The organism is Nitrospira defluvii (assembly GCF_905220995.1).
GTDB lineage: Bacteria > Nitrospirota > Nitrospiria > Nitrospirales > Nitrospiraceae > Nitrospira_A > Nitrospira_A defluvii_C.
The window spans coordinates 397,345-628,030 of record NZ_CAJNBJ010000001.1 but is presented as its reverse complement, the minus strand read 5'-3'; the positions used below and the strand labels follow the sequence as shown (position 1 = coordinate 628,030).

213 protein-coding genes, 2 tRNA genes and 3 pseudogenes (2 of these 218 running past the window's edge) are annotated in these 230,686 nt (G+C 58.8%); 165 read left to right on the top strand and 53 right to left on the bottom strand.

From position 1 onward, the window contains the following. The 12 genes from KJA79_RS03000 to KJA79_RS02945 form a co-directional block, all read left to right on the top strand. Positions 1–1,792: the 3' portion of a TonB-dependent receptor family protein gene (locus KJA79_RS03000; RefSeq protein ID WP_213040516.1), read on the top strand. 467 nt of this gene lie to the left of the window's left edge; only the last 1,792 of its 2,259 coding nucleotides appear in the window; its start codon lies beyond the left edge, outside the window; its stop codon occupies positions 1,790–1,792. A 209-nt stretch (positions 1,793–2,001) separates the two neighbouring features. Further along, positions 2,002–3,975 carry an alpha/beta hydrolase family protein gene (locus KJA79_RS02995; RefSeq protein ID WP_213040515.1) on the top strand — a complete coding sequence of 658 codons (1,974 nt, stop codon included), beginning with the start codon at positions 2,002–2,004 and terminating at the stop codon, positions 3,973–3,975. A gap of 121 nt (positions 3,976–4,096) precedes the next feature. After that, positions 4,097–5,344: a sialidase family protein gene (locus KJA79_RS02990; protein WP_213040514.1), complete on the top strand. Its 1,248-nt coding sequence runs from the start codon at positions 4,097–4,099 to the stop codon at positions 5,342–5,344. Between the two features lie 214 nt (positions 5,345–5,558). Then, complete coding sequence (locus KJA79_RS02985) at positions 5,559–7,790, top strand: TonB-dependent receptor family protein (protein WP_213040513.1); 2,232 nt, start codon at positions 5,559–5,561, stop codon at positions 7,788–7,790. 627 nt (positions 7,791–8,417) lie between these two features. Then, on the top strand, positions 8,418–8,843 hold the full coding sequence (exbB, locus tag KJA79_RS02980; protein WP_213040512.1) for a TonB-system energizer ExbB: 426 nt from the start codon (positions 8,418–8,420) through the stop codon (positions 8,841–8,843). Then, positions 8,833–9,207 carry an ExbD/TolR family protein gene (locus KJA79_RS02975; protein ID WP_213040511.1) on the top strand — a complete coding sequence of 125 codons (375 nt, stop codon included), beginning with the start codon at positions 8,833–8,835 and terminating at the stop codon, positions 9,205–9,207. The genes exbB and KJA79_RS02975 overlap by 11 nt, the downstream gene beginning before the upstream one ends. 964 nt (positions 9,208–10,171) lie before the next feature. Then, positions 10,172–10,417: a helix-turn-helix domain-containing protein gene (locus KJA79_RS02970; protein WP_213040510.1), complete on the top strand. Its 246-nt coding sequence runs from the start codon at positions 10,172–10,174 to the stop codon at positions 10,415–10,417. Between the two features lie 178 nt (positions 10,418–10,595). Further along, on the top strand, positions 10,596–11,756 hold the full coding sequence (locus tag KJA79_RS02965) for a tetratricopeptide repeat protein (RefSeq protein WP_213040509.1): 1,161 nt from the start codon (positions 10,596–10,598) through the stop codon (positions 11,754–11,756). A 31-nt stretch (positions 11,757–11,787) separates the two neighbouring features. After that, a complete protein-coding gene (locus KJA79_RS02960) occupies positions 11,788–12,312 on the top strand; it encodes a cytochrome P460 family protein (RefSeq protein ID WP_213040508.1) in 525 nt (174 codons plus the stop codon). A gap of 215 nt (positions 12,313–12,527) precedes the next feature. Then, positions 12,528–12,824: a small metal-binding protein SmbP gene (locus KJA79_RS02955; protein ID WP_213040507.1), complete on the top strand. Its 297-nt coding sequence runs from the start codon at positions 12,528–12,530 to the stop codon at positions 12,822–12,824. A gap of 191 nt (positions 12,825–13,015) precedes the next feature. Next, positions 13,016–13,360: a hypothetical protein gene (locus KJA79_RS02950; RefSeq protein ID WP_213040506.1), complete on the top strand. Its 345-nt coding sequence runs from the start codon at positions 13,016–13,018 to the stop codon at positions 13,358–13,360. Between the two features lie 18 nt (positions 13,361–13,378). Then, complete coding sequence (locus KJA79_RS02945) at positions 13,379–13,858, top strand: hypothetical protein (RefSeq protein ID WP_213040505.1); 480 nt, start codon at positions 13,379–13,381, stop codon at positions 13,856–13,858. 161 nt (positions 13,859–14,019) lie between these two features. On the opposite strand, the gene KJA79_RS02940 is transcribed toward KJA79_RS02945, so the two are convergent. Further along, a complete protein-coding gene (locus tag KJA79_RS02940) occupies positions 14,020–14,571 on the bottom strand; it encodes a Slp family lipoprotein (protein WP_213040504.1) in 552 nt (183 codons plus the stop codon). A 96-nt stretch (positions 14,572–14,667) separates the two neighbouring features. Between KJA79_RS02940 and KJA79_RS02935 the strand changes: the two genes are divergently transcribed. From KJA79_RS02935 to KJA79_RS02880, 12 genes are all read left to right on the top strand, one after another. Further along, positions 14,668–15,315 carry a DsbA family protein gene (locus KJA79_RS02935; protein ID WP_213040503.1) on the top strand — a complete coding sequence of 216 codons (648 nt, stop codon included), beginning with the start codon at positions 14,668–14,670 and terminating at the stop codon, positions 15,313–15,315. 136 nt (positions 15,316–15,451) lie between these two features. Beyond that, positions 15,452–18,343, top strand: a complete 2,892-nt coding sequence (locus KJA79_RS02930; RefSeq protein WP_213040502.1) for a heavy metal translocating P-type ATPase — start codon at positions 15,452–15,454, stop codon at positions 18,341–18,343. Positions 18,344–18,475: 132 nt separating this feature from the next. Further along, complete coding sequence (locus KJA79_RS02925) at positions 18,476–19,909, top strand: Do family serine endopeptidase (protein WP_213040501.1); 1,434 nt, start codon at positions 18,476–18,478, stop codon at positions 19,907–19,909. Between the two features lie 179 nt (positions 19,910–20,088). Then, positions 20,089–20,463, top strand: coding sequence for a hypothetical protein (locus KJA79_RS02920; protein ID WP_213040500.1), 375 nt, complete (start codon positions 20,089–20,091; stop codon positions 20,461–20,463). Further along, positions 20,436–21,095 (top strand): methyl-accepting chemotaxis protein, encoded by a 660-nt coding sequence (locus KJA79_RS02915; RefSeq protein ID WP_213040499.1) that lies wholly within the window; start codon positions 20,436–20,438, stop codon positions 21,093–21,095. Before KJA79_RS02920 ends, KJA79_RS02915 begins: the two co-directional genes overlap by 28 nt. Positions 21,096–21,102: 7 nt before the next feature. After that, positions 21,103–21,768: a type II secretion system protein gene (locus KJA79_RS02910; protein ID WP_213040498.1), complete on the top strand. Its 666-nt coding sequence runs from the start codon at positions 21,103–21,105 to the stop codon at positions 21,766–21,768. A gap of 15 nt (positions 21,769–21,783) precedes the next feature. After that, positions 21,784–24,540 carry an ATP-binding protein gene (locus KJA79_RS02905; protein WP_213040497.1) on the top strand — a complete coding sequence of 919 codons (2,757 nt, stop codon included), beginning with the start codon at positions 21,784–21,786 and terminating at the stop codon, positions 24,538–24,540. 53 nt (positions 24,541–24,593) lie between these two features. Then, entirely contained in the window at positions 24,594–25,667 is a 1,074-nt protein-coding gene (locus KJA79_RS02900) for a response regulator (RefSeq protein WP_246507486.1), read from the top strand. Between the two features lie 151 nt (positions 25,668–25,818). Further along, positions 25,819–26,238 carry a nickel-responsive transcriptional regulator NikR gene (gene nikR, locus KJA79_RS02895; protein WP_213040495.1) on the top strand — a complete coding sequence of 140 codons (420 nt, stop codon included), beginning with the start codon at positions 25,819–25,821 and terminating at the stop codon, positions 26,236–26,238. Continuing rightward, positions 26,238–26,657, top strand: coding sequence for a DUF3842 family protein (locus KJA79_RS02890; protein ID WP_213040494.1), 420 nt, complete (start codon positions 26,238–26,240; stop codon positions 26,655–26,657). The genes nikR and KJA79_RS02890 overlap by 1 nt, the downstream gene beginning before the upstream one ends. A 124-nt stretch (positions 26,658–26,781) precedes the next feature. Next, positions 26,782–28,833 carry a TonB-dependent receptor gene (locus tag KJA79_RS02885; RefSeq protein WP_213040493.1) on the top strand — a complete coding sequence of 684 codons (2,052 nt, stop codon included), beginning with the start codon at positions 26,782–26,784 and terminating at the stop codon, positions 28,831–28,833. Between the two features lie 262 nt (positions 28,834–29,095). Beyond that, the gene (locus KJA79_RS02880) at positions 29,096–29,671 is read left to right on the top strand and encodes a DNA-3-methyladenine glycosylase (protein ID WP_213040492.1); all 576 of its coding nucleotides are present in this window, start codon (positions 29,096–29,098) and stop codon (positions 29,669–29,671) included. Positions 29,672–29,729: 58 nt separating this feature from the next. Here KJA79_RS02880 and KJA79_RS02875 read toward each other — a convergent pair whose 3' ends face one another. The 8 genes from KJA79_RS02875 to KJA79_RS02840 all read right to left on the bottom strand — a co-directional run bounded on the left by KJA79_RS02875 (position 29,730) and on the right by KJA79_RS02840 (position 37,370). Further along, the gene (locus tag KJA79_RS02875; protein WP_213040491.1) at positions 29,730–30,095 is read right to left on the bottom strand and encodes a hypothetical protein; all 366 of its coding nucleotides are present in this window, start codon (positions 30,093–30,095) and stop codon (positions 29,730–29,732) included. A gap of 517 nt (positions 30,096–30,612) precedes the next feature. After that, positions 30,613–32,442, bottom strand: a complete 1,830-nt coding sequence (locus KJA79_RS02870) for a GAF domain-containing sensor histidine kinase (RefSeq protein WP_213040490.1) — start codon at positions 32,440–32,442, stop codon at positions 30,613–30,615. Between the two features lie 441 nt (positions 32,443–32,883). After that, the gene (locus KJA79_RS02865) at positions 32,884–33,342 is read right to left on the bottom strand and encodes a phage holin family protein (RefSeq protein WP_213040489.1); all 459 of its coding nucleotides are present in this window, start codon (positions 33,340–33,342) and stop codon (positions 32,884–32,886) included. Positions 33,343–33,348: 6 nt separating this feature from the next. Further along, entirely contained in the window at positions 33,349–33,669 is a 321-nt protein-coding gene (locus KJA79_RS02860) for a DUF5666 domain-containing protein (RefSeq protein ID WP_213040488.1), read from the bottom strand. Between the two features lie 24 nt (positions 33,670–33,693). After that, positions 33,694–34,311 (bottom strand): c-type cytochrome, encoded by a 618-nt coding sequence (locus KJA79_RS02855; protein WP_213040487.1) that lies wholly within the window; start codon positions 34,309–34,311, stop codon positions 33,694–33,696. A 107-nt stretch (positions 34,312–34,418) separates the two neighbouring features. Beyond that, positions 34,419–35,228, bottom strand: coding sequence for a carotenoid biosynthesis protein (locus KJA79_RS02850; RefSeq protein WP_213040486.1), 810 nt, complete (start codon positions 35,226–35,228; stop codon positions 34,419–34,421). Between the two features lie 178 nt (positions 35,229–35,406). Further along, a complete protein-coding gene (hpnA, locus tag KJA79_RS02845) occupies positions 35,407–36,390 on the bottom strand; it encodes a hopanoid-associated sugar epimerase (RefSeq protein WP_213040485.1) in 984 nt (327 codons plus the stop codon). Positions 36,391–36,479: 89 nt separating this feature from the next. Next, positions 36,480–37,370, bottom strand: a complete 891-nt coding sequence (locus tag KJA79_RS02840; protein WP_246507381.1) for a polyprenyl synthetase family protein — start codon at positions 37,368–37,370, stop codon at positions 36,480–36,482. Between the two features lie 422 nt (positions 37,371–37,792). Between KJA79_RS02840 and KJA79_RS02835 the strand changes: the two genes are divergently transcribed. The 16 genes and pseudogenes from KJA79_RS02835 (at position 37,793) to KJA79_RS23265 (ending at position 50,346) form a co-directional block, all read left to right on the top strand. Further along, positions 37,793–38,113 (top strand): nucleotidyltransferase family protein, encoded by a 321-nt coding sequence (locus tag KJA79_RS02835; protein WP_213040483.1) that lies wholly within the window; start codon positions 37,793–37,795, stop codon positions 38,111–38,113. Beyond that, positions 38,100–38,441 carry a HepT-like ribonuclease domain-containing protein gene (locus tag KJA79_RS02830; RefSeq protein ID WP_213040482.1) on the top strand — a complete coding sequence of 114 codons (342 nt, stop codon included), beginning with the start codon at positions 38,100–38,102 and terminating at the stop codon, positions 38,439–38,441. The genes KJA79_RS02835 and KJA79_RS02830 overlap by 14 nt, the downstream gene beginning before the upstream one ends. A gap of 382 nt (positions 38,442–38,823) precedes the next feature. After that, entirely contained in the window at positions 38,824–40,425 is a 1,602-nt protein-coding gene (locus KJA79_RS02825) for a site-specific DNA-methyltransferase (protein WP_213040481.1), read from the top strand. Positions 40,426–40,427: 2 nt separating this feature from the next. Next, positions 40,428–40,724, top strand: a pseudogene (locus KJA79_RS23275) (ORF6N domain-containing protein); the annotation flags it as partial. Between the two features lie 45 nt (positions 40,725–40,769). Beyond that, on the top strand, positions 40,770–41,021 hold the full coding sequence (locus KJA79_RS23270; RefSeq protein ID WP_246507379.1) for a hypothetical protein: 252 nt from the start codon (positions 40,770–40,772) through the stop codon (positions 41,019–41,021). Next, entirely contained in the window at positions 41,018–43,699 is a 2,682-nt protein-coding gene (locus KJA79_RS02815; protein WP_213040479.1) for a DEAD/DEAH box helicase, read from the top strand. Before KJA79_RS23270 ends, KJA79_RS02815 begins: the two co-directional genes overlap by 4 nt. 154 nt (positions 43,700–43,853) lie before the next feature. After that, a complete protein-coding gene (locus tag KJA79_RS02810) occupies positions 43,854–44,036 on the top strand; it encodes a hypothetical protein (RefSeq protein ID WP_213040478.1) in 183 nt (60 codons plus the stop codon). Next, positions 44,033–44,320 (top strand): type II toxin-antitoxin system RelE/ParE family toxin, encoded by a 288-nt coding sequence (locus KJA79_RS02805; RefSeq protein WP_213040477.1) that lies wholly within the window; start codon positions 44,033–44,035, stop codon positions 44,318–44,320. Before KJA79_RS02810 ends, KJA79_RS02805 begins: the two co-directional genes overlap by 4 nt. Before the next feature lie 152 nt (positions 44,321–44,472). Continuing rightward, complete coding sequence (locus KJA79_RS02800) at positions 44,473–44,757, top strand: hypothetical protein (RefSeq protein WP_213040476.1); 285 nt, start codon at positions 44,473–44,475, stop codon at positions 44,755–44,757. Beyond that, entirely contained in the window at positions 44,754–45,089 is a 336-nt protein-coding gene (locus KJA79_RS02795; RefSeq protein WP_213040475.1) for a hypothetical protein, read from the top strand. Before KJA79_RS02800 ends, KJA79_RS02795 begins: the two co-directional genes overlap by 4 nt. A gap of 169 nt (positions 45,090–45,258) precedes the next feature. After that, positions 45,259–45,633 (top strand): hypothetical protein, encoded by a 375-nt coding sequence (locus KJA79_RS02790; RefSeq protein WP_213040474.1) that lies wholly within the window; start codon positions 45,259–45,261, stop codon positions 45,631–45,633. Between the two features lie 254 nt (positions 45,634–45,887). Next, positions 45,888–46,517, top strand: a complete 630-nt coding sequence (locus tag KJA79_RS02785; RefSeq protein WP_213040473.1) for a hypothetical protein — start codon at positions 45,888–45,890, stop codon at positions 46,515–46,517. A 154-nt stretch (positions 46,518–46,671) separates the two neighbouring features. Further along, a complete protein-coding gene (locus tag KJA79_RS02780; RefSeq protein WP_213040472.1) occupies positions 46,672–47,322 on the top strand; it encodes a hypothetical protein in 651 nt (216 codons plus the stop codon). A gap of 45 nt (positions 47,323–47,367) precedes the next feature. Next, positions 47,368–48,429: a hypothetical protein gene (locus KJA79_RS02775; RefSeq protein WP_213040471.1), complete on the top strand. Its 1,062-nt coding sequence runs from the start codon at positions 47,368–47,370 to the stop codon at positions 48,427–48,429. A gap of 391 nt (positions 48,430–48,820) precedes the next feature. After that, a complete protein-coding gene (locus KJA79_RS02770; protein ID WP_213040470.1) occupies positions 48,821–49,933 on the top strand; it encodes a DUF2914 domain-containing protein in 1,113 nt (370 codons plus the stop codon). Positions 49,934–49,956: 23 nt separating this feature from the next. Then, positions 49,957–50,346 (top strand): FKBP-type peptidyl-prolyl cis-trans isomerase, encoded by a 390-nt coding sequence (locus KJA79_RS23265; RefSeq protein ID WP_425518092.1) that lies wholly within the window; start codon positions 49,957–49,959, stop codon positions 50,344–50,346. An 11-nt stretch (positions 50,347–50,357) separates the two neighbouring features. Here the strand turns inward: KJA79_RS23265 and KJA79_RS02765 are convergent, their stop codons facing one another. From KJA79_RS02765 to KJA79_RS02755, 3 genes are read right to left on the bottom strand one after another with little or no spacing between them, the layout of a single operon-like run. Next, positions 50,358–50,948 carry a DcrB/PsbP domain-containing protein gene (locus KJA79_RS02765; RefSeq protein ID WP_213040469.1) on the bottom strand — a complete coding sequence of 197 codons (591 nt, stop codon included), beginning with the start codon at positions 50,946–50,948 and terminating at the stop codon, positions 50,358–50,360. After that, on the bottom strand, positions 50,945–52,117 hold the full coding sequence (locus tag KJA79_RS02760) for a M48 family metallopeptidase (protein WP_213040468.1): 1,173 nt from the start codon (positions 52,115–52,117) through the stop codon (positions 50,945–50,947). The genes KJA79_RS02765 and KJA79_RS02760 overlap by 4 nt, the downstream gene beginning before the upstream one ends. Then, positions 52,114–52,803, bottom strand: a complete 690-nt coding sequence (locus KJA79_RS02755; RefSeq protein WP_213040467.1) for a hypothetical protein — start codon at positions 52,801–52,803, stop codon at positions 52,114–52,116. Before KJA79_RS02755 ends, KJA79_RS02760 begins: the two co-directional genes overlap by 4 nt. A 221-nt stretch (positions 52,804–53,024) precedes the next feature. Between KJA79_RS02755 and KJA79_RS02750 the strand changes: the two genes are divergently transcribed. The 4 genes from KJA79_RS02750 to KJA79_RS02735 are packed head-to-tail and all read left to right on the top strand — an operon-like array spanning position 53,025 to position 55,784. Then, a complete protein-coding gene (locus KJA79_RS02750) occupies positions 53,025–53,381 on the top strand; it encodes a DUF1499 domain-containing protein (RefSeq protein WP_213040466.1) in 357 nt (118 codons plus the stop codon). Between the two features lie 43 nt (positions 53,382–53,424). Then, entirely contained in the window at positions 53,425–54,321 is an 897-nt protein-coding gene (locus KJA79_RS02745; protein ID WP_213040465.1) for a DUF2167 domain-containing protein, read from the top strand. Further along, positions 54,318–55,031 (top strand): site-2 protease family protein, encoded by a 714-nt coding sequence (locus KJA79_RS02740; protein ID WP_213040464.1) that lies wholly within the window; start codon positions 54,318–54,320, stop codon positions 55,029–55,031. The genes KJA79_RS02745 and KJA79_RS02740 overlap by 4 nt, the downstream gene beginning before the upstream one ends. A 42-nt stretch (positions 55,032–55,073) precedes the next feature. Then, the gene (locus KJA79_RS02735) at positions 55,074–55,784 is read left to right on the top strand and encodes an FAD-binding oxidoreductase (protein ID WP_213040463.1); all 711 of its coding nucleotides are present in this window, start codon (positions 55,074–55,076) and stop codon (positions 55,782–55,784) included. 101 nt (positions 55,785–55,885) lie between these two features. Here the strand turns inward: KJA79_RS02735 and KJA79_RS02730 are convergent, their stop codons facing one another. Then, positions 55,886–56,065, bottom strand: coding sequence for a hypothetical protein (locus tag KJA79_RS02730; protein WP_213040462.1), 180 nt, complete (start codon positions 56,063–56,065; stop codon positions 55,886–55,888). Between the two features lie 156 nt (positions 56,066–56,221). Here KJA79_RS02730 and speD point away from each other — a divergent pair, with 156 nt between their 5' ends. Both speD and KJA79_RS02720 read left to right on the top strand, forming a co-directional pair. Beyond that, entirely contained in the window at positions 56,222–56,665 is a 444-nt protein-coding gene (gene speD / locus KJA79_RS02725; protein ID WP_213040461.1) for an S-adenosylmethionine decarboxylase, read from the top strand. 51 nt (positions 56,666–56,716) lie between these two features. Then, positions 56,717–57,061 (top strand): SCP2 sterol-binding domain-containing protein, encoded by a 345-nt coding sequence (locus tag KJA79_RS02720; protein ID WP_213040460.1) that lies wholly within the window; start codon positions 56,717–56,719, stop codon positions 57,059–57,061. Between the two features lie 309 nt (positions 57,062–57,370). Here KJA79_RS02720 and KJA79_RS02715 read toward each other — a convergent pair whose 3' ends face one another. The 5 genes from KJA79_RS02715 to KJA79_RS02695 all read right to left on the bottom strand — a co-directional run bounded on the left by KJA79_RS02715 (position 57,371) and on the right by KJA79_RS02695 (position 63,709). After that, entirely contained in the window at positions 57,371–60,550 is a 3,180-nt protein-coding gene (locus KJA79_RS02715) for an efflux RND transporter permease subunit (RefSeq protein ID WP_213040459.1), read from the bottom strand. 77 nt (positions 60,551–60,627) lie between these two features. Beyond that, complete coding sequence (locus KJA79_RS02710; protein ID WP_213040458.1) at positions 60,628–61,827, bottom strand: efflux RND transporter periplasmic adaptor subunit; 1,200 nt, start codon at positions 61,825–61,827, stop codon at positions 60,628–60,630. Further along, positions 61,817–62,464 (bottom strand): TetR/AcrR family transcriptional regulator, encoded by a 648-nt coding sequence (locus KJA79_RS02705; protein ID WP_213040457.1) that lies wholly within the window; start codon positions 62,462–62,464, stop codon positions 61,817–61,819. The genes KJA79_RS02710 and KJA79_RS02705 overlap by 11 nt, the downstream gene beginning before the upstream one ends. Positions 62,465–62,590: 126 nt before the next feature. Then, on the bottom strand, positions 62,591–63,127 hold the full coding sequence (locus KJA79_RS02700; protein ID WP_213040456.1) for a hypothetical protein: 537 nt from the start codon (positions 63,125–63,127) through the stop codon (positions 62,591–62,593). 6 nt (positions 63,128–63,133) lie between these two features. Then, entirely contained in the window at positions 63,134–63,709 is a 576-nt protein-coding gene (locus tag KJA79_RS02695) for a hypothetical protein (RefSeq protein ID WP_213040455.1), read from the bottom strand. On the opposite strand from KJA79_RS02695, the gene KJA79_RS22920 reads away from it, so the two are divergent. From KJA79_RS22920 to KJA79_RS02620, 16 genes are all read left to right on the top strand, one after another. Next, positions 63,708–63,833, top strand: coding sequence for a hypothetical protein (locus tag KJA79_RS22920; RefSeq protein ID WP_281412648.1), 126 nt, complete (start codon positions 63,708–63,710; stop codon positions 63,831–63,833). The genes KJA79_RS02695 and KJA79_RS22920 overlap by 2 nt on opposite strands. A gap of 124 nt (positions 63,834–63,957) precedes the next feature. Then, entirely contained in the window at positions 63,958–64,455 is a 498-nt protein-coding gene (locus KJA79_RS02690) for a thiamine pyrophosphate-binding protein (RefSeq protein WP_213040454.1), read from the top strand. Further along, on the top strand, positions 64,452–65,030 hold the full coding sequence (locus KJA79_RS02685; protein WP_213040453.1) for a thiamine pyrophosphate-dependent enzyme: 579 nt from the start codon (positions 64,452–64,454) through the stop codon (positions 65,028–65,030). The genes KJA79_RS02690 and KJA79_RS02685 overlap by 4 nt, the downstream gene beginning before the upstream one ends. Before the next feature lie 69 nt (positions 65,031–65,099). After that, positions 65,100–66,194, top strand: coding sequence for a pyridoxal-phosphate-dependent aminotransferase family protein (locus tag KJA79_RS02680; RefSeq protein WP_213040452.1), 1,095 nt, complete (start codon positions 65,100–65,102; stop codon positions 66,192–66,194). Beyond that, positions 66,191–66,910, top strand: coding sequence for a phosphocholine cytidylyltransferase family protein (locus KJA79_RS02675; RefSeq protein ID WP_213040451.1), 720 nt, complete (start codon positions 66,191–66,193; stop codon positions 66,908–66,910). The genes KJA79_RS02680 and KJA79_RS02675 overlap by 4 nt, the downstream gene beginning before the upstream one ends. 184 nt (positions 66,911–67,094) lie before the next feature. Continuing rightward, positions 67,095–68,549 carry a CDP-alcohol phosphatidyltransferase family protein gene (locus tag KJA79_RS02670; protein WP_213040450.1) on the top strand — a complete coding sequence of 485 codons (1,455 nt, stop codon included), beginning with the start codon at positions 67,095–67,097 and terminating at the stop codon, positions 68,547–68,549. Next, positions 68,542–69,537 carry a lysylphosphatidylglycerol synthase transmembrane domain-containing protein gene (locus KJA79_RS02665; RefSeq protein WP_213040449.1) on the top strand — a complete coding sequence of 332 codons (996 nt, stop codon included), beginning with the start codon at positions 68,542–68,544 and terminating at the stop codon, positions 69,535–69,537. Before KJA79_RS02670 ends, KJA79_RS02665 begins: the two co-directional genes overlap by 8 nt. Positions 69,538–69,764: 227 nt before the next feature. After that, a complete protein-coding gene (locus KJA79_RS02660) occupies positions 69,765–70,928 on the top strand; it encodes a glycosyltransferase (RefSeq protein WP_213040448.1) in 1,164 nt (387 codons plus the stop codon). Positions 70,929–70,945: 17 nt separating this feature from the next. Beyond that, positions 70,946–72,151 (top strand): glycosyltransferase family 4 protein, encoded by a 1,206-nt coding sequence (locus KJA79_RS02655; protein ID WP_213040447.1) that lies wholly within the window; start codon positions 70,946–70,948, stop codon positions 72,149–72,151. Next, positions 72,148–73,257 (top strand): glycosyltransferase family 4 protein, encoded by a 1,110-nt coding sequence (locus KJA79_RS02650; RefSeq protein WP_213040446.1) that lies wholly within the window; start codon positions 72,148–72,150, stop codon positions 73,255–73,257. The genes KJA79_RS02655 and KJA79_RS02650 overlap by 4 nt, the downstream gene beginning before the upstream one ends. Positions 73,258–73,318: 61 nt before the next feature. Beyond that, entirely contained in the window at positions 73,319–74,890 is a 1,572-nt protein-coding gene (locus tag KJA79_RS02645) for an oligosaccharide flippase family protein (protein WP_213040445.1), read from the top strand. Continuing rightward, complete coding sequence (locus KJA79_RS02640) at positions 74,880–75,794, top strand: glycosyltransferase family 2 protein (RefSeq protein ID WP_213040444.1); 915 nt, start codon at positions 74,880–74,882, stop codon at positions 75,792–75,794. The genes KJA79_RS02645 and KJA79_RS02640 overlap by 11 nt, the downstream gene beginning before the upstream one ends. Further along, positions 75,791–77,125 carry a lactate racemase domain-containing protein gene (locus tag KJA79_RS02635; protein WP_213040443.1) on the top strand — a complete coding sequence of 445 codons (1,335 nt, stop codon included), beginning with the start codon at positions 75,791–75,793 and terminating at the stop codon, positions 77,123–77,125. Before KJA79_RS02640 ends, KJA79_RS02635 begins: the two co-directional genes overlap by 4 nt. Before the next feature lie 72 nt (positions 77,126–77,197). After that, positions 77,198–78,850, top strand: coding sequence for an ArnT family glycosyltransferase (locus KJA79_RS02630; protein ID WP_213040442.1), 1,653 nt, complete (start codon positions 77,198–77,200; stop codon positions 78,848–78,850). 440 nt (positions 78,851–79,290) lie between these two features. Further along, positions 79,291–79,728, top strand: a complete 438-nt coding sequence (locus KJA79_RS02625; RefSeq protein WP_213040441.1) for an Hsp20/alpha crystallin family protein — start codon at positions 79,291–79,293, stop codon at positions 79,726–79,728. Positions 79,729–80,164: 436 nt separating this feature from the next. Continuing rightward, positions 80,165–80,338, top strand: a complete 174-nt coding sequence (locus tag KJA79_RS02620) for a hypothetical protein (RefSeq protein ID WP_213040440.1) — start codon at positions 80,165–80,167, stop codon at positions 80,336–80,338. A 25-nt stretch (positions 80,339–80,363) separates the two neighbouring features. On the opposite strand, the gene KJA79_RS02615 is transcribed toward KJA79_RS02620, so the two are convergent. The 4 genes from KJA79_RS02615 to KJA79_RS02600 all read right to left on the bottom strand — a co-directional run bounded on the left by KJA79_RS02615 (position 80,364) and on the right by KJA79_RS02600 (position 82,646). Further along, entirely contained in the window at positions 80,364–81,431 is a 1,068-nt protein-coding gene (locus KJA79_RS02615; RefSeq protein ID WP_213040439.1) for an alpha/beta fold hydrolase, read from the bottom strand. A gap of 81 nt (positions 81,432–81,512) precedes the next feature. After that, positions 81,513–81,908 carry a PilZ domain-containing protein gene (locus KJA79_RS02610; RefSeq protein ID WP_213040438.1) on the bottom strand — a complete coding sequence of 132 codons (396 nt, stop codon included), beginning with the start codon at positions 81,906–81,908 and terminating at the stop codon, positions 81,513–81,515. 268 nt (positions 81,909–82,176) lie between these two features. Then, positions 82,177–82,473, bottom strand: a complete 297-nt coding sequence (locus KJA79_RS02605; RefSeq protein WP_213040437.1) for a type II toxin-antitoxin system RelE/ParE family toxin — start codon at positions 82,471–82,473, stop codon at positions 82,177–82,179. Beyond that, positions 82,461–82,646, bottom strand: a complete 186-nt coding sequence (locus KJA79_RS02600) for a hypothetical protein (protein WP_213040436.1) — start codon at positions 82,644–82,646, stop codon at positions 82,461–82,463. Before KJA79_RS02600 ends, KJA79_RS02605 begins: the two co-directional genes overlap by 13 nt. Before the next feature lie 133 nt (positions 82,647–82,779). Between KJA79_RS02600 and KJA79_RS02595 the strand changes: the two genes are divergently transcribed. The 3 genes from KJA79_RS02595 to KJA79_RS02585 all read left to right on the top strand — a co-directional run bounded on the left by KJA79_RS02595 (position 82,780) and on the right by KJA79_RS02585 (position 86,496). Beyond that, complete coding sequence (locus KJA79_RS02595) at positions 82,780–84,786, top strand: carbon starvation CstA family protein (protein WP_213040435.1); 2,007 nt, start codon at positions 82,780–82,782, stop codon at positions 84,784–84,786. 41 nt (positions 84,787–84,827) lie between these two features. After that, positions 84,828–85,325 (top strand): YajQ family cyclic di-GMP-binding protein, encoded by a 498-nt coding sequence (locus KJA79_RS02590; RefSeq protein ID WP_213040434.1) that lies wholly within the window; start codon positions 84,828–84,830, stop codon positions 85,323–85,325. 151 nt (positions 85,326–85,476) lie between these two features. Continuing rightward, the gene (locus tag KJA79_RS02585) at positions 85,477–86,496 is read left to right on the top strand and encodes a WD40/YVTN/BNR-like repeat-containing protein (RefSeq protein WP_213040433.1); all 1,020 of its coding nucleotides are present in this window, start codon (positions 85,477–85,479) and stop codon (positions 86,494–86,496) included. Between the two features lie 25 nt (positions 86,497–86,521). Here the strand turns inward: KJA79_RS02585 and KJA79_RS02580 are convergent, their stop codons facing one another. Continuing rightward, on the bottom strand, positions 86,522–87,613 hold the full coding sequence (locus KJA79_RS02580; RefSeq protein WP_213040432.1) for a hypothetical protein: 1,092 nt from the start codon (positions 87,611–87,613) through the stop codon (positions 86,522–86,524). 137 nt (positions 87,614–87,750) lie between these two features. Between KJA79_RS02580 and asnS the strand changes: the two genes are divergently transcribed. The 22 genes from asnS (at position 87,751) to KJA79_RS02470 (ending at position 111,487) form a co-directional block, all read left to right on the top strand. Further along, positions 87,751–89,043 carry an asparagine--tRNA ligase gene (asnS, locus tag KJA79_RS02575; protein ID WP_213040431.1) on the top strand — a complete coding sequence of 431 codons (1,293 nt, stop codon included), beginning with the start codon at positions 87,751–87,753 and terminating at the stop codon, positions 89,041–89,043. Between the two features lie 312 nt (positions 89,044–89,355). Next, positions 89,356–90,279, top strand: a complete 924-nt coding sequence (rsmH, locus tag KJA79_RS02570) for a 16S rRNA (cytosine(1402)-N(4))-methyltransferase RsmH (protein WP_213040430.1) — start codon at positions 89,356–89,358, stop codon at positions 90,277–90,279. Further along, positions 90,276–90,608, top strand: a complete 333-nt coding sequence (locus tag KJA79_RS02565; RefSeq protein WP_213040429.1) for a cell division protein FtsL — start codon at positions 90,276–90,278, stop codon at positions 90,606–90,608. The genes rsmH and KJA79_RS02565 overlap by 4 nt, the downstream gene beginning before the upstream one ends. Further along, complete coding sequence (locus KJA79_RS02560) at positions 90,608–92,326, top strand: peptidoglycan D,D-transpeptidase FtsI family protein (protein WP_213040428.1); 1,719 nt, start codon at positions 90,608–90,610, stop codon at positions 92,324–92,326. Before KJA79_RS02565 ends, KJA79_RS02560 begins: the two co-directional genes overlap by 1 nt. A gap of 1 nt (position 92,327) precedes the next feature. Next, on the top strand, positions 92,328–93,830 hold the full coding sequence (locus KJA79_RS02555) for a UDP-N-acetylmuramoyl-L-alanyl-D-glutamate--2,6-diaminopimelate ligase (RefSeq protein ID WP_213040427.1): 1,503 nt from the start codon (positions 92,328–92,330) through the stop codon (positions 93,828–93,830). 18 nt (positions 93,831–93,848) lie between these two features. Further along, positions 93,849–95,312, top strand: coding sequence for a UDP-N-acetylmuramoyl-tripeptide--D-alanyl-D-alanine ligase (locus KJA79_RS02550; RefSeq protein WP_213040426.1), 1,464 nt, complete (start codon positions 93,849–93,851; stop codon positions 95,310–95,312). A 63-nt stretch (positions 95,313–95,375) separates the two neighbouring features. After that, entirely contained in the window at positions 95,376–96,452 is a 1,077-nt protein-coding gene (mraY, locus tag KJA79_RS02545) for a phospho-N-acetylmuramoyl-pentapeptide-transferase (RefSeq protein WP_213040425.1), read from the top strand. A 10-nt stretch (positions 96,453–96,462) separates the two neighbouring features. Further along, positions 96,463–97,851 carry a UDP-N-acetylmuramoyl-L-alanine--D-glutamate ligase gene (gene murD, locus KJA79_RS02540; RefSeq protein ID WP_213040424.1) on the top strand — a complete coding sequence of 463 codons (1,389 nt, stop codon included), beginning with the start codon at positions 96,463–96,465 and terminating at the stop codon, positions 97,849–97,851. 34 nt (positions 97,852–97,885) lie between these two features. After that, a complete protein-coding gene (gene ftsW / locus KJA79_RS02535; protein WP_213040423.1) occupies positions 97,886–99,094 on the top strand; it encodes a putative lipid II flippase FtsW in 1,209 nt (402 codons plus the stop codon). After that, on the top strand, positions 99,091–100,212 hold the full coding sequence (gene murG / locus KJA79_RS02530; RefSeq protein WP_213040422.1) for an undecaprenyldiphospho-muramoylpentapeptide beta-N-acetylglucosaminyltransferase: 1,122 nt from the start codon (positions 99,091–99,093) through the stop codon (positions 100,210–100,212). The genes ftsW and murG overlap by 4 nt, the downstream gene beginning before the upstream one ends. 82 nt (positions 100,213–100,294) lie before the next feature. Continuing rightward, positions 100,295–101,677 carry a UDP-N-acetylmuramate--L-alanine ligase gene (murC, locus tag KJA79_RS02525; RefSeq protein WP_213041350.1) on the top strand — a complete coding sequence of 461 codons (1,383 nt, stop codon included), beginning with the start codon at positions 100,295–100,297 and terminating at the stop codon, positions 101,675–101,677. A gap of 79 nt (positions 101,678–101,756) precedes the next feature. Next, complete coding sequence (gene murB / locus KJA79_RS02520; RefSeq protein WP_281412662.1) at positions 101,757–102,632, top strand: UDP-N-acetylmuramate dehydrogenase; 876 nt, start codon at positions 101,757–101,759, stop codon at positions 102,630–102,632. A 25-nt stretch (positions 102,633–102,657) separates the two neighbouring features. Further along, the gene (locus KJA79_RS02515) at positions 102,658–103,641 is read left to right on the top strand and encodes a D-alanine--D-alanine ligase family protein (RefSeq protein ID WP_213040420.1); all 984 of its coding nucleotides are present in this window, start codon (positions 102,658–102,660) and stop codon (positions 103,639–103,641) included. Between the two features lie 2 nt (positions 103,642–103,643). Then, a complete protein-coding gene (locus KJA79_RS02510) occupies positions 103,644–104,513 on the top strand; it encodes a cell division protein FtsQ/DivIB (RefSeq protein ID WP_213040419.1) in 870 nt (289 codons plus the stop codon). After that, on the top strand, positions 104,510–105,754 hold the full coding sequence (gene ftsA, locus KJA79_RS02505; protein WP_213040418.1) for a cell division protein FtsA: 1,245 nt from the start codon (positions 104,510–104,512) through the stop codon (positions 105,752–105,754). The genes KJA79_RS02510 and ftsA overlap by 4 nt, the downstream gene beginning before the upstream one ends. Positions 105,755–105,812: 58 nt before the next feature. After that, complete coding sequence (ftsZ, locus tag KJA79_RS02500; RefSeq protein ID WP_213040417.1) at positions 105,813–107,015, top strand: cell division protein FtsZ; 1,203 nt, start codon at positions 105,813–105,815, stop codon at positions 107,013–107,015. Positions 107,016–107,056: 41 nt separating this feature from the next. Then, positions 107,057–107,794 carry a peptidoglycan editing factor PgeF gene (gene pgeF / locus KJA79_RS02495; protein ID WP_213040416.1) on the top strand — a complete coding sequence of 246 codons (738 nt, stop codon included), beginning with the start codon at positions 107,057–107,059 and terminating at the stop codon, positions 107,792–107,794. A gap of 99 nt (positions 107,795–107,893) precedes the next feature. After that, positions 107,894–108,601: a YggS family pyridoxal phosphate-dependent enzyme gene (locus tag KJA79_RS02490; RefSeq protein WP_213040415.1), complete on the top strand. Its 708-nt coding sequence runs from the start codon at positions 107,894–107,896 to the stop codon at positions 108,599–108,601. 4 nt (positions 108,602–108,605) lie between these two features. After that, complete coding sequence (proC, locus tag KJA79_RS02485; RefSeq protein WP_213040414.1) at positions 108,606–109,412, top strand: pyrroline-5-carboxylate reductase; 807 nt, start codon at positions 108,606–108,608, stop codon at positions 109,410–109,412. Further along, entirely contained in the window at positions 109,412–109,708 is a 297-nt protein-coding gene (locus KJA79_RS02480) for a YggT family protein (RefSeq protein ID WP_213040413.1), read from the top strand. The genes proC and KJA79_RS02480 overlap by 1 nt, the downstream gene beginning before the upstream one ends. A 21-nt stretch (positions 109,709–109,729) precedes the next feature. After that, positions 109,730–110,242: a DivIVA domain-containing protein gene (locus KJA79_RS02475; RefSeq protein WP_213040412.1), complete on the top strand. Its 513-nt coding sequence runs from the start codon at positions 109,730–109,732 to the stop codon at positions 110,240–110,242. Positions 110,243–110,356: 114 nt separating this feature from the next. Continuing rightward, positions 110,357–111,487, top strand: a complete 1,131-nt coding sequence (locus tag KJA79_RS02470) for a serine hydrolase domain-containing protein (RefSeq protein ID WP_213040411.1) — start codon at positions 110,357–110,359, stop codon at positions 111,485–111,487. Here KJA79_RS02470 and KJA79_RS02465 read toward each other — a convergent pair. Further along, positions 111,484–111,804: a hypothetical protein gene (locus tag KJA79_RS02465; protein WP_213040410.1), complete on the bottom strand. Its 321-nt coding sequence runs from the start codon at positions 111,802–111,804 to the stop codon at positions 111,484–111,486. The genes KJA79_RS02470 and KJA79_RS02465 overlap by 4 nt on opposite strands. A 173-nt stretch (positions 111,805–111,977) precedes the next feature. Between KJA79_RS02465 and KJA79_RS02460 the strand changes: the two genes are divergently transcribed. The 25 genes and pseudogenes from KJA79_RS02460 (at position 111,978) to KJA79_RS02340 (ending at position 133,117) form a co-directional block, all read left to right on the top strand. Then, positions 111,978–112,520 carry a CDP-alcohol phosphatidyltransferase family protein gene (locus KJA79_RS02460; RefSeq protein WP_213040409.1) on the top strand — a complete coding sequence of 181 codons (543 nt, stop codon included), beginning with the start codon at positions 111,978–111,980 and terminating at the stop codon, positions 112,518–112,520. Positions 112,521–112,866: 346 nt separating this feature from the next. Continuing rightward, entirely contained in the window at positions 112,867–114,081 is a 1,215-nt protein-coding gene (locus KJA79_RS02455; RefSeq protein WP_213040408.1) for a type II secretion system F family protein, read from the top strand. Positions 114,082–114,172: 91 nt separating this feature from the next. Continuing rightward, on the top strand, positions 114,173–115,981 hold the full coding sequence (locus KJA79_RS02450; RefSeq protein ID WP_213040407.1) for an ATP-binding protein: 1,809 nt from the start codon (positions 114,173–114,175) through the stop codon (positions 115,979–115,981). Beyond that, positions 115,966–117,345: a sigma-54-dependent transcriptional regulator gene (locus tag KJA79_RS02445; protein ID WP_213040406.1), complete on the top strand. Its 1,380-nt coding sequence runs from the start codon at positions 115,966–115,968 to the stop codon at positions 117,343–117,345. The genes KJA79_RS02450 and KJA79_RS02445 overlap by 16 nt, the downstream gene beginning before the upstream one ends. 21 nt (positions 117,346–117,366) lie before the next feature. Continuing rightward, positions 117,367–118,266 carry a 4-(cytidine 5'-diphospho)-2-C-methyl-D-erythritol kinase gene (gene ispE / locus KJA79_RS02440; RefSeq protein ID WP_213040405.1) on the top strand — a complete coding sequence of 300 codons (900 nt, stop codon included), beginning with the start codon at positions 117,367–117,369 and terminating at the stop codon, positions 118,264–118,266. A 289-nt stretch (positions 118,267–118,555) separates the two neighbouring features. Further along, positions 118,556–119,497 carry a ribose-phosphate diphosphokinase gene (locus tag KJA79_RS02435; RefSeq protein WP_213040404.1) on the top strand — a complete coding sequence of 314 codons (942 nt, stop codon included), beginning with the start codon at positions 118,556–118,558 and terminating at the stop codon, positions 119,495–119,497. A 37-nt stretch (positions 119,498–119,534) separates the two neighbouring features. Next, positions 119,535–120,302, top strand: coding sequence for a 50S ribosomal protein L25 (locus KJA79_RS02430; protein WP_213040403.1), 768 nt, complete (start codon positions 119,535–119,537; stop codon positions 120,300–120,302). Between the two features lie 5 nt (positions 120,303–120,307). Continuing rightward, the gene (gene pth / locus KJA79_RS02425) at positions 120,308–120,886 is read left to right on the top strand and encodes an aminoacyl-tRNA hydrolase (protein ID WP_213040402.1); all 579 of its coding nucleotides are present in this window, start codon (positions 120,308–120,310) and stop codon (positions 120,884–120,886) included. Between the two features lie 186 nt (positions 120,887–121,072). Further along, a complete protein-coding gene (locus KJA79_RS02420) occupies positions 121,073–122,278 on the top strand; it encodes a PrnB family protein (RefSeq protein WP_213040401.1) in 1,206 nt (401 codons plus the stop codon). A 90-nt stretch (positions 122,279–122,368) separates the two neighbouring features. Beyond that, complete coding sequence (locus KJA79_RS02415) at positions 122,369–122,581, top strand: hypothetical protein (protein WP_213040400.1); 213 nt, start codon at positions 122,369–122,371, stop codon at positions 122,579–122,581. Between the two features lie 206 nt (positions 122,582–122,787). Beyond that, positions 122,788–123,429: an outer membrane protein gene (locus KJA79_RS02410; RefSeq protein WP_213040399.1), complete on the top strand. Its 642-nt coding sequence runs from the start codon at positions 122,788–122,790 to the stop codon at positions 123,427–123,429. 52 nt (positions 123,430–123,481) lie between these two features. Beyond that, positions 123,482–123,934 carry a hypothetical protein gene (locus KJA79_RS22915; protein WP_213040398.1) on the top strand — a complete coding sequence of 151 codons (453 nt, stop codon included), beginning with the start codon at positions 123,482–123,484 and terminating at the stop codon, positions 123,932–123,934. A gap of 245 nt (positions 123,935–124,179) precedes the next feature. Next, positions 124,180–124,539, top strand: a complete 360-nt coding sequence (gene rpsF, locus KJA79_RS02400) for a 30S ribosomal protein S6 (protein WP_213040397.1) — start codon at positions 124,180–124,182, stop codon at positions 124,537–124,539. Continuing rightward, a complete protein-coding gene (locus KJA79_RS02395; RefSeq protein WP_213040396.1) occupies positions 124,523–124,918 on the top strand; it encodes a single-stranded DNA-binding protein in 396 nt (131 codons plus the stop codon). The genes rpsF and KJA79_RS02395 overlap by 17 nt, the downstream gene beginning before the upstream one ends. Before the next feature lie 24 nt (positions 124,919–124,942). Continuing rightward, positions 124,943–125,191 (top strand): annotated as a pseudogene (rpsR, locus tag KJA79_RS02390) (30S ribosomal protein S18); the annotation flags it as partial. 96 nt (positions 125,192–125,287) lie between these two features. Beyond that, positions 125,288–125,881 carry a YceD family protein gene (locus KJA79_RS02385; RefSeq protein ID WP_213040394.1) on the top strand — a complete coding sequence of 198 codons (594 nt, stop codon included), beginning with the start codon at positions 125,288–125,290 and terminating at the stop codon, positions 125,879–125,881. 38 nt (positions 125,882–125,919) lie between these two features. Continuing rightward, positions 125,920–126,105: a 50S ribosomal protein L32 gene (rpmF, locus tag KJA79_RS02380; RefSeq protein ID WP_213040393.1), complete on the top strand. Its 186-nt coding sequence runs from the start codon at positions 125,920–125,922 to the stop codon at positions 126,103–126,105. Positions 126,106–126,257: 152 nt separating this feature from the next. Beyond that, positions 126,258–127,289 (top strand): phosphate acyltransferase PlsX, encoded by a 1,032-nt coding sequence (gene plsX, locus KJA79_RS02375; RefSeq protein WP_213040392.1) that lies wholly within the window; start codon positions 126,258–126,260, stop codon positions 127,287–127,289. After that, positions 127,286–128,263 carry a beta-ketoacyl-ACP synthase III gene (locus KJA79_RS02370; protein ID WP_213040391.1) on the top strand — a complete coding sequence of 326 codons (978 nt, stop codon included), beginning with the start codon at positions 127,286–127,288 and terminating at the stop codon, positions 128,261–128,263. The genes plsX and KJA79_RS02370 overlap by 4 nt, the downstream gene beginning before the upstream one ends. Positions 128,264–128,370: 107 nt before the next feature. Next, positions 128,371–129,324: an ACP S-malonyltransferase gene (gene fabD, locus KJA79_RS02365; protein WP_213040390.1), complete on the top strand. Its 954-nt coding sequence runs from the start codon at positions 128,371–128,373 to the stop codon at positions 129,322–129,324. 28 nt (positions 129,325–129,352) lie between these two features. Continuing rightward, positions 129,353–130,096, top strand: a complete 744-nt coding sequence (gene fabG / locus KJA79_RS02360; protein WP_213040389.1) for a 3-oxoacyl-[acyl-carrier-protein] reductase — start codon at positions 129,353–129,355, stop codon at positions 130,094–130,096. Between the two features lie 101 nt (positions 130,097–130,197). Next, positions 130,198–130,431 (top strand): acyl carrier protein, encoded by a 234-nt coding sequence (gene acpP, locus KJA79_RS02355; RefSeq protein ID WP_213040388.1) that lies wholly within the window; start codon positions 130,198–130,200, stop codon positions 130,429–130,431. Between the two features lie 12 nt (positions 130,432–130,443). After that, positions 130,444–131,694 carry a beta-ketoacyl-ACP synthase II gene (fabF, locus tag KJA79_RS02350; protein ID WP_213040387.1) on the top strand — a complete coding sequence of 417 codons (1,251 nt, stop codon included), beginning with the start codon at positions 130,444–130,446 and terminating at the stop codon, positions 131,692–131,694. 26 nt (positions 131,695–131,720) lie between these two features. Next, on the top strand, positions 131,721–132,428 hold the full coding sequence (gene rnc, locus KJA79_RS02345) for a ribonuclease III (RefSeq protein ID WP_213040386.1): 708 nt from the start codon (positions 131,721–131,723) through the stop codon (positions 132,426–132,428). A gap of 155 nt (positions 132,429–132,583) precedes the next feature. Further along, complete coding sequence (locus tag KJA79_RS02340) at positions 132,584–133,117, top strand: peptidylprolyl isomerase (RefSeq protein ID WP_343224235.1); 534 nt, start codon at positions 132,584–132,586, stop codon at positions 133,115–133,117. Positions 133,118–133,184: 67 nt separating this feature from the next. On the opposite strand, the gene KJA79_RS02335 is transcribed toward KJA79_RS02340, so the two are convergent. The 8 genes from KJA79_RS02335 to KJA79_RS02300 all read right to left on the bottom strand — a co-directional run bounded on the left by KJA79_RS02335 (position 133,185) and on the right by KJA79_RS02300 (position 143,289). Further along, entirely contained in the window at positions 133,185–133,763 is a 579-nt protein-coding gene (locus KJA79_RS02335; RefSeq protein ID WP_213040384.1) for a hypothetical protein, read from the bottom strand. 157 nt (positions 133,764–133,920) lie between these two features. Continuing rightward, positions 133,921–134,814: an XrtA system polysaccharide deacetylase gene (locus KJA79_RS02330; RefSeq protein ID WP_213040383.1), complete on the bottom strand. Its 894-nt coding sequence runs from the start codon at positions 134,812–134,814 to the stop codon at positions 133,921–133,923. Positions 134,815–135,126: 312 nt separating this feature from the next. After that, positions 135,127–135,516 carry an ATP-binding protein gene (locus KJA79_RS23260; RefSeq protein ID WP_213040382.1) on the bottom strand — a complete coding sequence of 130 codons (390 nt, stop codon included), beginning with the start codon at positions 135,514–135,516 and terminating at the stop codon, positions 135,127–135,129. Continuing rightward, complete coding sequence (locus tag KJA79_RS02320; protein ID WP_213040381.1) at positions 135,417–136,313, bottom strand: response regulator; 897 nt, start codon at positions 136,311–136,313, stop codon at positions 135,417–135,419. Before KJA79_RS02320 ends, KJA79_RS23260 begins: the two co-directional genes overlap by 100 nt. Then, positions 136,310–139,948 (bottom strand): PAS domain S-box protein, encoded by a 3,639-nt coding sequence (locus tag KJA79_RS02315; protein ID WP_213040380.1) that lies wholly within the window; start codon positions 139,946–139,948, stop codon positions 136,310–136,312. Before KJA79_RS02315 ends, KJA79_RS02320 begins: the two co-directional genes overlap by 4 nt. A gap of 5 nt (positions 139,949–139,953) precedes the next feature. Beyond that, entirely contained in the window at positions 139,954–141,102 is a 1,149-nt protein-coding gene (locus KJA79_RS02310) for an FIST signal transduction protein (RefSeq protein ID WP_213040379.1), read from the bottom strand. A gap of 481 nt (positions 141,103–141,583) precedes the next feature. Next, the gene (locus KJA79_RS02305; protein WP_213040378.1) at positions 141,584–142,279 is read right to left on the bottom strand and encodes a hypothetical protein; all 696 of its coding nucleotides are present in this window, start codon (positions 142,277–142,279) and stop codon (positions 141,584–141,586) included. Then, positions 142,276–143,289 (bottom strand): NHL repeat-containing protein, encoded by a 1,014-nt coding sequence (locus tag KJA79_RS02300; protein WP_213040377.1) that lies wholly within the window; start codon positions 143,287–143,289, stop codon positions 142,276–142,278. The genes KJA79_RS02305 and KJA79_RS02300 overlap by 4 nt, the downstream gene beginning before the upstream one ends. Before the next feature lie 271 nt (positions 143,290–143,560). Here KJA79_RS02300 and folD point away from each other — a divergent pair, with 271 nt between their 5' ends. The 3 genes from folD (at position 143,561) to panB (ending at position 146,255) form a co-directional block, all read left to right on the top strand. Beyond that, positions 143,561–144,421, top strand: a complete 861-nt coding sequence (gene folD / locus KJA79_RS02295) for a bifunctional methylenetetrahydrofolate dehydrogenase/methenyltetrahydrofolate cyclohydrolase FolD (protein ID WP_213040376.1) — start codon at positions 143,561–143,563, stop codon at positions 144,419–144,421. Between the two features lie 155 nt (positions 144,422–144,576). Further along, positions 144,577–145,467, top strand: coding sequence for a methylenetetrahydrofolate reductase (locus tag KJA79_RS02290; protein ID WP_213040375.1), 891 nt, complete (start codon positions 144,577–144,579; stop codon positions 145,465–145,467). After that, the gene (gene panB / locus KJA79_RS02285) at positions 145,467–146,255 is read left to right on the top strand and encodes a 3-methyl-2-oxobutanoate hydroxymethyltransferase (RefSeq protein WP_213040374.1); all 789 of its coding nucleotides are present in this window, start codon (positions 145,467–145,469) and stop codon (positions 146,253–146,255) included. Before KJA79_RS02290 ends, panB begins: the two co-directional genes overlap by 1 nt. Before the next feature lie 23 nt (positions 146,256–146,278). Here panB and KJA79_RS02280 read toward each other — a convergent pair whose 3' ends face one another. From KJA79_RS02280 to KJA79_RS23255, 8 genes are all read right to left on the bottom strand, one after another. Further along, a complete protein-coding gene (locus tag KJA79_RS02280; protein ID WP_213040373.1) occupies positions 146,279–146,812 on the bottom strand; it encodes a DUF309 domain-containing protein in 534 nt (177 codons plus the stop codon). Further along, a complete protein-coding gene (locus KJA79_RS02275; protein WP_213040372.1) occupies positions 146,799–147,617 on the bottom strand; it encodes a symmetrical bis(5'-nucleosyl)-tetraphosphatase in 819 nt (272 codons plus the stop codon). The genes KJA79_RS02280 and KJA79_RS02275 overlap by 14 nt, the downstream gene beginning before the upstream one ends. Before the next feature lie 64 nt (positions 147,618–147,681). Further along, a complete protein-coding gene (locus tag KJA79_RS02270; protein ID WP_213040371.1) occupies positions 147,682–150,585 on the bottom strand; it encodes a response regulator in 2,904 nt (967 codons plus the stop codon). 17 nt (positions 150,586–150,602) lie between these two features. After that, the gene (locus KJA79_RS02265; protein ID WP_213040370.1) at positions 150,603–151,553 is read right to left on the bottom strand and encodes an ABC transporter substrate-binding protein; all 951 of its coding nucleotides are present in this window, start codon (positions 151,551–151,553) and stop codon (positions 150,603–150,605) included. Between the two features lie 16 nt (positions 151,554–151,569). Then, entirely contained in the window at positions 151,570–153,648 is a 2,079-nt protein-coding gene (locus KJA79_RS02260) for a TonB-dependent receptor plug domain-containing protein (RefSeq protein ID WP_213040369.1), read from the bottom strand. A gap of 172 nt (positions 153,649–153,820) precedes the next feature. Further along, positions 153,821–156,694, bottom strand: a complete 2,874-nt coding sequence (locus KJA79_RS02255) for a response regulator (RefSeq protein WP_213040368.1) — start codon at positions 156,692–156,694, stop codon at positions 153,821–153,823. Positions 156,695–157,197: 503 nt separating this feature from the next. Next, positions 157,198–157,617, bottom strand: a complete 420-nt coding sequence (gene queF / locus KJA79_RS02250) for a preQ(1) synthase (RefSeq protein ID WP_213041349.1) — start codon at positions 157,615–157,617, stop codon at positions 157,198–157,200. A gap of 33 nt (positions 157,618–157,650) precedes the next feature. Further along, positions 157,651–157,899 (bottom strand): methylenetetrahydrofolate reductase C-terminal domain-containing protein, encoded by a 249-nt coding sequence (locus KJA79_RS23255; RefSeq protein WP_425518091.1) that lies wholly within the window; start codon positions 157,897–157,899, stop codon positions 157,651–157,653. Between the two features lie 466 nt (positions 157,900–158,365). Here KJA79_RS23255 and KJA79_RS02240 point away from each other — a divergent pair, with 466 nt between their 5' ends. Genes KJA79_RS02240 through KJA79_RS02220 form a run of 5 tightly spaced genes read left to right on the top strand, consistent with a single transcriptional unit; the run spans position 158,366 to position 162,525 of the window. Continuing rightward, positions 158,366–159,265 (top strand): thiamine pyrophosphate-dependent enzyme, encoded by a 900-nt coding sequence (locus tag KJA79_RS02240; RefSeq protein ID WP_213040366.1) that lies wholly within the window; start codon positions 158,366–158,368, stop codon positions 159,263–159,265. A gap of 27 nt (positions 159,266–159,292) precedes the next feature. Continuing rightward, positions 159,293–160,012 (top strand): 2-oxoacid:ferredoxin oxidoreductase subunit gamma family protein, encoded by a 720-nt coding sequence (locus KJA79_RS02235; protein ID WP_213040365.1) that lies wholly within the window; start codon positions 159,293–159,295, stop codon positions 160,010–160,012. Positions 160,013–160,031: 19 nt separating this feature from the next. Next, positions 160,032–160,355: a hypothetical protein gene (locus KJA79_RS02230; RefSeq protein WP_213040364.1), complete on the top strand. Its 324-nt coding sequence runs from the start codon at positions 160,032–160,034 to the stop codon at positions 160,353–160,355. A gap of 21 nt (positions 160,356–160,376) precedes the next feature. Continuing rightward, positions 160,377–161,141 (top strand): carbon monoxide dehydrogenase beta subunit family protein, encoded by a 765-nt coding sequence (locus tag KJA79_RS02225; protein WP_213040363.1) that lies wholly within the window; start codon positions 160,377–160,379, stop codon positions 161,139–161,141. A gap of 37 nt (positions 161,142–161,178) precedes the next feature. Next, positions 161,179–162,525: a transketolase C-terminal domain-containing protein gene (locus tag KJA79_RS02220; RefSeq protein WP_213040362.1), complete on the top strand. Its 1,347-nt coding sequence runs from the start codon at positions 161,179–161,181 to the stop codon at positions 162,523–162,525. Between the two features lie 82 nt (positions 162,526–162,607). On the opposite strand, the gene KJA79_RS02215 is transcribed toward KJA79_RS02220, so the two are convergent. Beyond that, positions 162,608–162,856 (bottom strand): hypothetical protein, encoded by a 249-nt coding sequence (locus tag KJA79_RS02215; RefSeq protein ID WP_213040361.1) that lies wholly within the window; start codon positions 162,854–162,856, stop codon positions 162,608–162,610. 71 nt (positions 162,857–162,927) lie between these two features. On the opposite strand from KJA79_RS02215, the gene KJA79_RS02210 reads away from it, so the two are divergent. Then, positions 162,928–164,139: a small ribosomal subunit Rsm22 family protein gene (locus tag KJA79_RS02210; protein WP_213040360.1), complete on the top strand. Its 1,212-nt coding sequence runs from the start codon at positions 162,928–162,930 to the stop codon at positions 164,137–164,139. On the opposite strand, the gene KJA79_RS02205 is transcribed toward KJA79_RS02210, so the two are convergent. Next, entirely contained in the window at positions 164,136–164,342 is a 207-nt protein-coding gene (locus KJA79_RS02205) for a hypothetical protein (RefSeq protein ID WP_213040359.1), read from the bottom strand. The genes KJA79_RS02210 and KJA79_RS02205 overlap by 4 nt on opposite strands. A 507-nt stretch (positions 164,343–164,849) precedes the next feature. Between KJA79_RS02205 and KJA79_RS02200 the strand changes: the two genes are divergently transcribed. The 12 genes from KJA79_RS02200 (at position 164,850) to KJA79_RS02145 (ending at position 181,766) form a co-directional block, all read left to right on the top strand. Continuing rightward, complete coding sequence (locus tag KJA79_RS02200; protein ID WP_213040358.1) at positions 164,850–165,287, top strand: dual specificity protein phosphatase family protein; 438 nt, start codon at positions 164,850–164,852, stop codon at positions 165,285–165,287. Between the two features lie 180 nt (positions 165,288–165,467). After that, positions 165,468–166,313 carry a bifunctional DNA-formamidopyrimidine glycosylase/DNA-(apurinic or apyrimidinic site) lyase gene (gene mutM / locus KJA79_RS02195; protein WP_213040357.1) on the top strand — a complete coding sequence of 282 codons (846 nt, stop codon included), beginning with the start codon at positions 165,468–165,470 and terminating at the stop codon, positions 166,311–166,313. A gap of 202 nt (positions 166,314–166,515) precedes the next feature. Then, the gene (locus tag KJA79_RS02190) at positions 166,516–167,715 is read left to right on the top strand and encodes an ATP citrate lyase citrate-binding domain-containing protein (protein WP_213040356.1); all 1,200 of its coding nucleotides are present in this window, start codon (positions 166,516–166,518) and stop codon (positions 167,713–167,715) included. 99 nt (positions 167,716–167,814) lie between these two features. Then, entirely contained in the window at positions 167,815–169,635 is a 1,821-nt protein-coding gene (locus tag KJA79_RS02185) for a citrate/2-methylcitrate synthase (protein WP_213041348.1), read from the top strand. A gap of 109 nt (positions 169,636–169,744) precedes the next feature. Further along, positions 169,745–171,988 carry an aconitate hydratase gene (locus KJA79_RS02180; RefSeq protein ID WP_213040355.1) on the top strand — a complete coding sequence of 748 codons (2,244 nt, stop codon included), beginning with the start codon at positions 169,745–169,747 and terminating at the stop codon, positions 171,986–171,988. A 25-nt stretch (positions 171,989–172,013) separates the two neighbouring features. Then, positions 172,014–174,242 (top strand): NADP-dependent isocitrate dehydrogenase, encoded by a 2,229-nt coding sequence (locus KJA79_RS02175; protein WP_213040354.1) that lies wholly within the window; start codon positions 172,014–172,016, stop codon positions 174,240–174,242. Positions 174,243–174,329: 87 nt separating this feature from the next. Continuing rightward, entirely contained in the window at positions 174,330–175,040 is a 711-nt protein-coding gene (locus tag KJA79_RS02170) for a 2Fe-2S iron-sulfur cluster-binding protein (RefSeq protein WP_213040353.1), read from the top strand. Between the two features lie 69 nt (positions 175,041–175,109). Next, positions 175,110–176,711 (top strand): FAD-binding protein, encoded by a 1,602-nt coding sequence (locus KJA79_RS02165; RefSeq protein WP_213040352.1) that lies wholly within the window; start codon positions 175,110–175,112, stop codon positions 176,709–176,711. An 88-nt stretch (positions 176,712–176,799) separates the two neighbouring features. Beyond that, positions 176,800–177,978, top strand: a complete 1,179-nt coding sequence (sucC, locus tag KJA79_RS02160; protein ID WP_213040351.1) for an ADP-forming succinate--CoA ligase subunit beta — start codon at positions 176,800–176,802, stop codon at positions 177,976–177,978. Between the two features lie 158 nt (positions 177,979–178,136). Next, positions 178,137–179,009, top strand: a complete 873-nt coding sequence (gene sucD / locus KJA79_RS02155) for a succinate--CoA ligase subunit alpha (RefSeq protein WP_213040350.1) — start codon at positions 178,137–178,139, stop codon at positions 179,007–179,009. A 135-nt stretch (positions 179,010–179,144) separates the two neighbouring features. Beyond that, on the top strand, positions 179,145–180,002 hold the full coding sequence (locus KJA79_RS02150; RefSeq protein ID WP_213040349.1) for a metal-dependent hydrolase: 858 nt from the start codon (positions 179,145–179,147) through the stop codon (positions 180,000–180,002). 129 nt (positions 180,003–180,131) lie between these two features. Continuing rightward, a complete protein-coding gene (locus KJA79_RS02145) occupies positions 180,132–181,766 on the top strand; it encodes a B12-binding domain-containing radical SAM protein (protein ID WP_213040348.1) in 1,635 nt (544 codons plus the stop codon). A 359-nt stretch (positions 181,767–182,125) separates the two neighbouring features. On the opposite strand, the gene ahcY is transcribed toward KJA79_RS02145, so the two are convergent. Further along, complete coding sequence (gene ahcY, locus KJA79_RS02140) at positions 182,126–183,382, bottom strand: adenosylhomocysteinase (RefSeq protein WP_213041347.1); 1,257 nt, start codon at positions 183,380–183,382, stop codon at positions 182,126–182,128. 103 nt (positions 183,383–183,485) lie between these two features. Further along, positions 183,486–184,634 carry a methionine adenosyltransferase gene (gene metK, locus KJA79_RS02135; RefSeq protein ID WP_213040347.1) on the bottom strand — a complete coding sequence of 383 codons (1,149 nt, stop codon included), beginning with the start codon at positions 184,632–184,634 and terminating at the stop codon, positions 183,486–183,488. A gap of 398 nt (positions 184,635–185,032) precedes the next feature. On the opposite strand from metK, the gene resB reads away from it, so the two are divergent. The 6 genes from resB to KJA79_RS02105 all read left to right on the top strand — a co-directional run bounded on the left by resB (position 185,033) and on the right by KJA79_RS02105 (position 190,729). Next, the gene (gene resB / locus KJA79_RS02130; protein WP_213040346.1) at positions 185,033–186,469 is read left to right on the top strand and encodes a cytochrome c biogenesis protein ResB; all 1,437 of its coding nucleotides are present in this window, start codon (positions 185,033–185,035) and stop codon (positions 186,467–186,469) included. Positions 186,470–186,546: 77 nt separating this feature from the next. Continuing rightward, complete coding sequence (ccsB, locus tag KJA79_RS02125; RefSeq protein ID WP_213040345.1) at positions 186,547–187,461, top strand: c-type cytochrome biogenesis protein CcsB; 915 nt, start codon at positions 186,547–186,549, stop codon at positions 187,459–187,461. A 3-nt stretch (positions 187,462–187,464) separates the two neighbouring features. Further along, a complete protein-coding gene (locus KJA79_RS02120) occupies positions 187,465–188,088 on the top strand; it encodes a TlpA disulfide reductase family protein (protein ID WP_213040344.1) in 624 nt (207 codons plus the stop codon). Continuing rightward, positions 188,085–188,666: a TlpA disulfide reductase family protein gene (locus KJA79_RS02115; RefSeq protein ID WP_246507368.1), complete on the top strand. Its 582-nt coding sequence runs from the start codon at positions 188,085–188,087 to the stop codon at positions 188,664–188,666. Before KJA79_RS02120 ends, KJA79_RS02115 begins: the two co-directional genes overlap by 4 nt. Further along, on the top strand, positions 188,659–189,405 hold the full coding sequence (locus tag KJA79_RS02110; RefSeq protein ID WP_213040343.1) for a cytochrome c biogenesis CcdA family protein: 747 nt from the start codon (positions 188,659–188,661) through the stop codon (positions 189,403–189,405). The genes KJA79_RS02115 and KJA79_RS02110 overlap by 8 nt, the downstream gene beginning before the upstream one ends. 115 nt (positions 189,406–189,520) lie before the next feature. Continuing rightward, a complete protein-coding gene (locus KJA79_RS02105; protein WP_213040342.1) occupies positions 189,521–190,729 on the top strand; it encodes a geranylgeranyl reductase family protein in 1,209 nt (402 codons plus the stop codon). Positions 190,730–190,759: 30 nt separating this feature from the next. Here KJA79_RS02105 and KJA79_RS02100 read toward each other — a convergent pair whose 3' ends face one another. Further along, positions 190,760–191,680 carry an outer membrane protein assembly factor BamD gene (locus KJA79_RS02100; RefSeq protein WP_213040341.1) on the bottom strand — a complete coding sequence of 307 codons (921 nt, stop codon included), beginning with the start codon at positions 191,678–191,680 and terminating at the stop codon, positions 190,760–190,762. Between the two features lie 205 nt (positions 191,681–191,885). Between KJA79_RS02100 and KJA79_RS02095 the strand changes: the two genes are divergently transcribed. From KJA79_RS02095 to KJA79_RS02085, 3 genes are all read left to right on the top strand, one after another. After that, complete coding sequence (locus KJA79_RS02095; protein WP_213040340.1) at positions 191,886–192,878, top strand: 3-oxoacyl-ACP synthase III family protein; 993 nt, start codon at positions 191,886–191,888, stop codon at positions 192,876–192,878. 225 nt (positions 192,879–193,103) lie between these two features. After that, positions 193,104–193,721, top strand: a complete 618-nt coding sequence (locus KJA79_RS02090; RefSeq protein WP_213040339.1) for a DUF47 domain-containing protein — start codon at positions 193,104–193,106, stop codon at positions 193,719–193,721. A gap of 63 nt (positions 193,722–193,784) precedes the next feature. After that, on the top strand, positions 193,785–194,777 hold the full coding sequence (locus KJA79_RS02085; RefSeq protein WP_213040338.1) for an inorganic phosphate transporter: 993 nt from the start codon (positions 193,785–193,787) through the stop codon (positions 194,775–194,777). On the opposite strand, the gene pnpS is transcribed toward KJA79_RS02085, so the two are convergent. Together pnpS and KJA79_RS02075 are read right to left on the bottom strand one after the other, a co-directional pair. Beyond that, positions 194,743–196,599, bottom strand: coding sequence for a two-component system histidine kinase PnpS (gene pnpS / locus KJA79_RS02080; protein WP_213040337.1), 1,857 nt, complete (start codon positions 196,597–196,599; stop codon positions 194,743–194,745). The two genes, KJA79_RS02085 and pnpS, sit on opposite strands and share 35 nt — an antisense overlap. Beyond that, positions 196,596–197,312 (bottom strand): response regulator transcription factor, encoded by a 717-nt coding sequence (locus tag KJA79_RS02075; protein ID WP_213040336.1) that lies wholly within the window; start codon positions 197,310–197,312, stop codon positions 196,596–196,598. Before KJA79_RS02075 ends, pnpS begins: the two co-directional genes overlap by 4 nt. A 171-nt stretch (positions 197,313–197,483) precedes the next feature. Here KJA79_RS02075 and ispH point away from each other — a divergent pair, with 171 nt between their 5' ends. The 13 genes from ispH (at position 197,484) to KJA79_RS02010 (ending at position 214,240) form a co-directional block, all read left to right on the top strand. Further along, a complete protein-coding gene (gene ispH, locus KJA79_RS02070) occupies positions 197,484–198,446 on the top strand; it encodes a 4-hydroxy-3-methylbut-2-enyl diphosphate reductase (RefSeq protein WP_213040335.1) in 963 nt (320 codons plus the stop codon). Positions 198,447–198,637: 191 nt separating this feature from the next. Continuing rightward, positions 198,638–202,318, top strand: a complete 3,681-nt coding sequence (smc, locus tag KJA79_RS02065) for a chromosome segregation protein SMC (RefSeq protein WP_213040334.1) — start codon at positions 198,638–198,640, stop codon at positions 202,316–202,318. Between the two features lie 221 nt (positions 202,319–202,539). Then, positions 202,540–204,714: a squalene--hopene cyclase gene (gene shc, locus KJA79_RS02060; RefSeq protein ID WP_213040333.1), complete on the top strand. Its 2,175-nt coding sequence runs from the start codon at positions 202,540–202,542 to the stop codon at positions 204,712–204,714. A 54-nt stretch (positions 204,715–204,768) separates the two neighbouring features. Continuing rightward, complete coding sequence (locus KJA79_RS02055) at positions 204,769–205,524, top strand: 5'-methylthioadenosine/S-adenosylhomocysteine nucleosidase family protein (RefSeq protein WP_213040332.1); 756 nt, start codon at positions 204,769–204,771, stop codon at positions 205,522–205,524. 53 nt (positions 205,525–205,577) lie between these two features. Then, entirely contained in the window at positions 205,578–206,345 is a 768-nt protein-coding gene (locus tag KJA79_RS02050) for an MlaE family ABC transporter permease (RefSeq protein ID WP_213040331.1), read from the top strand. 83 nt (positions 206,346–206,428) lie between these two features. Beyond that, entirely contained in the window at positions 206,429–207,193 is a 765-nt protein-coding gene (locus KJA79_RS02045) for an ABC transporter ATP-binding protein (protein WP_213040330.1), read from the top strand. Between the two features lie 70 nt (positions 207,194–207,263). Then, positions 207,264–207,707 carry an outer membrane lipid asymmetry maintenance protein MlaD gene (mlaD, locus tag KJA79_RS02040; protein ID WP_213040329.1) on the top strand — a complete coding sequence of 148 codons (444 nt, stop codon included), beginning with the start codon at positions 207,264–207,266 and terminating at the stop codon, positions 207,705–207,707. Between the two features lie 85 nt (positions 207,708–207,792). Further along, on the top strand, positions 207,793–208,407 hold the full coding sequence (locus KJA79_RS02035) for an MlaC/ttg2D family ABC transporter substrate-binding protein (protein WP_213040328.1): 615 nt from the start codon (positions 207,793–207,795) through the stop codon (positions 208,405–208,407). 33 nt (positions 208,408–208,440) lie between these two features. Then, on the top strand, positions 208,441–209,646 hold the full coding sequence (locus KJA79_RS02030; RefSeq protein ID WP_213040327.1) for a BamA/TamA family outer membrane protein: 1,206 nt from the start codon (positions 208,441–208,443) through the stop codon (positions 209,644–209,646). A gap of 37 nt (positions 209,647–209,683) precedes the next feature. Beyond that, on the top strand, positions 209,684–210,682 hold the full coding sequence (locus KJA79_RS02025) for a DUF3187 family protein (RefSeq protein ID WP_213040326.1): 999 nt from the start codon (positions 209,684–209,686) through the stop codon (positions 210,680–210,682). Positions 210,683–210,864: 182 nt separating this feature from the next. Continuing rightward, entirely contained in the window at positions 210,865–212,808 is a 1,944-nt protein-coding gene (gene dxs / locus KJA79_RS02020) for a 1-deoxy-D-xylulose-5-phosphate synthase (protein WP_213040325.1), read from the top strand. Positions 212,809–212,849: 41 nt separating this feature from the next. Next, positions 212,850–214,061 (top strand): flavodoxin-dependent (E)-4-hydroxy-3-methylbut-2-enyl-diphosphate synthase, encoded by a 1,212-nt coding sequence (ispG, locus tag KJA79_RS02015; protein ID WP_281412661.1) that lies wholly within the window; start codon positions 212,850–212,852, stop codon positions 214,059–214,061. Between the two features lie 103 nt (positions 214,062–214,164). Continuing rightward, positions 214,165–214,240: transfer RNA gene (locus KJA79_RS02010), tRNA-Cys, on the top strand. Positions 214,241–214,407: 167 nt separating this feature from the next. Here the strand turns inward: KJA79_RS02010 and KJA79_RS23250 are convergent. Beyond that, positions 214,408–215,034: pseudogene (locus KJA79_RS23250) on the bottom strand (tyrosine-type recombinase/integrase); the annotation flags it as partial. 331 nt (positions 215,035–215,365) lie between these two features. After that, positions 215,366–216,082, bottom strand: a complete 717-nt coding sequence (locus tag KJA79_RS02000; protein WP_213040323.1) for a hypothetical protein — start codon at positions 216,080–216,082, stop codon at positions 215,366–215,368. 205 nt (positions 216,083–216,287) lie between these two features. Between KJA79_RS02000 and KJA79_RS01995 the strand changes: the two genes are divergently transcribed. The 9 genes from KJA79_RS01995 to KJA79_RS01955 all read left to right on the top strand — a co-directional run bounded on the left by KJA79_RS01995 (position 216,288) and on the right by KJA79_RS01955 (position 223,845). Then, positions 216,288–216,497 (top strand): helix-turn-helix transcriptional regulator, encoded by a 210-nt coding sequence (locus KJA79_RS01995; RefSeq protein ID WP_213040322.1) that lies wholly within the window; start codon positions 216,288–216,290, stop codon positions 216,495–216,497. Continuing rightward, on the top strand, positions 216,494–217,207 hold the full coding sequence (locus tag KJA79_RS01990; RefSeq protein ID WP_213040321.1) for a hypothetical protein: 714 nt from the start codon (positions 216,494–216,496) through the stop codon (positions 217,205–217,207). Before KJA79_RS01995 ends, KJA79_RS01990 begins: the two co-directional genes overlap by 4 nt. A 2-nt stretch (positions 217,208–217,209) precedes the next feature. Continuing rightward, positions 217,210–217,461 carry a hypothetical protein gene (locus tag KJA79_RS01985; RefSeq protein ID WP_213040320.1) on the top strand — a complete coding sequence of 84 codons (252 nt, stop codon included), beginning with the start codon at positions 217,210–217,212 and terminating at the stop codon, positions 217,459–217,461. A 179-nt stretch (positions 217,462–217,640) separates the two neighbouring features. Next, positions 217,641–218,360: a response regulator transcription factor gene (locus KJA79_RS01980; protein WP_213040319.1), complete on the top strand. Its 720-nt coding sequence runs from the start codon at positions 217,641–217,643 to the stop codon at positions 218,358–218,360. A 2-nt stretch (positions 218,361–218,362) separates the two neighbouring features. Then, positions 218,363–219,841, top strand: coding sequence for a sensor histidine kinase (locus KJA79_RS01975; protein ID WP_213040318.1), 1,479 nt, complete (start codon positions 218,363–218,365; stop codon positions 219,839–219,841). Positions 219,842–219,992: 151 nt separating this feature from the next. Beyond that, complete coding sequence (locus KJA79_RS01970) at positions 219,993–220,787, top strand: chlorite dismutase family protein (RefSeq protein ID WP_159450723.1); 795 nt, start codon at positions 219,993–219,995, stop codon at positions 220,785–220,787. A gap of 595 nt (positions 220,788–221,382) precedes the next feature. After that, complete coding sequence (locus tag KJA79_RS01965) at positions 221,383–222,612, top strand: hypothetical protein (RefSeq protein WP_213040317.1); 1,230 nt, start codon at positions 221,383–221,385, stop codon at positions 222,610–222,612. Positions 222,613–222,814: 202 nt separating this feature from the next. After that, positions 222,815–222,900 (top strand) — tRNA-OTHER (locus KJA79_RS01960). An 87-nt stretch (positions 222,901–222,987) separates the two neighbouring features. Then, a complete protein-coding gene (locus KJA79_RS01955; RefSeq protein WP_213040316.1) occupies positions 222,988–223,845 on the top strand; it encodes a hypothetical protein in 858 nt (285 codons plus the stop codon). 44 nt (positions 223,846–223,889) lie between these two features. On the opposite strand, the gene KJA79_RS01950 is transcribed toward KJA79_RS01955, so the two are convergent. The 4 genes from KJA79_RS01950 to KJA79_RS01935 all read right to left on the bottom strand — a co-directional run bounded on the left by KJA79_RS01950 (position 223,890) and on the right by KJA79_RS01935 (position 229,702). Beyond that, positions 223,890–225,683: a carbamoyltransferase family protein gene (locus tag KJA79_RS01950; RefSeq protein ID WP_213040315.1), complete on the bottom strand. Its 1,794-nt coding sequence runs from the start codon at positions 225,681–225,683 to the stop codon at positions 223,890–223,892. A 37-nt stretch (positions 225,684–225,720) separates the two neighbouring features. Beyond that, positions 225,721–226,602, bottom strand: coding sequence for a polysaccharide deacetylase family protein (locus KJA79_RS01945; RefSeq protein ID WP_213040314.1), 882 nt, complete (start codon positions 226,600–226,602; stop codon positions 225,721–225,723). Positions 226,603–226,743: 141 nt separating this feature from the next. Continuing rightward, positions 226,744–227,373: an outer membrane protein gene (locus KJA79_RS01940; protein WP_213040313.1), complete on the bottom strand. Its 630-nt coding sequence runs from the start codon at positions 227,371–227,373 to the stop codon at positions 226,744–226,746. Between the two features lie 88 nt (positions 227,374–227,461). Further along, positions 227,462–229,702 (bottom strand): hypothetical protein, encoded by a 2,241-nt coding sequence (locus KJA79_RS01935; RefSeq protein ID WP_213040312.1) that lies wholly within the window; start codon positions 229,700–229,702, stop codon positions 227,462–227,464. Between the two features lie 184 nt (positions 229,703–229,886). Here KJA79_RS01935 and KJA79_RS01930 point away from each other — a divergent pair, with 184 nt between their 5' ends. Next, positions 229,887–230,686 carry the 5' portion of a lipid II flippase MurJ gene (locus KJA79_RS01930; RefSeq protein WP_213040311.1) on the top strand. The gene runs 562 nt beyond the window's last position, so 800 of the gene's 1,362 nt are visible here — the first part of the coding sequence; the start codon lies at positions 229,887–229,889; the stop codon falls past the right edge of the window.

Genomic DNA, 230,686 nt, shown 5'->3' with positions numbered 1-230,686 from the left:
AGTCTACAAGGGCGCGAACGCCTTGCGGTATGGCGCGAACAGCATCGGTGGCGCGATCAACTTCGTGCCGCGTACCGGCTACAGCGCCTCGACCTTGCAGATGCGCATGCTCGGCGGCAGTTTCGGGATGGTCAGCGGGCAGGTGTCCAGCGGCAAGGTGTTGCAGCCGTTTCAGGTGGGCAGCATGAGCGCCACGATGGACTACTACATCAGCGTGTCGGGTAACCGTCAGGACGGCTTCCAGGACAACAGTCAGCAGGCCCGCGAACGCATCAATGCGAACATCGGCTTGCAACTCGGCAACCATCAGGAAATCCGCGCCTACTTCCTGCAAGCCAATGTGGCTGAACGGATTCCCGGTTCACTCACCAACCAGCAGCTCTTCTTCAACCGACAACAGACCGGAGGGCAAAGCCCTCCCGGGGCGCCGCCGTTTTTTGCCTGCGTGTCCAGTAACCAGGCTTGCAACTGGGGTCGATACTACACGCTGCAACGGATCGGCATCGCGTACCATAACGAGTTCGCGCCGAATCAATATTTCGAAATCATTCCGTATTTCTCGAACCAGTTCATCGACCACCCGATTTTTCAAACGATCCGGCAGGAAAATAACAATGTCGGCGGTGAGTTCCGGTATGTGAATTCCAATTCGCTGTTCGGAAAGAATAACTCTTTCGTCGCCGGCTTCCAGCCGCGGTATGGGCACCAGCGGCAACAGCGGTTCGTGAACATCAACGGTAGCATCGGCGCGATGACGCAAAATTACACGGCCAAGACGACGTACTTCGGCGCCTACGCCGAAGATGCCTTCGATGCGACCAAGGACTTCACGATCGTGATCGGCGGCCGGTGGGACTATACGGGGCGCGAGGCGACGATCGACAACTTCGGGCCGGCCGGGAATCCGTTCAATCCGGCGACGCCGTCTGTACTGACGGGCACGCAGAAGCCGATGCAACATTTCGGCGCGATCAGTCCGAAGGTCGGGTTCGTCTATCGTACGACGCCGACCTCGCAACTGTATTTCAACGCCAGCCGGTCGTATGAGGCGCCGCTCAACGTGGAGTTGCTCTCCGCGCTCAACGCCAACGGTTCCGCGAACACCGGGTTCTTAAATCTGGATGCGCAACGGGCCTGGCAGTTGGAATTAGGACACCGCGGTACCTCTGCGGATAAGCGCTACAGCTGGGATGTGACGGTCTATAATCTCGAAATGCAGAAGGAGATTCTGGCCTCCAACATCAACAACACCGGGACCTTCCAGAATGCCAATGGCACGCGCCATACGGGCGTGGAAGCCGGCGGCGCCATGGTGCTGAAGAAAGGTCTTTTCGCGCAGGGCGGCCCGGGCAAGGAAGACAGCTTGCAGACGCGTGTGGCCTATACCTGGTCGCGATTCAAGTTCACCGACGATGTGCGAGGCGGCGGGATCGGCGGCCCCAATGTCTTGATTGCCAAGGACGGCAACACGGTCGCCGGCGCGCCGGAACATAGCCTGAATGTGGAAGCGCGGTACGATAATCCTGCCGGTTGGTGGATTGCGCCGAACGTCGAATGGTCGTTGTCCGGTTTCTATACGGACTATGCCAATACGATTAAAAACCCGTCGTATGCGTTGATCAATCTGCGTTCCGGCTGGAACATCGATGAGCATTGGACCTTGTTCGCCGAGGGCCGAAACCTCACGAACAAGACCTATGCCGGTGCGGTCGTGGTCAACGACTCACTGAACCGGTTCGCCAACCCGGGATTCGGCATCAGTGCCTTCGGAGGCGTGGAATATAAGTTCTAGTGCGGCGTGCCTGTGTCGGTGCGGGGCTCATCGTGAGGTGAGCCTCGCATCGAACGGTGGTGCGAGACCGGCCATACGGCAACAGGCGATCCTTCGCGCCGTCCGCTTGCGTAAAAAACGGGATAGACGGCTGTCGGGCGAACATGTGATAACAGAATCCGTCGGGTACTCCCCGGATGGGCATGTCCTGGTTACTGTAGGGATAGACCGTGCCGGCCATCTACGGACTTGTCACTGTTTGGCTACTTGTCTGGAGCATGGTACCGGTCTACGCCGAGTCCGGTTCCACCCCGCTGCCCACCGCGGCCTTCGCCTCGCTGCCCCGCATTGAATCCATTCAACTGTCTCCTTCCGGGCGGCACCTGGCCGTGCTCCGCAACCATGACGGGCAGACGTTTCTCGATACCCAAACCCTTGCCGGACAAGATGTGCACCGTGTCGTCTCGACGGACAATCGCGAATACATCATCACCTGGTTTCGCTGGGTCAATGACGAGCGGCTGTTGGTGAGTATCCGGTTCGCCGCCACGCGAGACGCGATCGATTCGATCGAAACTCGGTTGTTGGCGGTCAATCGCGATGGCACAGAGCAGATACCCAATGTGTTCAAGCAGAGCGCCTTTCCGTCGATTTTCGGAAAGAAACACTTCCCTCAATTCCAGGATCAGCTCGTCGGCACGATTCCCGGCGATCCCAGGCACGTGCTGCTCGCCCTGGATCTGGAACACCCCAATGCTCCGGATGTCTACAAGGTGGACGTCTATTCCGGTGAGCGGCAGTTGGTCCAGGCGAACCCCAGTTCGAAGTCGGACGCCTCCGCGATTGCACATTGGATTGCCGATCGGGCAGGAAGGGTGCGGGCTGGGGTCGGGCAATTTCACACCGCAGTGCATGCCATTGTCAGGCTGCCGGAGTCCAGTCTCTGGCGCGAACTGGCCGACTATGACTTGGCCAAAGAAACCGGACTGGTTCCCTTGGCCTTCGATGCCGATCCCGCCTGGTTGTACGTCAGGGATCAACATCGGGGCAAGGCGGCAATTTTTAAACTCAACGTGACGGACCTGACCGCGGATCGTATCCTCGTGGTCGCCGATCCGAAGTTTGATCTGAACGGTGAGTTGGTCTACGCGCCTGGACGCAAGAAGGTCGTCGGCGTTCGGTACAGTCCGGCGGATGAGCGGGTGCTGTTCTGGGACTTCGATGCGCAGCGGTTGCAGGCTCGTATCGACAGGGCCTTGCCGGCTCGCGTCAATGTCATCCACAGCAGCAGTGATGACGGACGATTGCACATCGTGAAAGCGAGTAGTGCCGTCCTTCCTCCGCAATGGTGGATCTTCGACGAACACGACGGCCGCATGGTCTTGCTCGGCAAGTCGTATCCTGATCTGGAGGGGGCTGGGCTCGCTTCTCCCACCACGACCTACGTGACGGCGCGGGACGGTAAGGAGCTGCAAGTCTTCCTGACCGTTCCCAAGGATCGGGACCCGCGCCACCTTCCGATGATCGTGTTTCCCCATGGAGGCCCTGCCTCGCGATCGCCCGGTGCATTCAACTATTGGACTCAGTGGTTCGCCAGTCGCGGCTGGGCCGTGCTGGAACCGCGATTTCGCGGGACCGAGGGATACGGTGATGAATGGCTCCGCGTCGGTTTCCAGCGGTGGGGGTTGGAGATGCAGGACGATGTGACCGACGCGGTGCAGTATGCGATCCGCTCCGGTATCGCCAATGCGAACCGGATCTGCATCGTCGGAGCGGGCTACGGTGGATATGCTGCCTTGATGGGTGTCGTGAAGACGCCGGATCTGTATCGTTGTGCCGTCAGTCTTGGCGGGGTGACGGACTTGCCCGAACTGGTGTCCGACAGTCGCTGGTATCTCAATCAGAAGCCAATGGTGGAAATGCGGATTGGGTCCTGGTGGAACGATCGGGAGCGGCTTCGGGAGACCTCTCCGGTCTTTCATGCGCAGGAGATGCGCACGCCGCTGCTGCTCATGCACGGCTTGATGGATCGGTCTGTCCCAGTGTCCCAGGGCCGTGCCCTGGCCGAGGCATTACGGTCTTCCGGGAAATCCATCTACACCTATGTGGAACTGCCGGTGGCCGACCATGCCTTGCATCGAGAAGAGGATCGGCAACGCGTCTTCTCTGAGTTAGAGGCCTTCCTTGGCCAATATCTCAACTGATTCGCTTATGCGTCGTGATGGATGTAGCAGCGGTGAGCAGCGGTCGGTAGACAGTGCGGAATTGTCCTGCGTAGCATGGGTTGCCTGACGGGTCTGTTCGTTCTTCAGAGGAGATGTCACGATGGTGTTCTGTGTATGGTTCTTGTTCCTGCTCTGGCTGAGTCCCAATCTTGTTCACGCAGAGACTCGATCCGCACCCGGAGTGACGTTGACTCCGGCGCAGGTCGTTGCCGCCGGGTCCTTTACCCTGTCGCCTCCCTCTCTTCGATATGATGCAAGCGGTACGTTGCATGTGGCCTGGCTGGAAAAACCTGATCAACAGGGCATCGTGAAGATGCGGCAGATCGCGGGAGAATCACGTCAGCTGGGCAGTGCCGTTCAGGTCAATTCGGCAGCACTCGGACCAGAGGCGTTGCATCAGGCTCCGGGACTGACCACCGAAGGAGACGGCATGGTTGCGCTGAGCTGGTCCACGCCGAACCGGACCCCCGGCGCCATGTTCGCATCGGACCTTCGCGTGGCGGCTTCCGGTGACGGGGGCCATACGTTCACCGCTCCGGTGCAGGTCAACGACGACGGGTTGCCGATTTCCCACACCTTCGAAGATCTGTTGCGCGGCCCTGAGAACGACCTCTACGTGATGTGGTTGGACGGGCGCGGCAAGGATCGCAGCGGCGCCGCGGTGCAGTTCACCTGTTCACGGGACGGAGGGGCGACGTTTGGGCCCAATATGACGGTGGACGGCATGGCCTGTCCCTGTTGCCGGCCCATGCTGGCGGCTGCGCCGGACGGGAGTCTCTGGGCCGTATGGCGGAAGACCTTCGACGGGAATGTGCGGGATATCGTGGTGGCGCAGTCAGTCGATCGCGGACAGACGTTCGGTTCTCCGCATCTCGTGCGGGAAGACCATTGGGTGTTTTCGGCCTGTCCGCATCGCGGTCCATCGTTAGGCTTCGATCGGCAAGGGCGGCTCTACGTCGGCTGGTACACGGAAGGGACCGACGAGCAGGCCCGTATCTACCTCGCGACCTCCGACGACCGGGCCGGGACGTTTACCGAACCTGTCTCGTTGCATACCTCAACCAATTCCTTGCCCGACAATCTTCGTCTGGCGGTTCACCCAGACGGGATCGTCGCAGCCGTATGGGAGGAAGTGACCGGCGTACGGAAACGCGTGGTCCTTCGTCTGTCGGCCGATCGGGGGAAGACCTTCGGGCCGGTCATCCCGCTGAGCGCCGGCGCCAAAGCCGAGCATCCGACCGTCGCGATTGACCCATCAGGTCGAGTCGCCCTGGCCTGGACCGAACATGCGTTTCCCACCAACAAGATCGTGGTGCAAGAGGGACGCGTGGATCTCCCCAAGCCGTGATCATTCACCGCTTCGCTTCAATTCTGCGGTGAGCTGGCTTTCCGGCTCACCGTGACGCCTCTGAATGGCTCTGCCTCTCCTGTCCGTTCTCCCCGGTTACGTCTTTCTGTCACATCTGTTGCATCGGTAAGCGTACGTCGGTAGCGCTTCGCCGGAAGCCTTGTTAGAGTCCGCGCCGTTTCCCTGATTGATGGACGGTTGACTGAGGTGTGTGATGCGGACAGGTGCTCTCCTACTGTGCAGCGGCGTGATCGTGATGAATGTCTGGACCTTCGGCGCCGCGCGCGCCGACGAAGGAACCGGTTCGGAACGCACGAGTCTGCAGGAAGAATATGACAAGGAAATCCGAAGCCGCGCGGAAGACGATGCGCCGTTGGTGATCATGGATCCGGTCGTGGTGACCGCCACACGCGCGCCGAAACAACTGACGCAAGTGCCCGGTGCGGTGTCGGTGATCGATCAGAAGCAAATCCTGCAAGGGCGGCCGGCTGTCGGCGTGGATGAAACGTTGCGCATCGTGCCGGGCGTGCAGACGGAACGTCGGTTCGGCCCTGACGACGTGCGCATTTCGATTCGCGGCAGCGGCGTTCAGTCCACGTTCGGTGTCCGGAGCGTGCGTATCCTGATCGACGGTATCCCGCTTACCGAAGTCGATGGGCAGACCAGGTTGGAGCCGATCGATCTAGACGCCGTGGCCCGTGTGGAAGTGCTGCGCGGACCGAATTCGACCCTGTACGGCAATGCCTCGGCGGGCGTGATCAATTACGTGTTGGAGGAGGGCAACAAGGACCATCGCTATGTCGAGCCCCGGTTCGTCTTCGGGTCGTACGATTTCTCAAAGTACCGGGTGAAAGCCGCCGGCGCGAACGACAAGTTCAGCTGGATGGCCAACTATTCATTCCTGGATTACGGCGGCTACCGCGATCAATCGGTGACGAGGAATCAGCGTTTTCTGGGGAAGTTCAAATATACCTTCAATGATCATTCGGATCTGTCGCTCGTCGTCACCTACGGCCAGATGGACGGTGACATTCCGGGCAGCCTCTTTCGTTCGGAATTCGAGAACAGCCCGCGTCTGCAGCAGCAGACCCTGCACGCCATTCCACCGGCGACGTTCCCTGCGAATACGCCCTACGCGGCGTTCAAGCCGTTTCGCAAGGACGAGCGGTTTCGCCCGGCCCTCACCTATCGCAATCAGATCAGCGACCATCAGGAGATCACGGTCACGGGGTTTTTCGCCACGCGCGACTTGCACCACCCGCTCTGCTGTTTCAACAGCAGTTTCATCACGTTGACTCGCATTGAAAATGCGGCCTTTGCGAAATACACCAATACCGTGCCGATTCTCGGCCATGAGAACCGCTTGATCGTCGGGTACGACTGGCAGGATCAAAACTCGGTGAACAAGAACTTCGCGAACGTCCTGGGCTCGCCGGGAGCGCTGCAGTCCTTTACGCAGGAACGGATCAACCAGGACGGGGTCTATCTGCAGAACGAATTCAAGGTCACCGAGCAGATCGAGTTGGTCGGTGGGGTGCGGTACAGCCAGGTGCGCTTCAAGGTGCAGGACCATCTCCGGTTCGGCGGCATCGATGCGTCCAGCCGCCGGAATTTTGCGCAAACGACCGGGCTGGGAGGCATCCGGTACAGTCCCGTCCCTTGGGCCAATTTCTATCTCACCGTCGGACAGTCGTTCGAAACGCCGACCGGCTCGGAATTCCGCAATCCTCTGACGGCAAGCGGGGCTGGTTTGAACCCGGGCATTCAACCGCAAAAATCCACCAATTACGAAATCGGCGTCAAGGGCGCCGTGGGAGAATCGTTCTACTACGACGTGGCCTTATATCGTCAGCATTTCACCGATGAGCTCCTGCGCTTCAGCACCGGCTTCACCGGCCCGTGCAATATCTTTGCGCCCTGTTTTCGCAATGCGGGCAAGAGCGACCACGACGGATTGGAAGTCGGCCTGGCCTATAAGCCGGTTCGCCCGCTGACGATCCAACTTGCCTATACCTATGCGGATTACCGTTTTCGCGACTACCTCGTCAACGGCGTCCAGCTGGCGGGGAAGACTTTGCCAGGGGTGCCCACGCATCGCCTCGTCATCGACTGGACGTACGAGCAACTGCAGGGATTGTTGGCCGGCACCTTTGCCGGGGTGGAATGGCAATACCAGACCGCCTATTTCCTGAGTGATACGAATCTTGAGTCCTCTTCCCCTCTCAACGGGCAGAAAAATCCGAGTTACACGGTGACGAACCTGAAGGGAGGCTACAAGACGATGGTGCACAAACATTGGGGGATCGAAGTCTTTGCCCGACTGGAAAACGTGTTTGACGAGAATTATGCGTTCGCCACCTTGAACCCGGCCAATGCACCGGCGTTCGGGCCGTTCATCGGCCGCAATGTCTTCGGCGGTCTCTCCGTGCGGTATGTGTTCGAGTAGGCCTGCGTCCTTTGCCCGTGGGCGGCCCATCCACCGGATAGGCGGCAGCATATCTGCGCAACAGTACCCGGTCCGAGCGGGACTGTTGATCGCGGTGTGCCTCTGCGGACTTGCCTTGTGGACGGTCGGTACAGGGCGCTGCCCCGCACTGACGCACGCAGCCTCACACCCGGTCGCCGACGCCGGTCGCTCGATACTTTGTCAGGCCCTGTGCCATGCGGTTGGGACCTCGGTCGTGGCGACCGGTGCCGTGCCCGAGCGGCTCTCGCAGACCAACGCCGTTCAATTCCTTGACATTCCGACACCTCCGCGAGCGTGGCCGCGTGTGACTCGTGATCCGCGCGCTCCGCCTCCTGCTCCTGTCTGGACGATGTGATCGACAGGAGTATCGCGCGTGGTGTAGGGACGGCGTCCGGACGGACTTCCGCCCTGCTCCGTGGAAAGGAGGCATTAGTATGTCTGGGGTTCGACGTAGGGTGGTTGCGATGGTGGGGTTGATATCCCTGTTGGCTTGCAACGGTGGCACGTTCGCCGCCGACGCGTCCGAGGCCGTTGCCGACGACGAAGGGCTGATCCGGCGTGAGGAAGCGCTGAGAGAGCAGTTGAATAGCCCATGGAGAATGAATCATGGACGGCATGAAAGAACTGGTGGAGTACGGCGTGATCGGCCTCTTGATCGGGCTGAACCTGTGGGCGGCGGCCGTGGCGATCGAGCGGTGGTTGTATTACCGGCGGATCGATGTGCATGCGTACCCGTCGCTGGATGCCTGTGAAATCGCATTGACCAAACGGTTGGTGGTCATCGGAACCGTGGCGGCCAACGCGCCCTACATCGGCCTGCTCGGCACCGTGTTAGGCATCATGCTGACGTTCCACACCATGGGCAGTTCCGGCGCCATGGCGGTCGCGACGATCATGATCGGCCTGAGTCTTGCCTTGAAGGCGACTGCGGCGGGGCTCGTGGTCGCCATTCCTTGCGTCGTCATGAATAACATGCTTCGGCGGCGCGTCAGCGAGTTGCTCGCGCAGTATAAGGCTCGCCATGGAGCGTGAGGTCGATCAGATCAATGTGATTCCGCTGGTGGATATTATGCTGGTCTTGCTCGTGATTGTGCTGACCACGGCGACGTTCATCACCACGAGGCAGATTCCTGTCAATCTTGCCAAAGCCTCGACATCGGGCGACCGGCAGGACCGGCCGATCGTCGTCACCGTCACGGCTGAAGGGAGGGTCTTCGTGGACGACCGTGTAATCGACGAGGAACAATTGGAGATCGTGCTGGCGCCGCATCCTCGTCACTTGCCGGTGTTGGTCCGTGCCGACAAGGTGACGCGGCTGGAGCGATTCGTCGTCATCGTGGATCGCATCCGCGGGCTGGGGTTCCAACAGGTGAGCCTGGAAGTGGTGCGGACGTGAGAACTCGCATGGGTCGAGATGGGTTCAAACAACCTTGCTTGGATGGTTTGAGCAGAACCTGCTGAAAAGGGGCAGTTGCGAACGTTGACTTCCGGTCGACCGAGGAGATGGCGGTCTATGGATCGATTCATTCCAGTGTTGTCATGTTCGTCTACTCGAGACGCGAAGTAAAGCCGCGCAGGTTGTAGCAACCGTGAGCATCCGTCGGTAGACAAGTTTCGTGGAAGGGCGTAGATGAGTATCCAGTAAAGACTGTAGACCCATGAATCGATTGTCCACTAAAACATCAGCCATTCTAGTCACTCTCAGTGTCGCCTTGGTCTATCTGGCCTTGGCGCTTGTCGCTCCCGGCTGTTCCTTTGCTCATGCGGCACCGTCCGGAGAGCACCATCAACATTCCGGTACGGACTCCCACTCCACGCTCTGTTCGTGGGCCTGCCAAGTCTCATCGGATGTCGGGCCAATGGCTCACGCAGATAGCGGGGTCGTCTGGGTGACGCATCTGTCTGCTCTCCCTTCCGCTCCTTTGCTCATTGCCGTTCAGGATCACTCGTCTCTCCACACCCGTGCGCCGCCGGTCTCCGCGAGGGGATAGTTCTGGCGGGGCACGCATCGCCGTTCTTCACAGCATGCTTGATGGGTGGTCTGTTCAGGGGCAAACCTGGGCTGGCATCTCTTCATGACTGTGACCGCCGCAATCGGGCGTTCGGCCTGAGCTATTCACTCGAATCGTCTGAGTCCGGGGTTGAATTGCCCTCTACCCTGGACCTGCCGGCAGCGCAGGCGCCATCCCTGTGACCTCCGCTGCCGGTCCCCAAGTCACTGTCGTGAGGCATGTGCCGAAATTCGCATGGTGGCCCCGGCTGTTCGGGAGGCTCGTCCCCCTCGCGCACCCGGGGATGGAGCGGTGTCGAAGCCGCTCCTGTCCACCGCCACAGTCTCGAAGGGTACTGAAAGGCGTGTGATGGATCAGCCGCTCTTGCGGGTCAAGGAAGCCGCCCAATTGCTTCACGTGAGCAAGTGGACGATCTATCGCTGGGTCGACGAAGGGCGGCTGGATGCCACCAAAATCGGCGGCGGCAGTTTGCGTATCTTTCGGCGATCCGTGATGGCCTTGGTCGAGGGCAATCGCATCGATTCGCGCCCGACTGAGTCCGTGCCGCAGTTGAAAATGGTGCCGCTGACCGGGCGTCGATCGCTCAAGCGGTAAGCGAATCGTGACGGATCCTGAGGTTGTGCACCCTTCTTCAGGATCTGCCTCCCCGGGGTGAATGGGATGGCCTCCCCCTTCACCCCGGCCCTCCGGGGGGCTCGGCGCAGGGGCTGTCGAGTCGGACAAGGAGGACGGGATAAGCCGGAGTTGATCGAAAGGGTGGAGGCAATCGACCATGATGGGTGATCGGATGAAACAGCGGCGGTATCAGATAGGGCTCGTCGGCCTGTTCGCGCTGATGGTGTTCTATGGCGCGACCGGGCTCGGTGCCACGGAGGTGGATGGCTGGATGCAGCGCTTCGAGGCCGGGGTGAAGGCCAGGGAAGCGGCCCACTATGCCGAGGCTGAACCGCTCTTGATGCAGGTCTTGCGGGAAGCCGAGCAGCTTCGCGCCGATGAGGGTCGAGTGGCGCTGGCCGCGAACAACTTGGGGTTGCTGTACCACGACCAGGGGCGACTCACGGAGGCCGAATCGCTTTATACGCGCGCACTCGGCATTTGGGAAGCGCAACGAGGCCCGGAGCACGAAGATGTCGCCGCGGCGTTGAACAACCTGGCGGAAATTGCCCATGCCAGGGGCGAGTGGGAAGCGGCCGAGCCCTTGTACGAGCGGGTGCTGACGATCGAACGCAAGACGCTGGGCGGGGCGCACCCCGATGTGGCGATCAGCTTGAACAACCTGGCCGAACTCTATCGTAAGCAGGGGCGCGAAACGGCAGCCGAATCCTCATACCAGTTGGCGCTCACGCTGATGGAGCAGGCGCACGGCCCTGATCATGTCGAGTTGGGGCCGGTGCTCAATAACCTGGCCGCGTTGTACAAAGGGCGCGGGATGTATGCGTGGGCCGAACCGTTGTATGAACGGGCCTTGAGGGTACGCCGGCGACATTTTGGGAGCGACCACCCGGCCGTGGCGATGGGATTGAACAATGCCGCGTGCCTCTATCAGGCCGAGGGGTTGTATCCTGCGGCCCAACGATTGTTCGACGAAGCGCTCGCCATCGCCGAGCGAGCCTCGGGTCCGCAGGCTTCTTTGACCGGCACCATCCTCGGCAACATGGCCTTTCTGGCGGATGAGCAGGGGTTGGTGATGCAGGCACAGCTTCTCTACCAGCGGGCGCTGGTCATCCAGCAACAGAAGCTCGGATTACACCATCCCACCGTCGGGCTGTTGGCGGAACGGTATGCGCGTGTGCTCAATGTGCTGGGACAGCCGGTAGAAGCGGGGTTGTTCGCAGCGCGGGCTGCCTCGATTCGCGCGCGGGTCCAGTCGGAAGCGGTGAAGCAAGGGGCCGGGCGTCGCCTGGGCCAGACCGTCGGCGAGGTTCGGCGGTAATCGTCCTCAGGATCAGAAAGGAAGGTGTCTCATGCCGGTTAGTCACGCAGTGGCAGCACCCCAGCGAACTCAGATTGTCGGGGCACCTCATCACGACGCAGGCTTGAGCGTCGCCGTGGTGCGATTGTTGGCCTTGGCGTTGGATATCAGCGAAGGCTGGTCGCCGGCTCCCCCCGCCGCCGGTCTGCTGATCCCGTTCGGGTATCGAGATTGGCCGAGCCTGGCGTCGATGGTCGAGTCGCGGGAGGGGACGCAGCAGCTACGATTCTACGTGTGTCCCAAGGCGCTGCTGACGACCGACTCCGAGTCCTTCCCGGTCGGCACGGTGTTCGTGGTGGAATCCCAGCCCTACCCGTCGCGTGCAGTGGGAGAGGGGTCGCGTCCCTCCCTGTTTGCCATGGAGAAGTGTGCCGGTATGAGCATGAACAGCCGGGGATGCGGGCAGCGGGAGTCCTGGATCTATGCCAGTTGGAATGCGGCCGGTTCCCCAGCGACGACGGAGCCTGGCCGATGCGGGATCTGTCGTCTGCCATGGTTGTCGCCGACCCACAGCTGACGATCGGTGGACGGGGCTCGACGGTTGGACTGCGCTGACCACGCAGTGAGCCCCGATGAGGGAAGCGTACGCCCATACGCTTCCCTCTCCCACCATCGTTCCTGTCTTTCCTGCACCAGCCCCAGTCTCTCCGTCACTCAACAATCCGTGTCGAATGTTGTACAATGCGCCCCACGACATTCGTCGGGCCACTTATTTACCGAGGAGGAATGATTATGACTCACGTACGTACTGCCATGGTGGTGTTGTCGTTGTCCATGCTGGTGCTGGCCGCGCCGATGGGTTATGCCCTGGCCGACGGCGGGCATGTGAAGGAAACCATCAAACATGCCAAAGAGGGCGTGGAGCACGAGAAGGAAGCCATCAAGCATCTGGAGGAATCAGTCAAGGCGAGCAACGATCCCCATGCGAAGGAAGCGCTGGAGCATGCCAAGGAAGCCGTCAAACATGCCGAGGAATCGCTGGCGCATGCGGAGCAGGCTTCAGGCAAAAAGGGCAAGGCGAAGAAGTAGGCGCGTGTTCGTCCCCGTGCTGCGGCTAGAACTCACGTGAGACGTCTCCGGCCGGATCGACCCCGAAGGCATTTCTTCTTATCGACTTCACCCTAGTCGATCGTGTAGCATCCGTTGGCATCCATGAGCGGGCGTCTGTAGACGGCCGGGCTTGCCGGGGCTATAACTCCTCACCCTAGGGAGGTAGCCCCATGCGAAAACTCTTCATCGCCCTGCTGCACATCCTGGTGCTGGTCGGTGGAACGGCGGGGTGGGCGGCGGACGACACGCTCGAGCGATTGTTGCGGGCGCAGGCGTTCAATCGGGAATTTGAGGGATTCGATTCGTACTACGTGATGATCGAAGCCGATCATCCGCAGCCAGACGGGTCGCACGAAGTGCTGGCAGTGGCCAGCGGCAAATTTTCTGATAATACCAAGCGGATGAAAGTGTTATTTCTCATCATGGATGGTCACATTGTCGGCGGTCAGGTGCTGGAAGGCACTGGTCTTCCTCCGTGCCTGGCGCAGGAGCATCGTTCGTCTTCATCCCTTTAACCTGACAGGAGGTTGTGTATGCTGAGCAGGAGTGCAGTATTGTTTTTTGGCGCGTTGAGTCTGTTGTCGAGTGCGACCGGAGCCTGGGCGTTGCAAGCCGGCGGCGTCGAAGTGGGCGACCTCGAGACCGGTTCTGTGGTCGGCCAGCCGTTCAAGGAATTGGAAGTGGATGCGCAATTGTTTGCGGTGGAAGTGGGCGGCCTCAAGGCCTGGTATCCACCGACCACTGTCATCGACTTCAAAGTCCGTCCCGGCCGCCCGGTCTTGCTGAAGGTGACGAATAACACCTCCACGGAGCGTGGTTTCCAGATGACGGATCCGGTCAACGCGGCCTCGCCGTTCGTGCTGAAGGCGGAAGTGGTCCTCAAGCCCGGTGAGACCAAGTACATCGGTGTCCCGACGAGCGACCTGTTCAACGCCACGCAGGGCAACACGCTGTCCTATCGGGATCAGTTGAACCCGAAGCAGCCGGGTGGCCAGTTGATCATGATTAAGTAACGACCGAAGCGAGTCGGTTGTGGGAACGCCCCGTTCATCTCCAGATGGACGGGGCGTTCTCGTTCAAGGGCACGCAGCTGTGCGATTCGGTAGGCGTAACGAGGCCGGCGGCCAGGTTTGTTTCGTGCGCGCCGGTGGGTCGAGGGGCAAGGGCCGGACGGTTACCAGTAATAAGGGAACCGTCCGTACGGTCCCCAATAGGGATGCCAGAACGGGCTGTAGTAGGGATAGGGGCGGTATCGGAATTGATCCGAGTCTTGTGACGGAATCCAGGTGCGGAAGCTCTTGATGTCGATCACCGGATAGACGTAATCCGTTTCATCCAACGGCAGGGTGACCGAACCGGTCAGTTCGCCGGTGACGGTGAGGAAGGTACCGGGAGGCACTGTGGCCGGGTCGAGAAATTCACGTTGAATGGCCACGAAGCGACCTTGGGATTTCATCAGATCCAGCGACGGCTGCTGGGCGTTGTTCAGCGGTAGCTGGAGTACTTCGAGACGTGTGCCGTCTTTCAGGCGGCGGGCCGAAAGGACTTGCCCGCCGAGCACGAGCGTCTGTCCTTTGAAGGATTCCGGCGTCGCCTTGATTTGAGAGAACGGCGGAGACGGGGGGCTGCCGTCGGCCGACTCACGCTGGTCCGCGGACGTCGCGCAGGCCGTCAGCACTGCGGTAAGGCAGAAAATACCGATCCCCTGTAGAAGTTTGCCCCGCATCGTTGGCATTATAACAGACGTGGAAGATCGTGAGCATTGTTTATAATGCCCACGAGTCCGCTGAAGCGAGTCCTGTTGGAAAAAGGAGTGCAGCGTATGGTGAAGCGTCGAGTGTGGCACGGTGGTCTGTTCATGGGGCTGATGGTGATGGCATGGCTCGGTTTTTCGGGCATCGCGCAGGCGGGGAAACCTGAATTGAAAGGCAACTTTCAAATCTTGAGCGAAGAAAAGTCGACGCACAAGCCGGGGAAGGTTCAGTTGGTGGAGTTTGCCGATTTCTATTGTCCGCATTGCCATCGGTTTGACGGCGAAGGATTGGCGATTCTGGAGAAGGCATTCGGGAACAAACTCGAAGCGGTCATGGTGGGCTATCCTGTCATTCCCGGTAAGCTGCCGACAGCCTTCGATATGTACGAGCAGGCCAAGACCATGGGCAAGGGCAACGAGATGAAGCGGGCTTTGTTCCGGACCATCCATACAGACAAGATCGGGATCATCGATAAGGCCATTCGGGAAGTGCTGATCCGCGAGGTCGGACTAAATCCCGCCGCGTTCGAAGAGGGATTGGCCAGTGCCAAGCCGGCCAAGGCCTTTGAAGACGGGCGTCGATGGGGTGATCGCATCAAGGTCCAGCAGACCCCGACGGTATTGCTCGACGGCAACATCAAGGTCGAACAGATCGATCCGGAAAACCTGAAGCTGATCATCCAGAGCATTCTGGATGGAGACAGCGCGAAAAAATAGTCGGGGCGAATAGCTGATGGCTTGTGGCTGATAGCAGGAGAGAGACGGGAGTGACGGAAGGTTTGGTTCTTCCGACTCTTGACTGGACGCCATATGCCATCGGCCATACGCTCTTCGCTTCCCAGCGGAGTAATGCATGGCACGTGATCCAGTCTGCGGCATGACGGTGGAGCCGGACCAGGCGGCGGGGTATGCGGAACATGAGGGCCAGACTTACTATTTCTGCAGCCTCCACTGCCTCGACCGGTTCCGCGCCCAGCCGACTCAGTACGTGACGAAGGCAGTCCCCGCCCGGGTCGGTGCTCAACAGCCAGGCCGCCGGCCGCTGCCGATGATGCAGGCGATGCCGGAACAGCCGGTGACAGGAGGGGAGCGCGATCCGGTCTGCGGGATGACCGTCCAGCCGGCCACGGCGGCCGGCCCCCACACCCATGAACAGAAGACCTATTACTTCTGCTGCCAGGCCTGTCTCACGAAGTTCCTCGCCGATCCGGCCCGGTACCTTGCCCCTACCGCGTCAGTCCCGCCGACGCCTCTTCGGCAGTTCGGGGGAAAGGCCCTACCCATGTTGGGGGCTTCGTCTGCAGGGCCGACGACGGCAACGGTCATTGACCCCGTCTGTGGGATGACGGTGGACCCGGCCACGGCAGCCGGGTCTTTCGCTTACGAAGGCACGACCTACCACTTCTGCTGCCAGGGTTGTCTCACCAAGTTTCGCGCAGATCCGTCACGCTATTTGTCGCCGGGTGCCGCCAAAGAGTCGATGCCTCCGACCCCGGTTCCTCCGGGGACCAAGTATGTCTGTCCCATGTGTCCTGAAGTGTTGGAGGAGAAGCCGGTCCCTTGCCCGAAATGCGGGATGGCTTTGGAACCGGATTCCGTGCAACCGCTGCCGACCAAGACGGAATATGTCTGCCCGATGCATCAGGAGATCGTGCAGGCGGAGCCGGGGGCCTGTCCGACGTGCGGAATGGCGCTGGAGCCACGGACGGTCACCGTCGCGGAGGAGCTGAATCCAGAACTGGTCGATATGGCCAGACGGTTCTGGGTGGCACTGGCACCCGCGGCGGTGGTGTTCCTGTTGGCCATGTCGCATATGATTCCTGGCCATCCGATGCAACATCTTCTGTCGGACATCCAGTCGGCCTGGGTGCAGTTTGTGCTCAGCACGCCGGTGGTGCTCTGGGCCGGATGGCCGTTTTTTCAGCGCGGCTGGGCGTCGATCGTGCACCGCAGCCCGAACATGTTTACGTTGATCGCGATCGGCACCGGCACGGCCTATCTCTACAGCGTCGTTGCCACGTTGCTCCCGTCGTGGATCCCGCCATCGTTCCATCTTGAGAGCGGGGCGGTGCCGGTGTATTTCGAAGCGGCGGCAGTGATTACCGTGTTGGTGCTCTTAGGCCAGGTCTTGGAACTCCGAGCCCGGAGTCGCACGACCGGTGCGATCAGGGCGCTGCTCGGCCTGGCGCCTAAGACCGCGCGCCTGTTGCGTGATGACGGCCGTGAAGAGGATGTGCCGCTTGAACAGGTGCAGGTCGACCATCGGCTGCGGGTGCGTCCTGGCGAACGGGTGCCGGTGGACGGAATCATACTCGAAGGTTCGACGTCGATCGACGAATCGATGATTACCGGCGAATCCATGCCTGTCGAAAAATATGCCGGGGACCGGGTCACCGGCGGCACGATCAACGGATCAGGCGGCGTGGTGATGCGAGCGGATCGGGTGGGAGCGGATACGCTGTTGTCCCACATCGTTCAAATGGTGGCCGAGGCGCAACGCAGTCGAGCGCCTATCCAGCGCACCGCCGATGTGGTGGCCGGGTACTTTGTGCCGACCGTTGTCGGCGTGGCGATCGTCAGTGGATTGCTGTGGGCGTGGCTGGGACCGGAGCCCCGCCTTGCGCATGCCCTGTTGAATGCCGTGGCGGTGTTGATCATCGCCTGTCCTTGCGCGCTTGGGTTGGCGACGCCCATGTCCATCATGGTGGGGACCGGGCGCGGGGCGTCGGCCGGGGTGCTGTTCAAGAAGGCCGAGGCGTTGGAGAGGATTGAACAGATCACGACCCTGGTGTTCGACAAAACCGGGACGTTGACGGAAGGCAAGCCGAAGTTGCGGGTGGTCAGCGCATTGTCGCCCTGGTCCGAAACGGATCTCTTGCGATTGGCCGCGTCGGTCGAGCGGGCGAGTGAGCATCCGGTCGCCAATGCGATTGTCGGCGGGGCCGAAGCGCGAGGAATCACTTTGGAACCGGCAACCGGGTTTACGTCGAAGGCGGGGAAAGGCGTCATGGCGACCGTCGGGACGAAGCGGGTTGCGGTGGGCACCATCGATTGGCTACGGGAGCTAAAGGTCGGCGCCGAGACCGCGCTTGCCGACTTGGAGGCCAATGCCGAGCTGATGCGGCAGACAGGGCAGACCGTGATGGTGGTTGCCGTGGACGGCCGCGCGATCGGCTTGCTGGGCGTGGCTGACCCGATCAAGAGTTCCACGCCGGAGGCGCTCCGCTGGTTGAGACAGGAGGGCATTCGCCTGGTGATGGTGACCGGCGACCATGCCGTGACGGCGCAGGCTGTAGCCAAGGAATTGGGATTGGATGAGGTCAGGGCCGGCGTGAAACCGGAAGAGAAGAGCCGGATCGTGCAAGAGTTACAACGGCAAGGCCAGGTTGTCGCGATGGCCGGGGACGGCATCAACGATGCGCCGGCCCTTGCGCAGGCGGATGTCGGCATCGCCATGGGTACCGGGACCGATGTCGCGATGGAGCATGCCGGGGTGACCTTGGTGAAAGGCGATTTGCGGGGAATCGTCCGGGCCTATCGGTTGAGTAAGGCGACCATGCGAAATATCCGTCAGAATCTCTTCTTCGCCTTTGTGTACAATAGTATTGGTGTCCCGGTCGCCGCCGGGCTCTTCTATCCGGTGTTCGGGCTTCTCCTCAGCCCGATGATCGCCAGTGCTGCCATGACATTGAGTTCCCTTTCCGTGATTTCGAACGCGTTACGCCTTCGGCAGACCGATTTATGAGTTCTGCGTGTGCAGGTAGATGGTGCGTGATAGGCTGCGGATTATTTTTGACGCTCGACGGAATGGGGAGCGCAACGCGAACGGTTCTGGAAGGAGCGAGCTTTTCGTAGCCGGTGAGGGATGTCTCACGCCATGTCATTAGGTCGACCACAAGCGGGCCTGTTGGTTCTAGGAATCGCGGGCGCCCTGTTAGGGGGCGGGCCGGATTGGTCTGCCTCGGCTGCGGATCTGTTTGCACCGCGTCTGTCAAAGGTCAGCACCAATGGCGATTTGCAGGCACAGGTGCGGGCCACCGCAGCGAAAGTCCTTCCCGCCGTCGTCAGTATTGCCTCCACCGTCATGGTGCACGACCAGGCGTTCAGCGATGAAGGTCTGCCGTTCGGCATGTTTAAGGATGTGCCGCCACGCCGCCAGTACGGACAGGGGTCCGGCGTGATTGTGTCGTCCGACGGCTATATCATCACGAACAACCATGTCGTCGCCGATGCGGTGGATGTGGAAGTTATTCTGGCCGATCGACGGCAATTCAAGGGCCGTGTCGTTGCGACTGATCCGAAGACCGATGTGGCCGTCGTGAAGATCAATGCCACCGGCCTCCCCTCGGCGGCCTGGGGTGATTCCAGTGCGCTCGCGGTCGGAGATTTTGTCCTGGCCATCGGCAATCCGCTTGGTTTGAGCCGCACGGTGACGTTCGGCATCGTGAGCGCGGTCGGCCGTGCGGACGTGGGAGTCGCCGATGTGGAAGATTTCATTCAGACCGATGCGCCGATCAACCCCGGTAATTCGGGCGGCGCATTGGTGAACACGAATGGTGAGTTGGTCGGGATCAACACAGCCATCGCCAGCCCTACCGGCGGGAGCGTCGGCGTCGGGTTTGCCATTCCCAGCAACATGGCCAGGACCGCCATGCAGAGCCTCATCAAGACGGGCCGTGTGGTCCGCGGATTTCTGGGCGCGTCCACGCAAGATGTCACGCCGCTGCTGGCTAAGATTTTTCACCTCCCGGACGTGAAGGGGTCGATCATCACCGATCTGCAGGCCAAGGGTTCAGCCGAACGGGCGGGGTTGAAACGCGGCGATGTGGTGGTGCGGTTCGATGGGCGTGATGTCATGGACAGCGGCCATCTGCGCAACCTCATGGCAGCGGCCACCATCGGCAGCAAACACCGGGTCGAGCTTCTCCGCGATGCCCGTTTGATGCAGGCCGAATTGACGGTGCAGGAAGCGCCACGCGAGCGGCAACGCAAGGCGCAGACTGCTGAGACGGCCGGCCCCACGGCACATCCCCTGTCAGGCGTGATCGTCGATGAGATCACGCCCGCATTGGCGCGGCAGATGGATCTTCCTGCCAACACTGGTTTGGTGGTGACGGATATCGAAGACGGGAGCCTGGCGGAAGTGTCGGGGCTGCAGCCCGGCGACCTGATTCTGGAACTCAACCGGCAACCCATCCCCAATTTCAGCACCTTTCAACGGCTCGCCGAGCCGCTCCGCTCCACGGACCTCGCGCTCCTGCTCATCAACAGACAGGGCAGTCTCCTGTACATTCCGATTCAAAGCGAATAGCTCGCACTCGACGGCAGATCGGCATCCCCTGTTGTCCGGCCGTGTGTCTCAAGGCCAATCCGGCTGGTCATCTCGCGCCAGCGAAAAACTCCAAAGAAATTGAAATTGCAGACCGCTGTGGCACACTGATGGCGCATGCCCAGGAATCTCTGGCATACGCCATCACAAAGAGGTGTTCCGTGCGGTCGATGAGAGCGCTGGGTTGCCTGTTGCTGCTGGGGCTCAGTGTGGCCTGTTCACCGGAGCCGGATCGGACCCCGTCGTACCTCGTCGGCGTGTGGGAAACGCAGACTGAGGGCTACACCGACCAGCATATGTTCATCGACCAGGGACGAATCGGTTTCGGGACCAGTGCGGTCGCGGCGGACGGCTATGTGATTACGAAGGTCGACGAAAGCCGGGAAGCAGGCAAGACCCTGTTCGTCCTGTCGTACCAAGATGCCGACCAGGCCAAATTTCAGCTGGCGTTCTTCTATGAGCCGGCGGGCGGCGGACGAATCATCTTCAAAAATCAGGATCATTTAACATGGACGAAAAAGGCGGCGGCCACATGAGCCGGCCACGATTCAGACGGCACTTCCTGTGGGATACGGTTCAGCCGCGGTTCCTGTGCCTGAGCCTCTGCTATGTGGTGGTCGTGATTGTCGCGGTGTCGGCGGCGCTCTTTGTGCCGTTGATGCTGGAACTCAACCACCTGCCGCTCTCCTCGGTCGAGGCGCAGCGCGTGGCCGAGCAGTTCGAATTGTTACACAGCCGGTTCTGGCCGGTGGTGGTGGTCGTCTCGCTCCTGTTGATCGTGCACGGCGTGTTCTTTTCGCACCGGATCGCCGGTCCACTCTATCGCTTTCGGCGGATTTTTCAGTCCGTCGCAAGCGGGGATCTGACCGTGCGCACGTCGATCCGCAAGAGCGACTATCTCCATGTCGAAGCCCAATGTCTTGGAGAAATGGTCAACGCCTTGCGGGAGAAGATCGGCCGGATCGAGGCGCACCATGCCGACATGACCCCGCAATTGGAACGGCTGAAGGCGGCAGCCGCGCGTGGGGCGTTGCGGGAGGTGGAACAGGAAACAGAACGGTTACGCGCGACCGTTGAACAACTTGCGCAGGCGATGGAACCCTTCCAGACAGACTCTCAACCAGTTGAGCCGACCCCCGCGACGTTGCCGACCGCGGCAGGATTTTAGGATCGTGATGACTCACGCCGTTCTCGATCGTCGCCAACAGGGATTTACCATCATCGAGTTGGCGATTGTGACGGTGATTGTCGGTCTCCTAGCCGGATTGGCCGTGCCGACCTACCTGGGATATTTGGACAAGGCCAGAATTACACGTTGCATCGCCGAAATTCGCTATATCTCCCGCGCCATCGATTCGTACAAGACCGCGTACGATGTCTACCCGAACACATTGGCGGATGCGGGAGCAGGCGATATTGTTGACCCCTGGGGCAATTCCTACGAATATCTGAACATAGCGTCCCTAAGCCTGCCTGGGAATGGTGGTGGCAACGCGGGCGGCAACGGCAATGCAGGAGGGGACGGCGGTGCCGGCGGTGGAAGCGGAAATTCCTCCGGTGGTGGAGGAGGCGGTGGGGGCGGCGGCAATGGCAACGGCGGAGGGAACAGCGGTGCTTGGCAATGGCTCCTGCCGAATGAGGCCTACGCCGCAGCCGGCGGGAATGCTTCCAGAGGTACGCCTCGCAAGGACCGGTTTCTGCACCCGATCAATTCCGACTACGATCTGTACAGTATGGGCAAAGACGGGGAGAGTGTCGAACCCCTGACGGCCAGGAAAAGTCATGACGATATCATTCGCGCGAATGACGGCAGCTTTGTCGGGCTGGCGGTAGAATTTTAGCGAGAACAAGCTCCAGTGCAGATCGAGTACACCTTCCTCCGCAGCCGTGTCGCCCGCCGCGTGTTTGTGCTCTTCATCCTCTGTGCGCTCTTGCCGGTCGGTGCGTTGAGCCTGGTCTCGCTCGCTGACGTGAGGAGTCAGCTCACGCAGCAGGCCGAGCGTCGTGTGCGGCAGGAAAGCAAAGCCATGGGCATGGCCGTCTATCAACGGCTGTTGCTCCTGGAAGCGGAACTCCTGTCGACCATCGCGCAACGGCATGCGGGTGCGGCGCCGCAGGTTGGGGAGTCGCCGTCGCAGATGCTGCCGAGCCTTCCGGGCTTTGTCGGGATGGCCGCTGTGTCCGAGGCCGGCGAGACCTCCGTGTTTCTTGGTGAGTTGCGTTCTCTCCCGGCCTTCACCCAGGCGCAGCGGGCACTGCTGCATCAAAACAAGACGCTGCTCGCCGTCGAATCGTCCGGCGCGGATGGGCCTCGCGTCTTCCTCTCCAGACTGTCCGAATTCGACGGGCGAATGGTCGTGGCGGAAATCCATCACGAATTTCTATGGGACCTGGTCGGCAGCATGACGTTGCCGGCCGACACCTCGATGTGTGTCTTCGGCCAGGCCGGGGAAATATTGTTCTGCAGTCATGGCGTCTCTGCGACGTTGCTGCAGCAGTGGTCGGCGCGGGGAGAAGGCGGCGCCGGGTTATTCGAGTGGCGAGACGAACAAGATGTGTATCTGGCCGGGTCCTGGGCGATCCCGCTACGGTTCCAGTTTTCGACCGCGCCGTGGACGGTGGTGTTGAGCGAGCCCCGGAGTTCCGTGCTGGCGCCGCTTGGGAGGTTTCACTACCGGTTCATATTGATCGTCGCGATCGCGCTGCTGGCCGTGGCGCTGCTCAGCGTGAGTCAGATTCGCAAAACCATGATTCCCCTTGAGCAACTCGGGGAAGGAACCAAACGCGTCGCGGCGAGAAACTTCTCACAACCGGTGCGGGTCGAGAGCGGAGATGAATTTGAGGAACTCGCCGTCTCTTTTAATGCCATGGCGAACCGGCTGAATCAGCAGTTCACCCAACTGGCAACCATCCACGAAATTGACCGCTCGGTGCTGTCGGTGCTGGATCCCAGTCGCATTGTGGATACCGTCTTGGCCCGATTGCGTGACGTGTCGCCCTGCGAGGGAATTGCGGTTCTGCTGGTCGATCCTGCTGATGCGGCACGCGGGTGGCTGTATGCCCGCCTCGGGTCGGATCAGGCACAGACCGGCGTAACGGGCGTGGCGGTGAGCGAGGAGGACCGCCGATTGCTCGTGACTCACCAAGGCAGCGCGACCTTGGCCAGGCCGTCAACGGGCGGCGTGTTCGGGCCGCTCTGCGTTGCCGGCGTTGCCTCGTTGCTGGTGCTGCCGTTGTTCCGTTCTCGCGACCTGCTGGGCGGGATTGCGCTCAGTTATCGGCGCGCCCCAGGCATGAATGACGATCAGCTCGCGCAATTGCGGCAATTGGCTGATCAGGTGGCGGTGGCGCTGAGTAATGCGTCCGATCTGGCGGAGCGTAAACGGGCGGAGACGTCGCTGCGTGAGAGCAATACACGTCTTGAGCAAGCGCTGACCGACCTGCAAACGGCGCAGCAGCAGATGGTGCAACAGGAACGGCTTCGCGCCCTCGGCCAAATGGCCAGCGGCATCGCCCACGACTTCAACAACACCCTGTCGCCGATTATGGGATTCAGCGAACTGTTGCTCATTGCTCCACAGATGTCCGCCGACCCCGTGCAACTGAAGGAATATCTACAGACGATCAATATGGCCGCCAAGGATGCCGCGAAGGTTGTGAGCCGCCTGCGCGAGTTTTATCGCCCTCGCCTCGACGCGGACCTGGCCGGCATTGTCGATCTGAACAGTTTGGTCCAGCAAAGTGTGAAACTGAGCCAGCCGAAATGGAAGGACCAGGCCTTGGCGAACGGGGTGGCTGTCGAAATCAAGACGGAATTGGATTCGGTACCTCCGGTGGCCGGGCATGAATCGGAGTTACGCGAAGTGTTGACCAATCTGGTGTTCAACGCCGTGGATGCCATGCCGAAGAGCGGCTCGATCACGTTGCGGACGAAAGCGGATGGTGCCCATGTGAGACTGGAAGTCACCGACACCGGCACGGGCATGACCGAAGAGGTGCGGCGGCGTTGTCTCGAACCGTTTTTTTCCACCAAGGGCGAAAAAGGGTCCGGGCTCGGCTTGGCCATGGTGTACGGGATCATCAAACGGCTGCGCGGGACGATCGACATCACCAGTGCCGTCGGAGTCGGGACGACCTTCAGCATTCGTCTGCCGATTCAGGCCGAACAAGAGGCCGGCACCAAGCAGGAAGGTCACAGTCTGGACGGTGTGCGGCTGAGGATTCTCGTGGTCGACGACGATCCGCTGGTGGGGCGTGTCACCGGAGAATATCTGCGAGTGGCCGGTCATCAGGTGGAGGTGGTGACCAGCGCGGCCGAGGCTGTGAAGCGGTTCAATCCCGAGCGGGTGCATCTGGTCGTGACCGACCACGGCATGCCGCACATGACCGGGCGGCAATTGGCCGAGGTGATTAAGCAGGTGTCGCCGGACACCCCGGTGGTGCTTCTGACCGGCGGCGACGAGCTTGATGTCACGGAGACCGCGTCGTCGGCCGTCGATGCCGAGCTGAGCAAGCCGTTGACCATGGCGGCATTACAGCGGACCTTGTCCACTCTCACCTTTCCCCGCGCACTCCCTGCGCAGAGCGGAAAAGAAATTGGCGAGGCGGCCTGACGGTGGTAGTCTCGACCGTAGAAATATGCGGACAGAGGACCGGCGTGAACGTGATGCAGGACCTTGATCTGAGCACCATCAAGCTTCTTTTGGTGGATGACGAAGCCCATTGCACCAAGCTGATGGAGGCCTTCCTCAAGCAGGCCGGCTTTAGCCGGATTACGATGACGAACGACCCTCGTCAGGCGGTGCAGTTGTATCGAGAGGTCAAGCCGGACCTGATCGCCCTCGACATGCGCATGCCGCACATGGATGGCATGGAAGTCATGCGGCAGTTGCGACAGGTGATTCCCGCCGAAGACTATGTGCCGATTCTGATCGTGACGGGCGAGCTGGATGCGCCGACGAAACACAAGGCGCTGGCCGAAGGCGCCAACGATTTTCTCAACAAGCCGGTGGATGCCACGGAAGTGGTGCTGCGCATCAAGAATCAACTGCAGACCAGGCGGCTGCACCAGCAGGTCCGGATGCACAACGAACATTTGGAAGCGCAAGTCCGGTTGCGCACCAAAGTCGTCGAGCAGACGCAGTTGGACCTGCTGAACCGGCTGGTGCTGGTATCCGAATACCGGCATGACGCCACCGGCGCCCACGCCTGGCGAGTCGGGCGTGTGGCCATGTTACTCGCGGAGCTGAAGGGGTTGCCGCCCGATCAGGCGGATCTGATTAAAAAGACGGCGCCGCTCCACGATGTGGGGAAAATCGGCGTACGCGATGCGATCAGCATGAAGGAGGGAGTGTACGAGCCCGCCGAATTCGAAGCGATGAAGGCGCATACGAAGCTCGGCTCGAAGATCTTGGCGGACAGCCGGTCGCCCCTGTTGATGATGGCGCGGGAAATCGCCCTGACGCATCATGAACGATGGGACGGGAAGGGCTACCACAAGCTAAAAGACGTGCAGACGCCGCTCAGCGGGCGCATTGTAGCGCTGGCGGATTCCTTCGATGTGATGACCCACGCCTGTTCGTACAAGACGCCGTTGACGCTGAGTCAGGCCAGGGAAGAAATCGCGCGCCATGCCGGGACGCAGTTTGATCCGGAGTTGAGTGGTTTGTTTCTGAAACTCATCGACCGCGACGGTGAGACATTGCTGGCCGACGTAACGGGTACGCCGTTCTTCGGCTAGGACTTCCGCCGGTTCGAGTGCTCTGCCCCCGCTTCCTTCCCGCAACCACCGTAATGTCGACGACGGGTCTATCCCTTGCTTGACGAGTCAGCGTTGGTTTCTGTACTATCCGTGCCACGAAAAGTTAATTCGTGCCACATTGTGAGATGCGATGACACAACTTGTGCGATTCGGCGTGTCCCTCGACCAGGATCTGCTCGCGGAATTCGATCGTCTGATCGAACGGCGCAACTATACCAATCGCTCGGAAGCGATTCGCGATCTGATTCGGGACAGCCTGGTCGGGCAGCAGTGGGACGAGAATAAAGAGACGGTGGCGACGATCACCTTCGTCTATGACCATCATGTGCCGGATTTGACGAGAAAACTGGTCCACATTCAGCATGATTTCCAGGGCCACATCATGGCGGGGATGCATGTGCATTTGGACCATGATCATTGCCTGGAGGTCTTGGTGGCTCGGGGCAAGGGCGCGGCCATTCGCAAGGTCGCCGATGCGCTACTCAGCGTCAAAGGTGTCAAGCACGGCAAGCTTACGATGACGACGACGGGCAAGGGGCTCAGCCTCTGATGACGATTTGTGTGGTGGATGGTCGCGGGGGAGGTCTCGGCAGCCGGATGGTGGAAGGGTTACGCGGCGTTGTCGCGGATGGCCATACCATCATCGGAGTCGGGCTCAATCGTGTCTCTGCCGAAGCCATGGCACGGGCGGGGGCGACAGCTATCGAGACGGTGCCGCAATCGATTCGTCGCCGGCTCCATGCTGCGGATATGATCGTAGGTTCGCTCAGCCTGTTGATGCCGGGCTCCATGCTCGGTGAAGTGACGCCGGTGCTTGTGCGAGCGGTGCTGGATTCCCAGGCGAAAAAAATGCTCTTGCCCGTCAATACACGGAAGGTCGAAGTGGTGGGCGCGGAGGGACGAACCCTCGATGCCTTGATCGACCACGCCGTTCAGCGGATCGCGTTTCTGCTCAGACCGACAGCCTAAGGGCGACGGTCTCGCCCCTACTCACTCACAACAGTCAGAGCACGAAGGTCTGAAGCGGCCGGCACGGGCCGTTGACGGCCTATGGTCAATGCTTGTCCGCTCACAGGATCTGATGGGAGATGTTATGCGACAGTGTGCAGGGTGGGTAGGGATGGGGAGCCTTGTGTTGTGTCTCGGGATGGTGCTGTCAGCCCAGGCGCATGACCCTGATGCTCCGGATCTGGAGGTGCTCGAAATACAGGTTGAGGCCGATCGGCCGGTTGCGGCGTCTTCCCAACAGTTCATCCCCGACAAGGAATATCTCATGCAGCCGCAAGGCCGCCCGGCCCAGGTGTTGCGGCTGATTCCCGGGTTCGTCGCGGTCGAACATTCCGGTGGCGCGGGAAAGGCCGACCAGTACTTCCTGCGCGGGTTCGATGCCGACCATGGGACCGATGTCGCATTCTTCACCGACGGGATGCCGATTAATCTTCGGAGCCATGCCCACGGACAAGGCTACACCGATCTCAACTTCATCATCCCGGAAACCATCGAAGGCGTCGATGTCTTTAAAGGGGCCTACCTGCCCGAGTACGGAGACTTTGCTACGGCCGGCGCCGTGAACTTTCGCACGCGTGACATGGTGAAAGAAGGAGTCGTGCAGTCGGCCGGCGGGCAGTTCAACACGCAGCGGCATCTCTTGATGTTCTCGCCGACCAAAGACAAGGTGCGAACCCTGTTTGCGGCGGAAGGCTACTACACCGATGGACCTTTCCTGAACGACAACCGGTATCTTCGCGGCAATCTGTTGGGCAAGGCCACGATGAACCCGCTCGGCCGGGACGAACTCGTCATCACCGGCACGTTTCAGAAGTCGCAGTGGAATGGGTCAGGCGAGATTCCCCTCCGCGCAGTCCATGATGGCTCACTGGATCGATTCGGGTCGATTGATCCGAGCGAAGGCGGGAAGACACTCCGCAGCACGGGGCGGCTGAACTACCATTACGACAGGCCGGCGGGCGGGCGGTTCTTCGCCAATGCCTATGCCCAGTATTACCGGTTCGATCTGTTCACGAATTTTACTTTTTTCCTGAACGACCCGGTCAACGGCGACGGCTTTCAACAGTCGGACCGGCGCGTGATCTACGGCGGCGATGTGGGCTACAAACAGCTCGTCCGCTTCTTTGATATGGATGGAGCCGCTACGGTGGGCGTGCAAGCACGGGTAGACGACATTCATGCGCGGCTGGGGCCGCAAGTGAAGCGGGCGCCTCTGGGAACCACCGTGGATAGCACCATTTTCGAAGCCTCCTACGGGCCGTTCCTCAAGCTCGAACTGCAGCCGATGCCCTGGTTGCGATTGGCTGGCGGCGTCCGCACCGAAGTCTTCACGTTTGACGTGCGGAACCGCTGCACAACTTGTTCGGAACAGCCGGCCGGCAATACGAGTTCCGGGCTTGTGCTCCCGAAAATGAATGTGATTCTGGGGCCCTGGTTCAGGACGGAGTTCTTCGCCAACTATGGCGAGGGCTACCACAGCAACGACGCCCGCTCAGCGGTTGCCCAGGCGGCGTCACCTCTGGCGAGGGCGAAAAATTACGAGGTCGGTCTCCGCTCAAAACCGTGGGGGCCTGAGGGGGTCGAACTGACCGCGACCCTGTGGGCGCTGGACTTGAAGCAGGAACTCGTCTTCGTGGGGGATGAAGGGACCACGGAAATTCGGGGGGCTTCACGCCGCCGCGGCATGGAGGTCGCGGCACGTGGGCAGGTCTGGGGACCGCTCTACTTCAACGGTAGCGTCACCTGGACCAAGGCGGAATTCACGAACGGGGACGCGATTCCACTGGCGCCTGAAGTGACGGCCTATGGCGCGTTGCTGTTGCGCTGGCCGGAGGGGCTTACGTCACAGATCCAGGCGACCTATCTCGGCGTTCGACCTTTGATCGAAGATCGTAGTGCGAAGGCGCCGTCCTGGACGACCTTCGACCTGTCGGAACGGTACCAACTTCCGGTGAAATTGTCACACGGGAGGCTTGAGGCGTTCCTCTTCGTGCAGAACCTCTTCAATACGAAATGGGAGCAGGCCACGTTCTTCTTCGATTCCCGCCTGCGTAACGGAGCGGCCGGCATCGCGGACACGCATTTCGTGCCGGGGAGTCCGCGGTTTGTGATGGGCGGTCTCGCCTGGTACTTCTGACAGGCTGCTGAAAATGCCCGCCAGCTTCGTTCTCGCCTCGGCCTCATCCTCGACGTACCGCAAGGGTACGCCTGCGGTGCTGCCACCGGCTGCGGCCTTGCCGGACGGACATTGTGAGCAGCGGCGGTGGGGCTGCGGGTCTCGTGCGGGATGCAGGGACTGTGAGAGAACACGATTCTATGAGACCCTTGCATCGATTGAAAGTGAGGGCCATCGGCATTTACGATTTCAGCCAACCTGGACAGCGTGTTTTGGAGCAGCCATGATCATTCCTCGTGACTATTTCGATCGACCGACCCTCGATGTGGCTCGTTCGTTGGTGGGGAAATATCTCGTGCGCGAGCAGGGCGGTCGGCTGATTGCCGGAAGGATCATCGAGGTCGAGGCCTATGTCGGCACGGAAGATAAGGCCTGCCATGCGTCGAAGGGGCGGACGGCTAGGACGGATGTACTGTTCGGGCCGCCGGGACATGCCTATGTCTACCTGTGCTACGGCATGTATGAAATGTTGAATGTGGTCACGGAGCAGGAGGGATTTCCGGCGGCGATTCTTCTCCGAGCGGTAGAATGCGACGGACGGTTGATCGATGGCCCAGGGCGGTTGACCCGCGCCTTCGATATCGACCGGCGCTTGAATCGTTGCGACCTGACGCTCGGCCAGTCACTTTGGTTTGAGGACCGCGGCGAGGCCGTACCGCCTGGTTGGCTCAAAACCCATCCCCGTATCGGCGTGGATTATGCCGGCGAATGGGCGCACAAGCCCTGGCGGTTTCGTCTGACGACCGAGGCGTCCAAGCCCGGTCGTCCCATCACCAAACGGGCGCTTAGCAGGAAATAAAAAAGGGGAAGCCGGTGGACGGCTTCCCCTTCGTAGAACGGAGTCGAGGAACCAAGAACTAGTCGATCTTGCGCTCGCCGGTGATCTTGGTGGCGGAGGTCACGGGCGGCTCAATCTTGATCTGTGGGCCCTGCACGTTCGGCAAGCGGCCTGCGCCCTGGCCTTCGGTGATTCGTGCATTGTCCGTCTTCACCAACTTTTGCTCGGCATGCTTGGTGGATTCAGCGGATTTCAGCAGTGTGGATTCCCCGCGGGCATCTTTTTGCCCAGGGTCATTGGCCGTCGGCTGTCCCGTGACCGGGCTGCCGTCGTTCTTCATCGGATAACCTTCGTGCTTCGGCAACAGCGCCGGGTTGGCGGAGGCCATCGAACACAGAAACAGTACACCTGCAAGGGTCGCGACGCTGCCGATCACGAGTTTCATACCCCTACTCCTTTGAAAGAATGTGAAAGTATGGTGGTCGAGTATATAGACGTTAAAAGCCTAATGAGTGCCGGAATCTTAGCTATCTGCGGAAGCCGTGTCAAGAATAAAGGGGGGGGAGGCCGGGCGTGGGCCGTCTCCTTTGCTCGCGCAACGCGCGGTCTCAGAAGGCCCTCGTTGGACGCGCGCACGAGGAAACGCACCACGCCCAGCCTTGATGGCAGAGAGGGATGTGTGCTCGGCCCATGCGCGCAGGTGGACGGCCTCGATGACCACCCGTAGGTGTAGGCGTTCGGGAAGAGGGAGGAGGGAGAGGACTGGCGCGGGAGCCTCCTTTGCTCGCACAACGCGCGGCCTCAGAAGGCCCTCGTTGGATGCGCGCATGAGGAGGCTCGCCCCTGCCCGTCCTTTTGAGGGCGAAGTACGTCGATGTGCTCGACCCATTTTTGCAGGTGGACAGCTTGGATGACTAGCTAGGGCGTCGCTGTGACGTGGTCGTCCAGAAGCAGTTGAAAGATTAGGATGCGGCGGTGGGGCGGCGCGGAGGGCGGCGTCCGCGTCCTCGATAGCGATGTGCAGGCCCTCGGCTGACGCCGGGCAGGCGAATGGTCACGGTGGTTCCCTCGCCGGGCGTTCCGGCAATGCCGATGCTCCCCTGATGTTCTTCGACAATCTTTTTCACGGTGGCGAGGCCGAGGCCGGTGCCGGACCGTTTCGTGGTGAAGAACGGCTCGAACACCTTGTCGACATGTTCCGGGGGGATCGGCGCACCATTGTTCTTGATCAGGATCTGGACTTCCAGGTGCCGTCCGGCCCGCTGGTTGCTCATGCTGATAGTCAGGATGCCGCCTGGCGTCATCGCCTCGATCGCATTCTTGAAAATACTGAGAAAGACCTGCTGCATCTTGGCTTCATCGGTTCGGACCGGCGCAAGGACGCCAGGATACTCCTTGACGACTTGAATGCGGGTGGCTTCGAGCTCCGTCGCCACCACGGTCAGGGCGTTTTCGACCATTTCCGGGACGCGGCAGAGGCGGCGATTGAGGTCCAGCGGCTTGGCGAAGTCGAGGATCTCGTTGAGGATCGCCTCGATACGAATGAGGTCGCGCATGGCGTTTTCGACACGGGTTTGCGGGTCGAAATCGAGAATGCCCTCCGCCGTGACTTCTTCCAGTTGTGCGCGAATCGACCCCAGCGGTTCCCGAATTTCCGTGGCGAGGAAGGCGCTGAATTCGCCGATGGCGGCCTGCCGTTCCTGTTTTCTGATCACGGGCTCGGCGGAAATCAGTGTAGGGGTGCCGGCCTCGGCATCGGGCGCGCCTTCGGTTTTGGTTGTCCCGGTTGCTGCAGGAGGAGCGGCTTGTAGTAACTCGACCAACTTGAGGTTGATCGGTTCGAGCAAGCGGGCATCGGTCACAGCATATCGGTCTGCTTCCTTCGAGGCGAGGGTGATGGTGCCGCCGACTTGGCCGCGCAGGAAAAACGGCAGGACCAACGACGACTGAAACCGGTCTTTGTACAAGTGCTTGTGATCGAGGAAGCGCCCTTGGGTTGAGGCCAGATCATGGTCGACCCGGGGTTTTCGATGGCGCACCACCCATCCGGCGGCCGACGCATCGAGCGTGAGGCGCTGGCCGGCTTTGAGATCTTTTTTCTGATCCTTGGGATCGGTCTTCTGTTCTCCGGCGATGCCGAGCACCTCGACGTTGCCCGCGAGCGGATCGTAGGCGCCGATCCAGGCGCGGTCGAACGCCAGGGTCTGGTTGAGCTCATTGAGCAGCACGACGATTTTGCCCTGAATCTCCGGGGTTGCATGCGAGGTCGGCTGATTATAGGCATCAGGGGCCGCGACGATCGGTTGCGGTTCCTGAACCACCAAAGGACGACTCAGCAGCACATTCAGATCGAAGAGGTTGTCCCGTTCCAGCGCCTTCGTGATGTCGTCGCTGGTCTGTTCCAGCATGGTCTTATCTTTTTTCGCAAAAACGGCATTGTCTTTCCGTCCGATGACCAGGAAGCCGTAGGTACGGTTGCGATGGCGGAGCGGCACCCCGAGTAGGGATTTGGCGCCCGGCGTCACCAGACGAAGCCGCAACGTGCGCGAGACCTCAGCGTCGTTGCTCGCAGGGATGGCTGTCAGCACTTTCTGCGAGGAGAGCGTGCGGACGATGGATTGGACGTCGCGTGGTGTGAACCCTCGATGAATCTGCGTGGTCAGCGGCCCCTGCTCCTGGTGAAAAATCGCCACCAGGGCGGCCTCGGCCGGCAATCCGTTGAGCACGGAGGTCAAGGTGCGTTGAAGATGGGTGTCGGCTGCGGCTTTCGCTGATTCGGCTGAGGGACTCATCGACCTCTATGCATGATGCCGACGAACCGGCAGGGGGATCTCGATGGCCCATCGATACGCATCGCGCTGATCGTGATGCGATAACCCGCTGCAGGTTTGACGCATGGTGCTCGTTATAGGTGGTGCGCTCTCCGCGGTGAAGATCGAGCGTCGGGGCGCATTGTAACAGTCGGCCCACACTAACTCAAGAAATGCCGCATCCTGCGCGCGACGTTTTTCACGAGCCTGCTGGCAGGTTGCAGAACAACTCGATCTTTCCATCAGCGTGCGCACTGAGATCTACGTCCCGTCTCGCGTCAACTCACACTGCAGGATGTGCAACAAGGCCGTCCGGTAAGGCCCCGGCGAGCGAAGGGGCGCATCGTACCCTTGCGGTACGGTGAGCCGCTGAGGCGGCCGAGTCTCGCGAGAACGCCGTTGGCGGACTTTCCCCGCATCCCGCTAGTCGGGGTTGATGATGGTCGGCGGACGGTGTGGACGGTGGCTTGTCTCCACGCGGCTGTGTTCCACGACGAGCAGCATATTGAGCAGGCTGCTGACCAGGCTGATCACGAGGGCGCCCCAGAACGACGCGCCGAATCCCGTCACCGTAAACCCTTTGACGAGGGCGGCCGTCACTTGCAGTAAGAGTGCGTTGATGACGACCATGAACAGGCCGAGCGAGACCACGATCAGCGGCAATGCCAGCAGGTAGAGGAGCGGGCGGATGAGGGTGTTGAGCAGCGTGAGGACCAACACGGCGGCCATGCCGGCGCCGAGCGTCTCCGACTCGATGCCGGGCACGATGGTCACGGCCAGGAAGACGGCGAGGCCCATGATGAGCACCCGCGTCACCAGCGGACGGAGGCCCTCACCGCCAGGACCATTGTGCCGGCTATGCGACAATTGAAAGACGCGCATGGAACCTTACTGGGCCGCCTTCGGCTGCGAATCGGAATAATGGACTTCCGTGGCTGTCAGGCCGTCGGCCCCCTTCTCCGCCTCAACCACCACCCGGTCTCCCACTTGCGGCGGGCTCTTCGGGCGGCGAAGGTTGCGGACTTTGTACTGCGTTTTGTCGGTGAGGCGAACCGACACCACCTGGCCCTTGGGCGTTTTCACCTCAATGTGCGTGGAGTCAATGGCCGCCACGACGCCGAGGACATGTTGTCCGCTGCCGTGGGCGGCGACGAAGGCCGGAGCGCTGAGAAAAAGCAGTGCGGCAAGCATTAGTCGAAGGAATGTCACGGGAAAGGTCCTTTCGTTGGTCCATTAATGGCGGTGTGCGCCGGTCGCGCCGGAGGCGGCGGCATCGTCTCCGCCGAGGAACTGGTCGATCATCGATTCTTCTTGTAACTCTTTCTTCGTTTTGGGATTCAGAGTCGCCATTTCCTGCAGTTCTTCCTCGGTAATGCTGGGCAGATGGCGAATGAAATGCACGAGTTCCCAGCTCCCGCGGTCTTTCGCGGGGTCGCCGGTGCCCCAGCCGGGCATGGCGGTGAACCGAATGCCGTTCTGAATGATAAAGAACAGCTCGCCGTCCGACATCGTCTGCGTATCGGGGAGGCGGAGATCCGGCGACTTCGGGTAGACATTCTTTCCGATCACGGTGTCGCCGCTGCCGTTGTTGGCATGACACGAAGCGCAGTGGTCGGCGAAATGGGCCCTGGCATCCTTGAGCAACTCCTGAGTCAGCGGCAACGGGTTACGGAGCCGCCGATTTTCGTAGGGAATGGCCAACTGGCGGACTTGCCGGGCGATCAGCACCTCCAGCTCGTTCGGTTCGGCTTTCGCGCTGAATCCGGTTGTGTAGGATTGGTACCCGAACCACCCCAGCAATCCTAAGGTGGCCAGGAATCCAAGCATCAGCAGCACGCAGATTTTTTTCATCCGCAGCACACCCCACAACGCGACCACCAAGCCATTTTCTCACTATACAGACTCAGTCGAATGAATGCCAACCGAAGCGGGCCTTTCGGGGAGGAATGCGGGCGCTCTTAGTGTGAAGCTGGTGCAGGGGTGAGCAGACGTAGGAGGAGGATGGCGGTGACCGGCACATACATCAACAGGCCGGTCGTGCCCTGGAGTGCCTCACCGATCCAGAAGGTAACGGCCAGGTTGAAGATCAGCACGCCATAATAGAGGCCCACGCCCAGCAGCAGCCGGTGTGTCGTCGAAGGCGTCTGGGGCGGAAGCGCGGCGGCGAGGCGTCGGTCGAGAGGAAAGTAGATCAGCAACGAGATGGCGCCGACCACCGCCCACCCGACGTAATTGGCCATGGGTACGCCATAATGCACGCCCGGGTCCGGGTAATAGTAGATTTTGCCGAGGAACCAGCGGTCGCCGCGCAGCGCCACGGGATCGATCACCATGTCGATGAAGGCGAAAAACAGCACGGTCAGGATGAAGACCGGCCACGAAGTTCGGTCCCCGAGCGCAAACGACAGCCGGGGCAGCCGCAGGCCTGGTTCCCGGGAGCCCGACGCCATCGGGAGGAGCAGCAGGAGGGCGAGGCTATAGCTGGCGAACAGGAGGAACGAAAACGAGATCGAGTCCATGAACGGAATATTCGAGAAATAGAGTTCTTGGCCGACCGTGGATCCGTTGTAGTGGTACCAACCGAAGGGAATGCCGTTACGTGTGGAGGAATATTCGCAGACGAAAGCGGTCATCCAGCTGATGAGCCAAAACCGCCAGGTCCGCGGCCAGCCGATCGATGCGATGGCGGAAACTAGAAAGGCCGCGAGAAAGGCAAAGACGTAGGGGCGTAACCAAATCGTTTTGAGAAACAGAAAGAGGAATTCCATCGGGTACGTCGAGGATGCTCAAAAAGGTCTTTCAGCAAGGCCGCAGGCGCTGGCAAGACCGGAGGTGTCCCAGTTCTCACCCAGCCACCCCGAGCTGCCGAGACAGCTCCTTCCCCGTGGCTACGTTGAGGATCTTGCCGAGCCGAGAACGCAGCTGAAGGCCTTTTTCAGCATCCGATCATGCGTAGCCATGGTCGCGAAACCACCGCACCGCCTTCTCCAACGCGACGTCAACCGGTGTTTGGGGCAGGCCCAGTTCGCGGATGGCCTTTGAACAGTCGTAATGCATCTTGTACTTGGCCATCTTCACCCCTTCGAGCGGGATGCGGGGTGGCACACCGGTCAGGTTCGAGATCCATTGATTTGCATAGGCCAGCGGCAGGATGGCCAGTCGCGGCAGTTTCACGGAGGGCGCGTTCACGCCCGTGATCCGGCTGAGGATCTGAAAGACCTCGTTCAGCAACAGATTCGTATGGCCGAGAATGTAGCGTTCACCCTGACGGCCTTTCTCCATCGCCAGCAGGTGGCCCTGCGCGACGTCATCCACATCGATCAGGTTCATGCCCGTCTCGATGTATGCGGGCATCCGGCCCTGCATGAAGTCCACGATGATTTGGCCGGTGGGCGTCGGCTTCACGTCTGCTTCGCCGACCGGTGCGCTGGGGTTGACGATGACGACCGGCAGTCCTTCCCGCGCCAGTTTCAGCACTTCTTGCTCGGCGAGATATTTTGATCGTTTGTAATGGCCAGCCATCTGTTCCAGCGAGACCGGGGTGTCTTCCGTGCCGAGCCCTCCACCGGGCGGCAAGCCGATCGCGCCGATGGTGCTGCAGTAGACCGTCCGTTCGATGCCGACCTCGCGGGCCGTTTCGAGCAGCGTTCTCGTGCCGGTGACATTGATATCGTAGAAGATGGCGGGATCTTTGGCCCAGAGGGCGTAATGGGCCGCCACGTGATAGAGCTGCCGGCAGCCGCGTAGGGCCTGGCGAAGGGAGTCGCGGTCACGGAGGTCTCCGTGCACCTGTTCGACCGGAAGACCGGCGAGGTTCTGCAGATCGGCGCCCTTGCGGGAGAGCGTCCGGACTTTCACGCCGGCCTTCACCAGCGCGCGTGCCACGGCCCCGCCGACAAATCCTGTCGCTCCGGTAACGAGGGCTTTCATGACGAAGAGCTGATGGCCAATGGGCGATGGCCGATGGCCGAAAGGGAAACTGTCAGACTATCAGCCATAAGCTATCAGCTGTTGGCTCTTCAGTTTTTCCGCGCAGTAATGTAGCGCGCGATCTCGCGGAGCGGGTCGGCTGAAGGCCCGAATGTGTCCAGCCGGCTGATGGCGCGGGTCACGCAATCGTCCGCCAGTTTGCGCGCGCCCTCGACGCCATAAAACGTCGGATAGGTCTTCTTCCCGCGCTCCGCATCGGTATTGGGATTCTTGCCCAGCTCCTCGCGCGTCCCGGTGACATTCAGCACATCGTCGGCGATCTGGAAGGCCAGGCCGATGTCCTCCGCGTACCCGGTCATGTCGTCGAGCTGCCGATCCCTGGCCCCGGCGGCGATGGCGCCCATGCGCACGGCGGCGCGGATCAGCATGCCGGTCTTATGCTTGTGAATGTTCTGGAGCGTGGGGAGATCGATGTCCTGATTTTCGGCTTGAATGTCGAAGACCTGACCGCCCACCATGCCCATGTTGCCGGATCCGTAGGCCAGCTCCTGAAGGATGCGTACCTGCCGGATGGCGTCACAGCCCTTCATGAGCTCGGGCCGGCTGATGAGGTCGAAGGCCATGGTCAGTAGTGCGTCGCCGGCCAGAATCGCCATCGCTTCGCCGTACACCTTGTGATTGGTCGGTTTGCCCCGGCGAAAGTCGTCGTTGTCCATGGAGGGCAGGTCGTCGTGAATCAGAGAATAGGTATGGATGAATTCCAGCGAACAGGCCACGGCCATCAGCCCAGGGGGTGTGGTGCCGACGGCTTCGGCTGCGGCTATGGTGAGGATCGGTCGGACGCGTTTGCCGCCCGCCATCAAACTGTAGCGCATGCTCTCGTGGAGCGTCGTGGGCGGCGTCGTCGCAGGGGGGCTCACCTGATCGAGAAAACGGTCGACTGCCAGGCGATTCTGTTCGAGGTAGTCCTTGATGTTCATGGATGAATACAGAGTCTTGATGATGAGTGGATGCGAACCGGCGGAGAGTAACAAAAGGGTGAAAGGGGTGTCAATTGAGAGGGGGTGCCCCCACAAGCGGCTCCTCGCTCGCAGAGTGCGCACCAAGAACAATCATCAGCTGAAATATAGGGCGGTGCTCGCTCGATGCGCGCGGTAGAGCCACCTGTGGGTGCCGCCCCTACCTGGGAAGGAACGAGCGAGCTTGGTGGGAGCATTCTAGGTCGCGGAACGCGCACGATCAGAATGTGCGCTTCCGATGCGCGCAGTGAAGAATAGGCCGGTTGTTCCCGGGCGGGGAGTGAGAAGCCGGGTGCCGCAATGAAGGCAGGCACAGATGCCTACACAGTTGATTTCCCTGCCTGGAAGGGGTATCCCTCAGATAAATCTATCCAGGGTGTACCATGAGGAAACACATCCAAATCCCTGTTCCGCAAGACCGCGTTACTTCGTTTTGCCGAAAATGGAGCATCGCCGAGCTGGCGTTATTCGGCTCGGTGCTACGGGACGATTTCCGGCCTGACAGTGATGTGGATGTCCTCGTGACGTTTGCGCCGGGTACCCACTGGGGTTTTGAGCAAATGCTCGATATGAAAGCGGAGCTCGGGGAATTGTTGGGACGTCCGATCGATCTGGTTGAGAAGCAACTGATAGACGAGAGTCCGAACTACATCAGACGAAGGCACATTCTGACTCACATGGAAACCATCTATGTGGCGGGATGATGCGTATCTGCTCGATATGCTGATCGCGGCAAGGCGTGTCATTGAATTCCGTGCCGATCTGACATGGGAGCAATTCCGGCAGAGCGGCCTGCATCAACATGCGATTACCAAGGCACTGGAAAATATCGGAGAGGCTGCCGGCAAGGTCTCTGAAGAAGCCAGGGCCAAGTTGCCTGCAGTCCCCTGGAAACAGGTGATCGTCATGCGCCATCGCATCGCACACGACTATTTTCGCCTCGACCTGTTGCGAGTCTGGGACATTACCCTTCATGATGTTCCTGCGCTGATCGCGGCGATCGAACCGCATATTCCGCCGGAACAGCCCTGAGCCGCTTCCTGTATCGCACCTCTGCCGGACACGGCCTACTGGGCGTCATGTCCCCTCTATCATGCCATGCTGAAACAGCGGGCCGGTCCACGAGCGGCGAGCCGGCGGCTTCGGTCTGACGAAGTCTTGCCTCGCTGCTGTAGTGGGCGGGACTCCGGCGGCGGCTCTCCCAGGCCCCTGCATGAGATGTGGAGAATTCCGATCCGCCTCTGGCGGTCAGGCCTTGCTCGGATTCCCGCCTCACACACCATCGGACCTCGGCCGCAATGGCCTGCAACGTCCGCTCACCGCTTCGTCGCTCTGAGGGCGATTGGCCGACGCTCCCGTTGATTTCCCTCATGGAAAAGGGTATCCCTCAGCGGCGTCTACTCATCGGGAACTTATGCCCACACTGAACTGGATCGGGAAAGAGGCGGTGGTGAATCACCACCAACAGGTGCCGTTTCACTTGCTGAAGGATGTGCCTGATCTCGCCTGCGGCGAGCCGGGCAACGGCAATCTCATTGTGCAGGGTGACAACCTCGTGGCGCTCAAGGCGCTGCTGCCCTATTACGCGGGCCAGGTGAAGTGCATCTACATCGACCCGCCGTACAACACGGGTAATGAGGGCTGGGTCTATAACGACAATGTGAACAGTCCGGTCATTCGTGAATGGCTCGGCAAGGTTGTAGGCAAGGAAGGCGAGACGCTCGATCGTCACGACCGCTGGCTCTGCATGATGTATCCGAGGCTGGCGCTGCTACGACAGTTTCTTCGGGAAGATGGCATTATTTTTGTCAATATAGGATCGGATGAGTCTGGCCATCTTTGCGTATTACTCGATGAGATCTTCGGTCCTCGAAACCGTATTGCAGTTGCGGCTTGGGAGACTGCGTATACGGCGAATCAGACGGCAAAGCATATTTCCGAGACCACCGATTTTATTTACGTGTACTCGCTGAACTTTGATAGGGCGACTGTGGGAAAGTTCAATCGGAGTGAAGAGCAACTTGCAAAATTCAAGAACTCAGACAATGACTGGCGCGGCCCATGGAAGTCTGAAAACTTATCTGCTGGAAAGTTCTATGCGGCGGGTCAATTCGAGATTACTGGTCCGACGGGCAAGAAATTTTCTCCTCCGCCGGGTCGCTATTGGCGCTGTAACGAAACGCAATTCAAAGCGTGGTTAGCCGATGGCCGCATTACATTTGGGAAAAATGGCACTGGCCGACCAATGTTAAAAAAATATCGCGATGAAATTCTTAACGGGCTCACGCCGACCACATGGTGGAAGCACGAAGATTTCGGAACCGCCAAAGATGCAAGTATTGAATTGAAAAGTCTTTTTGGCGGTGATGCTATCTTTTCCACGCCGAAGCCGACACGCTTGTTAGAGCGGGTGTTACAAATCGCCACTCAGCCAGGGGACCTTGTCCTTGACTCCTTCGCTGGCTCAGCAACTACAGGACAGGCCGTGTTGCAATTGAACAAACAGGACAGTGGCGGCCGCCGCTTCATCCTTGTGGAGATGGAGCCGAAGATCGCTCGCGACATTACCGCCGAACGGGTACGGCGGGTTGCTCAGGGCTACAAGAATGCGAAGGGGGAGCAGGTGGAGGGTCTCGGCGGCGGGTTTCGTTATTGTGAATTGGGTGAGCCGCTGTTCGATGAGAGCGGCAAGATCCGTGAGACTGTGAGCTTTGCGGATCTCGCGCGACACGTCTATTTCACCGAAACGGGCGAGCCGTTGCCGCGCGGGCGGGTGACAAAGTCGCCGTTCCTCGGCGAGTGTTGCGGCGTGGGGGTCTATCTGCTCTACAACGGCATACTCGACGACAAGAGTGCTCAAGGCGGTAACGTGCTCACGCGTTCTGTCTTGGCACAGCTCCCGAAATTCGACGGGCAGAAGGTGATCTATTGCGCTGGCTGCCTGCTTGGGAAAGACCGGCTGCAGGCGGAGCGGATTCTGATCAGGCAGACGCCCTATGAGATCAAGGTGAGCTGATTATGCCTTCCCGAAAGCCCGCCTCTATTCATGAATCCTTGGAGCCGCTGATTCTCGTGGCCAGGGACCAACGAGTCATCCTCGATGCAGATTTAGCCCGGCTCTATGGAGTGACGACAAAAGCGTTCAATCAGGCCGTCAAGCGCAACACCGACCGATTTCCTGAAGACTTCGCGTTCCAACTAACCAAATCGGAGACATCGTGTTTGAGGTCACAAACTGTGACCTCAAGGCAGAAAACCAGTGCAACTCAAGAGGATAACGGTAACCCATCGCAATTTGCGACTAGCTCTCGAGGCGGACGGCGCTATCTCCCGTGGGCGTTCACCGAGCATGGTGCCGTCATGGCCGCGAACATTCTCCGAAGCGAGCGGGCGGTTCAGATGAGTATCTTTGTGGTGCGCGCGTTCGTCCGTTTGCGAGAGCATGTTGCTGCCAATCAAGCCATTCTGAAGCGGTTGGCCGAGATCGATCGCACCTTGCTTGAACATGATTCGGCGTTGCTCGATGTCTACGAGAAACTGTTGCCGCTGTTGCAGCCTCCACCGGACGACCCGAAACGCCAGATCGGATTTCACTCAAAGGGGAAGGCGTGATTACGCTCAAGGACTACCAGGAGCGGGTGTTGGAGTCGCTACGGGACTTCTTCCGCCTCACTGCCCAGACTACGAAGCCGGATGCCGCCTTTCGGGAGGTCACGCGTCGGTTTGGTGAAGGCGCGCCCTACATTCCGGTTCCAGCTGCAGGGCTAGGGGCGGACATGCCCTATGTGTGTTTGCGGGTGCCGACCGGCGGCGGCAAGACCTTGCTCGCCTGTCATGCGGTGGGGCTGGCTCAGCGCCAGTTTATGCGGGCTGAGCGAGCAGTTGTACTCTGGCTGGTGCCGAGTCATACGATCCTGGACCAAACGGCGGATGCGCTACGCGATCCGCGCCATCCATACCGACGGGCGTTGGAACTCGCCTGTGGGGCGGTCGAAGTTGTGACCATTGACGAGGCATTGCATTTGTCTCGGGCGGCTGTGGATGGGCAGACTGTCGTGATCGTCTCCACCATTCAATCGTTCCGGGTCGAGGACACGACCGGGCGCAGGGTCTATGACCAGAACGGCGCGTTTTCCGAGCATGTAATGAACGTTCCTCCCGACCGCCTTGCGGATCTTTTTCCCGGTGCGGACGGGAAACCCAAACCGTCTCTTGTGAACGCGCTACGGCTTCGGCGACCGATTGTCATCGTGGATGAGGCGCACAATGCCCGGACCGACCTGTCTTTTGCGACGCTCGGCAACGTCTTGCCCTCGTGCATCGTCGAGTTTACGGCGACACCGGCGCGTGAGAAGACTCCGTCCAACGTCCTGCATCGTGTCTCGGCGGCGGAATTAAAAACGGCGCAGATGGTAAAGTTGCCGTTGCGGGTTGTCACCCGACACCCAAGTCAGCGGGACCAACTGCTGGCGGAAGCCCTCACGCTTCGAGCCGATCTGGAAAAGCTCGCCGTTCTGGAAGGGCAGCAGACGGCCGAATATATCCGTCCCATTCTCCTGATTCAGGCCGAGCGGGTCGATGCCTGTGAACCGCTACGTGACCGGTTGGTGCGCGAGTTCGGGCTTTCCAAAGACGAGGTGAAGATCTCCGTCGGCCGGCTCGACGAACTCAAAGGGGTGAAGGATATTGCCTCGCCGAAGTGCCAGGTTCGGGTGATCATCACGGTGGAGAAATTGCGTGAGGGGTGGGATTGCCCCTTTGCCTCTGTGCTCTGCAGCTTGAAGGAAACCTGGTCGGCCACGGCGATTGAGCAAATTGTCGGGCGCATTCTTCGGTTGCCGGACGCCAAGGCGAAGCAACATCCTGATCTGAACTGCGCCTATGCCTTTTCTGTCTCGGATTCGATTACAACGGTGTTGGCGGAACTGCGCGAGGCGTTGGAACACAATGGGTTCACGAAGGCAGAGGCCGAACGGATCATTCTTTCCGTGCCGCAAGGCACGCTGCCGCTCAGTGTGCAACCGCAGACTGTGACCTTCGCACCGACCGAGATCGATCCAACCCTTGCTCAAGTGCAGGAAGCCGCGCTCGCGGGAAAGGTACGCATCGATGCCGCAGCGGGCACGATCACGATCGTTGTTCCGCTCGATCAGGATGATACCGACCGGGTCAAGAGTTGTGTCTGCACGCCTGAAGCAAAAGCCATGCTGGAAGTGGCCGTTGAGGCAGTGAGTCAAGCGGAACGGGCTTTCGGCGGAAGCGGAAAGCCCAGAAAGCCGTCGCCGTATGAGCAGCAGGTAGACTTTCTTGTGCCGCTGCTCTGCTTTGCCGAGAACGGCATGCTGTACGAGTTCGAAAGCACCTTTTTGCTCGAACACCCCTGGAAATTGAGCGAGAAAGATGCGTCGTTGCCCGCGGCGTATAACCCGCTGGCTCGTCCGTATGGAAAGGTTGGGGTGATCGATGTCGGACAGAAGGGCGACGTCCAGACGACGCTCATGGGCGATACCGGCGATGCCGATTTTGTCGGCACGCTGCACCAACAGATGTTTCAATTCAGCGGTCAAGATGACTGGTCTGTAGAAAGGCTCGTCGCCTGGCTGGATCGGGAAATCGATCACCACGACATTCCCGTCGGGGAATCGGCAGAGTTTCTTCGGAAGGTTATTCGTGGGCTGACGGCGAAGTATGGCATTGCGGACATCGGTATTCTGGCGCTCGATCGATTCCGGCTCCGCGATGAAATTGCGGCGCGTATTCAGGAACATCGCGAAGGTGAGCGGAAGGCGTCATTTCAAATGCTGCTCCTATCCGACTCACCGCTCACGGTGACCGAAGCGCGCACGATTAATTTCAAGACCATGGGCTATGAGCCGAGCCGCGTGTATGAGGGCGGCTTTCAGTTTCAGAAGCATTACTTCGGACCCAAGCCCGGTGAGTTGACGGAAAAGACGGCCGAAGGGCGGGTCACAGAAGAGTTTCAGTGTGCGCAGTTTCTCGATGGACTTCCCCAGGTGAGGTTCTGGGTGAGAAATCTGGTTCGCAAACCCACGTCATTCCGGCTGCAAACCTCCAAGGACTGGTTCTACCCGGATTTTCTGTGTCAACTGAAGGATGGCCGTACGCTAGCTGTTGAATATAAGGGGAGGCACCTCTTCGACGGGATCGATGCCGAGGACAAACGAGCGATTGGGGCGATCTGGGCTTCTCGAAGCGGTGGCCGTTGTCTGTTTGTGATGCCGACCGAGGGCGACTTTTCGGGTATCGTGGGAGCTCTGCAGGGACAATGAGCAAACCCACCGTACCGTGCTTTCGAGTCCTTGCCGGGAAGATCGGAGCCATGGGCCGGTAACTTGGCGACTGACTGATTGCCGAGTCTCTGTTTACTGGTTGACCACATGTTCCAAGTGGCTTAGAGTGCCACCATACGAAGGGGTGCCGACTTTGAGTGCTCAATCCGCCAAGCAGAAGATTATTCAGGCAGTCGAGCGGTTACCCGACGATGCCACGCTGGAAGATGCGATCGAACGGCTTTGTTTCCTCTCTAAGGTAGAGGAAGGCCTCCGTCAGTCGAATGCCGGCGAGACTGTCCCCCACCAGGACGCTATTCGGCAACTGCTCGGATGACGCTCATCTGGACTCGCCGTGCTATTGCCGACGTTCAAGCGATCAAACAATTCATTGCTCAAGATTCCCCTCACGCAGCCCAATTGGTGGCGCAGCGCCTTGTGGCTGCCGTGGACCGCTTGACCCTGTTTCCCGAATCAGGGCGGATCGTCCCCGAGCTTGCCGATCCACAGATTCGCGAAGTCGTGCAGGGCTCGTACCGTATTGTGTATCGCCTTCTGGGGCAACAAGCGCATATCCTCACCGTCCATCATTCAGCTCGTCTCTTTCCTCTGGGGCAATAGGGACTCACCCGCTGGCCCTTCACTGCGCGCATGGGACGAGCACATTCTGATCGTGTGCGCGGTCTGCGAGCAAGAAGGGACGCCAGGTGGGGCCCTCCTTCCCCCCTTCCCTCCTTGTTTTTTCTTCGATCCCTTCGCTATACTCCCGCGTCATGAGTATTCGGAAGGCCGGTGGTGACTGGGAGCCCATGTTGCTGGGGATTGAACCCCGCAGTTGCAAGGTCTGCCAGCAGGGGCTCTATCGGGATAAGACGATGTTTCGCGGCGGCTGGTCGCGCTGCAGCGTGTGCGACGAATTCGTCCATTATAGTTGCCTCGCGAGCGGGAAAGTCAGTTTCCTGAAGCAACGTCCCCGAATCTGTAAGAGCTGTCGGACGGCCGAGGAGCAGGCAAAGCAGGCCGTTCCGTCCAGCCACCCCGCACCCGTCGGGTCATGACGCTCCTCCTCGATCCGCAACAACGTTCGGCCAGGCCCGCCTGGCACGTCTTCTTTTCTCACACCCTTCGGTATGTACTCGCGCCACTGTTATTTGTCTCCAGCGGATTCTTCACGGCCAATTTCATTGTGAGCGGCCATTACACTTGGCCTCGCACGAGCCGGGTCTTCGTGTTGACCCTGACCCTGCTCATTCTCGCCTATGAATTCATTTACAAGGACCGCACTATTCAGTCGAATACTCCCGATCGGGCGTTCAATGGGGTGCTGTATTCTTGTATGATTCCGTATGCCCTGGGTGTGCTGATGATGCTGGGTCTGGCCAAACTGTAGTGTCGTAAAACGCAAGACGTGAATCGTGGCCGGGCGGACTGAGAGCGTGTCGCTGACGGCCGAGGACCAGACCAGAGGCTCGGTGCTGGGGTTGGGCGACGAACGACGCTTCACGCGCGACGAACGAATTAGGGACACAGCGTATCGGTTGGTCTTGCAATAGGTGACTATGGCACAACGGTTTCAAAGCGGGGCATTCGTCCAACAGTGTTTTGCCGTTCATCCCTTGTGTCTCTCGTTGAAGCGGATCGATGACCAGGGTCGGCTCGTGGTGGCCTGCACCTCCTGCCGCATGATGCATCTCATGACGGCCGACCAGGTCGTGGGCCGGGTCGCGGCTGTGCCGCTCGGCGGCGAGGTGGACGGTCCGAAAGTGATGCCCACGGCCAAAGAATCGCTGGAAAGCTGTCTGCGCGCCCATCCTGTGTCTGTGACGATCAGGGAATTGGATGTGATCCGCGACATGGTCGGGTTACGCTGCGGGGAATGTCGGCGAATGTTCGATCTGGAGGTGTCGGCGTTTGAGTCCCTCCAGAAGGCGTAGCCGGATGCTGAAACGTTCCGCCAGCTGCGTTCTCGCCTCGACAAGATCCTCAACGTACTCTCGGTGCAAGAGCTGTCCCGGCAGCTCGGGGTGGGTGGGTGAGAACTGGTACGCTTCCGGCCTTGTCGTCGTCTGCGGCCTTGCTGGACGATCCGTTTGAGCATCCGACGAGACAATGTTCATATGTCACCCGCGTAGTTGACCACTGAATCCACCCCCTATCAGCATCATGCGCCTTCAATCGATGAGTCGGAATGTCTCTCCCGTTGGATAAACGGTCTCTGACGCTCGCTGAGCTCGCGTTGGTTGCGGACGGGGAACTGTTCCGTTCCAAGGAGCGGGCGATCCTCAAGGTGCAGGCCCTGTTGGCAACCCTCCAGGCGGGATTACGGGAGGATCTGGCAGGGACGACGTTGTTGTTGCCTCCCGGCTTTGATCCGGCCAAGGCGCAGTCCGTGAAGGGCGAGCGCCTCGAACAGTGCCCCTATCAGTACCTGGACTACCCGAAACATTTTCTGGGCGACGACAAGTTCACCTTTCGATCCTTGTGTTGGTGGGGCCATCACCTGGTGTTTGCGATGATCGTCGAGGGCGGGCAGGTGAAGCAGTGCAAAAAGAACTTTTTTGACCGCTTCCACCAGCTGGCCGGCCATGGACTGGAGCTGTCACTCGCCCCCACGCTGTGGGAGTGGAAGCGGGGCGAGGGGTATACGCTGCCGATTACGCACGACCGGAAGGCTCAATTGGCCGCGGTGTTGTCCGGGCGGGCCTGGTTCAAGATTGCCCGGTTTGTGCCTCTGGATTCCCCTGCCCTGCGCGAGGGGCACCTTCCGGAACTCGGTCGCGACACCTTCCGGAGCCTCCTGCCTCTCCTGATTCCCTGATCCGGCCTGTCCGGAGTGGTTACATGCCTGCCATCGGTCATCGGCCATCAGCTCCGGTTCTTCGCTCCGACTCGTTCTTCTCGTTTGTCATCCGGCCGGGACTTGGGTAGACTGGGCGCGTTTGCGTACGCCACATACTGACAGGGAGGCATGTGTGATTGCACAGGGATGTCGAATCGCGAGTCAATGGTGCCTGGCGGTGGGATTGGCGCTGCTCTGGGGTTGCGCCGGAACCGGGGAAATGGTGTCGGTCAATGTGCAACCGCAACAACCGTTCGTGCAGAGCGGCCAGCCCGAGCCGCTAAAAATCGTCATTGAGCCGTTTGAGGACCTTCGCGCGGACCGGTCGAAGATCGGCCAGCGGACCCACCTGGGCGGTGGCGTGACCAACTTCAATGTCACCGGCGGGTCTCCCGGCGTGACGGTGGCCGAAGCCTTGGCCGAAGCCTTGCGGTGGCGCGGGTGGAATCGTCGCGGCTGGGATGCGCGCGTCGTGCAGTCGGGCGTGGGGGTGTCGGGCGCGGATATCGTCATCGGTGGAGAAATTCTGAATTTTTCGGCGAACGCCAAGAGCCGTGTGTTCAATACCAAGCTGACGGGTGAGAGCCGACTGGTCATCAAGGTCAAGAACCTCGCGGATGACAGCAGCACGCAGCGGAATGTTCAGGGCGAACAGACGAAGCTGGTGTTCTGGTTTACCAGCGAAGATGTGGAAACCCTCATGTCCGGTCTCCTGCAGGACGGCCTCGAGCGCTTCATTGCCGATACGAAAATCGAGGGTCGGGGCCTGAAGTCCGTCAAGTGAGGCATCCCCGGCTCCAAAGCGGCGCGCAACTCGGGGAGGGACGTTGTGCGTGAACGGCGGTGGGAAACCCCCGGCCGGCTGACCTTTCAAGAGGTCCTCGCAGTCGGGGAGCGCCTCGCAGCCTTGGGGCTGAAACCGGCGCATCCCGCCAAGGACGTCATTTGCTACGTGGAAGACTGGGCGGTCGACTCTCCCGAGGCCTTCGACCTGCTCGACCATTGGGCCACGGAAGATGTGACCCTGATCCACATTCGCGAATCCTGGAAGGGCGACTTTTTTCTGTTGGCGGGCGGCTACCACACCGTCTATCAGCGCTACCAGGATGTCGGGACCTACTGCTCCATCAGTCACCCCTGGCGGACCAGGCCGGGGCTACGATTCCATCATCCTGTCTCCATGTTCTGGCTGGGATTCCGGCACAACCATGCGTTCATCCGCGTGCGTCTCCATACGCAAGAGGTCGTGACACCGGGGGAGACGCGGGAGGATGCACAGCGCACCGAGTGGATCGATGAGCGCAGGGCCATCTTTCTCGATGCCATCGCCACCTTGGAGTTGCCGGTTGAGACGTCCGTCGACAAGGATAACGTGGTATTACGCCCCTCAGATCCTGCGACGCCGTTTTTCTGTTCCTGGCCCGACGCCTTCGGACCCTGCCAGTTTGAGTACAACACCCTGGATGCCTATGAGTTTCTGGTGCCGGCCAGCCGGTTAGCCGCCACCTTTGCGCCGCAGCCGGTCGGGGTTCGGGCTTATCTCACCGGGTTTTCCGAGCAGGCATTGGAGGCGTTTGCCGCGGTGCAACCCGGCGCTCGCTCCGTCTACCGCTGTTCCGTGCATTGCGCGCTGGGGGAATTGCCTGAAGTGTTGACCACGATTGAGCCGCAAGGGCGTCTGTATAGCACGCTGTGCGAATTTCAAACCCAGGACCTGATGCCGGAAGGGGCCGACGCGTCGGCGATTATCGGGATTGTCGGAGGGGCCGGAGGCTTTCAGCTGGAGGCGCGGCTCAATCGGGCTCCCTTGGCCGAAGAACACATGGCCGGGTGGTTGGAGCGACTCTTGGGGATGTCGGTCGTGTATGCTCCGCTACCCCCCTTCATGTAATCCGGCAGCTGAACAGGGTCCCCAGCTGCGTTCTCAGGTCGAAAGAATCCTCGACGTACCGCAAAGGGTACGCCTCCGGTTCTTTCTCCCTTGCGGCCTTGCTGGATGACCCTGTTGAGCTGCCGGATCCGGGACGTGAAAGGTGGTTTCCGGCGGCGTTCTCGCTTCGTTCAAGGACTCGACGTACCAGACAGTGTACGCCTCCGGTTCTTTCTCCTCTGCGGCCTTGCTGGATGACCCTGTTGAGCTGCCGGTGTAGTCATGAATGCCGGGAGATTATTGTGCCTTGCCACATGTAGTCGCCCCTAACGGCACAGTCGCGGCCTTCCGATCAAGGGCCGCGATAACGCTCTTCGTTTGACAATCGTCTGCGTCTCCTGAAATCTAGCGCATGGTCTCATGGCAACGTTTCCAATCGGTCTTGGGGAAGCCCTACCTGCCCCCGCTGTTTTTCTTCAGTGGCGTGACGTACGACACGCTTGTGCTGACACGCATCGACCGTCTGCGCGACAACCTGCTCTTGTTGGCCTACCTGAGCCTGCTGGGTTTTCTGATTGTGCTGACCGGGCGTTTGGGGACACAGGAAGCCACGGTCGACGATCTCCCCCCGGATGCGCCGTTCTTCATGAAATGGGTGGTGCAAGCCAAGCCCTATGCGCCGATGGCGATTCAGTTCCTGCTGGGGAGCCTGTTCAGCGCCTACGCGATTTTTTATTCCAAGAGCGCCACCTTTGCCGGGACGGCCGTATTCTTCTGCGTCCTGGTGGCATTCCTTGTGGCGAACGAATTTCTCCGCAGCCGGCTGTCGAATGTGCAACTACTGGTGAGTCTCTACGCGCTCGTGTGCTTCGCGTTCTTCACGTTTTTCCTGCCCGTGATGACGGGATGGATGAATGCGGCGATCTTTCTCTCCGGGGCCGTGGTGACCGTGCTTGTCGTCCTGCGCGTCGTGCAGTTGATCTATTGGAATAATTCCGATCGTACGTCCCGCGAGGCGATGTTGGCCGGCGCTCCGGCGGTTGCTCTCGTCGGGCTGCTGGTCGGATTCTATTTCTTGAACTGGATTCCCCCGGTGCCGCTGTCGTTGAAGCACGGCGGCATCTATCACGAGGTGAAGCGTTCGGGTGACCGGTTTGAGCTGAGTTTCGAAAAGTCATGGTACGAGGTGTGGAAAGCTTCAGACACGGTGATCCCGGCCGACGATCCGGTCTATTGTTTCACGGCGGTGTTCGCGCCGGTGGCGCTCAAGACGACGATCTATCACCACTGGTATTACCGCCCAGACCCCGGTCAGCCCTTCACCGATGCCGACCGTATTCCGCTCAAGATTTCCGGTGGGCGGGAGGGAGGGTATCGTGCCTACACCTTCAAGGAGGGCCTCGATCCGGGAGATTGGCGCGTTGATGTAGAAGCCGAAGACGGTCGTGTGATCGGCCGAATGGCGGTCAAGGTGCTGGACAAGACAGCGGTCGGGTCCCTGTCCTTGACGACGGTGGTGTATTAGCCGGCGAGGCGGTGCAACTGACGATGACATCCACCGGCATTGAACTGCTTGAAGAACGCACCGGTGACGGCCTGGCGGCTCGGGTCGGCGATCGGCTCATTCAGAACTGCCGGATGTTCCTACATCGTGGGGTTGCGGTACCGATGAATGAACGGCAAGCGGCGAACCGGCCGGCACATATGCCCAGGGGGCGAAGGCGTCGTGACCTCGGCCGATCACCAGGTGGAATTGGGACGGCGTCAGGTCATTTCTGGAATCGAGCAGGCGTTATGAGGAATGAGGGTGGCGGCACCGCAAGAGTCCGTATCAGTCCGCACCTGGCATATGGACACAAGGGCCTGCCAAGCCTGATCCCACCGGATGCGCTGCTGGTCGTGGAGCTGTGGTTGAGAGGGATAGTTCAGACTCGATAGCAGCGCACACTTTAGGACGTCCATCTCACCGTGTCTTTCACCTGTTCGAAAGTCGGAAGGTCCAGCGAGAAATAGTGACGTTTGGGGGCATCGAAGCCTAGGGTGATCAGCATACCTTTGTCGATGCATCCGTAAGTAACGGCCTGACGAAGCAACCCTGACTTGCTTCGGTAGGTGTAGTTCGCCCGAAAGCCTTGAGAGCCTGCTAGAGTCGCAGGGCCGTTTTCGACGATCTTGAGCTCGACGATGTCGGGGTGTGACCTAATGTCGTCCAGGAAGATGGCCGCGACTTCTTGCGGCAACATAGTGGCGGAGAGCTTTTTTTGCGTATATTTGAATTCTCCGTCGAGAGGACGTTTGTTCAAACGCATCGTCTGTAGACCGAACCCATCGCGGGTGGCCATGAATAAGAGCCCCTGTTTGACGGCCTCCTCGTCTTTCTCGGCAGGGCGAAAGGTAATCCATCCTTGCGGCCACTCGGCCTCAAGTTGATCCGTACTCAAGACCGTTTGCGACCCTGCTGGGACCAGTTGCGCCGATCGTCCGACACAACCGCCCAGCGACAGCATCAGTATACCCGCGACGATTCGCAATAGGATCATGACTGCTCCTTTAGGGCTTGTTCGACATATCCTCTGTCCGCTGCCTGGGGGGCAAGTTCCAGATATCGTCGCAATTCAGACTGTCCCCCGAATCGATCACCTCGCTTCAGGAGTGAATAGCCCAACCCTCGATGTGGGTCAGCGAGACGAGGGTCCGCCTCGATGGCTTGCCGATAGTGGGACTCGGCCTGTTCCTCATCACCAACGTCGTGACCTTGGTGAAAGGCTTCTCCCATCAGGAAGTGAGCCCGAGCGTTATTCGGCTGGCGCTCTAGGATCTGTTGAAGGTCGCGGCGCACCAAGGCGACACGGCCAATCGCGAGATCCGTCTCAGAATTATCGACAATCAACGGGGTCATAATGTGGTAGTAGCGATCGACTTCCACCGCTCCACCGCGGCTCGCATACTTGTCGGCCACGAGTTCCTTGAAACTGTCTATGCGCTCTTGTACGCGGGGATGGCTACCGAAGAAGAACGGTTCGTCGATCTTGCGAAGGGCAAGATCTTCTTTCAGCTTTTCAAACAGCATGGAGGCTTCTTGCGGCGAATACCCGGCCTGGACCATCAAGTCGAGTCCGACTTCGTCGGCCTCTCGCTCCTTCCCGCGCGAGTAACCGGTGACAGCGCCCATATAACCGACCCCGCCCAGAGCGGTAGCTGCTGCGCCGAATACGCCGAAGGGAAGCGTGAGCACTTGGAATGTGGCGAGGGCGGCGCTGGTGCGACGAATGCCGCGGAGTTCCTGGATCGTATGGCGATGGGTTGCATGGGTGAGCTCATGTCCGAGCAGGGTGGCCAATTGAGCTTCGCTCTGGATACGGGCGAGCATGCCTGTATGCACATAGATCTTTCCATTAGGAAACGCGAAGGCGTTCAGGAGTGGATTTTTCAGCACCTTGACCTCGACAGACAAGCTGTGTTGGCCAGATCTCGGTGGGAATACTTTTGCCATGACTGAATTGACATAGTCGGTGACAATGGGATCGGTGTAGAGCAATCCACTCTGATCGAGCCGTCGTTCTTCTTCCAAGACCGATTTCCAGAGGCGCTGTTCGTCCTCGTCCAAGGTGATGTCTGGCCGGCTTCCAAACGGTGCAGTCGTGCATCCTTCCACCAGGCAGGCGCAGAGCATGAGAGCCAGGAGTTGGAACGAGATTGGATGCCTCATGGAGTTTGTCCCAAAGCAGGCAGGTCCATCATGAATTCCAGGGCGAGTTTAGAGGCTTCTTCGGGCTCTCGTAGGTCATAGGGCTTCGGGGTTTTCGTAAACCACAAAATGTCACCGGTTTTGGCGTCGATGAGTGCTGCAGTAAAGAGGTTGCCGCCGCCCTGTGGAACCGCAACGACCCCCAGAGCGGCGGCGACCAACGTCCTCCCCACACCAAGTGCTTTTCTGCCGGTGGATGAGCGCTGGTCGAAGCCGAGTACTATCAAATAGGCGTCTACATCGGAGGCGAGTTCTGACAGCTCCTTCCCAAGGGAAAAGGTAAAATTTCGTGCTTTCTCCGGGAAAAATGGAGATAGTTTGTGCTGATGCGGAGCATACTGAACGTTGAACGCGTGTCGAACGATTGCACCTGAGACCAACTCGTAGAGGAGCAGGGTCTCATTGTAGATGTCGCGTTGGGAGGGGGTAAGTCGATCTGGCTCGAAGTCTGTCACGTGGAGGTGTTCACGCTTTGAAAACTCAGTCGCCAGCGCCTTGCGCACATTGACGACCGCGGCTTGTCCCCAATCGTCCATTTTTTCCTGACTGCCGCCAGCCCCGAGCTCAAACATCTCGATTTGAGGGGGAAACAGGGCGATGCGTTTGATGAAAGGCGCGGAAGCGGCCAGGTTGGGATGGCCCTGCATTTCGCCTCGGACGAAAGCTGGAGCAAGGAGGATGACCACGAGAGCGAAAATGAGGTGGAGGATTCTGTGTCGCATGGCAGGCGCCTCGTTGTCGGATGTAAAGTGGCTTGAAGGGTATTCACAAAGCGTAGCAGAATGATCTGGCATCGCAAGCGTTACGCGGGAAGAGATTCCCGGATGGGCATTAGGGTGGTTCTGTACGGTTCAGCATGGATGAAAGAATGAGAATTTTGTCGCCCTGTCCCGATAAACCCAACTGTGTCTCGACGACCGCGGGGGAGGAGCGTCACGCGATTGCGCCGTTTCGCTATCGAAAAAGCCGCGCGGAGGCGAAGGAGGCGCTCAAGGCCGTCATGGCTGGTCTGCCACGTACGACGTTAGTGGAAGAAGACGACGCCTACCTCCATTTCGAATGCACCAGCCTCTTGTTCCGCTTTGTCGACGATGTGGAGTTCCTGTTCGACGAGGAGAGTAAGATCATTCATTTTCGCTCGGCGTCCCGTGTGGGATACGGCGATCTTGGCGTGAACCGTCGCCGGATGGAAGCACTCCGGCCGCTGGTGGATGGTAAGCTCTAACATCTGTCCGTCGTATGCATCTGCTGCCCAGGGAGGCCTCAGTATGATTTGTCGCCACATCGGGCTGCTGCTCCTGTTGTTCGGCTTGATGGTCGGCGTTCCTGTTTCACCGTCGATGGCCGATGAGGCGAAACCGGCGGCGCTTCCCTGGATCATGGGGCCGACCGATGCGAAGTTGGGCGATCAGGCCCTGCTGAAATTGCCGAAGGGCTATCAATTTCTCGGCGCCCAAGAGACGCAGCAATTGCTGAAACAAATGGGGAACTTCCCCTCCGGTTCCGAGCTGGGCTTGATTACGGCGACAGGTGAAGGGGAAGAGTGGTTCATGGTGGTGCGGTACATCGACGCGGGGTATGTAAAAGACGACGAGGCGGCCAACTGGGACGCCGATGCGCTGATGGCTGCAATCAAGGAAGGGACAGACGAGGATAACCGACGGCGGCAGGCTCAGGGCTTTCCCCCGCTGGTCATTCGTGACTGGGAGGAGAAGCCTCATTACGACAAGGCGGCGAACAAGGTGGTGTGGGCGATTTCCGCGCAGGAACGTGACTCGGTCGGGGTCAACTACAACACGTTGGCCTTGGGGCGGCAGGGCTATCTGAGCATGAACATGGTGGGGTCGTTGGAGCAGTTGGCGGTGCTGAAACCCCATGTCGGCCTGCTGCTGGCCAATGTGGAGTTTGTTGAAGGCAAGCGGTACACCGACTTTAACAGCACGACCGACAAGGTGGCGGCGGTGGGGCTCTCGGCGCTGATTGCCGGGGCGGCCATCAAATCGGGGTTACTGGCGAAGCTCTGGGCGGTCGTCGTGCCGCTCATCCTGGCCGGAAAGAAGCTGTTGATGCTCCTGGTGATTGCGCTCGGTGGGCTTGCGGCCAAGTATTTCAACAGGAAACCCAAGCCGGAGCAAGCGGGCGGGGACGGAGGTCCGTCCTCGTGAAAATTCTTCTGCTGCTCCTCAGTGGCCTCAAGTTGGGCAAGATCGCTCTCACCGGCGGGACGATGCTCCTGTCGATGGTGGCGTACAGTTTTCTTTTCGGCTGGCCGTACGCGGTGGGATTCGTCCTGCTGATCCTGTTTCACGAATTAGGGCATTATGCCGCCGCCAAACAGCGCAATCTCAACGTCGGTGCTCCGACCTTCATTCCCTTCGTCGGGGCCTGGATTCAACTCAAAGAGCAGCCGATGGATGTGGAAACCGAGGCCTATGTGGGAATCGCTGGGCCTGTCGCGGGGACCGTGGCGGCCACGGCCTGTTACTACGCCGCGGAATATGCTCAGAGCCAATTGCTGCTGGCCCTGGCCTACGCCGGGTTCATGATCAACCTCTTCAACCTCATTCCGCTCTCGCCGCTGGACGGTGGCCGGATCACGGCCATCATCTCGCCAAAGGTCTGGTGGCTGGGCGTGCCGATCCTGATCGGTCTCTTCGTCCTGAACCAGAGCCCCATGCTGTTGTTGATCGCGATCATGGCGATCCCGCACGTCATGTCCACGTTCCGTGGCGGCCCCCATGGCCTGCCTGAGCGGTACTATGAGGTCCCGCTCTCCACCAGGGTCAGCTATGGCCTCTATTACCTCGGCCTCGCTGCGTTTCTTGGTATCATGAGTTATGAGACGCACCTGCTGCTGCCATCCGGGCGAGGTTAGCCGGATCTTCCATCTCAGTTACTTTTTTCCGGGTTGGACGCCGTGAACACATACACGGCCGAAGTGAGCTGCATTCAAGATTTGACGCATGACGTGCGAGCGATCGAACTGCGCCTGCTGGACCCACCGACGATTGCCTTTCAAGCCGGACAGTTCATCTCCTTCGAAGTACCGAAGGAGGGACAGTCTCGCCCCGTGACGAGGCCCTATTCCATTGCCTCGCCGCCGGAGCGGCGTGAGCACATCCTTCTCGTGCTCAACCTAGTCCAGGGTGGTCCCGGCTCGAGCTACCTGTTTCGTTTGCGTGAAGGGGAGCGGACGTCGTTTAAGGGCCCGGCGGGCGCCTTTTACCTCCGAGACGACGGGACGAAGGATCTGCTGTTCGTGGCGACGGGAACGGGCATCGCGCCGATTCGGAGCATGATCTTGGCGCAGTTGCAGCGCGCGCCGGACCGGCCGGTCACGTTGTTCTGGGGGCTGCGCAGCCAGCGGGATCTCTATTGGCAGGATGAACTGGGGGCATTGGCTGCCGCCCATCCCCGCTTCACTGTAGTGACGACGTTGTCGCGGCCTGAGCCGGGATGGCAGGGCGCGAGCGGGCGCGTGACGGCCTTGGTGGAGGAGCGGATCACCTCCGTGAGCAATCTTGCCGCCTATCTCTGCGGCGGCAGCGGGATGATCAAGGATGTGATGGCGACGCTCCGTGCTAAGGGGTTGTGTCCGATCTATCGCGAAAAATATTACGACGAATAGCAGGCCGATGAAAGAGGCCGCCAGCGGCGTTCTCGGTCGCACGACTCCCGGCGACGTGCCCACAGGCTCCTGTCCCTGGCGAATGACGGCTAATGCCGAACCTACTGAGGGGCGCGCTTAGTGGTATGTTGAAAGACGCACTTGGGGCAGGTGTAGTGAATGAATTGCCCCCCAGCGACCAGTCGTGTGGTCATGGCCACCTTGCACCAGGTGCAGAGCCGTTCGGGCAAGGCGGGGGTCGAGGGCGATGCGTTGGACGGCGATGTGGATGGTTCAGTCATGGCGCGCATTCTCGCTAAGGGTCTGAGAGTTTGTCAACGTGCGCTGCGCACGAGAAATTTCGGAGATAAATATTTACAGTGTTTCAAACGTTCAGTATAGTGCAAAAGAGATGCTTCACCACTCCCACCACCCCCAACAGAAAGGTCGTATCGCATATGCACAACGCCGAAGGTGCCACCTCCGACGACATCTCATCATCTTCACCCAGGATTGCTGACTCCGCCGTCCATCCGGACTCTGTCGGACCCGGCAAGGCCTGGGGTATTTGCACCTCCGTTGACCTCCACGATTGCATTCCCGAACGCATCCGCGATGCCAAACAGATTGAAGCCTATGTGGTGCAGCTCTGCGAGTTGATCGAAATGAAGCGATATGGCGCCTGCCAGATCGTCAATTTCGGTGAAGGTCGCGTGGCGGGTTACAGCATGGTGCAGTTGATCGAGACTTCCTTGATCAGCGGTCACTTCGCCAATGACACCAACAGCGCCTATCTCGATATTTTCAGTTGCAAAGGGTACGAACCGACCGTCGTCGAAGAATTCTCCAAGGCCTTCTTCGGTGCCCGTCGTTCGAGCCATCGGGCCATGTTGCGGTACTAGCCTGGTACATCCGCCCCGGCGGGGGATGTACGCTCGCCGGGGCGCCATCGCATGACTCACTCACAACCCAAAACGGTTCGGGCCTTCTTTGATACGCTCGCCGGCAAGCTGGACCCTGAGGCGGCCGAGGGACTGGATGTGGTCTACCAATTCGATTTGCACGGTGCCGACGGGGGGCAGTATCTCGTGCAGATCCGGGATGGGGCCTGCCAGGTGTCGGAGGGCACTCATCCGGACCCGAATGTCACGCTGGCCATGTCGGGTGAAGATTGTCTCCGTGTGCTGAACGGCCAGGTCAGCGGCACGATGATCGCCATGACCGGTCGCCTCCGTATCAGCGGTGACATGGGCTTGGCGATGCAGCTGGCGTCCCTCTTCCCCAGTCTCCGTCCTTAGCAGGATGTTGAAAAAGTCCGCTAGCTTTGTTCTCGCGTCTCTCTGAGGCTCGACGTACAGGACACAGCACGCCTCGCCTCTTCGTTCGCTGCGGCCGCGCTGAACGGCCTTTTTGAACATCCTGCGTGTCGCGCCCCGCCTCAGACCATTCCTCATGCGAAGAAGTTCTCGCCCAGGCTGTGGAGAAGCCGTCACCAGGCGTCTCGGCGCGAAAAAATCCTCAACGTATTCCAGTGAATACGCCTCCGGTTTTTTCGCGCCGCTTTCGTAAGAGTCCATTCAACCCGCGTTTATCCTCAACGACTTCCGTCAAGCCTGCTGCCCGGCCAATTCAGCTTCTGCCGGTGTTTCACCCAGTTGATCGGCCCGCCGTGGAAACCGTTCTTCCAGCATCGTATAGACGGTCGGGACGAGGAAGAGCGTCAGAATCGTCGAGACGGTGAGACCGCCCACGACCGCGCGCGCGAGGGGTGCGTTGGTTTCACTGCCCGTTCCCAGTCCGAGGGCCATCGGGATCAGGCCGACCACCGTGGCGAGGGAGGTCATCAAAATCGGCCGGAGCCTGGTGCGCGAGGCCGTCACGACGGCGGTGGCAAGGTCCAGGCCGCGGCGCCGTAACACGTTGGTGTAATCAACCAATAGGACGCCGTTCGAGACAACGATGCCCAGCATCATGATGATGCCCATCAATGACGAGGTGGAGATCGTGGTATTCGTCAGGTAGAGGATCACGATCACGCCCGGGATGCCCATCGGCACCGAAAACATGATGATGAAGGGATCGATCAGCGACTTAAACTGCGCAGCCATCACCATGTACACCAGGATCAAGGCCAGGGCGCTGGCATACATGAGGCCTTCGAAGGTCTCGCGTTGTTGCTGGATTTGGCCGGCAAGGCGGATGCTGAAGCCTGTCGGCAACTGCATCTGGGCGAATGCTGTTTCCAGGTCCTGGGCGATCGCGCCGAGATCGCGGCCGACGGGGTTGGCCGTGATGTGGACGACGCGCTGGAAGTATTTGCGCTCGATCTTCACGGGCCCGGCGTTCAACTTCAATGTGGCCAGATTCTTCAGCAGCACCGGTTCGCCGTTTTTGGTCGTGAGCAATACGTGCTCGATGGCCGTCAGGTCCTTGCGGTGTTCCTCGGCGAGCCAGGCGCTGATGTAGTATTCATTCCCGTTTTGCGGATCGGTGTAAATGATGGGGTCGGTTTGGCCGTTGCCGTTCAGGGAAAACAACACGGCATTCGCGACGTCGGTTTCGCTGATGCCGAGTAGCGCCGCCTTCTCCCGATCCACCACCACGTTCACTTCGGGGTAGTTCTCTTCCCGGCTGACCTCAATGTCCGCCATGCCCGGGATCTTGTGCATGATCTCCTGCGCTTGTTGGATGACGGTGCGAGCCTTCTCGAAGTCGTAACCGTAAATTTCCACGTCGATGGACTTTTGCGACCCGAAGCTCGTCACACGTTTGACCAGGCCGCCCGGATCGAAGAACATCGCCACGCCGGGAAAAAGTTTGACCACCGACGGCCGCACGGCGTTCATGATCTCAACCTGGTTGCGTCGCCGCTTGTCAGGGGACACGAGGTACACGGAAATGACCGAGGTATGCGGCCCCGTGTTGGGATTAAACAGCGATGAGCGTCCCTGCGCAAGCACGCCGGTGCTGGAAGCGATCGCTTCCAGTTCATTCGGCGGAATCTTTTCGCGCAGGACCCGTTCCACTTCGGCGACTTGGTCGACGGTTTTTTCCACCCGCTGGCCGACGGGCGCTCGCAAGACGATACGGAACTGGCTTTCGTCCGACACCGGCAAAAATTCGGTCCCGATAAAAGGCAGGAGCGCGAGGGAGCTGACGAACAGCGCGACCACGGCGACCAATAACGTACGGCGATGGGCCAACACCCAGCGCAGGCTGCGTTCGTATCCTTCATCGAGGGCTTCGTAGCGGCGCTGGCTCCACTGCATGATGCGCACGAACCAGGAGGGCAGGGAGCGGTGCGCCTCCTGCTCCGACTTCAAGAAACGATAACAGAGTGCAGGGGTGACCGTCCGGGAGACGAAGAACGAGGTGAAGAGTGCGATCGCGATCGTGAGCGTCAGCGGAATGAGCAGGAGTCTTGCGATACCGACGATAAAAAACATCGGCAGAAAGACGACGACGGTGGTGACCGTGGAGGCGAAGATCGGCATGGCGACCTCGCGCGCGGCGTTGACGATGGCGTCCCAGCGGTTCCGGTCGACGTTCAGATGGCGTTGAATGTTTTCGAGCTCGACGATCGAGTCGTCTACCAGCCGCCCGATACCCAGCGCGAGCCCGCCCATCGTGAACACGTTGAGGGTCTGATTGGTGAAATACAGCACGATGAACGTCACGAGAATCGAGAGCGGGATGGCGACGGAGATGATCAGCGTGCTGGTGAGATTTCTCAGGAACAGGAGAATGACCGCCGCCGCGAGCAACGATCCGTGCAGCGCCTGCTCAATGAGGTTCTTGATCGATTGCCGGATGTAAATCGATTGATCGAAGGAGATCCCCAGCTGCACGCCGGGCGGGATGCCGATCATTTTCGGAATCGCTTTGCGCAACGCATCGACCACTTCCACCGTGTTGGCGATCGGCTGCTTGTTGACGCGGAGATACACCGACCGTTTGCCGTCCGTGCGGACGACGTTGGTTTGAATGTCCGAGGAGTCGGTCAGGACACCGACATCCCGCACACGCACGGGATTGCCGCGCGCGTCGATCTTGACGACGACGTCGTTGATCGGTTCCACGGTTTTGAACTGGGTGTTGGTGAACACGTTGTAGTCGAGGTTCCCGGCCTTGATGTCGCCCGACGGCAGGATCAGGTTGGAGGCCTTCACCGCCTTGACGACGTCGAGGATCGACAGGCCTCGCGCTTGGAGCAGTGCCGGGTCCAGATTGATGTTGATCTGCCGGATCTTCCCGCCCTCTACCGTGGCGGCCGCGACGTTGGCGATTTGTTCGATTTGCGGGGCAATGGTGTTGTAGGCCAGGTCGTAGAGTGCCCGTTCGTCAAGGTCGCCGCCGGATGCAGTCACGAACGCGACGGGAATATTGGAGACGTCGAACTTGACGATAAAGGGTTGGAGAATGCCGGGTGGCAGGCTGTTCAGGATCTGGGTGATGCGCTGCATCACCTCCATTTGGCCTACGTTGATGTCCGCGCCCCAATTGAACCAGATCTGCACCGCCCCGATGCCTTGCTTGGCAAAGGACTCCACATGTTCGACGTTGGAGGCGGAACTGACGGCTTTCTCAATGGGGTACACGACGCTCTGTTCGATATCGAGCGGAGGCGCGCCCTTGTAAATGACCCCGACGAATGCGACCGGAACTTGAATGTTGGGAAAGAGATCGACCGGCAGTCGTTCCAGCGACGTGGCCCCCAAGATCACCATGGCGAGGGACAACATCAGGATGCCGATGCGATTGCGGAGCGCGAGGAGTGTCAGCCACATATCGGAGACGTGAACGGTGAAACGTTAGAGGTGAAACGCAGGGAGTATGCCGTCAACGCGGGAGACTCCTGTATCAGTTAGCTGTTGGACTCACGTTTCACGGCATCCATCGGTTGGACTTGGACGGGGACGCCTTCGCTGACCAGATCTTTGCCGGAGACGATGAGTTGCTCGTCCCCCGCAAGGCCCTTCACGACCTCCACCCGATTCTCGGCGCGAGCGCCCAGTTCAACGGGAACCTGATGGGCCTTTCCATCCTTGACCACATAGACGTACTGCGATTCTTCCAGCCGGCTCACGGCGTCCAGCGGAATCTGAATCGCGTGAGGATGTTTTCCGACCAGGACTTCAACGCGGGCGAACATGCCGCCTTTGAGGCGATGGTCTTTGTTCGGCAGATCAACCTCCACGGTCATGGTGCGGGTGGCACGGTTCAAGGCCTGAACAATGCGCGTGACCCGGCCCTCAAATACCTCATTCGGATAGGCTTCCGCACGCACATCAGCGCGTTGCCCGACTTGCACGAGCGGGACGTCCTTCTCCACGACTTCGATCAGCGTGCGCACGGTTTCGACGTCGTGCACGCTCAAGATGCCACGCGACACAGTCGATGTGCTGGCGGTCGTGCCGCTCACATAGGCGCCCGGATCGAGGTTGCGTTCTGCGATATAGCCTGCAAACGGAGCGCGGATGTAGGAGTAGGCCAGGTTGGTTTCGGCCTGCGCCAGGGCGACGGTCATCTGTTGTACTTGGGCGCGCAAAGAATCCTGTAAGGCCACTGCCGCGTCGCGGTTCACCAGCGCGGTGTCGAGATCCTGTTGGGAAACGAACTGGTCCTTGATCAGCGCTTGCATGCGGTCGAGCGTGAGCGTGGCATTCCGCACGCCGGCGTCCTGCTGAACCACTTTCGCTTGCGCGGAGAGGAGGTTAGCCTTGGCCTGATTGACGGCATGCACATAGTCGGTGTGATCGATTTCGACCAGCAGTTGATTGGCCTTCACCAGATCGCCCTTATCGACATAGATCTTGGCAATGTAGCCGTCCACGCGTGAGAAGATGTTGACGAGCTGGTTCGGGATCAAATCGGCGGTATAGGTCAACCGCACGTCGAGATCCTGCTTGAGGGGCGTCATGGTGCCCACGGTCAGGATCCGGTTCTTGCGCGGGTCGGTCTTGGCGCCGCTGGTGAGGCGAAACACCACCAAGGCTGCCACAGCGACAAAGACGATCAGCCCCAGGGTGACGATGGGATGTCGTGTGATCGGGTTACCGGACACGGGTCAGGCCTCGTTTCTTGGCTGCCGAGGGACGTTGCAAGCCCTTCAAGAACAATTCCACGTAGGTGGCCACGATGTCCTTATGGGGACAATGCAACGGAACCTCGAAAATCTCGTGCAGCAGACGGTGGTGGACCACCATCCCGATGAACGCGCGCGCCGCCAGCAGAGGATCGATCGGACGAAAGGCGCCCTCGTCGATCCTGGCCTGAATGTAGCCGGCCAGATAGTCGTAAAACACCCGGTGCTGTTTGCCGAAAAACATGTCCGCCAGCTCGTGGCCTTCCAAGGCGCTGAACAGCAACAGGCGCAGCATTGTTGGATCGGCTCCCGGGCGAATGCGGTATCCGGCGATGAGCGTAAAGACGCGATGGTCGTCACGTTTGCGGGCCATGTCCTCGACGGCGCTGAGCAACTCGCTGAGGGGGGCTTTCTCGGCGAGGATTGCCGCATAGAGCGCTTGTTTGGTCGGAAAATACTTGAACACCAATGCCTCGCTCACACCGGCGGCCTTGGCGATTTCTTTCGTCGTGGTGCCTTTGAACCCCTTGGCGGCAAAGAGACTGGCGGCGGAGGAAATCAGGCTGGCTTGACGGTCCCGGCCGGGGGTGCGGGCAAGGGCGGCGGCTGCTTTCATCGAATGGGCTGTCCGGTGAGTGAGTGGTTACTCACCGTCAGGCTATCATGCGAGCGTGAAACAAGACAAGAATCGCAGGCATTTCAGCCTCGTCGGGAAGAAGTCGCGGAGCAGCCGGAAGACCGGTCAGAACGTGGAGGGGGAATTGCCTTCGTTCAACTTCACGCGAAAGGCTTCGCTCTCGAAAAAAATCACCCCGAGGCTGGTTCGAAGGTCGTAGCGGAGGATGATTGCGCTGTCGGGCCCCTGCCAATTGAAGAATTTCACGGCGCCGCCGGCCATCTGACCGGGAGTCTGATCGATCGGTCCGAATTGTTGCTGCAAAAACGCCAGCAGGCGGTCATGGGTCTCTTTGCCGGTGTAGCGCACCATAACACGGGCAAATTTTCCGTCGATGGTACTGAACTTCATCGAGTCGACCGTCGCCGGTCCCAATAGGTGCGGCGACGTTTTGAGCTCGAAGGTTTGCACCCGGCCCGCGTCCTCGACCTTGACGAACTGGTCCGATTCGGTAAAGGCCGCTCCCCAGGGGATGCCTTCGAATCCATTGGGGTCGTTTTGCATGGGGACGGCCAGTGCGGGATCGATGGGCATCCACAGGCTGGCCAGCGTGAGGATCGTCAGTAACCAACAGGATTGGGGGCGGGTACGTGGTGTGCGCATGTCCGGTTACTCCGCGGTGTCCGACATCCGATCTTGAAATCGGGGGGCCAGGTTGCGGCTCTCGATGAAGATGAATCCCCGATCCCGGTTGGCTTCATATGTCAGGCTGATTTCCGTGTCCGGTCCTCGCCAGGTATATTGCTGGTTCAGGCCTCGCATCATCTGTCCCGGAAGCCGCTCGATGACGCCGTACGTCCGTTCGAGATACTGCAACACCTGCTTATGGGCCTGGGCCCCGCTATACCGAATGGTGACCCGTGCGAATTGGGCATCCACGGTGGAAAGCAGCACACTATCCACCGGGATGTCGGCATACATGGGAGGACGGTCACGGAATGTGTAATCGGTGGTATGGGTGTTCTCACGCGTCACCAGGAGCTCCGACATGTCGGTGAGGGGCATGCCCCAGCGGAGATCATGGTAGCCGTGCGGATCATTCGCCATGGTGATGGCGAAGACTGGTGCAACAAGACCGAGGAGCAGCAGGCCGGGCAGCAGCACCCAGCGCCGGAAGGCGGGAGGCGACCATATCGAACAGGCAGTGCGCATGGCGATTGAATGGGTCTGGCCCGCATTATTCATGAACACTTCTGCTGCACTCGCCGATCCGCTGTTCCGGCAAGCCTGCGGCCGACGGGCTCGCCTCTCGGTCTCACGACGCGGCTTGGCGATTTTGCGACGAACCGTCATGAATAATCCGGGCTAATCGGCACGCTATCACGGTCGTTCCGGCGGCGGCAACCCGTGCGCGTCGTTCTTGTGAATGGGGGACCCCTTGGCTATAATGCGCCTCTTGTGCCGGGTTCGTCTCGGCCAGAGGAGCAGGGTTCATGGTCGACAGTGACGTCTTCGTGCAGGCGCTGGAACAGTTAGGGGTCAATTTCTTCACGGGCGTGCCCGATTCCCTCTTGGGCGGCATCATCGAAGAACTCCTCACCCGCAAACTCTATACGCCCGCCGTGCGTGAGGATGAAGCCGTCGCCATGGCAGCCGGTGCGTTTATGGCCGGAAAAATTCCGGCCGTGCTCATGCAGAACTCCGGGTTGGGCACTTCGCTCAATACCTTAGTTTCGCTCAATCTGATCTATCGGCAGCCCTGCATCTTGCTGATATCCTGGCGGGGTTTTGAAGGCAAAGACGCCCCGGAACATCTGGTCATGGGCGAGACGATGCCGCAATTGCTTGATACGATGAAAATTCCGCACCGTACCCTATCGGAACCGACCATGGCGGACGATCTCCGGTGGGTGGGACAGACGTTTATGAAACAGCGTATTCCCGTGGCCCTGTTGATCAAGAAGGGCATCATCAAGGGGTTGCACCCATGAGACCGGAACAGGGAACGATGCAGAGCCGGGCGCAGGCGATGGCCGCGCTGCTCGAACTGCTCACAGACCAGCCGGTCATCATTTGCAACGGATTTCCTTCGCGGGAAGCCCAAAAGCTGGCCGATCGACCGACGCATTTTTACATGATCGGTTCGATGGGTAATGCCGCGGCCATCGGTTTAGGCGTGGCGCTCTCCAAACCGTCCAAGAAGGTGATCGTGTTCGACGGCGACGGGAACGTGCTGATGGGGATGGGCACGTTGGCCACGGTGGGCGCCTTGAGGCCGAAGAATTTTGTTCATGTCGTGTTCGACAATGAGGTCTATGGGTCGACGGGGAATCAGCCGACTATCTCCAACGTCGTCCAATTGGAAAAGGTGGCGCGGGCGGCCGGATACGTGGCGGTCGAGCGTGTGTTGGACCGTGAAGATCTCGTCTACGAATTCAAAGATATGTTGAAGAATGATGGGCCGAGCATGTTGCTCGTCAAGGTGAACGAGTTTGTCGAGGATGCCGGGCGGATTGCCCTGGAGCCGCCGGCGATCTCTGCGCGTTTCATGAAAGCCATTGAATAATTGCGGCGCACTGAACGTGCTGGGTGAGCCCGTCCTGCTCCGTTCCGATCAACAGCCTGAGGCATAACGATGATACTTCTGAATCCAGGTCCGGTAAATGTAAGCGAACGGGTGCGGCAGGCCTTGTTGCGTCCGGACATCTGCCATCGAGAATCTGAATTTTCCGACATGCTGCTTCGCATCCAGCAGAAGCTGCTCACGGCGTTCGTGCCCGGCGCGGAGTCTGAGTATGTGGCCGTCATTTTGACGGGGTCCGGCACGGCGGCGGTGGAATCAGCCGTCATGTCTTGCCTGCCGCTGGGCAAGCGCATGTTGGTGCTCAATAACGGGGTGTACGGCGAACGTCTGTCCAATATGATCGGCCTGCAGCGCCTCGGGGTGTCTGAACTCAAGTCGGACTGGCACATGAGACCTGATCCCGAGCGGCTGCGATTGGCCCTGCGGCAGCATCCTGAGGTGCATGCCGTGTCGATGGTCCATCACGAGACGACGACCGGCTTGATTAATCCGGTGAAAGAAATTGCCGAGGTCGTGGACAGTCTCAACCGGGTGTTTGTCCTCGATTCCGTCAGTGGCCTGGCGGGCGAACCGATTGATATTGCCGGATCGCACATCTATATGGTGGCGGGAACGGCCGGGAAGTGCATTCAGGGATTCCCCGGCGTCTCGTTTGTCCTGCTGCGTAAGGGATTTTTGGAGCAGATGCGCAAGTATCCCAAGCGGTCCTGGTATCTGACCCTGACGCATTACGTCGATGAGCAAGGGCGGGGGATCGTGCCCTTCACGCCGGCCGTGCAGGTGTACTATGCGTTTGAGGAGGCGCTAGACGAGTTGCTGGAAGAAGGGCTGACTAACCGCTTCCAGCGGTATCGGCGCATGGCGTCGAAAATTCGCGAGCGGATGGCGGGTATGGGTGTGCAGCCTTTCCTGCCGGCGGACGTGCAGTCGAACACGATTACCGCCTTCCATCTGCCCGCAGGCCTCAATTATGCCACCTTGCATGATCAGCTTAAAGCTCGCGGCTACGTGATCTATGCCGGTCAAGGGCAGCTGGAATCGAAGGTCTTCCGCGTCGCGAATATGGGCGCCCTCACGGATGGTCAGATCGACGGATTTCTTGGAGCTTTTGAGGAAGTGCTCGCCGGAGCAACGGCTCGCGCATGAGGGCCATTATCCTCGCGGCTGGGGTCGGCAAACGCCTCTGGCCGGTGACCCAGCACAGACCGAAGTGTTTGATCGAGATCGGCGGGCAGACCTTACTGTCCCGCTATCTGGCATCCCTGGCCTCGGTCAGGATCAAGCACGCGACCATTGTGGTTGGATACAAGCAGGAGATGATCCGGGCAGCGGTTGGCTCGCAGTGTCATGGGGTGGATCTTTCCTATCTGGTGAACGAGGAGTTTCACCGGGGCAGCATTTCGTCCCTGTGGATCGCCAGGCAGGCGCTGACCGACGATGTCGTCATCATGGACGCAGACGTGTTGTTTCATCGGGAAATCCTTCGGCGTCTGGTGTCCTCGTCGTATGAGAATTGCCTGCTGATGGACGACACGGTGAAGCAAACCGGCGAAGAATGTATGGTCGTCGTGCAGGGCGACCGCGTTGTTGCGCTGAGCAAGAAGATGCCTGATCGGTACGATCTCGCCGGTGAAGGGGTGGGGTTCCTCCGGGTGCGTCGGGCGGATGCCCCCCACGTGATCGCTTCCCTCAACGGGTACATCGATCAGGGGCGATGGGATATGGAGTACGAAGACGGCTTGCTGCAGTATTTTCGGGATGTCAAAGTCGGACATGAAAAAATCGGCGGGTTGCCCTGGACGGAAATCGATTTCCCTGAAGATGTGACGAAGGCGGAGCGTGAGGTTCTGCCACGGCTGTAAACTAGGCGGGAGTTCGCAAAACACGCGAATCGTGAAGCGTCTCTCGTCGAGGTCAGAGCGTATGCCCGGTGGCGTATACCTGAGAGCTGAGAGGCCACACTCGGTTTCTTGACACACACGGTGCGCTATAGCTCTTTTCTGCTGACGAGAGACGAACCACGAAATACGAACGACGAGTCCGACGATGAGTGAACGTACCCTTCAACGAGGCGCCGAACTCCAGGGATTGAGCACGGCGATCCTCTTGCCCGGCGCGGGCTTGTTCGGCGATCGCCCTGGTCGCGGGCTGGCCGACGTCGGCCCCCTGACCCATATCGGCGGCTTGAGCCTGTTCCAGCGGACCGTGCTCACGTTGCAACGTGGGGGCATTCGCCAGTTGATCGTGCTGGCCGGCCCTGATGAAGAGTTGCTGAAGCAAGCTTTGGCGCGTGGGGCGCGTGTGACGATTCCGGTCCGGTGGATGCCGGTACGTGAGTTTCCGCTGGATGATCCGCGGACGTGGGAATCGTTGGCGACCGAGGTGCGAGGGTTCTGTCTCATTGCCGGGGTGCAGGCGGTGTTTTCGAAGCACCTGATCGAGCATCTGCGGCAAACGGTGCGAGACGGGGAGGCGCTGGTGGTGACGAGGGCGGGAGGGCCGGAGGAGTCCTCGTCCGGTCGTCGGAATCCGGTCGTCGCCTTACAAGAGGGGCGGCTGGTGTCGTTTCATAATCAGCCGAGCCAGGAACATCACCAGGTGGCGGCGGATCTTGTGGTCGTACCGGCGAGCATTTTGAATCCACCGGCCGGAGCCGGGACTGGTGCGACCAGAAGCGCTGTCGAGCCATCGGGCACCGTTCCCATGCGTCGGTGGCTGGAACAGGCGGCGGTGGAAGGTCGCGTGCGGGTGGTGGCGGCCGCATCCCAGGCGGGCCTCTGGTATCGCGAGGTGTCGGATCAGGTCAGCGCCGGCCTGGCGGAGCGGACGTTGTTCCGTTCCTTGAAAGGCGACGCCGAGGGGTTTGTCGATCGCTACTTCAACCGCACCTTCTCGCGTCTGTTGACCAGACTGTTCCTGCGGATGAAATGTTCTCCCAACACCATCACCATGGTGGCGACGGCCGTCGGTCTGTTGTCCGCCGTCGGATTTGGTCTGGGGACGTATACGGCGGGCATTATCGCTGCGCTGTTGTTTCAACTCGCTGCTATTATCGATTGCTGCGACGGCGAAGTCGCGCGGCTCACGTTTACGGAATCCCCGTTCGGGGCTTGGTTAGATATCGCCATGGACAATGTGGTGCATATCGCCATCTTCGCCGGCATTGCCTGCGGAGCCTATGTCCGACAGGCCGGCGCGGAAGACGCCTGGGTTCCGTTGGCCCTGGGTGGCGCGGCGATATTCGGCAATGCCATGGCCTTCTGGCTGGTGACGAAGGCGCAAAAAATCGGCGCCACGCGGGGCTGGAAGACGCCGAAGCAGGCGGCCTGGTCCGATTTTATTTTGAAGAATGTGGCCAGCCGGGACTTTTCCGTGGTGGTCTTCCTGTTTGCGCTGCTGGATACCCTCAACTGGTTCCTGTGGATGGCCGCACTCGGGTCAACCGTCTTCTGGTTGATGATGTTGTGGGTGATCCGACCGTCGGCACGGGCCCGTGCTTAAGGCCGCTCTGCTTGTCCTCGGGGCGCTGACCCTCTCCGCACTGATTTGGCACATCGGTATCGGGCGTATCTACGACGCGGTGACGCAACTGGGTCCCGCTGCCATGGTGCTGGTCCTACTTCCCTCGCTCCTCATGTATGTGCTCGAGGCCTATGGCTGGCGGGTGACGCTGGGCACCTGGGCGAACGGCGTCCCGTTTTGGCGCATCTTGGCCATTCGCACCGCCGGAGAAGTCGTGAACATGACGACGCCCACCGCCTACGTGGGAGGCGAACCGCTGAAGGCCTACTTGTTGAAGCGAGATGGCGTGCCGATGGTGGAGGGCCTGGCCTCCGTGGTGACGGCCAAGACCACCATGACGATCGCACAGATTGTCTTCATCCTGTCGGGGATCGGCCTGGGATTCTGGTTGTTGGGTGCCGAGGGATCGGCGGGTCAGACGATTACTGCGGGGCTGGTCAGCGTTGGGCTGTTGCTGTTCGGGGTCGGAGCCTTTGTGCTCGTGCAGCGGCAGGGCATGTTTGGATGGATCCTCGCGCTGCTGCGGCGCATCGGGCTCCGCGTCCAGTTTCTGGAAGCGCGCGAACAGCAGTTGCTCGAATTGGATCGCACCATTGCCGGGTTCTATGCCCATCAGCGACAGGCCTTCCTCTTTTCAACGGGATTGTTTCTGTTGGGTTGGCTGGCCGAGGCGCTAGAGGTGTATGTGATGGTTCTCTGCATGGGGCAATCCATCGATGTCTTGCCGGCCATTGCCATTGGGGCCCTCTCGGTCTTCATCAAGGGAGGGACATTTTTCATTCCGGGCAGCCTGGGTGCGCAGGATGCCGGAAACCTGTTCCTTCTCTCCGCCTTCGGGTATGGCGAGGTCACGGGCATCACCTTCGCTCTTTTACGACGCTTTCGAGAATTCGTCTGGATTGCCATTGGGTTAGCCTGCCTGGCCCTCCTGACCAAGGGCGAGAAGTCTGCTGTTCCAGTCCCCTGATCTGCTTCCGACCGTTCGTCCATTTCACACCAACATAGCTGCCCTTTTTCCTACCCCCGCTGCGTGAAGGGAGGATGTCGGTCGCCTATCAAGCCCTGTGTGGGGCGTTTTCGCGTCAACTGGAGGAAAACGATTCTCTTGCTACACTTATGTGGTCGGAGATTTCTTGTGTCGACCGACCGCACGGCTGTCGGAAGACCGTAGGCCTGACATCGTACGGGAACACCATGCAACCACCCTATAAGCGCGCTTCCTCAGCTCAACCGCATGAGCAGGACCGTAAGACTATGGTCAGTGCGGATCGGGTAGGCCACCGTATGCTGCCGCCGTTGGAGGATCCGGTCGAGGCCCTGCGATTTTGTCGCGCCTTGGCTTCGGCGCTTGAACGCAACCCTGAAGGCGAGAGACCTGTCCTCACACCGGCAAACTTTGCAGCCATGATGGGACAGGCGGAGCCATCGAATGGGCGACCCGAGCTGTCCGTCATCATTCCGGTGTTCAATGAGGCGGAGAATCTTCCCACCTTGCATGGCCGCCTCACCAGGGCGTTGGTCAATCTGGGAATGGAGTATGAAATCGTTCTGGTAGACGACGGTAGTCAGGATGAGAGCCCGGAGATCTTGCGAAGGATGGAGGCGGAGGATCAACGCATCGTCATTGTGGAGTTTGCCAGAAACTTCGGGCACCAGGTCGCGATCAGTGCCGGTCTCGAACATAGCCGTGGCCGCGCTGTCTGTATCATGGATGCCGATTTGCAGGACCCTCCCGAGGTCCTGCATCTCTTCCTCGCAAAGTGGCGCGAGGGATGGGACGTGGTCTATGCGGTGCGAACCGAGCGCAAGGAATGGTGGGGGAAACGGTTGGCCTATGCGGCGTTCTACCGGCTGTTGCAGCGGGTCGCCAATATTGAGATCCCGCTGGATGCCGGAGACTTTTGCGTGATGGACCGGAAAGTGGTGGATATGCTGGTGCGGATGCCGGAACGGAATCGCTTCGTCCGGGGTATTCGCAGTTGGGTGGGCTTCAAGCAGATCGGTGTGCCGTATGAACGTCAAGCGCGGCATGCGGGGGTGCCCAAGTATACCTTCAGCAAACTGATCTACCTCGCGCTGGACGGCCTGGTTTCGTTCAGCCATATGCCGCTCCGTGTGATCACGGTGCTGGGGTTTACCGTTTCCTTCCTTTCGTTTTTGGTGGCGCTGTTTTATGTCATCAAGAAACTAACCATCGGTGTTGGGGTCGCAGGCTTTACCACGCTGGTCGTGTCGATCTTTTTCCTTGCCGGCATTCAGCTGATGACGATCGGCGTGATCGGCGAGTACATCGGACGGATTTCCGACGAGGTCAAGCACCGCCCGTTGTATGTGGCCCGCCGTGTGACCAGGAGATAATCGTCATTCGCATTCTGATGTTCGATAACGAGTTCCCTCCCCTCGGGGGCGGCACGGGGGTCGTCAATTTTCACCTCTTGGAGGAGATGTCTCGGCGGTCGGACGTGATCGTCGATCTCGTGACGTCCTCGCGGAGTCGGACGCGTTATGAAACAGAGCGGTTCGCCGATCGCATCACGATCTACAAGGTGCCGGTCGACAATCAGAACATCCATCATGCCACCAATCGTGAGCTGTTGCGGTATAGTTGGCGGGGCCTGTGGCAGGCCAGACGATTGCTCTCGCAGCACCGGTATGACGTGAGCGTGGCCTTTGCGGGCGTGCCGGCCGGCGCCATCAGCCTCGTGTTGCGCCTAACGCATGGCCTGCCCTATGTCCTGTCGTTACAGGGGCCCGATGTCCCCTGGTTCGAAGCGCGATACCACTCCCTCTACCCTGTGCTCACCCCTTTGATCAAATGGATCTGGCGGCGGGCCGGTACCGTGACGGCGATCAGCGCAGAACAGGTGGCGCTGGCACATCGCACCATGCCTGAGCTGGCGTTGGTGACGATTCCCAATGGGGTCGATACCAGGTCGTTCGTTCCCGCCGGAAAGGTTCCGGCACGGCCCTTCACGATCATCTGTGTCGCCAGGCTGATTGAGCGCAAAGGGCAACACCATCTCTTGCAGGCCTTTGCGCAATTACGCGCTTCCTGCGCTGAACCGATGGCGCTGCTGTTCGTGGGGACCGGCGATGCCGAGCCGCAGTTGCGCGAGTTGGCCGAGAGTTTGAAGGTGACGGACGCGGTGACGTTCAAGGGATTTGTGCCGCGCGAAGAGATGCCGAGGATGTATCAGGGTGCCGATCTGTTTGTTCTCCCGTCCCAGCACGAGGGCATGTCGATCGCGCTGCTCGAAGCGATGGCGTCCGGGCTGCCGGTCGTGGTGACGGATACGGGGGGCACCGCGGAATTGGTGACGCAGGGAGAGAACGGTGAGATTGTGCCCTGGGCCGATGTTCCGGCACTGACCGCCTCGTTGCAGCGGTTGTTGAACGACGACGACCGGCGCAAGCAGATGGGACAGGAGGGGCGAAACCGTGCCCAGCAGTTCGGTTGGGCGGCTCTGGCGACACGGTATCTCGACTTGTGTGAAGGGCTGATGGCGTCATCAGTCGAGCGCCTCGGCCGTCATACAGCCGTGGGGTCGGTACGCCGACTCACCAAGGAACCACGGGTATGAACCGACATCCGCGCGTGTGTATTCTCACCAGCCAGTATTTCGATTGGGGGATTTACGGCGGATTCGGCAGCATGTCCCGGAAGCTCGCGGAGAGTCTTGCCTCCTCCGGCCACCGGGTCAGTGTCATCGTGCCTGGACGCCGAGGGCAACGGCCGATCGAAACCATCGGCGGGGTGGAGATCCGCAGTTTCTCTCCGCGAAACGTCGTCGACGCCTGCCGTCTGATTCGAGCATCCAACGCCGATATTTTCCACTCGCAGGATCCGACCGTCTTGACCTATCTGGCGCAACGGATTCACCCGCGCCGCGCACATGTGGTCACCAGCCGCGATCCACGGGAGTTGAGCGACTGGTGGGTGGAGTTTCTTTACGCCACTCCGATGCGTCGATTGCTGACGCCGCTCAATTACCTGACCGAATCCGGATTGCTGGTGAGGCAGGCGGTGCGTCGCGCGAACGCGGTCTATTGTCCCGCGCATTTTCTGAAAGAGAAGGTCAAGCGTCTATACGGGCTCACGGAGTTACCGGCCCTGTTGCCCAATCTCATTGATGTGCCCGCCGCAGTGCCGCGGAAAAGCGAACGGCCCACGATCACGTTTGTGGCCCGTTGGGACAAACGCAAGCGCCCCTGGCTGTTTTTGGAGTTGGCCGCACAGTTTCCTGAGTATCGGTTCGTGGCCGTCGGAAAGGGCAGCGCCTCTGCGGAGGCCGGTTTTGACGCGGAGTTGCGACGTCGTTTTCGTGACGTGCCCAATCTCGAAATGCCGGGGCTGATCAATCGCTTTCGCGAGCCGGAACGGATGCATCAACTTCTCTCGGACACCTGGATCTTCGTGAGCACGGCGGTACGCGAAGGGCTTCCGCTGACCTTCCTGGAGGCGGCTGCCTACGGATGTCCGATCATCAGCAGTGTAGATCCGGACCAGTTCGCAACGCGGTTCGGAAAGCAGGTGCACGATGACGACTATGCCGCGGCGATCCGGAGTCTTCTTGCAGAGGCTCCGCTGGAGAAGGGCCGTGCGGCCTATGACTATGTGCGAGCGACTTACGAAACCTCCAGAGCCCTGGCCGCCCATCAAGAGCAATATGCGCGGTTTGCTGCCTGAATCGGGAGCGTCTGGTCGCGTGTGACTCTTGCAAACGTGACCGGCGCACGACGGAATACGCATGTCGGCAAAGGCGGTGTCTAAAGGAATTATCTCCGTCGGTGGATGGGCGATGGCCAAACTGGCGACATCGGCGCTCGTGCTGCCGGTGCTTGCGCGGTACCTCGGCATCGAGGCCTACGGACAGTATGCCTACTACCTCGCAGTACTCCTCCTCGCCGCACAATGTGCCAACGTCGGGATGATGCAGACAATGACCAAGCGCATCGCCGAGCGCCCTGATGATGGAGGGTGGTGTCGCACGGTCGCACGATCCGGAGCGCTCATCAACGGTATCGGAGTCTTACTCGTCGGGCTGATCGCAGGGTGGGTAATCCGGAGCACCGCCTCAACGGGCATAGGCGAAGGATCGATCGCCTTGGTCGTGGTCGGCGTGCTGATGCTGGATCAAGTCTGGTTCTATGCGCGCGGAGTGTTACACGGGTTTCGGTATGAGGAACGGGCCGCGGTTCCCGGCATCATCGGCGTTTTCATCGCGGGACTGCTCGCCATCCTGGCGGCTATGAACGGCCTGGGAGTTGTTGGTGTGTTTGCCGGGCTGTTGCTCGCGGATCTCTATGTGGCGATTGCCTGTTTGCAGGCGGTGCGGCATGCGCTGAAGGAAGGCTCGGTCGTGAGAGCGGCCCAGCCTCCCCCTCCGGCTACTCGGAACCTCCTACAATTTGGCCTGTCGGCCATGGTCTTTTCCGTGCTCAACATGGCGCTGTGCTCGCTGGACATCATTCTCGTCCGTCATTTGGCGGGGGAAGCCCAGGCAGGCCTCTACGCGGCGGCGGTGCAGTGGTCACAGTTTGTATGGTTCATTCCCATTGCGGTCGAAGGGGTGATGTTACAAGCGACGGCGCGCTTCTGGGCGGAGGGGAAGATTGATGAGGTGACCAGACTGGTGAGTCGCCTCACACGGTATGTGATGCTGGGGACGATCTTCCTGCTGCTGCTGGTCTTTGTGCTCGGGGATCAGATTGTTGCGGTCTACTTCGGACCGCAGTTTCGTGACGCCACGCTTGGCTTGCGTCTGCTGGTTCCCGGAGCGCTCTGTTATGCGCTGGCCCGCGTGTTCTGGCCGGTGATTCAAGCGGGCGGAGGAGGCTCGCAGTTGATCCGCGTGATGGGAATTGCCGTGCTGTTGGATGTCGGACTGTGCGTGATACTGATTCCCGGGGGCGGCGCGGCCGGGGCGGCCTGCGCAACCTCGCTGTCGTTTGCCTCGGTTGCGGTCGGGTATGCCTGGATCTTACGGAACCGGCGGGTGCATCCCTTCACAGGATGTGCAGTGTCACGTCTGCTGGGGCTTGTGCTGGGGACCGGCCTTGCCGTGGCGGGCCTGTCTGCGCTGGTGACGCCGCCGATGTTGGCTGTGCCGGCCGGTGTGTTCGGTGGGCTATTGCTGTATTGGGGGGGCGTGTTCGCGCTTGGCCTGGTACAGGTCGACGAACTGGGATTGCTGGTGCAGAACCTGCCGGGCGTATTTCGTCAGGTGGGCGAGACGATGTTTCGAATGTTGGCGCCGTGGTTGCTACGGTTGAGGGCCACGGCATCGAATGAGGAGGCTGAAGTCGGAGATGCCCGCTGATCGACACACCATCTCCGTCGTCATTCCCACCCTGGGCCGGGAGACTCTGGCCTCCTGCCAGGCTGCGCTCGCGAAACAGACCAGACCCCCCGATGAAGTCATCGTCGTCCTTGACCGCGAACGCCGAGGGGTGGCCTGGGGAAGGAACGAGGGCATTGCCCGGTCCACGGGGGATGTGATCGCCTTTGCCGACGATGACGGGATTCCGCCTGCGGACTGGCTGGAACGACTGGTAAGCGCGCTCGACCGCCACGATGCGGCCGTCGCCGGCGGCACCTTTCAGGAAACCGACCCGTTGCTGGACGCCATCCGTCGTCGCACCCCTCTTCCAACGATGGAACAACTCGATCCGGGAGGGTTAGTGGGAAACACCGGCAACATTCTCTTTCGACGAGATTGCCTGATGGTCTGTGAGCAGGCCGATGGATATGTGTTTAATCCTGCCTTTACGGGGGCGGGTGAAGACTGGGAATTGATCTGGCGCCTGCGGAAACGAGGAGCCAGAATGGTCTATGTCCCCAATCCCGTAACCCATCTGCGCCGAGCAACGGGCATTCAGCATGTGCGGCATTCCTTCCAGCGCGGCCTTGCGATCGCGACATTGTTTCGAGTGATGCGTGCGGATACCAGCGGGGTCGTGCCACAGGATAGTTTGCTGTGGGGAGAGGCCGGCAAGAAGACGAACCCGCGTTGGCTGAAAGCGGGCTGGCTGAAACTGGTGGGGCCGTTTGCCCGAAAGGAGTTTCATGACGCGCGCCATTTCTGGTGGTTTTGGCTGGGAGAAAAGTGCCAGGCCGCCGGATTTCTCTGGGGCATGTGGCGAGGGATCTGGGCATGCTCCGGAACTCACCGGAGTCAGGGGTCGCGATCAACCGCCACTTCTACGACGGAGCGTCGGCCATGAGTGACGTCCAGTTGCGGACAAGGGCATGGTTCGGCGACGCACCTTTGACGATCGGATTTCCGCCCACGTGGAAGGTGGTTGAGCTGGGCCCGGAGGACGAGCCGACGATGACCGCCGATGAGCTGCGTGAACGATTGCGGCATCCCATCGGGTCCCGGCGACTCGCCGACCTGGCCATCGGCAAGATGAAGGCCGTGATTATCGTTGATGATCTCACCAGGCCCACACCAGCTGCCGACCTTCTTCCGCTGCTCATCGATGAGTTGAGGCGAGCGGGAATGCCAGGCCGCGCGATGACCGTGCTGGTGGCGGGCGGCACCCATCCGCCCGCCTCCAGGGAAGACATGGCAAAAAAGGTCGGTCCACACCTTCCTGCGGAGGTGCGCCTGTTGGCCCACGACAGCCGGGATGATCTGGTCGATCTCGGCAGGTCTCCGGGCGGCTTACCGCTCCAGGTCAATCGTACCGTGATGGACTGTGATCTCAAGATTGGGGTTGGTTGTATCTATCCGCATCCCATCGCCGGGTTTTCAGGTGGCGCGAAAATCGTTCTTCCGGCCGTCTGCGGGCTGGAGACCGCCAGGACGATGCACGATTATCTGCGTGGGTCGCGTGAGCGGGGTGGTTCCATCCATACGGAATTGCGCCGGGACATGATCGCGGTCGCCCGAACCGTCGGCCTCGACTTTATTGCGAATGTCACGATCAATCACCGCCGACAGATCAGCGGACTCTTCGCGGGTGATCTCGTGGAGGCGCACGAGGCCGGCGTGTGTGCGGCGCAGAAGATGTACCGCGTGCCGCTCATGCCCCAGGCAGACATTGTCGTAGCGGACATGTACCCCTTCGATACCAGTTGGCAGTTCGCGCAGGACCGCGGGATGTGGCCGATCGAGCGCGCTGGGCCGGAGGCATCCCGTGTGGTGATTGCCGCCTGTCCGCTCGGCATGGGCACGCATGAATTGTTTCCCGTGGCCAGTCCGCTCTGGTCGCGCATTACCAGACGGCTCAGCCATTTTCGCCTGGCGGATCTCGACCGCCCTCTCGAAAAGCTGCGCACGGTGCTCACACTGATTCGTCAAACACAACACCGATTGCTGGTCCTCTCACCCGGCCTGAAACCCGATGGATTGATGGGTGTGTTTCCCCGCGCACAATGGTTCGGAGAGTGGGCGACCTTGCGGGCAGCGTTGGAAGCGCGGCATGGAAAGAAGCCCGTGACGGTGGTGGTCTATCGGTGCGCGCCGTTGCTCCTTCCAGCCACGGCCGAGCGAAATCAGGAAGTCGGCGCGCAAGCCCAGACTCTGACAACGCATCCGTCGTCGGCCTAAAGAGAAAAGAGCGGGGGAAGTCGTTCTCCACGATACTTCGCCCGCCGGGATGTTTCCAGGACTTCACTCGCTATGTCTATTGCTTCTTCAGTGCCGTCGCCGCCGGATGATGGTCATGAGGTGCTCTCTCAACAGCTCGATTCCGGCAATGCCGGCTCTGTGCCTGCGGCCGGTTTCGTGATCGAACGGCTCAACTCCGCCTCCTGGGTCGTGGACGCAACGATTGCCGGTGTTGTGTTCCTCCTTGTGTTTGGCAGCGGCCTGATTCATATCGAGAGTTTTCCGCCGCTGTGGTTCGATGAAGGCTGGACGGTCTGCGTTGCACGGACCTGGGTGGAACTGGGACATTACGGGTGCTTGTTCAAGGGCGAGCCGGCGCCTCCCTCATTGGCGGCGCACTTCCCGGTAGTGGCCTCGGTAGCGGCGGGTTTTGCCTTGTTCGGCGTGGGTGTGTGGCAGACGCGACTAGTGGGATTGCTGTTCACGTTCGGGGCGTTCCTGCTGCTCTATGCTGTGACCCGGCGCCTGTACGGCCGATCGATCGCGATGGCGGCCGTGGCGCTATTGATCCTTGTTCCGCTGAAGTGGTCGATCCATCCCCTCTATATCGGCCGGCAAGTCCTGGGCGAGATGCCGCTGTTGTGTTTCCTCCTTGCCGGGTTTCTCTGCGTGCTCAAGAGTAGGAATCGGCCACTCTGGCAGGTCGCTGCGGTGGGATGCTGGGCGTTGGCATGGATGACCAAGACGCAGGTCGCACCATTCCTTGTGGCTTCCTTAGTGGGGACCATGCTGTTCATGGGCCTCCGCGGCGATTGGTCGATTGTCGGCCGGCTGGCCGTGGCCCTGATCGGTGCATGGGGCGGGTGTCGGCTGCTGATCGCAGGCAAGGATTGGTTGTTGGCCGGACACATCATGCCGCATCCCCCCGTAGACGGAATGACAGAAGCCATTGCGTTGGTGTTTGTGCCGTCCATTCGTCTGGAGACCATGCAGTACCTGTTCGCATGCTGGCCTGAGTATCCGCTCGGACTTGCCTATGCTGCCTGGCGTCTGCGGCGAGCGTCGGGTTCCGTCGGCAAGGTATCTGTCGAGCAGACGGTGCACATCATGCTGGTGCTGTTGGCCGGCAGCTGGCTGGCCTGGTTTGCGTTTCTCTGCGCCGGTGAGCCGCGTTATGCCCTGCCTGGATTGTTCTTGGCTGCGCCATTCACGGCAGCGCTGCTGTGCGATCTCACGGACGGATTCAATGTGTCGTTCCTGGCAAGGAGTCTGACTGGGCTGTTGCGAAACCGGCGCCTGACGAGTCAGGGAATCAAGGCCGTCGTTGTTGTCCTGTTGCTGGCGGTGATGGGGTGGGTCGCCCTGCAGGAACGGTATGCGTTCCGAGCGCGTGAGGACAATCGCGACCTGTTTGCGGTGACCCACTACCTGAATACGACCACCCCGCCGACGGCAGTGATTGAGACCTATGACAGCGAACTGTTTCTCTTCCTGCATCGAGCCTATACCTATGCCCCACCCCGCATCCTGGTTGAGATCATCCGGCGTGAGCAGGGCCAGGCGCAGGCAGTCACCTATGATCCGCTAAAGAGCGAGCCGGATTATTTGGTGGTCGGGGAGTATGGCCGATGGGCCGGGTTCTACAAGCCGTTGATTGCGCAACACCGTGTGCGACTTGTGACGACTATCGGTCGCTATCAGATCTACGAACCAGTGCGTTCCTAGTCCACATTACTCTTGAGCCATTCTGCTGCAATCGCCGATTCGCTCCTGCGACAAGTCTTCAGCCGGCGGGCTCACCCCTCGTCCCCTCGACGTACTGTACGAGTACGCGTCGGGTCCTCCCGCTCCGCGCGCCGGTCTCGCCACGTGACTCGGTGATTTCGCGACGAACCGTCAGGAATAATGGGGGCTAGGGGGAGCGCCCCCCCCTCGGCGTCCTTCCTTCACGCTGATCTCTTGAAACTTCCCCCCCCTTGACTTCGCACGAGGCGGAATTATTTTTTTCTCCGTTGCTGATGCTCAACCGGATGGAAGGGAGGCAATCCCGATCTGGACAAGCAACGGCGGCAGATCAATGCCCCGCCTCTGCTTCGGCCAGCGTCCATCCGACCAATTCACATCAACCACTAGACTGACCTCTCAAGAGAGAGGAGGAGGAAGGTATGACCAGTTACCATGCAGCATTGATGGCACCGATCGGACAAGACTCCTTCGACCGACAAATCGATCGGTTACTGGAGGATGCGGTGAGCGCGTTCGGCGTACACGGAGCGGCCTGGGCTCCGTCCAGTAATGCCTGGGAAGACGACAACGGGTTCTATGTTCAGATGGCGCTGCCCGGGTGGGACCCGCAGGATGTGTCGCTGGAGGTGACTAAGCATGTCCTCTCAATCAAGGGAGAGCGCAAAGAGGACTCCGGATCGGGCCGGACCTTCCATGTAAAGGAAATTGCCGACGGCCGGTTTCTGCGGCTCTTCCGATTGCCGACGTATATCGATTCCGAGAAAGCCTCGGCTGCGCAGAAGAACGGATTGCTGACAGTGACCTTTCCCAAGCGGGAAGAGGCGAAGAGTCGGCGGATCATGATCGAGGGAACGTAAGGTTCCTCAACGCCGCTTTCCCCGGGGGCCTCGCCGAGTCCCACGATCGGCGGGGGCTCTTCTTCCCACCGGGCTCGGTATCGGCGAGTGAAGCGGGAATGTTGGAAGACCCCCGCATGGCGGATGCCATGCGGGAGTCTGAAAGGAGATCAGCCATGAAGTATGCAGAGATATTGAAACGCTGGCGAAGTCTGCGCGGCTTCAGGGGCCTTCGGCCGAATCATGGTCAAGATACTGTGCAGACGGCGATTTCGCTCGCCTGCCTGTGCGGGTGGTGGCGGACGGAACGGGCCGACAAGCCGCGGCAGGAAACGCATGAAAGAAATCCAGCTCGTCCCCTGACCCCATGGTCGCACGGCCTGTTCTGAAATAGGAGCAAGATTGAAAAGGAGTTCTACGGAATAAAGTGAAACGGAACAGAAAGGAGGTGAACACGATGATGGATTTGAGTCCGGTTCTTGATGCCGGGCTGACGGTATTAGGCGCGATTGCGGTGCTGTCGATGGGACTCTGGACGTTATCTTCCGAGTCCAGCACCGTGTCCACCTCGCAGCAACCGTCCACATCGGTGAGGGCGTATCATGAGAGCTCGCTGCCCAAAGCGGCTTGATTCCTCCCGTCGCCGTGTTGGCGTGCTACGACGAAGGAGCCCGGCTTTCCTTCCCCGCGGACATTACTTTGTCTGCGGGGAAGGCTCCTCGTTGCGGGGGAGCATTCCGCTCGCGGTCGATCAGCTGCCGGATTGCGTCGACGACCAGCTCTGGTTGGTCGAACTGAATGAAATGGCTGCTCCGCTCGGCGAACACTTGCGTGCTGTTCGAAGACAGTCTGGTCAGGTCCTGCTGCAGTCCCAGCCACATCGTTCTGAACTTTTGGGGATTCACTTCCCCCGGCATGTCCGGCCACCAGGCGGGACCTGTTGCCGTCAGTACCACCAGGGGGAGATCGCCGAGTGAGCCGATGCGTTGTACCTGATGGAGGGTATCGCTCAAGGCCTCGGCCTCGTCTCCCACCGTCCTGGCGTAGGAAGTCCGAAGCCAACCGGCGCGCAACAACGGCCTGGTCGGCTCAGGGACTTGTGCTTCCTGCCACAAGAGAAATGAAGGCAGACGATCGAAGAACGCCGCGAGCCGCGGAATGCCCAGGATCGTCATTGCTCGAATCAGGGAGAGGCTCGCCTTTCCGCTGTTGACGAAGGCCCTGAACTCCGGCCGGTGGAGCTCCAATTCCTGGCCCGCATCTACCAAAACGATCCCTGCGACCTCCTTCGGATGGTCGTGGTGATAGAGGCGAACGATCAGGCCGCCCAGCGAGTGGCCCACCAGCACATAGGGGCCGTGAATCTCGGCTCTTCCCAGCAGGCGATGAAGTTCGCGCGCCATCCGCTGCCCCGTGCGTGGTAATGGGCCGCGCTCGCTCCAGCCGAGCCCCGCGCGGTCATAGGCGCAGACGCGTGTGTGTCGCGCCACCTCTGGTTGCACCAGACTCCAATAGCTCGACCATCCAGGCGCAGCCGCCTCCAAGATTACCGTCGGGCTTCCACTACCCATGCAATACACATGGAGTCGATGCCCGCCGACATCAACCATCTGTCCGGGCGCCGGGTACTGCCGCCGGTCGAGGACCATGCCGACGATCTGATAGACCGCGCCGATGGTGGCGAAGAGGAGCAGTGTCGCGATGAGCCATTTGAGTCGACGCATGGCGACCATCATCCATTGTCGCGGGTGCCGGAAGCAAACCGGCACGATCGGATACCTCGACCGGTGAGGACCTGCTACCTGTTAGACGGAATAGTGTTCCTGCAGATGGTCGCGCTGAAAACGCACGATGTATCTGATCAGCCGTTCTCGATTCTGTGCGGTCATCCGGATGAACCGAGCGTGGAGACGGTACGTATTGCCTGGGATCGGAAGGGAATCGAGCCGCAACACCTCAATAGTGGCTTTGAAGGGCACCTGGTCGGGGAGGAGGAGCGTGAGGGAAAGGGTCTCATCTGGTTGGTAGGCGGTCGTGACCGTCACGCCGATCCCCCCACCGCTCAGGTTGACGGATTTCTCAGCGAACGTACAGTCTGCCGTGTCGGTCTCCGATTGAATGCAGATGGGCAGAAGGACGGTAATGCGATAGAACTCGCGGCGTTCCCTTCCGGACGACTGTGAAGGCGCGTCGGGCGGCATGGTGTGAGCCAGTATAACAAAGTCTCAGATAGGTTGGCGGTCGAGTATGAAGACGTGTCGGCTCGGAGCTCTGCCTCGGACAAACGTTTTTGTAAGGTCCGGTGGCCAGATCGTGCTCCTGCTCGCGGAACGGGCGTGATCGGATGGACCTCGTTCGGGCGACCTGCGGCGGCAGCGCGTAGGGAAATGGTATCCCTTCTGGTTGCTTGTGCGAGCGGGCTATCCGCTGTCGATGGTGGAGAGAGCCAGGATTGTCTGAAAGGTTTTGTTACCGCAGATAGCGATCGATGGTAAGTGCTCCCTGGAACACGCCGAAGATGTCGATGGCTCCTGAATCTTTGATCAGGTAGGCGATTCGGTAGTGTCCATGAAGAAGAATGGGGATGTGCCGGTCTGGTCGTTGCCAGTACCGGTAGCCTGATTCGGGGAACTCTCTGAGGATGTTCGCCTTCTGGTAGAGCGTTTCAATGGTGCGGGTTGCTGCGGTAGGACTGTCGTGCGCGATGAAGTCGTGGATATCGCGCAACCATCGTTCGGACTCAGTGGTCCAGGTTACTTCTGCCATGTCTTGATTCGGCGCCCCATCTCCTCGTGGCTGATCGTCCTTCCCGCATCGGAGTCAGCGAGCCCTCTGTCTACCATCTGCGCAAGAGCAAGTTCCCGGAGGATCTCCTCGTAGGAGCTGTCCTCCGGCTGGTCCTGTAGAATCTCGGCGATCTGCTCCTTGGCTGACGGCATATGCACCTCCCTCTCGTGAAGGCTCCTGATTTAAAAATCTGCTTATTGCTCGGGCCGAATTCGTTTCTGACTATGAGAATAACGAGAAGGTCGTTGATTTACAACACGTCGATGGGTTGTTAGTATGCCGCGCATGAAACTGGCTTATCGTCTGCTTTGGGTGATTCTCTCCTTCCTTTCGGCAGTGGCGCTTGCCCACGTCGTTGGTGTCATCAATCCTACCGAAAAAGTAAACGGGCTTTGGCTGGTGGTGGCGGCGGCCTGCATCTATGTCTTGGCCTATCGATTCTATGGTCGGTGGTTGGCACGCCAGGTGGTTCAGTTGGACGATAAGCGCCTGACTCCTGCCGTGCGCCTGAACGACGGGGTGAACTTTCATCCCACGAACCGGGTGGTATTGTTCGGCCATCATTTTGCTGCCATCGCGGGTGCTGGTCCGCTGCTCGGGCCTGTCCTTGCCGCGCAATTCGGATTCCTCCCCGGTTTTCTCTGGCTGGTCATCGGCGCGGTCCTCGCGGGCGCGGTGCAGGACTTCATCATTCTGGTGGCCTCCATGCGGCGCAATGGCCGTTCGCTGCCTGAGATCGCCCATGACGAACTGGGCTCCATTACGGGTACGGCGACGGCGGTCGCGGTGTTGTTCATTGTCGTGGTGGCGCTGGCCGGGCTGGGCTTCGCCGTAGTGAACGCGCTGTACCACAATGCCTGGGGCACGTTCACGATCGCGATGACGATTCCCATCGGGTTCATCATGGGGTTTTATCTTCAGAAGTTCAGACCCGGTGCGGTGACGGAAGTCTCGGTGATCGGGGTGGCGCTCTTGGTGGCGGCGGTGTTGTTCGGACGTGTGGTGGGGCAATCGGCCTATGCCTGGATGTTTGAGTTCGAGAAACCGGCTCTCGTGTGGTTGTTGGCCGGATACGGGTTTCTTGCGTCGGTGTTGCCGGGGTGGATGCTGTTGGTCCCGCGAGGCTATCTCTCGACCTTCATGAAACTGGGCGTGGTGTTCCTGCTCGGGTTTGGTGTGATCCTCATGGCGCCGACGATCGAAATGCCGCGCGTGACCCAGTTCGCACACGGCGGCGGCCCGATTATTCCCGGCACGTTGTTTCCATTCCTCTTCATTACCATCGCCTGTGGCGCGGTGTCGGGATTCCATTCGCTGGTGTCGTCCGGTACGACGCCCAAAATGATTGAACAGGAATCGCAGGCAGTGGTGGGCTATGCGGCGATGCTGCTGGAAAGTTTTGTGGGCGTGATGGCGCTGATTGCGGCTTCGGTGCTGATTCCCGGCGACTATCTGGCGATCAATACGATGTTATCGGCCGAGACCCTGACCGCTATGGGCTTTGCGCCGTCCCGTATCGCGGAGTTGTCGCAACTGGTCGAGGTGAATGTTGCCGGACGACCCGGAGGCGCGGTGTCGCTGGCGGTGGGGATGGCATCCATTTTTGCCGCGCTGCCCGGCATGTCCGGCTTGATGGCCTACTGGTACCAGTTTGCGTTGGTGTTTGAGGCATTGTTCATCCTGACGACGATCGATACGGGGACCCGCGTGGCGCGCTATCTGATCCAGGAGATGGCGGGGCGGGTGTACGCGCCGTTCCGGCAGATGAACTGGTGGCCGGGGGTGTTGCTGAGCAGCGCCTTTGTGGTGGGCGCCTGGGCGTACCTCATCGGAACGGGCAGCATTTCGACGATCTGGCCGATGTTCGGGGCGGCCAACCAGCTTCTGGGGACGCTGGCCCTCTGCATCGCGACCACGGTGTTAATCAAAATGTGGAAGTCGCCCTATCTTTGGGTCACCGCGGTGCCGATGTTGTTCGTCGGGGCAATTACCCTCGCGGGCTCCTATGAAATGTTCTGGATGTTCCTGGCAAAAGCCGCGACCCTCGCCGCCGGGCAGGCCTTTGCCCTGTATGTGGATGCGGTGTTGGTTGCCGTGGTGGCCATTCTGGGCCTGGTTGTCTTGAGCGATAGCCTCAAGCAGTGGTATGGGTATGTGATTTTGAAGCGTCCCTTCCGCAGCAGCGAAGTGGTAGCACTCGCCGGTGGCGGCTCAGCCGGTCGTGCGCAGACGGCCGTTCATCGGCATGACGAGTGCCGGTTCACGTTGCCGCCTGGCGGAGGCTGTTGCTAAGCGTCGCAGCGACGGGCGGACAGGCAGAAGGAGGACAGATCGTGGCTGACCAATCATCGTTTGATGTGGTGTCGGAAGTAAACATGCAGGAAATGAAAAACGTCGTTGACCAGGCGACGAAGGAGATCAAACAGCGGTTCGATTTCAAGGATTCCAAGACCGAGTTGACGTTGAAGGAAAAAGAGAAAGAATTGGTGGTGTTGTCCGACGACGAGTACAAACTCAACGCGGTGAACGAGATCATCAAGAGCAAATGTGTGAAACGCGGCGTGTCGCTGAAGGCGTTTGACTACGGCAAGATCGAGGAGGCGCTCGGCGCCACCGTTCGGCAAACCATCAAAATTCAGAGCGGCATCTCTTCTGAGAAGGCGAAGGAGATTACCAAGGCCGTCAAGGACTCGAAGCTGAAAGTTCAGGCGCAAATCCAAGGCGAGCAGGTGCGTGTGATCAGCAAGAGCAAGGATGAATTGCAGGCGGCGATTACGTTTTTGAAGGGGAAGGATTTTGGGATTGATCTGCAATTTACCAACTACCGCTAACCCCGGATGCTGAAACGGGCCCCCAACCGCGTTCTCGGTCGATCGTCCACCTCAACGTGCCGGATTAAGCACGCCTCGGCGGCCGATCTTCCCTGCGGCCTTGTTGGATGTCCCGTTTGAGCATCCGGGAAAGGATTCACCGCCAGGTTGCATGAAACGACTCCTCGCTCTCCTTTTGCTCGCCGGGCTTTTTCTCGGCGGCTGTGGCGGCAGTGATCCTGTCGTCGTCATTCAGGTGCATCCTACCAACCCCGACATTCTCTACATCGCCACCAACGATTACATCTATAAATCCCGTGATGGGGGCAAGACCTGGACCAATCTGTCGAAAGGCATGAGCCACTCGCGGGTGATCGCGATGGGGATCGACCCGCTGTATCCCGCCACAGTGTATGCCGGCACAAAAGGCGACGCCGTGTATAAGAGTTATGACGGCGGCCAGCGCTGGACATCGATTCGCGCCGGCCTGGATGACGCCACCATCTCGTCCGTCGTCAACCAGTTCGTCTTTGATCCCAACGACGATATGCACATCTTTCTGGCCACCACGATGGGGGTCTTCGAATCGAAGAATGCGGGCGAACGCTGGGTCAAAAAAATGGATGGCATGAAGGAGGTGCTGATGGTCGTCACGTTGGGGCTAGATCCTTCGCGCCCGTCAGTGATGTATGCCGGCACGAGCGGCGGTGTGTACAAGACGACGGATCAAGGGATGCATTGGATGCAAGTGAACGCAGGGCTTGTTCCCGAGGGGATGGTGAAGACGTCGCGTGCCTTGGGCGTGACGTCAGTCCAGGTCGACCCGTTCGCGCCCGACACGGTGTATGCTGCCACGCTGGCCGGACTCTATAAGACCACCGATGGCGCAGCATCCTGGGTGCGTATCGGCGAGTCGTTACAGGATCAGATGATTGTGGCTATGGTGCTCGATCGTGCTCGCGCGGGCGTCATTTATCTGGCCGGGCGGGATGGCATTCACCGAAGTGAGGACGGAGGCAGGAGTTGGGTGCCTTTGAATGAAGGACTCACGACCACGAACATCCGGTCGCTTGCGCAGAGTGCCATTGATGCTCAGGTGTTCTATGCCGGCACCAACGGCAGCGGCTTGTATAAAAGTCTCGATGGGGGAGCGCATTGGGAAGCGTTGCCCTCGGTGTTTCCGAAGGAATAGGTCTGGCTGACGTCACTGGAGCAGTTTACCGGCGGGACTGATTGTTGAGCGACGAGTCGCCGATAGAAGGGCCGACGCCTCGCAGTTGCACGGAGGAGGAGCCCTCGGCATTTTCGCTACCGCCGATTTCGAAGCCGGTTGCATTCGGTAGGCTGGTCTCCTGGGTCTGTGCGCCGACACGATCCGGCAACACGGAGTCTTTCAGGCTTTCCCCGCGGCGAGGGCGCAGGGACTCGTTCACATTGCTGTACGGCGAGACCGTGGCGCCAATGTCGGCACCGAAGCTCGGGTTGAGAGAACGATTCAACTGCGAGTTTTCGATGTCGCCGCCGATTCTCGTCGGAATCGTGGTGTCCTGAATGTCCATCCCTGTCGGCGCTGACGCGGCCGGTCGTTTCGGCCGGAGATCATGCGCAATCGCCTCGCGTTCCTCCTCGATACGCCGCTCTTCTCTCCCGCGTTGTTCATAGTCTAGGGAATCCAGTTTTTCGTATCGCGTGATGAGGCCCTTCAACCTCGTTCTGATGGTCTTGAGATCGTCGCGCGCAAGGGCGACCGTGCCGACGATTTCGCTGAGCGTCCACTGGCGGGCGAATGTCCCGAGTTTAGGAGATTGGCCAGGACCGCCGCCCAAACCGGCCGCGCCGCTGCCGACGCCGAACCCTGCACTGTTGTAGATGCCTTTTTGCTGAACCGACATCAAGATATGGTTGGACTGTTCCAGCAGTTCGTCGATGCGATCCAGGGCATCCCAATTGCCGGCGCAACAGTCTAAAAATTCTCGATACTCACGAGTGAATTTCGACGCTTCATTCTGAATGTCGACGATCTTCAGCGGCTCTTTGTCGGATGCGCCGTTGTGGTCGGCCGGGTCGCCTTTCTCGACCTGCTTCGTGTCGCGCTCCGCATCGTAGAGCGGGGTACACCCGGCCTCGGCTGTGGCGGTGATGCGTTTGTCGGCCGTGCGGTTTGGGCACCAATAAATCTTTCCCGGCTGATTGAGAGGATTGTCCGATCGAAACTCTCCCGCCTGTGTGGCGGAGGAGAACCCAAGGAGGGTCAGTCCTGCAAACAGCAGGTAGCATCGATGTCGTGTGTACTCAGCGATGTGGCGCATGGTTCTGTGATGATGCTCCGAGGTCGACATTGTGTCAACGAAAGGGGTGAATTGTGATGCGCTTGAAAAGCCCGCTGCCGTTCGTTACCCTCCGGCGAGGTCTATCTCGACCACGTCCATTGTAGAGAGGGTGCTCCATGCCTGTGATTTACATCGAGGAGGCGTCCGCGCATGCCGGACAGGCTGTCACGATTCGCGGGTGGCTCCGCAGCCGACGCGATAAGGGGAAACTCCACTTCCTGATCCTGCGAGACGGGACCGGCGAGATACAGGCGGTCGTCAGTAAGGGCACGGTCGGCGAGGAGCAATTTGCGCGATCAGCGGAGCTCACACAAGAGTCAAGTGTTGTGGTGAGCGGCACGTTGCGACAGGATGCGCGCGCGCCAGGCGGCTATGAACTCGATGTGTCGGGTCTTGAGGTGTTGCAGGTTGCTGAACCGTTTCCGATCCAACCCAAAGAGCATGGTACGGGATTCTTGATGGAGCACCGTCATCTCTGGCTGCGCTCCAGTCGGCAACATGCGGTCTTGCGCATTCGGCATGAGATCATTCGCGCCTGCAGGAACTTCTTCGATGATCGGGGTTTCACGCTGGTCGATGCGCCGATTTTCACGCCCAATGCCTGCGAGGGGACGACGACCCTGTTCCACACACAGTATTTCGATGAGACCGCCTATTTGACGCAGAGCGGTCAGCTCTACAGCGAGGCCACGGCTGCCGCATTTGGAAAAGTGTATTGCTTTGGTCCGACATTTCGTGCGGAGAAATCCAAAACCCGTCGGCACTTAATGGAGTTTTGGATGGTGGAGCCGGAGGTCGCGTTTGCCCAGTTGGCGGATATGATGGAGTTGGCTGAACAATTTCTGGCTCATATTGTGGAAGCTGTGCTCAGGACGCGGCGCGCGGAGTTGAAGTTGCTGGAGCGTGATGTTGCAAAGCTGGAGCGGGTGACGGCGCCTTTTCCGCGCATCACATACGAGGAAGCCATTGATACTCTTCAGCGAAAAGGACTTCCGGCAAAGTCGGGAGACGATTTTGGTGCTGACGATGAAACGATCTTGTCGAAAGAGTTCGATCGTCCCGTGATCGTGCACCGGTATCCCGCGGCATTGAAAGCCTTCTATATGGAAACTGACCCGCAACGCCCTGATCTCGCGCTCTGCATGGATGTATTGGCTCCGGAAGGATACGGTGAAATCATCGGTGGCGGTCAGCGTGTCGATTCGCACGAGAAATTATTGGCGCGTCTCCATGAGCACCATCTGCCCGTTGACGCATTTCAATGGTATCTGGATCTTCGTCGATATGGTTCGGTTCCGCACGCCGGATTTGGAATGGGGATTGAGCGAGCAGTGGCCTGGATCTGCGGGCTCGAACACGTACGTGAGACCATCCCCTTCCCCAGAATGCTGTACCGGTTATACCCCTAGCTCTTCCCTTTGAGTCTCAGTCCCGTTCCGCATCTGATGAATCCCGCCAATACTGGTATTCGTATCTCCCTGATTTTGGGAGATGCCTCTACTTTGTGCGGAGTTTCTCCAGTGGAAATCCACAAGCTGGTGGGGGTGTTTCCCACAGATTTGTCCACAATTGTGGATAACTTTCCCGCGCGAATCTTGCCGGGAGTCCATGCGTCTAAATCGAACAATATTCTTGATAAATTGAGGCAAAATCTGTTGACAGCTGTTTGGTTGGGTGTATACTCCAGCCAATGTGTGGGTAAAAGTGGGTGGAAGTGGATAATGAATTCTGCTCGCGAATCCCATGAGCCGGTTTTAGTCGACGAGATCGTGTTCTGGCTGCAGTGCAAACCAGGTGGAGTTTACGTGGACTGCACTCTTGGATATGCAGGGCTCGCTACTCGGATCCTCGAACGCACCGCTCCAAATGGCATTCTCATCGGGATTGATCGCGATGCGACGGCGCTTTCGGAATCGCGTTCGCGTTTGCAGGATCTGCTGCCTCGCGTGCATCTCCGCCACGCAAATTTCTCGGAGCTCAAAGCCGTGGTTGCCGACAGCGGATTCTCGCAGGTGGACGGCGTGATCTTCGATCTGGGCGTGTCCTCACCGCAACTCGATCGTCCGGAACGGGGGTTCAGCTTCAGAGAGGACGGTCCTTTGGATATGCGCATGGATCAGCGGGAGGGGCGAACCGCCGCGGACCTTGTGCGCGATCTGCCGGAGAGTGAGTTGGCCGATCTCATCTATCAGCTCGGTGAGGAGCGGTATTCGCGCAGAATCGCTCGCGCGATCGTGCAGGCCAGGATGCAGGGCGCGATCCGCACCACGGGGGAATTAACGGCGGTGGTCGAGCGGGCTGTACCTGCCTCGTACCGGCATGGACGAATTCATTGCGCGACCCGGACATTCCAGGCGCTGCGAATCGCGGTGAACCGCGAATTGGACGTGCTTGAGCCGGCGCTTCGCGATGCAGTCGATCTTCTGGTGCCGGGCGGCCGGGTGTGCGCCATCTCGTTTCATTCGCTTGAGGACAGGGTCGTCAAGCATACGTTTCGCGCGATGGCGAATGAGCCTGAATCGTCAGTGACCGTGTTGACGAAAAAGCCGGTTGTCGCTTCGGATGACGAACGTCACCATAACCCGCGTTCGCGCAGTGCAAAACTGCGTGTCGTGGAACGGATTGCCAAGGAGTCTATGCCATGAAAGCCGTCGCGTTTGCCGCGGTCACGTCGCTGGTTTTGCTCTTTGTGTGGGAGCGGGTGGATATCGTCCGCCTCGGCTACCACATCGAACGGCTGAAGGCGCAGAAGGTCTTGCTGGAGCGTGAGCGTGATGAACTCCAGGTCAAACTGTCTGGACTGACCGCTCCCGAGCGGATCGCACGACTTGCGAGCGACAAGCTGGGAATGATGCAGCCGGAAAAGGGGCAGGTCGTCGTCGTCAATATCGAGCCGGAAGCACCAGCGAACCCGATCGCGGCGGAGGGTGAGGTGAGGATCGCGAGGAACATGGTTCCCCGGAGAGTGCGGTAGTGACTGGGGCTCCCTTTCGTGGGCGTCGGATCGTGGTGGCCTGCGCGCTCGTGCTGGCGTTTGTCCTCGTCATCGTTCGTCTGGTGAATTTGCAGGTGATGCAGGCTGCAGCATTGACGGTAAAGGCCGATCGGCAACATCAGAAGAACGTGACGTTGGAGGGCGCGCGCGGCACGATTTACGACCGAAACAGCAAGGTCCTGGCGATGAACATGGATGTCCCGTCCGTGTTCGGCGTGCCGGCCTCGCTCGGGAATCCCGTTGCGGCGGCGCGCAATCTCTCGCCGATTTTGCACGTGAAGGCGACGGAACTCGAAAAGAAGTTGAAGCAGGAACGGCATTTTGTCTGGCTGGCGAGAAAACTCGATCCGGAACAGGGCCGTCGGCTTGAGCGGCTGGGCCTTGAGGGGGTTGGGGTAGTGATGGAGGGGCGTCGCTTCTATCCCAAAGGGCCTCTGCTTTCCCATGTGCTGGGATTTGCGGGAATGGACGATCGCGGGTTGGAGGGAGTGGAGCTGCGCTACGAACAGTATCTTCGCGGCGAAAAGCGATCGGTGGTGCTGCAGCGTGATGCCTTGGGCCGGGCGGTGTTTCCTAAGGGCCTCAACGAGGAAGGCGCAGCGGCCGGGCATAGCCTGACCCTGACCGTCGACGAAGTCATTCAGTACATCGCTGAGAAAGAATTGGACGAGGCCGTGAGCCGGGCCAACGCCAAGTCGGGAACGCTGATCGCAATGGATCCCAAGACCGGCGCTGTGCTTGCGATGGCGGTGAGTCCACGGTTTGATCCGAATACGGTCGGCGCCTTGGCTCCTGACCGCTGGCGGAATCGCGCGTTGACCGACACCTACGAGCCCGGTTCCACCATGAAGAGCGTGATTGCCGCGGCGGCACTCGAAGAAAAGGTGATGACGCCAGGCAGCATGATTTACGGCGAGAACGGACAGTTCGCGATTGCCAACACGGTGATCCACGACCACGAACGGGCCGGGTGGATGACCTTCGCGCAGATGATCCAGAAGTCGAGCAATATCGGGGCGGCGAAAGTCGGTATGGCGCTGGGCGAGTGGCGAGTGTACGACTATTTGAAGGAATTCGGTTTTGGAGACAAGACCGGCATCGATTTGCCCGGCGAGACCGCCGGCCTGCTGCGAGGACCTCGGCAATGGGGAAAACGGTCGTTGGCGTCCATCTCTATGGGGCAGGAGGTCGGCGTCACTCCGCTGCAAATGGTGACGGCGGTCTCGGCGATCGCCAACGGCGGCGTGCTCATGAAGCCGTATGTGGTCTCTGAAATTCGCAACGCCAAGGGGCAATTGGTGGCGCAGACGATGCCGCAGGCGAAACGGCGAGTCATCTCGGCTGATACGGCCAGAACCTTGACGACGTTGCTCGAGGGTGTCGTGACCGGCGGGACCGGAGGAAAAGCGGCCATTCCCGGCTTTCGCGTGGCAGGCAAGACCGGAACGGCTCAAAAAGTTGATCCGCGCACCGGCAAGTACTCATCCACCCTGTTGGTCGGATCGTTTCTGGGTTACGTCCCTGCGGAAGATCCGCGATTGGCGATGATTGTCGTAATCGACGAGCCGCGCGGGGAAGGCTGGGGAGGCGTGGTGGCGGCGCCGGTGTTTCGGCGAGTGGGAGAGCAGGTGTTGAATTATCTCGGTGTCGCGGTGGATGAGCCGGTCAAGCTGGCTATGGCGGCTGTGGAATCCTGACATGACGCTGGACGACCTGATTAGCCCGATTCAGGGGCGACTTGGCGTGTTGGAGCGAATCGGCAACCAGCAGGTCACGATTACGGGTCTGACCGATGACTCACGGAAGGTCGAACCGGGATCACTCTTTGTCGCTGTCCCGGGCGAGCGTGTGGACGGGCACGACTTTGTGGATCGTGTTTTGGCCGCAGGAGCAGCGGCCCTGGTTGTCGGGCGTGCAGTCTCGGCCGGCCCGACGCCGACCATTCGCGTGCAGGATTCGCGGGCGGCTTTGGGGATGATCGGCAGCCGATTTTATGGTGACCCGTCCGTCTCCCTCCGGATGATCGGGGTGACCGGAACGAACGGCAAAACTACGACGACCTACGTCGTCAAAACCATGCTGGAGGCGGCCAAGCGGCAGGTCGGTCTCATCGGGACGGTGGCGTACCTTGTGGGAAAAGAGTCGATCCCAGCCTCACATACCACCCCCGGCGCGTTGGAGTTGCAGAAATTATTTGCACGAATGGTCGAGAAGCGGTTGGATACGGTCGTCATGGAAGTGTCGTCTCATGCGTTGGCGTTGGACCGCACGGCTGGGTCCGAGTTCGATGTCGCGGTGTTTACTAATCTGACGCAGGATCACCTCGATTTTCACGTCGACATGGAGCGCTATTTTCAGGCCAAGCGGAAGCTCTTCGTGGATTTGGGGCAGTCGGGAATGCGCAAGGAACGCAAGCGTGCGATCCTCAATCTCGATGACCCTTGGAGTCGTCGGATGCGAGAGGCCTGTACGGTTCCTGTCTGGACCTATGGCCTTGGGGCGCAGGCCGACCTTCGTGCGGAGGACGTACGGTTGTCGGCGGCGGGGACAGACTTTACTCTGCGCAGCCCGGCGGGGACGTGCACGATTCAGAGTCGGTTGGTAGGCGAGCACAATGTCTACAACCTTCTCGCGGCTATCGGCGTGGTGTTGCACGAAGGGTTGACGCTTGATCAGGTTCGTGTGGCGGTGGGGGCAGTGTCGAATGTGCCCGGACGGTTCGAACGTGTGGATGCAGGACAAGACTTTACGGTCGTCGTGGATTATGCCCACACGGAAGATGCTCTCGTGCGGCTGCTGACCGCGGCGCAGGCGCTTCGCACCGGACGCATCATCACCGTCTTCGGCTGCGGAGGCGATCGGGATCGCACGAAGCGCCCGAAGATGGGGCGTGCGGCGGTGCAGTATAGTGACGTGGTGATCCTGACTTCTGATAACCCCCGCACCGAAGATCCGGCCGCGATCCTTCGTGAAGTCGAAGTGGGAGTGAAGGAGGCGCTCGCCAACCGGGGTCACGTGCGCTATCAGATGCTCGCCGACCGGCGGGCGGCGATCGAGGCTGCCATTCGTGAGGCGAAGGCGGGCGACATGGTGTTGATCGCCGGGAAGGGACACGAAGATTATCAGATCGTGGGGACGACGAAGCATCATTTTGATGATCGGGAAGTCGCGCGTGAGATGATCGGCACGCTCCGATCCTGAACCTCAGCGGGGGGGCACATGCGGGAATCGGGCAGTCGCGGCGTTATGGCGTTGTTTACCGTCGAAGAAATCTGCGAAGTGCTGAGTGTTAAGTTGCCGTCAGGGCTGACTTCTCAGGACTTGAAGCAACGCATCCGACGCGTGGTGACCGATTCGCGCTTGGTGCGAAAAGGTGATGTGTTCATCGCGTTTCAAGGAGATCGTGTGGATGCGCATGCGTTCGTGCCGAAGGTCTTTGCGCAGGGCGCCGTGTGTGCGATCGTCCAGGAAGGGTATCGCCTGCCGCCGATGCGTAAACGAGGCGACACGCCGATCTTGCTTGGGGTGCGGGACACGCTCGAAGCCTTTCAGCGGTTGGCTACGCACTATCGCAACCGTTTCCCGATTCCGGTCATTGCCATCACAGGGAGCAACGGAAAGACGACGACGAAGGAGATGGTGGCTCATGTGGTCGCGCAGCGATGGAAGACGCTGAAGACGGAAGGTAACCTGAACAATCGCATCGGCGTGCCCCAGACCTTGTTTCAACTCGCCCCGCGCCACCAGGCCGCGGTGATTGAAATGGGGGTGGATCAGGAAGGGCAGACGACCAGATTGTGTGAGATCGCCAGGCCGACCGTCGGGGTGATTACCAACATTGGGCCGGATCATTTGGAATTTTTCGGCAGCATGGAAGGGTCTGCGCAGGCCAAGGCGGAGCTGTTGGATCACCTTCCGCAGGACGGGGTCGTCGTGTTGAACGCCGACGATGATTATTTTGATTATCTGGCCTCCAGGGCTCAATGCCGTGTGGTGGCTTTCGGTGCATCTCCTAAGGCTGCCGTTCGTGCCGCGAATGTTCGAACCGATGACAAGGGCGGGACCCTCTTCGGGCTCATTCTGCCGGGGAAAAGTCGACAGACGGAAGTGCGGATCCGAACGCAGGGGCAGCACAATGTGAGCAACGCCCTGGCAGCGGCCGCCGTGGGGCATGCCTTGGGCTTGTCGGGCGCCGCCATCGCCGAGGGGCTGGCGAAATTCCGACCGGCTGCGATGCGATCACAGATCAGCAGCTCCCACGGGGTGCAGGTCATCAACGATTGTTACAACGCCAATCCGGCTTCCATGAAGGCCGCCATCCGGCTCTTGGCGGAATTGGGGCGCGGGAAACGATCGATCGCGGCTCTGGGCGACATGCTGGAACTGGGCGCGGACACGAAGCGAATGCACCGCGACGTGGGAGCGTTTCTGGCTGCGCAGGGGATCGGACATCTGCTGGCTTGCGGCGGGTTGGGGAGAGAGCTTGCGGAAGGCGCTCGCCAAGCCGGCATGTCGGCCGACCGGATCACCGAACATCCGGATGCGCAGGCGGCCGCGACCGCTTTGGCGCGGATGGTGCGGCAAGGCGATGTGGTGTTGGTCAAGGCCTCGCGCGGGATGCGGATGGAACAGGTCGTGGACGCCCTGACGGGAATGCGGCGTGCGGCGAGAAAAGCGTGTTAGCAACAGGAATAGACAAAGGACCTCGAGAGCCCGCTGATCGGGAGCGGGCAAAGATGCCGTAGGATGTTATACAACTGGCTGTATCCACTTCATACACAGTTTTCGTTCCTGAACGTATTTCGGTACCAGAGCTTTCGCATCATCTACGCTGCGGTCACGGCGTTTCTGATCGCATTCGTGATGGCCCCATGGGTGATCCGGAAGCTGCAGGAGATCAAGCTCGGTCAGCAAATCCGGGACGATGGACCGAAGCGCCATTTGGCCAAAAGCGGGACACCGACGATGGGAGGCATTCTCATCATCTTCGCCGTGGTGTTATCGACCTTGCTGTGGGCCGACATGACCAACCGGTATGTGTGGCTGGTCGTCGTGGCCACGGTAGGCTTCGGCGCGGTGGGATTTGCCGACGACTATTTGAAGTTCATCAAGCGCCAATCGAAGGGGCTTTCGGCGGCGCAAAAATTCACCGGCCAGTTTTTGGTGGCCTTGGCCATCGGTGTCTTTCTGTACACCTTGCCGAGCTACACGACGAAACTCAGCGTACCGTTCTTCAAGTATTTCACGCCCGACTTGGGCTGGTTCTACATCGTCTTCGTCATTCTTGTCATCGTCGGCAGCTCCAATGCCGTCAATTTGACGGACGGACTCGATGGCCTGGCCATCGGTCCTGTCATGATCGCCTCGTTGGCCTACACGATTGTCGCCTATGTCACGGGGAACCGTGTCATGGCCGAATACTTGCTCATTCCCTACATCGAAGGCGCAGGGGAGATCGCGATTTTTACCGGAGCCATTCTGGGGTCGAGTTTGGGATTCCTCTGGTTCAATACCTACCCGGCGTCCGTGTTCATGGGGGACGTGGGCTCACTGCCTTTAGGTGCCGCGCTCGGCACGGTGGCGGTGATCAGTAAGCACGAGCTCCTGTTGCTCCTCGTCGGGGGCGTGTTCGTCATTGAAGCCCTGTCGGTGATCCTGCAGGTCGGATCATACAAACTGCGTGGAAAGCGCATTTTCAACATGGCTCCTATTCATCATCACTTTGAGATGAAAGGGTGGGATGAACCGAAGGTGGTGGTGCGCCTGTGGATCATTGCGATTTTGCTCGCGCTGCTTAGTCTGAGCACACTCAAACTCCGGTAGTGATGAGGCTATGAACGTCAAAGATCTTCAGGTGACGGTAGTGGGTCTGGCCAGGAGCGGGGTCGGCGCTGCGCGGCTCTTGAATCATCTTGGCGCGCGGGTCACCGTGGCCGACCGGAAAGAACCGCAGGAGCTCACGGCCATCCTCCCGCAATTAGACCAGTCCGGCATTGCCGTGCGAGTGGGCGCACAGTATGAGTCGGCGTTGGAGGGGGCGGATCTCGTCGTGATCAGTCCGGGTGTGCCCACGCAGCTCGATGCGCTGAGTCGCGTGCGTGCCAGGGGCGTTCGAGTCATCGGGGAACTGGAATTGGCCTCCCGCTTTGTCACCGCGCCGATCGTGGCCGTAACCGGGACCAATGGTAAAAGTACGACCGTGACGTTGATCGGGAAGTTTCTTCAGGAGAGCGGGAAATCTGCGTTCGTCGGCGGAAATCTCGGCATTGCCGCCAGTGAGGCGGCCTTGGCCTGTGTGCAGGCGAAACCGGGCAGCCCCCCGCCCTATGTATATGCGGTCTTTGAAGTCTCCAGTTTTCAGCTCGAAACGACCGAGCAGTTTCATCCGTGGATCGCGTCGATTTTGAATGTCACCCTTGATCACATGGATCGGTATGCATCGGTGGACGACTATGTGGCCGCCAAGGCACGAATTTTCGCCAATCAAACCTCGGGCGACTATGCTTTGTTCAATCTGGACGATGCGCGCGTGGCGGCGCTTCGGGGTCGCACCAAAGGAGCCGTCCTGGGGTTCAGCCGCAGCGGAGCCACCGTGTCGGGTGTGGCTGGGGCCACGGTGCTGGACGGCGATCTGATCGTGACCACCGTGCGGGGCACGCGCGAGGAAGTGTGTCGTCGGAGCGATATGCGGCTGATCGGGCTCCATAACGTAGAAAATGTGATGGCGGCGGTCACCTATGGTCTGCTTTGTGGCTGTTCCATTGAGGCGATCCGCGCCGTGCTGCGTTCGTTTCCCGGCTTGGAGCACGCCTTGGAAGTGGTACGTGAACGCCGCGGCGTCCGCTTTGTCAACGATTCGAAAGGCACGAACGTCGATGCGGTGCTGAAGGCGCTGGAGGGGATTGAGCAGCCTATCTGGTTGATCGCGGGTGGCAGGGACAAGGGAGGAGACTTCTCTCGACTGGAGCGTGCCATCCGTGAGCGGGTCAAGGGACTCATTTTGATCGGAGAGGCGGCGGGCCGTATTCAGGCGGCGATGGGTAGTTTTGACCGGTGTCGTCCTGCAGCGACACTCCGCGACGCCGTGGAGCTTGCTGCTCGCGAGGCGCAGCCCGGTGAGGTGGTCTTACTCTCGCCGGCCTGCGCCAGTTTCGACATGTTTGCGGACTATCAGGATCGGGGGCGTCAATTCAAGGCGTTGGTCCAGGCGCTTCCGGTATGAGCCGGGGGTGGTAGGGAGGAGCGACAGCTGCACGATGGCACAGCCGGCACTCGGGACACTGACGTTGCCCTGGTCGATTTCTGGCCAGCGCGGATCCAAGCGTGTACCGGTGGATCCGGCACTCTTGGCCATGACGCTGGTGCTCACCCTGATCGGGGTGGTGATGGTCTTCAGCGCGAGCGCCGTGGTGGCGGGCAACCGGTTCCACGATCCCTGGTATTTTCTGAAACGACAGGTGGCCTGGTTGGTCGTCGGGCTGCTGGTCATGCACGTCATTTCGCGGATCGACTACAGGATTTGGAAGAAGCTGGCGATCCCTCTGCTCTGTGGGGCGACGTTGTTGCTGGTCCTGGTGCTCATTCCGTCGCTCGGGAACGTGGCGAAGGGGGCACGGCGGTGGTTGCATCTGGGACCGATCAACATTCAACCGGCCGAGGTGGCGAAATTTGTGGCCGTCATCTATGCAGCGGCCTATCTGACCAAGAAGCAGGATCAGATCACTCAGTTCGCGCGCGGTTTGTTACCGCCGCTGATCGTCATCGGCCTGCTGAGCGGCTTGGTGTTGCTGGAACCGGATCTGGGCACCGTGGTGGTGATGGGGCTCGTGGTGGTGACCCTGCTGTTTCTGGCAGGGGCGCGCATCAAACACCTTGCGATCCTCTCGTTGTGCGCGTTGACCGGGGTGGCCGCGCTCATTCTGACGTCGTCCTACCGATGGAAACGGTTTCTGATGTTTTTGGATCCCACGAAAGACCCGTCCGGAGCCGGCTTCCAGATCACGCAGTCGTTTTTGGCCTTCGGAAGCGGGGGGCCATTCGGTGTGGGGTTAGGAGAGGGGAAACAAAAGTTGTTCTTTCTGCCGGAGGCACACACCGATTTTGTGTTGGCGCTGGTCGGCGAGGAGTTGGGGTTATTGGGGACCGTCACGATCGTGCTGCTGTTTGGCCTGTTTGTCGTCAAAGGATTTCAAGTCGCCGGTCGCGCGCGTCATCCGTTCGGTCGCCATCTGGCGATGGGCATCACGATGTTGATCGGCATGCAGGCGTTGGTCAACGCGGGCGTCGTCACAGGGCTCCTGCCCACCAAAGGACTGACTCTGCCGTTCGTCAGTTACGGCGGGTCGTCGCTGGTGGCCAATCTGTTCGGGGTAGGCATTCTGCTGAGTATTTCGCGGGACCGGCAAGGGGGAAAGGATGGCGAACCACCGCGTGCTGCGCGGAAGCGCGGGGTGGTGACGGAATGACCATTGTGATTGCCGCCGGCGGAACAGGCGGGCATCTGTATCCGGCTATTGCCGTGGCGCGAGAGTTTCTCCGACGCGATCCATCCACGCGCATCCTGTTCGTCGGGACAACACGCGGAATCGAGCGAAAAGTATTGGCCCATGAGGGGTTTCCCTTGCAGTGCATCACGGCCAATCCGTTGATGGGTAAGAGTCCGGTGGAGATGATGAAGGCCTTGGTCTCCTTGCCGGTCAGTTTATGGCAGTCGCTGGGGGTGCTCAAACAACAGGGGGCGGATCTGGTGTTCGGGGTCGGCGGCTATACCAGCCCGGCGATGTTGGTGGCGGCGTTTCTGCGCCGCATCCCCGGGGTGATTTTGGAGCCGAACGCATATCCGGGCATGGCCAATAAGGCCGTGGCGCCGCTGGTACAACGCATTTTTCTGGCATTCGAGTCGACCGTGCAATGGTTTGATCGTCGAAAGACCAGAGTGGTCGGCAATCCGGTGCGCCGGGCCTTTCTGGAATCTTCTGCTGTACCGTCCGGTCCAGCCAAGAACGGACGCGCGCGGCATCTCTTGATCTTCGGCGGCAGCCAGGGTGCAAAAGCCATCAACTCCGCAGTCCTCGAGGCGTTGCCTCTCCTCGGTGCGCTGAAGGGGGGCCTGATGATCACCCATCAGACAGGTGAAGCCGATCATGCCAGAGTGCTGGCGGCCTATGACCAGGCCGGCATGTCCGCGCACGTGGTGCCGTTTCTCTACGACATGCCCACGGTACTTCGCGAGGCGGACCTGGTGGTAGCGAGGTCCGGCGCGATGACCATCGCCGAGCTCACCGTGTGCGGCAAACCAGCCATTCTGATCCCCCTTCCGACCGCGATCTACAATCATCAACTGCGGAATGCAGAAGTGATGGCTCAAGCCGGCGGTGCCGTATTGCTGCCGCAAGCCGAGTTGACCGGCGCGGGGTTGGCGAAAGCCATTATCGACATCTTCAATGAGCCCGAGCGCCTGCAGACCATGAGTCGACACAGTTGGGAGATGCGGCGCAGCGATGCGGCGGAAACTATTGTGCGTGAATGCTACGACGTCATAAGGAGGCGCCATGAGGCCAGCGACAGCGCTCGCGCCCTATGAACAACGAGAGCGGGAGAGACAGCAACAGGATCGGAATCGCGGACAGCGATCATTTCGTGGACAGGAGCTAAGGCGAACAGCGATGTTCAGAAAGACACAACATATTCATCTGGTGGGAATCGGCGGATCGGGAATGAGTGGCATCGCCGAAGTGCTATTGACGCTCGGGTATAAGGTCAGCGGATCGGATTTGAGTCAGTCCGAAACCACGCGACGGCTGGAAGAGTTAGGCGGGCGGATCGCCATTGGTCACCATGAAGCCAACATCGGGGAGGCGCAGGTGGTGGTCATTTCCTCCGCGGTGGCGGCGACCAACCCGGAAGTCGTCGCGGCGAAGGCCCGGCAGATCCCGGTTATTCCACGCGCTGAAATGTTGGCCGAGTTGATGCGTTTGAAGTTCGGAGTCGCGATCGCCGGTGCTCATGGCAAGACGACCACGACCTCGATGGTGGCCAATGTGCTGGCACAGGGCGGGCTGGATCCCACGATGGTGATCGGCGGAAAGGTGAATGCCCTCGGGAGCCATGCCCGACTGGGGCGGGGCGATCTCTTGATTGCCGAAGCAGACGAAAGCGACGGCTCCTTCCTGCGTTTGGCGCCGACGATCGCCGCGGTCACGAATATCGACCGTGAGCACCTGGACCATTACGGCAGCATGGAACGGCTCAACGACAGTTTTCTTGAGTTTGTGAACAAGGTACCGTTTTACGGACTGGCGGTACTCTGTTCCGATGATGAGCGCTTACGGAACGTATTGCCGCGGGTGGTCAAGCGATACCAGACCTACGGCTTGAACGAATATCCGGACCACGTGCCGGATTTTCGCGCGACCGACATCGCGTTGCGGCAGTGGGGCTCGGAGTTTCGCGTGTTCTTCCGTGGCCGCAACCTGGGTCCGTTCCGGCTGAGCATTCCGGGGATCCACAACGTGTCCAATTCGTTGGTGGCGATCGCGATTGGTCTCGAGTTGGATATCCCCGTGGATCTGATCAGGAAAGGCCTGGCGGCCTTTAGCGGAGTGGAGCGTCGCTTTCATCTGCGAGGGGAAAAGGCCGGCATCATGGTGGTGGACGACTACGGACATCATCCAACCGAAGTCCGAGCCACGATTGCCGCCGCAAAACAAGGCTGGGACCGTCGGGTGGTCGTGTTGTTCCAGCCGCATCGCTACAGCCGGTCCCGCGACCTGATCCAGGAGTTCTCCCATGCGTTTGATCAGGCGGACGCGTTGTTTATGACGGAGATTTATGCCGCTGGTGAGCAACCGATTCCCGGCGTGTCCGGTGCCAAATTGGTCGAAGCCGTGCAAGCGGCCGGGCATCCGTCGGCCACCTTCGTCGAGCGCAAGGACGCAATCGCGGAGCAGGTGTTGCCGACCTTGAAAGCCGGGGATCTTGTGATCACCCTCGGTGCAGGGGATATCTGGAAAGCGGGGCTGGCGATTCTCGACCGGTTGCCTGCGTAATGGTGTGGTGAGAGGGGAATTGAGGACCGGGGTGGCGCGAACAGAGCGACCGGCCAGAACCAAACAAGACTGGGCGCGCATGCTAGAGGGAGTGCGTGGAACGATCATGTATCAGGCTTCGTTGCAGGACTACACGTCGTTCCGCATCGGTGGGCCCGCGGACGTTCTGGTGGAGCCGGTCGATGTGGATGACCTGTGCCGGGTGGTGGCGAAGGCTCACGCAGAACGCATCCCGGTGTTCGTCGTGGGTGGGACGAATCTGCTTGTTCGTGACGGTGGGATCCGGGGCATCGTGGTCAGCCTCCGCCGACTCAAGAGTATCCGCCAGGAACCGGGGCATGTGCTCTACGCGGATGGGGGCGTGGGTATGCCGGCGTTGATCGGATATGCGATCCGACGCTCTCTGAGCGGGTTGGAGTGGGGTGCCGGGATTCCCGGCACCGTTGCCGGTTGTGTGGTCATGAACGCAGGGACACGTTTGGGAGAGATGAAGGACGCGCTCAAGGCCGTACGCATGGTGGATCCACGGGGCCGGGTCGTGGATATTCCCGCCACCGAGATTCCCTTCAGCTATCGGCGTGCCCATTTGCCACGCGGCATTGTGGCCGGGGTCTGGTTGCAGATGACGCCGGGCGATCATGCACGCATTGAAAAAACCGTGAAGGACTATCTCCAGTATCGCAAAGACACCCAGCCGTTGACATTGCCGAGCGCCGGTTGTGTCTTCAAGAATCCTCCGCAGGATTCAGCCGGCCGGCTGGTGGATGCGGCTGGCCTCAAGGGCGCCCGAGTCGGGGATGCGCAGGTGTCCGACAAGCACGCCAATTTCATGGTGAACACGGGGCATGCCCGCGCCGCCGATGTCTTGGCGTTGATCCGGAAGGTTCGTGCGGCGGTCAAGAAACAGTCGGGGGTGACGCTGGAATTGGAGTTGAAGGTCGTGGGGCAAGCCTGATGCGGGCCGGTGAAAGGACATGGATGTGACGGAACGGAAGCCGCTGACTCGTTCGAAAATCGGAGTGTTGATGGGAGGGCAGTCGTCCGAGCGCGATGTGTCGCTGAAAACCGGCGAGGCCGTCTATCGCTCGCTGGTGCGCAGCGGGTACGACGCGGTGGCCATCGATGTCAGCACCACTTTGTCGTCCGCCTTGCAGGAACAGGGAGTTGAGATTGCCTTCCTCGCGTTGCACGGGCCAGGCGGTGAAGACGGGGCGATTCAAGGATTTTTAGAGACCATGGGGATTCCCTATACAGGATCCGGTGTGCGGGCCAGCGCGATCGGCATGCACAAGGTGGTGACCAAGACGGAATTGGCGGCCCATGGCATCCCTGTGCCGCGCGGCACGGTAGTGTTGCGGGGAACGGCGCCTACGCTGAACCGCATCCTGACGAGCTGCAAATTGAAGTTGCCCATTGTCGTCAAGCCGCCAAGTCAGGGGTCGACGATTGGGGTGACCATTGTTCGTAAGCCCTCGCAGTGGAAAGAGGCCCTGCGGGTCGCCCATCGTTATGAGGCGGAAGCCATGGTGGAAGCCTATATTCCCGGGCACGAAGTGACCGTGTCGCTCTTGGGCGGTGCGGACGGGGCGGTGACCGGCCTTCCCGCGGTGGAGATTGTGGCGCCGGACGGATTCTACGACTTCTCGGCGAAGTATGAGAAAGGCCGGACACAGTACTTGTGTCCCGCGCCGCTGTCGGCTGCGGTCACGAAGCAGATCACGCAGTTGGCCATCCAGACCTATCACGCGTTGGGCTGCAGCGGGGCTGCGCGGGTGGACTTTCGCATCACTCCCAAGGGCAAGCCCTATGTGTTGGAAATCAACACGGTGCCGGGGATGACTGAGACGAGTCTCCTGCCGATGGCGGCGGGCAAAGCGGGCCTATCGTACGATGTCTTGACGGAACGCATCCTTCAATCCGCGCTCCGGCGGGCCGGGGCGGGAACGTTTCGAGCCGTGAGGTAGCGATGTCGCTGGGGTGGCGCAAGGCGCGACCAGGCAAAGTCATTCCCCGGGCGAATGCCCGGTCGGAATCAGGACAGGATCGTCGCCGAGGAGTTGCGGCAGGCGGGTACTGGTCACGGCTGGGCCGAGGCTTGATCATCTCCCTTCGCGTGATCGCCACGGTGACGGTGTTGGTGGGCGGCTGTTCTGGGCTCTTTGTGCTAGCTCGTGAAATAGGGCCCCTGACGCGGGAATGGTTTCTGGTGCGGTCCGTTTCTGTGAACGGCCTGCATCACGTCACGAGAAAAGAGGTGATCGGCCGGCTGGCACTGAAGCCCGATACCGCGCTGTATTCCATCAACCCGACGTGGTTGGCGGACCGGGTCAAGACCCATCCCTGGATCAAGGACGCGACCGTGGTGTTAAAGCCGTTGCACGAGATCCATATCGACATTGTCGAGCGCGAGCCGGCGGTCGTCGTTCGGACGGTGGCCGAAAATCTTCTGACCGATGCGGACGGGGTACTGCTGGCGCATCTCGGGTCCAGCGACGATCCGACGCTGCCGATGCTGTCGGGAGTCGATGGCCGTCGCCTGGCACAGGGCAAGGCGGAGGATCGTCGTCCCGTACAAGTCGGCGCAGCCTTGGCGCGCATGGTGGCGCAGACCACCGGTGGACGGCCGGACATCAATGTCGGGAATCTGAACAACCTCGTGGTGGTGGTGCAGGGTGTCACGTTTCAATTCAGTGAATCCTCGATGGATCAACAGTGGTCTCGGTTTCTCAAAATGCGGCCTGTGTTACGCGATGTGGCCTTTGACGGCGAGGGCGCCAGAGCGAACGAAATCGATCTTCGCTTTGCCGACCGCGTCATTGTTCGGGGAAGGGGGTGAGCCGAGTGTCTAAGCGGGATCATATCCTGGTCGGTCTCGACATCGGAACGACCAAGATTTGCGCGATTGTCGCCGAAGTGCCGGAGGAGGGCCCGCTGAACATCATCGGCGTCGGCTCCTGTCCTTCGCGTGGGCTTCGCAAGGGCGTCGTCGTCAACATCGAAAGCACCGTTGAGTCGATCAAGAAAGCGGTCGAGGAGGCGGAACTCATGGCGGCCGTGCAGATCAATTCGGTTTATACGGGCATCGCCGGCAGCCACATCTCCGGAGAAAACCTCAAGGGCGTGGTGGCGCTCAAGAAGCAGGAGGTGACCCGCGACGACATCAGTCGCGCCGTGGAGAGCGCGCGCACGCTGGCCGTCATTCCCCATGAACGACGCATTTTGCACGTACTCCCACGCGAATTCATGGTTGACGATCAGGAAGGGGTCCGCGAGCCGCTGGGTATGTCCGGCAACCGGCTGGAGGTCAATGTCCATGTGATTACGGGGGCCGTGACCTCGGCGCAGAACATCATTAAGAGCGTGAATCGTGCGGGACTGGATGTGGTGGACATCATTCTCCAGCCCCTGGCCTCGAGCGAAGCGGTCTTGAGCGCGGAGGAGCGCGAGCTGGGCGTGGCGATGGTGGACTTGGGCGGCGGCACGACCGATCTCGCGATTTTCCTCGACGGCAGCATCAGGCATACGGCCGTGCTTCCGATCGGCGGGCAGAATCTCACCAAGGATTTGGCCATCGGTCTGTTGACGTCTCAAACCGACGCGGAAAAAATCAAAGTGCAACATGGCATTGCCCGCACCGAACTCGTGCACGGTCATCAGATGGTGGAAGTGCCCTCGGTCGGCGACCGGCCTCCGCGGCAATTCACGCGCCGCGACATCGCAGAAATTCTGGAACCGCGTGTCGAAGAAATGTTTGATCTGGTCAAACGCGAAATCGTGCGAGCCGGATATGAAGGCATGCTAGGCGCGGGGGTCGTGATTACGGGCGGGACCTCTCTGTTGGAAGGCATGCCGGATGCGGCGGAACGCGGGTTGAATCTGCCGGCTCGGCGCGGCTCGCCGACAGGCATCGGTGGGTTACGGGATATCGTCAGCAACCCGATGCATGCCACCGGTGTCGGGCTGTTACTCCACGCGCGTCAACATGCCGACAATCTGGAGGCCGCCGGCATTCGTCATGGCAAAGGGCTCGGGAAAGTGTTCGATCGCATGCGATCGTGGATGTTCGAATTCTTCTAATTTTCGCGGTCGGCGTCACGCCGGGTCCGCGCCATCGCCAAGGAAGGGAGGTGCCACGATGTTTTCATTTCAAGAGGAGCCGCAATCACCCGTTCGCATCAAAGTGATCGGGGTCGGAGGCGCGGGGTGCAATGCCGTCAATACGATGATTACCGGCGGATTGTGCCGGGTCGATTTCGTCGCTGCGAACACGGACGTGCAGGCGCTCGAACGGTCGCAGGCGTCGTATAAAATTCAAATCGGTCCCGAGCGGACGCGTGGCCTTGGAGCCGGCGCCAAACCCGAAGTCGGACGTGATGCGGCGTTGGAAAGCAAGGACGAGATTCGCGAGAGTTTGGTCGGTGCCGACATGGTGTTCGTGACCGCCGGCATGGGCGGAGGCACCGGGACCGGCGCCGCGCCGATCGTCGCGAGCATTGCGCGTGAACTGGGCATTCTGACCGTCGCCGTCGTGACGAAGCCCTTTCAATACGAAGGACATCGCCGGATGAGCCACGCCGAGGAAGGGATTCGCGATCTCGGTCGCCACGTCGATACGCTGCTGATCATTCCGAATCAACGGTTGCTGGGCATCGTGGACAAGGCGACGCCGTTGCTGGATGCGTTCAAGGTGGCGGACGATGTGTTGCGGCAAGCCATTCAGGGCATTGCCGACGTGATCACGACCACCGGACTAGTGAACGTCGATTTCGCCGATGTGCGGACCATCATGGCGCATACGGGTCGCGCGGTGATGGGCATGGGGATCGGGCGCGGCGCGAATCGGGCGCAGGAGGCCGCGCAGAAAGCCATTTGCAGCCCATTGCTGGAAGAAGGCAGCGTGGAAGGGGCTCGCGGGGTGTTGCTGAACATTACCGGTGGCCCGAACATGTCGCTGCACGAAGTGGAAGAAGCGGCGTCGATCGTGCAACATGCGGCGGATGCCGAAGCGAATATCATCGTCGGGCAGGTCATCAATCCGGAGATCGGCGATGACTTTATTGTGACGGTCATTGCGACGGGATTCGAGCGGGAAGAGCAATCGGTTGCTCGACCGGCTGCTGCTGCCGAGCGCCCCGCCGCGAGAACTCCCAACGGACGCCCCGCGCAACAGGTGCTGACCGGTGTGCATGCCGCGGCGTCGGATCGGCCCATCAAGGACATTGATCGGCCGACGTTCCTTCGTCGACTGGGTGAGACGCGGGAGGCTGTTGAGCGGATTGCGGTGGGTGGCGATGATGAGTGGGATGTGCCGACGTTCCTGAGAAAACAGGTCGACTAAGCGGTCGCGAATCTATAGCGTGGTGAGGGGCGGAAAGGACGATGGCGTCTGAGGTGATTACTGTTCCCTCGTTTGCGACCGATGCGGACGGGGTGGAGCACTTTTTCGGGACTCGGTCATCCGGCCCGTCGGTGACGCCGGGGCGTGCCGCTTCGCTTCAGGCCGGGCATCACAATGTCACGGCTCCTGTCATGGTCTCCGTCAAGCAGGTGCATGGCACGGACGCGTTGGTGGTGGATCAGCCCGTGCAGCATGGGGCCACCTTCGAGGGAGGTTGGGATGCGCTGGTGACCGATCAACCGGGGGTGATGGTGACCGTGCGGACCGCGGACTGCGTTCCTGTGCTCCTGCACGATCCCGGTCGCCGGGTGGTCGCCGCGATCCATGCGGGATGGCGGGGGGCGGTCGCTGGGATCGTGCCGAGGACGGTGGCGCTGCTGGTGGATCGGTTCGGGGCCACCGTTGAGGGATTACGAATGGCGATCGGGCCCTCGGCCGGACCCTGTTGTTACGAAGTCGACGAGCCGGTATTGTCGAAGCTGCGCGAGGTGTGTCCTGACTGGGAATCGGTGGTGAGGCCGGTGGCCGCAGATAAGGCACATCTTGATCTGCGTGCGTTCGTCCGCCTGCAGGCGCTGGCCGACGGCCTGCAGATGGAACGCATCGCCATGGTGAATGCCTGCACGATCTGCCAGCCGGATGTATTTTTCAGCTACCGTCGTGAAGGCGTGGTGAAAGCCACGATGGTCAGCGGGATCGCACTCCTGCCGGATCGGTAACCCCGTCGCGGTATGATGTCGGGTCCCTGAGCTGGACCGGAGGGTGGCCCCGATGGATCTGTTGAGACGAAGGGACCGGCGGAATCCTCAAGGCGCAGCATGGATGCAGGACAGGACACGATTGCCGCCCGAGTACGCCTGGTGATGGACGAGATTCGTCGCGCCGCCGAGCGCGCAGGGCGCACCCCCGAGACCGTGCGACTCGTTGCTGCGTCCAAAACCGTCCCGGTCGAACGGCTAAGGGAAGCGGTGGATGCAGGGATTCGACATCTTGGCGAAAACCGACTTCAGGAAGCGCTTCCCAAAATCGACCAGCTCGGTCGTGACGGGGTCGTCTGGCACTTTATCGGCACCCTGCAACGTCGAAAGGTGAAGTCTGTGGTCGGCCGGTTCGAGACGATTCATTCGGTCGATAGCCTCGCCTTGGCGGAGGAGATCGATCGGCAGGCCAAGGCTGCGGGGCTGCGGCAACGTGTACTGTTAGAGGTGAATCTCGGGGGCGAACTCAGTAAGGGAGGATTTGCGCCGTCGGCCCTGGGCGATCTCCTGCCGGCGTTGGATGAACTTGCCCATCTGGACGTTCGCGGCCTGATGGCCATTCCTCCGCCCACGATGACGGCAGAGGATGCCCGTCCATACTTTCGGCAACTGCGAGAACTCGCCCAAGCATTGACAGGGCACGGTTGCCGGAACATTAATATGCAGGAATTGTCGATGGGGATGTCGCACGACTACCCTGTGGCCGTTGAAGAAGGGGCGACCTACGTGCGGGTGGGTACGGCATTGTTTGGTGCGCGAGGTGAGTAGCGGAATGATGAACAAGTCGATCGCGTTTCTCGGCGGCGGGCAAATGGCTGAGGCCTTGATCGGCGGGTTGGTGGCGTCGCAGGCGGCTCATCCCGAGACCATCTGTGCCACGGATCCAATGGCGGCCCGGCGCGATCTCCTGAAGTCACGGTTCGGCATTCGAGTTGGTGAGAAAAACGGCACGGCGGTTCGTGAGGCCGACCTCATTGTCTTGGCGGTCAAGCCTCAGGCGATGCCGGCGGTGCTGAGCGATGTCGGACCAGCGCTTTCCGGAAAGTTAATCGTATCTATCGCTGCCGGGGTGACGGTCGCCTGGATCCGCGAACGGGTCGCCCAGCCGCGAGCTATTGTCCGTGCCATGCCGAATACGCCTGCCTTGGTGCGCGAAGGCGTCACGGCGTTGGCCTATCAGCCGGATCTTTCCGCGGACGACGTCAGGGCAGTGCGGAGTCTGTTTGAAGCCGTGGGATCAGTGGTCGCGGTCGAAGAGCGGCTCATGGACGCCGTGACTGGGTTGAGTGGCAGCGGACCGGCCTATGTGTTTGTCGCCATCGAGGCATTGGCCGACGGTGGGGTGAAGATGGGCCTGCCGAGAGCGACTGCTCAATTGTTAGCGGCCCAGACGGTGCTCGGCGCGGCACGGATGGTCTTGGAGCGGGGCGAGCATCCGGCGCGGTTGAAGGATCAGGTGGCCTCCCCGGGGGGCACGACCATCGCCGGGTTGCATCAGTTGGAAGTCGGAGGCATGCGGGGGTGTGTGATGGCGGCCGTCGAGGCGGCGACGAAACGTTCACAGGAGTTGGGACGCTGATGTTTGTCCTAGGCAATGTGTTGCAGGGTACGGCCACGGTCCTGGATACGGTCTTGTGGCTGTACATGTGGGTGATCATCGCCCGCGCGTTGATTTCATGGGTCAATCCGGATCCGTGGAATCCCATCGTCCAGTTTCTGGAGCGGGTGACGGAGCCGGTGCTCACGCCCATCCGTCGCCTGATCGGATGGCGGATGGGCATGGACCTGTCGCCGATGATCGCGATTCTGATCCTTGTCTTTTTGCAATATGCCGTGGTTCAATCGTTGAGAGATATCGCCCTGCGGATGCACTAACTGTCGAGCACGAGGTGTCGCATGAAAATTACTCCCATCGACATTCAGCAGATGGTCTTCCAGGTGAAGTTCCGGGGGTATGACCGGGATGAAGTGAACCGCTTCCTTGAGGAGTTGGCGCTCACGGTGGAGAATGCCAACCGGGAAAACAGCCTGCTCCGGGAGAAACTCACCGCGACCGAGCAGCAGGTGGCCGATCTGCGACGCACGGAGGCGACGCTGTCCAATACGCTGGTGTCGGCCCAGACGCTGGCTGAAGATGTGAAACGCTCGGCCCAGCGGGAAGCTGATCTGATCGTCAAGGAAGCGGAACTCAAAGCGAGTGAGATTATCCGTCAGGCCCGGGTGAGCCTCACCGAGATGCAGAGGGGCGTCGCGGATCTTCAAAAGCAACGCCTGATGATGGTGGAACGGTTCCGTTCGACGCTGCGCTCCTTCGAGCGGATGCTGGAGGTCGAGGAAAGCGATGCGTATCAGACGGATGCGGCGTCCGTCGAAGGGAAATTGGCCGGCGAATCAAGTCCTGCCCGGTGACACTCCTGCGCTCTTTGAAACGATTCTCCTTCCTCCCTGATTCCCCCTACCGGCGCAAACGATGCGCGCCCGTCATGCGTCCTCTTTTCGCCGCCTGAGCGGAGACTCGTAATTATGGCCACACACCATTCACTTCAGTCGGCGCTGCAAACGGCGGTCGACGACGGGACGTTTCCGGGTGCGGTGTTGGCCGTTCGGTTGCGCGGGGCGCTGGTGTTTGAAGGAGCTGCCGGTCTTCTCACTCAGAAAGTTCCAGGAGAGATGGTGACGGTCGATACCTGCTATGACCTCGCGTCCCTCACCAAGGTCTTGGCAACCACCACAGCGCTGGTACTCCTCGCGCAGCGCGGACTGCTGAAGCTGGACGATCGGATCGAACGGATTCTGGACGAACTTCGAGACCGCCCCATCGGCGCGGCGACAGTGCGGCACCTACTCACGCACAGTTCGGGGTTGCCGGGCTGGCGCCCCTACTATGAACGGATTGCCGCACGCGAAGCGGCGCAGCCCGGGTTTCTCGGGGGGGCGGGGACGCGGATGGCCGTGCTGGACTATATCGCTACGGAAGAGTTGGTCTATGAGCGGGGGACACGCAGCCTGTACAGCGATCTCGGATTCATGTTGCTGGGACAGGTGGTGGAGCGGCTGTCCGGGGAGCCGCTGGACGAATTCTGTCGTGGCCAGATTTTCACGCCCCTCGGCGCCAGCCCGCTCGCGTACCTCCCTCACGGGCGCACTCCGGCGGCCGCCGGATTTCCTGATGTGCGGAACGCGATTGCTCCGACGGAGGAAGATTCCTGGCGGGGGCGCACCTTGCGCGGGGAAGTGCACGATGAAAATGCCTATGCGCTGGGCGGCGTGGCCGGTCATGCCGGATTGTTCGGTACGGCGCGGGCCGTGCTGGCGATCGCGCAGGCTTGGATGGATGGTCGGCGGAACCAGCCTGGGTTGTTGGCGCCAGACATGGTTGCGCTGTTCACGAGCAACAGGCAGGGAGTTCCGAATTCCAGTTGGGCGTTGGGTTGGGATACACCGTCGGTCCGGTCCTCCTCAGGGACAAGGTTTTCCCCTGAGTCCTTCGGGCATCTCGGATATACCGGAACGTCCTTGTGGATCGACCCGGTCAAGGAATTGGAGGTGGCGCTTCTCTCGAATCGGGTGCATCCCACGAGGCGCAATGAGCAGATCCGCCTCTTCCGCCCTCTGATTCACGATCTGATCTGCCGGGAGTTCTTGAAAGGTTAGACTGGGAGGTCTGGATAGTCGGTCCAGGTTTCTTTCTCGGCGAGGTAGCGGCTGCCCTTGAAATTCAGGCGTGTGCGCAATCGAGTAAACCCCACATTCCTGAGTTTATCGACGACGGCCTTGACGGCGGCACTCGTGGTGGGATGCGCCGATCCCTCGACGGCATAGGCTTCATACGTGACCTTACCCGTATACCCCGCCGCCACTCGACTGACCAGGATGGCCCGGTTGAAATACCGGTCGCTTGGGTCGATCCCCTCGACTTGATGCCGTTCGATTAATCCCTCTTTCTTGAAGAGGAGGGGGAGTCCGCTCATACACAACCTCCGTCGATCATCGCCAGAGCCCGCCGTATGGGTCCCGATTATAGGGACCTGCTTTGTGGAGTGCAACCGTCGTTGACAAGGTTCCACGGGGTTTCTATGATGCGCGATTCCTACGGGGTTCTCAGTCAGCGGCGGCGGCGGCGAGCCGCACGCCATCCATCTCGATGAATATGAACGTCCCGAACAGCCTGACAATGTTGCGGATCTTGTTGATCCCGGTCTATGTCGGATTGCTTAACTACGAACAATTCGACTATGCCCTGGCCACGCTGTTCATCGCCGGGGTGACGGATGCCCTCGACGGCATCATTGCCCGGGTGGCCAATCAGCGGACCAGGCTTGGGGAAGTCTTGGATCCCCTGGCGGATAAACTTATGCTGACGACGGGATTCATTACCCTGTCCGTCATGCACCTCGTTCCCCTCTGGCTGACCATTCTGGTCGCCAGCCGCGACCTGATGCTGATGCTGGGCGCTGCGGTCGCCCATTTTACTCAAACGCAGGTCGATATCTCGCCGACTGTTTTGGGGAAGGTCACCACGCTGGTTCAGCTGGCGACCCTGATCGCCGTCGTCTTTTTTGCCTCCCGGCGGCTCGATCTCGCCTCCCTTGATCCGCTTATCTACTTGATGGGCGGAGTCACGCTCATGTCCGGTTTGCACTATCTCTCCAGAGGGTATTTCCGCATTACCTCCAGCCAAGTCTAGCCCGGACTGTTCATGAGTGACTGCTCCGTTGTCCGATGCTCTCGCCCGGCGAGGCGGTTCTCGTTCGGCCTCCTCGACGGACTGTCAGGACACCTGTGTCGGCCTCGCTTGCGAGAAGCTCCCGCGAGTTTCGGTCTCCAACGTCTCGCGGCGACATTCATGAATAATCCGGGCTCGTGCGCGGACGCTTCGCTGGACGCGTGTTTCGCGGTGTCGTGACGGTTCCATTTTTGGGCATTTGTTTGACAGTTTTTGGGTCGTCTTATAGACTTCGATCATAGTTTTCCGCTGCATACCTCCGTGTCCTGCCTGCTGTTCGATGTTCTAAAGGAGTGGAAACCGCGTCATGAGTACATTCGCCTATGTCGGCCGAAACCGCCAGGGTGCCGTGAAGAAGGGCGAGCTCACCGCCAAGACCAGAGACGAGGCGGTGGAACAACTTCGCAAGCAACAGGTCGTCGTGACCAGCCTGGAAGAAAAGTCAGGCGGCGGAAAATTCAAGCTGAACATCGGGGGTGGGCTGACCGACAAGGATCTCGTGGTGTTCACGCGCCAGTTCGGGACGATGATCAATGCGGGATTGCCGCTGATCCAGTGCCTGGACATTCTCTCTACGCAATCAGAAAACAAAGTCCTGCGCGAAACGGTCGGCGATGTCAAAAACAGTGTGGAGGCCGGTTCCACCTTCTCCGACGCCTTAAAACGCCATCCCAAAGTGTTCGATGATCTGTACGTCAACATGATCCACGCCGGTGAGGTGGGCGGTCTGCTCGATACGATTCTGACCCGTTTGGCCAAGCACATTGAAAAGGCCATGAAGTTGAAAGGCCAGATCAAGTCGGCGATGGTCTATCCGACGGCCATCGTCGGGGTCGCCGTGATCATCATCAGCGTATTGATGGTGTGGGTCATCCCGGTGTTTGCGCAGATGTTCATGGAAATGTCCGGCGGCAAGGTCGGCCTTCCAGGCCCGACACAGATCGTCATCAACGTCAGCAATTTCTTCCAGAGTTATTGGTATGCCATGTTCGGCGCGGTGGTGGGCGCGATCATCGCGATCAAACGCTACTATGCCACGGTGAACGGGCGAGTCGTGATCGACAAGCTGCTCCTCAAGATGCCGATCGTTGGGGATTTGATCAGAAAGGCATCCGTGGCGAAATTTACCCGCACGCTGGGCACGTTGATCACCAGTGGTGTGCCGTTGTTGGAAGGATTGAGCATCTGCGCGAAGACGTCCGGCAACAAGGTGATCGAAGAAGCCTTGATGAATGCCCGGGTGAGTATCAGCGGAGGGAAAACCATCTCCGAGCCGCTGGCCAAGTGTAATGTGTTTCCCAAGATGGTGACGCATATGATCGCCGTCGGAGAGTCCACCGGCGCGCTCGATGCCATGCTCGGCAAGATTGCCGATTTCTATGAAGACGAAGTCGACCAGGCCGTCGAAACACTGACCTCGCTCCTCGAACCGATCATGATGGTGGTGTTGGGTACCATTATCGGGTTTATCGTCATCGCGATGTACCTGCCGATCTTCACGATGGCGCAAGCCATTCAATAGCGACGCCGCGCAGTCGCATCCGATTCACGGCGCGCGGCCCGATTTTTCCAATGGCCGCGCGTCGCACATCCATCAGGGCAACGCGCCCGGCATGCTGTCGTCAACCTGTCCAGCCCCCTCCACCGATACCGAGTCGCCTTCAGGCCAAGACGCCACGCGGTTACGTGGCGTTGAAGCCCTGTCTGCGCCGACTGTCGATCGCTCACTGCCTGAGCTGAAAACCAGGCTCCATTGGCTGATGGGGCTGCGGGTGGTGCTGGTCACCTTGATGTTGGGGTTGTCCCTGGCCTTTCAATCCACGCGTGGCGAATCCGCGCCCACCTTTACTGCCTTAATCGTCTTCACCTACACCATTACGATTGTCTATGCGGTGGTGTTGAGACGGCTCACGACCGCCGCGGCTCATTCCGCGTTCATCTGGGTGCAGGTCGGGGTCGATGTGGTCCTCGAGACCGTCCTGATTGCGAGGACCGGCGGAGTCGAGAGCCCGTTTGCCGTGCTCTATGTCATCACCGTGACGGTGGCCAGCCTGGTTCCTCATCGACGTGTCGGCATTGTCACGGGCGCAGGGTGCACGTTCCTGTTCGGTGCCATCACGGCGGTGCAATACTTCAGGCTTTTGAATGCTTCCGCGTGGTTGCCTCCCAGCAAGCTCGAAGGACCTGAAGCGTTGCAGACCTTTGAGGTGTATGGCCTCGCGTTCCTGGTCGTCGGATTCTTGAGCGGTGTGCTGGCCGATGAACTTCGGCATGCCGATCAGTCCTTGCGAGAGAAGGAGCAGGGCCTCACCCGCCTTCAGGTGTTCCACGAGAGCATCGTGCGCAGCATCAGCAGCGGCGTGTTTACCACCGACCAAGAGGGATGTATCACCTCGTTCAATCCCGCGGCGTATGAAGTCACCGGCTATGCCTTCTCGGACGTGCAGGGTCGCATGTGGCATGAGGTCTTCAATTGGCACCCGGACGAGCGTGCGCAGGAGACAGAGCTGACGTCGCTGTCGCCTCTGCGCTTTGAGGTCGATTGCTTTCATGCCAACGGCAGCTGTCTCGTATTAGGCATGACCGTTTCACCACTTCAGGAGCAAGGGATGCAGCGTGGTCTGGTGGGGGTCTTCAAGGACCTCACGCAAATCCGTTACCTGGAAGAAGAAATGCGTCGGCGGGAATGGCTGGCCAATTTGGGCGAGATGTCTGCGGGGATGGCGCACGAAATACGTAATCCACTGGGTGCGCTTGCCGGGGCCATGCAGATGTTGCGGCAGGATGTGGGCTCCGATGAAACCAGTCAGCGGTTGATGGACATTGCCATTCGTGAAGCCAGGCGGCTCGACAACATCATCACGGAGTTTCTTCAGTATGCGCGTCCGCCCGCCTTGCGCATTACCGAGCAAGATTTGAACAAAGTCCTTGCCGATACGCTGGATCTGATCCAACATGAGGCGCAGTCACGAATGGGAGTTTCGATCGTCTCCCGCATGGCACCCACAAACCTGGTCGCACAGGTTGATCAGGACCAGTTGAAGCAGGTGTTTTGGAATTTGGCGGTCAATGCCTTTGATGCCATGTCCGGCGGAGGGACGCTGACGATTACCACAGGGCTGCGGCGGGTGGAAGTCGGCGGCCGGCGTGCCGATGTCATTGAAGTCGGCTTTCAGGACAGCGGAGAAGGCATTCCCAAGCAGAATTTCGACAAGATCTTTCTCCCGTTTTTTACCACAAAAAAAGAGGGCTCGGGGTTGGGGCTGGCCCAGGTGCACCGGATTGTGGATCTCCATGGCGGGTGGATCAAGGTGGAAAGCGAAGTCGGGAGCGGTGCACGATTTGTCGTCTGTCTCCCGCAGTCTGCGGAAACCGGTGCCCGGCTGCGGCATGAAGGAAGGGAACCGTGGAAAAGATTTTAGTCGTCGATGACGAACAGGGATTGCGCGATGTCCTGAGCATCATGCTCAAGCGGGCCGGCTACGCCGTGACTGTGGCGTCGGACGGAGAAGAGGCCATCGCGCAAATTCACAAGGAGATTTTCGATCTCGTCATCACAGACCTCAAGATGCCCAGAGCCGGCGGGCTGGATGTGCTGAAAGCCGTGAAGGCTTCTTCGCCGGACACCGTCGTGTTGGTGATTACTGCGTTTGCGTCGGCTGAATCGGCGGTCGAAGCCATGAAGCACGGGGCGTACGACTACCTCACCAAGCCGTTTCAGGTCGACGAGGTGCAGCTCATTATCCGCAATGCGCTCGAACGGCGTCGGCTGTCGACCGAGAACATGTTGCTCAAACGGGAACTGGCCAGCCAGTCCTCCTTTTCTCAGATCATCGGCCAGAGCGAGGCGATGCAGAAAATCTACGATGTGATCAGGAAGGTAGCCGATTCCAAAAGTAATGTCCTGATCGGCGGAGAGAGTGGGACGGGCAAGGAGCTGGTGGCGCGGGCGATTCATTTCAATAGTTCTCGAGCTTCCATGCCGTTTGTCACGGTGAATTGCAGCGCGGTGCCGGAAACCTTGCTGGAGAGCGAATTGTTCGGCCATATGAAAGGCTCGTTCACGGGAGCGGTGTCGAACAAGGCCGGATTGTTTGAAGTGGCCAACGGCGGGACGATCTTTCTCGACGAGATCGGCGACACGACGCCGGCCATTCAAGTTAAGCTGTTGCGGGTGATTCAGGAGCGTGAGTTCCGGCGGGTGGGCGGGACGCAGGATGTGAAGGTCGATGTGCGCATCGTCGCAGCCACGAATCGAGATCTGGAGCGGGCGGTCGCCGAGGGATCATTTCGCGAAGACCTGTATTATCGGCTCGACGTCATTCCGATCAAACTCCCGCCCCTGCGCATGCGCAGCGGCGACATTCCTTTGTTGACCCAACATTTTCTGGAGAAATTTGCCAAGGAAAGTGGTAAACCAGTGCCGACGATGAGCCAGGAGGCCATGCGCGTACTGCTGGCGCATGAGTGGCGAGGAAACGTTCGTGAGTTGGAGAACGTGATCGAGCGCGTGGTGGCCTTCACAACGGGATCGTCGGTGACGGATGCAGACATTCGCGGGTGGCTTCACAAGCCGGTGACCAATCAGCAGACCGTGCCGTCCGAATTACCGGAGGACGGTCTGGATCTTGAGGGGCTCATCAACACGATCGAGAAAGACCTGCTGTTGAAAGCGCTCGAACGGAGCCAGTGGGTCAAGAAGCGCGCCGCGCGCCTCCTGCGATTGAATACCCGGTCGTTCCGGTACCGTCTCGAAAAATACGAAATCAAAGGAGGCCGGGATTAGCGCCGCCCCAGTAAGCTGCGAGTGAATGCGACCAGTCTGCGGGTTCTGACTCCTGCCAAAGTGAATTTGATTCTCCGGGTGCTCGAGCGTCGGCCTGATGGGTTCCATGCCATCTGGTCGCTGATGCACACCGTCGGATTGACAGATGAGATCACCCTCACCATGCAGCCTGCCGCCGTCTCGCGTATCGCCTTGCGTTGCGATCATGCCGCGTTGGCGGTCGACCAGAGCAATCTCGTCTATCGTGCTGCGCAACTCGTGCTGGCCCGAGCGCAACGGTCAATTGATCTCTCCATCAGCCTGGCCAAGCGTATTCCGATGGGGGCCGGACTGGGCGGCGGCAGCAGCGATGCGGCGGCAACGATCCTGGGCTTGGTCAAGCTATTGCGGCTGGATTGGTCGGTCGAACGGATGGCGGAAGTGGGACAGCAGTTGGGAAGTGATGTGCCGTTCTTTTTTGTGGCGCCTGCCGCCTGCGTGACCGGCCGGGGCGAACTGGTCAGTCCGGTTCAGGTCACGGGGCAGAGATGGATCGTGCTTGTGAACCCGGGGTTTCCGGTCGAAACGAAATGGGCCTACCAGCAACTCGCCACGACACGCCAGGGTGTGCGACCGCTTTCTGACTCGTTGCAGCAGTTGGGGAGCCGCTCCGTGTTGGATTGGGCGGAGATCATTCCCCTGGTGGAGAACGACTTTGAGGGACCCGTCTTTGCTCAACATCCGGTGCTGGGCCAGATTAAGCGCCAACTCGTCAGCCTAGGAGCTGAGGTCGCCCTCCTCTCAGGGAGCGGTGCCACAATGTTCGGGGTATTCGGGGACGAGGCGATGGCCAAACAGGCGGCACTGGTCTGTGCTGCCGATCCACAAAGGAAGGCCTTTGCCGTCCCGGTAGGTGGTGTGCCCGAGATGCGCGTTGTCTGAGCGCGTGCGTTCGCTACGTGGGGCCTGGTGGCCAGGAGCCTCCAGGCGGCACGTTCGCTCTCTCGGGCCATCGTCGTTGCCCGCTGGACCTTTCCTCAGGCCGATCGGTTGACAAGTTCTGAACAGTTTCGTTATTGTGCTGAGCTTCGGTAAGCGTCCGCTTGTTTGGATCGTGCACGAGGTCAGCGGGATTGACTACGGGTCCTGTCCGTGCCCACCGTGTTGTACCAACTCGACCAGCACCGCTGACAGTAGTCGTATCGCCACGTACCGCATCGTAAGGGGTGGAATGAACAGGGAACTGAAGCTCTTTTCGGGCAACGCCAATCCTGCGCTTGCGCGCGCGATCGGAACGTATCTCGATTTGCCCATCAGCGCTGCCACAGTCTCTTCGTTCAGTGATGGTGAGATCCGCGTTCGCGTAGAGGAGAATGTCCGCGGGGCGGATGTGTTCTTGATCCAGTCCTGCTGTGCTCCGGTCAATGATTCGATCATGGAGATGCTGATCATGATCGATGCATTGAAGCGGTCCTCGGCCAACCGCATTACTGCGGTGATTCCCTATTTCGGGTATGCCCGTCAGGACCGCAAGGATCAGCCGCGTGTGCCGATTTCTGCCAAGTTGGTGGCGGATCTTATCACCACGGCGGGCGCGGACCGGGTGTTGACGATGGATCTCCACGCCAGCCAGATTCAAGGGTTCTTTGATATTCCTGTGGACAATTTGTACGCGTTGCCGGTGCTCTTGGATTACATTACTAAACGCAAGATTGAGGATTTGGTCGTGGTGTCTCCCGACGCCGGTGGAGTGGAGCGGGCGAGGGCCTTTGCCAAACGGCTCCAGGCGAATCTTGCCATTATCGACAAGCGGCGTGAGGGGCCGAATCAGGCGCAAGTCATGAATATTATCGGTGACGTGCAAGGCAAGAGCGCCTTGCTCCTCGACGATATGATTGATACGGCGGGCACGATTGTGCAGGGGGCGCAAGCTTGCCTCGATAAAGGGGCTCGGGAAGTTTGGGCCGGCTGCTCGCATGGCGTGTTGTCTGGGCCCGCTTTGGAGCGGCTTCAGCAGTCCGGTCTGACGGAAGTGGTGGTGACCGATTCGATTCCGTTGCGCGGGAAAGATCTGAAGTGTCCGAAGTTGAAATTGTTGTCTGTGGCACCGCTGTTCGGCGAAGCCATCAGGCGCATCCATGAGGATGAATCAGTCAGTTCGTTATTCGTGTAGGCCGTCCGCGTCGAGCGACAGGTCGAGGAGGAGCATCATGAAATTCGAGTTAACCGTTGAGAGCAGAGATGGCGGAGGTAAGGGCCCCGCGCGTCAACTTCGTCGTGCCGGTCGGGTTCCGGCGGTGCTGTATGGGCAGGGAGAATGTTTGCTGCTCTCCGTCAAGCCGGAGGAGCTGGTGAAAATTTTGCGATCCCAAGCCGGCAGCACGGCACTCATTTCCCTCACGATCAACGGGGCCAAAAGCAAACCGAATCGCACGGCATTGTTGCGAGACTTTCAAGTGGATCCGATCGCGGGAAGCGTGCTGCATGCGGATTTCTTTGAAGTCGCCATGGATAAGCCGATTCGCGTGAAGGTTCCGATCCATCTGACTGGTGGCCAGCCGATCGGCTTGAAAGAGGGCGGCGTGTTGCATCAGGCGTTGCGCGAATTGCACGTCGAATGTCTCCCGTCCGTGCTGCCGGATTTCATCGCCGTCGATGCCTCGCAATTGCAGATTAATGAAGGTATCCATCTGAAGGATATTGCGAAGACTGAGGGGTTGCGTTTCCTGGACGATCCGGAGCACATGGTCGTGAGCGTGGCGGCTCCGATGACTGATGCCAAGCTCGAATCCTTGTTGGCGACCGGCGCGGCGGGCGCCGAGGGGGCCAAGGAGCCGGAAGTGGCGGCGAAGGGGAAGGCTGCGGCTGAAGGCGCGGCCGGAGCCGAGGCAGGCAAGGCTGGTGATGCTAAGGCCGGGGCGGCTGCGCCCAAGGCGGGAGCAGCTCCAGCCAAGAAGGAAGCCGAGAAAAAGAAGTAGTGGCGTTGCGCCTGCTCGTTGGGTTGGGCAATCCCGGATCCGAATATGCCGACACGCGGCATAATATCGGTTGCTGGGTGATCGAGCGGGCGGCGGCGCGGTGGTCGATACGTCTCACCAGGAAAGGCGCGGCCCAGCGAGGCTCGGGTCGCGCCGGTTCCAAACTCGTCGAGCTGGCTGGTACGCTCGACTGGATGAACCTCAGCGGTCCCCCTCTCAAAGGTCTCCTTCGCGAGCTCGGTCTCACTCCTGATGCCCTGGTTGTGGTGCACGATGATCTGGATCTGGAGCCGGGTCGTTTGCGTATCAGGCGGGACGGCGGCAGCGGCGGTCACAACGGCATCAAGTCCGTGATCGAAGCGTTAGGGACGCCGCAGTTCGTCCGACTGAAGATCGGGGTTGGCCGACCGGCGCCGAGACAAGACACGGCAGACTATGTGCTGGAGCCGGTCTCTCGGGAAGAGCGAGCTTCATATGATCCCTGTCTGGATCGAGCGGTCGACGCCCTCGAGCTGCTGCTCAACCGCGACGTCGCGACTGCCATGAATCAATTCAATGTGCGGGAGAAGCCAGAGGAGACGTAGGGCTCCGCGCAGCATCGCTCCGACCCTTCGAATCAGATTGTGGCTCTCTCCTCATCCATCCCCCCTCCATACTCAGTTGCGAACGGAGCCTCAGCCACCCTCTCTGGCAGGCCAACGGATGTCTGACAGCAGTGGGCGAACAGCCTGTGGTACAGTAACGTATTCGCATTCGGCACAGGAGCGCCCATGACGATGTCAGATATTCCGTCACTGTCACTCTCGGCGTTTGACCTCTCGCCTGACCGAGGGTTTCTTCCCGCTACTGATCCTCTGGAGCAATTGGCTGAGGAACCCATTCTCAATCAGATCGGTGCCGACCTGCCCAAGCTTCTCGGCGCGCGACAGGTGCGTGGGGTCATCCAGGATCGCCAGGACATCATGGGAGCCGTGGCGGATGAATGGGGACTGGATGTCTTTCGATCCGTGATGCGAGTCCTGTCGTTCGTCGGTCATGCCTATGTCTGGGAGGATCCCGACCATCCTGCAACTCGGCTGCCGGCGAGTCTCGCTCGTCCTTGGTGTCAGGTTGCCCAACAGCTCGGACGCCCGCCGGTGCTGTCCTACGCCTCCTACGCGTTGCACAATTGGCGGCGACTTGATCCGCATAAGCCCATCGAGCTCGGCAATATCGTGCTGCTGCAGAATTTCCTCGGTGGGCTCGATGAGGAGTGGTTTGTGCTGATTCACATCGATATTGAGGCAAAGGCGGGGCCGGGGCTGCAGGGGCTCGTGCAGGCACATCATGCCGCGCGAGAGGATCGAGCGGATGCGGTGCTGGCAGGCTTGGGGGCACTCGCCGGGGCGCAGGAAGCCATGCGTGAGACGTTGCTTCGCATGCCGGAACGATGTGACCCGTACATCTATTACAGTCGTGTCCGTCCGTACATCCATGGATGGAAGAATAGTCCGGCCCTGCCGAACGGTATCATCTATGAAGGCGTGCCCGAGTATGCCGATCAGCCTCAACAGTTCCGTGGTGAGACCGGTTCGCAAAGCTCGATCGTGCCGGCTTTGGATGCTGGGCTTGGCGTGCCCCATGCCGAGGATCCGCTGACGCAATACCTCGTGGAGATGCGAGACTATATGCCTCCGCGTCACCGGGCGTTTCTCGCTGCGTTAGAGGCGCACAGGGATCGGCAGGGGCGTCCCTTGCTCTGCGGGTATGTCCGTGACCGGAAGTCCACACACCCAGAGCTCTGGCGGGCCTATTGCGCCAACGTGGATCTGTTGGCCCAGTTCCGTCAGATTCACGTGGATTACGCGGAGCGGTATATCTTTCGGCAGCATCAGTCGCATGCCGGCAATCCTACCGCAGTCGGGACAGGCGGCACGCCGTTCATGCCCTATTTAAACAAACACCTGGAAGATACGAAGCGCGTCATTCAAAACTAACTCGCGGGAGGTGAAGCTCTCATCGACGCTCCGGGCTGGATTACCGGCGCAAAAGTTCGTACACTGCGTGCTGGATCGAGTTATCTAGTGATGCGCAAACCCGGCGAACCCATCTACTTGCGAATTCACCTGATCGCCCTGGCCATGGTGCTCGTTGCCACCGTGGCCTTGCCTCGGGTGGCGGAGCTGTTCGTGGGGCCGCTGGGTTTCGGTACCCACGCCTTGCTCGGCCTGGGGATCGCCGTGGTCGGAGGCATTGCCCTCTACTGGCTGTATAATGCCTCAGCCCGAAACGAACCCTAGCGCGGTGTCGAGTCGGGTCGACCCTGTGTCGCACGATCAAACAGGCGGTCGTGCAGATTCGCTCCAGTCCTTCCCGTCGGCCGACTATCCCCAGGCCGTACCCTCCTCCATTCGACATCACTTCGAGGCGTACTGCAAAGTTGTCCAGTGTGCCGCGTCGATAGCCTGGTATGATCAAGGCACGCCTCGCCCATGGAGCAAGCACCATGGTGTACAGAAGGTCTGCGTCAATCGGACTTGTTCCCAGTCTCCTGCTCTGTTGGCTGCTTCTCTTCTTTCCCGCCGGTTCCCTTGCGGAATGGTACGTCGCCGGTCAGTTCGGCTGGAACTTCGTCGATCCCCTTCGTAACGTGAGGGGGACCGGTGCACTTGCCGGTCAGGATTTCCTCAATTTTAACCTGAAAACCAGCCCAGCCTTCGGCGGTAAGGTGGGAGTGTTTCCCGGTCATGGAATGTTCGGCGTTGAATTGGACGTGACGCATAGCAATCCGCACATCAAGAACCTGGACGATGCGCCAGGCATTCATCTTTCAGTGACGACAATCGGAGCCAATGTGTTGTTACGATATCCGGGTGTCACCTGGCAGCCCTACATTGGCGGCGGCCCAGCGCTGCTCGTGGCACATTTGGGGCGATCTTCCGAGACGGAAAGTGATACACAGCACTCGTTCGGCGGGAATGTGCTGGTCGGCATTCGTGCATTCGTCACGCCCAAGGTGGCATGGTTTACGGAGTATAAATATACCGACTCTACGCTTCGCTTCGGTGGCGCACTGGGGTCGCTAGGGGGCTTCGAGGGGACCTATCGCGCTCATCAACTCTTCATGGGTTTGTCGTATCATTTCTGAGAGGGTCTCGCCGATGCCCTTACGCGCTTGCCTCATCGTCGCCTTAACCGCAATGTCAAAGAAAGTATTGGGGAGCCGGCTCGTGTCGGCTGTGAATGACGCGAATGGGTGCCGTACCGTCGGGGCGGCAATCGCCAATGGCGTTGGACGCGTGACGCTGATGCTTTGTCTGGGTGGGGCGCTGTCGGCCTGCGCGGAATCCGTCCATCAGACGGAGCGGCTGTCGATGCGCGATTTTATGTTGGATGCGGGGTATGCTGGCGCCCAGTCCTATGCCCATTGGCCCGGCCCCGGGTATGGTCCGGGGTATGGAATCGGCTATGGCTATGGCGCAGGGTATTGGGGCAATCCGCTCGGCTATTATGGTTTCCCCTATGGGCCGGCGGGATTCGGATGGTATGGCGGATATGGAGGTTTCGGCGCGGCACGTCCGCCGGTTGGTTCGCCGGGCCCCCGGCCCCCCTTACCTCCAAATACGCCCTCGCGCTTTAGAAAAAACCACTGAGTGGTTGGCTCAGTCTACATGGAGGGATCTGTTTCTGATCCTCATTGGCGAAGTGGAGCAATGACGGCGGTTCTGCTGTGCTCGGTCGATCGTAAGGACGGTGTACGTGCTGTTCCCAAAGGTCGACGACAATTTGACACATTCTTTGAAGCTGTGCTAGTTTCCCCAACTCATGTCGGCTGATCCGGCATGCCTACACCTCGCTCCCATCAGCGAATGGGGGCCATTGTTCAGGAGGAATCTGCATGGAACTCTATGAGTCCCTGTTTATCATTCGTCCGACGTTAAGCGACGAAGAAACGTCTGCGCTGATTGAAAAGATGAAAGGCACCGTGACGAAACACGGCGCCAACCTTGTGCGGGCCGAAAATTGGGGCCGTAAGAAGCTCGCTTATGAGATCAAGCGTGAGCGGAAGGGCACCTACGTATATTTTTATTTCCAGGGGCCTGGCTCGACCATTGCTGAACTGGAACGTGCCTATCGGCTTGAAGACTCCATCATCAAGTTCCTCACTGTGAAATTGGAGCAGGAGCCTGCTCCGCCTAGAGGCGCCCCCGTGGCCACACCAGCCGCACAAGGAGCCACCGTTGGCGGGGTTCAATAAAGTTATCCTGGTCGGAAATCTGACCCGGAATCCTGAGCTGCGGTATACGCCCAGCGGGACGCCGGTCGCCAGCTTCGGCTTGGCGACGAGTCGACGCTTCAAACAAGGCGATGAGCTGAAGGAAGAGGTTTGCTTCATCGACATCGTCGTGTTCGGCAAACAGGCCGAACATTGCGGGCAATACCTGAGCAAAGGTAACGGGGTGATCATCGACGGGCGCCTTCAGCAGCGTCGATGGGAGACGGAAGACGGCCAGAAGCGGAGCAAACATGAAGTCGTGGCCCAAGGCGTGACCTTTTTGCCGAAGCGTGGCGAGGCCGGAGGTGAGGGTGGCGGCTTTCACGAAGAACCACCTTCATACGAAGACGAACAGTTGTAGGAGACGGAGGCGATCATGGAACGAGGAGATCGTGGAAACAGCGGAGGGGGCGGCGGTCGGTTTTTTCAGCGCCGGAAGCCGTGCCGGTTTTGCGTTGATAAAGCCCCGATTGATTTTAAGGATATCGGCTTGTTGCGGAATTTTCTCACCGAACGGGGGCGAATCGTGCCACGCCGCATTTCCGGCAATTGCTTGCAGCACCAACGCGTGTTGACAGTGGCGGTAAAGCGGGCGCGCCAGATCGCCTTGGTCAGCTTCGCCGAAGAGCGATAACTCAAGGGGTTGGTGTTGGTTCGTCTTGGCTCACTCGGCGAAGCAGTTGGTCTTCTGTCCTATTCAGCGGCAGGGCATTCTTCTATGGCGGCTCCTATGGATACGCTCAATCCAGCGATCGTGGATATTGGCCCGGAAGGCTTGTCTGTGTCATGCACGGCGACAGGAGCACAGCTGGGCCTGACTGAGTCGGAGGACAAGTTTGAGGGGCCGCTTGAGATTCACGTGGAGCTCGTGCAGCAGGACGGTCCGATCGCTGTGACCGGGACGTTGGAAGGTACCGCAATCCGGCAATGCGTCCGCTGCCTCGCGGACTATTCCGATCCCCTGTATGTCAGTCTCTATGCGGAGTATTTGCCGCAGGCTGGCGCAGCTGCCAAATCAGCTCCCGCAGAGCAGGGACGGAAGGGCGCGAGACGTTCCGCTCAACCGGTCGAGCCGACTGAAGAAGCGGACGAGGAAGACGAGCTGTATTGGTATCAAGGGGACCATCTCGATTTGGCCCCGATGTTGCGCGAGCAGGTGATCCTGGCCGCTCCGATGCAGCCGTTGTGTCGAGAGGAGTGCTTAGGTCTCTGTTCCCAATGTGGACAGAATCTCAACGAGCGCCGCTGTGGCTGCCCGCCTGAGCAGGCGCCCAGTCCGTTCCGTGTGTTGCGGGGGCGCCAATCCAAGAGTGGAAACGCATAGTTTGCTAACCGGGTCATGTGCCCGTTGAAGGAGTCGTTATGGCAAATCCAAAACATAAACATTCACGATCCCGTCGAGATATGCGGAGAACGGCCAAGATGCGGCTGGTTCCCCCTGGGTTCTCGCTCTGTCCGCAGTGCCACGAATTGAAGTTGCCGCATCATACATGCATGAACTGCGGTACGTACAAGGGCAAGGCCGTGATCGTCGTCGAGGAAAGCTAGCTGAATTTTATTTTCCTGACGTGATTCGGGTACAATCCTCCACCGTGATCACGATCCGACGCCATGTCATGCGTGAGGCCGTTCATGGTCTTGGCCGGCAGGGCGTCTCTACACGACTCTTCACCTCTCTATCCGTGGACCGTTAACCGCACATGAAGATTGCCGTCGATGCGATGGGCGGAGACCACGGGCCGGCCCCGGTCATTGAAGGCGCGGTGCAAGCCGCGCAGGAGCTGGGTGTCGGCATCATCCTCGTCGGCAAAGAGGACGAACTGTCCGCCGCCTGCCGCAAGCTCAACTGTCATGACGAGCGGATTACGATCCACCATGCGCCGCAGGTGGTCGAGATGCACGAGTCACCGGCTGCAGTGGCGCGGAAAAAGCGGGACTCGTCCATCTGGATTGCGACGGAGTTGGTCAAGTCGGGGGATGCAGATGCCGTGGTAAGCCCGGGCAACACAGGCGCCAGCATGGTCTCGTCGTTTTTTGTTCTGGGGTTGATCAAGGGCGTCGAACGCCCGGCAATCGCCACCATGCTTCCCACCTTGACGGGCAGCGCCGTGATGCTGGATGTCGGAGCAAACGTCGACTGCACGGCTCAGCATTTGGAGCAGTTCGCGTTGATGGGCAACGAGTTTGCCAAACACGTGTATGCCAAACCCAACCCACGGGTCGGGCTGCTCAGTATCGGAGAGGAAGACAGCAAGGGTAACGAAGTCACCAAGGAAGCGTTTAAGTTGTTGAAGGCCAGCCCGCTGAATTTTATCGGCAACATCGAGGGGCGGGAGGTCTACAGTGGAAGCGCAGATGTGGTGGTGTGTGACGGATTCATCGGGAACGTGGCCTTAAAGATTTCCGAGGGGGTGGCGGACGTCATCAAAAAATTGTTGATGAAGGAACTCTCGGGTTCGTGGCTTGGTCGCTTGGCCTACCCGCTCATCGCGAAGCCGCTGCTGAATCTGAAACGAAAAATCGACTATGCCGAGTTCGGCGGTGCGCCTCTGTTAGGCGTAAACGGGACCACGATGATCTGTCATGGGCGGTCGTCAGCGAAAGCAATCAAGAATGCGATTCGTCGTGCGAAGGGCTTGGCGGAGACCAGGCTGGACGAGTTGATTCAGCGTGACATCGAAGAAAGTCTGCGGCGGCATCAAGATGAACGGTCGGAAGGAACGCAGGCGTGAGACGCGCACGAATTACCGGAACCGGCTCCTATGCCCCCGAACGGGTGATGACCAATGCCGAGTTGGAGCAATTGGTTGCGACATCCGACGAGTGGATTCGTGAGCGCACCGGCATTCGGGAACGGCGGATTGCGGCGAAGGGGCAAGCCTGCTCAGACCTGGCAATGATTGCGGCAGAGCGGGCTTTGAAGGCGGCGGGTGTGTCCGCCGGCGAACTGGACATGATCCTCCTGGCGACCTGCACGGGGGATATGCCGTTGCCCTCGACGGCCTGCTTGCTCCAACATCGATTGGGTGCGACGCGCGCGGCTGCCTGCGATCTTTCTGCGGCCTGTTGTGGGTTCGTCTACGCGTTGGGGGTCGCCGATGCCTATGTCAGGACGGGGATGCGACACGTGTTGGTCGTGGGATCGGAGGTGATGTCGACGATCACCGATTGGACCGACCGCAACACCTGCATTTTGTTCGGGGATGGCGCAGGCGCGGCGGTCGTGAGTGCGTCCGAGGGTGATCGAGGAATTCTGTCCACGCATTTGCATTCGGACGGAAGTCTTTCCGACTTGATCGTGGTGCCGGGCGGCGGGACGCGGATTCCACCTTCCGAACCGATGATGAACGACCGAGCCCAGTACATTAAAATGAAGGGCAATGAAACCTTCAAGGTTGCGGTGCGGACGCTTGAGGAGGTGGCACGGGAGACCCTCGCGGCGCACAATCTGTCGGTAGATGATCTCGACCTGTACATTCCGCACCAAGCCAACCTGCGCATTATCAAGGCAGTGGCCGATCGCCTGGGTTTGCCGCTTGAAAAAGTGGTGTTGAACATGGATCGGTACGGCAACACGTCCGCCGCTTCTATCCCCATCGCGCTGGACGAAGCGGTGCGTGATGGACGGGTCAAGGTGGGACAATTGGTGATGTTCGGGGCATTTGGCGCTGGGCTTACCTGGGCGTCGACGCTGCTGCGCTGGTAGCGACGAGAGGTCCGGCAGGAGACCGGTGAGGCGAGGGCGACCCGCATCGCCCGTGCAGCTTTTTCCCGTTGACATTGAGCATGGTTTCTACGATACCTTACGCGGCTATGACAGTTTCAGGAATCGGATTTGTGTTTCCCGGACAGGGGTCGCAGTCGGTGGGCATGGGACGCGGATTTTATGACGCGTCCCCTGCGGTGAAGGCCCTGTATGACGAAGCCTCCTTGGTTCTGGGGTACGATATTGCGCAGCTCTGTTTTGAAGGGCCTGCCGAACGGTTGAATCTGACGGAGCATACCCAACCGGCTTTGTTCGTGAGCAGCGCGGCGGCGCTGACAGCTTTGGAACCGGCGGGTCTGGTGCCGTTGGCGGTTGCGGGTCATAGTCTGGGCGAGTATTCGGCCTTGTATGCCGCAGGCGGGTTGTCGTTCCGCGACGCAGTCGCGCTCGTCCAGAAACGGGGCCGGTATATGTCCGAGGCCGTCCAGCCTGGTACCGGCTTAGTCGCTGCGTTGTTGGGTTTGTCGGCAGAGGTCGTCAAGGATGCGTGTCAGGAGGCTGCCTCTGTGGGGGTTGTCGCCGCTGCGAATTTCAATTCTCCCGGACAGGTTGTGATTGCCGGGGAAAAATCCGCGGTCGAACGGGCCATTGAAATCGCCAAGGGTAAGGGTTGCAAAAAAGCGATTCCACTTCCGGTGAGTGTGCCGGTGCATACTCCGCTGATGCAGGGCGCGGCTGACCGCCTGGCTGCGGAATTCGGTGGGGTCGCCTGGCATGATCTGCGGGTGCCGCTGGTGAATAATGCTGAGGCGGTGGCGTTGCAACGAGCTGAGGACATTCGGGCATCGTTGGTCCGACAACTGCCCTCGTCCGTGCGATGGGAAGAGTCAGTGCACAAGATGGTGCAATTAGGCGTCACCACCTTCGTGGAAATCGGACCGGGGACTGTCCTGACCGGATTGGTGAAACGGATCCTTCCGGGCGCGGTGACGGCGAACGTCCATGACTCGAAATCACTGGACGCCGCGCTGGTCACGTTGGGCGTGAAGGGGCAAGGGTAGTACGGTAGGGACTGCGGAGAAGAGACTGATGTCATTACAGGGAAAAGTCGCGATCGTGACCGGTGGGGCCCAGGGTATCGGACGCGCCATTGCAGAAGGCTTGGCGGAGGATGGTGCCGACATTGTGGTGGCGGATCTTGATCCCGCGCGCTCGGAAGATGCTGTCGCCGCGATTCAGAAACTGGGGCGGCGGGCTTTGAGCGTGAAGGTGAATGTGGCCGATTGGAACGATGCCAAGGCCATGGCCGACCAGGTGATGAAAGAGTGGGGGCGGATCGATATTCTGGTGAACAACGCCGGCATTACGCGTGACGGCTTGTTGCTACGCATGAAGGAAGAGGACTGGAATTTGGTCCTGCAGGTCAACTTGAATGGGACCTTCCATTGCACGAAGGCCGTGCTGCTCCCAATGACGAAGCAGCGGTTTGGACGTATCGTCAATATCGCGTCGATCGTTGGGGCGATGGGTAATGTGGGCCAGGCGAATTACTCGGCCTCCAAGGCGGCGGTGATGGGGTTTACCAAAACCGTAGCACGCGAATATGCGAGTCGTGCGGTGACGGTCAATGCGGTGGCGCCGGGCTTTATCGATACGGCGATGACCCAGGGATTGCCGGCGGAGGTGAAGGAAGCCCTGCAGAAGCAGATTCCGTTGGGGCGCCTGGGTCTTCCCTCCGATATTGCCGCGGCAGTGCGATTTCTGGTGTCTGATGCCGCGTCATACATCACGGGGCAGGTGTTGCACGTGAATGGCGGCATGCTCATGGTATAAGGTAGTCGGGTCGGGCAGCCGGATCGATTTCGGTGGGTTCGGGGTGTCCCGGCGGAGAATATGGCCGCAACGTACGATTGGGGAAGGAGGTGGGCAAGTCCATGGCAACAGTAGATGAACGGGTGAAGAAGATTATTGCTGAACAGTTAGGCGTTGAAGAAGAAGAGGTGACGCCGGAAGCGCACTTCGTCGAAGATTTGGGCGCGGATTCCCTCGACACGGTGGAGCTAGTGATGGCGCTTGAGGAAGAGTTTGAAATCGAAATTCCCGATGAGGATGCAGAGAAAATTCTCACGGTCGGCAAAGCGCTGGATTACATTAAAGAGAAAGCCTAGCGGACGGCATCTATGCAGGATCGACCCGTCAGACGTGTCGTGATAACCGGTCTCGGACTGGTGACTCCGCTCGGCACCGGAGTAGACAAGACTTGGAAGGCGCTGTGCGCCGGTGAGTCGGGTATCGGCCGAATCACGCGATTCGACCCGACTGGTTACGATGCGCAAATTGCCGGCCAGGTCAAAGACTTCGATCCGGCCCAGTTCATCGAGAAAAAAGAAATCAAGAAGATGGATACCTTTATCCACTATGCGGTTGGCGCCAGCCAGCTTGCGGTGGACGACGCGAATCTCACCGTGTCGCCGGAAGAGGCGACGAGAGTCGGTGTGTACATCGGGTCAGGTATCGGCGGGCTGGGGTCCATCGAGCATTATCACGATGTGTTGAAGGAGAAGGGGCCCGGACGGGTTTCACCGTTTTTTATTCCGATGACGATCATCAACCTCGCTTCAGGACAAGTGGCGATTCGGGTCGGTGCCAAAGGGCCGAACTCCTGTGCGGTGACGGCCTGCGCGACGGGCAATCATTGCATCGGTGATGCCTATCGGCTCATTCAACGGAATGACGCTGATGTCATGATTGCCGGCGGTGCGGAGGCGGCGATTACTCCATTGGGTGTTGCAGGATTTGCTTCGGCCAAAGCGCTGTCCTTCAGAAACAGCGAACCCACCAAAGCCAGCCGACCTTTCGATAAAGACCGTGACGGATTCGTCTTGGGCGAAGGCGCCGGAGTGGTGGTCCTCGAAGAGTTGGAGCACGCGCGCGCGCGCGGAGCACGCATCTACGCCGAGCTGATCGGCTACGCGATGAACAGTGATGCCTACCATATCACTGCGCCGCCCGAGGAAGGGGAAGGCGCCGTGCGCTGCATGGAGATGGCGTTGAAGGATGCCGGCGTCGCGAAAACGGACATCGGGTACATCAATGCGCATGGTACCTCGACGATGGCGGATGCCATTGAAACGAAGGCCATCAAACACGTGTTCGGAGAGCAGGCCTACCGCATTCCCGTCAGTTCGACGAAGTCCATGACAGGGCATTTGCTCGGTGCGGCTGGTGGGATTGAGGCCGTGTTCAGCATCCTTGCATTGCATCATGGTATCCTGCCTCCTACCATCAATCTTGATCATCCCGATCCCGCCTGCGATCTTGATTACGTGCCCAATCAGGCGCGTCCTGCCAAGATTCAGGTGGCCCTTTCGAATTCATTCGGTTTCGGCGGGGTCAATGCCTGCCTGATCTTTCGCAGGTGTGATCAGTAATCCTTCCAGGGTGTGAGTCAGGTGGTATGACGCCCGCAACGTCAATTGAGGCGGTCCAGCGTCTGTTGGGCTACCGTTTCCATCAGCCTCGTCTCCTGGAAGAAGCGCTGACCCACAAGTCCTACTCCAACGAGCGACGTACCAAAGAACGCACCCAGAACGAGCGTCTCGAGTTTCTCGGCGACGCGGTCCTGTCGCTGGTTATGAGCGAATATCTCGCCGCGGAGTTCCCGGGCAGTAACGAAGGCGGGCTTTCCAAGCTGAAAGCACACCTCGTCAGCGAAGCTTCGCTGGCCAAGGCTGCTCGACGGATGAAGCTCGGGCGGCTCTTGCGATTGGGAAAAGGCGAGGAGTTATCGAAGGGGCGCGAGAAACATTCGTTGTTGGCTGACGCACTGGAAGCGCTGATTGCGGCGGTGTATCTCGACGGGGGACTTGAGGCCAGCCGGGCTTTCACCTTGCGGGTCCTGGAAGAGGAGTTGCTGGCCGCACGAGCAGAGCAGGCCCGTCCGGGGATGGAAGATTACAAAACACAGCTGCAGGAACTGTGTCAAAAGCGGTTTGAGAGTTTGCCGCAGTATGCGACGGTACGGGAATCGGGCCCCGATCATGAAAAGGTGTTTGAGGTCGAGTTGACGATTTTGGGTGTGATGCGAGGAATCGGGTGTGGGCATAGTAAGAAAGAGGCTGAACAAATGGCCGCGAAGGAAGCGCTGGAACAATTAACTGTGTAGCGCTGCTCGAAGTGGATCGACAGGAAGGAGGCATAATGGCACAAGAACAATGGTGGGGACACTTGGGGCTTGCCGGAGTCTTGAGTATGGTGATGGCAGTCGGCACAGCAGGGACCAGTGTGGCAGCCGACCCCGCACCCGCTTCGGGGGGCGAGGTGACGAACGCGAGTAACGCGCGTGCGGTGATCAAGACGAAGTTTGGAGATATCGAGATCAAATTCCTGCCTGATGTGGCGCCTAAGCATGTGGAAAACTTCATCAAGTTGGCCAAGACCGGGTTTTATAACGGCACGATCTTTCATCGAGTGATTCCGGGATTCATGATCCAGGGTGGAGATCCGAATACCAAGGACTCCCTGAAAAAGGGGGCCTATGGTCAAGGTGGTCCCGGTCATAACGTCAAGGCCGAATTCAGCGACCTGCCGCACAAGCGGGGCGTGGTGTCGATGGCGCGTGCGCAGGATCCGGATAGCGCTGGGTCCCAGTTTTTTATCGTTGTGGAGGACTCGCGATTCTTGGACCGGAAATATACGATCTTCGGGGAAGTCGTCAAAGGGATCGGGGTTGCGGATAAGATTGTTGCCTTACCCAGAGTCATGTGCCAAGCGGGTCCACCGAGCCCTGCCGACAAGGGCCCCTGTGACAACCCAATTGATCGAGTGGAAATGACGGTGACGATTCTCGAATGAGGCGGTCCCGTGCCAGACTGAGCCGGCCGTTCTACGAATGGCCGGTTCAGCCTCCTCGACCATCACTTTAGAATGGCTGAATCTGCTGCTGTGCTCGTACCAGGCTGAGTAGGTGGGACAGGGCCTTGCTCATGCGTTCCGCGTGGGACGCCGAACGAAACAGGATTGTATCCTGTGCGAATTGCCCTTCGAGCGAAGGCACCGCGCCCGTGCAGAAGCTGGTCTTCAGGATGCAGGGGCCGGTACTGGTGCAGGTCAGGCGGACGCCGTATAGCACCAGGTTATTGTCCCGAGTATCCTGGCCCTGATATTCGATTGACTCGATGTCATGCAGGTCGAAGTGGGTGAAGCCGGTATTGACCTCGTCATGCCCATGATTGAGTTCGACGGTGCCGAGTTTGGTGCCTGTGGGAATCACGCTGTAGATTTCGGTGATTTTCGTTGGTTTTCCTGCCTTAGGATTTCGACAACTGAGGGCGCGGACAAAGCCGTGTGTATTGGCCATGTCGCTGATGAACTGGACGGTATCCTCGACCGTCTGACTCAAGCTAAGCCTCGGGAAGCACAAAAGCGCCACGGATACCACGGCCAAGCCGGCTGTGATGAAACGATGTCGTCGATGATTCGTACAGGCCTTGTCCATCATGGGTCTCCCTCGCCCCACGCGCGCGTTCTGTTGCAGGGAAGCGCCTAACGTACTGAAACTCTCCAGGCAGTGCAATCCCTAATTTGGCGAAGAACCAGCCGGTTGCGGTCTCCCCGTATGTGTTTGATCGTCGATTTGTGGTTTCGGAAAGATAGGATTAAGCCACGTCCTGAGCGATCTGCGCCGGGGGGATGGCGGGAAACACAGTTGGCTCGAGGGGGAGAATTGGGGATAGGTCGATCTGCTCGGAGATGGGTCCGAAGCGGAAGGTGTTAAGAAGGGTGGTGATTCGAGGCTCCATCTTGTCCAGGTTCAGGTAGTGAGCCAGTTGCGAGAAGAATGGCCCTTCCATTCGCGGTTGCTGAGGGTCAAGTTCCCACGGGTGAAAATACATCACCAACGGATGGCCTTTGAGTTCGATGCGGCGCATCAGCCCGCACAGCGCGGCAAAGGGAAGCAGACGGAAATAGCTTCCACCTGCAATCGGAATTCGCACCCCGCCGAGATTGACCGTAGAGGGAGGAACTTCCCAAATGGGGCCGGAGGAGGTCTGCTTCACATGATGCCAGGGATCTGACCCGGGCAGCCCGCAGTGCTCGTGCCGGATGGGAACGAGGCTGGAGTCATAGGTGTACCCTTCTTCAGCGAGGATCGGAAGAGCCCATGGCGTTTCGCGGGTGATCGTGAACCCTGGGGCGCGGTAGCCTTGAATGGGCGCTCCTGTGAGGTCCTCAAGAAGCTGCTTGGATTTTCTGACGTCGGTTCGAAACAGTTCCGGTGTTTGAGCAGTGACTAATTCGTGACCGTAGCCGTGAGACGCGATCTCATGTCCACACTCGGCAATTTGCTTAATCAGCCCTGGGTGCCGCTCTGCCACCCAGCCTAAGACGAAAAAAGTAGCTCTGGTTTGATGCCTGGCAAGCAGCTCCAACACTTTGCAGGTATTGGCAGTGACTCGGCTCTCGAATGCCCCCCAGTGCCGCCGACGGATCGGGGAATCAAATCTCGAGACCTGAAAATGTTCTTCAATGTCGAATGTGAGGCAATGCAAGGGCTCGTTCCTTATGTGTAGGGTTTTGCCTACAAAGCCGCAAGGGAGAGGGTTGTGGCGTTGATGGTGGAGAGGAGGTCCACGGTGACTGCCCCTTTCGACGTGCTTGTATACTATGAGCGCGCGACGAAGTAAAGCAAAGTTTAAGCCATTATCTTTGCTTATACATATCAATGCGATAGGTTGGATGCGCGTCAGAATAGCGGAAGACTGTATCGAGGAATCCAGCATGGTGTATCCATGTCGATACACCAATTGGGGCTGGGCTCAATGTACGAAAAGCGGCAAGAGCTGGCGGTGATGGAAACGGGGTCAGGCGGCTTGTCTCTTTCCCTCCATGTCGGGTTGGGGAAGTTGCAGGGGGACGGTAAAACGAAACACCGAGCCGACGCCAGGCTCGCTCTCGGCTCCGATGTGTCCTCCCATCAATTCAACGAGCTGTTTACAAATCGCCAATCCCAAGCCTGTGCCTCCGTACTTTCTAGTGGTCGAGCCGTCGGCTTGCACAAAAGGCTGAAACAATTTACTGAACGCGCTGGGATCAATGCCGATCCCATTATCGACGACGGAAAACCGGAGATGGGTGACGTGGGGCTGACCCCCTATCGATTCATTGTACTTGGGAGTCGGAGCTCGCTGAATTTGATCGCGTTCGCCAGTAAATTGCTGAGGATCTGTTGCAGCCGGGTTGGATCTCCGCACAGCGCAGAGGGGACATCGTCGGCAATGCGTGAGCTGAGGATGAGCCCTTTGCGCTGCGCCCGCTCTGCAAACAACGCCATGACACGATCGAGGAAGGTCGAGAGATCAAAATCCAGTAACTCGAGCGACAGCTTCCCGGATTCAATTTTCGAAAAATCCAGAATGTCATTGATGATGACCATCAAGGCATCCCCCGAGGCCCGTATCGTTTGGGCGCAATCCAGTTGCTCGGGTGTCAGATCTGTCTCCAACAGCCAATCGGTCATGCCCAGCACGCCATTCATGGGCGTACGGATTTCGTGACTCATGGTCGCCAAGAATTCGGATTTGAGTCTGGTACCCTCGATCGCGGCATCTCGTGCCTGGGTCAGGGTGGCTTGACTGGCCTGGAGCTCCTGCAGAACCTGATTGGCGCGCACCATATAGCGGATGCGGTGAGTCAGGAGCATCGCGTTCAACGGTTTCACAATAAAATCCGTCGCGCCGGCATCGTAGGCCTTCGTGATGGACTCAAAGTCGTCCAGTCCGGTCATGATCAGGATGGGGGTATGTTCACCGCCCGGTAGTCGGCGCAAGGCGGCACAGGTAGCGAATCCGTCCATCTCGGGCATCATCACGTCGAGCAGCACCACATCCGGCGTACGTTTTTCGAATGCGATACAGGCGTCACGTCCGTTCTCCGCCTCTTCCACCTCCCATCCCACTTGCTCCAGGGCTTCGCGGGCGAACATCCGGATGATGATGTCGTCATCCGTGACCAGGGCATAGGGGGATCGTCCGGATATGAGGGGATTCATGGTTGTTTCTCCTTGGCGATCTCATTGCGAAAGACAGTACAGGCGGTGGCATATTCGGATTGCAATTCCGTAAGAATGCGCTCGGCGTCGATGAGGTTCTTGCTGGCACCCATCAGTTCCAAATCCTTGCAACGGGCGGCAAGGCCGAGCGCCCCGAGCTGGGCACTGCTCGATTTGAGGCGGTGGGCGACAGCCTGCAATCCTGCGGGGTCGTTGGCGCGGAGGGCATCGCGCAGCGCGTCGACGCTGTCTCTGGAATTGTCGAGGTATTTCCGGAGCACCGAGGCCAGCACGTTCGGGCGGTTGGGTCGTTGCAAGGCCCGAATGGCGTCGAGGGCTTTGAGGTCGATGCCTGGTGTCGGAGCTTCGGCGGCTGACTCGGAGACAGATTGCGTTCCCATCGTGGAGTCCTGGGAATCGGCGGTCGTCTGATTGCTGAGTAGAGGTGCGGAAACAAGGGGCGCTTTCTTGCCCAGCCACTTTTGTACAGTTTCGCGTAGCTGCAGTTGCGTATAGGGTTTCGTGAGGTAATCATCCATGCCGGCCGCGAGGCATTGTTCGCGATCGCCCTGCATGGCGTTGGCCGTCAATGCAACAATGGGCAGTCTGCCTCGTTCAGACCCGCCGTCGCGTCGGCGAATCTCTGCGGTTGCCGTGAGTCCGTCCATTTCTGGCATCTGACAATCCATCAGCACCAGGTCAAAACGACTCTCGGCCGTTGCCAGGAGCGCCTCCCGGCCGTTCTCCGCAACCTCAACCAGGTACCCCAATTGTTCGAGCATGCCGACGGCCACTTCCCGGTTCACAGGACTGTCCTCTGCCAGGAGAATGCGCCTGGCTGATTGTTGCCGTACGTGGGTGGCCGGTTCAGATGGGGAGAGGAGTGGATGAGTCGGGTCCTCGGCAGGGTTGGGTGTGAGATATGGGTTGGGAGCCGGTGAATATCGTGCGAGGGTTGTGGCCGATTCGGAGCCGAGCGGTTGCAATTCGAATTGCGTAGTAAATGCGAATGTGGAGCCGCGCCCGGGCTCGCTCTCTACCGTGATTGATCCGCCCATGAGTCCGACCAGTTGTTTCGCGATGGAGAGGCCGAGTCCGGTCCCGCCGTATCGCCGGGTGGTGGACCCGTCTGCCTGGGAAAAGGCGTCGAAGATGCGCAGCTTTGCCGCAGCCGGAATTCCGATCCCCGTATCGGTTACCGCAAATCGCAGTTGTGCATGGGTGGTGGTTCCACTTAGGAATTCAGCAACGAGTGTGATGCCGCCGCTCTCCGTGAATTTGATGGCGTTGCTCAGGAGATTCATGAGGATCTGACGAAACCGCACTGGGTCGCCTTTCAGGTAGCGCGGCACTTTGTCATCGATCTGCTGGGTGAGCTGGAGCTTCTTGCGGCGGGCGGCTTCCATGAACAATTCGAGCGATTCTTCGAGTACCTGTACAAGATCAAAGCCGACACATTCCAGGTCGAGTTTGCCGGCCTCGATTTTTGAAAAGTCCAGAATGTCATTGATGATCGCCAGCAGCGTGCGTCCCGACCGGTGTACCGTCGACGCCAGATGGCGCTGTCTGTCCGTCAACGCGCTGTTCAGCAGAAGTTCAGTCGTGCCCAGGACGCCGTTCATGGGAGTGCGGATTTCATGACTCATGTTGGCCAGGAACTCGCTCTTGGCCGTGCTGGCTGCTTCGGCCGCTTCCTTGGCCGCGCGGAGTTCTTCCTCGCTGCGCTTTCGGTCGGTGGTATCGATGTGGATGCCGACCATACGTGCCGCCACGCCATGCACGTCCCGGATGATGCTGCCACGAGAGAGGATCCATCGATAGCTGCCGTCTTGATGCCGCAGACGGTGTTCGATCTCGAAGTGGGATCGTTCACCATCGAGGCAGGTTTGGATGATTTTGTGCACAAACGGCTGGTCTTCAGGATGAATGCGCAGACGCCATTCATCGAATGTGTTGGGGAGTGTGGTGTCGTCGTGGCCGAGTTGGTTCTTCCATTGCGTTGAAAAATAGATGGCGCCGGTGGTGAGGTTCCAGTCCCAAATTCCAATGTGCGAGCCCTGGACCGTCATCATCAGACGGGCTTCGCTGGTACGCAATGCTTCTTCCGCCCGTTTGCGCTCCGAGATATCCACCACGAAGGCCGTAAAAGTGTACGCATTTTCCAGCCGGAGCGGGGTGATTGACAATTCGATCGGAAACTCCGTGCCGTCGCGGCGCAAGGCGGTGATTTCGATCCGTTTGTTTAAAATCGGTCCCTCGCCGGTCTCGAGAAAACGCTCGAGTCCGCGTTGGTGCGCCTCACGGTGCGTCTGGGGAATGATGGTGTCCGCCATGGAGCGGCCGATGGCTTCCTGACTGGTCCATCCGAAGGTCTGCTCGGCTTGGGTATTCCAGCCTGTGATGCGACCCTTGTCATCCATGCTGATCACCGCGCTTAGCGCGGTATCGATGACCAGTCTGGTTCGGCCCTCGCTCTTGCGCAACGCGCCTTCGGCATGGACTCGCTCGACGGCTTCGAGCGCCAGGGAGACGAGCGAGGCAATCGCATGACCGAACTGCTGTTCTTCCAGCATCCAGGGGCGGAGGGTGCCGACATGTTCGTGGCACAGTACCCCGACCAGTTTTCCTTTGAAGCGGATCGGGATGTCGAGCATCGCAGTAATCCCAAGGGGCGCCAGGTAGCTCGCAGTGAATTCGGAGGTGCGTGGATCGTGCTGAGCATCGGCGGCATCGATGACGCGTTCGGAAAGCAGTTCACAGAAATAGCTTGGGAAATCGTGTGCGAGGAGTTCCGTTCCTGAGGTATAGGTCTCGGCCCCGACATCATAGAGCGTTTTACATTGCAGGGCGGCATGGTCCTCGCCTAGCAACCAGATGCTGCACCGGCGCACGTGTAGGGTGGCGGCCGCAACGCGGGTGATCTCGCGTAGAGCGGGCTCAAGCACGCCACTCTGGATGACGCTGTTGCTTGTCAGCCCGAGCAGCGCAATTTGTTGTTGCCGGAGCAGTTCTTCGGTGTGGCGGCGACGGTCCTCAATGTGTTTGCGTTCGGTGATGTCACGAAAGACCAGGACGGCGCCAACCGTGTGATCGTCTCGCACGATGGGTGCTAACACGCAGGAGACGGGAAACGATCGGCCGGTAATTGAGGTCAGCACCCCGTCGTCGGTCCGAAAAGATTGTTCCTGCGTCGGCGCGCTGTGCACAGTCTGTGGGAGCAGTGTCTTGTTGGAGTCCGAGGCGGCTGACAATGAGATGATGTCTTGAAGCCGTCGACCAACCACTTCCTGTTCGCTGAGTTCCCAGAGTCGTTCGGCCTCGGGATTAAGCAACACAATGTCCCAATGGCCGCCTACCACGCAGAGCCCGTCGCCCATCGAGCGCAGCACGGTTTGGAGTTTATCCCGTTCCTCGGTGAGCTGGCTCTCTGATGTGCGGCGAAGCTGTTCGTTCAACGCTTGCATTTCCGATGCGGAGAGCGCGATCGAGCGTTCGAGTAGCTCGCGTCCCTGGTCGGATTCCACATAGCTCCGGCTCATGCGTTCGAGCAGCTGTTGCCAGACCTCGAGTGATGAAGGGAGCGTGGCGTCATCCAGCCCCAGTCGCTTCAGTTGCCGTTTCAGCAGCGGATGCATCGGCGTTAGTGTTCGGAGATGGTCGTCAAGGTCATGGTTTGATTATGGAGATCGCAGACTCCGCTCTTGTAAGGCGAAATTTCGCCATAGGAGTAGAAGCCGACCTGACTGCTGCCTTTCGGCAGAATGTCCAAGGTGGCTTCAATCTCTTCCTCTGTCCGTTCCCCGAGAACCAACCGTCGCCCCACGCAGCTGATGGCGATGGAGAGGGTAGGAGACGGTGTTGCTGCGTCGTTCTGGTGGTCGACGGCAAGGGTCGCCGCTTCGGAAGCCCCTTGAACCAATCGGTCGAAGTTTGCGCGCATCAACTGCGCCAGCACGCCCTCCGGCATGTCCCCCGCGAAGGTCATGGACTGCGCGGTTTCGTCGACCGCCAAAATGGTGCGCACCAAGACTTTCCCGTCAGAGGCGGACGTTCGAATCGCGAGAGGGAAGAGAAGGCCCGTCGCCGGGAGACCGGCAGCGCGATCCCCTAAATATTCCTTGTATAACTGCAAAGCTGGGCGTCCATCCAACTCGTACAGCACATTCCCTTTGGACTTGGTCACTAGCCGCTCCGGCCCGAACTTGTCCCATCCGCCCTTGGAGCCGTGTCCGAGCTTGACGTGGTCACCATACAAACCGATCGCCGTGACATACCCACCGACCAGCGCTCGATCTTTGATGACCCAGGTCCGCTTAAAGTCGGTCCCATCTCCGGCCAGACCGCCGGTGACCACGACGTCTCCTCCCAGCGTATCGTTGAGGCCTTTGACGAGTTCGCTGCCGTTGACGTTCAGGCCGTCCGAGAGCACGAGTACGCCTCGAAGCGTCGACTGTTTGAGTTGCCCGGCGATGGCGCATCCGGCCGCGTAGGAGTCCGCGGAAGTCTGCACGGATGCGTTGGCGTTGCGGAGCGTGGTGTGATCGAAGCGCACGGCTGCCACGACCAGGCTATCATCTGAAATCTCACGTCCGTGAATTTCCCCTGCGGTCGAGCAGCCCAGCACGGAACTTCGGGGGCAGGCGTCGAGCACCCGACGGAGACGTTCCGGTTTGTCGATCAGGCTTGGTGCGCCGAACAGTAGCAGGAGGGTGGCGTCGGAATCGAGTTGAGACAGCTGGGCCGGGGACCAAGACTGATCGGCTCGTAGACGGGTGGTGGTGACGTGCATGGGAGATTCTCCTCGTTAATGATGTCTGTCCAGCAATGCTTCCCCACCAGGGGGGCGTGATTGGTGTGTGAGGATGCGTTGAGACGGCCCATTGTGGCTGGCCCACCCTTCACGTCTGTTGCCGATGAGGCGCCTTCCTCTTCGTGCAGTCGTGCCGTCGAGCAACGCAGATCCGTGCCGGTGCCAATCGATGGGGTTCACGCCTGAAGTCGCTCAGGGGCTCTTTCCTACCGTTCTGTCGGCGTTGTGCGCCGTGCAGAGCAGGTGAGGGCAGACCGTTGAGGAATGTGCTCATAGGTTTCAATAAGTTATGACGTAGGACCCCGCCTGCATCCTGTCCCGGGTGCAGAATGTGGCTCAACTGTATCGGCAGAACTGACGGGTGACTAAAGGGGAAGAATGAGGATGCGACGGGCGAGCGTGAGTGATCCTCTGTCGGTGGTCTGGGCTGCGGCTGTATTCCGGTGGGCGGTGGTCGTCCCTAGTGGTGATGATGGTGGCACTCGGGGCCATGGACGTGGGGGGGCTCCGGCGGCGGGGTCAACTGTCCGGGAAGCACAATCCGGCCCGCTTCGTGTTGTTTGGTCAGATGTTCGGCAATCTCGGGGTGGAAAGTTTTGACGTAGCCGATCATCCCATTCAGAAACCGGCGTGACTGAAAGTCCTGGCCGGAAAATTCGGTCAGCAGAGCCAGTGCGCGATCAAGAATCTCCGGGGCTGAGCCGGCGTCGGTGATCTGTTGCGGTTGCTGTTTCACGAAGGTGTCGTATTCCTTTTTGAGGCGCTCGGCAAACACCGGCATGGGTGCGGATGGGACATGGAGCGGGCTCAAGGTGCGGCGCAGGGCCTGGATGGCGGCGAAGACTTCAGCGTCCTGTCCGTCACGACGGTCGTGGAAGTAACCGAAGGTGACGACTTCGATCAAATTGAACAGGGCCGCAGCCTTCTCGCCTCCCGCCACGCTGAGTTGGCGGTAGAGTTCACGTCGGACCGGGGCGAACTGTTCGCCCAGACGTTTCTGCTGATAGTCGCTTCCGGTATCGAGATAATCGCAGTCGGGCGGGCAGGTGATGCGTGTAAGCCGATGCTCCCCGCAACATTGGCTGCAAATCAAACCGGTCAGGGCGGGGCAGGAGCGTTTCCCCTTACGCTGGTTGCAATACACACATCGGCTCATTTGCGTGATGATCCTTCCTTTTCAGACTTTTTCGGCTCGACGAACCCGTAGTCTGCCAGTGTGCGTTTGGCGCGGTCGCCGGTCGCCGCGGTGGGAGATTCGAGGCCGTTGACCTCGGCCGCGTTCGAGTCCTGGTAGGGCACGAGAATCAAGTGATTCACGCGGTCGATTCCGATATCCGAGGGGCCAGGGAGATACTCCGCGATCACTTGAAACTTGTTGTTTGGCAGCATCCGCCAGATCTTTCCCTTCGTGACGTCGGCGACGTACATGCTACCCCATCGGTCGAAATCCACGCCGCTCAAATTTTGGAACCGCCCGGTAAAAAATCCGTTCGAGGCGAGTTCGCTGAGGGTGCCTTCAGGCGTGATGTCGAAGATTTTGCCGGAGTCATAACTGACCACGGCCAGATGGCCGGTTTTGGGATTCACGGCGACTCCCGAGGGCCCCGCCAAGTGAGCCCCTGACAGGTACAGCGTGAGGGTCGGCGTCGGCGTGAGATCAACCCGGTAAATCGCATTGCCACCCTGGTCGGCCAGGTAGAGATGGCCGTGGCCGTCGGGGGCGATGCCGACGAGCGACTGGGCGACCTTCCCATCGGTCGGGCGGGGAAGCACCAAGGTTGCGAGCGGTTTGCCGCTCGTCTTGTCGAAGGCCCGCAGGGAATCCAAGTCCGTGACGTACAGGACCTGATCCACAACGGCCATGCCTTTCGGGGCATGGAGGGTCACGTCTCCCTGGCCACCCTCGATGAATTTGAAGGCGGTGATGCGCCCATCGTCGCTCAGTTTGGTGATGAAGCCGTTGTTGTCGCGGGCGTCCGGCTCACCGTTGATATTTGAAATAAAATACGACCGTGACGCGGGATCGGCCAAGAAGCTGTGCGGCGATTCCAATCCGCTCACTTGCAGGGCCCAGGCCCCTGAACCGGTCAGGAGCACACCTGCTGCCCAAGCGAGAGCAAGCCCGAGACGGCGGCGGAATGGCCGGGACGAGACACGGTGACGCATGGTGGTGGATCTCATCAGCGAAGGTGTCGGACAGACGATGCTGTTGCTGCATCGTAGCCAAGGGTCTGGAAGACTGTCAAGGAAGCGATGCAAAGGCGGTGGCGAAGGGTGGACGGTCTGGCCGACATGTGTGACGACGTCGCGTTCGTCGGTACTGATTCGCCATGATGGCGGGGTGTGGCTGTCGGGTCCCTGCCAGCGTTGACTTGATGAAAAATTGCCTGCTATGGTGCCCACACTTTTTGCTGTCATTCAGGCCAGGGAGGATATTGTGGCTGCACGGATTATTGATGGGAAAGCGTTGGCGCAGCAGGTCCGGGAACGACTGGCCGTGGAGTCGGCCGCGGTGCTGGCCAAAACAGGAGTCAAGCCCGGGCTGGCGACCATTCTGGTGGGGGACGATCCTGCATCGCACGTCTACGTCAAAAATAAACAAAAGGCCTGCGAATTAGCGGGGATTTATGTCGACGATCACAAACTGCCGGCCAGCACATCGCAGGCCGAGTTGCTGGCGTTGATCGAAAAGAAAAATGCGGACCCGAAGATTCATGGCATCTTAGTTCAGCTGCCGCTGCCCAAGCATATCGAGAGTCGCGTTGTGCTGGAGGCGGTGTCGCCGAACAAGGATGCCGATGGGTTCCATCCGTACAACTTCGGTCGGTTAGTCGAAGGCAATCCGGTGTTTGAAGCTTGTACCCCGAAGGGTGTCATCAAGATGATCGAGTCGGCCGGAGTTGCGATTGAGGGCAAGCGGGCGGTCGTCGTCGGGCGGAGCAATATCGTGGGCAAACCGCTGGCGTTGATGTTGCTCCAGCGGAATGCCACGGTCACGATCTGTCATTCGAAAACCAAAGATCTTGCGGCGGTTTGCCGCGAGGCCGATCTCCTGTTGGTCGCGATCGGGAAGGCGAAGTTCGTGACGGCGGATATGGTTCGAGAGGGGGCGGTGGTCATTGATGTGGGGACCAACAAGGGGCCGGACGGGAAGCTCTGCGGCGACGTGGATTTCGAGCCGGTCAGCCAAAAAGCGGGGTGGATCAGCCCGGTGCCGGGTGGCGTCGGGCCGATGACGATTGCGATGTTGCTCGACAATACCGTTGAATCTGCTAAGAGAATGGCAGGGATGAAATAGGTCGATCGGGACGCGCCCGTTGCTCGCAGACCGCGCACGATCAGAATGCGCTCGGTCGATGCGCGCACTCGGGACGTCCCAATCCGCCCTTTTTCAAATGGGGTAGGGATGGGCTGGAGGATAGGGAGACCACAAACCATGCAGGGGAAATCTCGATGAGCCGGGAGCCGCGGCGACTCAAGGATGTGCTGGCGCAGGGGGAGTTTGCCGTCACGGTGGAATATAACCCGCCGAAGGGTACCAACCTCACCCACGTGGTCGAAAGCGCAAAGTCACTGGTTGGCCGCGTGCACGGGGTCAACGTCACCGACAATACCGCCGCGATCGTGCGGGCAGGATCCTTACCGGTGTGCCGGATCTTGTATGAGCTGGGCCATGATCCGGTGATGCAGTTGACCTGCCGGGACCGCAATCGCATAGCGATGCAGTCCGATCTCATGGGCGCGCATATGCTGGGCATCCGGAACATCCTCTGTCTGACCGGAGACTACCCGACGGTCGGTGATCACAAGGATGCGAAACCGGTCTACGACCTCGACTCAGTCCAGGTCATGCAACTGGTGACGGGACTGAACAACGGCAAGGATTATGCGGGCAACAAGCTCGATGGTTCTACCGACTTTACGATCGGCGGGGCGGTCACGCCGGAAGCAGATCCGCTGGGACCGATGCTGGTCAAATTCGAGGTCAAGGTGCGCGCCGGCGCGCAGTTTTTCCAGACCCAGGCGATTTATCAGCCGGAACAATTCAAGAAGTTCATGGACGCGGTGCGTCCGTTCAAGGTGAAGGTGCTCGCGGGGATTCTGTTGTTGCGGAATGCCAAGATGGCGGAATTCATGAACGCCAATATCCCCGGCGTCTGTGTCCCGCAGGAGATGATCGACGAAATGCGCGCCGCAGGCGATAAGCGGGCGCTCGATGCCGGCGTGGAGATTGCCGTGCGAACGATCAAGGCCGTCCGTCCCTACTGCGATGGCGTCCACATTATGGCCATCAAATCCACCGAACGATTGCCGGAAATTCTGACGAAAGCCGAGCTCGGGTGATGACGGTCCCGGACTTGCTGAAGTGCAAGCGCGATGGACGCAAGATTACGGTGGTGACGGCCTATGATGCCCTTTTCGCCCGTATCGTCGAACAAGCAGGGATCGACGTCATTCTCGTGGGCGACTCGCTGGGCGTGGTCGTGCAAGGCAAGGTAAACACGCTCTCCGTGACCATGGACGAGATGCTGTACCACACCAAGCTGGTGGCAGGGGCTGTCCAGCGCGCACTGGTCATCGGCGACATGCCGTTTCTTTCGTACCAGGTGAGCCAGGAAGAAGCGGTGCGAAATGCGGGGCGACTCCTTCAAGTTGGAGCTCATGCGGTGAAATTGGAGGGTGGTGCGGCGGTAACGGATCGTGTGACGGCGATGACGAACGTCGGCATTCCGGTGATCGGGCATCTCGGAATGACGCCTCAGTCAGTCCAGCAGTATGGCGGCTACAGGGTGCAGGGAAAGGGCAAAGACCGTGCGCTACAGCTGTTAGAGGATGCGCGCGCGCTGGAAGGGGCAGGTGCTTCGGCCATCGTCCTGGAGGCCATTCCCGCGGGACTGGCGAAGACGGTGAGTGAGGCGCTCACGATACCCACCATCGGCATTGGAGCAGGGCCCCACTGCGACGGGCAAGTGCTGGTGCTCTATGATTTGCTGGGATTGTTTGACGAGTTCGTGCCGAAGTTTGTGAAGCCCTACGGCAACCTCAAGGCCGAGGCGCTCCAGGCTCTTCGTCGGTACAAGGAAGACGTGGAGAAGGGGGTATTCCCCTCCGATTCCGAAAGTTACCACTGATCAGCCGGCTTCGCTCTTTGCTTTCAGCGACTCCCTGTTTTTCCGCCCTCTTTCGACAACGTGAACAGGATGTGCACGTTTGGCTCGCTCTTGTTGAGCCAGTGCACGAATTGTTCAGCGAGACTCTCTGTATCCAGGCCCATATATTGGACGGGGCAATCCCTCAGGCGAGCGAGCACCCGTGAAACGAGATTTTGCGTCGCCTGCTCGTGACCCAGTTCACGTTTGAGGTTCGCGGCGGCGCATTGAATGAGCGCCTGAAAGAAATTGCCGGCCTGTGTGCTGCGTCCGTACGCATGCCAGAACGCTTCAAAAATCTCGTGCGATTCCCACCAATAGGTCCAGTTATAGAGATCGATGCCGTAGAGATAGTCCTCGGACGTCATCCATTGATGCGGGTCAAACGGGCGGGGCTGAGGTTCGGACAGTTCGAATGAATGGCCTTGCGGATGGCGCCGAGGATGTGGCGTTCGGCCAGGAAGGAATCGGTAGGCTGGAAAGGGTCGGTCGGTATACCGAGGCCGCTCGGCCATAGCCGACTGGTCACTTTCGGCCACGAGTCTCCTCGCAGCCCACCTGAAAAACTTTCCCATCATCCAGACGCACCGCCGTGAGCTGTCTCCCGTACACGCAGCCGCTATCCAATGCCAACATGTTCGGCGTAAGCCTTAAGCCCATGGCGGCCCAGTGTCCGAAGACGATGGTCGTCGCCGCACTACGCCGGCCGGGCACATCGAACCAGGGTTGAAACCCATCCGGGGTCTCATCGGGTGGTCCCGAGAAGGACGATTCCATATTCCCTTCTCGTGAACAGGCTCTCAGTCGGGTCAGCACTTTGATGATGGTCGCTGCCCGAACCGGGCCCCTAAGATCAGGGCGCCATTGCAACGAGCCGCTTGGATGGAGCGCGCGCAAGGTCGTCACAAATTGGTCTCCTCGTATCGCGGTATGCGCCTCGTCGGCCAATTCCTCTGCCTGTTCGACAGTCCAGGCAGGCAGCAGTCCCGCATGGACCAACAGGAAGTCGCCTTCTCGATACAGCAGCGGTTGCTGGCGTAACCACTGCGTCAAATCGCGGCAGTCCGGCGCCTCGAGAATTGGGGTGAGGGTGTCACTGGGTCGAGGAGGCGTCAGCCCGGCGGCAACCGCGAGCAGGAAGAGGTCGTGATTGCCAAGAACCGTGATGGCCGCGGGGCCGAGAGCACGAATGTAGCGCAGAACCTTGAGAGAGTCGGGTCCCCGGTTGACGAGATCGCCGACAAACCACAGCCGGTCATGCTTCGGGTCGAACTGAATCGTCTTCGTGAGTCGTGTAAGGGAGTTGAAGCAGCCTTGAAGGTCGCCGATTGCATAGGTAGCCATGGGTGGGCTCAGACTAGCGCGGACCGGCGTGGTTCGCAAGTCACGAAGGGATGTGAGTGACGAATCAGGCGGCTGTGCGTTGCAAGAGCTCGCTGGTCATCGCGGCGCAGACGGCCTGGTGGGCGTCGGTCAGCTGGGCCAGCAGGCCGGGAGTCCCGTCGAGGCGCGCGAGGCGTCCCAGGTGTTCCAATTCTTTGCAATGGGCGGCCGTGGCCAAGGCGCCGAGTTGCGCACTGCTGGACTTTAACCGATGCGCCGCCTTGGCAAGGGCCACCGCGTCTTGGGTCTGAACGGCAGTGCGAATCTCCTCGACCAGTGTGCGCGAATCGTTCAGATAGGCCGTCAGAACTTTTGCCAAAATATCGGGACGTCCCGGCCGTTGAAGCGCAAGGATCGAGTCCCAGGCCGTCTTGTCAATCTCGGCAGGGGCGGGAGGCGGGGGTTGGTCAGGCGGTGCGTCGTCCGAGCCGGCCGATTGGAACGAGGCTGGCTCCCTGGGTTCAGCGGGTGTCTGTGCGCGTAGCCATCGCGTCAACATCTCGCTCAGCTGTGCCATCGTGAAGGGTTTCGCCAGATAATCATCCATACCGGCAGCCAGACACCGCGCGCGATCGCCTTCCATCGCATTGGCGGTGAGGGCAATGATGGGCACGTGGCGGTGGTCCGCTGCGTCCCGTTCCTGTTGTCGGATCGTGGCCGTGGCGGTAAAGCCATCCATCTCCGGCATCTGACAATCCATGAGCACGAGATCGAACCGTTCTCGCGCGACCGCCTCGACAGCGAGACGTCCATTGTCCACGGCTTGAGCGACGTGCCCGAGCATGTCCAGCATGCCGAGTGCAACCTCCCGGTTGACGGGTGTGTCTTCGACCAGGAGGAGGCGGGCGGCCTGAAACGGGATCGGGCCGGACGCGGAGGGAAGCGGAGCAGGCGTGTGAACGGGCGCACGATGCCTGGTGTGAAGCAGGCCGAGAAGGGCTTGGCGAAGCAAGGTGTTCCGAATGGGCTTGGTCACCCAAGCATCCAGGTCAGGCGTGCCGGGAGTCTTGGCGTCGTATCCCACCGATGTCAGCATCAAGAGCGGCAAGCCGGCGAGGCGCGGATCAGTGCGAATCGCTTTAGCCAACTCCAGCCCGTCCATCTCCGGCATATGCAAATCCAGAATGGCCAGGTCGAACGGCTGGGTCGAGCCGGAGCCGGTTCCGAGCAGTACCAATGCCTCTTGTGCCGAAGCGGCCAAGGTTGGAAGCGCACCCCAAGTGCGGAGATGTTCATGCAAGATTTCGCGATTAGCGGGCGTATCGTCAACGACCAGGATTCGCTTCATGAGTAAGGCTTGTTCGGGCGCCTGTTGCTGCCCGGGAGCCGCTGCCGGTTGCCGCTCGAAGACTGCCGTAAACCAGAAAATGGAACCTTGTCCCGTTTGGCTCTCCACGCCGATCTGCCCTTGCATGAGCGCCACGAGCTCTTTAACGATCGTGAGGCCGAGTCCCGTGCCACCGAAGCGTCTGGTGGTCGTGCCGTCGGCTTGGGAAAAGGCTTCGAAAATGCGCTGATGAGCCTCAGCCGGAATACCAACGCCGGTATCCTTCACCTCGAATCGAAGGGTAACGGTCGTGTTCGTCTCGGTGACCGCATAGACGCGGACGTTGATCTCCCCTTTCGCCGTGAACTTCAAGGCGTTACTGATGAGATTCAGTAAGGCCTGCCGCAGGCGAATGGGATCACCACGAAGGGCGTGCGTGAAGGGGCCGAGCAGCTGGCAGGTCAGTTCGATCTGCTTCCGCTGGGCGGGGCCAGCAAAAAGCTCGACGGCGTCTTCCACGGTCTCCTGCACATTGAAATCCAATTGTTCCAGCTGGAGTTTGCCCGCTTCGATTTTGGAGAAGTCCAGGATGTCGTTGATGATCGCCAGAAGCGCTTCGCCTGATTGCTGAATGGTTTTGGTCAGATGGCGCTGACGGTTGTCGAGGGTGGTCGACAGCAAGAGCTCGGTCATGCCAAGGACGCCGTTCATCGGCGTCCGGATCTCATGACTCATGTTCGCTAAAAACTGTGATTTGGCCCGGCTGGCCGCCTGGGCTTGTTCCGCGAGTCGTTGGGCCTCTTGCGATGCGAGTTCCAATTGCTTCGTTCGCTGAGCCACTTTGTCTTCCAAGCTCTGTTGGTATTCCTGCACCTGACTCTGTGAGATCCGTAACCGGCTGGTCATTCGATTGAACGCGTCGGCCAGCCGGTCCACCTCATCATGTGTGCCTGTGGCAACATCCACATCGAGCCGTCCTTCAGCGATGTGTCCGGCCGCCTCCACTAATGCCAGGATGGGACGAGTGATGCTTCTGGTCAGAATCAACGACATGGAGAGTCCGACCAATAACACGACTCCGATGACGAGTCCCGTGATGAGCACAAATTCCTGAAGGTTCTTTCGCAACCGCTCCTGACTGAGGCCCAGCTGAATGTAGCCGATGACTGCGCTCGGAGCCGACGCCGCATTGGACTCGAGAAAGAGCGGATCGGCGGCCGCCGCCGGCCGACTCACGACGGGAACCAGGATATCGATGTAGGCCGGATGCCCTGGCTGCATCGCCATCTCCTCGAACAGGACCTCTCCCGCAGCGGGCACGCGAGTTCTCGGCGTCGTCGGGATGGCGATCTTGGCGTCCCAGGTCTCTTCCAGGAGCGGCTGCCGGTCTTTGCCGAGCACGGCGGCATACGCGATGTCCGGCAAGGCATGAAGTCCGCCGACCACACGCCGCACGGCATCCTGGTTTTCCGTATACACGGCGTATTCGCTGTTCTGCGCGACCATGGCGGCGGTGGTGAGACCGGTGTTCACCAGATCCTGGTAGCGAGTGGTGATTTCCCGATGCACGACAAATGCCGCGATGCCGATTGCCGTGAGGACGACGAGCCCAATGCTCAGGAAATTCAGCTTATCTCGTAGTCCGATTCCTTTCTTCATCATCGTCATCCTCGCCGCAGTTATTGGAAAATATGCGTGGCGCCGCGTACGACATCCTGGGGCAATTCCAGGTTCATGGCACCGGCTGTTTTCAGATTCACCGAGTAGGTCACTTTGCGCGGGAATGTCGGCGCAAGGGACGAGGCACTGATCCCCCCGAGAATTTTCCCGGCAATCTCTCCGCATTGGCTTCCGATGTCGAGGTAGTCCCGATCTAATGCGTACAATGCGCCTGCCTTGACCCACGACGCGGACAACCCCGCCAGCGGAATCTTGTTACGAAGCGTACTCAGCAGAATCGGTTCGGCAGTTTGAGGAGTCATCACGACCGAATCCGAGATGCCCCAGAGCGCATCGACATGGCGTGAGAGGTTTTCCAACGCATCGGGAAGAGCTCGAGGTGTGTCTACCGCTTGAGTCACAAGGCTGAGGCCATTTTCTTTAGCGATGCGCAGAGCATGGCTCACCTTGGTCTGGTTTTCCTTGGGGTTAAAGAGCACGCCGACGGTATTGGCGGCGGGGACGATACGGTGGAGCCACTGCATTTGGAGATCCAGGGGAAAGTCGAGCAAGACAGCTGTGGCGTTGGAGGCAGCGTTAATGTCATCGGCCGTGACAATCATGGTCGCGATGATGGGCACCTGCCCCACGTCGCGCACGGCGGCTTGTGTGGCGGCACTGCCTAGCGTCACCACCAACCGGGCGCCGTTTTTCTTGATGTCCTCCAGCACCCCGGCAATCGAAGGGGCGCTTTGGGCAGTCCGGATTTCCACCGGCAGATTGATCCCTTGTTTGGTCAGCGATTGTTGAAGTCCTGCGAGCACGTCCTGATAAGGTTTGAGGTCCTGCCCGCTCAACACCACGATACGGCTGGATTCAGCGCATGCCGAATCGAGGCTCGCGGTGAGCCAGAGGGTGCTGAGGGCCAGCGCGAACCCCAGTGCCGTTATAAGGTGGATGAGTCGACGCATCGGTGATGCCAGTTCCTTAGAAGCGGTACTTCAGCTTCACCCAGAATGTCCGGCCATCCTGGTCAATGACATCCTGTATGTGTTCCCCCGAGCCGGGGTAGCCGTATTGCTGGTTCATCAGGTTGTTGATGTGCCCGGATAGCTCCCACCCTTTGACGATCTGTTGACTGAAGAGCGACACATTGAGAATGTAAAAGGGGCTGGCGTTATTTCCTGCGAGGGTAAGGCGTGAACTGGTATAGCGGCCCTCGATCCCGGCGAACAGCTTATCCGCTACGATGGGTACGATTAAGTTGGCTTTCCCGAGATGTTGGGGGGAGTTCGTGAGCTTTTGATCGGTGTCATCGTTTTTTGTAGTTTGCAGGGCGTAGCTTAACCGGCCTTCGAAGCCTGACGGCCATTTCCCTTCCAATGTAAGTTCCATGCCCCTAGAGGTGATGTTGTCGGTATTGCTGAAAAATAGGAGGCCGTCGGTTTGGTCGATGGTCTGACTGATTAGGCCGGAGATGTTGTATTGGTAAAGACTGCTGAGGGCTCGAAGATGGTCCCCTAAGTACTGCTCGACGACGAATTCATAAGTCTTGATCTTTTCCGGTTTAAGATTGGGACTGGCCTTGAAGGTGGTTGACGTCACATAGAACTGTTCATAGGGATTGGGGGCCCGGAACGCCTGCCCATACAATAATTTCACGGTGGTCTTGTCCCAGTTCGAGATCAGGGCCAGCCGAGGATTGGTAGTGCCCCCGAAGGTGCTGTACTCATCGTGCCGAACCCCCGCGTTCAAGACCAGGTGGTCGGCAATCGCCCATTCGTCCTGCACGTAAAATGCTACAAAGCTGGAATGGCGCTTGTCGTCGAGGTAGGTGGCCGGCGGATCAAGGTCCGCGTTGCTTTGGTTTTGACGGAACTGATCTCGATACTCGGTTCCGATCGTGACTTTGTGGCTGTCGAAGAACCGTTTTGTGAGCGTGAGTTCGCCTCCCCACCAGTCGGTGTGCGCAGCATCCTTATTGATGGTAAACGGGGGAGTGCCGGCTCGGGCGTAGTCATAGGGAAGATGTGCGCGATAGTAATATCGATCGTAATAGAGCCGTGCTTTCACGTTGATCTGGCTCAGGAATTCGTGTTGGTAGCTCAGGTCGAGATAGGAACGTTCGTCGACGGTATTGAACCGGTTGTCATTGAACACTGTTCCAAAGGCGGCAGTCGGCACATTTTTCTTTCGCCATTGATACCCGCCCGTCAGTGTGAAATCCGCATAGCTCAGCTTGCCGGTGTAGAAATTTAGGTTGTCCCGATCCGCGTCCTTCGCAATGCCGTTATTGGTCGAGGAGAATGCCGGGTACGACAACTCGCGATGCCCTTCACTATCGGAGAAGGAGCCGGACAGGAGCATCTCAAGCCCGTTCGAAAACTTATTGCCGTAACTGAGTCGGCTTCGATACGTATTGAAGCTGCTGGCTTCCCCGGAAACCTCGGCGCCCTTCAGGTCCCGTCCCTGCTTCGTGATCACGTTGACCACACCCAAAAACGCATTGGTGCCATATAGCGAGGATCCGGGTCCTTTGATGATTTCCACCCGGTCGATCAAGTCAACATCGATCGGCATTTCCGTGCTGGTACCGCCTGAGTCGTACACGGCATCGTTGAGTCGATGGTTATCGATTAGCAGCAGGACACGAGAGGTATAATCGCCTGGCCGATTGAAGCCGCGAATTCCCAGGTAGCCGTAGTTTCGATCGTTGTTGGTAAACAAGCCCGGCACGCTGTCGAGAATCTGCGCAAAATTTCTGTAGCCGTATTTCTTGATCTGGTCGGCCGTGATGATGATGACGGCCGCCGGCGCCTCATTTACCTTCTGGTCATACTTGGCCGCACCATAGACCGAGGGAATTTCTTCAAAGAGCGTACTTTCCTGGCCCACGGCTTCGTGGTCGTCTGATGGGGCTGACAGGGGCACCTCGGGGAGATCCAGCAAGGCATCCCTTTGCACCGAGGGAGCATTCTCAATGCGCGAGGCCGCATGGGATGGGGGGATGAGAGCCGTCAGGATCGTGGCCGTCAAGAAGCAGCCGGCGACTGCGAACACTCTCACGTTGCAGGTTCTAGCAAGGTAGCGCATAGACGACTCCATGGAGTAAGACTTATCCGTCCGTTATCGGTCGAGGGCGTAGCTAACTTGACGAATTCAAGGCAAATGGTGAGGAGAAATGCCGTGACGTGTAGGAGAAGTCGGTGATGGAACGGGGTCGCGGAATCCCCAGCGGTTAGGTCGCGGATGGGCTTCGAAGTTCAGCGGCGATGGTGGTGCAGGCGGCCTGATGTGTCTCAGCCAATTGGGCTAGCAGGCGGGCGGCGTCGTCGAGGCAGGCGACTTGTCCCAGGTGTTCCAGCTCTTTGCAGTGAGCCGCCGTGGCCAAGACGCCGAGCTGCGCGCTGCTGGACTTTAATCGGTGCGCGGCTTTGGCGAGGGCGCCGGGATCGCGAGCCTGTACTGCAGCCCGAATCTCTTCCACGAGTATTCGGGAGTCGTTCAGATACGTGGTGAGGACTTTCGCCAAAATATCAGGACGCCCTGGTTGTTGCAGTGATCGAATCGCCTCCCAGGCGGTCTTGTCGATTTCCGCTTTCCTGGCAGGAGGAGCGTACTCGCGCGTCGATTGTCGTGGCGCAGTCTGTGCGGGTATGGACGGAGTTGGAGCGTCAGCCGTAGGTGGAATCAGCCATTGCTTCAGGATCGTGTGCAGTTGTGCCGCCGTAAACGGCTTGGCCAGATAATCGTCCATGCCGGCGGCGAGACAGCGGGTGCGATCGCCGTCCATCGCATTCGCGGTCAAGGCGATGATGGGGGCATGGTGCCCACCCCCTGAGTGACGCTCCTGTTGTCGGATGGCGGCGGTGGCCGTGAAGCCGTCCATTACCGGCATCTGGCAATCCATCAGAATAAGATCGAACTGTTCTCGTGCGACAGCCTCCAGCGCGAGACACCCGTTCTCGACGGCATGCACAGAGTATCCCAGGATGTCCAACATCCCGGTAGCCACCTCCCGGTTGACCGGTGTGTCTTCGACGAGGAGAAGACGTGCCGGGTGGCAGCCTGTTGTCACTGGTTCCGATAGCACCGGCTCCGGACGGCGTATCGGTGCACGCTGTCCTGTCCGGAAGAGGCCCAGAATGGCCTGTTGCAACAAGGTTTTCCTGACAGGTTTGGTCACCCAGCCATCGACTGCGGGCACCCCAGGCGCTCCGGCGTCGTACCCCACGGACGTGAGCATCAACAGGGGAAGTGAGGCCAATTGCGGATCAGCCCGAATCGCTTGGGCCAGTTGCATGCCGTCCATGTCCGGCATTTGAAAATCGAGAATGGCCAACTCGAACGGGTGCTTCGCGGTGGCCGCTCGAAGCTCCGCGAGCGCCTCGCCAGCGGACGCGGCCAGCACGGGGATCGCTCCCCACGAGCGGAGATGATCATCCAGAATCTCGCGATTGGCGGCGGTGTCATCGACGACGAGAATTCGTCGTTTGAGCAGGGCATGTTCCGGATGTTGCTCCTGGACGGTCGGCGGTTGTCGCGCAAAGACCGCCGTAAACCAAAAGGTGGAGCCGTGGCCGACCTGGCTCTCCACGCCGATCTGTCCCTGCATGAGGGAAACGAGTTCCTTCACGATCGTGAGTCCGAGGCCTGTACCACCGAAGCGGCGGGTGGTCGTGCCATCGGCTTGTGAGAAGGCTTCGAAGATGCGCTGATGAGCCTCGGCTGGAATGCCGACGCCGGAATCTTTCACGGCGAATCGCAGGGTCGCGGTGGTGTCTGTCTCGCTCACTGCGTCGATGCGCACGTTGATTTCCCCGGTTGCGGTAAACTTCAGCGCATTGCTGATGAGGTTCAGTAGTGCCTGGCGAAGCCTGATTGGGTCGCCACGAAGCGTTCGCGGAATCGAACTCGGCATGTGGCAGGTGAGCTCCAGCCCTTTGCGTTGGGCCGGGGTGGCAAAGAGTTCCACGGCATTGTCCACCGTATCCTGAAGATCAAAGTCCAGTCGTTCCAGCTGCAGTTTGCCCGCTTCAATTTTGGAGAAGTCGAGGATGTCATTGATGATGGCCAGGAGGGCTTCGCCGGATTGTTGAATGGTCCGTGTCAGGTGGCGTTGCCGAATATCGAGCCCGGTCGTGAGCAACAACTCGGTCATGCCGAGGACGCCGTTCATCGGCGTCCGGATCTCATGGCTCATATTGGCGAGAAATTGTGACTTCGTGCGGCTGGCGTCCTCCGCAGCTTCCTTTGCCAGCAGTAATTCCTGTGCGGTGCGTTTGAGCGGGGTAATGTCGGAGGCGACGCCGAGGTAGCCCGTGATCTTGCCGTCAGCGTCTCGCAGTGCTGTGATATTGAGCAGCACCGTTCTCCTGGTGCCGTCTTTGCGAAGGTACGTCCACTCTTGCTCATTGGGCAAATTGCGTCGGCATTTTTCCACGAAGACGTCGAATCCCGTGGCGATGGTCGTGCCGAATTGTTCGGAGAGTTGTCTGGCCCGCTCCACAATTTCCTCGGGAACATGAAAGATGCCCGGGTGTTGGCGGCCGATCAGTTCGTCGGCCGTGTAGCCAAGGAGCGCTTCTGCCGCCGGGTTGAACAGTTGTATGATGCCGTCAGGCCGGCAGGAAATAATCGCTGAGCCGGCATTGTCCAGAATGGCTCGCTGAAACGTTGCATAGGCGCGTAGTTCGGTTTCGGCCCGGCGTTGCTCGGTAATGTCGCGAACCGTGGCCTGCAATCCCTCGACGCCTTGGAGTGTGATGCGGGTCAACTGGACGGTCGCCAAAAAGTTCGGTCCGCCGACTCGTTTGTGCATCCATTCGAACAGGTAGAAGCCTTCCCGCATGGCGGCCTCGATGGCCTTGGGTGCCTTGACCATGGACAGCTCACCGTCCGGCTGATATTCGGGAGACACATCGCCAGGGCCGAGGGATGTGAAGTGCGCTTCGTCCCTTGCCCAAAACAGCTCGACGGTGGCCGGGTTGCAGGTAATAAAATTCCAGCGGGGTGGATACAAAATCATGATCGCGTCGCGCGACGATTCGAAGAGGCGTCGGTATTTCTCTTCGCTCTCCCGTAGGCTCGACTCGTACTGCTGTCGCGCCATGGCCTGTTCCGTGTCGTCCAGGCCATGGGGCGGCCTGTGTTGTCCGTCCTGCCTGAATGGCCACAGTTGTTGACAAATTCGGCGGATGGTCACGATCCGGGCTCCGTCATGCTGCGGACTGTCCTGTTCGGTCGAGCTCGTCTTGCATCAGGGCGCAGATTGCGTGGTGTTCGGGACGCAGGCCCTGGGAAAGCCCGGGGAGTTCCGCGGTTTTGCCTGCACGTCCGGCCGCTTCCACTTGCCCGTAGACGGCGGCGAGACGGTGTGCTCTGCCTGACGGTATGGGGTCACGTGATAATGCGGACGTACCCCGGGCCTGGTAGTCATGTACTCCGACAGTCTGATGTCGGTGGTTTTGGTGTAGGACTTGAGGCGTGCAACCTGTCCGTTACGTCCTCCAGGAGACGTCGATGGGACGGGGGATCGGTAATGATGGATGATGTGGGGCGTCCGAGCCGGTCTTGGGTGACTCGCTCGCCTTTCGGGCCCAGGGATAGAGTGATCTACTCGGGGTATCTGGCTTCGATCACGCTTCGAAGTCCACCACGAGCGGCGAATTCTCCTGTGACTTTAGCCCAGACCGGCCGGCAGGATGCTACGACGTCGCGCAGAATTCGGTTCACGGCATTTTCGTAAAAAATGCCAATATTTCGATAGGCGTGGATATACATTTTGAGCGCTTTGAGCTCAAGGCAGGCTTTGTCCGGTTTATAGTGAAGGGTGATGGTGCCAAAGTCCGGCAGATTGGTCTTGGGGCAGATGGCCGTGTACTCTGGGATGACAATCGTAATCTCGTATCCCTTGTATTGATTGGGAAACGTCTCGATGTCAGGCAGTACGGTGGAAATCCCACTCTTCGCGTGACGCTCGTTGTAGCCCAGCTTGGTGGTTGTACCCTTCCGCTTCGGTTTCTTGCCGCCCATTCCGTTCACACCGTCACCTCTTACCCAGCACAGTTAGACTTGTTTCATCCATTCCAGTTGGCCTAGGTCTTGAAGTTTATGGAACAGCGTCACCCAGGGGCAGGTCATGTCCGGGTAGACTTCGCAAAACCCCCCTCTGCGGACGCCCCCGCATGGTCCGTGACTCATGAATTTCGGACATTCGGCCTTGAGGGAGCCGTCAGGGATCGGTGGCCGCTTGTGGACACCTCCTACATGCTGGTCGCCATGTTCTTCGCCCGGGACAAGGACTCGTATCGGCATAATGTCGCAGTCATCCAATGACGTTAAGCGATAATCTTTACCCGCTTCTCCAGGGAACTGCAACTGAATTGAACCTTTATTTGTCACGGATGGTGATGGAGAAATCTTCGCGTTCAAGCCTATTTAGGGCCATGGACCTAGCGAGCTTGTTCGCAGTAGGCCTTCTTTCGTCTCGCGTGGGCCTTCTGTAAAGTTGCAATGCTTTTGCGCACTCCATTACGATTGTCATGGACTGGGATTGACGGGCTCCTTTGATTTTACCGTGCAGGTGCGATTGACAGATTTTTTCGTGCTTTGTTACACTCGGCACCGGTTCGAAGTCAGAAGCACTCGAACATTCCTATCCGTTTCAGGAACGCAGTTCAGTACTCAGGCCAAATAACGTCGATCTAATCTGCACCTGGCTTGTCCGGTTGTGAATATGGACCGGAACGGAGCCACCAGCGCATAAAAGGGAGGGAATCCTATGAGCCTTGATTACGTCAAGTTTTCAAACGGCTTTGAGAAGTTTATGCCGAAAGAATATCGGGACATGGTCGAGCATGGTCCCTTCGGAAAAAAAGTCTCTGTCTCGCAGATGGGGTCTTTTAAGGAAGTGCTCGAGGAACATCCAATGTGCGCCGGATGCGCCATGACCCTCTTCATTCGCCTTGCCATGATTGCATTCCCTAACCCCGAGGATACCATCACCGTCGGCACCGCCGGTTGCGGGCGTTTGGCGATTTCACAAGCTGCCATTCCATTTGTGTATGGGAACTATGGTGACCAAAATGGTGTGGCGAGCGGTCTGTCCAGAGGTCTGCGTCTACGTTTCGGTGACAAACCCAAGGACGTGGTCGTGATGGCCGGCGACGGTGGTACGGCCGACATTGGGTTTCAGCAGGTGCTTCACTCCTGGTTCCGCAAGGAGCGCTTCACGACGATCATGCTGGACAATGAAGTCTATGGAAACACCGGTGGACAGGAAAGCGGCATGACGAATCGCGGTGCCGTATTGAAGATGGCTCCGCTCGGTAAGAAGTTTGAGAAGATGGACATGCTGCAGATGGCCAAGGTTGCTGGGTGTGCCTACGTTGCGACCGTGGTTCCCAACAATCCTCGCCGAGTGGAGAGCGTGATCAAGAAAGCTGTGCTGATCGCTAGAGAGGTTGGGTCCACCTATATTCAGGCTTACACCTCCTGCAACATTGAGTATGCAATTCCGACCGACAAGGTCATGGAAGATGCGAAGAATGTTGAGAACGATCGATATCAGTTTACGGAGTACATCAGCGACGAGGCGAAGCAGTATTTGACGGAGCGGTACGGCTACAAAGAGTTTTTGCAGAAGCCGGCAGCCCAAACCCAAAGCCTTCCGAAGGCATAGGGCGGATTTCCTTAAGGAGGATCGAGCATGGCGAAACGATTCAACATCCGTATGGCCGGCGTGGGTGGCCAGGGCGTCGTCACCGGCTCACACATTCTGAGTACCGCGGTGATCAATGCGGGCGGAGAAAGTACGATTGTTCCGTTCTACGGATCAGAAAAGCGGATGGCTCCGGTCGAAAGTTACGTGCGGGTGTCGGATGAGCCGATTTATGAAATCGGTGAGATCACCTTTCCGCACATCATCATCATCTTCCATCCTCAGGTCATCACTCACGGAAAGTCGTATACCATGCCGTTCTACTTTGGCTTGAAGGAAGACGGTATTGCGCTGATCAACAACGATGGACCGATGAAATTGCACAAGGATCAGGCCCGTGAATTGGAAGAACGTCGCGCCAAGCTGTATTACTTCCCAGCTACCAAGATCTCCCTGGATGTCGCCGGGATGGATTTGGCCACCAACATGGCACTGATGGGGTGCATTGGTGCAATTACCGGTTTGACGAATATGATTGGCTTGGAGCAGGCCGTGAAAGATCGCTTCCTCGGGAAGGGATTCGTGGTGTCTGGTGGTACTGCCGCATTGGATAGCGTCGTCGAGAGAAAGTTCAAGAAGAAGCAGGAGTTGATCGAGAAGAACGTCGCGGTGATGCGGGCCGGGTGGAACTACGCGGTGGACCACGGTTGGGCTTCTCCGGAAGTAAAGCGCGCGGAAGAGCCGGTGGCTGCAGCCGCCGCGAACTAGGAATGCGGAAGGAGCGTCCATGTATCTCGTAGCCGATATCAATGTTGAGATTTGCGCCGCGAAGAGTTGCAAGCTGTGCACGCAGTACTGCCCAGAAGCCAATACCATCCTGTACAGCGACGAAATGGGGAAGGATAAAGGCTTTAAGTATGGTTCTGCCTATGTGGCGGTCGACCGCTGCAAGGGGTGTGCGCAGTGCGTCTGGGTCTGTGACAACATGGCTAAGAATAATGCCATTAAAATGATTATGATCGACCAGCTTCCGGTGGCCGCATTGACAGACAACATTACCTATGGGGAAAAAAGTACGACTGCAACATTGGTTAGCCCTGTAGTTGGGTAATCGTACGAAAGGGGAACGGGCGTGGGAACGACACAAGATACGAGAGAACGGATTATCGTGCCGGGACCGGCAGGGTTCCATCCGCCGTCAGCGGCTCAATTGGGGGTGTCGTTGCCTGATCCCGGGCAAGGCCTCTATTATGGACTTCTGGAGCCGAATGAAGACGTTGTCATCGAGGAGATGGCTCGAAAAATGCTGACGAGCCCGAATGCAACGATTTTCCCGGGGCCTCTCGTCCTGTGGGCATGGAACAACCATGCTGTTGAAAAGGCACAGGCGGTGTTGGAAATTGCTGCTCAGATTCCCGACGTGATGATTATCCCCATGCCGGACTATCGGCCCAAATATCCGAAGATTGACCCGGAAGAAGTCATCAACCCGAACCACCCCAATCTTACGATTTGGGGTAACAAAATTGAAGCGTGTATCTTTATTGGTGTGCACTGTCACTACGCCAATCTTACCCTTAAGATGATCCGTGCGGGGACCAATTGTTGCACGATGGCCATTTGCGCCGAGCAAGGGCACGAGGACGCCATGCTGACGATCCGGGATTCAGATACGTTGAAGTTGAAGAAAACGGCTCAAATCTTCAAAAAAGTCCGTGAAGAAATGGGCATTAAATTGCCCGACAATGGCGAAAACGTCCGCTTCACAGGCACTCAATCCAAGGTCCACAATGGCAAAACGCATACCAATCCTATGACTTTCATGCCTTCGGCTGGCGGCGTGGGTAGTGCTGCCGTTTTTGGTCACTCTGCTGATCAAATGAAACGCGAAGGCTAAGTTTTAGGCTACGGCGATACAGGCAAGAGGTGCAACCATGAGCGAAGCATTGGACCCAAAGCAAAAGACCGGTACCCAGGCTGATCCTGCCACGAGTGTGTCGGCCCCTAAGGCACAAGTGAAGCAGGATCCACATGCAGCGGCGAAGCAGCAGAAGGTCGTGACCCCCGAATATCTGTTCTTGGAAGCTCCCAGGACTAAGGAATTCATCACTGGGAGTGAAGCAGCTAAGGAGGCTATTCGTCGATCTAACGTAGACCTTGCGATTGCATACCCGATTACCCCACAAAGCGAGACCATGCAGTTGGTTGGTGTGCTGTATGGGGAAGGGTATGTGAAGGAATACTACCGTGGTGAGGAAGAAGTCGGGGTCATGGCGGCGATTGCGGGGGGCTCGCGAGCTGGCGTTCGCTGTTATACAGCGACCGCCGGTCCAGGAACCCTGAGAGGCCTGGAAGGGATTGCTTCCTGGCCAGGGCACCGACTCCCAGTAGTGGCCATGTTTACCTGTCGAGTGGTGAATGCCCCGTTGGCCATTCAACCGGACAATATTGAAGTCTCCTACCTGCTGAATTGCGGTATGATCGTGTTCCACGCTGAGAACCAGCAGGATATGTTTGATTTTACGCTGGCCGGGTTCACGATCAGTGAGAAGAACGACGTAACCTTGCCGGTCGGAGTGTGCTGCGATGGCTTCTTCGTAACCCATGCACGAGGATACGTACGGATGCAGGATCGAAGCCTGAAGCTTCCACCGCGTGAGCCTTGGCGGGGCGCCGTTCCTGTTCTTGATGCAGAGAATCCTCCGGCTCGCCTCTCTCGCGATGCCCCGGTTCAGAAATCGAATTTTATGGCCTACAATATCCACGCAGTGTGGCAGCAGGAGGTGTGGGCAGCTGTCGAGCGTTCGAGAAAGTACATCAACCAGTACTTAGGTGGCTTGCTGACTGCTGAAAACGTGGATGGAGCGGAAGCCATCATCGTCGCTTCAGGGAGCGCAGCGGCGCAATCTCGTGAAGCGGTCAGGCTGTGCGCCGAAAAGGGAATCAAGGTTGGTCTGATTAAGGTACGCTCGCTGCGTCCATTCCCGACCCAGGAACTTCGCCAGCTTTGTGGCAAGGCCAAATTGATCGTCGTGCCTGAGTTCAACTACGTTGGATGGTTAGCTAAGGAAGTGGCCACTGCCATCTACGGATTCTCCAATGCCAAGATTATTGGTGGACCGCGGGTTTATGGTGGGCAGTCCATGCCTGTGGAGTTGATTGTTGATGAAGTCGAGTCCGGTTTGACGGGTAAGAAGTCGACGAACGTAGCGATCTCACAGGTCATGGGTGCATCAACCGCAGACCATGAGGCTATGGGACACTTTATGCGCAGCATCTAAACGGGGGCAGTGTTTTATCAAGCGAAGAGGGCCCGTTCGGTACCACCGAACGGGCCTTCTGCATTTGGGGCGATGGGCAAACTCAACCTTGGAGGTCGTCCTCCACCAGGTCGGGGCTTTCCGGCATTCCGCAGGCGATGTATTTTGCATACGAGAGATAGATGAGGCTGCTATCACGCATGGCCCTCGCTCCGTGGGTCATTCTTTCTAGGCGCTCCAAGTCGACTGGCTTGGAGGTTTGAAGGGCGGCAACATGTTCATCGAGAAGCAAGGTATATCGCTCCATGGCCATTTCGACTTCGCGATAAGCTTGCAAAATATGATCTGTCATGTGAAGTACTCCTCTCCTGGGTCAGGATACTGCAGCTGAGATTTTAGGGTCAACCAGAGGGCTAGAGTGTAATGTACGAGTTATCTTCAAGGATATCAAAAGTCTTGGCGACGCTTACACAATTCGATGGGCCCGAGCTGCGGCCAGAGGCATTGAGAGACATTTCGCGCGGCGTGATCCGGCTATCGGAAATGTTCACCCGTGGCCGTTCGGGGATCGGGACAGGCTATTTAGAGGATGCCCAATTGCGGCAGGCTTATTTAGCTTACTATGTGCCGGTGAACCTCGCCAAAGTACAGATCCTGTTAGCTGAGCTGCAGCCGCTCCTAGCAGAACACAAAGGGAAGGAGTTTCGAGTCCTAGATGTTGGCGGAGGACCTGGTACCGGAGCCCTTGCCCTCGTTGACTGGGCCTGTTCAACTTCCGCCCCGCCCCCTGGCACGCTCCGCATGACGGTGATGGACCGATCGGGGGCGGCGCTGAGAGGATGCACCGAGCTTTGGCAAAGTTACATCGCGGATGTGCCGGAGTGTCGGAACCTCCCGTTGCAGACTGTAGAGTGCAACTTGGAAGGCACGTTTCCCATTCCTCTCCAGGCAGGCACGCAAGCGCCTGGCTATCACCTTATTGTGGTTCAGAATGTACTTTCTGAACTCTATAGTGAGAGCCTAGATGCCGCGGAGAAAAGAGTTGCCTTGGTGGCAAAACTCCTGAGCGCTTTGGAAGAGGACGGCAGCTTGATGCTGATTGAACCAGCTCTTAGGGCGACTTCACGGGGGCTTCATGAGTTGCGGAACCAGCTACTCGGTCATTATGAATGTTCCGTATATAGCCCGTGCCTACATGACGAAAACTGCCCGGCATTGGTACGCCAGGATGACTGGTGCCACGAAGAGCGAAACTGGGAACGACCGGCTTGGGTCGCGCAGCTTGATGAGGCAGTGGGATTTATCAAAGATACTGTTAAGTTTTCCTACGTGGTCTTCCGCAAAGATGGGAAAACCCTGGTCCCGAGGAACGCGCCCTCCCATCGGGTTGTGAGTGAATTGCGGGTCATGAAGGGAGAAAAGAGGGTCTGGCTGTGTGATTCGGTGGGAAGATCAGAAGTTGGGCGTCAGGACAAGGATCGTTCGCAGTCAAATGCTGCGTTTGAGCAGTTCCACCGAGGCGCGATTGTCAAAATCGGCGACATTGTTCGGAAAGAACGAAAAGGAAAAATTTCCACTCTCGGGCGAATTCTCCCGACTGGCACGGCGGAAATTATTCGTCCAGCCCAGAACTAATCCGACTCTGGCTCAGAAGAGCCATGCTGATGCGACACTCGGTCCTCATCAAAAAGCTCGGCCATCTCTGCCGCGATCATATCCCGATCGTTTGGAACTGAAATGAGGGGGATTTCTTTGCGAGGTTTTGGTGTCGTTTCAGGCATGGAGGCTTGTTCTTGTGGCTGTTTCGGATGTGGCGTGTCATTCATATCAATCAACACTATACACTAAAATGAGGATAGAAAGGCTACTCAAACGCCTCCAGGGATGATCGCTCGGCAAACTGAGCCTGGCAGGCGGTGCAGGTCACGAAGTAAACTGCCTCACGGACCGACATGGTAATGCGGAAGTCAAGCGACACGCCACGGTGTTGGCAGTTTGAGCAAGAGATCTCTCTCAATCGATAGGGGACGTCTGGCTGAGTTCGCAGATAAAACTCCATATCCGTATATACAGGGAAATTGTACCGACACTTCAAGCACACCCCCCTGCACTCTCCATCTGGCTGTAAGGTTCGCCGATCAATACCGAAGGTGCTGGCTTTACAAATGGCGCAGCGTACGCTCGACAACCGTTGTTCCACGTCTTCAAGTGCAATGCGAGGCATTACTTCTCCCTCCGATGAACGGGTTGAGTATACGCAGCCTGGGGAAACATCTTCAACCATGCGTCCGGTAATCGTTGGAATTCCTTGACCCACAGCCGGTGCCTTCTATACTAACAACACCATGCACATGATTAACAAGCGACTGCTCGTTGGTAATGCCGATGATGCCAGAAATCCGCCTCCGCAGGTGGGGGCTGTCTTGATGGTAGCTGAGGAGCAACATGTAACAGTGCCCGATCGCGTCCTGTATGCCAAAATTCCTCTCAAGGAATTCGGGGAGCCTGGGGCTGCGGCGCTCACTCAGGCTGTAGACTGGATCGAGGTCAATCTGCCGAAGCAGCGCTTGATGGTCTGTTGTCGGGTTGGGATGGGACGTTCAGTTTCCGTGGTGATTGCCTACTTGTGTTGCGTCGAGGGGATGACGTATCCCGATGCGGTCAAGCTTGTGTTGACCAGGCGGCCTGGTGGAATGCCGTTACCTCGACTCGAAGAAGTTATTGACGTAGTGAAGTGCCGTCGTCGTGAGCGACTTGGCCCGCCAGCGCCTACCATCGTATAATTCTCCACAGTCGTCGGTCTTGCTGGTCTCTATCTTTTTCAATTGAAATTCGTTCTATTGCGGCTCTTGCTACACAAAGTCGTTGTCGGCTCTGCGCCAGAGTTGCATTTTGTGTCGGCCACGTGGCGTAATTCTCGCCGATTAGCGTTCTGAGACCTGGTTTTTCAGGAAAATATTACTATGCCCGAATTGCCGGAAGCGGAAGTCGCTGCTCGTCAACTGCGCGCTCGCGTGATGGGATCGACGGTGCGAAATTGTTGGATTGGGCGGCCAGATATTGTGAGGGAGGGGCTCGCGTCGTTGGAGTGGTACCGTGGGACGAAGATCGCAGGGGTGGAACGCCGTGGGAAAAGTGTGATCCTAGCATTTGCCGGTGCGACGCAAACCAGATTCCTTGCCGCAGAATTAGGCATGACCGGACTACTCTTGTTCCAGGGGGCTCATACCAAACATCCTCAGCATACACATTGTATTTTGCAACTTGAGGGGGCGGATGAGCCGGAAATTCGCTACTGGAACCCTCGTCGATTCGGGCGCCTATCGTTTCTGGATCAAACGGGGTTAGATCGGTACACATCGCGTCGCTTTGGTTATGATCCCCTTACGATCACTCGAGGGCAATTTGTTCAGATGCTTGGATCCACGCGACGCAGGCTCAAGCCACTGTTGATGCACCAACAATTGATCGCGGGCATTGGAAATATCTATGCGAATGAGATTCTATTCCGTGCTGGCCTTCACCCCGATCAGCCGGCTGACCGAGTGGGAGGCACGGCGGCAACACGCCTGTATGAAATGATGGGAGAGGTGCTACGCGAAGCCATTCTGATGGGTGGCTCAAGTGTGCGCGATTACTTTGCGCCGGATGGGACGGAGGGGCGTTATAAACAGAAACATTTGGTCTATGGGAAGGCTGGTGAGCGTTGTCCGAATGGGTGCGAGGCCAGCATTAAGCGCTCAATTGGTGAGCGAAGTTCCTTCTATTGCCCCGTTTGCCAACGGCTGAAGTCTCGACGCCGCGCATAGGAGCAGAGGGGCAGGTCCGCTAAACACCACTCAGGGACAATATAAAATTATCAATATTTTATGGTGATGAATCTTCAGTGCTGATTGTGGTAGGACTTCTGAGCTCAAAGTGTAGGCCCTTTGGCGGATTGAGCTCATCGGCGGAATTCGGTACTCTGTCCGTCCTTTTCTTTGCCCGTTCACATACAAGGAGTCGTCAACCATGGCGAAAGTGCTCGAAGGCCCAGGCATGGGGCTGATGAAGAAGTGGGGGATCCACGTCCCGAACTATGTGGTGGTGACCTCTGCTGATGAATTGACCAAACTTGGACAGGCTAATGACTGGATGAAGGCATCCAAGTTGGTTGCTAAGGCGCATGAAGCATTGGGCTCGCGTTTCAAGCTCGGCCTGGTGAAGGTCGGCTTAGATTTGCAGGGTGCCATAGCTGCGACGAAGGAAATGATTGGTCGGCAAGTCGGAAGCATTACGGTGTCGCAAGTCATCGTGTCAGAGATGGTTCCACACAAGGAAGAATATTACTGCGCGGTGAAGTCGACCCGAGAAGGCAGCGAGATTCTCGTCGCCAACTGCGGTGGCATCGAGGTCGAATCAAACTGGGAGCGCGTCAAGCGGTTATGCCTAGAGGTTGGCCAGCAGCCGACTTCAGAGGGGTTGGAGAAGTTAGCTAAGGAGGCCGGATTCACCGGGGCCTTGGCCAAGAAGATGGCGGAATTCGCCGGCAAGATGTTCACCTGCTTCGACAGCGAGGATGCCCAGTATCTTGAAGTGAATCCGGTCGTTACTCGTGAAAGTGATGGGGAGTTAGTCGCGCTGGATGCCGTGACGCTGCTTGATGGTGACGCCAAGTTCCGCCATCCGGACTGGAACTTCGCCTTCGCGGCGGAATTCGGACGCGCCTATTCCAAGGATGAAGTTGAAGTCATGGCGGTGGACAGTAAAATCAAGGGCTCAGTCAAATTTATCGAAATCCCCGGGGGCGACACGGCAATGCTGCCTGCCGGCGGCGGTGCCAGCGTGTACTACTCCGATGCGGTGGTAGCCCGAGGCGGCAAATTGGCCAATTACGCGGAATATTCTGGGGATCCTCCTGACTGGGCAGTCGAGGTATTGACCGAGAAGGTTTGCTCGTTGCCCGGAATCAAGAACATCATTGTCGGTGGCGCGATTGCGAATTTCACCGACGTGAAGAAGACCTTCGGTGGCATCATCAACGGCTTCCGCAAGGCGAAAGCGGATGGCAAGTTGAAGGGCGTGAAGATTTGGGTCCGCCGTGGCGGACCGCGCGAAAAGGAAGGTCTCGACGCGATGCGGGCTCTGAAGGAAGAAGGCTTCGATATCAATGTCTTCGACCGGAATACGCCGCTGACCGACATTGTCGACAAGGCGCTCCAAACGAAATGATGCGTACCGAGTGATGTGTCACGTGTGACAGGACTGCAGGGGCGCTGGCTCCTTCTCGTCACCCGTCACCCTTCACGGATTTTTAAGAGGGAGACCCCGATGAGTATTCTGGCAAACAAGGACACCCGCGTAGTGATTCAGGGTGGTCAAGCAGGTGTCAACGCGGCGCGACGGATGGCGGAGTTTTGCTACCTGATCAAGCGTCCTCTGAACGTGGAAGCCTTCGTCTACCCCCCCGATGCTGGGAAAACGAATGAAATCCCCTATGGCAGCGGATTGATCGCAATTCCTGTCTACAAGAGCATCGCGGAGGCGACCAAGCATCACCCTAGCATCAATACCAGTCTTGTCTACATCGGCGCCGACCGTGCTATGAAAGGCGGGATGGAAGCCTTGGATGATTCCCACATCAAGGTGGTCTCAATGATCACCGAGGGTGTGCCAGAAAAAGATGCCAAGTTGCTGGGTGCCCATGCTCGAAAGCTCGGCAAAGTCTTTAATGGTCCTTCCTCCATCGGCATCATTTCAGCCGGTGCCTGCCGTTTGGGAGTTATCGGCGGTGCATTCGACAACCTTGTCCTTTCCAAGCTGTATCGAGAAGGTTCGTTCGGCGTCATTACGAAGTCGGGCGGCCTTTCTAATGAGATCATCTGGATCTGCTCCCAGTTCGCAGACGGTATCACGACGGCGATCGGCATCGGTGGCGACGCCTATCCTGGGACCGATTACGTCAGCTATCTGGAGATGTTCGAAAACGATCCGCAGACGAAGGCGGTCGTGATCGTCGGGGAAATGGGTGGCGATCTTGAGGAGCGTGCCGCCGAGTGGTATGGCGCGAAGAAGCGGCGGATCAAGCTAATTGGCGTTGTGTCCGGCTTCTGTCAGGAGAGCTTGCCGAAGGGGATGAAATTCGGTCATGCCGGGGCAAAGGAAGGCATGAAGGGCGAAGGATCGGCCCGCTCCAAATCGGATGCGCTCAAGAAGGCAGGCGCGATTGTTCCGCCGACCTTCGGGGCGTTAGGCCCGGTCATCAAGGAAACGTACGAAGAGTTGCTCAAGTCCGGTCAGGTGAAACCAGTGGTGGAGCCGGCAACCCTGCCGAGGCTGCCAAAGTCCATAGAAGAAGCAATGAAAGCCGATGAAGTCATGGTGGCCCCGTTGATCCGCACCACGATCAGCGACGACCGGGGCGATGAGCCCTGTTACGACGGATACCCGGCCTCCGAGCTCATCAACAAAGGCTACGAAATCCCGCACGTGATCGGTCTGCTCTGGGATAAGCGGCTTATCTCCAAGCAGGAAGCTGAAATTATCAAGCGCATTATGATGCTTTCTGCTGATCACGGTCCCTGCGTGAGTGGCGCCTACGCGACCATCCTTGCAGCCTGTGCCGGTATTGGTTTGTCCCAGGCGGTAGCTGCTGGTCTGATCATGATCGGGCCTCGGTTCGGCGGGGCCGTTACGGATGCTGGACGATTCTTCAAGTACGCCGTCGACAATAAGATGGCGGTGGACGAATTCCTGGCCTATATGAAGAAAAATCACGGTCCGGTTCCGGGCATCGGCCATCGCGTGAAGAGCCTGCGTAACCCAGACAAGCGTGTGAAGGAACTGGTTGGGTACGTAAAGAGCCTGAACATTAAGACCCCCTGCCTTGACTTCGCGTTGGAAGTCGAGAAAGTTACAGCAGTCAAGAAGGACAATCTGATTCTGAATGTCGACGGGACCATGGCGGCCGTGTTGGTCGATATCGGGTTCCCGGTCGACAGTTTAAACGGCTTCTTTATTCTTTCCCGGACGATTGGTCTGATCGGCCATTGGGTGGACCAGAAGCGCCAGGAGAGCCGCTTGATACGGTTGTTCGATTATCTGGTGAATTATGCGGCGCCCAAACGACGCGAAGTGCCGCCGCTTAAATAAGTATTAAACGAGGCCGGTCTTTTGTGAGACGGTGCTGGCTGGAGCTGGCTGCCTCGCGGAGGATGGGTCGCGCATTCCATAGATCGTACTAACAGACGGAGAACCCACTATGTCCATGGATCTCGCCCACGCACTGTATGCCAAGATGCCGGATGTCTTCGCCAAGGCCAGAAAAAGGTTCGGCCGTGGCTTGACACTTGCCGAAAAGATTCTTGTGTCCCACGCGGATAACTTTGATAGTCAGAACTGGGAACGGGGCAAGGCCATGTTGTCGCTCCGTCCGGATCGTGTAGCTATGCAGGATGCTACGGCTCAGATGGCCGTGCTGCAATTCATGCAGGCCAACAAAAAGAAGGCGGCAGTGCCAAGCACAATCCACTGTGATCACTTGATTCGTGCCGAGATGGGATCCCAAAAGGATCTCCTCCGCGCGCTCGACGAGAACAAGGAAGTCTATAACTTCCTGGCCTCTGCGGCGAAAAAGTATGGCATCGGTTTCTGGAAGCCAGGAGCGGGGATCATTCACCAAGTTGTGCTGGAAAATTATGCATTCCCCGGCTGTTTGATCATCGGGACCGACTCGCACACTCCGAACGGCGGTGGGTTGGGCGGATTGGCGATTGGTGTTGGCGGGGCAGATGCCGGCGAAGTCATGGCTGGACTTCCCTGGGAAGTGCTCCACCCTAAATTGATCGGCGTGCGACTGACCGGAAAGTTGAACGGCTGGGCCTCGCCGAAGGACGTGATCCTCTATTTGTGCGGTCTGCTTACCGTGAAGGGCGGAACCAACAAGATCGTTGAATATTTTGGCCCAGGTGCAGAGACGATCAGCGCTACCGGTAAGGGTACGATTTGCAATATGGGCGCGGAATTGGGTGCCACGACCTCCGTTTTCCCGTTCGATGAGAAGATGGTGGCGTACATGAAGATTACTGACCGCGCTGATCTGGCCGGTTATGCGCAGTCGCACAGAGACCTGTTGGTGGCGGATCCCGAAGTCGCTCAGTCGCCAGAAAAATATTACGATCAGATTGTCGAAATCGACCTGTCGAAACTAGAACCACATGTCGTAGGTCCACACACCCCTGACCTGGCGCGGCCCATTTCAAAATTGAAGGCCGAAGCCCAGGAAAAGGGATATCCGGTCGAGCTGAAGGCGGCATTGATCGGCAGCTGCACGAATTCCTCGTATGAGGACATCAGTCGTTCCGCTCACGTGGCTCAGCAGGCGTTGAAGGCCGGTTTGAAGGCCAAAGCTTCGTTCCTGATCTCTCCGGGGTCCGAACGCATTTATCACACGATGAAGCGGGATGGGTTCTTGGACACCTTCGAACAGCTGGGCGGCACTGTGCTGTCGAATTCTTGTGGCCCCTGCATTGGACAGTGGAAACGGGCAGATGGAATCAAAGGCCGTGCGGACTCCATCGTCAGCTCCTTCAACCGCAATTTCCCGGGTCGCAACGACGGCATCAGCGAAACGCTGTCATTCCTCGCCAGCCCGGAAGTTGTGACCGCCTATGCTATCACGGGCGATCTGGGTTTTGACCCAGTCAACCAGGCGGTCAAAGGAGTAGACGGGAAAGACTTCAAATTTCAGCCGCCAGTGGGGGAGGAATTGCCGGCCAAGGGATTTGCAAAAGGCGAAGAAGGTTTCGTCGCGCCGGCAGAAGACGGGTCGAACCTGACCGTGGATATTCCGCCGACCAGCGAACGACTGCAGTTGTTGCAGCCGTTCCCGAAATGGGATGGCAAGGACTTCGAAAAGCTGCCGTTGTTGATCAAGACTAAGGGCAAGACCACCACCGACCATATTTCTCCGGCCGGGCCGTGGCTCAAGTTTCGCGGTCACTTGGACAAGATTAGCGACAATATGTTCCTTGGTGCGAACAACAGCTTCTCATCGGAACCCGGGAAGGGGACCAACGTGCTCACCGGTGAGTCCAATCTCACGATCGCTCAGATCGCGCGGGACTACAAGGCAAAGGGAATCGGTTCCATTGTCGTGGGCGATGAGAACTACGGCGAGGGTAGCAGTCGCGAACATGCCGCCATGTCTCCGCGTTTCTTGAATGTCCGGGCGGTGGTCACCAAGAGCTTTGCCCGTATCCATGAGACGAATCTGAAGAAGCAGGGGATCCTTCCTCTGACGTTTGCCGATCCGAAGGATTACGAGAAGATTGAACAAAACGATCGTATCAGCATCGTGGATTTGGCCAATCTTGCACCGGGTAAGCCCGTGACAGTCGTCCTGCATAAGACTGGTGGTGATGTCAAAATTCAGACGAATCACAGCATGACCGCGCAGCAAATCACCTGGTTCAAGGCCGGATCAGCGTTAAATGCTTTGAACTAAACCAATACAGCAAGGGAGACTCACAATGGCAAAAGCAGACAAAATTATCTATACGAAGACCGACGAAGCGCCAATGCTGGCAACCTATTCGTTCCTGCCGATTATCAATGCCTTCACAAAGGCAGCTGGCGTGAGCGTGGAGTTGCGTGATATCTCGCTCGCGGGCCGGGTGATCGCGGTGTTCCCGGAATACCTCACCGCCGAGCAGAAGCAGCATGACGCGCTCGCTGAATTAGGCGAGATGGCGAAGACGCCTGAAGCCAATATCATCAAACTGCCGAACATCAGCGCCTCCATCCCACAGCTCGTGGCGACTATCAAGGAGTTGCAGAGTCAGGGCTACAAGCTTCCGGACTATCCGGAGAATCCGAAGGACGAGAAGGAAAAAGACATCAAGACTCGCTATGACAAAGTTAAGGGTAGCGCGGTCAATCCGGTGTTGCGGGAAGGTAACTCTGATCGGCGTGCGCCGCTGTCCGTCAAGGCGTATGCTCGGAAGCACCCCCATAAGATGTCGCCCTGGAGCACGGATTCCAAGACCCATGTCTCGCACATGAAGGGCGGAGACTTCCGTTCGAACGAGAAATCAATGACGATCCCTGCGGCGACGACTGCGAAGATCGAGTTTGTCGGTGCGGACGGCAAGACCACTGTGCTGAAGGAGAAAATTACGCTGCAGGCCGGCGAAGTGCTCGATGCGACGTTCATGAGCGTCAAGGCGCTGCGAAAGTTTTTAGAAGAGCAAATCGAAGATGCGAAGAGTAAGGGGATCTTGTGGTCGCTCCACATGAAGGCAACCATGATGAAGGTCTCCGATCCGAAGATATTCGGCCATGGCGTAACTGTTTACTACAAAGACGTGTTCGAGAAGCACGCTGAGACCTTTAAAAAGCTGGGGGTCGATCCGGACAACGGTCTTGGCGACGTCTATGCAAAGATCAAGTCGCTTCCGGACGATCAGCGCAAGGCGATCGAAGCTGACATCCAGGCGGTCTATCAGAAGCGCCCCCCGATGGCGATGGTGAACAGCGATAAGGGCATCACCAATCTTCATGTCCCCAGCGACATCATCATCGATGCTTCAATGCCACCGGTCATTCGTGATGGGGGTAAAATGTGGGGCCCTGACGGCAAGCTTGCCGATGTCAAATGCGTGATCCCCGACGCCAGTTACGCGCCGGTCTATCACGAGGTTGTCGAGTTCTGTAAGCAGAAAGGCCAGTTCGATCCCCGCACGATGGGCACGATCCCGAATGTTGGATTGATGGCGCAAGCGGCAGAGGAGTACGGCTCTCACGACAAGACCTTTAAGGCCCCGGGCAACGGCACCATTCGGATCGTCGATGCGAACGGCACAGTCCTCCATCAACATCAGGTGGAGACTGGTGACATTTGGCGTGCCTGTCAGGTGAAGGATGCACCCATACAGGACTGGGTCAAGCTGGCCGTTTCGCGCGCCCGCGCGACCGGTGCTCCGGCTGTGTTCTGGTTGGACAAGACCCGCGCACATGACGCGGAATTGATCAAGAAGGTGAATGCCTACCTGCCGAAGCACGATACGAACGGACTGGAAATCAAGATCATGTCGCCCGCCGAGGCCTGCCGTTTCTCGATCGAGCGGATGAAGGAAGGCAAGGACACGATCTCGGTTACAGGTAATGTGCTTCGTGACTACCTCACGGATTTGTTCCCGATTCTGGAAATCGGCACCAGTGCCAAGATGCTCTCGATCGTTCCATTGCTCAACGGCGGCGGTTTGTTCGAGACCGGTGCGGGAGGCTCGGCGCCGAAGCACGTGCAGCAGTTCCAGGAGGAAGGCTACCTCCGATGGGATTCGCTCGGAGAGTTCCTTGCGTTGGCTGCTTCGCTTGAGCACTTGGCGAAGGTAGGCAACAACGCGGTCGCGAAAATTCTAGCGGATACGCTGGATCAAGCGAATGCCAAGTTCCTGGAAAGCAACAAGTCGCCAGCCCGTAAGGTGGGAGAAATCGACAACCGCGGTAGCCACTTCTATCTCGCACTCTACTGGGCGCAAGCATTGGCCGCGCAGACTGCAGACAAGAAGATTGCCGAGAAGTTCACAAAGATCGCCAAGGATCTGAGCGACAATGAAAAGAAGATCGACGGCGAACTGCTGGCGGCTCAGGGCAAGCCTCAGGATGTTGGCGGGTACTTTCACCCGGACGATGCGAAGGCTGCAAAGGCCATGCGGCCCAGTGCGACGCTGAATGCAATTATCGACGCGATCGCATAAGCGGTTATGATTTGATCCGGTGTCAGGTGTAAGGGGAGCCGAGCGGCTCTCCTTACGCCGTACCTTTTCACGATTCACGAGAAAGCCATGGCACAAGAAGACACGAACGTGATCGATCAGCCCGAAGTATTGCGCCACAAGATGGTGACGATTGAAATCTCCGGGAAGAAGTATGAAGTGCCGGAGGGGATCACCGTAATCAAGGCCTTGTGGCACACCGGACAGGAAGTGGTACGCGGAGCCGGTTGCCTGGGCGGATTTTGTGGGGCTTGCGCGACGTATTATCGGACGAAGGACGATCCTAAGGTTCGGACCTGTTTGGCCTGCCAGATGGCCGTCGAAGATGGAATGTCCTTTACCATCATGCCTCCGTTTCCAGCGCGCAAAGCGCTCTACGATATCCAGTCTCTCAAAGACCCCAAACAAGATCTTTTCAATTTGTATCCTGAGGCGCCGCTCTGTAGGAATTGCAATGCCTGTACAGAAGCGTGCCCACAGAAGATCGATGTGCGGGAAGGGGTGTGGAAGGCCGTCTTCGGAGATTTTAAGAGCGTTTCCGAGATGTTCATGGACTGCGTGATGTGCGGCATGTGCACGCCGGTGTGCATCGCAGATATCGCCCCTAATCTCGTGGCGTTGTATGTGAGCCGTGCACAGGGCGCTCATTTTACGGAAAAACCTCAGGGCCTCGATATCCGTATTAAGGAGATTCAGGAAGGCCGCTATCACGACGAGTGGAAGAAAGTGCTCGGCATGAATGAGCAGGAGTTAGCCGACCACTGCGCGACAGTGAAATAACGCATTGTGTCTTCAGCCGGTCTCGGACGACTCTGTTCAGGGATTGAGCGTTGCACTGAAAGCGAAATCATGGATATTCACGCACTCCAGCAGATTGTTCATCAAACGCGAGATGCCCGCCGCAAGCAGACAATCCCGAAATTTTCCCCTGCAGACCGAGACCAACTGATTCACAAGTATCACCCGGACTATCGGGCCAGCGCATACCGACCGATTCGATTTGGTCCTAATGCCAATGATAAAACGGTTGTGGAGCTGGCTGCCTTGTTGGAAGGCGACAGTTCAATCCCTGAGAATCTTGATTTGACTCCCCAGTATACGACGGACGTCCTGGTCGTCGGCGGTGGTGGTGCCGGGTGCGCGGCGGCACTTCATGCCCATGCGAACGGAGCGAGAGTGATGCTTGCCACCAAGCTTCGCCTGGGCGACTCCAATAGCGTCATGGCGCAAGGCGGGATGCAAATTTCTGTTGCACCCGAAGACTCACCGGTCACCCATTTTCTTGACACCCTGAAGGGTGGGCACATGCAAAACGACCATGAGCTGCTCAAGGTCATGGTTGAGGAGGGGCCATCCATTGCCAAGTGGCTCATTGAACTCGGCGTGCTCTTCGATCGCCAGGCCGACGGTAATTTGCATGTGAAAAAGGGAGGTGGAAGTTCCAAGCCTCGTCTTCTTACCTGCTCCGACTACACTGGCCTTGAAATTATGCGCGTCTTGAAGGATGAGGTTCTGAATCAAAAGATTCAGCTGCTGGAATTTTGTGCTGCGGTAGAGTTGCTCAGCGACGATAACGGTCAATGCAGCGGTGCGATATTTAAAGATCTCGACAATCAGCGGCATGTGATCGTTGCAGCAAAGTCTGTGATCCTCGCGACGGGCGGGATCGGGCGGTTACATATTCAAGGGTTCCCGACGAGCAATCACTATGGAGCAACCGGTGATGGCTTGTGCTTGTCGTACCGGATGGGCGCCCAGCTCGACCATATCGATACGTTTCAATATCACCCTTCCGGTGCAGTGTATCCTGAGCAACTGATTGGGGCTCTGGTGACCGAAGGCATTCGGTCGGAGGGTGGCCACTTGGTGAATGCCAAGGGGGAACGATTTGTTAATGAGCTTGATACGCGCGACGTCGTTTCCTCTTCAATTATCCGAGAGTGTGAGGAAGGTCGAGGCATCAGGACGATGTCCGGCCGGGTAGGGGTCTGGTTGGATACCCCGCTGCTTGATGCCGAACATGGTCCTGGAACCGTGGAAAAACACTTCCCGGCGATGATGATGCAATTTGAACGATTCGGCATCGACATCAGCAAGGATCCTGTGCTGATTTACCCGACGTTGCATTATCAGAATGGCGGAGTGAAGATCGACGCGAACTCGGAAACCAATGTGAAGAATTTGTTCGTTGCGGGGGAAGCTTCCGGAGGCCTTCATGGGCGAAATCGATTGATGGGTAATTCCCTCCTCGATCTCATGGTGTTCGGCAAGCGATCTGGCTTGACCGCCGCTGCTCGAGCCGTCTCCATGCAGCAAGGGAAATTGACGCTCAATCATCTGCAGAGGTTTAGGGCTGAAGCCAAGAAACACGGCAGTTCCAGCGGTGTGATTTCTCCGATGATTCTTCCTGCCTATACGCGTAAAGAACCAGAACGTACCGTGACGACTTGATGGCTGAAGGTTTTCTCGGCAAAGCCGTGTCCTCGCGTGCACGGGTTACGTCATTTGTCATGAGCCAATTAGCTCTTATGAGGAATCAATGAACGTTCATGAATTTCAAGCCAAGTCGTTGTTCGCACAATTCGGCGTGCCGGTCCCGCGTGGGAAAGAGATCACGTCTCCTGACGCGGCAACAGCCTGGGCCAATGAGTTGAACACGCCGGTGTTTGTCGTCAAGGCGCAGATTCATGCCGGCGGGCGTGGCAAGGCCGGCGGTGTCAAAATTACCAAAGATAAGGCCGCGGTCGCGGGGCTGGCCAAGGAACTGATAGGGAAAACGCTGGTCACACATCAGACCGGTCCGAAGGGCCGCGTGGTGCACCGTCTCTTGATGGAAGAAGGCGCCAATATCGCCAAGGAGCTGTACCTCAGCATCTTGGTTGATCGAGACACCGGGTGGGCTACGTTTATTGCGAGCACCGAAGGCGGCATGGAAATCGAAGAGGTTGCCCAGAAGACTCCGGAAAAGATCATCAAGGAGGCCATTGATCCTGCTGTCGGATTCCAGAGCCATAATGGTCGGAATGTCGCGTTCGCGCTCGGATTGCAAAGCATTGAACCGGCTGTCATCAATCCATTCGTACAGCTGCTCGGGAACCTGTATCGGCTTTTTATGGAAAAGAACGCTGCCCTAGTGGAGATTAATCCACTGATCATCACGAAAGAAAAGACCTTAGTGGCACTGGATGGAAAGGTCTCCTTCGATGACAACGCCATCTTTAAGCATGAAGATGTGCAGAAGATGCGTGATCTGAATGAAGAAGATCCCTTGGAGATCGAAGCCACGGCGAGTAATCTCAATTACGTCAAGCTCGATGGCAACATTGGTTGTATGGTGAATGGTGCCGGGTTAGCCATGGCCACGATGGACGTGATCAAGCTCGCCGGCAGCGAACCTGCCAACTTTCTGGACGTCGGCGGCGGAGCCACAAAGGATACGGTCGCAGCCGGTTTTAGAATTCTTCTGAAAGACCCTAACGTCAAAGGTATTTTCATCAACATTTTCGGTGGAATCGTCCGTTGTGAACGCATTGCCCACGGTGTGATCGAGGCAGCCAAAGAAGTGAAAATCAATGTGCCCCTCGTGGTGCGCCTGCAGGGCACGAATGCGCCAGAAGGACGGAAGCTGCTAGCGGAATCCGGCTTAAAAGTCGACGTTGCCGATGACCTCTGGGAGGCAGCCCAGAAGATTGTGAAGTTGACGGGAAGGGCCGCGTAAGTCCGGCGAATCCGGGTTGGATTCTTGCTCCCCACGCCTCGCGCGAATCGGCGGAAGCTCAGGTTAGACGCAACTAGGACAGCGTTCACCATGACGCAGGTCAGTGATTGTACGCCTGCCCGGTGCTCCGGGGGAGGCGGGAAAGAGAAGAGGATATCGTGAGCATCTTGGTCAATAAGAACACACGAGTGGTCGTGCAGGGGATCACGGGAAAGGAAGGCTCCTTCCACGCGACCCAGTGCAAGGCCTATGGAACCCAGGTGGTCGCCGGCGTGACACCCGGCAAAGCCGGTCAGGAAGTCGAGGGCATTCCTGTCTTCAATACCGTGCGTGATGCCGTGAAAAAGGCCGACTGTGACACCTCCCTTATTTTTGTGCCGCCCCCATTCTGCGCGGATGCAATCCTGGAAGCTGCGGATGCGGGGATCAAGCTCGTGATCTGCATCACCGAAGGGATTCCCGTCAACGATATGGTCAGGGTGAAGCGGGCGTTGCGCGGGCGCGATGTCAGGCTGGTCGGTCCAAATTGTCCTGGCGTCATCACGGTCGATGAGGCCAAAATTGGGATTATGCCGGGATTCATTCATAAGAAGGGTGTCGTCGGGGTGGTTTCCCGCAGTGGGACCCTCACGTATGAAGCCGTCCATCAGTTGTCGACCCTTGGGCTTGGAGAGACGACCTGCGTTGGCATCGGCGGTGACCCGGTCAATGGAACGGGCTTTGTGGATGTGTTGCCGCTATTTGAGAAGGATCCAGAAACGCAGGCCATCGTTATGATCGGCGAAATCGGTGGTGATGCGGAAGAGAAGGCGGCGGAATTTATCAAGAAGCAGGTCAAGAAGCCCGTCGTAAGTTTCATCGCGGGGATCACGGCCCCCCCTGGACGTCGAATGGGCCATGCTGGTGCGATTATTTCCGGTGGCAAGGGTACGGCGTCCGAAAAGATGAAGGCTCTCGAATCAGCAGGTGTGTGTGTGGTGAAAAATCCCGCAGAGATCGGCCATGCCGTGAAGACCGCGTTGGGGCGATAACCACAGTCTAAGACCGTATATGAACGGGGGCGCCGGGAGATCCGGCGCCCCCGTTGTATTTTCTGGGTTGAGTTTCGTGCTCAGCTTGGGCATGCTGCAACCCTGGGAAGGATCACCGAGCATCGTGGAGGGGCTATGAGGATTCGGGTTGTTACGGCACTGCTGGCGGTTGCATTGTGGGGTTCCTGGGCGGTGGCAGCTGAACGAGGCACGACCCTAACATGGCACGGGCACGCAGCATTTGAAGTCACCACGCCCAAGGGAAGGATCATTTTGATCGATCCATGGCTGCAGAACCCGCTGAATCCGCTGGTCAAGGACAAGCAAAATCCGCTAGACCGCATTGTGAAGGCGGATTACATTCTCATCACACATGGGCATTTCGATCATGTGGGCGATGCGGTGGCGATCGCCAAGAAAACCGGGGCGACTCTTGTGGCGAACTTCGAATTGGCTTCAACTCTGGCCAAGCTGCATGGGTACCCTAAGGAGCAAATCGGCTTTCCCACGTTTATGAATCCCGGTGGAGAAATTCGCATTGCCGACGGAGAGGTGCTCGTGGCGATGACGCCCGCAGTCCACTCGAGCGGTCTCGGCAATCCGTTCGCTAAGGAGCAGGAGTCGGATTTTGTCTATGGCGGGAATCCAGCTGGTTTCGTCCTGAAGATCCAGAATGGCCCGACGCTCTACCATTCCGGCGATACGGCCTACTTCAAGGATATGGACGTCATCGGCGAGCAATACACCCCCGACGTGGCGCTGCTGAATATCGGCGGGCATTTCGGGATGGAAGCGGACATGGCGGCCAGGGCGGCGGCCAGTGTCAAGGCTAAGTATGCGATAGCACATCATTACGGTACCTTTCCTGTGCTGACGCAGGATGCCCGAGGCTTCGGAGAAGCGGTGAAGAGTCGGCAGATCGGATTCCTGCCCATGCAACCCGGGGAAACCCTGATGTTCGAGGGGACTCAACCGCAGGTTCCACAACGCTGAATCCCGAGATTCGTTCTTTTCCCCTGTGGGCCAGTCGTGATAGGCTGCAGGCTCTGCGGGTTGCAATCGATCTGATAGGGTGTGCAGCTCGACGCTCATCCACCCCTTTCCCAGAATAGGGACGCTGACATGTTGGTGTTTCTGATACACGTTCGCGATCCCCAGTTTTACGCCTTGCCTGCCAAGACTCGGGCCAAGAACGGCCGAATTCGAGTCATGGGCTTTCCTCCGATCGGCATCATGTCGCTGTCTGCTGTGCTCAAACAGGCGGGGCATGAGTGTGTGATGTTCGATCAAGCCAACCCGGAAACCCCCAACGACGTGATCCTGGAACAGATCAAGCGGCGAAAACCGGCTCTCGTCGGCATGAGTTTCCTGAGCACAACGAGCTATCCCTACGCCAAGATCCTCGCCAGACAAATCCGCGTCGCAGATGCGCAGGTGAAGCTGGCTTTCGGGGGAGTGTTTGCCAGCCTGAACGCAGGGTTAGTGAAGCTCCAATGTCCTGAAGTTGATTTTGTCTGCCGTGGCGACGGGGAGCAGCTCCTGCTGGATCTACTCAAGAACATGGACGATCCCAGTGGCGTCGGAGGTGTGACCTGGGCAAAGGATGGGCGGGTGGTGAATAACCCCAACCGCCCTGTGGAACGTCATCTCGATCAGTGGGCGTTCCCTGATCGAGAAAGCCTTGAATTGGACTTCGTGGAATCAATGCCACTGGACGTGCCAGCGGTACTCTCCATGGAACGATTTACCACCATGCAGACCTCACGAGGCTGCCCCTGGCCCTGTGTGTTCTGCGATATCCCGATCTTCAACGAAGGGAAGTGGCGGGCCAGGAGTGCAGATCACGTGGTGGCCGAGCTGAAGCATTTGGAGGCCAACGGGTACGGGTCAGTGTACTTCGTCGACGACCATTTCCTGCTCCAGCCGAAACGGATCGAAGCCATCTGTAAGGGCGTCATTGAGGCCAAGCTCTCGATCCAGTGGGGAATCGAAGGACGGGTGGACTCGGTGGCCCAGCATCTGTTTCCCATTATGGCGCAGGCGCACTGCCGAACGGTGATGTTCGGAATCGAAAGCGGAAGCCAGAAGATTCTGGATCGTCTGCAGAAAGAGCAGACCCTGGAGGAAGTGGAGACGGCTGTCCGCAATGCGAAGAAGGCGGGAATCGAAATCGTCCATGGATTCTTCACCGTCGGAAATCCGGATGAGACCGTTGAGGACATGCAGAAAACCTTTGAGTTCGCGTCACGGCTGCCGTTGGACACGTTCGGCTTCAATCGGCTCTGTGTCTACCGCGGTACTCCCCTATGGCAGGAATATGTCAAACGAGGTTTAGTGAGTGATGCCAAGGACTGGTACAAGTACTTCAAATGTTCAGAAATCGATCCCACCTGCCTTGCCGGCGAAGTGATTAATCAAGTCCGTCAGGAAGGTTTGAAGAAGTTATTCCTCTACAAGCTGACCCGCTACCCCGTTCAAACCTTTAAGTTGCTGCGTCGATTCCTTCGATATATGCCGTTCCGCGACGTGGCCTATCTCATCATGAAGCCCTTCCTTGGGCAGAAGAAGGGGGCCACCAAGGCGGAGGTACTCTCTCGCGCCGTGGAGCATGCCGAGATGAAGGATGCCGCCGCTCAGCTCACACAACTGAGCGACGAGTTATTGCACAATGTGATGGAAGAATCCAAAGCTGAACGTCAACGGATTCAGCAGGAAGCGGAAGGTACGCGGGAACTGCCGATGGTGAATACTCGCTAACGGACGTTCGCTCAGTCAGCTGTTTGTGATTCGCCTACCCGTAAAACTGCCTTTGTCTTGCCTGAGCCGCGCGAGCCTCCTTCCTCAGGTTGACAGTGGCGTCATTCTGGAGTTCTGCCTAACGCCATCTTACTCCTCGCGGTTTCACCTCCTGGTTGCCGGCAGGACCTATGCGGCCTAGGGCGTGGTGCATCGCGGTGGTGCGATCCTCGAAAGAAAGCGCCTGTACAAGGAGACCTGCTGGTGGGGGATGCGTGGCGGAAATTGATCGAACGGGATTGTGGCGGTAATGGGTTGGTATTGCGAGAAAGGAACGGCCGGAGCCTCGATGCACGAAGCTCCGGCACGGATTGAGCCTGTTAGGTGCCCATTTCCCAGGAGGCCAAGTATTTGATCTGCTCTTTGGTAAGTTTATCGATCGACATTCCCATCCCCGCCAGTTTGAGACGGGCGATTTCCTTGTCGATTGCGCTGGGGACGGGATACACCTTCTTTTCGAGCTTCTTGTAATTCTTAACGATGTATTCCGCTCCGAGTGCTTGATTCGCAAAGCTCATGTCCATAACGCTGGACGGATGACCTTCCGCCGTCGCGAGGTTCACTAACCGACCCTCGCCGAGCAGGCTTACACGCCGCCCGTTCTTCAACGTGTACTGATCCACGCCGGTTCGCACAGTGAGTTTCTTTTTGCTGAGCTTTTCCAGGGCCGGGATGTCCAACTCTACGTTGAAGTGGCCGCTGTTGCAGACAATCGCGCCGTCCTTCATGGCCGCAAAGTGCTCACCACGGATCACATGAATGTTGCCAGTGACGGTGACGAAGAAGTCGCCGATTGCGGCAGCCTGTTCCATGGGCATGACGCGGTAGCCGTCCATGACCGCTTCCAATCCCTTCATGGGGTCCACTTCGGTGACGACGACATCGGCGCCCATGCCCTTCGCGCGCATCGCGATGCCCCGGCCGCACCATCCATAGCCGACGACGACAACCGTGGAGCCGCAGACCAAGCGATTCGTCGCCCGCACAATACCGTCCAAGGTGCTTTGACCAGTCCCGTAGCGATTGTCGAACATATGCTTCGTGTCAGCGTCGTTGACGGAGATGACCGGGAATTTGAGGACCTTCTTTTCGGCCATGCTGCGAAGCCGAATGACGCCTGTGGTGGTTTCCTCGGTGCCGCCGATTACGTTCTTGAGCAGATCCTTGCGCTTGGAGTGGAGGTGAGAGACGACATCGGCCCCGTCATCCATGGACAGATGCGGCTTATGGCCGATGGCGGATTCGATGTGGCGATAGTAGGTCTGGTTGTCTTCCCCCTTGATCGCAAACGTTGGAATGCCGTCGTGGCGGACCAGTGCGGCTGCGACGTCATCCTGGGTGCTCAGGGGGTTGGATGCGCAGAGGCGCACATCGGCGCCGCCGGCTTTCAGTGTCTTCATGAGATTAGCGGTTTCGGTGGTCACATGGAGGCAGGCGGTCACGCGAATCCCTTTCAACGGGCGCTCACGCTCAAATCGCTTGCGAATCAGTCGCAGAACCGGCATCGTGGCCTCGGCCCATTCAATCTTCAACTTGCCTTGATCAGCTAAGCCCATGTCTTTCACGTCGTAATCCACTGGTCCCTCCTCCTGTGTCATGTCTGTTGGGTGATCGTTGATTGCAGAAAAAAGGGGGCGGGCTTGTGACCCGCCCCCTTGACTGTGCAGGTGTGCCAGGATCTTAGAGTCCTGCATCCTTCCGCAGGGCTTTCGCCTTATCGGTTTTTTCCCACGTGAACTCCGGCTCATTGCGGCCGAAGTGTCCGTAGGCGGCAGTCTTCCTGAAGATCGGCCGGCGGAGCTTGAGATGGTCGATAATTCCACGCGGGGTCAGAGGGAAATGTTTCCGAACCAACTTGTCCAAGTTTTCGGGGGCGACGTTCTCCGTGTCTTTAGTATCGACCAGCACGGAGACGGGGTCGGCGACTCCGATCGCATAGGCCAGTTGGACTTCGCATTTAGAGGCTAGACCTGCGGCCACGATGTTTTTGGCAATGTAGCGGGCCATATAGGAGGCTGAGCGGTCCACCTTTGATGGATCTTTCCCGGAGAATGCGCCGCCGCCATGGCTGCCGTGGCCTCCGTAGGTATCGACAATAATCTTGCGGCCGGTTAGACCGGTGTCGCCCATCGGGCCGCCGACCACAAAACGACCGGTCGGGTTGATGTGATGTTTGACGCTGGTCGGGTCATACAGGCCCTTCGGCATGACCGGGCGAATCACGTGCTCCATCAGATCCTTTTCGATCTGCTTGTTGGTCACATCGGGACTATGCTGGGTGGATACGACGATGGTGTCGACTCGGAAGGGTTTGCCGTCCTTATATTCGACCGTGACTTGGGATTTGCCGTCTGGGCGAACCCATTTTAGAATTTTCTTCTTCCGCACTTCGGCCAGACGCTTGGTCAGCCGATGAGCTAACACGATCGGCATCGGCATGAGTTCCGCCGTTTCGTTGGTCGCATAGCCGAACATGAGCCCCTGATCTCCTGCGCCGCCGGAGTCCACCCCCATGGCGATATCGCCGGACTGTTGATGGATGGAAGTCAGGACAGAGCAGGTGTTGGAGTCGAAGCCCCATGAGGCATCGGTATACCCGACGTCCTTGATCACGTCACGGATGATATCGGGAATCTCGACATACGCTTTTGTGGAGATTTCTCCGGCAACGAAGGCGATACCGGTCGTCAGGATCGTCTCGCACGCGACCCGGGAAAGCTTGTCTTGGGCGATGATGGCATCGAGAATTCCGTCGGAAATTTGATCGGCAATCTTGTCCGGGTGCCCTTCGGTGACCGACTCTGACGTAAACAAATAGTTATGTCTCATTGTTCCCCCTGGAAGTGAAGTGATTCGAGGATGCGGCGGTTAGAGTTAGGCGGCACGATGACCGAACGTGGAAGCTTCTGCACGTGCACTGATACGACAACTCCGCAAAAAACTAAGGCAATAGTAGCCGACCGGAGGTTTTTTGTCCACCGTTCTATTGGATTTGATGCGGTGTTGCCCCACGCGTGCGGCTTGCTTGACAGCTCTTCAAGGCGACTTGTAAGATGGCTTACTTTTCGCGCGTTTGGAACATTTTCATCATAGACGCTCTGCCCCGGCACTCCCAACCTCGTGGTACCGGCCTGCATTGGCCGCAGGATCCCACACGCCGCTCGTCATTGAGTATGATGATGAGGGCTGTATGACGGCCAGGTCGAAGCAACGAGGCGTGTTGATTCATGAACGATAAATCCGACGCAGCATCTGATGTGAGTGCATCTCGGCCGTCCACTTCCGGACTGGGATGGGAAGAGTTTTCGCGCGAGGTGGTGGACTTTTTCGCCTCGATCAAGCTGGCGATGTTCCTGTTCATTGTCCTTGCCATGACGGCCACCATCGGCACTGTGATTCAGCAGGGTGAACGTCCGGAAACCTATGTGCAGGAGTACGGGGAAGAGGCCTATCGCTGGTTTCTCCGCCTGGGGTTTACGGATGTGTATCACACCTGGTGGTTTACCGGTCTGCTCGGTCTGCTGTGCGTCAATTCCCTCACCTGTTTCTATAAACGGTTTCCCAGCGTCTGGCGCTCGATGCGTCACGATAAAGTCAGTGTCTCGCTGTCGTTTATCCAGGGGATGAAGCAGCAGACCACCCTCGCGCTCAGTCAACCCAAAGAAACCGTTGCCGAGGGCCTCGTGAGGCTTTTTGCTGAAAAGGGCTACCGAGTACTAGCGAAAAGTGATCCCGGGGAAGTCACCGTCTATGCGACCAAAGGCATCATGGGTCGGATCGGGGCGCATGTCGCCCATTTGAGCGCGACTGTGATCGTGTTGGGGGGGCTACTTGGTAGTTATTATGGATTCCAGGAGTTTGGGGTCTGTCTCGAGGGGCAGACCTATCACATCCCGCGTGGCAACTTTGATCTCCGTGTCGATAAGTTCTGGATCGACTACCATGAAAACGGTTCGGTGAAGTCCTACAACAGCACCTTGACGGTCATCGATCAGGGAACGCCGACCATGACGAAGACCATTACCGTCAATGATCCGTTGGTATACAAAGGGATTTGGTTTTACCAGTCCAGCTATGGGGATGCGTGGGATCAGATCGAGGCGGCTCGAATCAATATCAAGGAGAAGGCGAGCGACAAAATCCTCGCGACGGTCGACCTTGAGTGGAACAAGGAAAAGGCCGTCGACGGACTTCCCTTAAAGATGAAAATGACCGATTTCGTGGCAGATTTCGCGTTTAACTCAACCGAGAAAAAGGTCTTCTCTAAGACTGCCGAACATGCCAATCCTGCGATTCGGCTGGCGGTTGATGAGCGCAGCTCCGTACAATCCACGCCCTGGGTGTTCTATCATTACCCGGATCTGTTCGAGATCAAGGACTCCGCGTATCAGTTCGAATTTATCGGGTATCAGCCCAAGAAGTTCACCGGATTGCAGATTGCCAGGAATCCCGGCATCAACATGGTATGGATTGGGTGTACGATGTTGGTGGTGGGCATGACCTTGTCGTCGCTGATCTATCACCGGCGACTGTGGGCGAAAATTATCCCCGGCGAGTCCGGGGTGACGCTGCACCTCGGGGGCACGACGCATAAGAGCCAAATCGATTTTCAAAAAGAGTTCAAGAAACTGACGGATAAGATTCAAGCAAAAACCTCATCCTGAAGACCGATGCAGTGCCGCCCGAAGGGAGCTTCTTTGGCGTCGGGTTGCACGCGACGATATGAGAGACGGAGGCCCGTATGATGCGATCGTTGTTTCTCTTCGATATGACATTTTGGCTCTACCTGGCCGCACTGGGTTTATATGTGGCGTATCTCTTCGCAAAACGTCCCGCCATGCAAATGGCTCCGGCAGGACACCCGATCGACAACCTTGAAGATCGTGACGGTGCCTGGGCCACCCAATTGGGACAAGTCGCCACGTTGGTCACTGTGTTCGGATGGGTGTTGAATACCCTCGCATTGACCACTCGCGCGTTCGAGCGAATGGAACATTCCGGGACCTTTGCCCCGTGGTCGAATCAATTCGAGGCGATGGCCTACGTATCCTGGGCCATTATTCTAGGATACGTGCTTCTGGAGTTTCGCTACAGGATCAAGGCGGTCGGCGCGTTTGTGGTGGGGATCGGGTTCATCGCCATGGGAGCGGCTTCGCTGTTGCCCTATCGGTATCAAACCGCCGAGCCGCTCGTGCCGGCCTTGAACAGTTATTGGATCTACATTCATGTCTCCGTCACCTTGACCAGCTACGCGGCCTTTGCCATGGCTGGTGGCTTGGGTCTGATGTATCTGTTCAAGGAGCGAGCGGTGAATCGGGGGATCCAGTCCCGATTCTACGCGGCCTTTCCAGATCTCGAAACTATCGATGAGCTTGGGTACAAGGCGATCATGCTTGGGTTCCCGCTCCTGGCGTTCGGGATCATTCTAGGGGCGATGTGGGCGAACTATGCATGGGGTGGATATTGGAGTTGGGACCCGAAGGAAACCTGGTCATTGATCGTATGGCTCATCTATGGTGCCTACATTCATGCCCGTATGACGAGGGGCTGGGAAGGGCATAAGGCTGCCATCTATGCGATCTTCGGATTCCTGATGGTGATTTTCTGTTTCTGGGGAGTCAACTTTTTGCTCTCCGGTCTACATGCGTACGCGTAGACCATGACGGATCAGATCAATCAGACATCTGCCGGCGCTGCGGCGCGAAGGGGACCTAATCGAACGGTCGTCGTGCTGGTTGCCGCCGCCATTCTCGGGGTGATGTTTCTGGTCGTGTGGCTGCAGAGTTCGAAGTACGAACCCCTCGTCGTCGGTAAGCAGGCGCCGGACTTTCAGCTCCCCGACTTGAACGATAAGCCATTGCGCTTGTCGGACTACCGGGGAAAGGTCGTCTTCTTGAATTTCTGGGCGACGTGGTGCAAGCCCTGCCGCGAAGAAATGCCCTCCATGGAAGTGTTGTACAAGAACTTTGAGAAGGATGGATTGGTGATCCTTGCCGTCAGCATTGATCGGGTCACCACTAAAAAGGAGATCCCGCCCTTCGTCAAAGGGCTGAATCTCACCTTCCCGGTTCTGGTCGATTCCTGGGGACAGACGGATAAGCGGTACAAGTTGATGGGGGTCCCCGAGACCTACATTATCGATCAGCAAGGCGTGTTGCGTGAAAAGGTGATTGGGCCTCGAGATTGGACGCGTCTGGACAATCTCAAGGTGCTCACTCAACTGTTAAAGCCTGCGGAAAAGGCGGCCAGTTCACCCGCCCCTCAGGTGGCGCCGGCCTCGTGAGTGTGACGATGAAGCGCTGGACCGTATGCTCCATGGTCGGAGTGGGGTTGGTGATTGGCGGAGCCATTCTTGGCGACGCTCGGGGAGAGTCCTCCCCCGCGAACCCATCGTTCGTCCCGGTGGCCAATCGTGCCCCTCAGGTCGATGATGAGGCGCCGAATTTTCTGCTCAAGGATTCCCAGGGCTTCAACGTCACCCTCGATCAGTTTCGCGGCAAAGTCGTGCTCCTCAATTTCTGGGCAACCTGGTGCGGCCCCTGTAAAATCGAGATGCCGGCGATGGAGCGATTGTATCGATCGTTCAGCCGCAAGGAGTTCGAGATCCTGGCGGTTTCAACTGATGCTCAGGGAACGGCGGTCACTCGTCCGTTTCAGCAAGAAGTCGGGTTTACCTTTCCCGTGCTGCATGACGCCGATTTCAGGATCGGCCTCCAGTACGGTGCACGCCAGTTGCCGATGACCTTCCTGATTGATCGTAAGGGTATCATCCGCAACCGCATTCCCGGCGCCCGCGACTGGAGTGCGCCGGCAGGGAAGCGCCTAGTCGAAGCCCTGTTACAGGAGCCTTCGCGTGAGTGACTCGATGCAGTCGATCTCATTGGTGGCCGCGTTTTCTGCCGGCTTGTTGTCGTTCGTGTCCCCCTGTGTGTTGCCCCTCGTGCCCTCCTACATTTCCTATATTACCGGGCTATCGATTGAACAATTGACCGATGTCTCGGAGCGAAGCCGATTCCGCAAGGCGATTGTCCTCAATTCCCTCCTGTTTATTGCAGGATTCTCGGCCGTGTTTGTGGCATTCGGAGCTTCGGCAAGCCTGTTGGGTCAGGCCTTGATCACCTACCAGGAGCATCTGCGACGATTCGGGGGAATCGTGGTGATCGTGTTCGGTCTCTATTTGCTGGGCGTGTTGAATCTCAATTTTCTGAAGATGGAGCATCGATACCAGTTCCGAAACCGGCCGGCCGGGTTTCTGGGCTCGTTCCTGATAGGCGTCGCGTTTGCGGCGGGATGGACACCCTGTGTGGGACCTGTCTTGGGAACCATTCTCCTGTACGCCAGCACGACTGAATCCATGTTCAGTGGCATCATCTTGCTCACCTGTTATTCGTTGGGGTTGGCCCTGCCGTTGTTCCTCACCGCGCTGGGCGTCGATCGATTCCTGAGTTACTTCAAGGAAGTGCGAGCCTATCTCTGGGGCGTCTCAACCGTCAGCGGGGTATTACTCATCGTTGTAGGCGTGATGATTTATGCCAATTCGCTGACCATGATCACGAGCTTTCTCGAGCGATACGGGATCGGCTGGTATCTCGGGCAATAACGCGGAACACTGGTTCTTCCCGTCGGTCTCTCTTCGAACATTCCCGTCGCATTACAGGCTCCCCTTGGGTCCGGCAAGGCTGAGAGCGGGACGTTCCACAATCGGAATACAGCAGATGACTGGTCGCCAAGGGCGCACAACCTACGATGTGATCATCGTCGGCATGGGGCCGGCGGGAGCGAGCGCTGCGGCGGCTCTCAGCCGGGGAGGCCTGGCGGTGCTGGGTTTGGACAAGGACACCCACCCGCGCTACAAAGTTTGCGGCGGCGGCCTGTCGGCGCGTATCGAGCAGCTGCTGGAGCCTGGGTTCCGGTCTGTCGTTGAACAGACCATCAAGGGCGTGCAGTTTGTTCATCGGGGACGGGACCCGTTGCTTATCGAATCGTCCGAGGCCATCGCCTACATGGTCATGCGAGATCGGTTCGATCACTATCTGGTGCAACAGGCGATTCACGCGGGGACCGATATCCGCACCGGTGACAGTGTGGAGGGGATCACGCAGGACTCCACTGGCGTAGAGGTTCTCACGGGGCAACGACGATTTCGCGCACATGTGGTGATCGGTGCGGACGGGGCGAATAGCCTCGTTGCACGACAACTTTTTCCGAATCGCTCTCAGTATCGGGCCCCCGCGCTTGAAAGTGAGGTGCAGATCGGTGAGGGGCGACATTTCCCTGGCTCCACGACGATCCTTGTGGATGTGGGGGCGGCCCGGCAGGGCTACGGATGGATTTTCCCCAAACGAGAGTGTCTCTCGGTGGGAGTGGGGGAGTTTCGTCGGAAAGCGACGAATCTGCGAGCGACCTTCGAACGCTTCGTGAAAGAGGAGCGAGGTCTCAGTGGGTGGGAAGTCCCGCGCCCGGTTGGGCATCCAATCCCTGCCTATTCAGAGGCGGAGAGAAACCAAAGATCGGAAGGGTGCTCCACCTTTGTCAACGGGCGCGCGGCGCTGATCGGAGATGCGGGGCATTTGGTCGATCCCTTGTTCGGGGAGGGAATCTACTACGCAGTCCGGTCCGGGCAGATGGTGGCTCGGGCGATTCTAGCGGATAAGCAGGTGTGCGCAGAATCGTTGCTCGCCTATGAGGCCGCGCTTGAGCGGGAGATTCTCCCAGACTTTCGAGTCACGGGTCGTATTGCGAGCGTCGTCTATGCCTTCCCCCGCCTGGCCTTTAAGCTGCTGCGTCGGTATCAAGAGGTGGTACAGGCCTATTTCAGGGTGTTGCAGGGGCACACGACGGCCGCACAGTTTCTGCCCGACGCGAAACAGCGTCTGAAGGCATCCGTCAATGACCTTCTCCTCGAGGCTTTACAGATGCGATAAGCCGGGGGGGGAGAGCAGACCTGCCTCGTCTCAACACCATGCGCCGAGCCGGCACGCGACAAACGGTTGCCGAAGGGACACACCCGGTGAGGTCTTGAGGTCGGGAATGCTCGGGGATGTGGGCGTGGAAAGACCCGCCGCTGTGAAGGAACTAGCTATCAAGGAGTTGGTCGGCCCGTTCTGCGTGGGTTGGGACTCATTGTTCGCTGCGACTAGAGGGGCTGGCGGAGAGACCTGTTTCTCCAATTTAGCCAGCAATCGACGGCCGCTCTCAGCTACGTCACTAGTGGGATACTTTTCGGCCAGGAGTTGGAGTTTTTCCGTGGCCCAGTCGTTTGCGCCGAGTTCCTGGTAGGTCATCGCGAGGTAATAGAGGGCTTCCGGAGCCACCTTCTTGTCCGGATAGTCCTTCATAATCATGTCAAAGCGATGCGCTGCCGCGAGATAGGACGAGCGGCGATAATAGAATTGGCCGACGAACAGGTGTGTCTGCGCAAGCCAATCATGGCAGTCCGCCAGGCGCTGGAGAGCCTGGGCTTCATACTTGCTGCCGGGGAATTCCTTCCGCAACTTCTCGAACGCCGCAATCGCTTTTTGGATCGGATCTGGATCCCGGTCGATCGATTTGCCCATCCGGAGATGGCTTTCAGCTAAACGGAACTGCGCATAGACAGCCAGAGGGTGGACGCGATGGAGCTCCAGGAAATGCTGGTATTCGACGATCGCCTCAGCAAACTCTTCCTTCTCAAAAAAGGCCTCGCCACGCTTCATGATGACATTGGGATCGTAGTTCTTCTCGATCGTGTCGCCGAGGAAGATCTGCTCGTCCGTGCCGCTGACGGCTTTGGCATCGGCTGTCGGTTTCGGTTTGCTGGAGCATCCGCCTGCGATGCAGAGCAGCCCCACGATCACGGCCATGTGCACACACAAACCCCTTGAATGCCAGAGCATCCAGCGACTCCTTACGGCTGAGGATACAGATGGGAAATGGAGCGTAACTACACAATTTTTCTAGCAGATCATGGGATGAAAAGCAACGAATTCTCATAGCGGAGGTTGACCCTCCCTGAGCCGGGTCCTATAATCGCGCCGCGCCTCCAAGAGGGGGCGGAAGGGTGTGGGTGACGATTGCCTAGAATACTCCGGTAGGAACTCCGTGAAGCGCAGTCGTATTGTCGGAACTGGTTCATTCGTGCCTCCTCGGGTTGTCGGCAACGAAGAGGTTGGGGGACCGCTCGGGTTAGATTCTGGACAGATTTTGGCCCTGACCGGAATTCGGACCAGACATTGGGCGGAGCCGGGACAGGCCTCCTCGGATTTGGCGATCGCCGCGGGGCAACGTGCCTGTGAGGCAGCGGGTCTTCCGCCCAAGTCGCTGGACGCCATTCTCGTGTCAACCACCTCCCCGGACAGCGCCTTTCCCTCTACGGCCTGTCATGTGCAACGCGCTCTGGGGACCGGTCCGCTGATGGCGGTAGACCTGTCGGCGTCCTGCTCAGGTTTTCTCTATGGGCTGTCGATGGCCGATGTGCTGATCCGAAGCGGCCAGATCCGTTCCTGCCTGGTGGTTGCCGCCGAAGTGAAGTCGAGTTCGCTTGATGCGACGGATCGGGAAACGGCCCTCTTGTTCGGAGATGGAGCCGGCGCCGTGGTGGTCGTGGGGGAAGAATCGACCGCATCCAACGCGGCTGGAGTTTTGGGCCTACGACTTTATGCTGAAGGGGCTGGGCATGGACTCATCACCATTCCAGCAGGAGGTTCGCGGCAGCCGGGAGGAGTCGAGTCCGTCCGTGCGAAGGAGCACTTTCTGCGGATGCGGGGCAGTGCGGTCTTTCGTGCGGCGGTGCGCCACCTGGAACGGGCGGTGCTGGAGCTGTTCACAGAATTTGGCCTCAGAGCAGGGGATGTGAATCGCGTGATTGCCCATCAGGCGAATGCCCGAATTTTGGAGCAACTTCGCCGCCGTCTCGGGTTGTCGCAGGACGTGATGTATTCGGTGATCGAACAGTACGGCAACACCTCTTCGGCCTCCCTCCCGATCGCATTGGATCAGGCCGTGCGTACGCAGCGAGTTGCGGCAGGAGATCTCGTGTTGTTCGGCGCGTTCGGCGGGGGCTTAACGTGGGCCACAGGACTGGTCCGGTGGTGACCTCCGGTGACCGACCCACTGATGGTGCAGTCGGGAGCATGCGCGGCACGGTGATCGTCAAGTAGCGCGAGGCGAAAACTGTGGTGAGTGCGGGTGGGCTCCGATGGCCATCCGGTGCGCCCACAGTCGGCGCATGCTCGTGTCGCATCGTGCTGCCGAAAGTCTTGCAGGTGCCGTGGAGCCAGGGGCCGTAGCCCCGTTCAACGGCCCGCTAGAAAGGACCTTATGTTTGGGCTCATACCGCGGGAAGAAGCGTTTTTCGATTTGTTCAAGAATGCCGCCCACAACATGATCGAAGGCAGTCGCCTGCTGAAAGACATGACGGAAGATTTCCGAAATCCAGTTGAGAAGGCAAAGCGCATCAAAGACGTTGAACATGTCGGCGACGGTATCACGCACGAAATTGCCAGGAAGCTCAACCAGACCTTCATCACGCCGATCGACCGGGAAGACATTCATGATTTAGCCAGCGCGCTGGACGATATCCTGGATGTGGTCGAGGCGATTGCCGATCGATTCGTGTTGTACAAGGTGGTGGCGCCTACGGAGGCGGCGATTCGGTTGGCAAACGTGCTGTATCAGGCGGCGGTCGAAGTCGGTGCCACAGTCGATTTGCTCGGCAAGTCGCATCAAGCGGTCACGGAATGCAGTGTGCGGGTCAATAGCCTGGAGAATGAAGCCGACCGGATCTCGCGCGACGCCATCTCGGCGTTATTCGAGAAGGAAACGGATCCGATCGCCGTCATCAAATGGAAAGAGATCTACGAAAATTTTGAAGCGGGGACCGATCGCTGTGAAGATGTCGCCAACATTCTGGAGCGCATCGCATTGAAACACACGTGAGCGCCTCCCAAGCCTTCTTCGGTACACACCCCAATCACTATGCGCGGGTAGAAAGCGGCAGTCATGGCTGAACTGAGCGGACTATTGTTGGTGGTCGTGGTCCTGGCGTTGCTCTTCGATTTTTCCAATGGATGGCACGACAGCGCCAATGCCATTGCGACGGTAGTCTCAACCCGCGTGGTGAGTCCGTCGACCGCGGTCCTCGTGGCCGGTGGGCTCAACGTGGCCGGCGCGTTTATGTCGACGGCGGTGGCCAAGATGGTCGGGACAGGCATCGTCGATCCCCAGTCGGTCACCCAGACTGTGGTGGCCTCGGCGTTGGCCGGTGCCATCATCTGGAATTTTCTCACGTTGTTATTGGGCTTGCCGACCAGTTCGTCGCATGCGCTCATCGGCGGCTTGGTCGGTGCGGCGCTGACGCATGGCGGCATGGCTGCCGTCAAGTTTTCAGGCTTACGCTCGGTGCTGGAGGCGATGATCCTGTCGCCCTTTTTCGGGTTTGCCATCGGGCTGGTGTTGATGGCGATCTTGAGTTGGATCTTTTTCCGGGTGCAGCGGGCCGTCGCCCTGCGCTTGTTTTCGCGTATGCAGCTGATCTCTGCGAGCTTTATGGCGTTCAGCCATGGGGCGAATGATGCGCAGAAGGCCATGGGGATCATCACGTTGGCACTTGTGTCGGCCGGGGCCATCCCGACCGCAGAAGTCCCGACCTGGGTGATTGGGTCCTGTGCCATTGCGATGGGTCTTGGCACCGCGGTGGGCGGATGGCGAATCGTGCGGACCCTGGGCATGCGGATCGTCAAACTGGAACCGGTTCACGGGTTCGCGGCAGAGACCGGCGCGGCGATCGTGCTGATGGCGACGGCCCACATTGGTCTTCCGGTCAGTACGACTCACACCATCACATCGACGGTGATGGGCGTCGGGGCGGTGAAGCGGCTTTCGGCGGTGCGGTGGGGGGTGACGAGGCGGATCTTGTCTGCCTGGTTGTTCACGTTGCCGGGGGCGGCGCTGCTCTCGACTATTTGTTATCTGCTCCTATCGAAACTGGCGTAGGAAGTCCCTCGGCGACGGGGAGATGCACGACAAAGCGGCTGCCCCTCGGGACATTACCTTCCACCCACACCAAGCCGCTATGAGCTTCCACAATATGTTTCACGATGGCGAGTCCCAAGCCGGTTCCGCCGAGTTCGCGGGAGCGGGCTTTATCGACCCGGTAGAACCGCTCAAACACCCGCGGGCGATCCGCGTCGGGAATGCCGATGCCTGAATCGGCTATGACGACCTCGATCATGGCACGTGAGGCGCCAGGCCGTCCCGGCACCCGGCGTATGGTCATCGAAATCCGGCCGTGATCCGGCGTGTACTTCACGGCATTTTCCAGCAGGTTGATGAACACTTGGACCAGGCGCTCCTCGTCACCCTCTACCACCATGTAGTCGTCGGGCAGCGTCAGCTCGATGTGGTGCTGCTTTTTGTCGGCCAGGGGCTTGATCACCGCGATCGTGCGTTCCAGTAGGGCGCGTAGCTCAACCGGCTCACGGCGGAACAGCACCTGGCCTGATTCGATCTGTGACAATTGCAGTAGGTCATCCAGAATCAGATTGAGGCGATTGCTTTGTCGCATGATGATTTCGAGGAAGGCTGTGGCTGTCCCAGGGTCATCCTTGCCCCCGTCCAGCAGGGCTTCCACATAGCCTTTGATCGATGTGAGCGGTGTGCGAAGCTCGTGGGACACGTTCGCGACGAAATCCTTGCGGATTTTTTCCAGCCGTCGCAGTTCCGTGATGTCGTGAAACACGAAAACCGCACAGGCCTCCTGTTCGCGATTGCCGCCCGCGATCGAGGCCTCCACCCGCAGGCAGCGGCCGCTGGGTGAGAGGGTGATTTCCCCTCCCTGCCCGGAGCGAGTCTCGAGCACCGCGGACACGAGCGCGGTCAGGCCCTCATGACGGATCACTTCGGCATAGTGACGGCCTCGCGACTCCGTCAGTTCGAGGGCGAACATGCGCTCCAACGCCGGATTCACCTGGACGACGGTGCCCCGGTAATCCAGCACCATGACACCCTCGACCATGGCGATCAGCATGGCCAGAAGCTGTGCGCGATCGTCGGATACCTCCTTGATTTTCGTCTCTAATTGATCGGTCATCTGGTTCAGGGTTTGGGCCAGCAATCCCACCTCGTCCGTCGAGGCGACGACCAACCGGATTCCAGGCGCGCCCTCGGCCAGTTGCCGGGCGGCCGCGGCCATTTCAGAGAGCGGTTTCGTGAGATTGCGAGAGACCCAGAGACTCAGCAGCATGGCCAGCAGAAAAGCTGCGCCGAAGGCCGTCAACAGATCCTGCTGGATGTGGCGGACACGCTCGTCGATCGAGGTCAGAGGAAGGCCGAGGCGGATGACCGGAGTGCCGGAGTGTCGTTGCGCGGGGTCTGTCAGCAGGCGAGCGACGTAATAGGTGCGCTCGCCGGTCGTCTGGCTGGCTCTGATATCCATGCCGCGCCCTGAGGCCAGTGCATGGGCCACTTCAGGCCGGGAGAGGTGGTTGTCGACGTGCGCAAGTCCGTCTGCGGGAACGGCGCTATCGGACAAGACCGTGCCATCCTGCCGGATGATGGTAATACGGAGATGAGCCTGTTGGCTCAATTCACGGATCGTGGCATGGAGCTGGGAGGGCGGCACGGTGGGGCCGGACTGATCGAACAGCGGCCGGAGTGTTATCGCGGCCAAGCCGCTGCGAGTCTCCAGCATCTCGGCCAGGCGCCCGAGTTCGGTCTGCTCCACGGAACGGATGACCAGCCATCCCGCGACCACGAGGCCGACGAGAACGGCGGCGAGTGTGCCCAGGGCGACTTTCCACCGGATGCCGAGGTTCATGCAGGGAGGTCGGTTTCGCGCAATTTGTAGCCGAGTGATTTGATCGACACGATGGCGTCATCCAGGATCGGGAGTTTCTGTTTCAGCCGTCGCACGTGAACGTCCACCGTCCGTGTCGTCCCGTAATAGTCGTATCCCCAGACGGCGCTGAGCAGCACGTCACGAGTCAACACCCGTCCCACGTTGCGCAACAGGTGCTCCAGCAGGCCGAACTCTTTCGCCGTGAGGGTGACCTCTTCGCCCTTCAGCTTGACCTCATGGCGAGAAAGGTCCACCGTCAGTGGACCATATTGATATTGCGTCTGAGGGCTGTTCGCATGGCGGTCCAATCGCCGGAGCAGGGCTTTCACCCGCGCCACCAGCGCCTTGGGGCTGAAGGGTTTGGTGACGTAATCGTCGGCTCCCAGCTCCAGCCCGATCACTGTGTCGGACTCCTCAGCCTTGGCGGTCAGCATCAGGATGGGCAGGAGTGTCGTCTCCTGATTCAGGCGGATTCGTTTGCACACTTCCAAGCCGTCCAACTCGGGGAGCATGAGGTCCAGAATGACCAGATCCGGGTGTTCGGCTTTCACTTGGCGCAACCCCTCTGTGCCGGTCATGGCGGAGACCGTCCGGAAACCCTCTTTCTCCAGATATAGTTTGACGAGCTGGAGAATGTCCTTTTCGTCTTCGACGATCAGGATTTTTTTGTGCGTGCTGGTAGGCAGTGCCATGTGCGGGATTCTCCCACAATCCTCCGGTGGCCTCAACAGGGTCTTCCATGATGGGAATGGTCCGTTGGTTGACGGCAGGGGCGGGTCTGACGTAAGGTGACTCGTGTCGTGTGACGCTTACGGTCCTGGAGTGCCGAGCGCGCCATCGTGAGTCTGAAGGGGATACACAAGATGAAGATATATTTGGCCAATCCTCGCGGATTTTGCGCGGGTGTCGACCGCGCGATCGATATCGTCGATCTCTCCCTGAAAAAATACGGCGCGCCGATTTATGTGCGTCATGAGATCGTACATAGCCGTCATGTGGTGAACTCGCTGCGGCAAAAGGGCGCCGTATTCGTGGAGGAGCTGAACGAGGTCCCCGAAGGGTCGGTCGTGATTTTCAGCGCCCACGGTGTGGCGAAGTCGGTGTGGGAGGAGGCGCAGAGCCGCCGCCTGCATGTGATCGACGCGACGTGTCCGTTGGTGATCAAGGTGCATAACGAAGTGAATCGCGACTATACCCAAGGATATGAATTAATTCTGATCGGCCATGCCGGCCATCCGGAAGTCATCGGCACCCTGGGGCAAATTCCGGACAAGTTCCACCTTGTATCATCGGTGCAGGATGTCGAAACGCTGCAGGTAGAGAAGACGCAGAACCTCTCCTATGTCACCCAGACGACCCTGAGTGTGGATGAGTGCCGGGATATCGTCGAGGCCCTGCACCGCCGGTTTCCCAACATCAAGGGGCCGCACCAGGAAGACATTTGTTACGCCACACAAAATCGTCAGAATGCAGTCAAATCCCTCTCGAAGTTGGTCGATGTGATTCTCGTGATCGGGTCGCCGAACAGTTCGAACTCCAACCGCTTGCGGGAGTTGGGCGAACATTGTGGCATTCCGTCCTACCTGATCGATGCCGCATCGGACATCAACCCTGACTGGCTCAAGGATGCGAAGAGTGTCGGCCTGTCGGCCGGTGCCTCCGCCCCCGAAGTGCTGGTGACGGAAGTGGTGGCCTATCTGAAGCGCCTGGGTTCTTCAGAAGAGGTCGAGGAATTGACCGTCATCGAAGAGGATGTGGAGTTTCTGCTTCCGAAAGAACTGGTCACGATCGAGTCTGCCTCGCGCAAAACCGCGTCGGTCAACTAGCCGTCCGCTCAGCTTCCAATTCTCCTACGCAGCAAACCGGCCACTCTTCCATATGTTGGGGGAGTGGCTTCTTTATTCCCCCATATCCAGGGCTTTTTCTTTGCATTGATTCTATCGCTGTGATAGAAGATTTTTCGTTTTTCATCCTCACACTGCATCCCATCTCAACCTTCTTGCTCTGGAGGTCGCCGGTGTATCTGAAGTCCCTGGAAATGCTTGGCTTCAAGTCATTCGCGGAGGCGAAGATCCAATTCCCGAAAGGCATCACGGCTATCGTGGGGCCTAACGGGAGCGGCAAGAGCAACGTCGTGGATTCCATCCTCTGGGTCTTGGGTGAGCAAAGCACCAAGACGCTTCGGAGCGAGAAGATGGAAGACGTCATCTTCAACGGCACGGAACTGCGCAAGCCGTTGGGGTTGGTGGAGGTGTCGCTGGTGATCGGCGGCCTGGGTGAACTGCGATTAGATGCGATTTCCGGTCTGCCGAGTGAATTGAGCGAATATCAAGAACTCATGATTACGCGGCGCCTCTATCGAAACGGCGACAGTGAATATCTCATCAATAAAACGCCGTGCCGGTTGAAGGACATTCGCAATGTGTTGATTGAGACCAGAGCCGGGTCTAAGGGGCACACGGTCATCGAGCAGGGACGGATCGAACAGATTCTTCAGGCCTCGCCGCAGGATCGGCGGGAACTCATCGAGGAAACCGCCGGCATCGTCCGGTACAAGAAGCAGAAGGCCGAAGCGCTTCGCAAACTAGAATCCACCCAGCAAAACCTGCTGCGGGTGCGCGACATTGTGGCGGAAGTGAAGAAGCAGCTGAACTCATTGGAGCGTCAGGCTCGCCAGGCCCGGACCTATCAAACCCTGCAGCAGGAAGCCAAGGGGTTGGAGATCGAACTGCTGTCCCGTGACTATCGCACGATGCACGCCGACTTGGAGGCGGTAGACCGCGAAGCTCGGGACGTAGAAACGCTGGAGGCCGAACAGGTGGCTGAACAGGCCCGTCTGGACTCGGAGCAGGAGGCCATCCGGTTGCGCATGAACGATGCGGCTGAAGCGATCGCGCGAGTGCGGGATACCTTGGCCGGCACCGAACAACGCCAGTCGCAGGCTTTGACGGCCGCAGAGGTCGAGCGAAACCGGACGGAACTCTTCGAGCGGCAACGGGTTCAAGCTGCCCAGGAAATGCAGCGCTTGGCGGCGGATCAGGAACAGGCGCAGGCGGAGATTGAAGAACTGCGGGCGACGCTCCTTCAACTGGAAGGGGATATCGTCGAGCAGGAGGCACAGTTTCAGCAGGCCGACGGCGAGGCCAAGGCGTTAGCCGGGCATCGTGCCGCAGCCGTGGCCGAAGAAGAGCGTGCACGAAAAGACGTCCTCAATCTGGCCGTGCTCGTCGCCAACACCGAGCAGAGTCTCACGCAGGTGACGGCGCGTCAGCAGGAAACCGCCGCCAGGGCTGAGCGTGTCTCGCGCGAACGTGAACAGCTGGTGGCCCAGGTGGCCGGGCTTGACGAGCAGCGCTTGTTACTCGCGGCGCAGCGTGAGGAGGCCTCGCAGCGCATTGAGGGCCTCATGGCGGAGCGTCAGGCAGCCATTGAACGCATCGAAGGGCTGGGGGGACAGATTTCCGGACTCGATCGCGATATCGTTCGCTTGTCCGAAGATGTGGCAGGGGTGGAATCGCGACTCGGCGCGCTCCAAGGCGTCGTCCGTGAGGAAATGGGATATGGCCGCGAAGGGGAAGAAGAAGGGACGGCGCTGAAGACCTGCGAAGGAGTGCGGGAGGCGCTGGCTGAGTGGTTGGAGATTCCCCCTGGTCTGGATCGTGCGGTCGAGACGATTCTCGGAGAGCGGGTGCGTGGGTGGTTGGTCGATGAGCCCGCCGCCGCGAGTCGCGCAGTGGAATTCTTGAAAGGCAAGGACCTTGGTCGCGGGACCTTTATCCCGCAGCAGATTCGATGGGGCGGCGATCAGGCAGCGGGTGATCCCTCGGCGTTCTGGTGGCCGGAGCTGAACGGGAAACCGGGCGTGGTTGGTCGCGCGGTGGATCTGATCCGCGCGCAAGGCGCAACCTCCTCCACCTTGAGTTACCTCTTCGACGGGATTGTCATCGTGGAGTCTGTTGCGGTGGCCTTGGAGCTCTGGAATCAATATCCGTGGGCGGCTCCGACAGGCCCCACCTATGTGACGCTCTCGGGTGAAACGCTCGATGCGGCGGGGGTGATGACAGGCGGCGGGACCAGCACGGGCGGCGGGTTGCTCCAGCGTCGGCGCGAGGTCTTGGAGCTTGAGGCACGTCGGACCGAAGCAGCGCAGGCGCTGGATCTTGCCAGGGTTGCCCGCGAAGAGGCTGCGGCTGCTCTGGGCTTGGGGCGTGAAGACGAACAGCGCCTGGGTCGAGCGATCCGGGAAGCGGAAATGTTGGAATTATCGCTGCAGAAAGACGACGCGGGTGTCGAGCGTCAGCGTGGAGAACTGCATCGGCGACTGGACGTGTTGGGCGACGAACTGCAACGTGGTCTGGCCGAACAGGCGAGGCTTCAAGAGGAATTCTTGTCGAGCCAGTCGCAATTGGCGCAGTGGGTGGGCGAAAAGGCCGGCCAGGAAACAGGCTTGCTCCAGGTGCGGGAGCGGTTGGTGGTGATCGAAAGTCAAAGCCTGGCGATTCAACAGCGATTGACGGAGGTCCGGCTCTCGGTGGAAAGCATGCGTGGGCGGCGGGAGCATGCCACGAACGATGTGGCGCGGTTCACGCAACGGCTCGATGCCGCACAGCGGCGAGTGACCGATCTGGAGGAGCAATTGGCCGGTCTGGCGGAGGCCACGGAGAACAGTCGCGCAGAGCAGACCAGGCAGGAAGCGCTGTGCCGTGAGCTGGGGGCCGAAGTGGATAGCATCAAGGCGGAGTTGATCGCCGCGCAGGAGCAGCAGGCCGAGGAGATGAGTCGCTTGCACGCCGTGGAGGAGGCGCTGACCACGGTCCGGCAGGGGTTGTCGGCTTTGCACGAACGTCGTATGACCGCGGAGGTACGCAAGGCGGAAGTGAAGGCCCATCTATCGACGATTGAAAGCACCTTGTCCGGCACCTATCAGATCGAACCCTCCACCCTGCTCCTACCGGCGGAGGGGCAAGCGACGCCGGAAGGGGAGGCGCCCGCCGCGCCGGTGTCCATGCTGGACACGCCGCAATTGCGGGAACAGATTCAGAAGATCCGGGAGCGCCTGGATCGGATGGGCGCGATTAATCTGGCGGCCATTGATGAGCATCGTGAGTTGGAGGAGCGGTACCAGTTCCTCACGACGCAAGAGCAGGACTTGTCGACCTCCATTGCGTCGCTCAAGGAAATCATCCAGCGCATCAACCGGACGACCAAGGACATGTTCGTGGAGACCTTCAACGAGCTGCAGCAGAAATTCCGGGACGTCTTTGCGCAGTTCTTCCCGGGCGGCCGCGCGGAGTTGCAGCTGGTCGAAGAGCCGTTGGAGGAAGGTGTCGAGGATAACGGGGCCCGCGAGCCCGGTGTGGAAATTGTGGCGCAACCGCCAGGGAAACGGTTGAAGAGCATCACCATGTTGTCCGGCGGAGAGAAAACGCTCACCGCGATGGCGCTGCTGATTGCCAGCTTCCTGATCCGTCCGACTCCCTTTTGCATCCTGGACGAAATCGATGCGCCTTTGGATGAAGAGAACATCGGGCGATTTACGGCGGTGCTCCGCAGCCTGTCCGCGACGGCTCAATTTCTCGTCATCACGCACAACAAGCGAACGATGGCGATGGCGGATTCGCTGTTCGGCGTGACAATGGAAGAACCCGGCGTCTCGACCTTGATCTCCGTCAGGCTCGGTGATCTTCAGCCGGCGTAGGCACGAGGAGGTGCGAGCGGTGTGGATGCCGGCATCGATCCAGGCGCACCTGGGCCACCCGTGTCGGGGGCACTTCTCTTGACTGGTCTGAAACAGTTTGTTATACACAGCTGCTAATGATTACAACTGGTACTATGCGGTTTCATGTGATCTCAGTTTGATAGATGGAACCGTCTCGACTATCGATCCCGCCGTCTTTTTCTGGCTCACGGCATCACGCTATGCAACTTCTGAAAAACTTGTTCAATCGTTTGTCCGATAGCCTGTTGGTATCGGTTCCAAGCCGGATTAGGGCCGCGCGCGATTTCGCCTCCGCACCGGTATTGCGACTGGTTTCGAATAAGCCCGATGCGACCGCGGGTGACAGTGCCGTCAAGCGAGCGCCGTCTCATTCGACTGGTCAGCTGGAAGCGTTGGAAGAAGCACTTCGAAAGAGTCAGGCCTGGTTTCTCGCGAGACAGCATGCCGCTGAAGGGTATTGGGTTGCAGAACTCGAAGCGGATACCACGCTCACATCCGAATATCTGATGTTGCGCCGGTTCATGGACTGTGTGGATCCTGAGCGGGAGCGCAAAGCCATTCGGTATTTGAAGTCCGCGCAGCTGCCGTGCGGCGGGTGGCCCATTTATCACGGGGGGCCGGCTGAGATCAGTGCGTCGGTCAAGGCCTACTTTGCCTTGAAGCTTTCCGGCGTCTCGGCGGACGAACCCTTCATGCAGCAGGCCAGAACCTGCATCCTTGACAAGGGAGGAGTGCCGGCGGCCAACGTGTTCACGAAAATCGCCCTTGCCTTGTTCGGCCAGTACGATTGGCGCGGTGTGCCCAGCATGCCGCCGGAAATCATGCTGTTACCGAAACGGTTCTACTTCAGCATCTACGCCATTTCCTATTGGTCTCGCGCAGTGCTCATTCCGCTCCTGATTATTTTTGCAAAACGGCCGCAGTGCTATGTGCCGCCGGAACAGGGTATCGACGAGTTGTATGCGCAACCGCCCGCGGAGATCGACTACAGCACGGTGCCGCCGTTCAAGAAAGACCGAACCTGGTTTACCGCGAGAAACTTTTTCATCAATCTCGACGCGTTGCTGAAGATCTACGATCGATCGCCGGTCGAGTGGGTCCGTCAGAAGTCGCTCAAGTTCGCGGCTGACTGGATGTTGGATCACATGAAGGGGAGCGGCGGTCTCGGTGCGATTTATCCTGCCATGGCCAATTCCGTCATGGCCCTGCATTGCCTCGGGTACAAACATGATGACCCGCTGGTGGTGAAGGCGATGCGCGAGATCGAGGAGCTCGAAGTGCACGACACCGTGATGGAGAACGGACAAGTGGTGGATGCCATGCATCTGCAGCCCTGCCATTCTCCGATTTGGGATACCGCCTTGCTCATCAATGCATTGGTGGAGGCGGGGATGCCACAGGACCATCCGGCGCTGCAAAAGGCTTCGAGCTGGTTGTTGTCGAAGCAAACGACGACGGTGGGCGATTGGATCATCTCCTCTCCCGGTGCGGAACCTGGAGGATGGTATTTCCAATTCGAGAACGAGCTGTTTCCGGATGTCGACGACTCCGCAGTCGTCTTGATGGCCCTCGCCAAGGTGCGTCTGCCCGATGAAGAGCAACAGCGGGCGGCAATTCGCCGCGGATGCCGCTGGGTCACCGCGATGCAGGGTTCCGACGGTGGCTGGGGCGCCTACGACGTCGACAATAACCGGATCGTCTTTAACTACATCCCCTTCGCCGACCACCGTGCGCTGCTGGATCCCAGCACCGCTGACCTCGCCGGTCGCTGCCTCGAAATGCTCGCGACCTTGGGATATGACTGGACCCATCCGTCGGTGGCGTCGGCGCTCACGTTCGTGAAGAACGATCAGGAGCAGGATGGCAGTTGGTATGGTCGATGGGGTGTGAACTACATCTATGGGACCTGGTCTGTGTTGTCTGGCCTGCGCGCCATCGGCGAAGATCTCTCCTCGCCGTATATTCGCCGGGCGGTCAACTGGGTCGAGTCGAAGCAGAACCCCGACGGCGGATGGGGCGAGTCATGCCTCTCCTATGCGGATGTCGCGGAGAGCGGGCGTGGCGAGAGCACGCCGTCACAAACTGCCTGGGCGCTGTTGGCCCTGATGGCAGGCGGAGTCACTGACTCCTTCAGTCTGGCCAGGGGGATCCATTACCTCATTCGGAATCAGCGGAAGGACGGCTCATGGGAGGAGGTACGCCATACCGGAACCGGGTTCCCGCGCGTGTTCTATCTTCGTTACCATTGGTATTGCCAATACTTCCCCCTCTGGGCGCTGGCCATGTACCGCAACCTCAAGACTCGTGGCATGACGAGGGCCGATGAGTTGCGTCAACTGGCCTATCAATCGGGACAGTTCCGGTCGCCTCGCTGACCGTGGCTGTTCATCGAGTCCACTTCCCCTTGTCATCGTCCCTCGGGAGCAGTTGTGACCGCAATCGGAGTCTTCGTGGCGACCCGATGGGAGTTGAGCGCGGTACGCCAGGCGTTCGCGACGACCGATCTGCACGTCGTCGGGGGCGTACGCTGTCATGTCGCGCGCCAGGCACAGACTGAATGGTGGCTGATTCCCATGGGGGTAGGGCCGCAACGAGCTGCTGTCACCGCCGCCAACGTGCTCGCGACGAGGCGGTTGGACGCGCTCTGGTCGACGGGGTTTGCCTGTGCCTTGGGGCCGGCCAGCATCGGTGATGTCCTGATCGGAACGGGCGTGACGAGGGTCGACGGCGTGACGCCAGGTGAGCCGGTTGCTTGCGCGCCCTCGACGGTCGAGTGGCTGCGCCAGGCCGCCAAGGCCAAGGGCCTGGAGACGCACGATGGCGGGTTTGTGACGGTGCCACGGGTGCTCTGCCGGGCGGAAGAAAAGCGGGAGATGGCCGATCTGGCGGGAGGGGTCGGGCTCGACATGGAGAGTGCGGCGCTCGGGCTGGTGGCGGCGGAACATCGGATTCCCTTCGCGATCGTCCGCACCGTTTCAGATCTGCTCGATGAAAGTCTTCCGCTTGACTTCAATCTGTTTCTCAGGCCATCTGGATGGGCGAAGGGTGTCGCGACCTGTCTGGTACATCCGACGAGTCTGATCGGACTCAGTCGTCTGCGGGTACAGAGTCGCATCGCGGGGCAGCAACTGACCGCCCTGTATCGGGCCTGCGCCGATCGGGCATCGCGCGAAAAGGTCGCCTGACAGCGGCAGGTCCCAGTTCCTGCTCCGGTTCGGAGATGAGAGGAGGGCGTGGCGTGGAAGGCATTGCGCGTATCGGACGATTCACCATCGATCTGACGGAACAGATGGGACGGATGATGCTGTTCGTTCTGTCCTCCTTTGCCTGGTTGACCAGACCGCCGTTCCGGTTCTACCAAATCGTCAAGCAACTGAACTTTATCGGCTACAAGTCCACGTTCGTGGTCGTGCTGACCGCCGTGTTTACCGGCATGGTTCTCGCCCTCCAAGGTTATTACACGTTACGAAAATTCGGTTCGGAGGCGGTGCTCGGGTCTGCCGTGGCGCTCAGTATCATCCGGGAGTTGGGGCCCGTGCTTGCGGCGCTGATGGTGACCGCTCGGGCCGGGTCGGCCATGACAGCTGAAATCGGCATCATGCGCATCACCGAACAGATCGATGCGTTGGATACGATGGCGGTCAACCCGCTGCAATATTTGATCGCTCCCAAACTCGTGGCCAGTGTGATTGCCGTGCCGCTGCTGGTCGCGTTGTTCGATGTGGTCGGTATCTACGGCGGGTACGTCGTCGGCGTGCAACTGCTGAACGGCAACGAGGGCGCCTATTGGAGCTCGATCGAATCGGCCGTCGAGTGGAAGGATGTGTACGGCGGCATCCTCAAATCCATCAGCTTCGGGCTGTTGATCAGTTGGGTCTGTTGTTACAAGGGGTTTCATACCAAACACAGTGCCGAAGGGCTAGGCACCGCAACCACGGAAGCCGTGGTGTTGTCGGCCGTGCTGATTCTGGTGTGGGACTACTTCCTGACGTCAGTGCTGTTATAGAGCTGTGAGTCATCAGCCTTTCGCATTCAGCGTGTGAATGCGAACTGATTCCTGACAGCTGATGGCATCTTTTGCTGGGTCACATGATTAAGCTGGTCGGCGTCGAAAAAACATTGGGGAAGCAGGCGGTGCTGCGCGGCGTGGATTTGACCATTCCCACGGGCAAGCTGACGACGATCATCGGACGGAGCGGTGAAGGCAAGAGTGTGTTGTTGAAACACATCATCGGTCTGATGCAGCCCGATCGCGGCGAAGTCTGGATCGACGGGACGGACATTGCCCGTCTAAAAGGGCAGGCGCTCAACGAGGTCCGGAAAAAGTTCGCGATGTTGTTTCAAGGCGCGGCGCTCTTCGATTCGTTGACCGTCTTCGAAAACGTCGCGTTCCCGCTGCGGGAAAAACTGAGGTTGAAGGGCGATACGGTTACCAGGCGGGTGGAGGAAAAGCTCGAGCAAGTCGGTCTCAAGGGCATGGGGCACAAATTCCCCGCAGAGTTGAGCGGAGGTATGCGCAAACGTGCCGGCTTGGCTCGCGCACTGGTGATGGAGCCGGAAATCATCCTGTTCGACGAGCCGACGACGGGGCTCGATCCGCTCATGGCCAAGGCCATCCACGATCTCATCGTAGCCATGCAGCAACAGTTTGGATTCACGGCCGTGATGGTCAGCCACGAAATCCCCGAGATCTTCGGCATTTCCGATTACGTGGCGATGTTGAAGAACGGACGTATTGCTGAGATGGCTCCCTCGAGCGAATTTGTGAAGACGACGGACGAGGAGATTCGCGAGTTTATTTTTGTCGGCGGCACCGTCACGGCGAAGGGACTACCGACGGCACCCCGTTCTTGAGGCGGTTGTCGAGGGCGCCCGTCATGCCGCGGTTGGGCTGTACGCGGGCAAGGGGCTGAGAGGAGAGGATATGGAACGTGCAAAGCTCGAACTGATGGTCGGCATCTTCGTGCTCGTCGGGATTGCCTGCCTGGGGTACCTGTCCATCAAGCTGGGGAAGCTGGAGGTGATCGGCGGGCACAATTATCCGGTCGAGGCGGAATTTACCTCCGCGTCGGGACTCAAGCCCGGCGCCTCGGTGGAAATCGCCGGGGTGGAAGTCGGGCGCGTACGGCACATCGGTCTGAACAGCGACCGCGCCGTGGTGGCGTTAGCCATTCAAGACGGCGTCAAGCTGTATTCCGATACGATCGCCTCGATTAAGACACGCGGGATCATCGGCGACAAGTACCTCTCGCTCTCGGTCGGCGGCGGCGGTGATGTACTGAAGCCAGGCGAGAAGATTCGTGACACCGAGTCCGGGCTTGATCTCGAAGAATTGGTTAGCCAGTATGTACATGGGAAGGTCAACTAGCCTGATCGGCACGGGGAGCAGCGCAGGGAGGCGCGTACCAGGCCGGCGGGGTAACGGGGTCACCACTCACAGGAGAGGTGTTGGGATGCACGTAAGTCGATGGATGATCATGGCGGGGGTGTTGGCGCTGTCTTTCTGCCTGGGCGGGTTGTCACCCGCTCTGGCCGGACCCGCGACGGAGTCGGTCCGGGGGACGATCGATGAGGTGTTGAAAATCCTGAACGATAAGGAATTGAAAGCTCCGGCCAAGCAGGAAGATCGTCGGCAGCGGCTGGAGAAGGTCGTGGCGGCGCGATTCGATTACTCCGAAATGTCGCGGCGCTCGTTGGGCGCGCAGTGGAATCAGTTGTCGGACAAGGACAAGCAGGAGTTTGTGGATCTGTTCCGCACGCTCTTGACGAATACCTATGCCGATCGAGTCGAAACCTACTCCGGCGAAGGGGTGCAATACCTCAACGAGCGGACGGAGAAGGAATATGCGGAGGTGCGCACCAAGGTCTTGTCCGGCAAAACCGAAATCCCCATGGACTACCGGTTGATGAACAAGAGCAATGACTGGCATGTGTACGATGTGGTGGTCGATGGCGTCAGTCTGGTGAATAACTATCGCGGGCAGTTTTCGAAGATCCTGCACACTTCCTCGTACTCCGACCTCGTCGACCAGCTCCGCAAGAAATCTGAAAAGATCAAAGCTCCGTAGTTCCCGTAGGGGACGATTGTTCCGGCGAGCGCCATGCAGCGACATTATTTTTCGTCGATCCCTCTTGTCCTGGCGCTGGCCGGACTCCTCACCCTCATTCTGCCGGTTCCCCTGCGCGCCGATACGCAAATTTTTCCGGTGCCGTCGGTGTCCACCAGCAAGAACGACGGGAACGACGCCGGTTTGATTGCGCCGATTTTGATTTCCGATCCCGATGGCGAATTGAAGTACCTCATGGCGCCGATGCTGATTCAGAATTCGATCGTCGGTAGCCGGGCGGTGTTTAACCTGTTCAAGTACGATCCGGGCGGCCGCCAGATGAAGCTGATCGCCTCGCTGACCGAGAAGATCGAGCGCAAAGTGCTGTTCGATTATGTCGATCCGGCCTTTGGAAACGGACAATACTTCCTGAACTTCGGCGGCACGTTCTTCAAAAACGCGACCTCCCGGTTCTTTGGCTTGGGCCAATCGACCGTGCAGGCGGATGAATCCAATTACACGGCGCGGGAAGCGCGTGCCTACTGGCGGCTTGGTCTCTATGCGAACGAGGTGACCCAGATTTCGGTCGGGCAGCGGGTTCGGCAAGTGCAACTCCAGCGCGGCGCCACCGACCTGCCCTTCTCCGTCGAGCAATTTCCCACGGTGGATGGCATTCAAGGCGAGTCCATTATCGTCGGGCATCGCGCATCATTTTATTACGACACCCGCGACAGCCTGATTACGCCCACGGACGGCATGTCCGTCATGGCCTATGCGGAGCTGAATCAAAATGTCAAAAACGGCGACCATCCCGTCTATTCACGATATGAACTGGAGATCAAGAAACTGTTTCCCAGTGAATCCAAGCGTGCCATTCTCGTGGTGCGGGCCGATCTGCAGGCCACGATCGGTTCCCAAGTGCCGTTCTTCGAGCAGTCATCGCTGGGGGGGCAGAACAATCTGCGCGGATTCGGGATGGATCGGTATATCGACAAACACCTGATCTCGCTGAGTATCGAAGAACGGATTCACGTCTTGCGTACGAAGGTCGCGGGCGTGACTGCGGATTTTGAGCTGGCGCCCTTTTTAGACACGGGACAGGTGTTCAACTCCTTTAAAGATGTGAGCTTTCAAGATTACCGGATGACGCCGGGCGTCGGTTTTCGAGCGATCGTGCGCCCCAACGTGGTCGGTCGTCTGGATTATGGATACAGCCGCGAAGGCGGGGCGATTTTTGCGGGGTTGGATTTTCCCTATTAGGCGTATCGTCGCAGTGAGTGAACGGCCAGGGTTACTCATGCGGAAGATCAGCTGTCTGTTCGGGATGCTCATATCGTGCGTCAGTCTACCGTTGACGGTCGGGGCGGAGGGGTTTGGTCCGTTTCCGGTCAGAAACTTTCAGGCGTTGGACCAACTGGTACTGGCGATGCCGGGTGAGCGGGCCGCGGTCTTGAAGAAGGGGGATTTCGACGTCCGGCTCGAAGTCGCCAACACGGCCTCGATTGCTCGCGACCAGGAAGAGCAGGCCGATGCGACGATGAAGTTCGAGACCGTCCGGGCCGGGTTGTTCCTACGGTATGGCCTGACCGACCGGTTGGAGATCGGTGCGGAAATTCCAGGCTATCATCGACATCGTGGCTTCATGGAGGAGCCGATTCTCGGGGTGGAGCGGGGGACGACCGGGATGGCCCCCGCCCGCAAGGCGTTGAGGGAAACAGCCTATGCCTTCAACATCACCAACGGCGGTCGAACTCTGTTTCAGGGAGCCAAGGGCGCGACGGGGCTGGGCGATATCTCATTCTACGGAAAATATCAGCTATTGAAAGAGACCTCGACCCTTCCGGCCCTGTCGTTTCGCGTGGGAGTCAAAGCTCCGACCGGCGAGACGGACCAAGTGTTCGGCAGCGGGCACCCGGATGCCGGCATCGGCCTCGCGTTGGACAAGACCCTTGCGACCCATTGGATTCTATATGCCAACCTGAACGGGGTGTTTCCGACAGGGCAGATCGCCGGCCTCGACCTCCAGCCGGTCATGAGTGGATTGGTGGCCGTGGAATATCTCTGGACGGACAATTTTTCCATCACCGCACAGTTCGATTATTATTCGCCGCCCTTTCACGGCACGGGGACCAGGGTCTTGGACAAGGGCGTGACCGAATCGGTCATCGGCGTCAGTTGCCGGATCCTGCCCAGTCTGCTCTGGCAGGTGTACGGGGTCGAGAATTTGGATTTCATTACAGGGAGCGCGGCCGACTTTACGATCGCGACCCTGTTCACCTATCGGATGCGGTCGTAGACGTGAGTGCGGAGGCCGAAGACAGAGCAGCGGAATCTTGACATGTGCGGTGCCATATGTGAGGATGAGGCGATTTGTACACAACTGCTTTCGCTGCTTCGCCAGACCTTCTCAACACGACTATTCTCCATCGATATGAATACGTGCGTCCAATTGTCATGCTCTGACAAGGAGATTGTGCAATGTCTCTTTTAAAAAATATCCACAGTCCCGCTGATTTGAAGCGCCTGTCCCCTGAACAGTTTCCGGAACTATGCCAAGAGATTCGTGAGCAAATCCTCGCGGTGGTTTCGAATGTCGGGGGGCATCTGGCCTCCAATCTCGGTGTCGTGGAGTTGACGGTCGCCTTGCAATATCTCCTGGATACGCCGAACGATAAAATCGTCTGGGATACCAGTAATCAAGCCTATACCCACAAACTCCTGACCGGACGCCGGGAACAGTTCCACACGTTGCGGCAGTACGGTGGATTGAGCGGGTTCTGCAAGCGCGAAGAAAGTGCATACGATACCTTTAATGCCGGGCATGCCGGCACCGGTGTCTCGGCTGCCTTTGGAATGGTAGAAGCGCGCGAGCAACGGGGCGAGAAGCACAAGGTGGTTTGCGTCGTCGGCGACGGGGCGATGACTGCGGGGATGACTCTCGAGGGGTTGCACCACGCGGGTGGGACGAACAAGGACTTTCTTGTCGTGCTGAACGACAATCAAATGTCGATTTCCCGCAACGTCGGAGCCATTTCCGCCTACCTGAACCGGACCTTCACCGGAGAATTCTACGCGCGGATGCGTGAGGAAACCGGACAGCTGCTGCGCAAAATTCCCCACATCGGTCTGGAAGTGCAAAAGATCGCTCGTCGAGCCGAGGAATTGGCCAAAGGCGCCATTCTTCCCGGACTGTTGTTTGAGGAATTAGGCTTCCAATATGCCGGACCGATCGATGGGCACAACTTCGAGCATCTGCTACCGACGTTAGAAAACGTGCTGAAAATGAAGGGCCCGGTCCTGCTGCACGTGATCACGAAAAAAGGCTTGGGGTATCAAGCCGCCATGGACAACCCCGTCTGGTTCCATGCCTGCCCGCCGTTCGTGCGTGAAACGGGCGTGCCGGCGAAGAAAGCCGTGCGTCCCAGTTACACCAGCATGGCCGTCGATGCCCTGATCAAAGTGGCGCATCAAGACAAGCGAGTGGTCGCCATCACCGCCGCCATGTGTGAGGGCACCGGTCTGAATGCCTTTGAGAAGGAGTTTCCTGAGCGGATTTATGACGTGGGTATCGCTGAGCAGCATGCGGTGACCTTCGCGGCCGGTATGGCCGCGCAGGGGATGAAGCCGGTGGTGGCCCTGTATTCCACATTCTTGCAACGGGCCTACGATCAGGTCGTGCACGATGTGGCCACCCAGAACTTGCCGGTGACCTTCTGCATCGACCGTGGTGGACTCGTGGCCGAGGACGGCACGACCCACCATGGCGCATTCGATTTCGCGTTCCTGCGGCATGTGCCGAACATGGTCGTCGCCGCCCCCAAAGACGAGAACGAATTGCAGCATCTGATCAAGACCTGTGTGAGTTACGATGGTCCTGCTTCGGTTCGGTACGCGCGCGGCGTGAGCCTTGGGGTGCCGATGGATCCTGAGCCCACCACCCTGCCGATCGGCAAGGGCGAGCTGCTGCGGGAAGGGACGGATGTGGCGATCGTCGCGATCGGCGTCACCGTCTGGCCGGCCATGAAGGCCGCCGAGCGGTTGGCCCAGGAAGGCATTTCTGCCGCCGTAGTCAACGCCCGGTTTGCGAAGCCACTGGATACCGAACTCATCCTCAAGACGGCGAAGAACGTGCGATGCCTCGTGACGGTGGAAGAAGGCTGCAAGATGGGCGGATTCGGGTCCGCCGTCTTGGAAACCCTGTCCGAAGCCGGACTCTTGTTGCGCACCAAGGTGCTCGGGTTGCCCGATTGGTACATCGAGCAGGGGCCGCAGGACCTGTTGCGCGAACGGTATGGCCTGACCGCCGACGGGATCTATAACAGCGTCAAGGCCTTGTTTGGAGCCGGTGTGGTGGCTGACGACGCCGCTCGCCTCGCCTCGCTCGTGGGTAGCTTGCCGCACGGCGATGAGCAGGGGAGTTAAGGAAAATAAGAAATATAAAATAGAACGTCAAACGTACAAGCCTGAGAAGCTCAATGCATATCACCAGAAAAAAGACGCGGCAGATCACGGCGGGGTCGGTGAAGATCGGCGGAGATGCGCCGATTTCGGTCCAATCGATGTGCTCCACGGATACGCGCGACGTGAAGGCGACCGTGGAGCAGATTCGGCAGTTGGAAACCGCCGGGTGCGAGCTCATTCGCGTCGCGGTTCCAGACGAAGAGGCGGCGAATGCGCTACCGAAGATCAAAGCCGCGATGACCGTGCCGTTGATTGCCGACATTCACTTCGACCATCGCCTGGCTCTCAAGGCGGCCGAAGTTGTCGATTGCGTCCGTATCAACCCCGGCAACATCGGGGCCTGGTGGAAAGTGCAGGAGGTGATCAAGGCCGTCAACGAGCGGGGCATTCCCCTGCGCGTGGGCGTCAATGGCGGCTCGCTCGAACGCCCGCTGTTGGATAAGTATGGCTGGCCTTCGCCGGAAGCCCTGTCCGAATCAGCCTTGAACGCCGTGCATGCGCTCGAAGACGAAGGCTTCACCAACATGAAGGTGTCGCTCAAAGCTTCCGACGTGCACCACGCAATCGACGCGTACTACCTGTTTTCCACCCAGTCCAATTACCCGCTGCACATCGGTATTACGGAAGCTGGCACCGCCATGACCGGCGCGGTCAAATCCGCGATCGGCCTCGGTTGGCTGCTCTCGCAAGGCATCGGCGACACATTACGCGTCTCGCTCGCTGCTGATCCGGTGGAAGAGGTCAAAGTCGGCTTTGAAATCCTCAAGTCGTTGGAGTTGCGTCATCGCGGCATCAACGTCATCGCCTGCCCGACCTGTGGGCGGGTCGAAATCGACGTGGTGCGCATGGCCAACGAGTTGGAAAAGAAACTGGGCCATATCAAAACTCCCCTGAATGTCTCGGTGCTTGGTTGCGTCGTGAACGGCATCGGCGAAGGCAAGGAAGCCGACATCGGCATTGCCGGCGGCGAAGGCAAAGGTATTCTCTTCAAGAAAGGGAAGCTGATGCGTAAGGTGCCCATGGACGAACTCATGGACACGCTGATTCACGAAGTCGAGCAGCTGGCCAAGGAAAAGGAGGCCGAAGCGTCCGGCGTCGCGCTGAACGGATCGTCGGATGAGCAAGCAGAGGCGGGTTGGGAATTGATGGGGCACGCGCCTGATGAGCAGTCCACCATTGTCCGCGACATTCCGGTGCTTCCGAGCAAGCCCTAGTCAGGACTCCTCCGATTGCCGGCTGTCTTGTTGAAGTTTCCTCTGTTTCCCCGTTCTTCGCGGTTGAGTTCCTGAGGCTCCCCCTTCTATAATCACGACCCGTGGCGCCGTACCCAAGTGGCTAAGGGAGCAGTCTGCAAAACTGCGATGCGGCGGTTCGAACCCGCCCGGCGCCTCCAACCATTCCTGTAAATATCTCAGAGGGTTCGGTGATTCTGGCCGGACCCTGTTCAACCTGCTGATTATCGCTACTCCCGGTTTTACTCCCGGTTCCACTCGCACTTTTCGCGGCAATTGCCCCCAAACTCGCTCGATTCACTGCTGTGCGTAGGTGAGCCGGGGAGAGATGCGCATAGCGCATGGTCATCGTGATCGTGGAATGGCCCATCAATTCTTGGACGGTCCGGATATCGACTCCTGCCATCACAGCCCGAGAGGCAAAGGTATGCCGTAAGGTGTGCCAGGTGACTCCTTCGATTTTTGCCCGTTTCAAGGCAGGTTCGTAGATCTTCACCACAAAGTTGCGCCCCTGCATCGGTTGTGCGGAGGTGAGAGGACTCGGAAAAAGAAAGGGGCTGTGCATCCAAGAAGTGAGACCCTTGACGATTTCTAGCGCAGCATCCGTGAGAATAACGTGGCGAGTCTTGCCGGATTTACTCAGTGGGATGGTCAGGATGCCCTGTTCGGAGTTCAGGCAGTCCCAGCGCGAATGAAACTGTTCGGTGAGGCGTAACCCTGTTTCGAGAGCGAAGGCCACGATCAACCAGTGCTCCGGAGGCAAGGTATCCCGGAGGCTGGAGATTTCCTTATCACTCAGGAAGCGAAGCCGCCCGGCAGGCTCGGAAAAGAACTTCACGCCTTTGATGGGATTGGCCGAAAGCAGACCATCGGCAATCGCCAAGTTCAGGATGCGTCGTAAGGCTCCAAAGTAGCGATTAATCGTTCGGGCGGTGCGGGTGCCCTTGTGTTTCATTTTGGCTTGGATATGCCGTAAGTCGTCGGCGGTAATCTCGGTCAAAAGCTTCCGCCCTAGGAGCTTCGACCAGAACTTTCCATAGCGATGCACATTCCGAAGACCTGGTGAGGTCACGCCTTCCAGATACCGCGCAATCCAAGCCCGGAGGGTCAACTCTTTGGAGACGGCATACTTCTCGGGGAAGTAACGGTTCTCGCGAGCTTCGGACCGCAACCGACCGTACAGCGTCTTGGCTTGGCTCTTGGAGTCCGCCCGGAACCATTTCTCCCGGCCATTCACATACAGGCGAACCCACCAACCGCCTTGCTTAAACACTATTCCACGGTCCTTACCGTTTGGTCTTGCCATCGGGGCCTCCCTTTCGACCTTTCCTGGCTAAATCGGCCTTTGTGCTATCCGTATCTCCGGAGGCTTTGTGTTTCTTGGGTAGATGTTTCTCTCTCCATTTCCGAGTGGCTACTCGCGTCTGGCATCGAGGACCGCAGTAGGTTTGATCAAACCGAATAGCGAGGTAAATCCGTTGGCATTCCGGGCAACGGCGAATTCGCCCGGAATAGTCGACCAATAAATGGGCGAACCGATATTCAAACTCCTTCACTTTTCGCTTTGTGGCAACAAACACACTCCCTTTGCGTTCATGGTCCGCGCCCGGCAACGTGACAATGATCGTGAATTGGGGAAACGTGAAGGCAGCCACGGCCTTTGTCCATAAGTTCTTTAAGCTGCGGAGGACCATGGTTTGAATCTCCTTGGCCTCTGTGCGGCTTGGAATAGTGCCACGAAACTTCTCTCCTGGGATAGATTGGACGCTCCATCCTCCTTCCGTCGCGATTTCTTCCCCATGGCGAATCGCAACGTCATCGACAAAGCTGGCCACCTCGAAAGCCAGAACCATCCATTCACTTGGGGTGAGAGCCTCGAGGTCGGTTTGGATAAACTTCAAGAGCCAGCCGACCTCGCCGTCTGCTGTAGTCAGAATCCGTTCTCTAGCCTTCTTCATCTCGCCGTAGAACTGCTCATAGATTGCGGCACGGTCTATGTTCATCTGACCTCTCCTTCTGTAGCTGGCTTCGGCAGCTTCATCACTCCATCCCATTTCCTAAGAAAAAACTGGAGGTGAACGAGCCACTTTCGGACTGAAAACTCTTGGGAAGTGTACCTCGTCAATGGTAATGCGTGTCAAGACACGTTATGCATCACGTATACAAGGCATAACACCAATGATTCGCTCATTACCAAGGAGGTGCCCGATGGTCCCGAGTACAAAATTGATCACCATTCGAGAAGCGGCCGAACGCTTAGGACTCAAAGAAAGCACGATCAGGAAATACATCCTGAAACGGCAGATTGCCTATGTGAAGCCGTCCGTGCGTGCCGTGCGGATTCCCATTGAGGAATTGGAACGGATTCTCGCTGCCGGTCTTCGTCCTGCCATTCCTCAAGCGGAGGCTGCCCGATGAGCCGCTGGAAGGAGTTCCGGCGGGAGCCCGTCGCCGGGGAATGGACGAGGAAACAGAAACGAGGCTACCACCGGGTGCGGTCGCTCTTGTGGTTCTGGGAATGCCACCAGTTCCAAGTCCTCTGGGTGACGCTCTCCACGGCAGAAGGCGGGGATGCGGAAAAGCTGACCTATCACCACAAGCAGCTGCGCCAGCGGATTGAACGCCAGCTGGGATTTCAGGGCTTGGAGTATTACCAGGTCCGGACGGAAGAGGGGCATGGCGTGCTTCATATCTTCTGGGCCTGGCGGGTGCCGGATGGGGAACGTGCGCGTCGGTTCTGGGTCTCCCAGGAATGGCTCTCGTCCCAGTGGCAAGCTCTCCACGGGGCTCCGGTGGTCTGGATCAAGGCCTATCAGCCCAGTCATCGGTCCCGCAATCGACTCAGCCGGTACGTCATCAGCCAATATGTCCAGGATCAATGCGGCTACGTGAATATGTGCTGGTCCTGGAAGCGCTCCCTCGGGTTCCCAATTAGCCGACTGTGGGAAGAGATGCGGCACCAATGGTCCACCCGGAACGCCTATCGCCGGATCAGAGGCGAGATTGAGATCCCGCGGATCGTGTTCATCAAGACCTGGGAGGATCTGCTCTCGGGCCATCCCATTTGGTTCAGCGGCACGATTTTGCAACTGGTGCTTGGGAAGGGACTCGTCTATCAGGAGGTGTGAGGATGATCTGGCATCGATGTGATCTGAAGCTGCCGAGTCTCTTTGGGCCGGCCTGTTGCGGACGGGAAGCGACCACCTATGACCGGGCGCGCAAAGCTTGGCTCTGTCCTGAGCATACGAAGGAACGGCTCTGTGAGTTCTGCCAATTTGAACGGTCGTGGGTGCGGTTTTATTATAGGGAGCATGACGTCACATGCGAAATCTGGCTCTGTATCGACTGTGCGGGGCTGACCACTCGTAGTCTCGCTTCTTAAAATTCTCGGCTACCGACACATGGAATATTCGCGCGATTAAACCAGGCCTTGGCATTGAAAGCGGACATTTCCTCAGCATGCCCGGCTTTCTTCGGTTCGGTCTATAAACTATGGCTGTGATGAATTTGTGACGGACGCTATGCTAAAGGCATTCCTGCTGCCTCGAATATATGGTTTTCATGGCTAAACAAATTCTTGTCGTAGAAGACGACTTAGATATTGGTCGGCTCTTGGAGATGCACCTGACCGACACCGCATATGCCGTAGAGATCGCCAAAACCGGAGAGGATGGTCTTCAATGTGTGCTCTCGAAGAGATATGACCTTATTATTCTTGACGTGATGCTGCCTGGCATCGACGGGTTAGAGATATGTCGGCAGCTTCGATCGCTCCCCACCTATACACCCATCCTCATGTTGACTGCGAAATCCTCAGAAATAGACAGGGTCCTTGGGCTGGAAGTTGGTGCTGACGACTATGTTACTAAACCATTTAGTGTTCGAGAACTGCTCGCACGTGTAAAGGCCCTCTTCCGCCGTTCTGAAGCATTTAGAGATAAGACGCAGGACGTTCAGAAAACTATCCGCGCAAAGGGCCTCTTCATCGATGTTGAAAAACGGAAGGTCACAGTGAGAGGCAGCTTGAGGGATCTCACGGCCAAAGAGTTCGATTTGCTCCTGCAGTTTGCATCCCATCCAGGCAGAGTTTATACGCGCAGTCAGCTTCTCGATTCGGTCTGGGGCTACGGTCACGACGGCTATGAACACACGGTAAATTCCCATATCAACAGATTGCGCGCCAAGATTGAAAAGGATTCGGCCAAGCCCGACTTTATTCTGACTGTGTGGGGCGTCGGATACAAATTCTGTGAACTAGAAGGATCCGGCTTAAAGGACTGACCATGTCGCGGTCACTTTACGGCAAACTCGCCCTTGTGTTGCTCTTCCTGTTTTGTGCGGTTGGGGTTCTATACACCCTCCTAATGGTCTTCACGACGCGCATGTATCAGCAAGAAGTGAATCAGAAGCTGAACCGTGCTCTGGCCAGAAACATTGTTACTGACCAGTTACTAAGCAGCCAAGGAGAGGTGAGTCCGTACGCTCTGAAAGAACTGTTTCACCTACTTATGGTTATCAATCCGAGCATTGAGATGTACTTGCTTGATGAGAATGGGGGCATAGTCAACTTCTCCGCTCCCACTGAGAAGGTCAAGCGCTCGGCTGTCTCGTTAGAACCAATACATCGTTTTCTCACCGAGGCGGACGCATTTCCTATTCTTGGTGACGATCCCCGTGATGCGACTCGACAGAAGGTCTTTTCTGTTTCAGCCATACCCTTACACGGACAACCAACAGGATATCTGTACATTGTCCTTGGCGGAGAGGAGTATGACTCCGTCGCCGATATGCTGAATCGGAGCTACATCTTCCGGCTGAGTCTCTGGGCAGCACTTACCGGCTTACTGTTCGCTCTTTTGGGCGGTCTCTTTCTATTCAACATGCTCACCAGAAGGTTAACCAAACTAGCATCGACGATGGAAACGTTCGCAAAGAGCGATTTTTCAGAGGCGCTCGAGCTGCATCCTCAGGATTTCATTCCTGAGCGGAATAGTGATGAAATTGATCGGCTCCGGTCCACATTCAATCGGATGGTAGAACGAATTCTTCAGCAAGTGGCCACTTTGAAGCAGACGGACATCCTTCGGCGTGAGTTGGTGGCCAATGTGTCCCATGATTTGCGTACCCCCCTGGCATCCTTGCATGGGTATCTGGAAACGTTACTGATGAAAGAAGGAACGCTTACACGAGAGGAATACCGGACGTTTCTCGACGTTGCCCTCAAGCAAAGCCAACGGCTTAGGGAGCTTGTGGGGGAACTCTTTGAATTGGCTCGCTTAGATTCGCGTGAAGCTCGCATTCAATGCGAACAATTTTCTTTAGCCGAGCTTGTCCAGGATGTGTGTCAAAAGTTTCAACTCACCGTCGCAAATAGGGGGATAGCCCTAAAGAGCAGTTTTACAGATGATCTGCCATTTGTGGAGGCTGATATCGGCCTCATCGAGCGGGCGCTAGAAAACATAATCAATAATGCTACTCGCTATACACCGAGCGGAGGGACCATTGCGATTTCGTTAAGCCACGAATCCGGCTCGGTTATGATACGAATTTCTGATACTGGCTGTGGGATCGCTGATCACGACTTGCCTTATATTTTTGATCGTTTTTATAGGGCGAATCGACAAAATCAGCCTGGAGGAGCTGGGCTCGGGCTGGCCATTACTAAGCGAATCCTAGAGCTACATGGAAGTACAATTCGAGCAGAGAGTATACCTAACATCGGAACCATCATCAGCTTTGAACTGCCCACCGTGCACTTCTAGTCTCTATTGTTCTCGACCGTTACGGGCCGCTCGCCACATCAGGCGTGATAAAAATGTGACAATTTCGTGAGATCGATGTGAAGGGGCAGGGCTATGCTTGACCATGCATTGGGTTGTACCAGCCCTTTTAACCGAAAAGGAGAACGGACTTATGAAGAGAATCAGTCAGATTTCGATGGTTGCGCTTCTATTATGCTTCCTTCCCATGTTGTCTGTAGTGAGTGAGGCGGCCATGGATCACGACAAGCTCTTAAAGGATCCTGGTGTCTACGCAACGTTTGCTGTGTTCAAGATGGGGGAGCACTGGTGGCAGATGGATCATGAAGCGCGTGTCAAGGCGGCCTCCGAAATGAAAAAGGTGTTCGAAAAGCACGCCGATAAGTTAATAGTCGATACGCATTTGCTTCGTGGTCTGTCTGAGAGAGCTGATGTACTTGTCAGGATTCACTCGAAAGAGATGGTTCATAATCAGAACTTCTTGTTAGACCTCATGGGGACCACTATGGGGATGGATATGAAAAATACTGACACCTTCAATGGCATCACCAAAACCCTAAATTATGTCCCTAGCTTCCCAGAAGAACTGAAGGGGGAGTTGAAGACACCGCCACCTCAGGGCAGCCCATACGTTATAGTGGTTCCTATACGCAAGGACGCAGAATGGTGGATTTCTGGACAAGACACCCGAACAGGCCTGATGAAGGAACACACGGATGCGACGGTCGCATACTTGAAGACGGTGAAACGGAAGCTCTATCACTCCAGCGGGTTGGATGATTGGGATTTTATTACCTACTTTGAAACATCCAAGCTGGATGATTTCAACAATCTTGTGACTGGATTGCTCAAGGTCAAGGAGAACCGTCATAATAGGCGTTTCGGTGATCCTCTCCTGTTGGGGACCATTCGACCATTGGATGAAATCCTCGATATTCTCAGTCGCTAGTCTATTCGCTCGCGCGTTCCAGAACACGGTGACCACCTGGGAACAGGTGGTCACTTCTATGCTGGTACTCACAAATCTTTACTTCTAATACTTAGTTATAGGCTCTATATGGCCCCACCCTGTCACCACCTGTTGGCTTCTCAGGGGGTGAGAGGGAGGAAATGCAGGGTTATTTTCAAGTGGTGACGGCGATGCGCTAGCTTGGCCGTCCCCTTGGTGAATTAGTGGCCATGCAGAGTTGAGATGAAGACTTTGTCTGCCCAGGATTATCAACTAGACGCGAAATATGCTGACCACAAAGGCCCGCCGGCCGCTCCGGACTGCCGGGGCCGGACGGCCGGGGGGCTCGGGGGCGCAGCCCCCGCTTCACTTGATCTATATGGTCAAAGTAGGACGACCCTTCCTTTGGGTTCTCAGGCGGAAGCCTAACTTTTGGGCGGGAGGATTCAGTTGCAAGGAAGCGCTCGCCGATTGCCTAAAGATTTTGCGCGAGCCTCTGAGGAACCTCGAAATGTCGATCTAATGAGGTTATATTTCGAAAATCTTTAATGCAGAGGGGTGCCGGAAAGGCAAAGGCTGAACGAAAAAAGGATCCATGAGAATTAAACTAAAAAAAGGGACGCCTCAGTGGTTCAAGTGGAAACTTAGTTTCTTAGGTGAGCCCGCTCCGATTAATCCGATGGCACTGTTTGCTGGAAACATGTGGAGTTACTTCGATCCTGGATCTCCAAATGAAAGATATGAAAATTTCATACGGAACGGCCGGCATCCTCTATCGACCTTTTTGGATAGCATGCTTCTGTATGACAAGGTTATTGTCCCAACTCATGACTTCATGTCGGTTGTTATTTTGATAAGTGTTTTTGGAGAAGATGGCGTTGCAGAGCTGATTGAAAATAATGCAGTTAGTTTTGTACGTGTGAAAGGGGCACTTGCGTACATAGGGAACGGGGGTGGCCTTGCATCATACGACATTCTTCACGACCAAACTCGCCCTGTAGATCAATTTGCGGATGATGATTCAACCTTGGAGTGGGCCCTGAATGGGCTCAGTACGAAGCCGAGAAGGGTGAACTTAAGTAGGATGATCCTTGAGAACACCCAAACATTCCCGATGGAGAAGATGGTTTCTCTGATCCGCGAGGAGTCCTACAAGGATATTTTAGATAGCCCATATTTAAGGACTGCTTTTAGCCTCAGGAATACCAGTCTTGATCATTTGTTTGGTGTTGAGCCCAATCAATTTAGGTGTGGGGAAATTCAGACTTTCGAAGAGCGAGATGAAATTGATTCCGTTCTTAGAATCGCCCGCGCCAATCTAGAAATGTTGCTTGCATTACAGACTGGTTGCACGGATACAGCTACTGGAACGCCTGTTGGTCACGTATTGAAGGCGAAACAGCAGCGAGGCAGTGCTAGATCTAGTCCTTTTGAGACATTTGGATCCCTGAAAGAAATTACAGAAGTTCCCGATATCGCGAGTTATGTAATAGACGCCTCGATTCCAGATAGACCAGCACGCCTGCATGACATTTTGATTAAGCGAGGGACTAGAGATGCTGTTCAATTTAGAGCGTGGTTTCATGAAAAGTGTCGTGACAGTCCTCACGTAATTGCCAAGGAATACGGGAGATTAATGCATGATATTCCATTTGTTTCGACTCACAAAGGCAAGACTTTGCGTCTTTTGGCTACGACAATGGCGGGAGTGTATGACCCCGCTCTGGGCTTGGTAACCTCCATCGCAGACAGCTTTCTTGTAGATCTTGTGCGGAAACGAAACCCGAAGTATTTTATTGAGGATCTACGGCAAATTAATAATTAATTAGTATGTTGGTTTAGACGGGCAGTGTTATTGGGAACTGATTCGCTTCCCACCAATCTACGGCAACGTACAAACCCTGATCCCGGTTTTAGTCCCGGTTCCACTCCCGATTTTGCTCCCGGTTGGGAGTCCTCTTTAGTCGTAAATGGGCACCAATAAAATGTCGTAACACCTTGTTATTTAATGGCCTTACTCTCTGTCTGTCGCTGTTGATCTTCATGGGTCGTAGAGCCCTCGGGCAAGCTGCAAAACTGCGATGCGGCGGTTCGAACCCGCCCGGCGCCTCCAACCCGTACTACGTGCGTACCGGCGGCTATTCAGACGAAGCCACTCTCCATTGTCGCCCCCGGAGAGAACCTTCCAGCGCCTTTCTTGGTGGCCGTGAATCTCGATAATTCAACTGCTAAACAGGATGTGGGGGGTAGTTCGTCAGGAGGTGAGAAGAGAACTAGCCCGATCAAAGTTGGTAGTCAGGATGATATAGATAAAATCCCCATTATCGACAGAGTATGGTTCAGAGTGATGCTGGCTTTTCTTCCGGTCGTTCCGGGTTTTTTCATCGCTCTATTTTCGTACTACCAGTACTTACACAATCAGGCCATTTTCTCGACTACACAGGAAACCCTCAGGGTAAGTCAATCCGCATTCCGATCGACGGAGTGGATGCAACGCCCATGGGTTGGCATCTCGACATTACTTGGTAATCCAGGCTCTCTCGGCATGTGCCTGATGCCTGAGCTGGAGTATAAATACGATGGGAAATGTAAACCCAAGCGACCTGACGTCTTTACTTATATTACATCGAAGGAGAAATTGAGAGGTTATGTTGCGGTGAGAAATACCGGAAATTCTCCGGCTATTGGCACGGTTCTGAAGGCCCGCTGGTGTGTTTCTGCTAAACCACCTGATGTGCCACCTGCATTTGTCGAGTGCTCGAACACAGAACAGACAGGGCAGCCTTGGACGGATGGGCCACGAGTATTATTTCCAGGAAACGGGGATTCGACACTAGATGTTACTGGCACGTTCTTTGTTCCAACAGAGGACGTTGTGGCAATCAGAAAGAAAGAGAAGTGGTTTTATTACATCGGAACGGTCACTTATGATCGCGAGGATAAACCACTCGATCATGCGCCCGCGTACTCAACTGACTTTTGCATCTTTTACGATCCTCGCGGCCATGGAGAGGACTTTTCTCTGTACTATTGTCCCCGCGGTAATATAGCACGGTAATGCCGCAGGATAAGCTGGGATAACTTTCATTCGACCTGCATTACCTATGGCGTGATAGTAGTTCCGTCATTGGATGTATCCTTGTACGTCCCTTTCCCCCTCTCAACAAAATAATTTCCCATCACCAGCGCATCGACGCCGCTGTTGAGAAAGGTTGCGAGCGCTTGTTGGGGCGTGCAGACGATCGGTTCTTGAATATTGAATGACGTATTGAGGAGGACTGGCACGCCGGTTGCGCGTTCGAACCGGTCGAGCAGAGCCCAGTAACGCGGATTGTCGGTGCGACGCACGGTTTGCACTCTGGCTGATCCGTCGATGTGGGTGACGGCGGGAATGAGTGAGCGCTTGTCTGGTTTCACCGGAACGGTCAGATTCATGAACGGGCTTGGCTGGGCGCAGCCGAAATACTCGTCCGCCGCCTCCTCCTTGATCGACGGCGCGAAGGGCCGAAACAATTCTCGCTTCTTGATCTTGGCATTGATGGTGTCGCGAATGGTTTCATGCCGAGGGTCGGCGAGAAACGAGCGCGCCCCGAGCGCACGCGGCCCGAACTCCATCGCTCCCTGAAACCAAGCCACCACCCCGCCCCCCGTCAACACCTCGACCGTCTTTGCCAGCAACGTCGCTTCGTCGCCGATCGGGTGCGTCTCGATTCCCCCTGCCCTGAGCGCCTGGCCGATCTCCGAATCTCCATACGCCGGCCCATAGTAGGCGTGGGTCATCTCAAACGTTCGTGGATGCCCCAGGACCTCGTGATAGACCAGGAGGGCGGCGCCCACTGTGCATCCGGCGTCATGCGGAGCGGGTGGCACATAGATCCGTTCGAACGGTCCCTCGCGGAGCAGGCGACCATTCGCGGCGCAATTGAGCCCGCATCCTCCGGCAACGGCCAGGTTTCTTATCTGTCCGCCTTCCCGAAACGCCCATAGGGCCAAATCCTGCACGACCTCTTCAAACGCCGCCTGAATGCTGCTCGCAATCTGCCGGTGCCGGTCGGTGAAGGGTGCCGCGTCGTGCTGTCGGGGGTCGCCAAAGATGTCCCGAAGCGCCTGGGGGAAATGCCCTTGGAGTGCGGCATGGTAATCGACGAACGCAGGGTTGAGTCGGTAGGAGCCGGGCGTATCGGTGATCAGCATGTTCCTGCGAATGAACGAGAGGTGTTCCGGTGTGCCGTAGGGCGCCAGTCCCATGAGCTTGTATTCGCCATCCAACATGGTGAAGCCCAAAAACCCCGTCATGGTCGAGTAGAAATGGCCGAGCGAATGGGGCCAGGGGATCGATCGCAGCACCGTCAGCCTGGTGCCGCTCCCGACGGCTAATGTCGTGGAGACCTCTTCCCCCGCGCCGTCGAAGACGAGGATCGTCGCCTCTTCGAAAGGAGAGGTGAAGAAGGCGCTTGCCATATGACAGCGGTGGTGATCGAGGTAATGCAGGCGGCCACGGAAGGGGCCAAAATGTTTCTGCAGGAGAGACCGCACAAAAAATAGTTCTATCCAACTGCCCTGGCTGGCGGGGGAGTCGCCGCCGCCGGCCGGGGTGAATTCTCGAAGGGCGCTGCCTGTTTGTCTTAGAAAGGAGGCGGGATTTTGCAGCGCGGTCTTGAGTATCCCTCTGGCGCGGGTGCCCATCCGGAACGGCTGCCAGTAGACGCCGACATGTTCGATCTCCGCCAGCGAAATGCCGGCCTTGGCCAGACAGAAGGCGATCGCGCGGAGAGGAAAACAGCCCTCATGTTTGATGCGGGTGAACCGTTCTTCTTCCGCGGCGGCGATCAGGATGCCGTCTTTGAGCAGTGCCGCGGCGCTTTCGCCCATGGTTGCCAAGCCGAGGATATACATGGTGGTCAGGCCGGAAAGGCTATGAAGAAGGTCTGGTTCATCGGACTGCGGTGTGCACCGGGAGCGCCGTCTGCATCGGGCCTTGATGGGCGAATAGTGTGAGAATGCTGCGAAGTTTGTCGGCCACGCTATGCGCCCCCAGCAGCCACTGTTGCTGACGCAGGCTCCAGGCGCAACGCGAAGCGTACGGGAGGCGGCGCATCTCGTTCCACCGGACCGGGTTTGGTTGGTCATCGGCATCGGCAGCGTGGAGGTAGATCAAGGGGACGTAGCCGAGCGCGGCCGATTTCTTCATGAGCGTGACGATCAGGCTGAGCGGCAGCAACCGGAAGAAGGTCCCGCCGATGACCCGGATGCCGTGAGTTCCCGTGAGCATGTGGCGGTAAATGGGAAACACGAACAGTTCTCTATCGGACAGGGTCATCACGTCGTAGGCTTCCGCCTTGGTTCGCGGATGGTTCGTGGCCAGGCTGGAGTCGTAGGTAAATCCCGCCTCTGCTAGTACGGGATACGCCCAGGTAGTCCGCTCGTCGATGGAAAAGTTCGGGGCCCTGAAGCCGATCACCGGTTGCCCACCGGCTGCCTCCAGCGCATCTTTGGCTCGACGGAGATTGTGCAGGAACTTGTCTCGGTTCAGCGAGTAGACATTCTCATGCTGATCACTGTGACAGGCGATTTCGTGACCCTGTGCCGCCATCTCACGCACGAGGTCGGGCTGGTCCCTGGCCACCTGCCCGGTGGTGAAGAATGTGACGGCAGGGTGGCTCTTGGTCTCGCGTAACACGGAGAGGATGCGGGTGACGCCTCTCCAGGTTTGTTCAGGATTCGTGCGCGGCTCCAGCCCCATGTCGAGCATAGTAGCGTGTTTGTAGTCTTCCAGATCAATCGACAGGTAGCAGGCTTGCCGGAGAGTCGTCATAGCGTTCAGCGCGATTGCCTATTCGGAGCTCACTATCACGGACGCGAGGTCGCGCAGGGCCGGTCGTTCGGTTCAACGACGGCGTTGTGATGGGACAAGAGTACTCTACCGGGGAAGGGGGATTCCAGGCCTGGACGTCGGTCAGCGGCCGAAGTGGTAGGCGACGCCGAACATGAACAGATTGGCGCGGTAGTCGGCGGTGACGTTGGAGCGGTCGAATGTGAAGTGGGCGAAGTTGTATTTGTACTCGATGAAGGGTGCGATTTTTGGCGTGAAGTAATATTTGATGCCCGCCAAGACGTTGAAGCTCGGGGCAAAGGCCGCCTCAGGCCGGAAGTTTCCGTCGGAAATGTTTCCCATGTTGAGGCCGACTCCCAACCCGGCATAGGGTTCGACTTTGTACTGGTAGCCGGTCACGCGAACCAGCGCATTGAAGGCCAGGGAATGAACGAGGAAGTCGCTGCCGGGAATGGGGCCTGACAGCAGCAGATTGGTGCCTTGTCGTGGGAGATTCTGCGCTTTGACGTTCGACTGCGACCGGTACATGTCCACTTCGAGGCCGAACCAGTTGAATCCGCGATCGTCGAAGTAGTGCCCGAATTTGGCGCCGTATGCGATGTTGCTCTTCAGGTCCAACTTGCCGACGTCGGTGGTGTCGAGGGTGGCGATATTCGGCCCCAGCGCCAAGGCCGCATAGGTTTCAGCCCAGGAGAGCCCGGGTGCGCACACGACAACAATTCCCAGCACAGCACCGATCCATCTGCGGAACATAGCCCCTCCACCTGAACAAACCGCCCGTGAATTTCGCTGCGTCCTACTCTAACGGGCTTGCCGCGAGGTGGCAAGAGAGAAGTGCGTCTCAGAACCCGTTGCAGGACGACTCGTTTCGATGCAGCAGCGTCGGACGCAGGCAGAAGCCCCTCCAGGGCGACTGATCCCACGACCAGTTCAGCAGCGCGTATTCGGTATGGGTCACGCGGCCGTCGATGGTGCGTCCGAACCCGCCGATGCGCAGTGAGAACCCGGCGGGCAGCGCGACATCCTTTAATAGCCCGAATTCCGTGAAGTTGCCGGCGTAGTAGGCCGGGTCGCCCTGGTCGTTCACGAAACGCTCGCCGCGCCAGAAGGTGACATACGGGCGCCACCCGTCCAGATTCACTCCAGCGGTGAGCTGATAGCCGCGACCACGCTCGATCGGAAGCCCGCTCTGTGTCGGTTCATGCTGGCTCGTGAGGTAGAGCGCCATCACGTCTATCTCCTTGAACCACGACAGGGCCGACCAATAGCGGTTGGGTTGAAACGTCAGTTGTGGGCCGAAGGCGGTCAGGAAATTATTCGATGCAGGCCGGTCTCTCGGGAGACCGGCGCCGAAGAAGGTTCGTGATTCGGAGTACTGGGCGCCGCCGCTGTGCGTCCAATAGACCTGGCCGTTGAAGGAGAGAACTCCGGCGCTCACGCGTCCCGCATATCCCACGTCGAACCGTTCCGCTTTTTGAAATGTCTCAAGCTGATTCCAGTTGATGAACAGGTCCTGCTGATAGTGCTCGCGATTCACGAGCAGTTGGAAGCCCTGCTCGATCGGCCGTGAAAACAGCGAGGCATCGTTGAACAGTGCGTCCACGAACGGGTGGTTCCGCTTGATCGTCCCCGCGATGACCGACACCGCCGGCCAGATTTCGTACTCCGCCGAGAGGATCGGTTGCACCGTGTGAAATCGTTGCGTGTCTCCGATCGGCAACCCGGCGAACACACCGACGTCGAGGTTCAACCGGGACAAGGGACTGTAACGCAGCACCGGCGCCACGTATTGCCCGGCGAAGGTCGTGTTGGCGACGGGACGTCCGCCGATCTGCCCGAGGCCAGAATAATTGATGTGGTAGACGTAGGTCAGCGCATCGATCTTGGCGGTGAAGCGCCGTTCCCTGTCAGCCGCAGGCGCTCCGGGCGGAGGGCTGTCCTTCATAGGGAATAGATCACGGAACAGCCGTCCATCGCGGGTGTCCCAATTCCAATTGAACAGGAGATATTGCTGGTTGACCCACTTGAACGTGTCACGATTCTGATAGGTGATGCCGTCTTCCGTGAAGAAAGCCCGGATGCGGCGTGCCTGGACACCGAACTCGATAGAGGCTGATTCGCCAAGCGGAATGATTTTCGAGAGGCCGAACTCCGGAAAGTTGCTCGCGGCATATTCGGGATCACCCTGCTGGCTCAGGAAATGTCGTCCTCTCCAGAATGAAACCGACGGTTTCCATCCGGAGACGTCCATCCAGACAGTCAGTTCATAGCCTCGCCCGCGAATGGCCGGGCCACCGGCAAGCGGTTCATTCAACGACGTCAGGTAGGTGGCGCGAATGCCCGCCTGCCGCCACCAGGTGAGCGCCGGGAAATAGGTAGAGGGTTCCAGCACCAGTTCTGGCCCCAGGGCGGTCACGAGATTGTCGGCGGTGTCGAACGATCGATCCAGCTTCAGCAGTGCCTGGCCGTTGTGGACCCAATGGGCCTGGGCGTTGAACCGGAAGGGGCCGGCCAGAAATTGGCCTGCATAACCCACATCGAAGCGATTCGTGGCGGAGCCCCGAAACGCCTGTTCCCAATTGATAAACAGATCCTGCCGGTAATACCGGGAGTTCACGAGGACCTGCGCGCCCTGTTCGAGCGGTCGCACGAACCGGTTGGCGTTGTCGAAGACGGCATCGTGAAAGTCGCGGTGCGGCCTGGTGAGGGTGCCGAGCACCGTCATGATCTCATCCGTCGGTCGATACTGCAGACGAACGATCGGTCGGACCTGCGACACCTCCGTGTCATGGCCGAAGGGCATATTTGCGAAGACACCCACATCCAGCTCGACCGAAGACAAGAGCCGTTTTCGCGCATAGACATTCAGGAGATTGCCGATGAGCGTGGTATCCCGGCCGAGGCCGTTCGTGAAGGTGTTGTCCTCCAGTCCCTGCTTTTCGAGGTTGAGCAGGAAGGTGGTGGTGTCCAGGTGCAGTTCCAGGTCGCCGGCGGCCGAGGCCGACGATCTGGAGGGCTCAGCGCCCGACTCGATTACCTGGAAAGGCGCGAGCCATGTCAGTCCGACAACAATGAGCCACAAGCGCCATGTGGAGGGAGTTGGGTGCCGCACAATGGGAGCCGATCATAAGAGGGCGCGAGGCGAAACGTCAACGCAGAAGCGCGGAGATCGAAGCGTCGCGCCTTGACTTGTGCCCGTCAAAGGGGCCATCGTGAGCCGGCGAGGCCTGGGAACGGGCCCCTCCACGCGTGAGGAGTAGGCAGCAATGACAGGAAGTCTGGAGCGGAACGGCGTGCGCGTGGGGGTGAGTCTTTCCCTGTTGACCGCCGGGCAGCTGCTCACCTCGTTCGGCATTCAATGGTACACGATCGCGCGCCTGGGGGCGGGGAGTCACACCGATGCCCTCTACGCCGGTTCGACAGTGTTGCAGCTCTGTTCGGCTGTGGTGTTGGACCAGGTGTCGTTCGTGTTGGTGCCGCTGCTGGCTGCTCGTGAGGAACGTGAACGGGCGGCACTGGCCTGGCCGTTGTTTGTCGGCATCGGCTCGTTGTTTGCGCTGGCGACGTTGCTGCTCTATGGGGTGGCGCCATATCTGGTGCCGGTGATGGCTCCTGGATTTGCCGAACCCACGGCCTTGTTGGCGGTGGAACTGGCAAGAATTCAACTAGTGGGTCTGCTTGGCGCCGCCTGTTTCACGGTCCTGTCTGCGCTCTACCAGGCCAGGAACCGGTTTCTGTGGCCGAGCGGCGCGGTGTTGCTGTGCTCCTTGATTGGATGGAGCCTCCTGGTCGCGGGGTTGCCGAGTCTGGGGGTGCGACTCGCGGCCTGGGTGCAGGTGCTGCTGTGGTGTGGGCCGGCGCTATTGCTGCTGCAGGGCCTGGGCCCCTGGTCGCCTGGGACTACCACCCACCAGACCGTGTTTCGTGAGCTGTGGATGCGTGTCCGTCCCCTGTTGTTGAGCGCGGCTTGTGTGCGAACCGGGTTTGTGGTGGACCGGTTCCTGACCTCGTTCCTCGCCGCCGGCAGCCTGGTGCTGCTGGATATGACCTGGCGAGTGATGGCGGC

What these genes read in the sequence shown, in the direction of transcription:
- KJA79_RS02990 (WP_213040514.1), top strand. Translation starts at nt 4,097, where the DNA reads ATGGTGTTCTGTGTATGGTTCTTGTTCCTGCTCTGGCTGAGTCCCAAT.
- KJA79_RS02985 (WP_213040513.1), top strand. Translation starts at nt 5,559, where the DNA reads ATGCGGACAGGTGCTCTCCTACTGTGCAGCGGCGTGATCGTGATGAAT.
- exbB (WP_213040512.1), top strand. Translation starts at nt 8,418, where the DNA reads ATGGACGGCATGAAAGAACTGGTGGAGTACGGCGTGATCGGCCTCTTG.
- KJA79_RS02975 (WP_213040511.1), top strand. Translation starts at nt 8,833, where the DNA reads ATGGAGCGTGAGGTCGATCAGATCAATGTGATTCCGCTGGTGGATATT.
- KJA79_RS02970 (WP_213040510.1), top strand. Translation starts at nt 10,172, where the DNA reads ATGGATCAGCCGCTCTTGCGGGTCAAGGAAGCCGCCCAATTGCTTCAC.
- KJA79_RS02965 (WP_213040509.1), top strand. Translation starts at nt 10,596, where the DNA reads ATGATGGGTGATCGGATGAAACAGCGGCGGTATCAGATAGGGCTCGTC.
- KJA79_RS02960 (WP_213040508.1), top strand. Translation starts at nt 11,788, where the DNA reads ATGCCGGTTAGTCACGCAGTGGCAGCACCCCAGCGAACTCAGATTGTC.
- KJA79_RS02955 (WP_213040507.1), top strand. Translation starts at nt 12,528, where the DNA reads ATGACTCACGTACGTACTGCCATGGTGGTGTTGTCGTTGTCCATGCTG.
- KJA79_RS02950 (WP_213040506.1), top strand. Translation starts at nt 13,016, where the DNA reads ATGCGAAAACTCTTCATCGCCCTGCTGCACATCCTGGTGCTGGTCGGT.
- KJA79_RS02945 (WP_213040505.1), top strand. Translation starts at nt 13,379, where the DNA reads ATGCTGAGCAGGAGTGCAGTATTGTTTTTTGGCGCGTTGAGTCTGTTG.
- KJA79_RS02940 (WP_213040504.1), bottom strand. Translation starts at nt 14,571, where the DNA reads ATGCGGGGCAAACTTCTACAGGGGATCGGTATTTTCTGCCTTACCGCA.
- KJA79_RS02935 (WP_213040503.1), top strand. Translation starts at nt 14,668, where the DNA reads ATGGTGAAGCGTCGAGTGTGGCACGGTGGTCTGTTCATGGGGCTGATG.
- KJA79_RS02930 (WP_213040502.1), top strand. Translation starts at nt 15,452, where the DNA reads ATGGCACGTGATCCAGTCTGCGGCATGACGGTGGAGCCGGACCAGGCG.
- KJA79_RS02925 (WP_213040501.1), top strand. Translation starts at nt 18,476, where the DNA reads ATGTCATTAGGTCGACCACAAGCGGGCCTGTTGGTTCTAGGAATCGCG.
- KJA79_RS02915 (WP_213040499.1), top strand. Translation starts at nt 20,436, where the DNA reads ATGGACGAAAAAGGCGGCGGCCACATGAGCCGGCCACGATTCAGACGG.
- KJA79_RS02910 (WP_213040498.1), top strand. Translation starts at nt 21,103, where the DNA reads ATGACTCACGCCGTTCTCGATCGTCGCCAACAGGGATTTACCATCATC.
- KJA79_RS02900 (WP_246507486.1), top strand. Translation starts at nt 24,594, where the DNA reads ATGCAGGACCTTGATCTGAGCACCATCAAGCTTCTTTTGGTGGATGAC.
- nikR (WP_213040495.1), top strand. Translation starts at nt 25,819, where the DNA reads ATGACACAACTTGTGCGATTCGGCGTGTCCCTCGACCAGGATCTGCTC.
- KJA79_RS02890 (WP_213040494.1), top strand. Translation starts at nt 26,238, where the DNA reads ATGACGATTTGTGTGGTGGATGGTCGCGGGGGAGGTCTCGGCAGCCGG.
- KJA79_RS02885 (WP_213040493.1), top strand. Translation starts at nt 26,782, where the DNA reads ATGCGACAGTGTGCAGGGTGGGTAGGGATGGGGAGCCTTGTGTTGTGT.
- KJA79_RS02880 (WP_213040492.1), top strand. Translation starts at nt 29,096, where the DNA reads ATGATCATTCCTCGTGACTATTTCGATCGACCGACCCTCGATGTGGCT.
- KJA79_RS02875 (WP_213040491.1), bottom strand. Translation starts at nt 30,095, where the DNA reads ATGAAACTCGTGATCGGCAGCGTCGCGACCCTTGCAGGTGTACTGTTT.
- KJA79_RS02870 (WP_213040490.1), bottom strand. Translation starts at nt 32,442, where the DNA reads ATGAGTCCCTCAGCCGAATCAGCGAAAGCCGCAGCCGACACCCATCTT.
- KJA79_RS02865 (WP_213040489.1), bottom strand. Translation starts at nt 33,342, where the DNA reads ATGCGCGTCTTTCAATTGTCGCATAGCCGGCACAATGGTCCTGGCGGT.
- KJA79_RS02855 (WP_213040487.1), bottom strand. Translation starts at nt 34,311, where the DNA reads ATGAAAAAAATCTGCGTGCTGCTGATGCTTGGATTCCTGGCCACCTTA.
- KJA79_RS02850 (WP_213040486.1), bottom strand. Translation starts at nt 35,228, where the DNA reads ATGGAATTCCTCTTTCTGTTTCTCAAAACGATTTGGTTACGCCCCTAC.
- hpnA (WP_213040485.1), bottom strand. Translation starts at nt 36,390, where the DNA reads ATGAAAGCCCTCGTTACCGGAGCGACAGGATTTGTCGGCGGGGCCGTG.
- KJA79_RS02840 (WP_246507381.1), bottom strand. Translation starts at nt 37,370, where the DNA reads ATGAACATCAAGGACTACCTCGAACAGAATCGCCTGGCAGTCGACCGT.
- KJA79_RS02835 (WP_213040483.1), top strand. Translation starts at nt 37,793, where the DNA reads ATGAGGAAACACATCCAAATCCCTGTTCCGCAAGACCGCGTTACTTCG.
- KJA79_RS02830 (WP_213040482.1), top strand. Translation starts at nt 38,100, where the DNA reads ATGTGGCGGGATGATGCGTATCTGCTCGATATGCTGATCGCGGCAAGG.
- KJA79_RS02825 (WP_213040481.1), top strand. Translation starts at nt 38,824, where the DNA reads ATGCCCACACTGAACTGGATCGGGAAAGAGGCGGTGGTGAATCACCAC.
- KJA79_RS23270 (WP_246507379.1), top strand. Translation starts at nt 40,770, where the DNA reads ATGGCCGCGAACATTCTCCGAAGCGAGCGGGCGGTTCAGATGAGTATC.
- KJA79_RS02805 (WP_213040477.1), top strand. Translation starts at nt 44,033, where the DNA reads ATGACGCTCATCTGGACTCGCCGTGCTATTGCCGACGTTCAAGCGATC.
- KJA79_RS02800 (WP_213040476.1), top strand. Translation starts at nt 44,473, where the DNA reads ATGAGTATTCGGAAGGCCGGTGGTGACTGGGAGCCCATGTTGCTGGGG.
- KJA79_RS02795 (WP_213040475.1), top strand. Translation starts at nt 44,754, where the DNA reads ATGACGCTCCTCCTCGATCCGCAACAACGTTCGGCCAGGCCCGCCTGG.
- KJA79_RS02790 (WP_213040474.1), top strand. Translation starts at nt 45,259, where the DNA reads ATGGCACAACGGTTTCAAAGCGGGGCATTCGTCCAACAGTGTTTTGCC.
- KJA79_RS02785 (WP_213040473.1), top strand. Translation starts at nt 45,888, where the DNA reads ATGTCTCTCCCGTTGGATAAACGGTCTCTGACGCTCGCTGAGCTCGCG.
- KJA79_RS02770 (WP_213040470.1), top strand. Translation starts at nt 48,821, where the DNA reads ATGGTCTCATGGCAACGTTTCCAATCGGTCTTGGGGAAGCCCTACCTG.
- KJA79_RS23265 (WP_425518092.1), top strand. Translation starts at nt 49,957, where the DNA reads ATGACATCCACCGGCATTGAACTGCTTGAAGAACGCACCGGTGACGGC.
- KJA79_RS02765 (WP_213040469.1), bottom strand. Translation starts at nt 50,948, where the DNA reads ATGATCCTATTGCGAATCGTCGCGGGTATACTGATGCTGTCGCTGGGC.
- KJA79_RS02760 (WP_213040468.1), bottom strand. Translation starts at nt 52,117, where the DNA reads ATGAGGCATCCAATCTCGTTCCAACTCCTGGCTCTCATGCTCTGCGCC.
- KJA79_RS02755 (WP_213040467.1), bottom strand. Translation starts at nt 52,803, where the DNA reads ATGCAGGGCCATCCCAACCTGGCCGCTTCCGCGCCTTTCATCAAACGC.
- KJA79_RS02750 (WP_213040466.1), top strand. Translation starts at nt 53,025, where the DNA reads ATGAGAATTTTGTCGCCCTGTCCCGATAAACCCAACTGTGTCTCGACG.
- KJA79_RS02745 (WP_213040465.1), top strand. Translation starts at nt 53,425, where the DNA reads ATGATTTGTCGCCACATCGGGCTGCTGCTCCTGTTGTTCGGCTTGATG.
- KJA79_RS02730 (WP_213040462.1), bottom strand. Translation starts at nt 56,065, where the DNA reads ATGACTGAACCATCCACATCGCCGTCCAACGCATCGCCCTCGACCCCC.
- speD (WP_213040461.1), top strand. Translation starts at nt 56,222, where the DNA reads ATGCACAACGCCGAAGGTGCCACCTCCGACGACATCTCATCATCTTCA.
- KJA79_RS02720 (WP_213040460.1), top strand. Translation starts at nt 56,717, where the DNA reads ATGACTCACTCACAACCCAAAACGGTTCGGGCCTTCTTTGATACGCTC.
- KJA79_RS02715 (WP_213040459.1), bottom strand. Translation starts at nt 60,550, where the DNA reads ATGTGGCTGACACTCCTCGCGCTCCGCAATCGCATCGGCATCCTGATG.
- KJA79_RS02705 (WP_213040457.1), bottom strand. Translation starts at nt 62,464, where the DNA reads ATGAAAGCAGCCGCCGCCCTTGCCCGCACCCCCGGCCGGGACCGTCAA.
- KJA79_RS02700 (WP_213040456.1), bottom strand. Translation starts at nt 63,127, where the DNA reads ATGCGCACACCACGTACCCGCCCCCAATCCTGTTGGTTACTGACGATC.
- KJA79_RS22920 (WP_281412648.1), top strand. Translation starts at nt 63,708, where the DNA reads ATGAACACTTCTGCTGCACTCGCCGATCCGCTGTTCCGGCAAGCCTGC.
- KJA79_RS02695 (WP_213040455.1), bottom strand. Translation starts at nt 63,709, where the DNA reads ATGAATAATGCGGGCCAGACCCATTCAATCGCCATGCGCACTGCCTGT.
- KJA79_RS02690 (WP_213040454.1), top strand. Translation starts at nt 63,958, where the DNA reads ATGGTCGACAGTGACGTCTTCGTGCAGGCGCTGGAACAGTTAGGGGTC.
- KJA79_RS02685 (WP_213040453.1), top strand. Translation starts at nt 64,452, where the DNA reads ATGAGACCGGAACAGGGAACGATGCAGAGCCGGGCGCAGGCGATGGCC.
- KJA79_RS02680 (WP_213040452.1), top strand. Translation starts at nt 65,100, where the DNA reads ATGATACTTCTGAATCCAGGTCCGGTAAATGTAAGCGAACGGGTGCGG.
- KJA79_RS02675 (WP_213040451.1), top strand. Translation starts at nt 66,191, where the DNA reads ATGAGGGCCATTATCCTCGCGGCTGGGGTCGGCAAACGCCTCTGGCCG.
- KJA79_RS02670 (WP_213040450.1), top strand. Translation starts at nt 67,095, where the DNA reads ATGAGTGAACGTACCCTTCAACGAGGCGCCGAACTCCAGGGATTGAGC.
- KJA79_RS02660 (WP_213040448.1), top strand. Translation starts at nt 69,765, where the DNA reads ATGCAACCACCCTATAAGCGCGCTTCCTCAGCTCAACCGCATGAGCAG.
- KJA79_RS02655 (WP_213040447.1), top strand. Translation starts at nt 70,946, where the DNA reads ATGTTCGATAACGAGTTCCCTCCCCTCGGGGGCGGCACGGGGGTCGTC.
- KJA79_RS02650 (WP_213040446.1), top strand. Translation starts at nt 72,148, where the DNA reads ATGAACCGACATCCGCGCGTGTGTATTCTCACCAGCCAGTATTTCGAT.
- KJA79_RS02645 (WP_213040445.1), top strand. Translation starts at nt 73,319, where the DNA reads ATGTCGGCAAAGGCGGTGTCTAAAGGAATTATCTCCGTCGGTGGATGG.
- KJA79_RS02640 (WP_213040444.1), top strand. Translation starts at nt 74,880, where the DNA reads ATGCCCGCTGATCGACACACCATCTCCGTCGTCATTCCCACCCTGGGC.
- KJA79_RS02635 (WP_213040443.1), top strand. Translation starts at nt 75,791, where the DNA reads ATGAGTGACGTCCAGTTGCGGACAAGGGCATGGTTCGGCGACGCACCT.
- KJA79_RS02630 (WP_213040442.1), top strand. Translation starts at nt 77,198, where the DNA reads ATGTCTATTGCTTCTTCAGTGCCGTCGCCGCCGGATGATGGTCATGAG.
- KJA79_RS02625 (WP_213040441.1), top strand. Translation starts at nt 79,291, where the DNA reads ATGACCAGTTACCATGCAGCATTGATGGCACCGATCGGACAAGACTCC.
- KJA79_RS02620 (WP_213040440.1), top strand. Translation starts at nt 80,165, where the DNA reads ATGATGGATTTGAGTCCGGTTCTTGATGCCGGGCTGACGGTATTAGGC.
- KJA79_RS02615 (WP_213040439.1), bottom strand. Translation starts at nt 81,431, where the DNA reads ATGCGTCGACTCAAATGGCTCATCGCGACACTGCTCCTCTTCGCCACC.
- KJA79_RS02610 (WP_213040438.1), bottom strand. Translation starts at nt 81,908, where the DNA reads ATGCCGCCCGACGCGCCTTCACAGTCGTCCGGAAGGGAACGCCGCGAG.
- KJA79_RS02605 (WP_213040437.1), bottom strand. Translation starts at nt 82,473, where the DNA reads ATGGCAGAAGTAACCTGGACCACTGAGTCCGAACGATGGTTGCGCGAT.
- KJA79_RS02600 (WP_213040436.1), bottom strand. Translation starts at nt 82,646, where the DNA reads ATGCCGTCAGCCAAGGAGCAGATCGCCGAGATTCTACAGGACCAGCCG.
- KJA79_RS02595 (WP_213040435.1), top strand. Translation starts at nt 82,780, where the DNA reads ATGAAACTGGCTTATCGTCTGCTTTGGGTGATTCTCTCCTTCCTTTCG.
- KJA79_RS02585 (WP_213040433.1), top strand. Translation starts at nt 85,477, where the DNA reads ATGAAACGACTCCTCGCTCTCCTTTTGCTCGCCGGGCTTTTTCTCGGC.
- KJA79_RS02580 (WP_213040432.1), bottom strand. Translation starts at nt 87,613, where the DNA reads ATGCGCCACATCGCTGAGTACACACGACATCGATGCTACCTGCTGTTT.
- asnS (WP_213040431.1), top strand. Translation starts at nt 87,751, where the DNA reads ATGCCTGTGATTTACATCGAGGAGGCGTCCGCGCATGCCGGACAGGCT.
- rsmH (WP_213040430.1), top strand. Translation starts at nt 89,356, where the DNA reads ATGAATTCTGCTCGCGAATCCCATGAGCCGGTTTTAGTCGACGAGATC.
- KJA79_RS02565 (WP_213040429.1), top strand. Translation starts at nt 90,276, where the DNA reads ATGAAAGCCGTCGCGTTTGCCGCGGTCACGTCGCTGGTTTTGCTCTTT.
- KJA79_RS02555 (WP_213040427.1), top strand. Translation starts at nt 92,328, where the DNA reads ATGACGCTGGACGACCTGATTAGCCCGATTCAGGGGCGACTTGGCGTG.
- KJA79_RS02550 (WP_213040426.1), top strand. Translation starts at nt 93,849, where the DNA reads ATGCGGGAATCGGGCAGTCGCGGCGTTATGGCGTTGTTTACCGTCGAA.
- mraY (WP_213040425.1), top strand. Translation starts at nt 95,376, where the DNA reads ATGTTATACAACTGGCTGTATCCACTTCATACACAGTTTTCGTTCCTG.
- murD (WP_213040424.1), top strand. Translation starts at nt 96,463, where the DNA reads ATGAACGTCAAAGATCTTCAGGTGACGGTAGTGGGTCTGGCCAGGAGC.
- ftsW (WP_213040423.1), top strand. Translation starts at nt 97,886, where the DNA reads ATGGCACAGCCGGCACTCGGGACACTGACGTTGCCCTGGTCGATTTCT.
- murG (WP_213040422.1), top strand. Translation starts at nt 99,091, where the DNA reads ATGACCATTGTGATTGCCGCCGGCGGAACAGGCGGGCATCTGTATCCG.
- murC (WP_213041350.1), top strand. Translation starts at nt 100,295, where the DNA reads ATGTTCAGAAAGACACAACATATTCATCTGGTGGGAATCGGCGGATCG.
- murB (WP_281412662.1), top strand. Translation starts at nt 101,757, where the DNA reads ATGCTAGAGGGAGTGCGTGGAACGATCATGTATCAGGCTTCGTTGCAG.
- KJA79_RS02510 (WP_213040419.1), top strand. Translation starts at nt 103,644, where the DNA reads ATGTCGCTGGGGTGGCGCAAGGCGCGACCAGGCAAAGTCATTCCCCGG.
- ftsZ (WP_213040417.1), top strand. Translation starts at nt 105,813, where the DNA reads ATGTTTTCATTTCAAGAGGAGCCGCAATCACCCGTTCGCATCAAAGTG.
- pgeF (WP_213040416.1), top strand. Translation starts at nt 107,057, where the DNA reads ATGGCGTCTGAGGTGATTACTGTTCCCTCGTTTGCGACCGATGCGGAC.
- KJA79_RS02490 (WP_213040415.1), top strand. Translation starts at nt 107,894, where the DNA reads ATGGATGCAGGACAGGACACGATTGCCGCCCGAGTACGCCTGGTGATG.
- proC (WP_213040414.1), top strand. Translation starts at nt 108,606, where the DNA reads ATGATGAACAAGTCGATCGCGTTTCTCGGCGGCGGGCAAATGGCTGAG.
- KJA79_RS02480 (WP_213040413.1), top strand. Translation starts at nt 109,412, where the DNA reads ATGTTTGTCCTAGGCAATGTGTTGCAGGGTACGGCCACGGTCCTGGAT.
- KJA79_RS02475 (WP_213040412.1), top strand. Translation starts at nt 109,730, where the DNA reads ATGAAAATTACTCCCATCGACATTCAGCAGATGGTCTTCCAGGTGAAG.
- KJA79_RS02470 (WP_213040411.1), top strand. Translation starts at nt 110,357, where the DNA reads ATGGCCACACACCATTCACTTCAGTCGGCGCTGCAAACGGCGGTCGAC.
- KJA79_RS02465 (WP_213040410.1), bottom strand. Translation starts at nt 111,804, where the DNA reads ATGAGCGGACTCCCCCTCCTCTTCAAGAAAGAGGGATTAATCGAACGG.
- KJA79_RS02460 (WP_213040409.1), top strand. Translation starts at nt 111,978, where the DNA reads ATGAATATGAACGTCCCGAACAGCCTGACAATGTTGCGGATCTTGTTG.
- KJA79_RS02455 (WP_213040408.1), top strand. Translation starts at nt 112,867, where the DNA reads ATGAGTACATTCGCCTATGTCGGCCGAAACCGCCAGGGTGCCGTGAAG.
- KJA79_RS02450 (WP_213040407.1), top strand. Translation starts at nt 114,173, where the DNA reads ATGCTGTCGTCAACCTGTCCAGCCCCCTCCACCGATACCGAGTCGCCT.
- KJA79_RS02435 (WP_213040404.1), top strand. Translation starts at nt 118,556, where the DNA reads ATGAACAGGGAACTGAAGCTCTTTTCGGGCAACGCCAATCCTGCGCTT.
- KJA79_RS02430 (WP_213040403.1), top strand. Translation starts at nt 119,535, where the DNA reads ATGAAATTCGAGTTAACCGTTGAGAGCAGAGATGGCGGAGGTAAGGGC.
- KJA79_RS02420 (WP_213040401.1), top strand. Translation starts at nt 121,073, where the DNA reads ATGACGATGTCAGATATTCCGTCACTGTCACTCTCGGCGTTTGACCTC.
- KJA79_RS02415 (WP_213040400.1), top strand. Translation starts at nt 122,369, where the DNA reads ATGCGCAAACCCGGCGAACCCATCTACTTGCGAATTCACCTGATCGCC.
- KJA79_RS02410 (WP_213040399.1), top strand. Translation starts at nt 122,788, where the DNA reads ATGGTGTACAGAAGGTCTGCGTCAATCGGACTTGTTCCCAGTCTCCTG.
- KJA79_RS22915 (WP_213040398.1), top strand. Translation starts at nt 123,482, where the DNA reads ATGTCAAAGAAAGTATTGGGGAGCCGGCTCGTGTCGGCTGTGAATGAC.
- rpsF (WP_213040397.1), top strand. Translation starts at nt 124,180, where the DNA reads ATGGAACTCTATGAGTCCCTGTTTATCATTCGTCCGACGTTAAGCGAC.
- KJA79_RS02385 (WP_213040394.1), top strand. Translation starts at nt 125,288, where the DNA reads ATGGATACGCTCAATCCAGCGATCGTGGATATTGGCCCGGAAGGCTTG.
- rpmF (WP_213040393.1), top strand. Translation starts at nt 125,920, where the DNA reads ATGGCAAATCCAAAACATAAACATTCACGATCCCGTCGAGATATGCGG.
- plsX (WP_213040392.1), top strand. Translation starts at nt 126,258, where the DNA reads ATGAAGATTGCCGTCGATGCGATGGGCGGAGACCACGGGCCGGCCCCG.
- fabD (WP_213040390.1), top strand. Translation starts at nt 128,371, where the DNA reads ATGACAGTTTCAGGAATCGGATTTGTGTTTCCCGGACAGGGGTCGCAG.
- fabG (WP_213040389.1), top strand. Translation starts at nt 129,353, where the DNA reads ATGTCATTACAGGGAAAAGTCGCGATCGTGACCGGTGGGGCCCAGGGT.
- acpP (WP_213040388.1), top strand. Translation starts at nt 130,198, where the DNA reads ATGGCAACAGTAGATGAACGGGTGAAGAAGATTATTGCTGAACAGTTA.
- fabF (WP_213040387.1), top strand. Translation starts at nt 130,444, where the DNA reads ATGCAGGATCGACCCGTCAGACGTGTCGTGATAACCGGTCTCGGACTG.
- rnc (WP_213040386.1), top strand. Translation starts at nt 131,721, where the DNA reads ATGACGCCCGCAACGTCAATTGAGGCGGTCCAGCGTCTGTTGGGCTAC.
- KJA79_RS02335 (WP_213040384.1), bottom strand. Translation starts at nt 133,763, where the DNA reads ATGATGGACAAGGCCTGTACGAATCATCGACGACATCGTTTCATCACA.
- KJA79_RS02320 (WP_213040381.1), bottom strand. Translation starts at nt 136,313, where the DNA reads ATGAATCCCCTCATATCCGGACGATCCCCCTATGCCCTGGTCACGGAT.
- KJA79_RS02315 (WP_213040380.1), bottom strand. Translation starts at nt 139,948, where the DNA reads ATGCATCCGCTGCTGAAACGGCAACTGAAGCGACTGGGGCTGGATGAC.
- KJA79_RS02310 (WP_213040379.1), bottom strand. Translation starts at nt 141,102, where the DNA reads ATGCACGTCACCACCACCCGTCTACGAGCCGATCAGTCTTGGTCCCCG.
- KJA79_RS02305 (WP_213040378.1), bottom strand. Translation starts at nt 142,279, where the DNA reads ATGAGCCGATGTGTGTATTGCAACCAGCGTAAGGGGAAACGCTCCTGC.
- KJA79_RS02300 (WP_213040377.1), bottom strand. Translation starts at nt 143,289, where the DNA reads ATGCGTCACCGTGTCTCGTCCCGGCCATTCCGCCGCCGTCTCGGGCTT.
- KJA79_RS02290 (WP_213040375.1), top strand. Translation starts at nt 144,577, where the DNA reads ATGAGCCGGGAGCCGCGGCGACTCAAGGATGTGCTGGCGCAGGGGGAG.
- panB (WP_213040374.1), top strand. Translation starts at nt 145,467, where the DNA reads ATGACGGTCCCGGACTTGCTGAAGTGCAAGCGCGATGGACGCAAGATT.
- KJA79_RS02275 (WP_213040372.1), bottom strand. Translation starts at nt 147,617, where the DNA reads ATGGCTACCTATGCAATCGGCGACCTTCAAGGCTGCTTCAACTCCCTT.
- KJA79_RS02270 (WP_213040371.1), bottom strand. Translation starts at nt 150,585, where the DNA reads ATGATGAAGAAAGGAATCGGACTACGAGATAAGCTGAATTTCCTGAGC.
- KJA79_RS02265 (WP_213040370.1), bottom strand. Translation starts at nt 151,553, where the DNA reads ATGCGTCGACTCATCCACCTTATAACGGCACTGGGGTTCGCGCTGGCC.
- KJA79_RS02255 (WP_213040368.1), bottom strand. Translation starts at nt 156,694, where the DNA reads ATGGCGCGACAGCAGTACGAGTCGAGCCTACGGGAGAGCGAAGAGAAA.
- queF (WP_213041349.1), bottom strand. Translation starts at nt 157,617, where the DNA reads ATGGGCGGCAAGAAACCGAAGCGGAAGGGTACAACCACCAAGCTGGGC.
- KJA79_RS23255 (WP_425518091.1), bottom strand. Translation starts at nt 157,899, where the DNA reads ATGCCGATACGAGTCCTTGTCCCGGGCGAAGAACATGGCGACCAGCAT.
- KJA79_RS02240 (WP_213040366.1), top strand. Translation starts at nt 158,366, where the DNA reads ATGAGCCTTGATTACGTCAAGTTTTCAAACGGCTTTGAGAAGTTTATG.
- KJA79_RS02235 (WP_213040365.1), top strand. Translation starts at nt 159,293, where the DNA reads ATGGCGAAACGATTCAACATCCGTATGGCCGGCGTGGGTGGCCAGGGC.
- KJA79_RS02230 (WP_213040364.1), top strand. Translation starts at nt 160,032, where the DNA reads ATGTATCTCGTAGCCGATATCAATGTTGAGATTTGCGCCGCGAAGAGT.
- KJA79_RS02220 (WP_213040362.1), top strand. Translation starts at nt 161,179, where the DNA reads ATGAGCGAAGCATTGGACCCAAAGCAAAAGACCGGTACCCAGGCTGAT.
- KJA79_RS02215 (WP_213040361.1), bottom strand. Translation starts at nt 162,856, where the DNA reads ATGACAGATCATATTTTGCAAGCTTATCGCGAAGTCGAAATGGCCATG.
- KJA79_RS02210 (WP_213040360.1), top strand. Translation starts at nt 162,928, where the DNA reads ATGTACGAGTTATCTTCAAGGATATCAAAAGTCTTGGCGACGCTTACA.
- KJA79_RS02200 (WP_213040358.1), top strand. Translation starts at nt 164,850, where the DNA reads ATGCACATGATTAACAAGCGACTGCTCGTTGGTAATGCCGATGATGCC.
- mutM (WP_213040357.1), top strand. Translation starts at nt 165,468, where the DNA reads ATGCCCGAATTGCCGGAAGCGGAAGTCGCTGCTCGTCAACTGCGCGCT.
- KJA79_RS02190 (WP_213040356.1), top strand. Translation starts at nt 166,516, where the DNA reads ATGGCGAAAGTGCTCGAAGGCCCAGGCATGGGGCTGATGAAGAAGTGG.
- KJA79_RS02185 (WP_213041348.1), top strand. Translation starts at nt 167,815, where the DNA reads ATGAGTATTCTGGCAAACAAGGACACCCGCGTAGTGATTCAGGGTGGT.
- KJA79_RS02180 (WP_213040355.1), top strand. Translation starts at nt 169,745, where the DNA reads ATGTCCATGGATCTCGCCCACGCACTGTATGCCAAGATGCCGGATGTC.
- KJA79_RS02175 (WP_213040354.1), top strand. Translation starts at nt 172,014, where the DNA reads ATGGCAAAAGCAGACAAAATTATCTATACGAAGACCGACGAAGCGCCA.
- KJA79_RS02170 (WP_213040353.1), top strand. Translation starts at nt 174,330, where the DNA reads ATGGCACAAGAAGACACGAACGTGATCGATCAGCCCGAAGTATTGCGC.
- KJA79_RS02165 (WP_213040352.1), top strand. Translation starts at nt 175,110, where the DNA reads ATGGATATTCACGCACTCCAGCAGATTGTTCATCAAACGCGAGATGCC.
- sucC (WP_213040351.1), top strand. Translation starts at nt 176,800, where the DNA reads ATGAACGTTCATGAATTTCAAGCCAAGTCGTTGTTCGCACAATTCGGC.
- KJA79_RS02150 (WP_213040349.1), top strand. Translation starts at nt 179,145, where the DNA reads ATGAGGATTCGGGTTGTTACGGCACTGCTGGCGGTTGCATTGTGGGGT.
- KJA79_RS02145 (WP_213040348.1), top strand. Translation starts at nt 180,132, where the DNA reads ATGTTGGTGTTTCTGATACACGTTCGCGATCCCCAGTTTTACGCCTTG.
- metK (WP_213040347.1), bottom strand. Translation starts at nt 184,634, where the DNA reads ATGAGACATAACTATTTGTTTACGTCAGAGTCGGTCACCGAAGGGCAC.
- resB (WP_213040346.1), top strand. Translation starts at nt 185,033, where the DNA reads ATGAACGATAAATCCGACGCAGCATCTGATGTGAGTGCATCTCGGCCG.
- ccsB (WP_213040345.1), top strand. Translation starts at nt 186,547, where the DNA reads ATGATGCGATCGTTGTTTCTCTTCGATATGACATTTTGGCTCTACCTG.
- KJA79_RS02120 (WP_213040344.1), top strand. Translation starts at nt 187,465, where the DNA reads ATGACGGATCAGATCAATCAGACATCTGCCGGCGCTGCGGCGCGAAGG.
- KJA79_RS02105 (WP_213040342.1), top strand. Translation starts at nt 189,521, where the DNA reads ATGACTGGTCGCCAAGGGCGCACAACCTACGATGTGATCATCGTCGGC.
- KJA79_RS02100 (WP_213040341.1), bottom strand. Translation starts at nt 191,680, where the DNA reads ATGCTCTGGCATTCAAGGGGTTTGTGTGTGCACATGGCCGTGATCGTG.
- KJA79_RS02090 (WP_213040339.1), top strand. Translation starts at nt 193,104, where the DNA reads ATGTTTGGGCTCATACCGCGGGAAGAAGCGTTTTTCGATTTGTTCAAG.
- KJA79_RS02085 (WP_213040338.1), top strand. Translation starts at nt 193,785, where the DNA reads ATGGCTGAACTGAGCGGACTATTGTTGGTGGTCGTGGTCCTGGCGTTG.
- pnpS (WP_213040337.1), bottom strand. Translation starts at nt 196,599, where the DNA reads ATGAACCTCGGCATCCGGTGGAAAGTCGCCCTGGGCACACTCGCCGCC.
- KJA79_RS02075 (WP_213040336.1), bottom strand. Translation starts at nt 197,312, where the DNA reads ATGGCACTGCCTACCAGCACGCACAAAAAAATCCTGATCGTCGAAGAC.
- ispH (WP_213040335.1), top strand. Translation starts at nt 197,484, where the DNA reads ATGAAGATATATTTGGCCAATCCTCGCGGATTTTGCGCGGGTGTCGAC.
- shc (WP_213040333.1), top strand. Translation starts at nt 202,540, where the DNA reads ATGCAACTTCTGAAAAACTTGTTCAATCGTTTGTCCGATAGCCTGTTG.
- KJA79_RS02045 (WP_213040330.1), top strand. Translation starts at nt 206,429, where the DNA reads ATGATTAAGCTGGTCGGCGTCGAAAAAACATTGGGGAAGCAGGCGGTG.
- mlaD (WP_213040329.1), top strand. Translation starts at nt 207,264, where the DNA reads ATGGAACGTGCAAAGCTCGAACTGATGGTCGGCATCTTCGTGCTCGTC.
- KJA79_RS02035 (WP_213040328.1), top strand. Translation starts at nt 207,793, where the DNA reads ATGCACGTAAGTCGATGGATGATCATGGCGGGGGTGTTGGCGCTGTCT.
- KJA79_RS02030 (WP_213040327.1), top strand. Translation starts at nt 208,441, where the DNA reads ATGCAGCGACATTATTTTTCGTCGATCCCTCTTGTCCTGGCGCTGGCC.
- KJA79_RS02025 (WP_213040326.1), top strand. Translation starts at nt 209,684, where the DNA reads ATGCGGAAGATCAGCTGTCTGTTCGGGATGCTCATATCGTGCGTCAGT.
- dxs (WP_213040325.1), top strand. Translation starts at nt 210,865, where the DNA reads ATGTCTCTTTTAAAAAATATCCACAGTCCCGCTGATTTGAAGCGCCTG.
- KJA79_RS02000 (WP_213040323.1), bottom strand. Translation starts at nt 216,082, where the DNA reads ATGAACATAGACCGTGCCGCAATCTATGAGCAGTTCTACGGCGAGATG.
- KJA79_RS01995 (WP_213040322.1), top strand. Translation starts at nt 216,288, where the DNA reads ATGGTCCCGAGTACAAAATTGATCACCATTCGAGAAGCGGCCGAACGC.
- KJA79_RS01990 (WP_213040321.1), top strand. Translation starts at nt 216,494, where the DNA reads ATGAGCCGCTGGAAGGAGTTCCGGCGGGAGCCCGTCGCCGGGGAATGG.
- KJA79_RS01985 (WP_213040320.1), top strand. Translation starts at nt 217,210, where the DNA reads ATGATCTGGCATCGATGTGATCTGAAGCTGCCGAGTCTCTTTGGGCCG.
- KJA79_RS01980 (WP_213040319.1), top strand. Translation starts at nt 217,641, where the DNA reads ATGGCTAAACAAATTCTTGTCGTAGAAGACGACTTAGATATTGGTCGG.
- KJA79_RS01975 (WP_213040318.1), top strand. Translation starts at nt 218,363, where the DNA reads ATGTCGCGGTCACTTTACGGCAAACTCGCCCTTGTGTTGCTCTTCCTG.
- KJA79_RS01970 (WP_159450723.1), top strand. Translation starts at nt 219,993, where the DNA reads ATGAAGAGAATCAGTCAGATTTCGATGGTTGCGCTTCTATTATGCTTC.
- KJA79_RS01965 (WP_213040317.1), top strand. Translation starts at nt 221,383, where the DNA reads ATGAGAATTAAACTAAAAAAAGGGACGCCTCAGTGGTTCAAGTGGAAA.
- KJA79_RS01950 (WP_213040315.1), bottom strand. Translation starts at nt 225,683, where the DNA reads ATGTATATCCTCGGCTTGGCAACCATGGGCGAAAGCGCCGCGGCACTG.
- KJA79_RS01945 (WP_213040314.1), bottom strand. Translation starts at nt 226,602, where the DNA reads ATGACGACTCTCCGGCAAGCCTGCTACCTGTCGATTGATCTGGAAGAC.
- KJA79_RS01940 (WP_213040313.1), bottom strand. Translation starts at nt 227,373, where the DNA reads ATGTTCCGCAGATGGATCGGTGCTGTGCTGGGAATTGTTGTCGTGTGC.